Here is a 225,348-nt window from a genome sequence, read left to right on the forward strand (position 1 = left end):
GCACCCGACGTGGTGCTCACCAGCGACGGCGGGGGCCTGCGCTCCGCGGCGCGCCGGCCGATCACCGGCCGCGACAAGGTGCTGCGGTTCCTGCTGGGGGTCGTGCCCGAGGGCGGCGACGTGCGGATGGACGCGGTCGAGGTCAACGGCTCGCCCGCGCTGCGCTTCGTCATCGACGGCGTCCTGGACACGGTGGCCACGCTGCTGGTCGAGGACGGCGCGGTCACCGGCATCTACGTCGTCCGCAACCCCGAGAAGCTCGAGCGGCTCGGACACCCCGACGGGCCGGTGGTGCTGGCGCGCTAGGTTGTGCGGACACGACAGGGGAGCACGCGCAGGCGTGCTGAGAGTGCAGAAGAGCTGCAGACCCTCGAACCTGCTCCGGTTAGCACCGGCGAAGGGAGTCACCATGAGATCCGTGCGCGCGCTCGCGTCCGTCCTGCTGGTCGGCGCCATCGGCACCGCCACCACGTCCTGCTCGCTGGCGGGGGGTGACGACGAGGGCGACCGCGAGCGGGCCGCGGCCGACGAGGTCGTCCTGGTCACCCACGAGTCCTTCACCCTGCCCGACGAGGTGCTCGCCGCCTTCGAGGAGGAGAGCGGCTACCGCCTGGAGGTCCGCAGCGCCGGCGACGCCGGGGCGCTCACCAACCGGCTGGTGCTGACCAAGGACGACCCGGTCGGCGACGTCGCCTTCGGCATCGACAACACCTTCGCCTCCCGCGCGCTCGACGAGGGGGTCGTCGCCGACACCGACGTCGAGCGTCCCGCCGGAGCAGGGGCGTACGACCTCGAGGGCGAGGGCGGCGACGACCTGGTCCCCGTGGACACCGGCAACGTGTGCGTCAACGTCGACGACACCTGGTTCCGGCGCGAGGGCGTCGAGCCGCCGCGCAGCCTGGAGGACCTCACCGAGCCGGCCTACCGCGACCTGCTCGTCGTGCCCGGCGCGACCACCAGCTCGCCCGGCCTGGCCTTCCTGCTGGCGACGGTCGCGGAGTACGGCGACGAGTGGCCCGGCTACTGGGAGCGGCTGGTCGCCAACGGCGCGAAGCTGGTCGACGGCTGGTCCGACGCCTACCAGGTCGACTTCACCCAGGGCGGGGGGAAGGGCGACCGGCCGGTCGTCGTCTCCTACGACTCCTCGCCGGCGTTCACCGTCGACGGCGAGGGCGGCACCACCACGAGCGCGCTGCTCGACACGTGCTTCCGCCAGGTGGAGTACGCCGGGGTCCTGGAGGGCGCGGCCAACCCCGAGGGCGGCGAGGAGCTGCTGGAGTTCCTGCTGACCCCGGAGGTGCAGGCCGCGCTGCCGGACTCGATGTACGTCTTCCCGGTCCGAGACGACGTCGACCTGCCCGCCGACTGGGCCCGGTTCGCGCAGCAGCCGGACGCGCCGTACGCCGTCGACCCGGCGGAGATCGCGGAGAACCGCGACACCTGGCTGCGCGAGTGGACCGACGTCACCACCCGGTGACGGCCCGCGCGAACCGAACCCGATGAGGCGCGTCCTCGCCCTGCTCGGCCTGGCCCTCGGGCCGGTGCTCGTGCTCGGCGTGTTCTTCGTGCTGCCGGTCGCCGGCATGGTCGCCCGCGGCTTCTGGCCCGACGGCGGCTTCGACCCCGGCGGGGTGCTCGAGGTGCTGACCCGGCCGCGGACCGGCCGCGTCGTGTGGTTCACCGTGTGGTCCTCCGCCGTCGCGACCGTCGTCTCGGTGCTGCTCGGCCTGCCGGCGGCGTACGCCCTGCACCGGCTCGACCTGCCGCTGCGGCGGGTGGTGCGGGCCGCGCTGCTCGTGCCGTTCGTGCTGCCGACCGTCGTCGTCGGCGTGGCGTTCCGCCAGCTCTTCGGCGAGGCCGGGCCCCTGGGCGGGCTCGGCCTCGACGGGACGCCGGTCGCGATCGTGGCGGGGCTGGCGTTCTTCAACGTCGCGGTGGTCGTCCGCAGCGTCGGGGCCGCGTGGGAGTCGCTCGACCCGCGGCCCGCCGAGGCCGCCGCCGCGCTGGGCGCCTCGCCCGCGCAGGTGCTGCGCACCGTCACCCTGCCGGCGCTGCGGCCGGCGGTGGTCTCGGCCGCCAGCGTGGTGTTCCTCTTCTGCGCCACCTCCTTCGGCGTGGTGCTCACCCTCGGTGGGCTGCGGTACTCCTCGGTCGAGACCGAGATCTACCTGCTCACCACCAACCTGCTCGACCTCCCGGCGGCCGCGGCGCTCTCGGTCGTCCAGCTCGTCGCGATCACCGCGCTGCTCGCGCTGGCCGCCCGCCTGCGGACGGTGCCCGACCCGACGGTCGCGCGGCGGACCGCCCGGCCCCGCGCCGTACGCCGCTCGGACTGGCCGCAGGTCGCCGCGACGCTCGTCCTCCTGCTGCTGGTCGCCGCGCCGATCGGCACCCTCGTGCTGGGCTCGCTGCGGGTCGACGACGCGTGGAGCCTGGGGAACTACCGGGCCCTGCAGTCCACCGGCGACGGCGCGCTGCTGGTGCCGGTGACCGAGGCGCTGGTCACCTCGCTGCGGACCGCGGTCGACGCGACCTGGATGTCGCTGCTGCTCGGGCTGGTCGTGGCGGTCGTCGTGACCCGCCGCTCCCGCACGCCGGCCGAGCGCCGGGTGCGGTCGGTCCTCGACGGCTTCTTCATGCTGCCGCTGGGGGTCTCCGCGGTGACCCTCGGCTTCGGCTTCCTCATCACCCTGGACCGGCCGCCGCTGGACCTGCGCGACTCGGGGCTGCTGGTGCCGGTCGCCCAGGCCCTGGTGGCCCTGCCGCTCGTCGTGCGGACGATCGTGCCGGTGCTGGCCGGCGTCGACGACCGCCAGCGCCAGGCCGCTGCCTCGCTCGGCGCCGGACCGCTGCGCACGCTGGCGACCGTCGACCTGCCGGTCGTCTGGCGCCCGCTGCTGGCCGCCGCCGGGTTCGCGTTCGCGGCGTCGCTGGGGGAGTTCGGCGCCACGTCGTTCCTCGCCCGGGACGACCGCGCCACCGTGCCGGTCGTCATCTTCCGGCTGATCGGCAGCCCGGGTGCGATGAACTACGGCATGGCCCTGGCCGCCTCTGTCGTCCTCGCCGCCACGACCGCGGTGGTCATGCTCGCGGTCGAGCGGCTCCGCGTCCCGTCCCTCGGAGTCCTCTGACCATGCTCTCGCTCACCGACGTCTCGGTCTCCTACGACGGCGTGCCCGCCGTGCGCGAGGTGACCCTCGACCTCCCCGACGGCGAGGTGCTGGCGGTGCTCGGTCCGTCCGGGTGCGGCAAGTCCACGCTGCTGCGCGCGGTCGCCGGCCTCGAGCCGGCCGACGGCACGACCTCCTGGGACGGCACCGACCTGACCCGGGTCCCGACGCACAAGCGCGGCTTCGCGCTGATGTTCCAGGACGGCCAGCTCTTCGGGCACCTCACCGTCGCGCGCAACGTCGGCTACGCGCTGCGCCTGCGCCGCGCGCCGTCGGCCGCGGCCCGGGTCGAGGAGCTGCTCGAGCTGGTCGGCCTGGTCGGGTACGGCGACCGGCTGCCCGCCACCCTCTCCGGCGGCGAGCGCCAGCGGGTCGCCCTGGCCCGCGCGCTCGCGGTCGAGCCGCGCCTCCTGCTCCTCGACGAGCCGCTCTCCGCCCTCGACGCGGGCCTGCGCGAGCGGCTCGCCGTCGACCTGCGCCGGATCCTCCGCGAGGCCGGCACCACCGCGCTGATGGTCACCCACGACCACGAGGAGGCGTTCACCGTGGCCGACCGGCTCGCGGTGATGCGTGCGGGCCGGGTCGTGCAGCAGGGCGCCATCGACGAGGTGTGGCGGGCGCCGGCCGACCGGGACACCGCGCTCTTCCTCGGCTACGCCCGCGTGCTGGAGGGCGCCGCCGCCGAACTCGTCCTCGGCCGGCCGGCCCCCGCGGTCGCCGTACGCCGCTCCGCCCTGGTCGTCGACGACGCCGGCCGGCTGGAGGGGACCGTCCGCGCCGCGCGCGCCACCCCGACCCAGGTCCGGCTCGTCGTGGACGTGGCCGGCCTCGGCGAGGTGGACGCCGTCGCCCCGCTGGACCGGCGCCCCGCGCTCGGCGCCGGCGTGCGCCTCGCGGTGGACGCCTCGAGACTCGCGGTGGTCGGTGCGGGCGTCGGCTGAGCGTCGGTGTGACGACCTACCTACACTGACCTCCGTGTACCGCCGTGCCTACGCCCTGCTCGTCGCGACGGCGTTGGCGATCGGTGCCTGGGCCGTGATCACCGCGATCGCCATCGACCGGCCGCTGATCGACCCCGAGGGCAGCTTCCTGGGGCCGTCCTGGCTGCGCCTGCCGCTGCTGTGCCTCGGCGCGCTGCTGCTCGACCTGGTGCCCCGGGCGCTGTGGCTCTCCAAGGGACGCGTCAAGGAGATGCCCGACATCGTGCGGGACCGGCTCCGGAGCCACTGGAACCGCGACCGCGTGCTGCTGGTGATGCTCGGCATCGTCTGCTTCTACGTCATCTACGTCTGCTACCGGAACCTCAAGTCGTTCCTGCCGCTGGTCAGCGACCGGATGTACGACCGCGAGCTGCACCTGGTCGACCGGATCCTCTTCTTCGGCCACGAGCCGGCCGCGGTCATCCACGGCATCTTCGGCGACACCGTCGTGGCGCACGTGCTCTCGACCTTCTACCTCCTCTTCATCCCGATGGTTGCGATCCTCGTGACCGTCTGGGTGGTGTGGTCGCGCAACCTCTCCTTCGGCTGGTGGTTCGTCACCTCCCAGGGCCTGGCGTGGACCCTCGGCACCATCTCCTACTACGCGCTGCCGACGCTCGGCCCCGGCCTGGAGTACCCGCACCTCTACGACCTGGCCCACACCGGCACCACCGACCTGATGAACTCCCTGGTCAACGCGCGCCAGAACGTGCTGTGGAGCGACGGCCAGGCGCAGACCGTCGCCGGCTTCGCGAGCCTGCACACCGGCATCTCGCTGCTGTGGGCGCTGATGGTGCAGTACACCGTCCAGAGCCGCGCGCTGCGCATCCTGTTCTGGGTCAACTTCACCCTCACCGTGATCGCGACCCTCTACTTCGGCTGGCACTACGTCGCCGACGACATCGCCGGCGTGTTCATCGCGCTCTTCTCCTTCTACGTGGCCGGTCGTGCCACCGGTCAGAAGTTCGACCGGCACGGGCTCTCCTCGCACCCGACCACCACCACCGCCGCCGTACCCGTCGAGAGGGACTGAGCCCGGACTGAGCCCGGACTGAGCCGGGGCGCTCCGGGGCTGGCCTCCGCGCGGCCGGTCCATCAAGGGATGCAGGGATCCCGCCGCCTCCCGTGCGGAGCACGCACGGGGAGGTGGCTGCTCGTCTGCATCCCTTGATGAAGCGACCGGTGACCGCGGGCGCTTGTAGAACTACATGGATGTAGTTCGCAAGGCGACACGCCGATGATTGTCGGAAAAGTTGGTCCAGATGTGGCAGATGTGACGGAAGTTGTCTAAGTTGCCGCAGGTGCGCTCCCTCGGAACGGCTGCCCTGGCGCTGACCATCGTGGTCGGCGGCCTCTCCGCGACCGCCACCGTCGCCCTCGCGGCGGACGGCGACGACGCCCCGAGCCGGCGACAGGTGGAGCGGGCCGAGCAGGCCGCCGAGGACCGGGTCGGCGACGTCGCGGCGGTCCGGGCGCGGCTGGCCGTGGCCCAGGCCCGGCTCGACCGGGCGGGGCTCGACGCCGCCCGCGCGGCCGAGGCCTGGAACGGCGCCCGCTGGCGCGCGGCCGAGGCGCGACGCGACGTACGCCGGGCCGAGCGGCGCTCGGCCGAGGCCGGCCGCGACCTCGAGGGGCAGCGCGACGCCTACGCCGACGCCGTGACCACCTCCTACCAGCTCTCGCCGGGGCTCAGCTCGCTCACCGCGCTCAGCTCCGAGGGCGGCATCGACGGCGTGCTCAGCCGCTCGGCCACCGTGCGGAATGCGACGGACGCGCTCGAGGGCCGGTACGACGAGTTCCGGGCGGCCGTGACGCTCGCCGAGGTCGCCGGCGACCAGGCCGAGCGCGCGCAGCGGGACGCCGAGGCCGCCGAGGCCGACGCCCGGGCCGCCCGCGACGCCGCGTCGGCCGCGGCCGCGTCGGCCGCGGCCGAGGCACAGTCCGTCGCCGACGAGCGCGACGCGCTCGTGGCGGACCTGGCCCGCCTCCAGGGCATCAGCACCGAGCTGGCCGCGCAGCGGCAGGCCGCGCTCGAGCAGCGTGCCCAGGAGGCGGCCGCGCAGGCCGCCGAGGAGGAGGCCCAGCAGGCCGCCCAGGAGCAGGCCCAGGAGCAGGGCGCGGCGCAGCCGCCGAGCCAGCCCGCCCCCTCGGACCCGACCCAGGACCCGTCTCCCGAGCCCGACCAGGCCCCGGACCAGGCGCCGGCACCGGCCCCCACCCAGGAGCCCACTCCGGAGCCCACCCCGGAGCAGGCGCCGCAGCCCGCCCCGGAGCCCGCGCCGGAGCCCGCCCCGCAGCCCGCTCCCGCCCCCGCGCCTGCCCCCGCTCCGGCGAGCGGCGCCCAGGCGGCGATCGCGTTCGCACGGGCCCAGCTCGGCGAGCCGTACCGCTGGGGCGCTGCCGGACCGTCGGCCTGGGACTGCTCCGGCCTGACGGCGGGGGCCTGGGCTCGGGGCGGCACGACCCTGCCGCACTACTCAGTCGCGCAGTACGCGCAGTCGACGCCGATCACCGCGGGCCAGCTGCGCCCCGGCGACCTGGTGTTCTGGAGCGACGGCGGGCCCTCCTCGATCTACCACGTCGCGCTCTACACCGGGAACGGCCGGATCATCCACGCCCCGCGGACCGGCCGGCCGGTCGTCGAGGAGTCGATGTGGGCCTGGCCGCCGGACCTGTTCGCGCGTCCCTGAGCCGGTGACCGGACCGGTGCGGCCAGGCGTCCAGACCGCTCCGTGAGCCTGCTCGCACCCTGCGTGAGCGATGCTTCCCGCGGGTAACTTGGACGGCATGGCCACCGACACCGTGCCCCCGTCCTCGGCCGAGGACGTCCCCGCCGAGCCCGGCGGGGTCCCGCAGACCGACACCGACGCGCAGGTCGACTCCAAGGCGGGCCACCGGCAGCCGCAGGTCGACGTCGAGGCGCTCACCCGCCTGCTGGACGGGAAGTACGCCGAGGTCCGCAACCTGGTCCGCACCAACCTGGCGGAGTACTCCTCGATCCTCGAGGACGCCGAGACCATGTCGACCGACGACTTCCGCGAGCGGGTCAAGGAGGTCGTGGTCGAGATGGCCTCGACCGGCCAGACCGGCATGGGCTTCCCCGAGGAGTACGGCGGCGGCGGCGACATCGGCGCCTCGATCGCGGCCTTCGAGACGCTGGCGTACGGCGACCTGTCGGTGCTGGTCAAGGTCGGCGTGCAGTTCGGCCTCTTCGGCGGCGCGATCCTGCAGCTGGGCAGCAAGCACCACCACGACGCCTACCTCGAGGACCTGGTTACCGGGCGGCTGATGGGCTGCTTCGCGATGACCGAGTCGGGCCACGGCTCGAACGTCCAGGCGCTCGGCACGGTCGCGACGTACGACGTGGCCACCCAGGAGTTCGTCGTCACCACGACCCACGAGGCGGCGCGCAAGGACTACATCGGCAACGCCGCGAAGCACGCCCGGCTCGCGGTCGTCTTCGCCCAGCTCGAGGTCGCGGGGGAGTCCCACGGCGTGCACGCGTTCGTGGTCCCGGTGCGCGACGAGGACGGCACCGTGGTCGACGGCGTCCGGATCGAGGACGACGGCCGCAAGATGGGCCTCAACGGCGTGGACAACGGGCGGATCTGGTTCGACCAGGTGCGGATCCCCCGGGAGAACCTGCTCAACCGGTTCGCCGACGTGACCCCGGCCGGGGTCTACGAGAGCCCGATCGAGAACCCGAACCGCCGCTTCTTCACCATGCTCGGCACCCTCATCCAGGGCCGGGTCTGCGTGGGCGGCGCCGGGATCAACGCCTCGAAGGTCGCCCTGACGCTGGCGGTGAAGTACGCCCTGCGCCGCCGCCAGTTCGAGGCGACCCAGGAGGGCACCGAGGAGCTGCTCCTCGACTACGGCATGCACCAGCGCCGGCTGCTGCCGCTGCTGGCCCGCACCTACGCGCTGCACTTCGCCCAGGAGGAGCTCGCCTCCCAGCTGCACGACGTGCTGTCGGGGGTGGTCGAGGACGAGCACACCCAGCGCGAGCTCGAGGCGCGCGCGGCCGGCACCAAGGCGCTCGGCACCTGGCACGCGACCCGCACGATCCAGGAGTGCCGCGAGGCCTGCGGCGGCGCGGGCTACCTCGCGGTCAACCGGTTCGCCGCGCTCAAGGCCGACACCGACGTGTTCACGACCTTCGAGGGCGACAACACCGTCCTGCTGCAGCTGGTCGCCAAGGGCCTGCTCACCGACTACGCCAGCGAGTTCGGCGACATGGACCAGCTGGGCATGGTCCGGTTCGTCACCGGCCTTGCCGTGGAGACCGTCATCGAGCGGACCGCGGTCAACAAGCTCCTCGAGCGGATCCGCGACGTGCTCCCCGGCGCCGACGACGGGGACCAGGAGGCCGGCCTGCTCGACCCCGACTACCAGCTGGCGATGTTCCGGTTCCGCGAGGAGCACATCGTCTCCGGCGTCGCCCGGCGCCTCAAGCGCGGCATCGACCGCGGGATGAACCCCGGCGAGGTGTTCTCCCGGGTGCAGGACCACGTGATCGCCGCCGGCCGGGCCCACGTCGAGCGCCTGGTGCTCGAGGCGTTCACCGCCAAGGTCGCCGCGATGCCCGAGGGCGACGACAAGGTCGCGCTGAACCTGCTGTGCGACCTGTACGCGCTCAGCACGCTCGAGGCGGACCGCGCCTGGTTCATGGAGCACGGCCGGCTCTCGGTGGCCCGGTCCAAGGCGATCAGCCGCGAGATCGGCAGCCTGTGCCGCCGGATCCGGCCCATCGCCGACGAGCTCGTCGACGCGTTCGCGGTGCCGCGGGAGATGCTCCGCTCGCCCGACCTGCTGGAGTGGCCTCCGGCCTGACGGCGTACGCCGCGCACGGCCGACCAACGACGACCGCCCGGCCCCTCCAGGGGGCCGGGCGGTCGTCGTACGTGCTGCGGTGAGCGGGGCTCAGTGGCCGCCGTTCTCCTTGAACCGGTCGAAGGAGGCGTGCACCTCGGCCTCGGCCTCCGCGCGGCCGACCCACTCGGCGCCCTCGACGGACTTGCCGGGCTCGAGGTCCTTGTAGACCTCGAAGAAGTGCTGGATCTCGAGGCGGTCGAACTTCGAGACGTGGCTGATGTCGCGCAGGTGCTCCAGGCGCGGGTCGGTCGAGGGGACGCACAGGACCTTGTCGTCGCCGCCGGCCTCGTCGGTCATCCGGAACATGCCGATCGCGCGGCACTTGATCAGGCAGCCGGGGAACGTCGGCTCCTGGAGGATGACGAGCGCGTCGAGCGGGTCGCCGTCCATGCCGAGGGTGTCCTCGATGTAGCCGTAGTCGGCGGGGTACTGCGTCGAGGTGAACAGGGTCCGGTCCAGGCGCAGGCGCCCGGACTCGTGGTCGACCTCGTACTTGTTGCGCTGACCCTTCGGGATCTCGACCAGGACGTCGAACTCGAGCACGTGTTTCCTCCGCTGGCTCCGGGGGCGTTCCAGGACGGCCCGGGACGGGCCAGGAGCACAGTGTCCCGCAGAATGGGCCGCAACGCTCATCCGGAGGGAGGAAACGTGGCGCGACGTGACGCACGCCACGGGTCCAGGCGCGCGCGCCTGCTCCCGCTGGTGGCCCTCCTCGTGCTGGCCGTGGCCGCGGCCGCGGCCTGGCGCTACGACGTCCTCGACCGGTGGCTGGAGCCGGACCGGCCGGCCGACCCGGCAGCGATCGCGCCGCCCGAGGACCTCGCCCTGCCCCCGGCCGTGGAGCCGGCCGCCGTCGCCGAGCCCCTGGCCGCGCCCGGCCCGGTCGCCGCGGCGGCCGTCCGCCGCGCGATCGCCGGCGACCTGCGCGACGAGGACCTCGGGCGCCACGTCCTGGCCGCCGTCGCCCCGCTGGAGGGGGCCGGCGTGCTCGTGCGCACCGGCTCCGGCTCCCCGCTCGCGGTGCCGGCCTCCACCACGAAGGTCGTGACCTCGACCGCCGCCCTGCTCGCGATGGACCCCGACACGGTGTTCACCACCCGTGTCGTCGAGGACGGCGCCCGCGGGATCGTCCTCGTCGGCGGCGGGGACCCGTTCCTGGCCAGCGGGCCCCCCGACGCCCCCGACGCCCCCGACGCCCCTGACTCCTCCGACGGGCCGGTCTGGCCCGAGCGGGCCGACGTCACGACGCTGGCGCGGGCGACCGCCGACGCGCTGGCGGCCGAGGGCCGGACCCGGGTGCGGGTCGGGTACGACACCTCCCTGTTCAGCGGTCCTGAGGCGAGCCCGCGGTGGCGCGCGGACTACCTCCCCGACGGGGTCGTCTCGCCGATCACCGCGCTGTGGGTCGACGAGGGCCGGCCGGCCGAGGGGTTCGGACGGGTCGAGGACCCGGCCCTCACCGCGGCGACGGTCTTCGCCGGCGTGCTCGCCCGGCGCGGGATCGAGGTGGTCGGGGTCCCCCGCGAGCGCGTCGCCGGCGACGGCGCCCTCGAGCTGGCCTCGGTGAGCAGCGCGCCGCTGTCCCAGGTCGTCGAGCAGGTGCTCGAGGTGAGCGACAACGAGGCCGCCGAGGTCCTGCTGCGCCACGTGGGGCTGGCCGCCGAGGGCGAGGGCTCCTTCGCCGCCGGCCGGCGTGGCGTCGTACGGCTGCTGGGGGAGGCGGGCGTCGACCTCGGCCGGAGCGTGCTGTGGGACGGCAGCGGCCTGTCCCGGCAGAACCGGATGGACCCCGCCGCCCTCCTCGACGTCCTGCGCCTGGCCGCCGCCGACGAGCACCCGCGGCTCCGCGCGGTGCTGACCGGCCTGCCGGTCGCCGGGTTCACCGGGTCGCTCAGCGACCGCTTCGACACCGGCGCCCCGGAGGGCCGGGGGCGGGTGCGGGCGAAGACCGGGACGCTGACCGGCATCACCTCGCTCGCGGGCCTCGCGGCCGACCGCGAGGGCCGGCTGATGGTCTTCGCCATGTTCGCCGACAAGGTCCGGGTCGAGGACACGCTGGAGGCGCGCGACGCCATGGACGCCGCCGCCGCGGCGCTCGGCGCTTGCCGCTGCGGATAGTTTCAAGCCATGAGCGATCGCGTGGACGCCATGGTCGACTGGGGCCTGGCGGTCTCCCTGGGCACCCGCATCGCGGGTGAGGGCCCGGTGGTCAGCCGGGACGAGGCCGCCGCCGCCGTCGCGGAGCTGCGCGCCGGCGCCGACCGCTCGACCGGCCTGGTCCGGGACTTCACCGGCCTGGTGGCCGAGGAGCGCACCGCTCCCGTGCTCGTCGTCGACCGCGCCGGCTGGGTGCAGGCCAACGCCGACGCCTTCCAGACCGTGCTCGCCCCCGTCGTCGACAAGCTGACCGAGAAGAAGCCGCCCGGCGCGATCTCCTCCGCGATCGGCTCCAAGGTGACCGGCGCCGAGGTCGGCGGCCTGCTCGGCTTCCTCGCCGGCAAGGTGCTCGGGCAGTTCGACCCGTTCCACGACCCGCACGGCCGGCTGCTCCTCGTCGCGCCGAACATCGTCCACGTCGAGCGCGAGCTCGGCGCCGACCCCACCGACTTCCGGCTCTGGGTCTGCCTGCACGAGGAGACCCACCGCGTGCAGTTCACCGCCGTGCCGTGGATGCGCGACCACCTCTTCGCCCAGGTCGAGGCGCTGGCCGCGACGATGGAGCCGACCGCGCTGCTCGACGACGGCCTCAAGCGCGCCGTGGAGGCGTTCCGCCAGGGCCCGGGCGCGGGGAGCCTGATCGACATCGTCGGGTCGCCGGAGCAGAAGGAGATCCTCGACCGGGTCACGGCGGTCATGTCGCTGCTCGAGGGGCACGCGGACGTCGTCATGGACGGCGTCGGCCCGACCGTCATCCCCAGCGTCGCGAAGATCCGCGCGAGCTTCGACGAGCGCCGCAAGGGCGTCGGCACGCTCGACCGGATCCTGCGCCGCCTGCTCGGCCTCGACGCCAAGATGGCGCAGTACCGCGACGGCGCCCGCTTCGTCCGCGGCGTCGTCGACAAGGTCGGGATGGTGGAGTTCAACGCGGTGTGGGAGCGCCCGGAGAACCTGCCCACCCGCGACGAGGTCGCCGACCCCGACCGGTGGGTGTCGCGGGTCCTGTGACGCGCTGATGTCCCTGCACCCCTCCGTCGCGGCGGTACGCCGCGGCGTGCGCGCCGCGCTCGCCCCGCTGCCGCCCGGCGTGCCCGTCGTCGTCGCGTGCTCCGGGGGAGCCGACTCCCTCGCCCTGCTCGCCGCCACCGTGTTCGAGGGGCACAAGGCCGGGCTGCGCGTCGTCGGCGCGGTCGTCGACCACGGCCTGCAGGAGGGCTCCGCGGAGCACACCGCCCGGGTCGTCGCCCAGATGGGCGACCTCGGCGCCGACGAGACGCTCTCCGCGCGGGTGCAGGTCGACCCGGCCGGGCTCGGGGTCGAGGCTGCGGCGCGGCGGGCCCGGTACGCCGTGCTCGAGCAGGTCGCGGCCCACTTCGCCACCGCCGAGGGGCCGGCCACCGTGCTGCTCGGCCACACCCGCGACGACCAGGCCGAGACGGTCCTGCTCGGGCTGGCCCGCGGGTCCGGCGGGCGCTCGCTCGCCGGCATGCGCCGGTCCTTCGGATCCTTCGTGCGCCCGCTCCTCGACGTGACCCGCGACGACACCGTCACCGCCTGCCAGGTCGAGGGGACCGCCTTCTGGGACGACCCGCACAACGCCGATCCCGGCTACGCCCGGGTCCGCGTGCGCCGTACCGTCCTGCCCGTCCTCGAGGACCAGCTCGGCCCCGGCGTCGCGGCGACCCTCGCGCGCACCGCCGACCAGGTCCGTCACGACGTGGACCACCTCGACGACCTCGCCGAGGCCCGCCACGCCGCGCTCGTCGCCCCGGACGGCTCGCTCGCCGTCGCTGACCTGCTCGCCGACCACCCCGCCGTCCGCCACCGCGTCCTGCGGCTCGCCGCCCTCGCCGCCGGCGCCCCCGCCTCGGAGCTGTTCCACGAGCACGTCCTCGCCGTCGACGCCCTGCTCACCGCTTGGCACGGCCAGAAGTGGGTCGACCTGCCCGGGCACCTGCGCGCGCGGCGGCTCGACGGCCGGCTCGTCCTCGGCCGCGACTCCCTACCCGACTGACGGCCCGACCCCGGCGCGGGGGAGGTCGACGCGCACGCAATACGCTTCCGCACATGGACGCTGCTGACGTGTCGGACGACCTGCTCAACGTGCTCTACACCGAGGCCGAGATCCAGGCGCGGATCAAGGAGATGGCCGCCAACATCGAGCGCGACTACGCCGACAAGGACCTGCTGATCGTCGGCATCCTCCGCGGGGCGGTGATGGTGATGGCGGACATGGCCCGCAGCTTCTCCCGGCACGTCGAGATGGACTGGATGGCGGTCTCGTCGTACGGCTCGGGCACCAAGTCCAGCGGCGTGGTCCGGATCCTCAAGGACCTCGACACCGACATCTCCGGGCGCCACGTCGTGATCGTCGACGAGATCATCGACACCGGCCTGACCCTGTCCTGGCTGACGTCCAACCTCAGCAGCCGCAACCCCGCGAGCGTCGAGATCGCGACCCTCCTGCGCAAGCCCGAGGCGCTGCAGATGCCGGTCGACGTCAAATACGTCGGCTGGGACATCCCGAACGAGTTCGTGGTCGGCTACGGCCTCGACTACAAGGAGCGCTACCGCAACCTGCGCGACATCGGGACGCTCGCGCCGCACGTCTACTCCTGACCTGTTCCTGAACAGTCCCTGAGCAGGGCGGACCGGCCCTGCTCCGCGTTGCCGCGGACCTGTACCGTCAGAGGTTCAAGTCGAGCGTCGGAAGAAGCCTGTGAAGCGGATATTCAAGGGTCCCTGGATCTGGATCGTGGTCGCCGTGGTCGGCGTCCTGCTGGCCCTGCAGTACCTCGCCCCCAACGGCGGGTACGACGAGATCGACACCTCCCAGATGGAGGAGTACATCGCCAACGGCGACGTCGACGAGATCACGTTCATCGACGGGGACCAGAAGATCGAGGCCACCCTCGACGAGGGTGTCCGCGACGACGGCGACAAGGTGATGACCCACTACGTGCTGGGTCAGCAGGTCGACATCATCGACGCCGTCGACGAGCAGCGCGCCGAGGGCACGATCGCGAAGTCGAACTCCGAGAACCCCCAGCCCAGCCTGCTCGGCTCGATCCTCGCCACGCTGCTCCCGTTCGCGCTGATCATCCTGCTGTTCCTCTTCCTCATGAACCAGGTGCAGGGCGGCGGCGGCCGCGGCGTCATGCAGTTCGCCAAGAGCCGCGCCAAGCTGATCTCCAAGGACATGCCGAAGACGACGTTCAACGACGTCGCCGGCGCCCAGGAGGCCATCGAGGAGCTCGGCGAGATCAAGGAGTTCCTCCAGGAGCCCGCGAAGTTCCAGGCGGTCGGCGCCAAGATCCCCAAGGGCGTCCTGCTCTACGGCCCCCCGGGCACCGGCAAGACGCTGCTCGCGCGCGCCGTCGCCGGCGAGGCGGGCGTCCCCTTCTACTCGATCTCCGGCTCCGACTTCGTCGAGATGTTCGTGGGTGTCGGCGCGAGCCGCGTCCGCGACCTCTTCGAGCAGGCCAAGGAGAACGCCCCGGCCATCGTCTTCATCGACGAGATCGACGCCGTCGGTCGCCACCGCGGCGCCGGCATGGGCGGCGGCCACGACGAGCGCGAGCAGACCCTCAACCAGCTGCTGGTGGAGATGGACGGCTTCGACGTCCGCGGCGGGGTCATCCTGATCGCGGCCACCAACCGCCCCGACGTGCTCGACCCGGCGCTGCTGCGCCCGGGCCGCTTCGACCGCCAGATCCAGGTCGACGCCCCCGACCTCGCCGGCCGCCACCAGATCCTCCAGGTCCACAGCCGCGGCAAGCCGATGTCGCCCGACATCGACCTGATCAGCGTCGCGCGCCGTACGCCGGGCTTCACCGGCGCCGACCTGGCCAACGTGCTCAACGAGGCCGCGCTGCTCACCGCGCGCAGCAGCCAGAAGCTGATCACCGACGAAGCGCTGGACGAGGCCATCGACCGCGTGATCGCCGGCCCGCAGCGCCGCACGCGCCTGATGAGCGAGAAGGAGAAGCTCATCACCGCCTACCACGAGGGCGGCCACGCCCTCGTCGCGGCGGCGCTCCCGGGCACCGACCCGGTCCACAAGATCACGATCCTCCCGCGTGGCCGGGCGCTGGGCTACACGATGGTGCTGCCCGACGAGGACAAGTACTCCCAGACCCGCTCGGAGATGCTCGACAAGCTCGCCTACATGCTGGGCGGCCGGGCGGCCGAGGAGATGGTCTTCCACGACCCGACCACCGGTGCCGGCAACGACATCGAGAAGGCGACCTCGCTCGCCCGCGCGATGGTCACCCAGTACGGCATGACCGAGCGGCTCGGCGCGATCAAGCTCGGGGAGACCCAGGGCGAGCCGTTCCTCGGCCGCGACATGGGCCACTCGCGCAACTACTCCGAGGACGTCGCTGCGATCGTCGACGAGGAGACCAAGCAGTTCCTCGCCGTCGCGCACCAGGAGGCCTTCGACATCCTCGAGGAGAACCGCGACGTCCTGGACGCGCTGGTCCTCGAGCTGCTCGACAAGGAGACGCTGGACAAGGCGGAGGTGGCCCGGATCTTCGAGCCGCTGCGCCGGCGTGCGGCACGGCCGGCGTGGACCGGCTCGCCGACCCGGAACCCCTCGGCCATCCCCCCGATCGAGATCCCCCAGGAGATCCGCGACCGGGCGAAGGCCAACGGCACCGTGTCGACCGGCGGCGAGGGCGGGTCGATCGTGACCCCGCCCGGCCCCGGCGGCGACGTGCACGGCGGTCCCGGTGCCGGTCCGGTTGGTCCGATGGACCCGCCGGCGCCCCCGTCCCCCGGCCCCTACCCCGGCGGGACGGCATGACCGACCCGGTCAGCCAGGTCGAGCGTGACCCCTCCGAGGTCCCCGCGTTCGACCAGGCCCGGGCCGAGGCGGCGGTCCGCGAGCTGCTGGTCGCGATCGGGGAGGACCCCGACCGCGAGGGCCTGCTGGAGACCCCGGCCCGGGTCGCCCGGGCCTACGCCGAGGTGACCGCCGGCCTGCGGATGCGCCCGGAGGACGTCTTGTCCACCACCTTCGACATCGGTCACGAGGAGATGGTGCTGGTCCGCGACATCGAGCTGTGGTCGATGTGCGAGCACCACCTCGTTCCCTTCACCGGGGTCGCGCACGTCGGCTACATCCCGGCCGAGTCCGGCAAGATCACCGGGCTCTCCAAGCTGGCGCGGCTCGTCGACGTCTACGCCCGGCGCCCGCAGGTCCAGGAGCGGCTGACCACGCAGGTCGCCGACGCCCTGGTCTCCATCCTCGAGGCGCGAGGCGTCATCGTGGTGATCGAGGCCGAGCACCTGTGCATGACCATGCGCGGCGTGCGCAAGGCCGGCGCCCGCACCATCACCTCCGCGGTCCGCGGCAGCTTCCTCACCGAGCCCGCGACGCGTGCCGAGGCGATGTCGCTGATCCGCGGCGGCACCCGCTGAGGACGGCGGCGGTGGCTCCCCGGGACCGGGCGTCCGCGGCCGGCGCGCTGTTCGTGCCGCTCGGCCGACCGCGCGTGATGGGCGTCGTGAACGTGACTCCCGACTCCTTCTCCGACGGTGGCCGGTACGTCGAGCCCGAGGCGGCCGTCGCGCACGGACGCCGGCTGCTGGCCGACGGCGCCGACCTGCTCGACATCGGCGGCGAGTCCACCCGCCCCGGTGCCACCCGGCCGCTGGTCTCCGAGGAGCTCGACCGGGTCGTCCCGGTGATCCGCGAGCTCGCCCGGGACGCGGTCGTGTCGGTCGACACGATGCGCGCCGAGGTCGCCGAGGCCGCCCTCGAGGCCGGCGCCACGATCGTCAACGACGTCTCCGGCGGCCTCGCCGACCCGCGGATCCTCGAGGTCGCCGCCCACGCCGGCGCGGTGTACGTCGCGATGCACTGGCGCGCGCACAGCACCCGGATGGCCGACTTCGCGACGTACGACGGGCCCGGCGGGGTGGTCGGCACAGTCGTCGAGGAGCTCGCCGAGCGGCTCGAGGCGGTGCTGGCGGCCGGGGTCGACCCGGCCCGGGTGGTGCTCGACCCCGGGCTCGGGTTCGCCAAGCGCGGCGAGCACAACTGGGAGCTGCTGCGCGACCTCGACCCGGTGACCGCGCTCGGGCAGCCCGTGCTCGTCGGCGCGAGCCGCAAGTCCTTCCTCGGCCGGCTGCTGGCCGAGGGCGACGAGCCGCGCCCGGTGGAGCAGCGCGAGCACGCCCACACCGCGGTCGTGGCCCACCTCGCCAGGCAGGGCGTGTGGGGCGTGCGCGTCCACGACGTGCGTGCCGCGCGCGACGCGATCGCGGTCGTCTCCGCGCTGGAGGAGCCGCGGCAGGGAGCAGGGCACCAGCCACCGCAGGAGGACACGCCATGACCGACGAGATCTCCGTCACCGGCATCGAGTGCTGGGGCCACCACGGGGTCTTCGACTTCGAGCGGAGGGACGGCCAGCCGTTCGTCGTCGACCTCGCGCTCGGCGTCGACACCGCCCCCGCGGCGGCCAGTGACGACTTGCACGACACCGTGGACTACGGAAGTCTCGTCGCGGCGGTCAAGACCGCCGTTGAGCACGATCCGGTCGACCTGATCGAGACCTTGGCCCAGCGCATCGCGGACGTCTGCCTCGGCGACGCCCGCGTGGACTGGGCGAGGGTCACGGTCCACAAGCCGGACGCACCCGTCGACGCGACGTTCGCCGATGTCGCACTCACGATCACCCGGAGGGCCGCCCGTGACTGAGACCCCCAACCCGCACATCATCGACGCCGACACCCTCACCGGGGAGATGCGTCCGATCCGTCGTGCGGTCCTGGCCCTGGGGTCCAACCTCGGTGAGCGGATGGCGAGCCTGCAGGGAGCGGTCAACGCGATCGCCGACACCCCCGACGTCTGGGTGACGGCGGTGTCCCCGGTCTACGAGACCGAGCCGGTCGACTCGCCGCCGGACGCCAAGCCCTACCTGAACGCCGTGCTGCTCATCGACACCACGCTGGCCGCGACCCGGCTGATGGACCGCGCGCTGGCCGTCGAGGACGCCTACGAGCGCGAGCGCGGCGAGGTCCCCAACGCGCCGCGCACGCTCGACGTCGACCTGGTCGTCGTCGGCGACCGCCGCAGCGACGAGCCGAGCCTGCAGCTGCCGCACCCGCGGGCGCACCAGCGCGCGTTCGTGCTCAAGCCGTGGTTCGACCTCGAGCCCGACGCCGAGCTCCCGGGTCACGGACCGATCGCCGAGCTGCTCGCGAACCTCGGGACCGACGGCCTGACCCCGCGCGAGGACCTGCGGCTCGAGGTCGAGTGAGCGACCCGCTCGGCTCGCCCGGACCGTCGGGGGAGGAGCCGGGCGGGAACCTCCGGCCCACCTCTCCCGCCGCCCTCACCGGCTGGGCCGTCGTCGGGCTCGTCGGCGGGTGGCTGGTGCACCCGGTCGCCGACCGCTGGGGCACCCCGCCGATCGTCACCTGGGCCCAGCCGCTGGCCCTCGTCCTGGTCGTGGCGATCCTGGCCGCGACCGCCTGGGTCACCTACCGCCAGGTGCACGTGCGCCGGGAGCGGCTCGACCCGCAGCAGGCGGTCAACCGGCTCGTGCTGGCACGGGCCTGCGCGTACGTCGGCGCCCTCGCCGCCGGGGGCTACCTCGGCTACGCCGTGTCCTGGCTGGGCGTGCCGGCCGAGCTCGCCGAGCAGCGCGCCTGGCGCTCCGGCGCCGCCGCGCTGGCCGGAGCCGGGGTGGCGGTGGCCGCGGTGCTCCTCGAGCGCGCGTGTCGCGTCCGGTCCGACGACCCGGCGCCCTAACCTGCTGTCATGGCTTCCCCTGCGGCAACTCCGGTCACTTCCGCCTCACGCCGTCGTCAGCGCTCGACGCGGCTGACCGTCGCCGTGGCGCTCCTGGTCCTCGCCGCCGTGGTCGTCGCCGTCGCGCTCGCGACCGGCTCGTGGGGGCTCACCGCCGCGGCGGCCGTCCTGGCCGTCGTGCTGGGCGCGGCCGCCACCCGGATCACCCACGCCGAGCTCGCGCAGTCGCGCCGGGACGCCGCCCGGGACCGCGCCGAGCAGGCCCAGGCCTACCGCCGGATGGCCGACGAGCGGGCCACCGAGCACGCGTCGTACGTCGAGACCGTCGAGCGCCGCATCGCCGAGCGCGAGGCGACCATCGCCGACCTCGAGCAGGGCCTGACCGACGCCCAGCAGCGCGTCGCGGACGCGACCCTCAAGCTCGGCGCCGAGGCGCGCCGGGCCGACGCCGCCGACCGTGCGCGCACCGACCTCGCCGCCGACCTCGACGCCGCGGAGGAGCGGGCCGCCGAGGCCATCGTGCGGATGGCCGAGCTCGAGCAGGAGGTCGACGTCCTGCGTGCCGAGCTCGAGGTCGTCACCGCCGCGTGGCGCACCGCCGAGGCGACCCGCAAGCGCGCCTGACCCGCCGTCGGTCGCGCGTCACCTGCCGGTCCGGCCGGCGCCCCCGTGGGGCACAATCGACCCTCGTGATCCCTGAGGAGTCCCGGTTCGAGAACGACCCCGAGGAGCTCGTGGCCGAGGCGCCCGGGCTGCCGAGCGGGTGGGAGGTGGGGACCCCGGACCCGGCGGACCGCTTCGACGTCGCGCGGCTCACGCACCTGCTGCGCGCCCACGAGCGGCACGGCCGCGGCTGGGCCGGGGCGGGGGTCGACGACGTGCTCGTCGAGGTCTCCGAGCACGGTCTGCGCACCCGGCAGAACGTCGTCGTCCGCGACCCCGAGGGCGAGATCCGGGCCTGGGGGAGCGCGCACGACCGCGCCGCGGGCCGGATGCTCTTCGTCCACATCGTCGAGCGCGACCTGCCCGGGCCGGTGGCCGCGGCGTGCTCCGACGTGCTCTTCGAGTGGGCCGTCGGCCAGGCGAAGGTCCTCGGCGCCGCACGCGGGCTGCAGTCCCAGCAGATCGACACCGGCGCCTTCGCCGACGACGACCGGCAGCACGCCTGGCTCGCCGACGCAGGCTTCGAGCGGGTGCGCACCTGGTGGCAGATGAGCCGCCCGGTCACCCCCGACGAGGCCGGCCTGGTGCCCTCCGCGGCCCGCTGGGAGGACGAGGCGAAGGGCGTCGTCTTCCGCCGGGTCCGCCGCGCGCCCGAGGGCGGGATGCCCGACGCCGAGGACCTGCGCAAGGTCCACGACGTGCTCGAGGGCGCCTTCGTCGACCACTTCAACCACCACGAGGAGACCTTCGAGGAGTTCGTCCACCGGCTTCGCGAGGACCCCGGCCACCGCTGGGACCACTGGTGGCTCGCCGAGCTCGTCGAGGACGGCGGCCGCACCCCGGTCGGCACCCTCGTCGGCGCCGTCTCGGAGAGCTCCGGCGGCGGGCCGGACGGCTCCTACGTCGAGTACCTCGGCGTCCTCGAGGCCGCCCGCGGCCGCGGCGTCGCCAAGGGCCTGCTCCGCACGATCATCGCCGACGCCGCCGACCGGGGACGCGACCGCGTCGGCCTCGAGGTCGACGCCGACTCCTCCACCGGCGCCGACGGCCTCTACACCTCGATGGGCTGGGTGACGAAGTACGTCACCGAGTCCTGGCACCGCGACGTGGTCGTCGACTGATCCCTCGCGTGCCACCCGGATCGTTCAATTGAACGATCGTGGTGGCGCCGGCCATCGCGGGCGCGGCGTCGGAATCGTTCAATTGCTGGGAACTGGCGGGATGGAATCGCTTCCACCCGCCGCAACCGCGCAATTGAACGATTGCGGTGGCCCGGGGCTAGGAACGCCGCACCACCCGGATGGCGCAATTGAACGATCACGGTGGCCGAGGACGCCCGGCACCACCTAGCCGACGAGCGAGGCGCGCAGGGCGCGGTGGACGCCGGTGGGGGTGAGGACGCCGAGGAAGACCGGCCCGTCCTTCACCGCGACCATCGCGTTGTCGCTGCGCAGCATGGCGGCGAGCGCCTCCTCGAGGGTGGCGCCGACGTCGACCGCGGCGCCGAGGTCGCCGAGGCGCACGCCGTCGAGCGGCTCGAGGTGGTCGCGGTCGACGGTGGTGACCGAGAGGCGGCGCAGCCCGCGCTCGGAGCCGACGAAGTCGGCGACGAAGTCGTCGGCCGGGCGCGCGAGCAGCTCGGCCGGGGTGGCGTGCTGGGCGAGCCGCCCGCCGGCGGCGAAGACCGCGACCCGGTCGCCCATCCGGACCGCCTCGTCGATGTCGTGGGTGACCAGCACGACCGTCTTGCCCAGCTCGCGCTGGAGGCGGAGGAACTCGTCCTGCAGCCGCACCCGCACCACGGGGTCGACCGCCCCGAACGGCTCGTCCATGAGCAGCACCGGCGGGTCGGCCGCCAGGGCCCGCGCCACGCCGACGCGCTGGCGCTGGCCGCCGGAGAGCTGGTGGGGGTAGCGGTCGGCGTACGTCGCCGGGTCGAGCCCGACGAGCTCCATCAGCTCGGTGGCCCGCGCGCGGGCGGTCGCGCGCGACTCGCCGTACAGCAGCGGCACGGTCATCACGTTGGTGACGACCTTCTGGTGCGGGAACAGCCCCACCTGCTGGATGACGTAGCCGATGCCGCGCCGCAGCTTCACCGGGTCCTCGCCGGTCACGTCGCGGCCGTCGATCTCGATGCGGCCGGTGCTGGGCTCGATCAGCCGGTTGATCATCTTCAGCGTCGTCGACTTGCCGCACCCCGACGGCCCGACGAGGCAGAGCAGCTCGCCGGCGGCCACGTCGAGGTCGAGCGCCTGCACGGCGACCGTGCCGTCGGCGTAGGTCTTGCCGACACCCGAGAGCCGGATCATCGCGGTCCCGCCCGCTGGGCCGGTAGCGTCCATGCGCGTGACAGTACTGGCGGCGGCCGCATCCGCGCCTGCACCCGGGCCGAGCTGCTACAGCCGGGTCACCAACGAGTGGTTCTGCCTGGACTATGTCAGCGACCGGCGCGAGGAGATCCTCGACGCCGCCGGCCAGCACCTGCTCATCACCGTGCTCGCCGTCGCGCTCGGCGTCGTGGTCGCCGTGCCGCTGGCGCTGCTCGCCCGCCGCCTGCCGCGGCTGGAGTCGACGGTGCTCGGGTTCAGCACCGGCCTCTACACGGTGCCCTCGATCGCGCTCTTCCCGCTGCTCGTGCCGTTCACGGGGCTGTCCATGACCACCGTCGTGATCGGGCTGGCGCTCTACGCGCTGACCGTGCTGGTCCGGGCGTTCCTCGAGGGCCTGCGCTCGGTGCCCGAGGACGTGCGGGAGTCCGCCCGCGGCCTGGGGTACGGCGGCGGCCGGCTGCTCGTGCGCGTCGAGCTGCCCCTCGCCCTCCCGGTGGTGATGGCCGGCCTGCGCGTCGCGACCGTGTCGACGGTGGCCCTGACGACGGTGGGCTCCCTGGTGTCCTACGGCGGGCTGGGCAACCTGATCCGGGACGGCGTGACGACGAACTTCCGCGCCGAGCTGCTCACCGCCGCCGTGCTATGCGTGGTGATCGCCTTCGCCCTCGACGCCCTGATCGTGCTCGCCCAGCGCGTGCTGACCCCCTGGACGCGCACCGGCGGGACGGCGGGTGCGAGCGCATGAGGGTGCTCCGCGACGCCTGGGACCACCTGCTCACCGGGTCGAGCTGGACCGGTGACGGCGGCATGCTCGAGCTGCTGGGCCAGCAGCTGCTGCTCACGGTGACCGCGCTGCTGCTCGCGCTGGTGGTCGGCCTGCCGGTGGCGCTCGGGCTGGGCCACCTCGGGCGGGGTGGGTTCCTCGCCGTCAACGTCTCCAACGTCGGGCGCGCGGTGCCGACGTTCGCGCTGCTGGCCGTGCTGGTCACCCTCGACTGGCCCGGCACCGACTCCTTCGGGCCCTACGGCCGGGCCGGCGTGGCGACCCTCCTGGCACTGACCCTGTTCGCGCTGCCGCCGATCATCACCAACGGCTACGTGGCGGTGCGCGAGGTCCCGGACGAGGTCAACGAGGCGGCCACGGGCATGGGGATGACCGGCGCCCAGCGGTTCTGGCGGGTCGAGCTGCCGCTGGCCACCCCGCTGGTGGCCTCCGGTGTACGGCTCGCGCTCGTCCAGGTGTGGGCCACCGCCACCATCGCCGCGCTCGTCGCGGGCCCGGGCCTGGGGCGGGTCATCACCGACGGCTTCTACCGCAGCCAGTACGGCCAGGGCATCGCCGGCGCGGTCGTGGTGGCCGCGGTCGCGCTCCTCCTCGAGCTGCTCGCGGCGGGCGTGCAGCGGCTCGCCGCCCCCGGACGTCGGGACCGCGTGGCTACTGTGTCGACGGGGCTCCACCCGGTCGGGTGACCCTGCTCATCCGGACACGCGCGGCGAGCAGAGCCGCGGGACACAGAAGGAACCACCAGCATGCAGGTACGACGCCCTCTCGCCGCCGCCATCGCGGCCGGCTCCCTCCTCCTCGCCGGCTGCGCCGGCGACGACCTCGCCGAGGAGCCCTCGGACGACGACTCCTCCTCGGCCGCCACCGCAGGCGGCCCCGTCAGCATCTCGGGGCAGAACTTTCCCGAGGCCACGCTGGTCGCCTCGATGTACGAGCAGCTGCTCGAGGACGCCGGCTACGACCCGACCGTGCGCCTGGTCGACTCGCGCAGCGTCTACATCGAGACCTTCCCCGGTGACGTCGACATCGTCCCGGAGTACGTCGGCGGCATCGTCAACGAGCTCAACGCCCGCAAGCTGGGCGACAAGGCCGAGCCGTTCACCGCCGGCGACGGCGAGGAGCTCGCCGACCAGGGCGAGGAGCTCCTCGACGAGGCGGGCATCACCCTGCTCGACGTCTCCGAGGCCACCGACACCAACGCGTTCTTCGTGACCCAGGAGTACTCCGAGGAGAACGGCGTCACCAAGCTCTCCGACCTCGAGGGCGAGTCCGTCACCCTCGCCGCGGCGCCGGACTGCGAGGGCCGCCTCGACTGCGAGGGCGGCCTCGTGGACGAGTACGGCATCGACGTCACGAAGGTGCTGCCGCTCGGCTACGCCAGCGACCAGACCTACCAGTCGGTGCTCGACGGCGAGGCCGAGCTCGGCGAGACCAGCACCACCGACGGCACGCTGGAGTCCCAGGGCCTCGTCGTCCTCGAGGACGACAAGCAGATCCAGCCCGCGCAGAACCTCGTGCCGGCCGTGTCGACCGCGTTCCTCGAGGAGCACCCCGACGTCGAGGACCTGCTCGGGGGCCTGATGGACGCGCTGACCACCGAGAACCTCACCGAGCTCAACGGCCGGGTCGCGGTGGACCGGGAGAAGCCCGAGGACGTGGCCCGCGACTTCCTCGAGCAGGAGGGCCTGCTCTAGGCCTCGTGCGGACGCAGCTCCAGGGCCGCGGGTGCGACGGTGCGCAGGTCGATGACCGGCACCTCCAGCCGCGGCCCTGCGGGCGTCCGCACCCGGGGCAGCGGCCCCTCCGCGGCGAGCGCCACGACGGCCGCGGCCTCCTCGCGCCGGCCCTGCTCGACCAGCCACCCCACGAGCCGGTACGCCGGCGTGAGGCCGGAGTGGGTGAGCGAGCGGGCGCCGTACAGCTCGACGACGCCGGCGTGCAGCAGGTCCCACCACTCCTCGGAGCAGCCGGGGATCTCGCTGAAGTAGCGGTGCAGGTCGCCGGCGAGCACCCGGTCGCGGAAGACCCGGGTCACCTCCTCCGAGCCGTGCGCCTCCACGCTCGCGAGCGCCATCCGCTTGGTCGTCCACCGGTCGCGCAGGTCGTCGGTCGACGAGCGCTGCTGGGTGATCGAGGTGCCGTCGTGGCGGATCCGCCAGTGGTAGACGACGTCGGGCAGCACGCCGAACCGGCGGGCGCGCAGGTAGGCGTCGGTGGTGGTCGGCTGGTCCTCGTAGCGCACGCCCTCGGGCCAGGACAGGCCGGCGCCCTCCCAGAAGTCCCGCCGGAACAGCTTGTTCCACGCGAAGACGTCGCCGAGGACCTCCGGGTGGTCCTCGACGGCGAGCGCCGCCCGGTCGCGGTGCAGCCGCCGCATCCACGGCGGCTCGGTGAGCCGGCCGTCCTCCCACCGGGCGACCGAGCCGGTGACGAAGTCGCTGCCGGTGCGCCGCAGGTGGTCCAGCAGCGTGTCGTACGCGCCGGGCGGGACGACGTCGTCGGAGTCCGCGAACGTCACCAGGTCGCCGGTCACGTGCCGCAGGCCCTCGTTGCGGGCCGCGCCCAGTCCGCGGTTGGCGGTGTGCACGACCCGCACGCGGGCGTCTCGCTCGGCGTAGGAGTCCGCGATCGCCCCGCTGGCGTCCGGTGAGCCGTCGTCGACGACGACCACCTCGAGGTCGACGCGGCGCGAGGCCTGCGCCAGCACGCTGTCCAGGCACTCCGCGACGTACCGCTCGACGTCGTAGACCGGGACCACGACGCTCACCCGGGCCCGGGATCGCGCCCACGGTCGCAGCTGCATGGGCCGACAGTAGTGAGCGATAGGCTCACCGGTCGTGAGTGCCCCCGACGCCGCCCCCTCCGCGCAGCCGCCCGTGGACCCGTCCGCCGTCGACCCCGCCGAGTACCCGCGCAAGGTGCTGTTCGTGGCCGGTGCCGGCCGCAGCGGCACCAGCACGATGGCCGGTCTCATGCAGATCCTCGGCCTGCACGTGCCGCAGCCCGAGGTGGTGGCCGACGAGACCAACCCCAAGGGGTTCGGCGAGCCGGCCTGGGCCGTCGAGCACCACGACCGCCTCCTCAAGGAGGCCGGCGTGCAGGTGAGCGACTCCCGCCCCGACGCGTGGTTCGAGACCGGCCGGGTCTCGACGCGGGAGAAGGATCGGATCACCACCGCCGAGTGGCTCGAGTCGCACTTCGCGGTCAGCAGCGAGCTGGTCGTCAAGGACCCGCGCCTGGCCTGGTTCCTCTCCCTGTGGCGCGTCGCCGCCGTCCGCACCGGCGCCACCCCCGTCTTCGCCACCATGCTGCGCCCGCCGGCGGAGGTCGTCGGCAGCAAGCAGACCTACTACAAGAACCGGCTCGGCTCGGCCCACCTGGCGGCGTCCTGGCTGAACATGCTGCTGCACACCGAGCGCGCCACCCGCGGCTCGACCGACGGGGGCACCGACGGCGCGGTCGACGGCAGCGCCCGCGTCTTCGTGCGGTACGGCGACCTCCTCGACGACTGGACCAGGACGTGCATGCACGCCGGCGAGACGCTCGGCCTGCAGCACGTGCTCCACGCGCGCAGCGAGCAGATCCGTGACGGCCACCGCTTCGTCGACCCCTCGCTGCGCCGCGTCACCCAGTCGCTGGAGGACCTCGGCCTGCCCCGCCGGCTGCACGACCTCACCGCCGACACCTGGACCGAGCTGAACAAGCTCGCCGACCCCGGCGGCGACGTCCCCGAGGTGCACCGCAACCTCGACCAGCTGCGCGAGTCCTACGTCGAGCTCTACGAGGAGTCCGAGGCGATCTCGCGCTCGTCGGTGGTCGCCGCCGAGCAGCGGGTGCGCCGCGAGCTGAAGGGCCGCACGCCGGCCGGCCGGCCCGGCGGGGCACCCGCCCCGGCTGCCGCGCCCCCGGGCTCCCTCGCCGACCGGCTGCCGCACGGGCTGCGCGCCGCCGTCCCGCCGTCGGTCCGCCGCGGCCTGCGCAAGGCCGTCGGCAAGACCCGCCCGTGACCGCGCACCTCGGCCGCAACGGCCTGGCCAACCTCGAGGGCCACACCGACTACGACATCACCTGGCCCTGGACCCGCCCCGAGGGGCTGCGGCCCGGCACCACCGCCGTGCTCCGGGTCAAGGACGAGGCGCCGTCGCTGCCGTTCGTGCTGCCGCCGCTCCTGCGCGCGTGCGACCACGTGCTCGTCGTCGACAACGGCTCGACCGACGGCACGCCCGAGGTGGTCCGCGAGACCGCGGAGCGGCACGGGTACGCCGACCGCCTGACGCTCACGTCGTACCCCTTCGCCGTCGCCCGCGCGGGCGCCGAGCACCTGGCGGTCCACGAGCTGTCGGTGCACTCGCTGTCGTACTTCTACAACTGGTGCTTCGCCCAGGTCGGCACCCGCTACTCCTGGAAGTGGGACGGCGACATGGTCCTGACCACCGAGGGTGAGGTCTCCATCGCCGACCTCGGCTGGCAGGTGGGCGACGTGCAGACGATCGTCCGGGTGCCGCGCCACCCGCTCTTCCTCGCCTCCGACTCCCTCGGGTACCTCGACCTCGGCCTGCGCAACGCCGAGGAGTGGGGCTTCCCGATCGGCCCGGACTTCGTCTACACCAAGGCCTTCGAGTGGGAGATCCGCACGACGCCGGAGGACGTCCGGTCGATCGGGCTGCCGTTCGGGCTGTGCGTGGAGCTGAAGTACCTCGACGGTGACGAGTTCGCGCACTGGACCGACCCCGAGTCCTTCGCGACCTCGTGGCGCAACAAGCGCAAGCGCCGCGAGTGGGAGGTCTTCAACGCCCTGCGCGAGGGGACGGTCCCGCAGGGGGTCGTCCGGATCGAGGCGCCCGTCGGCACCCACATCGTCGACCACGTCACCCACGAGTGGCTCCCGCGCGCCCCGCGCCCGCTCGACGTGGGTCCGCAGCGCCGCTGACCCCCCGCCGGTCGACGCAGCCGCGCTCCGGCGGATGTGTCATGCCGAGGGAGCACCCGCTTGCTCCGCCCGCATGACGTCCCGGCACGGCGGCCGCTTCCAGGGGTAGTCCCTCGCTTACCGGGGCAGATCTACCCCGGAAAGCGCGGGAGTCACCGGTGCACCGGGGACTCCTGCAGGCCGGCCCCACCGGTGTCGCCCAGGTCACGTCGGCCCACCGTTCTCCGGGAGGACTGGACCGGCGTACGGTTGTCGGCGCTGGACCCGCCCGATCGGGGGTACGGCACCCTCACCACTCAGGACACGAGCACACCGTCCGGTACCCACACCGGCCCACGGACCCGAGAACCGGGCGAGCGGGTGGTCGGAGGGACTGGAACGAAAGGTTCGACACCATGACGCACCAACCCCTCGGGGTGGGCGTCGTCGGCGCTGGTCGCGTCGGCGCCGTCCTCGCCGCTGCCCTCGGCGCTGCCGGCCACCCCGTGGTCGCCGCCGCCGGCGAGTCGGACGCCTCCCGCGCGCGCATCGCCGCGCTGCTGCCCGGCGTCCCGGTCCAGAAGCCGACCTCCGTGGCGCGCGCGTGCGACGTGCTGCTGCTGACCGTGCCCGACGACATGCTCGGCAACGTCGTGTCCGTGCTGGCGGCCAGCGGGGCGCTGCGCGAGGGCCAGTACGTCGTGCACACCTCCGGCCGGCACGGGCTGGCCGTGCTGGAGCCGGCCCGCGAGGTCGGTGCGCGGGTGGTCGCGATGCACCCGGCGATGACCTTCACCGGCACGGCGCTCGACCTCGAGCGGCTGGCCGGGTGCGTGTTCGGGCTGACCGCCGGCACCTACGAGCGCGCGGTCGCCGAGGCCCTCGTCGCCGACCTGGGTGGCCGCCCGATGTGGGTGCCCGAGCAGATGCGGACGCTGTACCACGCCGGTCTCGCCCACGGCGCGAACCACCTGGTGACGCTGGTGACCGAGGCGATGGAGATGCTGGCCGCGGCCGGAGCCGACGATCCCTCCGCGACGCTGCGCCCGCTGCTGACCGCCGCCCTGGACAACGCCCTCGCCCACGGCGACGCCGCGCTGACCGGCCCGATCGTCCGCGGCGACGTCGGCACCGTCGAGGCCCACCTCCGGGACCTCGTGGCCAACGCGCCGCAGACGCTGCCGTCGTACGTCGCCATGGCCCGCGCCACGCTGGACCGGGCCGTCACCGACGGGCGGCTCCTGCCGATCCGCGCGGTGAAGATCCACGACCTGCTGGAGGACGCGAGCGCGACCGTGGCCGCGGCCCAGCGCGCCGCGTGGACCGCGCGGACGACGGGCACCGCCGGCCGATGACCACCACGCCCGTCCTCGCGCCGACGCGCGAGGAGCTCTCAGCCCTGCTCGCGGACGCCCGGCGGGCCGGCCGCCCGGTCGGCCTGGTGCCGACGATGGGCGCCCTGCACGAGGGGCACGCCAGCCTCGTGCGCGAGGCCCGCGCCCGGGGCGGCGACGGTCCGGTCGTCGTCTCGATCTTCGTCAACCCGCTGCAGTTCGGTGCGGGGGAGGACCTCGACCGCTACCCCCGCACCCTCGACGCCGACCTGGAGGTGTGCGCCCGCGAGGGCGTGGACGTGGTCTTCGCGCCGAGCGTCGAGGAGGTCTACCCCGGCGGTGACCCGATGGTGACCGTCGAGCCGGGACCGCTGGCCGACGTGCTGGAGGGCCGGAGCCGACCCGGCCACTTCCGCGGGGTGCTCACGGTCGTCGCCAAGCTCCTCGGCCTGGTGCGTCCCGACGTCGCGGTCTTCGGCCAGAAGGACTACCAGCAGCTCGCGCTCGTGCGCCGGATGGCGGCGGACCTCTGCCTCGGGGTCGACGTGGTGGGCGCCGAGACGGTCCGCGAGCCCGACGGGCTGGCGCTGTCCAGCCGCAACCGCTACCTCGACGAGGAGCAGCGCACCGAGGCGCTCGCGCTGAGCCGCGCGCTGCGCGCCGCGCAGGAGGCGGCGACGTACGGCCTCGGCCCGGCGCTCGACGCGGCGCGGGCCGAGCTGCGCGCCGCCAGGACCCTCGACCTGGACTACCTCGAGGTCACCACCCCCGGGCTCGAGGCCCTGCCCGACCCCGTCCCGGCCGGCACCGAGGCACGCGTCCTCGTCGCCGCCCGGCTCGGGACCACCCGCCTCATCGACAACATGCCGCTCGTCGTCGGTCACCCCGACGGCGCGCACGACCAGCAGGGAGAGCGCTGATGCTCCGCACGATGATGAAGAGCAAGATCCACCGGGCCACCGTGACCCAGGCCGACCTGCACTACGTGGGGTCGGTGACCGTCGACGAGGACCTGCTCGAGGCCGCCGACCTGCTGCCCGGCGAGCTGGTGCACATCGTCGACATCACCAACGGCGCGCGCCTGGAGACCTACACGATCGCCGGCGAGCGCGGCTCGGGCGTGATCGGCATCAACGGCGCCGCGGCCCGCCTGGTGCACCCCGGCGACCTGGTCATCCTCATCGGCTACGGCCAGATGGAGACCGCCGAGGCCAAGGAGCACCAGCCGCACGTGGTCTTCGTCGACGCCGACAACAAGATCATGGCGACCGGCTTCGACCCCGCCGAGACCTTCGGCGGCGCCGGTCTGGTCCGCGGCGACACCTCCGCGGCTCGGTAGCCTGCGGCCATGCCCGGCCCCCTGACCACTGCGCCGGCCCCCGCGCCGGCCGCACCGGTACGCCGCCTCCCGGGACGCCTCAGCGCACCGGACCCGGGGTGGTCCACCCGCGCGGACGTCGTGGTGATCGGGTCGGGGATCGCCGGGCTGACCGCGGCGCTGCGGCTGCGCGAGCACGTCGAGAAGGTCCTCGTCGTCACCAAGGACGTGCTGGCCGCCGGCTCCACGCAGTGGGCGCAGGGCGGGATCGCCGCGGCGCTGGGGGAGGGCGACACCCCCGAGCAGCACGAGGTCGACACCCTGGTCGCGGGCGCGGGTGCCTGCGACCTCGACGCGGTCCGGGTGCTGGTCGGCGAGGGCCCCGAGGCGGTCCACGAGCTGATCGCGCTCGGGGCACGGTTCGACGTCGACGCCACCGGGCTGCTCGCGCTGACCCGGGAGGGCGGGCACCACCGCGACCGGATCGCGCACGCCGGCGGCGACGCGACGGGCGCGGAGATCCAGCGGGCCCTCATCGCGGCCGTGGCGGCGGCCCCCGACATCGAGGTCGTCCAGCACGCGCTCGCGGTCGACCTGCTGCTCGCCGAGGACGGCGGGGTCGCCGGCGTGACGCTGCACGTGATGGGGGAGGGCGAGCGCGACGGCATCGGCGCCGTGCACTGCCGCGCCGTGGTCCTCGCCAGCGGTGGCCTCGGCCAGGTCTTCTCCCAGACCACCAACCCCGCGGTCTCCACCGGTGACGGCACCGCGCTCGCGCTGCGCGCGGGGGCGACCCTGCGCGACCTGGAGTTCGTCCAGTTCCACCCGACGGTCATGTACCTCGGGCCCGACTCCCGCGGCCAGCAGCCGCTGATCTCCGAGGCGGTCCGCGGGGAGGGCGCCTTCCTGGTCGACCACGCCGGGGACCGGATCATGCAGGGGGTCCACGAGCTCGCCGACCTCGCCCCGCGCGACGTCGTCGCCAAGGCGATCACCCGGCGGATGCACGAGACCGGCCGCCCGCACGTGTGGCTCGACGCCCGGCACCTCGGCGCGGCGTTCTGGGAGCGGCGCTTCCCGACCATCCTCGCGACCGCCCGGCGGCACGGGATCGACCCGGTGACCGAGCCGATCCCGGTGGCGCCGGCGTGCCACTACGCCTCCGGCGGTGTGCGCACCGACCTGTGGGGCCGCACCGACGTGCCGGGGCTCTACGCCACGGGCGAGGTCGCGTGCTCCGGCGTCCACGGCGCCAACCGGCTGGCCTCCAACTCGCTGCTCGAGGGCCTGGTGTTCTCCCGCCGCATCGCCAGCGCGCTCCCGGGCGAGCTGCGTCCGTGGGGGGAGCCCGCACCGGACGAGCGGCCGGCCGGGCTCGTCGCGGGCTCGGTCCGTCCGCGGCTGCAGGAGGTGATGACCGAGCGGGTCGGCGTGCTGCGCAGCGCGGCCGGGCTCGCCGACGCTGCCGAGGTGCTCGGCGGCCTGGCGGGCACAGGTGCCGGGCTCGTCGACCTCGACGCGTGGGAGACCACCAACCTGCTCACGATCGCGGCCGCCCTCACCGACGCGGCGACCCTGCGGGAGGAGACCCGCGGCTCGCACTGGCGCGAGGACCACCCCGAGCGCGACGACGCCCGCTGGGCCGGCCACCTCGACGTGGCCATGACCGACGGGGCCACCACGATCGAGCACCACCCAGCGCCCGCCACCGACGGAGGAGCCGGCCGATGATCACCCCCACGCCGTACGACGCGCTGCCGGCGGGCCTGCTCGCCGAGCTCGAGGCCGGCGGGCTGGACCCGCGCGCGGTCCACGACCACGTGCTGCAGGCGCTGGCCGAGGACGTCCCGACCGAGGACGTCACCAGCGTCGCGACGATCGCCGCGGACGCCCGCGCGGCCGGCGACTTCGGGGCGCGCGAGGCCGGCACGGTCGCCGGCCTCGGCATCGCCGCCCTCGTCTTCCACCTCGTCCTCGGCGACGACGTCGAGGTCAGCGACCGGCTCCCCGACGGCACCCGCGTGCGGCCGGGCGACGTCGTCATGCGGGTCGCCGGGCCGGCCCGCGGCCTGCTGACCGCCGAGCGGACCGCGCTCAACTACGCCAGCCACCTCTCCGGTGTCGCCACCGCCACCGCGGCATGGGTCGACGCGCTGGAGGGCACGCGCGCCGAGGTGCTCGACACCCGCAAGACGCTGCCGACCTACCGCGCGCTGCAGAAGTACGCCGTGCGCTGCGGCGGCGGCCGCAACCACCGCACCAGCCTCTCGGACCGCGCGATGGTCAAGGACAACCACGTGGTGGCGGCCGGTGGGGTGGTGCCCGCCTACCGCGCCGTCCGCGCGGCGTACCCCGACCTGCGCGTCGAGGTCGAGGTGACCGACCTCGACCAGCTGCGCGAGCTCCTCGACGCCGGCTGCGAGGAGATCCTGCTCGACAACATGCCGACCGAGGTCATGGCCGAGGCGGTGCGGATCACGGCCGGCCGGGCCCGGCTGGAGGCCTCGGGCGGGCTGACGTTCGACCGGGCGCGGGAGGTCGCGGAGACCGGCGTCGACCTGATCTCGGTCGGTGCCCTGACCCACTCGGTCGACGTGTTCGACCTGGGCCTGGACCTGCGCGAGGAGGAGGACTAGCCGTGCCGCTGCTCGCCGCCGACATCGGCAACAGCCACACCGTGCTGGGCCTGGTCCAGGACGGCGAGGTCTCCGCGCACTGGCGGGTCGGCACCGACGAGCGCCGCACCTCCGACGAGTGGTCGGTGCTGATCCGGGGGCTGCTCGGCCCCGACGCCGCGACCGTCGACGGCGTGAGCGTGTGCTCGACGGTCCCGGCCGTCCTGCACGAGTGGCGCGACATGCTGGCGCGGCACTTCGCCGACCTGCCGTGCCTCGTCGTCGAGCCCGGCGTGCGCACGGGCGTGCCGGTCCTGATGGACAACCCGCGCGAGGTCGGCTCCGACCGGATCATCAACGCGCTGGCCGCCGCCACCCTCCACGGCGGGCCGGCGATCGTCGTGGACTTCGGCGGCACCGCGACGACCTTCGACGTGGTCAGCGAGCGCGGGCAGTACGTCGGCGGGGCGATCGCGCCCGGCATCGAGATCTCCCTGGAGGCGCTGGGGCGTCGCGGCGCCCAGCTGCGGAAGGTCGAGCTGGCCCGGCCCCGCACCGTCATCGCCAAGAACACCGTCGAGGCGCTCCAGTCCGGGATGGTCTTCGGCGTGGCGGCCCAGGTGGAGGGCATCGTGGCCCGGATGACCGCCGAGCTCGGTGCGGAAGCCGCCGACGTCCGCGTGATAGCGACCGGGCACCTCGCACCCCTCGTCCTCGATGAGTGCTCGGCATTCACGACGCATTCGCCGTGGTTGACGCTGCAGGGACTGGAACTGGTATTCCGCCGCAATAGTTGAACGCGACGGTCGCTCAGGTAAAGAATTGTCGCCGCGCAATTCACTGAATTGGCGCCGTCGCTTTCGTCTGGCAGGATCAATGTCGCCGAATGATGTCGGTGCGGCGCCCGACGCCTCGCCGGCACATCCCCCGATCAATTCGGCGGCGGCTTTATCCCCCGAATTCGGACAGCGACGTCAGGAATAGACATGGCCCAGAAGATCCACATCGTGCTGGAGGACGACCTTGACGGCAGCGAGGCGACCGAGACGGTCTCATTCGGCCTGGACGGGACCTCCTACGAGATCGACCTGAACGACGAGAACGCCTCGGCGCTGCGCGAGACGCTCGCGACGTACGTCGGCCACGCCCGCAAGGTCAGCGGCGCCCGCCGCGGCGGCGCCGGCCGCAAGTCCGGCGGCGCCGCCGCCGCCGGCGGCTCGAACGGCTCCGGCGGCCCGAGCGCCAAGGAGATCCGTGAGTGGGCGCGGGAGAACGGGTACGAGGTCCCCGACCGAGGTCGCGTGTCGGCCGAGGTCCGTGAGGCGTACGACGCCGCGCACTGACCCACCGCGCACCACCCCCAGCACCACACCACGTCCCACCCGGGGCATCCGCCCAGAGCGTGTTCGCTCTCAGCGGATGCCCCGGGTGCGTTGTTGGGGAACGCGTAGGCTGTCCGCGGGGTTGAGCCTCATGTCCCGTCCACCCCGGATGTGGTGGGCGGTCCCCCAGAACTTGAGGAGCGTTGCATGTTCGAGCGGTTCACTGACCGAGCTCGCCGGGTGGTCGTGCTGGCCCAGGAAGAGGCCCGCATGCTCTCCCACAACTACATCGGGACCGAGCACATCCTGCTCGGCCTCATCCACGAGGGCGAGGGCGTCGCCGCGAAGGCGCTCGAGAGCCTCGACATCTCCCTCGAGGCCGTTCGCGCCCAGGTCGAGGAGATCATCGGCCAGGGCCAGCAGGCACCCAGCGGCCACATCCCCTTCACCCCGCGCGCCAAGAAGGTGCTCGAGCTGTCCCTGCGCGAGGCGCTGCAGCTCGGTCACTCCTACATCGGCACCGAGCACATCCTGCTCGGCCTGATCCGCGAGGGCGAGGGCGTCGCGGCCCAGGTGCTGCAGAAGCTCGGCGCCGACCTCAACCGGGTCCGCCAGCAGGTCATCCAGCTGCTCAGCGGCTTCCAGGGCAAGGAGTCCTCGCAGTCCGCCGCGGCCGCGACGGGCGCGGGCGGCGACGCCCCGTCGTCCTCGCTGGTCCTCGACCAGTTCGGCCGCAACCTGACCCAGGACGCCCGCGAGGGCAAGCTCGACCCGGTCATCGGTCGCGAGCAGGAGATCGAGCGGGTCATGCAGATCCTGTCCCGCCGCACGAAGAACAACCCGGTCCTCATCGGCGAGCCGGGCGTCGGCAAGACGACGATCGTCGAGGGCCTGGCCCAGGACATCGTCAAGGGCAACGTGCCGGAGACGCTGAAGGACAAGCAGATCTACACCCTCGACCTCGGCGCGCTGGTGGCGGGCTCCCGCTACCGCGGCGACTTCGAGGAGCGCCTGAAGAAGGTGCTCAAGGAGATCCGCACCCGCGGCGACATCGTGCTGTTCATCGACGAGATCCACACCCTCGTCGGCGCCGGTGCGGCCGAGGGCGCGATCGACGCCGCCAGCATCCTCAAGCCGATGCTGGCGCGCGGTGAGCTGCAGACGATCGGCGCGACCACCCTCGACGAGTACCGCAAGTACCTCGAGAAGGACGCCGCGCTCGAGCGCCGCTTCCAGCCGATCCAGGTCGCCGAGCCCTCGATCGCGCACACGATCGAGATGCTCAAGGGCCTGCGCGACCGGTACGAGGCGCACCACCGGGTCACCATCACCGACGAGGCGCTCGTCTCGGCGGCGACGCTGGCCGACCGCTACATCTCCGACCGGTTCCTGCCCGACAAGGCGATCGACCTCATCGACGAGGCCGGCTCGCGCCTGCGCATCCGCCGCATGACGGCCCCGGCCGACCTGCGGGAGTACGACGACAAGATCGCCGAGGTGCGCCAGCGCAAGGAGGCCGCCATCGACGGCCAGGACTTCGAGGCCGCCGCGCGCCTGCGCGACGAGGAGAAGCAGCTGATCCTCACCAAGTCCGAGCGCGAGAAGCAGTGGCGTGCCGGTGACATGGACGAGGTCGCCGAGGTCGACGAGGAGCTCATCGCCGAGGTGCTCGCCGTGGCGACGGGCATCCCGATCGTCAAGCTCTCCGAGGAGGAGTCCACGCGGCTGCTCAAGATGGAGGACGAGCTCCACAAGCGCGTCATCGGCCAGGACGAGGCGGTCAAGGCGCTCAGCCGGGCCATCCGTCGTACCCGTGCCGGCCTGAAGGACCCCAAGCGGCCCGGCGGCTCGTTCATCTTCGCCGGCCCCTCCGGCGTCGGCAAGACGTGGCTGTCCAAGACGCTCGCGGAGTTCCTCTTCGGCGACGAGGACGCGCTCATCCAGCTCGACATGTCGGAGTTCGGCGAGAAGCACACCGTCTCGCGGCTCTTCGGCTCGCCTCCGGGCTACGTCGGCTACGAGGAGGGCGGCCAGCTCACCGAGAAGGTGCGGCGCAAGCCGTTCTCCGTCGTCCTCTTCGACGAGGTCGAGAAGGCCCACCCCGACATCTTCAACAGCCTGCTGCAGATCCTGGAGGAAGGTCGCTTGACCGATTCCCAGGGCCGGGTCGTGGACTTCAAGAACACCGTCATCATCATGACCACCAACCTCGGTACCCGCGACATCGCCAAGGGCATGAACCTCGGTTTCGCCGGTGCCGCCGGTGGCCCCGGTGACTACGACCGGATGAAGAACAAGGTCTCGGAGGAGCTCAAGCAGCACTTCCGCCCCGAGTTCCTCAACCGCGTCGACGAGATCATCGTGTTCCCGCCGCTGTCGCAGGAGCAGATCGTCGCGATGGTCGACAACATGGTCGCCTCCGTGGAGGTCCGCCTGCGCGACCGCGACATGAAGCTCGAGCTCACGCAGAACGCCAAGAACCTCCTGGCCCAGCGTGGCTTCGACCCGGTCCTCGGTGCCCGACCGCTGCGCCGCACGGTGCAGCGTGAGATCGAGGACGTCCTGGCCGAGAAGATGCTCTTCGGCGAGGTCGGCCCGGGCATGATCGTGCTGGTCGACGTCGAGGGCGAGGGTCCGACCGCGACCTTCACCTTCGAGGGCCAGAAGGTCGGCGAGCTGCCCGACATGCCGCCGTTCGAGACGGCGGGCGTCGAGACCAGCATCGAGACGACGCCGGTCGAGGGCGAGGGCCCGAACGACGAGGCCTCCGGCACGGACGTCCCCCGCTCGGGCGGCGACGACTGAGCCGGACCGGCACACCGCAGCACCCGCCACGGGCGGCACCCACTCCGGGTGCCGCCCGTGCGGCGTTCCTGGCGCCCGGCGCCCGGACAGGACCGCCTAGGGTGGCGACGTGCTCTTCACCGCCAGCACCGTCAAGGACACCCTGCCCAACATCCAGCGGTTCGTGACCGGCAACCTCGCCGGCGGGATCGACCACATGGTCGTCTTCCTCGACGCCGGCGACGCCGAGGTCCGGTCGTGGCTCGACGAGCACCCGCACGTCACCTGCGTGCGCACCGACTCCTCCTGGTGGAACGGCGAGCGGCCGGCCGAGCTCAACGTGCGCCAGCGGATCAACGCGAACGTCGTCAAGGCGGTGCTGAGCCGCCTGGACTGGGCCGAGTGGGTCTTCCACGTCGACGCCGACGAGATCGTGCAGCTCGACCGGGACGTCCTGGCCGCCGTGCCCGCCGAGACGCGGGTCGTGCGGCTGACGCCGCTGGAGGCGGTCAGCCGCAAGCACTGGGACGGCGACCCCACCTGGTTCAAGCGGCTGCTCGGCAAGCCGGACCTGACCCTGCTGCAGACGCTCGGCGTGATCGACCGGCCCTCCAACGGCGCCCACTTCCACGGCCACGTCGACGGCAAGTCCGGCGTGCGCCCCGCGACCGACGTGTGGCTGACCCTCCACCACGGGGTCGACGCCGCCAAGGAGGAGCTGCCGGCGCACACCGACGCCGACCGGCTCCGGCTGCTGCACTACGAGTCCTATTCCGGCGAGGACTTCGTCCGGAAGTGGACCTCGATCCTGGCGGCCGGCCCGATGGCGAACTTCCGCCCCGCCCGTGAGCCCACCGCGGTGGCCCTGCGCGCCCTCATCGCCAAGGGGCTCACCGAGGAGCAGGCCGCGCCGTACCTCATGCGGATCTTCGAGCGCACCACCGAGGACGACTTCGACACCCTGCGCGACCTCGGGCTGCTGGTGGAGGTCGACCCGCGCGAGGGCCGGCACGTGCCGGCGGACCCGCCGGAGGGCGGCCTCGCCGACCTCCGGGCGCTGCTCGACGCCGTGCGCGGCGAGCCCAAGCGGCCCTTCCACCCCGGGGAGCCCGCAGCGGCGGTCGAGGAGATCCTGGCGCGCGCCGCCGGCGGGCGCGGCCCGGTCAGGGGAGCGCGTAGCTTCCTGCGTCGGTCCTGACCGCCAGCCCGTCCTCGACCAGCCCCGCCAGACACCGCAGCCGCTGCGCCTCGTCGGCCCAGGCCGCGTCCAGGGCGCTGCGGTGCACCGCGCCCTCGGTGTCGCGCAGCACGGCCAGCAGCCGGCCCCGGCACTGCCGGTCGGTGCCGGCCCAGGTCTGCACCCTGCGCGGCGGCCCGTCGTACGCCGGGTGGCCGGCCGCGCGCCACGCGCACAGCGAGGCGACGGGGCACTCGGTGCACCGCGGCCGGGCGGCGGTGCAGACCAGCGCGCCGAGCTCCATGACGGCCACCGCCCACGTCGCGGCGGTCGCCTCGTCCTCGGGCACCAGCTCCACGGCGGCCTCGCGCTCGGCCCGGGTCACGTGCTGGGCCGGGAGCTCGACCCCGCCGACGGTGCGCGCGAGGACCCGCCGGACGTTGGTGTCCAGCACGGCGTGGCGCTGGCCGAAGGCGAAGCTGGCGATCGCGGCGGCGGTGTAGTCGCCCACGCCGGGCAGCGCCAGCAGCGCGTCCCGGTCGGCCGGCACCTCGCCGCCGTGCCGCTCGACGATCGCCGTGGCGGCGGCGTGCAGGCGCAGGGCGCGGCGCGGGTAGCCCAGGCGGCCCCACATCCGCACCGCCTCGCCGGTGGGCTCCGTGGCCAGGTCGGCGGGAGTGGGCCACCGGTCGAGCCACTGCTCGTGGACCGGCAGCACACGGGCCACCGGCGTCTGCTGGAGCATGAGCTCCGAGACCATCACCGACCACGCCGACGCCTCGGGCCGCCGCCACGGGAGGTCGCGCGCGTGCGCGTCGTACCAGCGCAGGACGGGCTCGTGGAGGGCGCTCACCGCGACATTCTGACCGGGCGGCGGGCACGTCCGGTGTGGCACCCCGGTTCGACCGCCGCGAATGGCTAACCTCCTCGCCATGACGACGCTGACCCGCGGGCCCCTGCCGGCTGCGGTGTACTGGCGGCGCCGTCTGGTGCTGCTCTCGGTCGCGCTCGTCCTGGTCCTGGGCATCGGCAAGGTGCTGGGCAGCGGGAGCGACGGCTCGGACCCCGACCGCGCCGCGCCGGCCGCCGCCGACACCAGCCCCACGGCCACCGTGACCGTGCTGCCCTCCGGCAGCGCCACCCCGGGTGCCGCCACCGACGTGACCGCCGGTGCGACGGTCACCGAGGGTGCCTCCACGCCGGGCGCGGCCGGCGGGTCCGGGAAGCCTGGCAAGCCCGGGCAGTCGGCCAGCGCCGAGCCGGTGCTGGCGGCGCCGGTCGGGCGCTGCGAGGGCACCGACGTCGCGGTCACCCCCGAGGTCGAGGACGCCGTCGCCGGCAAGGACGTCACCGTCGTGCTGAACCTGCGCACGGTCACCACCCCCGCCTGCACCTGGCGGGTGAACACCGGCAACGTGACGCTGTCGATCACCTCGGGCAGCGACGACATCTGGTCCACCCGTCGGTGCCCGAAGGCGCTGCCGGGCGAGGACGTCGTCGTCCGCAACAACGTCACCACCGCGGTGCCGATCACCTGGAAGAACGCCGCCCGGATGGACGAGGACTGCTCGGGGATCGCCGAGTGGGCGCTGCCGGGCACCTACCACGCGACCGCGGCCGCGCTGGGCGGGGAGCCGAGCGACGCCCGGTTCCTGCTCAAGGCGCCGGTCGCCCCGACGGTCACCAGGACCGCCGAGCCCCAGCGCCGCTAGGCCGCCCGGGACGGCCCGTCGGACGGCTGCCCGGACGGCTGCCGGCAGGGCGGCTGCGGGTCAGACGTAGCGCTCGAGGATGGTCGACTCGGCGAGCCGGGAGAGGCCCTCGCGGACCGACCGGGCGCGCAGCTCGCCGACGCCGTCGACGGCCTGCAGGTCGTCGATGCCCGCGGAGAGCAGCTTCTGGAGGGTCCCGAAGTGCTCGACGAGACGGTCGACGACCGCGGCGGGCAGACGGGGGACCTTGGCGAGCAGGCGGTAGCCGCGCGGCGCGACCGCGCCGTCGAGGTGCTCGGCGGTGCCCAGGCCGAGGACGCGCGCCGTGGAGGCGGGGTCGACCAGCTCGGTGGGGGTGAGCGCCTCGAGCTTGGCGATCACCTCCTCGGGGCTCTTGCTGCGCTTGCCGGCCGGCAGGTAGTCGCGGATGACGAGCTCCCGCTCGGCGTCGACTCCGGTCACCAGCTCCTCGAGCTGGAGGGAGAGCAGGCGCCCGTCGGTGCCCAGCTCGAGGACGTAGTCCTCGATCTCGCGTGCGATCCGGATCACCATCTCGAGCCGCTGGGCGACCACCGCGACGTCACGCACGGTCACCAGGTCCTCGATCTCCAGGGCGGAGAGCGTCGAGGCGACCTCGTCGAGGCGCAGCTTGTAGCGCTCGAGGGTCGCCAGGGCCTGGTTGGCGCGGGAGAGGATCTGGCCGGAGTCCTCGAGCACGTGCCGGGTCTCGCCGACGTACGCCGCGATGATCTGCATCGACTGGGACACCGAGATGACCGGGAACCCGGTCTGGCGGGCGACCCGGTCGGCGGTGCGGTGCCGGGTGCCGGTCTCCTCGGAGGGGATCGTGTGGTCGGGCATCAGGTGGACCGCGGCCCGCAGGATCCGGGTGAGGTCCTTGTCGACGATGATGCCGCCGTCCATCTTGGCCAGCTCACGCAGCCCGGTCGCGGTGAAGGGGACGTCGAGCACGAAGCCGCCGGTGGAGATCGACTCGACCGACTTGTCGTTGCCGAGCACGATCAGCGCGCCGGTGCGCCCGCGAAGGATGCGCTCCAGGCCGTCGCGCATCGCCGTTCCCGGTGCGATGGAGGCCAGCGTGGCGCGCAGCCGGAGGACGTCCTCGGAGCGGTCGTTGGCCACCACGCGCGTCCTCCTTCGGACTGGTGCTGCAGGGCTGGCGGGACAGGCGGGCGCGCACGGGGCGCGGGTAGAGCCTAAGCGACGCGGGCCCTCACTCGCCCATGGACGGCAGGCGGCGGGCCTGGACGGCCGTCAGCCCGAGGTAGTGCAGGGCGGAGAGGACCGAGGGGACCTCGACGACCTGCATGCCCTCGACCGTGCGGGCGGTCTCCTCCCGGGGGTCGACCGGCGCGCCGGCGGGTCGGGGGACCAGCGCGGTGCTGAACCCGAGCCGCGCCGCCTCGGCGAGGCGCAGGTCGATCTCGCGGACGCGGCGCAGCTCGCCGGACAGCCCGATCTCGCCCATCGTCACCACGCCGGCCGGAGGCGGCTTGCCCAGGGTCGCCGACGCGAGGGCGACCGCGACCGCGAGGTCGGCGGCCGGCTCGTGCAGGCGCGCCCCGCCCACGGTCGAGGCGAAGACGTCGTGGGTGACCAGCCGGAGGCCGACGTGCTGCTGCAGGACGGCGAGGATCATCGCCAGCCGCGAGGAGTCCAGGCCGGAGGTGGTGCGGCGGGGGCGCTCCTGGGCCGACAGGGTCGCCAGCGCCTGCACCTCGGCCAGCATCGGGCGACGGCCCTCCATCGTCACCGCGACGCAGGTGCCCGGGACACCGGCGTGGTGGTGCTCGACGAAGAGCCCGGTCGGGTCGGCCACGGCGGTGATCCCGTCGGGGCCGAGGTCGAAGCAGCCGACCTCGTCGACCGGGCCGAAGCGGTTCTTCATGGCCCGGACCATGCGGAAGCGGGACCCCCGGTCGCCCTCGAAGTGCAGCACCACGTCGACGAGGTGCTCGAGCACCCGGGGGCCGGCGATCGAGCCCTCCTTGGTCACGTGGCCGACCAGCACGGTCGTGATCCCGCGGGTCTTGGCCATCCGCACCAGCGCCGCCGAGACCTCCTTGACCTGCGTGACGCCGCCCGGGACGCCCTCGACGCCCGAGGCGCCGATCGTCTGCACCGAGTCGACGACCAGCAGGGTGGGGCGGACCTGCTCGACGTGGGTGAGCACCGCCCCCAGGTCGGTCTCCGCGGCCAGGTAGAGCTGGTCGTGCACGCCGCCGGTCCGGTCGGCGCGCAGCCGCACCTGGGACGCGGACTCCTCGCCGGTGACGTAGAGCGTCCGGTGCTGGTAGCGAGCGGTCTGCGCCGCCACCTCGAGCAGCAGCGTGCTCTTGCCGACGCCGGGCTCGCCGGCCAGCAGGATCGCGGCGCCCGGCACCAGCCCGCCGCCGAGCACGCGGTCGAGCTCCGGCACGCCGCTGGAGCGGTACGTCGCGTCCTGGACGTCGACCTGGCCGATGGGGACCGCGGGGGCGGTGACCGGCGTGGCGGCCTGCCTCGGCGAGGGCGAGGCCGCCGCCTCGGCGACCGAGCCCCAGGCCTGGCACTCGCTGCAGCGGCCCACCCACTTCGGGGTCTCCCAGCCGCACTCGGAGCAGCGGAAGGTCGGGCGCGGCGGCTTGGGCATGGCGCGAACGCTAGGCGAGCCCGCCGACAACGCCGGGGAGGGCCCGCCGCGGGGCTGTGGAGGGCGCGCCGCCCGAGCGTCACTGGACGGACGGGGCCCGCGTGCGGCGTACCGCGGCTATATTGCCTTTGGAACGATCCAGAGCAGCGACGTGACGGCGGAGGTCGAGGGTGGCGCGCATCCCCGGGCGACAGCCCACCGCGCCGCCGACCCTCGCGGACGTCGCGGAGCGGGCGGGCGTCTCGCGCCAGACGGTCTCCAACGCCGTCAACAACCCCGACCTGCTGCGCTCGGACACGCTGGTGCGCGTGCAGGAGGCCATCGAGGAGCTCGGCTACCTGCCCAACCGTGCGGCGCGCAACCTGCGCACGCGGGCCTCGCACCTCGTGGGCCTGCGCATCAACCCGGTCCAGGAGGGCACGGCGAGCGCGATCATGGACCGGTTCGTCCACTCGCTCGTGGAGACCTCCCGGGAGGCCGGCAAACACGTCCTGCTCTTCGCCGGGGACCCGCTCGACCCGCTCGCCGGCTACGACGACCTGCTGCGCTCGACCGCCGTCGACGCCTTCGTCGTCACCGACACCTACCTCGGGAACCCGCAGGCGACGTGGCTGGGCGCGCGGCGGGCGCCGTTCGTGGCGTTCGGCCGGCCCTGGGACAACCCGGGGGCGAACCATCCCTGGGTCGACGTCGACGGGGCCGCCGGGTGCGACCTGGCCACGACCCACCTGCTCGACCAGGGCCACCAGCGGATCGCGTGGATCGGGTGGCGCAAGGACTCCTGGATCGGCGAGGACCGCCGCAGCGGCTGGACCCGCGCCATGCGGGCGCGCGGGCTGGCCACCACGGGCCTGGCCTCCCGCGTCGAGGACACCGTCGCCTCCGGGCGGGGCGCGAGCGCGGTGCTGCTCGACGAGGCCCGGCCCTCGGCGTTCGTCTGCGCCTCCGACACCCTCGCCATGGGCGTGCTCCACACGCTCGCCGAGCGCGGGCTGGTGGCAGGGCGCGACGTGGCGGTCGTCGGGTTCGACGACTCCCAGGTCTCCCAGGTCGTCCCGCCGGGGCTGACCTCGGTGCGCCAGCCGCTCGAGGAGGTCGCCGTGGAGGTGGTCAAGGCGCTCGAGGGACTGCTCGCCCACCCTCCGGCCGTGGGGCCGGGCGTGCTCCTCACCCCGACGCTCACCGTGCGCGGCTCGTCCTCCGCCGTCGGCTTCGGCGCCTAGGCACTCGCCGCGCCGCTCCCGCCGCTCCCGCCGCTCAGAAGGTCCGCCACCACAGGTTGACGGCGTAGTCGACGGTGGTGCCCTCGTGCTCGGCGAGCACCTCCTCGGCCACCGAGGTGGGCAGCTCGATGCGCACGACGGCCTCGAGGTCCGCCCGGGACGAGAAGGACCAGCCCACGTCCAGCGGCACGCGGGTCCATCCCCGCTGGGCCCAGAACCGCTCGACCGTCGCCGGCTCCGGCAGGTGCGGGAAGCCGCGGCGGAACCACCGCCCGAAGGTCGAGCGCGAGGCGTCGTTGTCGATGACGAACGCGGTGCCGCCGCGGCGCACGACGCGGGCGAGCTCGGCGAGGCCGGGCTCGCAGCCGGGGCCGAAGAAGTAGGCCCAGCGGGCGTGCGCGACGTCGACGGAGCGGTCGGGCAGCGGGACGGACTGCGCGGTGCCGGGGGAGACGGTCACGTTCCCCGCCCGGCGGGTACGACGCCGGGCGAGCGCGACGAGGTCGGGGTGCGGCTCCACACCGACCACGTGGGCGGCCGTGGCGGCGAACCGCGGCAGGTGGAAGCCCGAGCCGCAGCCGAGGTCGAGGACGGTGCGTCCGGCCCACGGCGCGACCGCGGCCATCGCGGCCTCGATCCGTCCCTCGAGGTCGACGGCGCGGTTCTCGACCTCGTAGGTCGCGGTGTGGTGCCAGATGTTGGGGCTGGGCACCGCACCCGGCACGACCGTCAGAGGCGGACCAGGCCGTTCGGCGTGTTGATCTGCGCGGCGATGATGCCCGGCGTGCCGTGCGGGGCGACCCACTCGACCTTGACGTCCTCGAGCGGCGCGTCGACGGTCTCGCCGAGCCACTCGCTGACCCGCTGCGGGTCGCCGGCGATCTCCAGGCAGGCCAGGGACCAGTCGACGTCGGCGCCGGCGGACGGGTGGAGCTCGGCGGGGCTCTCCCACTGGACGAAGAAGGGCAGCTGCGGGTCGGCGATCAGCCCGTTGACGCCGATCTGCTTCCAGCGCAGCTCGGTGCCGTCGGGGCGGTGCCGGTTGCCCTGCGCGGCCTGCCGGCCGAGGCGCTCCTCGACGGGGGTGATGTCGGGGACGGCCACGACCCAGCCGAGCCAGCCACCGCCGAGGGCGGAGCGGGCGCGGACGGCCTGGCCGAAGGGGGCCTTGTCCGAGGCGGGGTGGTCGAGCACCTCGACGATCTCGAGGTAGGTGCCGCCACCGAGGGCGAGGGTCATGTTCCGCGTGCCGAAGCGCGGGTGCACGCCTCCGTCGCTGAACTCCCGGCCGAGCAGTCCCCCGATGCGCTGGGCGGTGCTGGCCAGGCCATCGGGTCCTGCGGCGTACGAGAGATGGTCCAAGCGCATGTCGGCATTGTGCGCGAGAGGCGCAGATCACCCCCACACTGGGGTGGAGGTCTCTTGACGTCGAGAGGACTCGTGTGTCCGTGACCACCCCGGGCCGGGCGGGCGGTCAGGCCCGGGGGACCGCGCCCGGGTCGGCCGGGTGCAGCGCGAGGGCCGAGCGGGAGCGCACGTGCGCCTCGCAGTGCCGGACCAGCTCGTCGTACGCCGCCTGGCCGAGGAGCGCGACCAGCTCGGCGGCCGAGGTGAGGTAGAGCGGCTCGACGGCGACGTGCGCCTCGGTGTTGCCGGTGCAGTACCAGTCCAGGTCGTGCCCGCCGGGGCCCCACCCGCGGCGGTCGTACTCCCCGATGGTGACCTCGGTGTAGGTCGTGCCGTCGGGGCGCTCGACGTCGCGGAACGTCCGGCGCAGCGGCAGCTGCCAGCAGACGTCGGGCTTGGTCTCCAGCGGGTTGCGGCCCAGGACGTAGGCCAGCGCGTGCAGCGCGCACCCGGCGCCGCCGCTGCCCGGCCCGCCGGAGGTGGGCGCGAAGTCGGGACGGTTGTGGAAGACACAGGCCTGCTGCCCGTCGACCACCACGGTCAGCGTCTTGCGCTCGCCCTCGTCGTCGACCTCGACCCAGTCGGCGCGGTCCACGGCCCGGCCGGCCGGCTTGAGCTGCCAGAGGTCCTCGTCGAGCTGGTCGACGAAGCCCGCCACGCGCTCCTCGTCGGCCTCGTCGGCGAAGTGGGCGCCCAGCGTGCAGCAGCCGACGTCGGGGGCGTCGGCGTAGATGCCGGCGCAGCCGTTCCCGAAGATGCACGTGTACGCCGACGTCAGCCAGGTCAGGTCGCCCCGGATGACCTCCGAGGGGTCGTCGGGGTTGACGAACTCCACCCAGGCGCGGGGAAAGTCGAGGTCCACTTCCGGCACGGGCGCCACAGTACGGCCCGGGACCACCGCAGTAGGTTGAGGACCATGCGCCTGGGCGTCCTGGACATCGGGTCCAACACCGGTCACCTGCTGGTCGTCGACGCCCACGGGGGAGCGGCGCCGCTGCCGGCGTACTCCTTCAAGCAGCCGCTGCGGCTCGCCGAGCACCTCGACGCCGCGGGTGCGGTCACCCCGGCCGGCGTCGACGCGCTCACGGCGTTCACCGCGGAGGCGCTCGTGGTGGCCGAGGAGAAGGGGTGCGAGGACCTGCTCGCGTTCGCCACCTCCGCCGTCCGTGACGCCACCAACTCCGAGGCGGTGCTGGCCCACGTGCGCGAGCGCACCGGGGCCGCGATCAGCGTGCTCCCCGGGGAGGACGAGGCGCGGCTGACCTTCCTGGCGGTGCGTCGCTGGTTCGGGTGGTCGGCCGGGCGGCTGGCGGTCTTCGACATCGGCGGCGGGTCGCTGGAGATCGCCGCGGGCCCCGACGAGGCGCCGGACATCGCGCGGTCCCTGCCCCTGGGCGCCGGACGCCTGGCGCGCACCTACCTGCACGGCGGGGCCGCCGGCGCGGACGAGGCGACGGTGCGGTCGCTGCGCAAGCAGGTGCGCGCCGCCGTCGCCCGCGACGCGGGCCAGCTGCTGCGTGCCGGACGCCCCGACCGGGCCGCCGCCACGTCGAAGACGTTCCGCTCCCTGGCGCGCATCTGCGGGGCGGCCCCGTCGGCCGAGGGGCCGCTCGTGCGCCGGACGCTGCCGCTGGACGCCCTCGCGGCGTGGGTGCCGAAGCTGGCCGCGATGGACCTCGCCGAGCTGTCGGACCTGCCGGGCGTCTCGGCGAGCCGTGCCCACCAGATCGTGCCCGGCGCGCTCGTGGCCGAGGCCTGCATGGACATCTTCGAGCTGTCCGAGCTCGAGGTGTGCCCGTGGGCCCTGCGCGAGGGCGTCATCCTCGAGCGGCTGGACCGGATGAGCGTCCTGGGCGAGCGGTGAGCACGCCCCGGATCGGCCTCTCCACGTCCTCGGTCTACCCCGAGTCGGCCTCGCACGCCTTCGGCTGGGCCGCCCGGCTGGGGTACGACGCGGTCGAGGTGATGGTGGCGCTGGACCGGGTCAGCCAGCAGCCGGAGATGGTCAGGCGGCTCTCCGAGCACCACGGGGTCCCGGTCTCGGCGATCCACTCGCCCACGCTGCTGTTCACCCAGCGGGTCTGGGGCACCGAGCCGTGGGCGAAGCTCCAGCGCTCCGCCGACATGGCCCACGAGGTCGGCGCGGAGGTGGTGGTCGTGCACCCACCGTTCCGCTGGCAGAAGGAGTACGCCGCCGGGTTCGTCGACGGCATCGCGGCGCTGGAGGAGTCGACCGGCATCGCGTTCGCTGTCGAGAACATGTACCCCTGGCGGGCCAGCCAGCGGCGCGGCGTGGAGATGTACCTCCCCGGCTGGGACCCCTCCACCGAGCCCTACGCCAACACCGTCATCGACCTCTCGCACGCCGCGATCGCCCAGGCCGACCCGGTCGCGATGGCCGAGCGGCTGGGCCCCCGGCTGCGCCACGTGCACCTCACCGACGGCACCGGCTCGGCCAAGGACGAGCACCTCGTGCCCGGTCGTGGCGCCATGGACGCCGCCGGCTTCCTGCGCCACCTCGCCGGCTCCGGCTTCTCCGGCGAGGTCGTCCTCGAGATCAACACCCGCCGGTGCAGCACGCGGGAGGAGCGGGAGGCAGACCTGCGCGAGTCCCTCGACTTCGCCCGCGAGCACCTCGCGGTCAGGGCGTGAGCCCCCGCGGGCGGCGGCCGGGCGCGCCGGACACCCGCGCGGCGATCCTCGCCGCCGCGCGCGAGCGCTTCGCCGAGGGCGGGTTCGCGGGGACGTCGGTCCGCTCGGTCGCCGCGGCGGCAGGCGTGGACGCCGCCCTCGTGCACCACTACTTCGGCACCAAGGACGACCTCTTCCTCGCGGCGCTGGAGCTGCGGGTCGATCCCCGCGCCGTCCTCCGACCGGTCGTGGAGGCGGGGCTGCCCGGGGCCGGCGAGCGGCTCGTCCACGTGCTGCTCGACGTCTGGGACGAGGAGGAGACGCGGCTGCCGCTGCTCGCGGTGCTGCGGGGGATCGGCGAGCCCAGCGGCCAGCGGCTCCTGCGCGACGGCGTGCTGCGGATGGTGCTCGGCCCGGTGGTCGCCGGCCTCGGCGTGGACCAGCCCGAGCGCCGGGCGGCGCTCCTGGCCACCCAGCTGGTCGGCGTGGTGGTGCTGCGCTACCTGCTCGAGGCCGAGCCGCTCGCGTCGGCGGGTCGCGAGGAGCTGGTGGCGACGTACGCCCCGGTCGTGCAGCGGTTCCTCGCCGACCCCCTGCCCTAGCCCGCCCGGTACCGCTCCTCGCACGGGTTCCGCCCTTGCGGGGATCGCGTCGCGGGCGCACAATTCAACACATGATGAATTCGGTGGTGGCGGTACGGGGTCTCCGGGTCGTGCGCGGCGGGCGGGCGGTCCTGGACGGCCTCGACCTCGAGGTGGGGGCCGGCGTCACGGGCCTGCTGGGGCCGTCCGGGTGCGGCAAGTCCACGCTCCTGCGCGCGCTCGTCGGCGTGCAGCGCACCGCCGCCGGGACCGTCGAGGTGCTCGGCCACCCGGCGGGCAGCCGACCGCTGCGGCACCGGGTGGGCTACGTGACCCAGGCGGCGTCGGTCTACGACGACCTCACCGTCGCCGAGAACCTGCGCTTCTTCGCTCGCGTCCTCGACGCCGGGCCCGACGCGGTCGAGCGCGCGGTCGCGGCCGTCGGCCTCGGTGCGCACCGGGACGCGGTCGTCGGGAGGCTCTCGGGCGGCCAGCGCAGCCGGGCCAGCCTCGCCGTCGCGCTCCTGCGCTCCCCGGACCTGCTGGTGCTCGACGAGCCGACCGTCGGGCTGGACCCGGTCCTGCGGCGCGACCTCTGGTCCCTGTTCCACCGCCTGGCCGGCGGCGGCGCGGCGGTGCTGGTCTCCAGCCACGTCATGGACGAGGCCGAGCGGTGCGACCGGCTCCTGCTGATGCGGGAGGGGCGGATCATCGCCGACGACAGCCCGGCCGGGGTCAAGCGGCGCGTCGGCGCGGCCGACGTCGAGGGCGCGTTCCTGGCCCTGGTCGAGGGCGGTGCCGCATGAGCGCGCGGATCACCCTCGCCGTGGCCGGCCGGGTGCTGCTCCAGCTGCGCCGCGACCACCGCACGCTGGCGATGCTGCTGGTGCTGCCGTGCCTGCTGGTCGCGCTGCTGGCCTGGATGTACGCCGACGTCGGCGGCGAGACGTTCGACCGGGTCGGCCCCTCGCTGCTCGCGATCTTCCCCTTCGTCGTGATGTTCCTGGTCACGAGCGTCACCACGCTGCGCGAGCGCTCGAGCGGGACCCTCGAGCGCCTCCTGGCCATGCCGACGGGCCGGCTCGACCTGCTGGTGGGCTACGCGCTCGCCTTCGGCCTGGTGGCCGCGGTGCAGGCGGCGCTCGCGGTCGGGGTCGGCGTCGGCCTGCTCGACCTCGACGTCGTCGGGGCCGTGTGGCTGCTCGGGGTGGTCGCGATCGCCGACGCGGTCCTCGGCACCGCGCTCGGGCTGCTGGTCAGCGCCTTCGCGCGCACCGAGTTCCAGGCGGTGCAGTTCATGCCCGCGCTCGTCGTCCCCCAGATCCTGCTGTGCGGCCTGTTCGTGCCGCGCGACCTGCTGCCCCGGGCGCTCGGCGTGGTCAGCGACCTGCTGCCGCTGTCCTACGCGACCGACGCGATGCTGCACCTGAGCAGGTCGGCGACCACGGGGGAGGTGTGGAGGGACCTGGCGGTGGTGACCGGCTTCGCGCTCGCCGGGCTGGCCCTCGGCGCCGCGACGCTGCGCCGGCGAACCGCCTGAAGAGCCGGGGGCGCTCCTCCCTGCAGGCGGCGGCGGCGCCGCGACGTACCCTCCACACCATGTCCCTGCTCCGCCAGCCGCTCCTCGCGCTGTCCCGCAGCACCACCGTCCGCGAGCTCGTCAGCACCCTGCCGGTCTCCAGCGGGATCGTGCGCAGCTACGTCCCCGGCGAGACCACCGCGGCCGCGGTGGCGACGTCGGCCGGGCTCGTCGACGACGGCCTCAAGGTGACCCTGGACTTCCTCGGCGAGGACACCACCGACCTGGCCCAGGCCGACGCGACGGTGCAAGCCTACGTCGAGCTGCTGGGCCAGCTCTCGGCGCGCGGCCTGGCCCGCCACGCGGAGGTGTCGGTGAAGCTCTCCGCGATCGGGCAGGCGCTGCCCACCTCCGAGCGCGGCACCGGTCACCACGTCGCGCTGGAGAACGCCCGCACCATCTGCCGGGCGGCCCGCAACGCCGGTACGACGGTCACCCTCGACATGGAGGACCACACCACCACCGACTCGACGCTGGCGATCCTGCGCGACCTGCGCAAGGACTTCCCCGAGACCGGTGCGGTGCTGCAGGCCTACCTCCACCGCACCGAGGCCGACTGCCGCGAGCTCGCCCACGAGGGCTCGCGGGTCCGGCTCTGCAAGGGCGCGTACGACGAGCCGGAGGAGGTCGCCTACCAGACCCGCCTCGACGTCGACACCGCCTACGTCCGCTGCCTCAAGATCCTCCTGGCCGGCCAGGGCTACCCGATGATCGCCACCCACGACCCGCGGATGGTCGAGATCGCCTCCTCGTTGGCCAGCCGGTACGGCCGCGAGCAGGGGACCTACGAGTTCCAGATGCTCTACGGCATCCGCCCCGAGGAGCAGCGCCGGCTCGCCCGCGCGGGCGACACCGTCCGCGTCTACCTGCCCTACGGCGGCGAGTGGTACGGCTACCTCATGCGCCGCCTCGCCGAGCGCCCCCAGAACCTGACATTCTTCCTCCGCTCGTTGATCTCGAAGAAGTAGGGGCGAAGCTGTGTCGCAGACCGCGATCCTCGGTGCCGGCGTCATGGGGGAGACCCTCCTGTCCGGCCTGGTCCGCGCCGGGCGGCGGGTCGACGACCTGCTCGTCGGCGAGAAGCGTGCCGAGCGGGCCCGCGAGCTCGAGGAGCGGTACGGCGTCGCGGTGGTCGCCAACGTCGAGGCGGCCCGCCGCGCCGACACCGTCGTGCTGGTCGTGAAGCCGCAGGACATGGGCGACGTGCTCGCCGAGATCGCCCCGGTGCTCCGCCCCGGCCAGCTGGTCGTGTCGCTGGCGGCCGGCACCACCACCGCCTTCATCGAGTCGCGCGTCCCCGAGGGGGTCGCGGTCGTGCGGGTCATGCCGAACACCCCGGCCCTCGTCGACGAGGGGATGGCGGCGATCTCGCCGGGGTCGCACTGCTCCGAGGCCGACCTCACCGAGGTCGAGTCGCTCATGGGCTCGGTCGGCCGGGTGCTGCGGATCCCCGAGCGCCAGCAGGACGCCGTCACCGCGATCAGCGGCTCCGGGCCGGCGTACATCTTCTTCGTCGTCGAGTCGATGATCGAGGCCGGCGTGCACCTGGGACTGCCCCGGGCGACGGCCTCCGACCTCGTCATCCAGACCCTCGTCGGCTCGGCGAAGATGCTCCGGGAGACCGGCACGCACCCCACCGTGCTGCGCGAGCAGGTGACCTCCCCGGCCGGCACGACGGCCTCGGCGCTGCGCGAGCTCGAGGTGCACAAGGTCCGGGCCGCGTTCCTCGCGGCCATGGAGGCCGCCCGCGACCGCTCCCGCGAGCTGGCCGAGGGGTCCTGAGGCGGAACCCTCCCGCCCGCGCACCCGTCCCACCCGCGTGAGGCACCCCACGACCGCCGCCGCGCTCGCGCCGCTCGTCCTGCTCGTGCTGTCGGCCGGCGGCTGCGGCACCGACGGCGTCGTCCTCGACGGCGCGCCCGTCGCGTCGCCGTACGACGGACCGATGAGCGCGCCGGTCTCGCACGCCGACCGGGCCGGCGTCCGGGAGCGGTCCGGCGCTGCCGCGCTCGCGCTGGAGTGCGACGGGCGGCCCTGGGACGGCGGCGGCGCCGACTACGACAGCGGCCTCGCCGAGGTGGCGGACAGCCCGGACGCGGCGCTGAGCACCTGGTTCGACCAGGACCCGGTCGGCCACCTGCCGACCACGGGCTACCGGGCCGAGCGCGCGGACGGTGACCGGGTCCTGCTGTCCTACGACGTGGGGGAGCGGACGCGGGTCGCGGTCGTCGTCCACGACGGCGTGCGGGACTTCCGCGGCGAGACCGGCTGGGGGGTCGAGGCCTGGGCGCAGTGCGACGTCTCCGAGCTCCCGGCCGAGGTCTCCGACGCCCTGGGCCTCGAGGTGTGGACCGACGCCGACGGCCGCCGGGTGCCCACCGACCGGGTCGGGTCGCGGCCGGGGCCCGAGCACTGCGACTGGCAGGACATCACCTTCCTCGAGACCGGCGGGCGGGAGTACCTGCGCGACGTCGACGGCGAGCTCGCCGCCCTCACCGCCGGCCGGTTCGCCGCGGACGCGACGCTCCCCGCCGGCGCCCGGGACACCGGCTGGTCGCGGGACGGGCGGCGGCTCTGGCTCGCCGGGGACGCGGCGTACCTCGTGAGCACCGAGGAGCCGGAGGACGTCGAGCGCTGGCCGGCCAGCACCGAGCCGATCGGCTGCGCCTGAGGGACGAGGGGCGCCTGGCAGGATCGGGTGCATGCCCGCCGCCGACACGCAGGTCCGGTTCTGGTTCGACCCCGTCTGCCCGTTCGCCTGGCTGACCAGCGAGTGGGTGCGCACCGTGCAGCGCGAGCGCGGCCTGGACGTCGAGTGGCGGTTCATCTCGCTGCGGCTGCTGAACAAGGACGTCGACTACGACGCGCAGTTCCCGCCGGACTACGAGGCCGGCCACACCGCCGGGCTCCGGCTGCTCCGGGTCTGCGCCCGGGTCCGCGACGAGCACGGTCCCGAGGCCGTGGCGCGGCTCTACGAGGTGCTCGGCCACCGGATCCACGACGCCGAGCCCACCGGTCGCGAGACGCGCGGCACGGCGGCGTTCCTCGCCCCGGCCCTCGAGGAGGCGGGGCTCCCGGCGGACCTGGTCGAGGCGCTCGAGGAGGAGTCGCGCGACGGCCAGGTGCAGGCCGAGACCGACGAGGCGCTGGCGCTGACCGGCAAGGACGTCGGCACGCCGATCATCGCCGTCGGGGACGGCGTGGGGTTCTTCGGGCCGGTCATCAGCCGGGTGCCCGCGCCCGAGGACGCCGTGCGGCTGTGGGACCACGTCGTCGGGCTGGCGTCGTTCCCGGGGTTCGCCGAGCTCAAGCGCAGCCTGCGCGAGCGGCCCCAGCTGCGCTCCTTCGGCGTGGAGCCGCAGGGGGCCGGCGCCGAGGAGGACTGGCACGGCGGCAGCCGGCGGCAGCACCGCTGAGGCTCACACCTCGCGCAGAGAGCCGATCAGCCCGACCACGTCGTCGACGACCCCGCGCACGACCGGGAGCCGGGAGAGCCGGGCCAGCCGGTCGACCACCGGGACCAGCCGCTCCACGAGGACCCGGCTGCGCTGCTGGTCCGGGCTCGCGTCGTACACCCAGAACAGCACCACGCCCATCTGCAGCAGCCAGAGCAGCCCGGGCAGCTCCCGGCGCAGGCCGGCCGCGACCTTGAGGTCCGACCCGGACACGACCTGCTCGAAGATCGCGGTGCTCGCCTCGCGGGCGGGCGCGGACTCCGGGCTGAACGGCGAGAGCGGGCTGGCCGGGTCCGCGGCGTTGCGGAAGAACTGCCCGGCGAAGGCGTGGTGGGGGCGGGCGACGTCGAGCCAGGCCAGCAGGACGGCGCGGAGCCGGCCGGCGAACGTCCGCTCGCTCTCCAGCGCCTCCTGCGCCGCAGCCGCGTGCTCGACCTGCATCCGGTCGTAGAACGCCTGGACCAGGTGCTCCTTGGAGCCGTAGTAGTAGTAGGCGTTGCCGACCGAGACGCCGGCCTCCCGGGCGATCGCCCGCATCGTCGTGCGGTCGTAGCCCTCGGCCCGGAACAGCCGCATCGCCGCCTCCGCGATCGCCGCCCTGGTCTGCTCAGCCTTGGGCGATCGGGGGGCAGGATCCGGCACAGCGCCCAGGGTAGTCACCACCGTCGGCCCCCTCCCGCAGCTCGGCCCGCCCGAGCAGGTGCCGCACGCCGGCGGCCGAGCACGCCGCGGCGCGGGCGAGCGGCAGCCACTGTGGCCGGGCGAGGCGCTCGGCGCTCGCCCGGTGCCGCGCCGTCGCCCACAGGCACATCACCCAGGCGTGCTCGGCGGTCCACACCGCACCGTCGTCGCCCACCACGGTGACCTCCCGCAGCGTGCGGTCGTGGTCGAGGCCGGGGAACCGGGCCCGCGCCTGCGCCGAGCCCGCCGGCAGCAGGTCCAGCCGCACGAGCACCGGCTGGACGGCCAGCCAGTCGCGGAACCGCGAGCACAGGGGACAGGCCGCGTCGTACAGCACGGTCAGCCCGGTGGGCGTCGGTGCCGTCACCGGTCCCGGCACGCCCGCTCACCGGCCCGGAGCGGGGGCGGCCGGGAACGGCGCCGCGACGTAGGCCTGCGGCTCGACGGGCGCACGCCGCAGCTCCTCCATCCGGTGCCGACGGCGGATGGCGTTGAAGACGTAGACGTTGAGGAAGTGGACGACGCCGAGGACGACCGTCACCACGCCGATCTTCACGCTCAGCTCCTCGACCAGCCCGCGCAGGTCGGGCACCTCGGTCCCGATCCGCAGGTAGAGGCTGACGAAGCCGAGGTTGAGCAGGTAGAAGCCGACGACGAGGAGCCGGTTGACTGCGCCGGCGAGCGCGTCGTTGCCGGCGTAGACGTCCTCGAGGAAGAGCCGGCCGTTGCGGGAGAGCGTGCTCGCCACCCAGACGGTGAGGGGCAGTGCGACGGCGAGGTAGACGGCGTAGGTGCCGAGGGTCAAGTCCATGGGTTCCTCCGTTGTTGAACGTGTTCAAGTGCTGACGTCCTGACCATAAGGCGCCTTTTGAACATGTTCAAGACGCGGCGGGTCTCGACATGTGTGTCCGGCCCGGCGGAGGGACGGCTGGACGTGACGGGTCGGTGGTGGCACGGCCGAGTAGCGTCGCGCCCATGTCCACCTGTCAGGGGCCCTCGACCGTCGTGTTCGACCAGACCCTGGCGCAGTACGACTTCGGTCCCTCGCACCCGATGTCACCGCTCCGCGTCGACCTCACGATGCGGCTCGCCACCGAGCTCGGCGTGGTCGGCGGCGCCGGCGGGTCCGGGCTCCGCGTGGTCCCGGCGCCGGTCGCCGACCGCGACCTCATCGCGACCGTCCACGACCCCGCGCTCATCGAGGCGGTCGAGCGGGCGGGGCGGACCGTGGGGCCCGACGAGATGTTCGGCCTCGGCACCGAGGACAACCCCGTCTTCCGCGACATGCACCAGGCCGCCGCCCACGTCGTCGGCGCCAGCGTCGAGGCCTTCCGCCAGGTCTGGTCCGGGGAGTCGCTTCACGCCGCCAACGTCACCGGCGGGCTGCACCACGCCATGCCCGACCGGGCGAGCGGCTTCTGCATCTACAACGACGTGGCGGTCGGCATCCAGCACCTCCTCGACAGCGGCGCGGAGCGGGTCGCGTACGTCGACGTCGACGTGCACCACGGCGACGGGGTGGAGCGGATCTTCTGGGACGACCCCCGCGTGCTGACCGTCTCCCTGCACGAGACCGGCCAGATGCTCTTCCCCGGCACCGGCTTCCCCGAGGACCTCGGTGGGCCCGGGGCGGAGGGGTCGGCCGTCAACGTCGCCCTGCCGCCGGGCACGTCGGACGCCGGCTGGCTGCGCGCCTTCCACGCCGTCGTCCCGCCGCTGCTGCGCGAGTTCGACCCGGACGTGCTGGTCACCCAGCAGGGCTGCGACTCCCACGCCCAGGACCCGCTCGCCCACCTGATGCTCAGCGTCGACGGCCAGCGCGCGGCGTACCTCGCCCTCCACGACCTGGCCCACGAGGTCGCCGACGGACGGTGGGTGGCGACCGGGGGCGGCGGCTACGCCCTGGTCGAGGTCGTGCCCCGGGCGTGGACGCACCTGCTCGCCATCGTCGGCGGCGCGCCGCTCGACCCGCACCTGGAGACGCCGGGCGGCTGGCGCGAGCACGTGCGCGAGCGGCTGGACCGCACCGCGCCGTACCTCATGACCGACGGCCGTACGCCGGCCTACCGGGACTGGCGCGACGGGTACGACCCGGACACCTGGCTGGACCGGGCGATCCACGCCACCCGGATGGCTGCGTTCCCCTGCCACGGGCTGGACCCGATGCCCTGAGTGGGTGCGACCTCGAGGTCCGGTTGGTCGCGACGCAAGCGGACACGCCGAGCGCCAGGATCTTTTTTCGTCTTCCCCTTCCCCACCAGTCACACCTGCCCCTATTCTCACCGGAGCGCGCCCGTGTGATCACCGCTGGGGAAGTCGGTGGCGGGCGCAGAGAAAGCACGGTGTGCCATGGCTGCCAACCCGCCCGGAGACATCTCCGACGCGAAGTTCCTGACCGTCGCCGAGGTGGCGGCGATGATGCGGGTCTCGAAGATGACCGTCTACCGCCTCGTCCACAACGGCGACCTCGCCGCGGTGCGCGTCGGCCGGTCCTTCCGGGTCCGCGAGGAGGACGCCAACGAGTACATCCGGCGCAGCTTCTACGACGCCGGCTGAGCTCGGCGCGCGCCGGCGGCACGACCGGCGGCACGACCGGCGAGGGGGCCCGCAGGACCAGCCCGCGGTACCGATTCTGCGCAGTTCGGCACGGCGGATACGCTGTCCCGGTCCCTCGGGCGACTCCCGAGGTGACGCAAGGCTGTCGAAAGGTATCCCGTGGGTTCTGTCATCAAGAAGCGGCGCAAGCGCATGGCCAAGAAGAAGCACCGCAAGCTGCTGAAGAAGACGCGCGTCCAGCGTCGCAAGCTCGGCAAGTAGGCCTGCGCACGGCGGTGTGGTGACCAGCGGCCGGGTCGTGCTCGTCACCGGGGTCTCCCGAGACCTCGGTCGGCGCTTCGCGCGCTCGCTCGCCGCTGAGCCCTCCGTCGGACGCGTCATCGGCGTCGACGTCGTCCCCCCACGGGGGGACCTCGGCGACGTCTCCTTCGTGCGGGCGGACATCCGCAACCCGGTGATCGCCAAGATCATCGCCAAGGAGGACGTCGACACCGTCGTCCACATGAGCGTCATCTCCACCCCCGCCAGTGCCGGCGGGCGGGGGACGATGAAGGAGCTCAACGTCATCGGGACGATGCAGCTGCTCGCCGCGTGCCAGAAGGCGCCGAGCGTCCAGCACCTCGTCGTGAAGTCGACGACCACGGTGTACGGCGCCAGCAACCGCGACCCCGCCATGTTCACCGAGGACATGGAGCCCCGGCGCGCCCCGCGCAGCGGGTACGCCAAGGACGTCGCGGAGATCGAGGGCTACGTCCGCGGGTTCGCCCGCCGCCGCTCCGACGTGCGCGTCACCCAGCTGCGCTGCGCGAACGTGATCGGCCCGCACGTCACCAGCCCGATCACCTCCTTCTTCCGGCTGCCGGTCATCCCCACCGTCGTGGGCTACGACCCGCGCCTGCAGTTCCTCCACGAGGACGACCTGCTCGCGGTGCTGCGCCACGCCACCGTCGAGGACGTCCCCGGCACGTTCAACGTCGCCGGTGACGGCATCCTCATGCTCTCCCAGGCGGTACGCCGCCTGCGCCGGCCGAGCGTCGCGCTCCCGGGCTTCGCGGTCGGCAGCCTGGGCTCGGTGCTCCGGCAGGCCCGCCTCGCGGACTTCTCGCCCGAGCAGATCGCCTTCCTCACCTACGGGCGCGGCGTCGACACGACGCGGATGCGGTCGGTGCTCGGCTACGAGCCGGCCTACACCACCGCGGAGGCCTTCGCCGACTTCGGGCGCTCGTTGCCGCCGACCGGTGGGCACACCGAGCGGGTGCTCGGCGCCGTCCAGGACCAGCTCGAGCGCGGCGCGCTCGACCGCGGGCCGTCCCGGCCGCTGCCCGCGCCGCCGCCGTCGGTGCTGCCCCACCCGGCGGCGCCCGCGGCTCCAGGACCGACGACGGGGGCCGACCATGGGTGACGCCGAGATCATCCCGATCGGGACCCGCGGCCGACCCGGCCGCGGCACCGGCAAGCAGCCGTCCTCCGCCGCCCGCGACCTCGCCGGCGGGGCCCGCAAGCCGGCCCCCCGGCGTCCGGCGGCCGCGGAGGGTGACCGGCCCGACGGGCAGACGTCCGAGCAGGCCGCGGAGCAGGCCCCGACGCCGGCGGCCGTCCCGGTCGAGCCGGGCCCGGCCCCGGCCCCGCGCCCGCCGGTGACCACCGAGGAGCGCGACGCGCGCGGCGTACCCCTCTCCGACTGGCTGGCGGCCTTCCAGCACGCCGCCCGCGAGGTCTTCGGCGACCAGTGGGAGCCCCAGCTCGCCCGGCTGCTGGCGTTCCTGCGGCGCCGCGTGACCGGCGACTACGTCGTCGACGAGTACGGCTTCGACGAGGAGGTCACGCAGCGGTTCTTCATGGCCGCGCTGCGACCCGTCGCGGAGAAGTGGTTCCGCATCGAGCTGCGCGGGCTGGAGAACATCCCCGCCGAGGGCGGCGCCCTGGTCGTCTCCAACCACTCCGGCACCATCCCGGTCGACGGGCTGATGACGATGGTGTCCATCCACGACCACACCGGCCGCTTCCTGCGCCCGCTCGGCGCGGACCTGGTCTTCCGCACACCCCTGCTGAGCACGCTCGCGCGCAAGGGCGGCGCGACCCTGGCCTGCAACGAGGACGCCGAGCGGATGCTGCGCGGCGGCGAGCTGGTCGGCGTGTGGCCCGAGGGCTTCAAGGGGATCGGCAAGCCCTACTCCGACCGCTACAAGCTGCAGCGCTTCGGTCGTGGCGGGTTCGTCTCCGCCGCGATCCGCACCGGCGTGCCGATCGTCCCGCTCTCCGTGGTCGGCGCCGAGGAGATCTACCCGCTCGTCGGCAACGTGCCGGCACTGGCGCGGCTGCTCGGCCTGCCCTACGTCCCGATCACGCCGCTGTTCCCCTGGCTCGGGCCGCTCGGTCTCGTCCCGCTGCCCTCGAAGTGGCTGCTGGAGTTCGGCGAGCCGGTCCGCACCGACGAGTACGACGAGGGCGCGGCCGACGACCCGATGCTGGTCTTCAACGTGACCGACCAGATCCGCGAGTCGATCCAGCAGACGCTCTACACCCTGCTGATGCAGCGGCACTCCGTCTTCCGCTGACCCCGTTCGCGCGGGCCGCCGGTCCGACCCGCGGAGGCCCCGCGCGTCAGTCGGTCAGGGCGTCCCGGTCGGCTTCGGGGGCTGCAGGAGGCTGTCGACGAGGTCGCCGACACCGCCGAGCACGTCGTCGATGACCTCCGGCAGCGTGGTCGGGCCGGAGGTGGTCGTCCCGCCGCCCTTGCCGCCCTTCGTGCCGTCGTCCCCGCCGCCGTTGCCGCCGCCGAGCAGGCCGCCGACCACGTCGCCGAGGGTGGAGGGCCCGCTGGTCGGACCGGTCGACTGCCCGCCGCCACCGCCGACGAGCGGGGGCAGGGTCGGGGTGTCGGTCGGCGTGGTCTGGCCGCCGTCGGAGCGGACCTCGGCGCCCTCGCCCCGGTCGTCCGCGCCCGCGGCGCCGGAGCCCTTGCCGTTCCCCGAGCCGGGGGCGGGGGCACCGGCCTCGGTGGCCTTCGGGGGGACGAGCGCGCCGACGAGGCCGCCGAGGGCCTCCTCGACCGCCCGGACGGCGAAGGGCGGGATGACCGAGATGCCGTCGCCGCCGCAGACCGTGCAGAGCGCGGCCGCCTGGGCGTCGATCTGGGTGAGCAGCTGGGCGGCCTGGATGAGCGCGGGTCGGGCCCCCTCGGGGAGGACGGCCTCGAGGCCTGCGAGCGCGTCCATCGACTCGCCGGTGAAGTCGCGCAGCTCGGCGATCGCCTCGGCGTGGCCGTTGTCCTCGTAGTCGCTGATGAGGAGCTCGGAGGCGGCGCTCGCCTGGTCGCTGAACTCCGCCAGCGTCGTCGCGATCGTGTCGGTGGTGAGGGGCCCGGCGGCCTCCTCGGAGCGGGTGAGCTCCTCGACCTCGTGCAGGCGGTCCTCGGCGTTGGCCAGGAGTGCGCTGCCCTTCTGGCTGTCGCTCACGCTGAACCCGGTCTGGGCGTTCTCGATGGCCCGCTTGAGCGGGTAGAGGGTGTCGCCCGGGAGGGCGGACTGCGCCGCCATCGCCATCGACGTGGTGGCGCCGACGATGGCGAAGCCGCCGACGGCCGCGGCGATCCGACGGTCGCGGGCCGTGCGGCGCGGCGAGACGGTGAGCCGGCTCTCGACGTCCTTGCCCCCACGGGCGGGAGCGGCGACGAGCACGGTGGCGGCCTCGGCGACGAGCCGCTCGCGCAGGTCGGCGACGAACGCCGGGCGCGGCTCGACCGGGGCGGTCGCCCGCAGGGCGCCCACCAGCTCGGCCAGCTGGACGGTCCGTGTGTCGTGCAGCTCGCGGGTCGAGGCGCCCTCGACCAGGGCGTCGAACTCCTCGGCGCGCCGTCGCGCCGCGAACACGGGGCTCATCGGATCAGTCCTGTCGTCTGGGTCGTGCCCGCGCCACGATGCGCAGGCACCCGGCACAACGACGGGTCGACGACGGAGGTTACGGGGCCCTCGACGCGGTGCGCGTCACGTGTCGCGAGGGCCGCCCGGGGGGCGCGGAGGTCAGTCACGGAGCCCCTCCGGCATCAGCTTGGCGAGGTTGCGGACGCCGCGCAGCTGCAGCTGCTTGACCGCCCCGTCGCTGCGTCCGAGGACCGCGGCGGTCTCGGCGATGCTCATCCCCTGGAGGAACCGCATCACCAGGCAGTCGCGCTGCTCGTCGGGCAGCTCGGTGAGCGCCTTGAGCAGGATCTCGTTGGTGAGACCGGCCAGCACCGCGGACTCCGGGCCCTCGGTGGCGTCGTCGTGCTGCCCCATGTCCTCGGTGGTCATCTCCAGGCGGGTCCGGCCGGCCTTGAAGTGGTCCGTGGCGAGGTTGCGGGCGATGGTCATCAGCCAGGCGCCGAAGTCCTTGCCCTGCCAGCGGAAGTTCTGCATCGAGCGCAGGGCGCGGAAGAAGGTCTCGGAGGTGAGGTCCTCGGCGAGCGCCACGGAGCGGGTGCGGTAGAAGAGGAAGCGGTAGACCGAGCCCTGGTAGTGGTCGTAGAGCAGCCCGAACGCGTCGGCGTCGCCGCCGCGGGCCAGCTCGACGAGGGCGATCAGCCGCGTCCGGTCGGCCTCGGACTCCTCCGAGGAGGTGGCCAGCGCGCCGTCGTCGTACGCCGGACCGGGCCCGTCGGGGGTGCCGAGGCCGCCGCCGGCGAGCGCCTCGGTGAGCAGGAGGTGGGGACCCACCTGGGGGCCGTCGGCCACCGCGAGGGCGGGGGTGCCGGCGAGCAGGCGCACGACCTCGGCGCGCAGGGCGTCGAGCCCGCGCGCGACGTCAGCACCGTCCCACGGCATCTGTGCAACCCCTCCCGGCCCGCAGCTCCCCCCGGAGCACCTCGATGGTAGGCCCGCACATCGCCGCCTGGGAACGAAATCACCCAAGACAGGTCCAGACCATCGACACGTGACCGACGCACTGCTGTTACCGGATGGTCACTTGTTCCGCCCGCGCAGCGCAACCCCCGCGGCGACGGTCCCGCTCGCGGCCCCGGCCACCGCGCCGAGCAGGAGGCCGGCGCGGGCGGCCTTGCGCCCGGTCCGGTAGTCGCGCACCCGCCAGCCCTGCTGGCGGGCGTGCGCGCGCAGCCGCGAGTCCGGGTTGATGGCGCACGGGTCGCCGACCAGCTCCAGCATCGGCAGGTCGTTGTAGGAGTCGGAGTACGCCGAGCAGCGAGCGAGGTCGAGCCCCTCGCGCGCCGCGAGGGCGCGGACCGCCTCGGCCTTCGCCGGCCCGTGCAGCATGTCGCCGACCAGCCGGCCGGTGTAGACGCCGTCGACGTGCTCGGCCACGGTGCCCATCGCGCCGGTCAGCCCGAGGCGCCGGGCGATGATCTGGGCGATCTCGATCGGGGCGGCGGTCACCAGCCACACCCGCTGGCCCTCGTCGAGGTGGAGCTGGGCCTGGGCCCGCGTGCCGGGCCAGATGCGGTGCGCCATCGCCTCCTCGAAGATCTCCTCGCCCAGCTCCTGCAGCTCGGTCACGGTGTGCCCCGCGATGAAGCTCAGCGCCGAGCTGCGGGCCTCGGCGACGTGGTCGGGGTCCTCCACGCCGACCAGGCGGAAGTAGGCCTGCTTCCACGCGGCGCCGAGGATCTCCCGGCTGGTGAAGAAGTCGCGCCGGTGCAGCCCGCGCGCGAGGTGGAAGATGCTCGCGCCCTGCATGACGGTGTTGTCGACGTCGAAGAAGGCCGCCGCGCTCGGGTCCGCCGGCTGGTGGAGGGCCCGCTCGACCTCGGCGGCCGAGGCGGCCGCCTCGCCCGCGAGGGCGGACCGCTGGCGCAGGTCCAGGGGGATCCGGGGGCGCTCGGGCGGGCTCACGCGGGTCAGCGTAGACCTGCACACGGACGCCCACGGGGCCTCGCGCGGTGTGGAAGTATCCGTCCATGCCTGCCTCGTCCGGTCCGTCCGTGGGAACCGCCCGGCGCGCCCAGGACGTGGCCGACCTGGTGGCGGTCGCCGCGCGGGAGAACCCCGACAAGTTCGCGCTCGTGGAGGCCGGCGGTCGCAGCGTCACCTGGGCGGAGCTGGACGACGAGGTCGGCCGGGTCGCCACCGGGCTGGGCGCCGCCGGTGTGGTGGCCGGGCACCGGGTGATGCTCGTGCTGGGCAACCGGATCGAGTTCGTGACCAGCTACCTCGGGGTGCTGCGCGCCCAGGCGGTCGCCGTCCCGGTCAACCCGGGCTCGACCTCCGGGGAGCTGGCCCGCGTGCTCGCCGACTCCGGGTCCCGGATGGTGCTCGCCGAGCCCGGCACCGTCCGCGCGGTGCGCGACGCCCTGCTCGACCCCGCCGGACCGGCCACCGCGCCCCGGCTGGTCGTCGTCGGCGGCACGCTGCAGCCCGGCGAGCGCTCCTACGACCACCTGCGCGCCGACCGGGCGCGCCCGGTGCCCCCGCTGCAGGACCCCGAGAAGCTGGCGGCCCTCCTCTACACCAGCGGCACGTCGGGCCGCCCGCGCGCCGCGATGCTCACCCACCGGGCGCTGCTCGCGAACATCGAGCAGGTCGCGGGGGTCGAGCCGCCGATGATCCACGGCGACGACGTGGTGCTCGGCGTGCTCCCGCTCTTCCACGTCTACGGCCTCAACGCCGTGCTCGGCGGCGTGCTGCGCCACCGCGCGAAGCTCGTGCTCGTCGACCGGTTCGACCCCGACGGCACGCTCGACCTGGTCGAGGACGAGGCCTGCAGCGTCGTGCCGGTCGCGCCTCCCGTTTTCGCCCACTGGCGCGGGGTCGACGGCCTGGCCGAGCGGCTCGGCCCGGTCCGGCTGGTGCTCTCGGGCTCGGCGCCGCTCGCCCCTGAGGTGGTCGAGGAATTCACCGCGACGACTGGAGTGCCGGTGCACCAGGGCTACGGCCTCACCGAGGCGGCGCCCGTGGTGACCAGCACGCTGTGCTCGAGCGCGCCGGCGCCGGCCTCGGTCGGCACGCCGCTGCCCGGCATCGAGGTCCGGCTCGTCGACGCCGCCGGCCGTCCCGTCGAGGGCGACCCCGGCGAGATCCAGGTGCGCGGCGACAACCTGTTCAGCGGCTACTGGCCCGACGGCGCGGACGGGCCGGCCCCCGACGGCTGGTGGAGCACCGGCGACGTCGGCATCCTCGACGAGGCCGGCGACCTGACCCTGGTCGACCGGGTCAAGGAGGTCGTCATCGTCTCGGGCTTCAACGTCTTCCCGGTCGAGGTCGAGGACGTCCTCAAGGAGGTCCCCGGCGTCGCCGAGGCCGCCGTCATCGGGACGCCGGACGACGTCTCCGGCGAGGCGGTCGTGGCGTACGTCGTGGCCGCCGCGGACGCCGACCCCGCGACGGTCGAGCGGGCCGCGGTCGAGCGCTGCGCGGCCCGGCTGGCGCCGTACAAGCGTCCGAGCCGGGTGGAGGTCGTCGCCGAGCTGCCCCTGACCGTGACCGGCAAGGTGCAGAAGGGGCGGCTGCGCCAGCTCGAGCGCCGCCGCACGCTGGGGCTCCTGGAGTGAGGCCGGCGCGATGAGGTGCGCCCGATGAGGTGCGCCCGATGAGGTGGGGGCGGCGGCAGGCGGGGCCGCGGGTCACGCTCTACTCCAAGCCCGGCTGCCACCTGTGCGACGACGCCCGCGCGGTCGTCGCGCGGGTCTGCGGCGAGGTGGGGGAGACCTACGTCGAGCACTCGGTCCTGGAGGACCCCGACCTCCTCGAGCGGTACGGCGAGGAGATCCCGGTCGTGCTCGTCGACGGCCGGCAGCACACCTTCTGGCGGGTGGACGCCGAGCGGCTCCGCGCCGCGCTCACCCCCGGCTGACCTGCGGCGCGGGCGTCCGTCGACCCCCGTGCGTGTTGGGCTTCTCACATGTGCTAGGCCAGGGGCCCTCGACGGCCCTCGTCCGTTTTGTTCTCCCGTTCACAAACTCCTACAGTGGCTGGGCCGCTGTGCGAATCCGGGCCCGGAACGGCCCCCGCCACGGCATGGCTGGGAAGAGCTGCACGTGACTGCACGGACTTCGACCGAGAGTGCTCGGGACATCCCCGAGGCGACGGTCGCGCGACTCCCCGTCTACCTCCGTGCGCTGACGGCCCTCTCCGAGGCCGGCACCGTCACGTGCTCGAGCGAGGCCCTCGCCGCGGCGGCTGGTGTCAACAGCGCCAAGCTGCGCAAGGACCTCTCCTACCTCGGGTCCTACGGCACCCGCGGGGTCGGCTACGACGTCGACTACCTGCGCTACCAGATCGCCCGCGAGATCGGCGTGACCCAGGACTGGCCCGTGGTCATCGTCGGCATCGGCAACCTGGGCCACGCGCTGGCCAACTACTCCGGCTTCAGCAGCCGCGGCTTCCGCACCGTCGCGCTGCTCGACGCCGACCCGGCACGCCACGGCGAGGTGGTGGCCGGGATCGAGGTGCAGCCGTTCTCCGACCTCGAGTCGATCGTCGCCGAGCACGGCGTCGCCATCGGTGTCATCGCCACCCCGGCGGTCGCGGCCCAGGCCGTCGCCGACCGGATGGTGGCGTGCGGCATCACCAGCATCCTCAACTTCGCGGCCGGCGTCCTCTCGGTGCCGACCGGGGTCGACGTCCGCAAGGTCGACCTCTCCGTCGAGCTGCAGGTCCTCGCCTACCACGAGCAGCGCAAGGCCCAGGGAGAACTCTCGTGAGCGTCCTCGTCGTCGGCATCTCCCACAACACCGCACCGGTGGCGCTGCTCGAGCGGCTCGCCATGTCGCGCGACGAGGTGCCCAAGCTCATCCACGACGCGTCCACGTGCGCGCACGTCAACGAGGCGACGGTCATCGCGACCTGCAACCGCCTCGAGCTGTACGCCGACGTCGACCGCTTCCACGGCTCGGTCGAGGAGCTGTCCACCCTGCTGGTCGACCGCGCGGGCGAGACGACCGCGGGGATGCTGCCGCACCTCTACGTGCACTACGACGACGGCGCGGTCTCCCACCTCTTCCAGGTCGCCGCCGGCCTCGACTCCATGGCCGTCGGCGAGGGCCAGATCCTCGGCCAGACCCGCGAGGCCCTGCGGCTGGGCCAGGAGCTCGGCACCGTCGGGTCCGCCCTCAACGTCCTGTTCCAGCAGGCGCTGCGCGTCGGCAAGCGCTCGCGCGCCGAGACCGGCATCGACCGGGCGGCGCCCTCGCTGGTCACCGCGGCGCTCGAGCGCGTCGGCGACGGCGCGCAGGGCGGCACGGGGGGCGGCCCCGGGGACGGCCCGGAGGGCGACCTGCGCGCGTCGGTCCACGGCAAGCGCGTCGTGGTCGTCGGCGCCGGCGCGATGGCCGGCCTCGCGACCGCGACGGTCGCCCGGCTCGGCGCCGAGGACATCGTGGTCGTCAACCGCTCCGCCGAGCGGGCCGCACGCCTGGCCGAGGAGCACGGCGCCCGCCCGGCGCTGCTCGCCGACCTCGGCGCGGAGCTCGCCGAGGCCGACCTCGTCGTGACCTGCGCCGGCGCGACCGGGGTCCTGGTCACCGCCGACATGGTGGCCTCCCGCCCGGTCCAGCGCCCGATCTCGTTCGTCGACCTGGCCCTGCCGCACGACGTCGACCCGGCGGTCGCCGACCTCCCCGGCGTCACCCTCGTCGACCTCGCCTCGCTCGCCGAGGCGCTGCACGCCTCCGAGGCGGGCCGCGAGGTGCTCGAGGTGCGCCGGATCGTCACCGAGGAGGTCGGTGCGTTCCTGGCCGCCCGCCGCAGCGCCAGCGTCACCCCGACCGTGGTCGCCCTCCGGTCGATGGCGACCTCGGTCGTCGACGCCGAGATGACGCGCCTGGACCACCGCCTGCCCGACCTCGACCCCGCCACCCGCGCCGAGGTGCTGCACACCGTCCGCCGGGTCGCCGACAAGCTGCTCCACGAGCCGACCGTCCGGGTCAAGGAGCTGGCCAACGAGACCGGCGCGGTGTCGTACGCCGCGGCGCTGGCCGAGCTGTTCGCGCTCGACCCCGAGGCGGTCACCGCGGTGACCCGGCCGGAGGGGTTGGCGTGACCGACCCCATCCGCGTCGGGACCCGCGCGTCCCTCCTCGCCACGACCCAGAGCGGCCACGTCGCCGACATGATCCGCGAGCGGCTCGGCCGTGAGGTCGAGCTCGTCGAGGTCCGCACCGACGGCGACCGCAGCCAGGCGGCGGGCACCCCGCTCGCTGCGGCCGGTGGCGTCGGGGTCTTCGTCGCCGCGCTCCGCGACGCGCTCGTCGCCGGCGACGTCGACGTCGCCGTGCACTCGCTCAAGGACATCCCGACCTACCCCACCCCGGGGATCACGCTGGCCGCCGTGCCGGTGCGCGAGGACCCGCGCGACGTCGTCGTGGCGCGCGACGGGTTGACCCTCGGCGAGCTCCCGGTGGGGTCCCGCGTCGGCACCGGCTCCCCGCGCCGCGTCGCCCAGCTGCACGCGCTCGGCCTCGGTTTGGACCTGGTCGGCGTGCGTGGCAACGTCGACACCCGGATCGCCAAGGTCCGCAGTGGCGAGTACGACGCCGTCGTCCTCGCCCGCGCGGGCCTGGCCCGGATCGGACGGCTCGAGGAGGCGACCGAGGTGCTCGACCCGCTGCAGGTGCTGCCCGCCCCCGGGCAGGGCGCCCTCGCGATCGAGTGCCGCAGCGACGACCCGCTGCTCGCCGAGCTCGTCCTCCTCGAGCACCACGCGACGCGCGCCGCCGTCGACGCCGAGCGCGCCGTCCTGGCGACGCTCGAGGGCGGCTGCACCGCCCCGATCGGCGCGCTCGCCGACGTCGTGGAGGGCGAGGACGGCGACGAGCTGTGGGTGCGGGCCGTGGCGCTCTCGCCCGACGGGGCGCTCTCGGTGCGGATGTCCGCCTCCGGGACCCTCGCCGACGCCGTCGGCGTCGGCACCCGGCTCGCCGGCGAGATGCTCGCCGACGGCGCCGCGGACCTCGACCCCCAGCAGTACCAGCAATCCCAGCACGACCAGCACGGCCAGCCACGACTCGAGCCAGAACAGGTGCGCAACGCATGACCCGAGGCAAGACCACCACCGCCACCACCACGCCCGGTTGGGTGTCGTTCGTCGGGAGCGGGCCGGGCGACCCGGACCTGCTGACCGTGCGCGCCGTGGAGCTGATCCGCCAGGCCGACGTCGTCGTGACCGAGGCGCCCGAGCACGTCACGCTCGTCCGCTCGCTGCTCGGCCTGCCCGAGCCGGTCGAGGGGCAGGAGACCGGCGAGCCGGTCGGTCCCGAGATCGTCGACGGCGGCTTCGGCGAGGACGGCCAGCCGCTGACCCACGCCGCCCGGGCCAAGGTCGTGGTCAAGCAGGCCAAGCGCGGGCTCCGCGTGGCGCGCCTGATGACCGGCGACCCGTTCCTCTACGCCTCCGGGCCCGAGGAGGCGCAGGCCTGCGCCAAGGCGTGCATCCCCTTCGAGGTCGTCCCCGGTGTCTCCTCGGTCAGCGCGGTCCCGGCGTACGCCGGCATCCCGCTCACCACCAAGGACCACCGCGAGATGGCGGTCGTGACCTGTGGCGACAAGGTCGACTGGACGCAGTACGCCGACGACCGCACGCTGGTGCTGCTCTCGGCCGTCGGCCAGATCGGTGAGATCGCCAAGGCGCTCGTCGCCGCCGGCCGAAGCCCGCAGACGCCGGTCGCGATGACCCGGGTCGGCACCACCACCGGCCAGTCGACGGTCTGCTCGACCCTCGCCGACATCGCCGCCGACGCCCGCGCCGCGCGGATGGCCCCGCCCGCCATCACCGTCGTCGGTGACGTGGTCGACCTGCGCCAGACGCTGTCGTGGTTCGAGACCAAGCCGCTGTTCGGCTGGCGCGTGCTCGTCCCGCGCACCAAGGACCAGGCCGGCGTGCTCTCGGCCCGCCTGCGCGGCTACGGCGCGGTGCCCGAGGAGGTGCCGACGATCTCCGTCGAGCCGCCGCGGAACCCCCTGCAGATGGACAAGGCCGTCCGCGGCCTCGTCGAGGGCCGCTACGAGTGGATCGCCTTCACCTCGGTGAACGCGGTCAAGGCGGTCCGGGAGAAGTTCGAGGAGTACGGCCTCGACGCGCGTGCCTTCTCCGGGCTGAAGATCGCGGCGGTCGGCGACAAGACCGCCCAGGCGATCGCTGCCTGGGGCCTGCGCGCGGACCTGGTGCCGACCGGCGAGCAGTCCGCGGCCGGCCTGCTCGAGGTGTGGCCGGAGTACGACGAGGTGCTCGACCCGATCAACCGGGTCTTCCTGCCCCGCGCCGACATCGCCACCGAGAACCTCGTCGCCGGCCTGGTGGACCTCGGCTGGGAGTGCGACGACGTGACGGCGTACCGCACTGTCCGCGCCACCCCGCCGCCGGCGCCGGTGCGCGACGCGATCAAGACCGGCAAGTTCGACGCGGTCGTCTTCACCTCCTCCTCGACGGTGCGCAACCTGGTCGGCATCGCCGGCAAGCCGCACCCCTCGACGGTCATCGCGGTCATCGGCCCGCAGACCGCCAAGACCGCCGAGGAGCACGGCCTGCGGGTCGACGTGATGGCGCCCAAGCCGGACGTCGAGGTGCTCGTCGACGCGCTCGCCGACTTCGGCGCGAGCCGCCGGGCGAGCATGCTCGAGGCCGGCCAGCCGGTCACGCGCCCCTCGGAGCGCAAGCCGTCGGCCCGCCGGACCAAGGCGACGTCCTCGCGATGACCGAGGCCGCTCCCGAGACCGGCTCGCTGCGTCCCGTCGTCCGGCCGCGGCGCCTGCGCACCACGCCGGCGCTGCGGCGGATGGTGGCGGAGACCTCCCTCGAGGCGCGCCAGCTCGTGCTGCCGCTCTTCGTGCGCGAGGGGCTCGACGCGCCGGTGCCGATCTCCTCGATGCCCGGCGTCGTCCAGCACTCCCGCTCCTCCCTCCTCGGTGCGGTCGCCGAGGCGGCCGAGCTGGGTCTCGGCGGCGTCATGCTCTTCGGCATCCCCGAGTCCAAGGACGCCACCGGGTCGGGCGCGATCGACCCCGCCGGCATCCTGAACCTCGCGATCACCGACGTGGTGGCCGAGGTCGGTGACGCGCTCACCGTGATGAGCGACCTGTGCCTCGACGAGTTCACCGACCACGGCCACTGCGGGCTGCTGACCCCCGACGGTCGCGTCGACAACGACCGGACGCTGGAGCGGTACGCCGAGATGGCCCTCGCCCAGGCCGACGCGGGGGTCGACATGGTCGGCCCCAGCGGGATGATGGACGGCCAGGTCGCAGTCGTCCGCGCCGCCCTGGACGCCGCCGAGCACACCGACGTCTCGGTGCTGGCCTACTCCGCGAAGTACGCCTCGGCCTTCTTCGGGCCCTTCCGCGAGGCCGTCGACTCCTCCCTGGTCGGGGACCGGCGCACCTACCAGCAGGACCCGGCCAACGCCGTCGAGGGCGTGCGCGAGGCGCTGCTCGACGTCGAGCAGGGCGCGGACCTGGTGATGGTCAAGCCGGCGCTGTCCTACCTCGACGTCGTGCGCCGCGTGCGGGACGCCGTCGACGTGCCGGTCGCGGCGTACAACGTCTCGGGCGAGTACGCCATGCTCGAGGCCGCCGCGGCCCAGGGCTGGATCGACCGGGAGCCGGCGATCATCGAGGCGCTCACCTCGATCCGCCGGGCCGGCGCCGACGTCGTGCTGACCTACTGGGCCGCCGAGGCCGCTCGCCTGCTGCGCTGAGGGCCGGGCCCCGGCCCGGTCCTCCGCGCGGCGAGCGGCCCGGCCGGTCGCTCACGCCCAGGCGACGGCGGCCTCGGCGTCGAGGCGGGGGAGCCGGTCGAACCAGGCGCCCGCCCCGGGGTGGCCGATGTTCACGACGAGCAGCGTCCGCCAGCGGCCGTCGCCGAAGAACGCCGCGTCGATGCCCGCGGCGTCGAACCCGGCCATCGGGCCGGCGGCCAGGCCGGCCGCCCGCACGGCGAGGATGAACGTGCCGATCTGCAGGGTGGCGCTGAAGCGGCCCATGCCCTCGCGCATGCCGGGGTCGGCCTCGAGGGCGTCCTGCATCTCGGGCCGGATCGGGAAGACCGTCGGCACGTGCTCGTGGAAGCGGGTGTCCCACGCGAGGACGGCGACGGCCGGCGCCGACCGCGTCTTGGCGCGGTTGCCCTCGCTCATGTGCCCGGCGAGCTCCTCCTTGGCCTCGGGCGTGCGGACGAACAGCACGCGCAGCGGCTGCAGGTTGGCGGCGCTCGGGCCCATCTTGGCGAGGTCGTAGACCTCGCGGAGCTCCTCGTCGGTGACGGGGACGGGAGCGAAGGTGTTGGCGGTGCGGGCGTCGGTGAAGAGCGCGGCGCGGCCGCGCTCGTCGAGGGGGGCGAGGGTGGCGGGCTCGGTGTGGACGGTCATGGCGGCTTCCGATCGTCGAAGGGCTGCTACGGAATGAGAGGTTACTAGGAAAACCGTAGCAGCATCGGTCGTGCGAGCGGGGTTACGCTGTCTGCATGGGTGAGACGGGGACCGAGCACGAGCCGCGCGCGTGCGACGCGGCGCTGGCCCGCGCCTTCGGCTTCCTCGGCAAGCGGTGGAACGGCGTGCTGCTGGCCACGCTGCTGCGCGGCTCCTCCGGCTTCGCCGACATCCGGCGCAACGTGCCGGGCATCAGCGACTCGATGCTCTCCGACCGGCTCGCCGAGCTCACCGGTGCCGGGCTGGTCAGCCGCAGCGTCAACCCCGGGCCGCCGACGTCGGTCACCTACGAGCTCACCGACGCCGGCCGGGCGCTCGCCCCCGCGCTGTCCGCCCTCACCGACTGGGCGCGGGACAACCTGCCGCCCCAGCGCTGCGCCGGCTCCTGACCGGGCCCCGGGCCGCAGCTCGGGGCTGCCGTGCCGCGGGAGGGGCACCGGTGGAGCGACCCCGAGAACCCAGGAGGACGCATGGCGACGATGCTGGCCGGACGGCTGAACACCAGGACCCACGAGCTCACGATGACCGAGGTGCCGGTGCCCGAGCCGGGCCACGGCGAGGTGCGGATCAAGGTGGAGGCGGCCGGCGTGTGCCTGTCCGACGTGCACCTGGTCGACGGGACCCTGAACCCGCTGTTCCTCCCAGGTGACGAGGTGACCCTCGGGCACGAGGTGGCCGGCACCGTCGAGGCGCTCGGGCCGGGTGTCGTCGGCGTCACCGAGGGCCAGCGCGTCCTGCTGCAGGCCGGGCAGGAGCACCACGACGGCACGATCCTGACCCGCGGCGTCGACTACGACGGCGGCTGGGCCGAGTACGCCCTGGCCCGCCAGGACACGGTGGTGCCGATCCCCGACTCGCTCCCGTTCGACCAGGCGTGCATCGTCCCGGACGCCGTCTCGACGCCGTGGGCGGCGGTCACCGCGACCGCCGCCACCGAGCCCGGCGAGGCCGTCGGCGTGTGGGGCCTCGGCGGCCTCGGCACCCACGGGGTCCAGCTGCTCCGCCTCGTCGGGGCAGCGCCGATCATCGCCGTCGACCCGGTGGCCGCGGCACGCGACCGCGCCCTGGAGTTCGGTGCCGACGTCGCGCTCGACCCGACGGCGCCGGACTTCGCCGACGCGGTCCGGGCGGCGACCGGCGGGCTGGGGCTCTCGGTGGCCTTCGACTTCGCCGGCGCCGCGCCGGTGCGCGAGCAGGCGCTCGCCGCACTGGGCGCCCGCGGCCGGCTGGTGCTCGTCGGCCTGGCCGGCACGCCGGTGACCATCCCGAACGACACGGTCTTCACCTACTTCCAGCAGCGGGTGCTGGGCTCCTACGGCTCCGAGCCGCAGCACGTCGTGCGCCTGGTCCACCTCGCGGCGCACGGCCGGCTCGACCTGAGCCGCTCGATCACCGAGGTGCTGCCGCTCGCCGACGCCCCGCGGGCGGTGGAGCGGCTGCAGCGCAAGGAGGGCAACCCGATCCGGCTGGTGCTCAAGCCTTGAGGGAGGGGCGGGTCCGCCCGCCGACGTGACGAGGGCCCCGCACGGCGTACGTGCGGGGCCCTCGAGCTCGGGGGACTAGGAGGTGTAGTCCTTCACGCACTGGTCGAACGGGTCGTCCTTCTTGAACAGGTTGTCGACGTAGCCGTCCAGCGCGCACTGCACGATGGCCTGGGCGACGCTGAGGACGCCGTCGACGGTGCCGACGCCGGTGGAGGGCAGCGGGGGCAGCGACGGCGTCGGGAGGCCGGGGACGCCGAGCCCGCCCTTCGGGCCGTCGCCCTTGCCGCCGTCGTCCTGGCCGGTGTCCCCGCCGGTGCCGGTGCCCGGCTGGGGTTGCGGCGCCGTGGAGGGCTCGGGGGCGGTCGAGGGGCCGGCGGACGGCGCGATGACCGTCTCGCCGCCACCGCCCTGCGGGCCACTGCCCACCGGGCCGGCGCCCGGCCCGGGGACGACCGGCGCGGGGGAGGGAGCGATGACGCCCGCGGCCGCGGTGCCGTTCGGGATCGACATGAAGTCGCCCTCGAGGTAGGCGTCCATGATCGAGAGGACCAGCGAGACGTAGCTGCCGGAGTGGTTGTAGCGGTAGACCGCGGCGCGGCGGCCGGAGTCGGTGGAGAGGTCGTCGCCACCGGAGCACAGGTAGACGGCGGTCGCGAGGGCGGCGTCGTCGATGTCCTGGGGGTTGCGCTGGGAGTCGCCGTCGGCGTCGACGCCCACGACCGACCACGTCGAGGGGATGAACTGCATCGGGCCGACCGCCCGGTCCCAGACGCCGTCGTTGTCGAACTGGCCGGCGTCGGTGTCGCGGATCGACTGGGTGTCGTTCTTGCCGTTCAGCGCGATGCCGTAGATGCCCGGGGTGGCCACGCCGTCGTCGTCGAGCGCGTTGCCGCCGTACCGGCCGTGGTCGGACTCCACCCGGCCGATGGCCGCGACCAGCTGCCAGGCGAGGTTGCAGGACTTGTCGGCGGAGTTGATGACCGTCTCGGCCCGCTGGTAGGCGGCGAGGGCCGCGGAGGGGATCGCGTTCGTCGAGGCCGTGCGGACGACCTCGGTCTTGTCGCCCTCGACCCCGGGGGCCACCGAGCCGGCCGCACCGGAGGAGACGCTCGCGGGTGCCTCGATGGCCTCGGTCGGGACCGAGGTGCCGTCGGGCAGGGACTCGGACGCCGGGGTCTCCGCGGACACCGTGACGGGGGCTCGCACGCCCGCCAGGCTCGCGGTCCACGCGGTCGAGAGGACGGCGAGGGGCACCAGGGCCGTCGCTCGCTGCCAGCGACCGAAACGCTTCACGGACATAAGGGGTTCTCTCCCGGTAGTAGCCGACCCAACCGCTCTCCCTCGACGGGCGGGTGTGACGTCCACAACGAAGAGTGTCACAGCGGGGTTACGCGTGTGTCCGCTTCGTGGACGCCGGGCCGCCCTCGTGCGCGGCCCGAGCGCAGGTTGCCCAACACGGTGTCACGTGAAACCGGTCACTCGCGCGAGCCGGGCGTGGCGCACCCGACATGGCGCGTTTCGCCTCCTCGGCGACAATGGTCGGGTGCCTCTCGACACCGCTGCCTCCGCCGACCTGTTCGCGCGTGCCCGTGCGGTGACCCCCGGCGGGGTGAACTCGCCGGTGCGCGCCTTCAACGCGGTGGGCGGCACCCCCCGGTTCATCCGCTCGGCCGCCGGTGCCTGGCTGACCGACCACGACGGCAACGAGTACGTCGACCTCATCTGCTCCTGGGGGCCGATGCTGCTGGGCCACGCCCACCGCGAGGTCCTGGCGGCCGTCCAGGCCGCGGTCGCGCGCGGCACGTCGTACGGCACGCCGACCGAGCCGGAGGTCGAGCTGGCCGAGGCGATCGTCGCCCGCACGCCGGTCGACCGGGTCCGGTTCGTCTCCTCCGGCACCGAGGCCACCATGTCCGCGATCCGGCTGGCCCGCGGCTTCACCGGCCGCGACGTGGTGGTGAAGTTCGCCGGCTGCTACCACGGCCACGTCGACCCGCTGCTCGCCTCGGCCGGCTCCGGCCTCGCGACGTTCGCGGTGCCCGGCACCCCCGGTGTGCCGACCTCCTCGACCGAGCTGACGTTGGTCCTGCCCTACAACGACCGGGCCGCGGTCGAGAAGGTCTTCGCCGAGCACGGCGAGCGGATCGCCTGCCTGGTCACGGAGGCGGCGCCGGGCAACATGGGCGTGGTCCCGCCCGAGCCCGGCTTCAACGAGTTCCTCGCCCGGACCTGCGCCCAGCACGGTGCGCTGTTCGTCAGCGACGAGGTGATGACCGGTTTCCGGGCCTCGCGCCAGGGCCAGTGGGGCCTGGACGGCGCGCACGAGGGCTGGCGCCCCGACCTGGTCACCTTCGGCAAGGTGATGGGCGGCGGCTTCCCGGCCGCGGCGTTCGGCGGGCGCGCCGACGTGATGGGCCACCTCGCGCCCGAGGGGCCGGTCTACCAGGCCGGCACGCTCTCGGGGAACCCGATCGCCACCACCGCCGGCCTCACCACCCTGCGCCTCGCGACCGAGGAGGTCTACGACCACGTCGGCCGGGCCGCGGACGTCATCAAGGGCGCCGCCGGCGAGGCGCTGGCCGCGGCGGGTGTGCCGCACACGGTGCAGTCCACCGGCACGATGTTCTCGGTCTTCCTCACCGAGGGGCCCGTGCGCGACTTCGAGGACGCCTCGCGCACGTCGGCCGCCGGGTACGCCGCGTTCTTCCACGCCATGCTCGAGCGCCAGGTCTACCTCCCGCCCTCGGCGTACGAGGCGTGGTTCCTGTCCTCGGCCCACGACGACCGGGCCGTCTCGACGGTCCTCGACGCGCTGCCGCACGCCGCCCGCGCCGCGGCGGCCGCGATGGACACCGCCGGGGGCGCGCGATGAGCGGCACCCCGGACACCGTCGTCCACCTCCTGCGCCACGGCGAGGTCCACAACCCCCAGGGCTTGCTCTACGGGCGCCGCGACGGGTTCCACCTCTCCGACCTGGGCCGGCAGATGGCCGAGAAGGTCGCCGGCGCCCTGCAGGACCGCGACATCGTCCACCTGCGCGTCTCCCCGCTGGAGCGGGTCCGCGAGACCGCGCAGCCGCTCGCGCTGGCCCGCGGGCTGGAGCCGGTCGTCGACGAGCGCGTCATCGAGTCCAGCAACGTCTTCGAGGGCGCCCAGTTCGGCGGCAGGGGCAACGCGCTCCGGGACCCGCGGAACTGGCGCCACCTGTGGAACCCGGCGCGCCCCTCGTGGGGCGAGCCCTACAAGCAGGTCGTCGCCCGGATGATGTCGGCCGTGCACGACGCGCGGCTGGCCGCGGAGGGGCACGAGGCGGTCGTCGTCTCCCACCAGCTGCCGATCTGGATCACCCGCCTGCACGTCGAGCGACGCTCGTTCCTGCACGACCCGCGCAAGCGGCAGTGCACGCTGTGCTCGGTGACCTCGCTCCACTTCGTCGGCGACCGGGTCGCCCAGGTCTCCTACAGCGAGCCCGCCGGCGACCTGATCCCGGTCCAGGACAAGCAGTCGCCGTTCTCGGCGGGCGGCGCGCCCGAGGAGAAACGGCCCCCCGCATGACGTCCCACGCACCCCGCGCCCGGCCCCGGGTCCGCCGTACCGTCGCCCTCTCCGCGCTGGTGGGGGTGGCGACCCTCGGCCCGGCGCTGAGCGGGTGCACCGAGACCGAGGGCACCGGCAACAAGGGGTACGTCACCGGTGACGGCCAAGTGACGGTCCTGGAGCCCGACGAGCGCGACGCGCCGGTCGAGCTGTCCGGGGAGGACCTCGCGGGCGAGGAGGTCGACCTCGCCGACCTGCGCGGCGAGCCGGTCGTGCTGCCGGTGTGGGGCTCCTGGTGCGTGCCCTGCCGCGCCGAGGCGCCCGACGTCGTCGCGGCGGCCGAGGAGCTCGAGGACACCGCCAGCTTCGTCGGCGTCAACATCCGCGACAACGAGGGCTCCGCCCGTGGCTTCGAGCGCGAGTTCGACGTGCCGTACCCCTCGATCGTCGACGACGGCACCGCGCTGGTGTCGTTCCCGGGCACCCTCACGCCCCAGACCGTGCCCGCGTTCGTGGTGCTCGACGAGGAGGGCCGCGTCGCCGCGAGCATCCTCGGCGAGCTGCCGTCCACCCAGACGCTGGTCGACCTCGTCGACGAGGTGCGCGGCGGCGAGCAGGCCGCAGGCGGGGCTGCCCGTGGCTGACTGGTTCCGCGACCAGGCCTTGTCCGGGTCGCTGGTCCTCGCCGTGCCCGTCGCCCTCGTGGCGGGCCTGGTCTCGTTCTTCTCCCCGTGCGTCATCCCGCTGCTGCCCGGCTACCTCTCCTACGCCACCGGGCTGTCCGGCGCGGACCTGGCCAGCGGCGAGGCGGAGACGCGTCGCGGCCGGATGCTGCTCGGCTCGGTGCTGTTCGTGCTCGGCTTCGCCGTGGTGTTCGTCGCCCTCGGCGCGCTCACCGGGCAGGTCGGCTACTGGCTGGTGACCTGGCGCCGCGAGCTCACCGTCGTGCTCGGCCTGCTCACGATCGTCCTGGGGCTGAGCTTCGCCGGGGCGGTCCCGCTGCTCCAGCGCGACTGGCGCATCCACCGCGTCCCCGCGGTGGGGCTCGCCGCCGCGCCGCTCCTCGGCTTCCTGTTCGGCCTCGGCTGGACCCCCTGCATCGGCCCGACGCTGGCCGCCATCTCCACCCTGTCGGTGAACGAGGCGACCGCGGGCCGGGGCGCCCTGCTGTCGGGCTTCTACGCCTTCGGCCTTGGCATCCCGTTCATCCTCGCGGGCCTGGCCTACCGGCGTGCGCTCGGTGCGTTCGCGTGGTTCCGCCGGCACCAGACGCTGGTCGTCAGGATCGGCGGCGGCATGCTCGTCGTCGTCGGCGTCCTCCTGGTCACCGGCTGGTGGGACCAGGCCGTCACCTGGGTGCAGACCGAGGTCGTCTCCTCCACGAGGACGTCGGTGTGAGCGACCCCCGCGAGACCCAGTACGAGACCCTGCCCGCCGGCCGGCGCGCCGGCGAGCTCACCTTCCGCGAGCTGCTCCGCTTCGGCTGGCGCCAGATCACCTCGATGCGCACCGCGCTGGTGCTGCTCCTGCTGCTGGCGCTCGCCGCCGTGCCCGGCTCGATCGTCCCGCAGGAGGGCGTCGACGCCCTGGCCTCCTCGCGCTGGCAGGAGGACCACCCGAGGCTCGCGCCGGTCTACGAGAAGCTCGGGCTCTTCGACGTCTACGGCTCGGTGTGGTTCTCCGCGATCTACCTGCTGCTGATGCTCTCGCTGGTCGGCTGCATCGTGCCCCGCACGATCGTCTACTGGCGCGCGATGCGCGCCCAGCCGCCCCGCGCCCCCCGGAACCTCTCCCGCCTGCCCGACGCCACGTCGTACCGCACCCACGAGAGCGTCGAGGAGGTGCTCGCCCGCGCCCGCACCGTGCTCGGTCGTCGCCACCGGGTGCGCAGGGCCGACGACGGCGCGACCGCCACCGAGGGCGCGGTCAGCGCGGAGCGCGGCTTCCTGCGCGAGGCCGGCAACCTGCTCTTCCACCTCTCGGTCGTGGTGGTGCTCGTCGGCTTCGCCGTCGGCGGCCTGTTCGGCTACAAGGGCGGCGTCATCCTGGTCACCGAGGACGGGTTCGGGAACTCCCTGTCCTCCTACGACGACTTCGTGCCGGGGCGGCTGTTCACCCCCGAGCAGCTGGACCCCTTCACCTTCACCGTCGACGACTTCGAGGTGAAGTGGCTGACCGAGGGCCGGGCCGCCGGCCAGGCGCGCGGCTTCGAGGCCGACGTCCGCTACCGCGAGGAGCCCGGCGCCGAGGAGCAGCGGTACGACCTGCGGGTCAACCACCCGCTCACCATCGGCAGCACCGACATCTTCCTCATCGGCCACGGCTACGCCCCGGTCGTGACGATCCGCGACGGCGACGGGGAGGTCGCCTACAGCGGCCCCACGATCTTCCTGCCCCAGGACCAGAGCCTCTTCTCCTTCGGCGTGGTCAAGGCGGCCTCCGCGGAGCCGCAGGAGATCGGCCTGGAGGGCGTGTTCTACCCGACGTTCGGCATGAGCGACGAGGGCGACCCGGTCAACCTGTTCGGCGACGACGCGAACCCGCTGCTGTCGCTCTCGGTGTACGCCGGCGACCTCGGCATGGACTCCGGCCCGTCCCAGTCGGTCTACGTCCTGGACAAGTCCGCTGCGGACCAGGTCATGCAGGAGGACGGCAAGCCGCTGCGCCTGGACCTGCGGCTGGGCGAGACCGTCGAGCTGCCCGACGGCCTGGGCTCGGTCACCTTCGACAGCGTCCAGGACTGGCAGCGCATCCAGATCAGCCAGACGCCTGGCAAGCTCGTCGCCCTCGGCGGCGTGGTCATGGCGCTGGTCGGCCTGCTGGGCTCGCTGTTCATCCGGCCCCGGCGGGTCTGGGTCCGCGCCCGTCAGGACGGGGACGGCACACTGGTCGAGGTCGCCGCGCTCGACCGCTCGGGCGGCGGCGACGTCGCCCCGGTCCTCGAGGACCTGGTGACCGCGCTGCGCGGTGACGCACCACGGGGCGACCGGCCCCACGAGACGAAGAGGGATGAGTCGTGACCGATGCTGCGTGGGAGACCCTGAGCAACCAGGCGGTGGCCGCCTGCGGTGTCGTGTACTTCCTGGCCCTGATCGCCCACCTCGTGGAGTGGTCCGCGCTGCGCAGGCTGCCGGTCGGCAGCGACGCCGCGGTGGCCGAGGCGCGCGTCCCGGTCGGCGCGGGCGCCTCGCCGGTCGTGCAGGACCTCTCGGCCCGTGAGCCCGACACCGAGCGGCGCACGGCGCTCTTCGGGCGGCTCGGCCTGCTGCTGACCGTGATCGCCACGGTGGTCCACCTCGTCGCCCTCGTGGGCCGCGGCATGGCCGCGGACCCCAACCGGGTGCCGTGGGGCAACATGTACGAGTTCACGCTGTCGGGCACGTTCGTCGTCAGCGCGGGCTACCTGCTGACCCACCGCCGCTTCGGGCTCGCCTGGATGGCGCCGATCATCGTGGCGTTCGTCCTCGTGCTGCTGATGGTCGACGTGATCTGGCTCTACGACCCGGTCGCGCCGCTGTCGGAGGCGCTCGAGTCGCCCTGGCTGGTGATCCACGTCGTGTCCGCGGTCATCGCGACCGGCGCGTTCACCCTCGGCGGCATCTGCTCGGTGCTCTACCTGCTCAAGGAGCGCCGCCCCGACACCACGACCGGCTACCTGGCGCGCGTGCCGCAGCCGGCCGCGCTGGACCGGATCTCCTACCGGATGCACGCCTTCGGCTTCCCCGTCTGGACCTTCGCGGTGCTCATCACCGGCCCGATCTGGGCGCACCAGGCCTGGTCGTCCTACTGGAGCTGGGACCCCAAGGAGGTCTGGGCGTTCATCACCTGGGTCGTGTACGCCGCGTACCTGCACGCCCGGGCGACCGCCGGCTGGAAGGGCCGCAACGCCGCGATGCTGGCGCTGCTGGGCCTGGCCACGCTGTGGTTCAACTTCATCGGGATTAACTTCTTCTCGACCAACAGCCAGCACTCCTACGCGGCGCCGGCGGTGGTCGAGCCCGCGGCCGTCGGAAGCGGGCAGCCCGGCTCAGCCCTCGGCGAGCTCCCGCAGTCGCTGGGCTGAGAGGTCCGTGGCCGACTCGAACTCACCGGGGTGGGAGGCCACGACCTCCCCGTCGACGATCAGGACGGTGGAGGGCAGCCGGCTGGGGCTGACCGCGGGCGCGTAGCTGAGCATCAGCTCCATGTCCGGGTCGCGCCAGCTGGGGTAGTCCGCGCCGGTCTCGTCGAGGAACTCCACGGCGTACTTCTCGTAGCGGTCCAGGGAGACGCCGACGACCTCCACGTCGTCGCGGTCGGCCACGTCCGCGAGCAGCGGCATCTCCGCGCGGCACGGCCCGCAGTAGCTGGCCCAGAAGTTCAGCAGCACCGGCTTGGCGCCGTCCACGGCCTCCCCGCCGGCCGCGCGGATCGGCTCGCCGCCGGGCAGGTCGACCTCGACGGGCTTCTCGAGCCGGGTCCAGCCCAGGCTGACCGGCCCGTCGTCCTCGCCGCCGTCGGGGGGACCGCTGTCGCCGGTGCAGGCGCTGGTGGTGAGCAGGGCCGTGAGGAGCAGCGCGCCGAGCCGGGCGCGCGTCGGGGTGGGGCGGCTCATGTCAGGCGTCCGGGTCCTCGGGGTGCTCGGGGTGCCGGCGCTTCCGTTCGAGGTCGCGCAGGAAGTCCGGGTCGTCGTCGGGGCCGAGCGGAGGGGCCGGGGGACGGGGCGCACGCCCCGGGCCCGTCGGACGGACCGGGCCGCCCCGACCGCCACCGCCGCGGGCCAGGCCGCGACGCTCGATCACCCGGATGGCGACGTACGTCGCGAGCGCGAAGAGCGCGACGACCAGGAGGAGCTTCAGCACACCTCCAATGTAGGTCGCGGGCCCACAGCGCCTACCCTGGAGGTCGTGAAGGAGTTCGTGGTCTACACCGCCCTGCGCATCGCCCTGTTCCTCGGGTCGCTGGCGCTCGTCTTCGGCATCTGGTGGCTCGTCGCCGGCGAGGTGCTGGTGCTGTGGGCCGTCGTGATCGCGTTCGTGCTCAGCGGGCTCGGCTCGCTGTGGCTGCTGAACGGACCGCGCGAGGCGTTCGCCATGCGGGTCCAGGAGCGCGCGGCGCGCGCGTCGAAGGCGTTCGAGGAGATGAAGGCCAAGGAGGACGTCGACTGACGTCCCGGCCGGCTCAGCGGCGCTTGCGGGCGTCCAGCTGACGCCGGACGCGCGCCTCGGACTGGCCGAGGACCTTGGCGAGCAGCTGCACCCGCATCCTCCACGCCACGACGGCGACGACGAGGAGTGCGACGAAGACCAGGAAACCCATGGCGCCAGCCTACGACCGGCGCCCCACGCCGGCCCGGGCGTGCGCCCTACGCGGCGAGGAACAGCGGCACGGCCACCAGCGCCGCCCACACCAGCTCCGCGCCACCGGTGCGCTGCAGCACCGGGATGAGCGCCGGCCCGCCCGCGCCGCCGAGGACGACACGGGTGGCGGTGCCGGCCGGCACGAGGAAGCCCAGGCCGAGCAGCGCCCACCACGACGTGAGGGCCGCGACGGAGACCACCGCGACGGCCGCGACGGCGACCAGCGCGGCGTACAGCAGCCGGGTGGAGCGGTCGCCGAGGCGGACCGCGAGGGTGCGCTTGCCCGCGACCGTGTCGGTGGGGATGTCGCGCAGGTTGTTGGCGACGAGGATCGCGCACGCGAGCGCACCCACGCCGAACGCCGCGGCGAGCGCGGCGGGCTCCCACGTCCGGGTCTGGACGTAGGTCGTACCGACCACCGCGACCAGGCCGAAGAAGACGAAGACCATGACCTCGCCGAGCCCGAGGTAGCCGTAGGGCCGCGAGGTGCCGGTGTAGCCCCAGGCGGCCAGCACGCACACCAGCCCGACCGCCACGAGCCACCAGGCCGTCGTCGCGGCGAGCACCACGCCGGCGACCCCGGCGACGCCGAAGGCGAGGAACGCCGCGCGCTTGACCGCGCCGGGGGCGGCCGCGCCGGAGCCGACCAGGCGCATCGGGCCGACGCGCACGTCGTCGGTCCCGCGGACGCCGTCGGAGTAGTCGTTGGCGTAGTTCACCGCGACCTGGAGCGCCAGGCTCACCACCAGGGCGAGCAGCGCCTTCCACCACACCCACTCGTCGACGTACGCCGCGACGCCGGTGCCCGCGAGGACGGGCGAGACGGCAGCGGGGAGGGTGCGCGGTCGCGCGCCGGCGACCCAGTCGGATGCAGATGCCACGAGGGACGATTGAACCCGACTGGAGACGGGGCGCGGGCGGCGACCCCGGCGCGGAGGACTAGCGTTCGTCGTGTGGTTGCCGCCGTTCCGACCCTCGAGGCGTGGCTCGCCGCGGAGGCGGAGCCCGACCCCTGGGTCGTCGAGACGTCCGGCTCCACCGGCCGTCCCAAGCGCGTGCTCCTGCCGCGTCCGGCGGTGCTGGCGTCGGTGCGCGCCTCGGCCCGCCGCCTCGGTGCGAGCGGCCAGTGGCTCCTCGCGCTCCCGGAGGGCTACGTCGCCGGCCTGCAGGTCGTCGCGCGCTCGGTGGTCGCCGGCCACGAGCCGGTGCGGCTGGAGGAGCACGCCTCGTTCACCGCGGCGGCCGCGGCGATGACCGCCGAGCACCGGTTCACCTCGCTGGTGCCGACCCAGGTGCGCCGGATGCTGGAGGTGCCCGAGGAGGCGGCGGCCCTCGCCTCGTTCCACACCGTCCTGGTCGGCGGCGGACCGGTCGACCCCGCGCTGCGCCGCCGGGCCGCGGAGGGCGGCGTGCACGTGGTCGCTACGTACGGCGCCGCGGAGACCGCGGGCGGCTGCGTCTACGACGGGGTGCCGCTCGACGGCGTCGGCCTCGCGCTGGACCGGGACGGCCGGATCCGGCTCGCGGGGCCCACCCTCTTCGCGGGCTACGACGCCGACCCTGAGCTGACCGCGCAGGTGCTCGTCGACGGCTGGTACCTCACCTCCGACGCCGGGCGCCTCGACGAGGACGGCCGGCTGCAGGTGCTCGGCCGCCTCGACGACGTGGTCGTCACCGGCGGCGTGAACGTTCCCGCGCCCGCCGTCGCGGCCCGGCTCCTCGAGCACCCCGGCGTGCGGGCCGCCGAGGTGCTGGGCGTCCCCGACGAGGAGTGGGGCAACCGGCTGGTCGCCTTCGTCGTCGGCCGTGACCGCCAGGTGCCGCTCGCGGAGCTGCGCGACTGGGTCGGCGCCGCCCACCCGCGGTCGTGGGCACCGCGCCAGCTCGTCGCCCTGGACGAGGTGCCGCTGCTCGGCAACGGCAAGCCCGACCGGCTCGCGCTGCGCCGCCTGGCAGGAGAGGCGTCGTGAGCGCGCTGCGGGTCTTCAGCCTGCCGATGCGCACCCGCTTCCGCGGCATCACGGTGCGCGAGGGCGTCCTCCTCGAGGGCGAGGCGGGCTGGGGCGAGTGGTCGCCGTTCCTGGAGTACGACGCGGCCGTGGCCGAGCCGTGGCTGCGGTGCGCGGAGGAGGCCGCCGCGGGGGACTGGCCGGACCCCGTGCGGGCCAGCGTGCCGGTCAACGTCACGGTGCCCGCAGTCGATGCCCAGCGGGCGCACGACATCGTGCGGGCCGGCGGCTGCTCGACCGCGAAGGTCAAGGTCGCCGAGCCCGGCCAGTCGCCCGCCGACGACCAGGCGCGCGTCGAGGCGGTGCGCGACGCGCTCGGGCCGGGCGGTCGGATCCGGGTCGACGTCAACGGGCTGTGGAGCGTCGAGCAGGCCCTCGAGCGGCTGCCGGTCCTCGACCGGGCGGCGGGCGGCCTGGAGTACGTCGAGCAGCCGTGCGCGAGCGTCGAGGAGCTCGCCGCGGTCCGACGTGCGGTGGACGTCCCGGTCGCCGCGGACGAGTCGATCCGGCGTGCGGCGGACCCCTACCGCGTGCGCGACCTCGAGGCGGCCGACGTGGCGGTGCTCAAGGTGCAGCCGCTGGGTGGGGTGCGCGCGTGCCTGCGGATCGCGGAGGACATCGGCCTGCCGGTCGTCGTCTCCTCGGCGCTGGAGAGCTCGGTCGGGCTCGCCGCGGGCGTCGCGCTGGCGGCCGCGCTGCCCGAGCTGCCGTACGCCTGCGGGCTGGCCACCGCCCAGCTGCTTGCGGCCGACACCACCGCCGACCCGCTGCTGCCCGTCGACGGCGAGCTGCCCGTCCGGGTGCCGCCGCTCGACCCCGGCCACCCCCGCGCGTCCCCCGACCGCGTCGCCCACTGGGAGGCCCGGCTCGCGGAGGTCCGCGCGCTGCGCGACGAACGGGGCGGCACGAGGGGGGACCGCCGATGAGCGCCGGGTCGACCGACCTGGCCCGGTCCGTGGTGACGGCCCTGCTGGAGGCCGGCGTCACCGAGGTCGTCCTCTCGCCGGGCTCGCGCAACGCGCCGCTGTCCTTCGCGGTCCACGAGGCGGCCACCGCCGGGCTGCTCCGGCTGCACACCCGCATCGACGAGCGCACCGGCGGGTTCCTCGCCCTGGGCCTGACCAAGGTCGGTGCCCGGGCCGCGGTGCTGTGCACCTCCGGCACGGCCGTCGCCAACCTGCACCCGGCCGTGCTCGAGGCCGCCCACGCCGGGCTGCCGCTGGTCGTGCTCACCGCGGACCGGCCCGCGCGGCTGCGGGGGACGGGCGCGAACCAGACGACCGACCAGGTCGGGGTCTTCGGCCGGCTCGTGCGGACCCGGGACCTGCCCGTGGCCCCGCTGGTGCTCGAGGCCGACGGCCCCACCCACCTCAACGTCCAGCTTGACGAGCCGTTGGTCCCCACCGACCGGTGGACGCCGCCGACCCCTGCCCCTGCCCCGTCCCCGGCCCCGCCCGCTCCCGCGAGCGCCGCCGGGCCGACGCCCGGCGCGTCCGGCGACCTGCTGCCGCTGGGCCCGCGCACCGTGGTCGTGGCCGGCGACGACGCGGGCCCGCCCGCCCGGGTGCTGGCCGAGCGCGCCGGCTGGCCGCTGCTGGCCGAGCCGACCTCCGGCTCGCGCACCGGCGACAACGCCCTGCGCTGCTACCGCCTGCTCCTCGACACCGACCTCGGCCGCAGCATCGAGCGGGTCGTCGTGGCCGGCCACCCGACCCTGTCCCGCCCGGTGACCCGGCTGCTGTCCCGCGCGGACGTGGAGGTGGTCGCGGTGCCGGCCCGCGGCGCCTGGGCCGAGCGGCCCTTCCCGGTCGACCGCCACGTCGTGCGCCCGGTCGTCGAGGGGCAGGAGCAGCCCGGCTGGCTGGATGCCTGGCGCGAGGCCGACCGGTCGGTCGCCCGGCAGCTGGACCGGCTGCTGGCCGCCGAGCCGGCGCTGACGCCGCACCAGGTCGCCGCCGCGGTGAGCCGCGGCACACCTCCCGGCGGGCTGCTGTACGTCGGTGCGTCCAGCCCGATCCGCGACCTCGACCTCACCGTCGCCCGCTACGAGGTCGGCGACCGGCGCAAGGTGGTCGCCAACCGCGGGCTCGCCGGCATCGACGGCACGATCTCCTCGGCGGTCGGCGCCGCGCTCGGCCGGCCCCACGGCACCCGCAACCTCGCGCTGATGGGCGACGTGACGTTCCTGCACGACAGCACCGGGCTCGTCCTCGGACCCCGCGAGGAGCGGCCGGACCTGACGATCGTGGTGGTCAACGACGACGGCGGCGCGATCTTCTCGATGCTCGAGCAGGGGGCGCCCGAGCACGCCGAGCCCTTCGACACCCTCTTCGGGACCCCGCACGGCGTCGACCTGGCCAGCCTCTGCGCGGCCACCCGCACACCGCACTGGCGCGTGGACACCCTCGCCGAACTGGAGCACGCCCTGGCCAGCCCGAACGGCGGGATCGAGGTCGTCGAGGCGGTCGTGGAGCGCCGGACGCGTCGTGACCTGGACGAGCGGATCAGGTCGCTTCGTCCCTAGCGGACAATGGTGCGGTGGAGATCGCCCTGCTGCTCTGCGGCATCGCCGTGGCCGTCCTCGTCGCGACAGCGGTGGCCGAGCGGATCGACGTACCAGCGCCGTTCCTGCTGATCGCGGTCGGCGTCGCGGCGTCGTACCTCCCGCAGGTCCCGCAGGTCTACCTCGACCACGACGTGGTGCTGCTGGGCCTCCTGCCGCCGCTGCTGTACGCCGCGGCGCAGCAGACGTCGCTGGTCGACTTCAACGCCAACCGCCGGCCGATCCTGCTGCTGTCGGTGGGCCTGGTGGTCTTCACCGCCGCCGGGGTCGCGGTCGTGGCGCGGCTGGTGCTGCCGGACCTGCCGTGGGCGGTGGCGCTCGCGCTCGGCGCCGTCGTCGCGCCGCCGGACGCGGTCGCCGCGACCGCGATCGGGCGGCGGATCGGCCTGCCGCGCCGGGTCGTGACGATCCTCGAGGGGGAGTCGCTGCTCAACGACGCGACCGCGCTGGTGTCCCTGCGCACCGCCCTCGCGGTCGCCGCCGGCACCGGCCTGGACGCGTGGGGGGTCACCCTCGACTTCGCCGTCGCCGCCGGCGGGGGAGTGCTCGTGGGCGTCGTGTTCTTCCTGGTCGTGGCCAAGGTGCGGCGCCTGGTCACCGACCCGCTGATCGACAGCGCGATGTCGCTGGTCGTGCCGTTCGCGGCGTACCTCGCCGCCGAGGAGGTGCACGCCTCCGGCGTCCTCGCCGTGGTGGTCGCCGGCCTGCTGCTGGGCCACAAGGCGCCGGTGCTGCAGAGCGCGCAGTCCCGGATCGCCGAGCGGCTCAACTGGCGCACGATCGCCTTCGTCCTGGAGAACACCGTCTTTCTGCTCATCGGTCTCCAGGCCTGGTGGATCGTCGAGGGGGCCGCGGACAGCGACCTCGGCCTGGGCCGGATCACGGCGTTCTGCCTCGCGGTGCTGGCCGCGGTCGTGGTGCTCCGGATGGTGTGGGTCTTCCCGTCGCGCTACCTGCTGGTCCGGCCGGGGCCCGAGCTCGAGACCGGCAAGCCGCCGCCGTGGACGCACACCTTCATCCTCGGCTGGGCCGGCATGCGCGGCGTGGTCACGCTGGCCGCGGCGTTCGTGGTGCCCGAGGACACGCCGTACCGCGAGGTGCTGCTGCTGGCCGCCTTCACGGTCGTGGCAGGGACGCTGTTCCTGCAGGGCATGACGCTGCCGTGGTTCGCCCGGCGGCTGCAGGTGCCGGCGCCCGACCCGGCCGAGGACGCCCTGGCCCGCGCCACCCTGCTGCAGCAGGCGTCGAAGGCGGCCTTCGAGGAGCTCGACCGGCTGGAGTACGAGGACCAGCACGGCGTCGTCGACCTGATCCGCCAGCGGGTCGACCAGCGCAACTTCGCCGCCTGGGAGCGGCTCGGCACGACCCCCGACCAGGAGAGCCCCAGCGACCTCTACGCCCGCGTGCGGATGGCGATGATCGAGGCCGAGCGCCGCCGCGTGCTCGAGATCCGCGGCTCCGGCTCCACGCCGGCCGACGTGGTCGCCGACGTGCTCTCCATGCTCGACGTGGAGGAGTCGATGCTGACCGTCGCCAGCGAGGAGCGGGCGGAGCTCAAGCTCGTCCAGCGCGAGGCGCGTCGTACCGGTGCCGGCTGCGAGGAGCTCGACGCCCACCCGTCGGTCGAGACGGCCGAGGACCCGGCGTGCGCCGACTGCCTCGCCGAGGGCACCCAGTGGGTCGCCCTGCGCCAGTGCCTCGACTGCGGCCACGTCGGCTGCTGCGACTCCTCGCCGCGCCAGCACGCCACCCGGCACTTCCACGACACCGCCCACCCGGTCATGCAGTCCGCCGAGCCGGGCGAGGACTGGCGCTGGTGCTACGTGCACCACACCACCGCCTGAGCGTCCGGTCGGTGGCCGAGCGGCGGCGGCCAGCGGCCGCCCTCAGTGCCCCGGCGTGAACCGCACGGGGAACGACAGCGCGCCGGTGTTGCCAGAGACCGGCAGCCAGCGGCCGGGGCCGTCGGGGACGGCGTCCGGCATCCGGCGGGCGAGCAGGGGCAGCGCGACGGCCATGTCGGTGCGGGCGACGTAGTGGCCCAGGCAGTGGTGGATGCCGGCGCCGAAGCCGTGGTGCGGCGGCCGCTCGGCGGTGATGTCGAACGCCGGTGAGGGCACGGCGCGCGGGTCGGTGCCGGCGCTGTGGGAGAGCACCTGCACGATGCCGCCGGCCGGGACGTGCAGGCCGTGGAGGTCGACGTCCTCGACGGCCTCGCGGGTCACCCAGGTGACCGTCGGGTTGACCCGCATGACCTCCTCGACGGCGTTGCGCCCGAGCTCGGGCCGCTCGCCGAGCAGCCGCCACTGGTCGGGGTGCTCGAGCAGGGTCTGCACGGCCAGCCCGAGCTGGTTGCGGGTGGTCTCCATGCCGGCGAAGGCGAGGAAGACGAGCGCGACGTCGAGCTCGCGGCGGCTCAGCCGCTCGCCGCCCTCGCCACCCTGGCTCGCCTGCACGAGCGCGGTGACGAGGTCCTCGCGCGGGTGCGCCGCCCGGTCGGCCACGACCTCGTCGAGATAGCCGGTCAGCCCCTCGATCGCCGCCTCGATCCGGGGCACCTGGTTGCCGACGTCGATCGAGAACGACGCGCCGAGGTCGTCGGCCCAGTGCGCCACCTGCTCCCAGTGCGCCTCGTCGAGGCCGAGCAGCCGGCAGATGACCCGGGCGGCGTACGGCTCGGCGAGCTCCGCGACCAGCTCGACGCGTCCGCGCGGCGCGAAGGCGTCGACGAGCTCCTCGGCCAGCGCCTGGAAGCCCGGCACCATCGCCTCGATCGCGCGCTTGCGGAACGCCGGCAGCATCAGCCGCCGGATCCGGGCGTGGTCGTCGCCCTCCAGGCTCAGCAGCGTCTCGCCCCACCAGTCGCTGAACAGGCCGGAGTGGATGCCGTTCTGCTCGGGCCACCGGGCGTTGCCCTGCCGGAACCGGCGGTCGCGGAGGACGGCCGACGCCTCGGCGTACCGCAGGACCGCCCAGCCCCAGGTCGTCTCGACGTACCAGTCCTCCTCGCGGGCGGCGTGGACCTCCGCCGAGGTGACGTCGAAGGCCGGGTCGGACAGGTCGAACCGGCGGCGGCCGGTCACGGCCGGACCATGCGGATGTGGAGGCCCTCCTCGGCCTGCTCGAACGCGCCGTCGGGGTGGTAGCCGTGGTTCTCGTAGAAGCGGATCGCCCGCTTGTTCGGCTCCAGGACCCACAGGTACGACGGAGCGTCGTCGACGGTGGCCACGAAGAGCAGGTGGCCCAGGCCGGTGCCCCACCAGTGCGCACGGACGTAGAGCGCGAGCAGCGGCAGGCCGAGCTCGTCGGGCTCGCCCGCGCCGGCGAAGCCGACCAGTCCCTCGGGCGCCTCGGCGACCAGGGTCCGGTCGTGGAGCGCGACCATCTCGCGCCACACCTCGATCCGCTCGGCGAGGTGCTGCTCCTTGTCCCGACGGACCTTCTCGGGCACCAGGTGGGCGTAGGCCTCCTCCCACGAGGCGACGTGGAGACGCCCGAGCGCGTCGGCGTCGTCGAGGACCGCCGGCCGGATGGTGACGCCGTCGGAGCGGTCGGAGGAGGTCATCCACTCATCGTATGGAGCGTCCGGACGGCGTCGGTCAGGGGATTGCCGCCCGATTACGGTGACGTCATGCGGATCACCAAGCTCGGCCACGCCTGCGTCCGGATCGAGCACGAGGGCACGACGGTCGTGCTGGACCCCGGCGGCTTCACCGACCCGGACGCGGTCGACGGCGTCGACGCGGTGCTGGTCACCCACGAGCACGCCGACCACTACGCCGCCGGCTCCCTGCGCCGCGCGGAGGCGCCGGTGCACACCATCGAGGGCGTCGCGGCGCACGTGCGCGAGGACGCCCCGGACCTCGTCGACCGGCTGCACGTCGTCTCGCCGGGGGAGCGGTTCGAGGTCGGAGCCGTCTCGGTGCGGGCCGTCGGCGAGCTGCACGCGGTCATCCACCCCGAGCTCCCGCGGATCGCGAACTGCGGCTACGTGCTGGAGGCCGGCGGCACGTCGGTCTACCACCCCGGCGACGCCCTCACCGGGCCCGGCCAGGACGTCGACGTGCTGCTCCTGCCGGTCTCCGCGCCCTGGCTGCGGGTCGCCGAGGCGGTCGACTTCGCCCGCGAGGTCGGCGCGCGCCGCAACCTCGCCATCCACGACCGGATCTACTCCGACGTCGGCCTCGGGGTCGTCGGCGGGCACCTGGAGCGGTTCCTCGAGCCGCGCGGCCAGGCCTACACCCGGCTCGCCGACGGCGAGGACCTCTGACCCGCCCGGTCGCCCCCCGGTGACGGGCGGCGGCGTCAGTCGGCGAGCGAGTCCCGGACCGGCACGAACTTCGCCTGCGACTCGGCCAGCTCGGACTCGGGGTCGGAGTCGGCCACCACGCCGCAGCCGGCGAAGAGGCGGACGGTGTCGCCGTCGTGGAACCCCGAACGCAGGGCGATGCCCCACTCGCCGTCGCCGGAGGCGTCCATCCAGCCCACCGGTCCGGCGTACCGCCCGCGGTCCATCCGCTCGATCCGCGAGATGAGCGCGGTCGCCTCGGGGGTGGGGGTGCCGCCGACCGCGGCGGAGGGGTGGAGCGCCTCGGCGAGCTGCAGCGAGGAGACGGTGGCGGCGTCGTGGACGACGCCGTTCACGTCGGTGGCCAGGTGCATGACGTTCGGCAGGTGGAGCACGAACGGCGCCTCGGGGACGTTCATCGACGAGCAGTGCGGCTCGAGGGCGTCGGCGACCGACCGGACGGCGTACTCGTGCTCCTCGAGGTCCTTGGAGGACCGGGCGAGCGTCGCGGCCAGGGCCAGGTCGCGCTCGTCGTCGCCGGTGCGCCGGATGGTGCCGGCGAGCACGCGGGAGGTGACCAGCCCGCGCTCGCGGCGCACGAGCATCTCGGGGGTCGCGCCGAACATCCCGTCGACGTGGAACGTCCAGCACATCGGGTAGCCGGCGGCGAGCCGCCGCAGCGGCCACCGCACGTCCAGCGGCTCGGTCGCGGTCGCGACCAGGTCGCGGGCCAGCACGACCTTCTCCAGCTCGCCGGCCCCGATCCGGGCGACGGCGTCGGCGACGACGCTCATCCAGCGCTCGCCGTCCAGGGCACCGTCAGCGAAGGTCAGCCCCACCGGCGGCGGGGGCACGTCGCGGACCCGGACGTCCGGGGAGACCGGCGGCCCGCCGGCCGCGGAGACGGCGGTGACCCACGCCCGGTCGCCGCGGCGGCCCACGACGACCGAGGGCACGACGAGCACGGAGTCACCCGGCTCGTCGGCGAAGGCGAAGGTGCCGAACGACACGAGCCCGGTGCCGGGCTCCTGCACCTCGTCGAGCACGTCGGTCCGCCCGACGAGCTCGGTCCACCACTTGGCGGCGTCGGCGAAGCGGGTCGGTCCCTGGGTGCGCACCTGGGTCGCGACGCCCCACCCGACCAGGCCCTCGCCGCGGCGCAGCCAGGTGACCGGCGCGTCCGCGGGGAGCAGGTCGACCAGGGAGGAGGCGGTGCCCGGGTCGAGCGCCACGGTCCGCGCGACCAGCGGGCCCGCGGACACCTGCTCGTCCGGAGCCGTACGGGTGGTCACCCCCCGAGCGTACCCAGCGCCCGGCGGGCGGCCGGACCCGCTCAGGTGCGCCTCAGGCCGGCGGGTTAGCGTCCCGGGGGCGTCCGGCGCACGCGGTCGGGCCCGTCCAGACCGAAGCACCCGATCGAGGAGCCACCCCGTGAGCAGCACGCCGTCCCCGTCCACGACCCGTTGGCTCGGCATCCTCGCCGGTGTGGCGGTGCTCGCGCTGCTGGTGGTCTTCGCGGTGCTCCTGCCTCGGACCACCGACGGCGCCGGTGCCGAGGAGCCCCTCGGCCTGCCGGACACGCTGCCGGGCGGCTACGTGGCGGCCGACCTCGACCGGGCGTTCGCCGGGCAGTACGACGAGGACCAGGCAGAGACGCTGTCGGGTCGCCAGGCCTCGGCCCGCGAGCACGCCGACGACGTGCTCGGCGAGGTCTACGACCACGCCGCCGCGAGCCGGACCTACGCCAGCGAGGACCTCTCCCAGGCCGTGTTCGTCCAGGCGTTCCGCGCCGCCGGCGGCGCGTTCGCCCCCGAGATGATCTCCGAGGAGGGCGCCGGCTCGACCGGTGCGGCCACCCAGGAGCTCGTGCGCGAGGGCGACGCGGTCTGCATCGTCCAGCGCCAGGCCGTCGACCCGGCCGCCGGCGCGCCCGCCGACGCCGACACCCCGTCGTACGTCGAGTGCCAGCGCAGCGAGGACGAGCTCACCGTGCAGGCGACCGCCTCCTCGATCGCCCCCGAGGACCTCGTGGCGCTCGTCGACGCCGCCTGGGAGTCGGTGGCCTGAGCCGCGGGTGCGGGCGGGGCGCCAGGCCCCCGTAGGGTTCGGCCGTGGCCCGTGCAGAGCTCGACAAGCAGCCGACCGACGTCCGTCGGATGTTCGACGCGGTCGCGCGTCGCTACGACGTGACCAACGACGTCCTCTCGCTCGGGCAGGACCGCCGTTGGCGGCACGAGGTCATCGAGGCCGTCGACGCCGGGTGGGGCGACCTGGTCCTCGACCTGGCCGCCGGCACCGGCACCTCCAGCCAGCCCTTCGCCGACCGCGGCGCCACGGTCGTGCCGTGCGACTTCTCCCTCGGCATGCTGCAGGTCGGCAAGCAGGCGCGGCCGCACCTGCCCTTCACCGCTGGTGACGGCACGCGCCTGCCCTTTGCCGACGACACCTTCGACGCCGTCACGATCTCCTTCGGGCTGCGCAACATCGTCGACCCGCTCGCCGGCCTGCGCGAGATGCGCCGGGTCACCAAGCCCGGTGGCCGGCTGGTGGTCTGCGAGTTCAGCCACCCGACGAGCGCGGCGTTCCGCACCGTCTACCTCGAGTACCTCATGAAGGCGCTGCCGACCATCGCGCGCGCCGTCTCCTCCTCGCCCGACGCCTACGTCTACCTCGCCGAGTCCATCCGCGCCTGGCCCGACCAGCGCGGTCTCGCCGACCTCGTGGCCGAGGCCGGCTGGGAGCGCCCCGAGTGGCGCGACCTCTCCGCCGGCATCGTCGCCCTCCACCGCGCGACGAAGTAGTCCGCAGCGGCCCCGCCGCGGCCCGCCCCGGCGGAGCACCGCCGGAACGGGTGCGCCCGCGCCGACCGTCCGGCGTGTCCTGCGCCACACACGCGTCCGCAGCGCCGTTCTCGCAGGTCAGAGCGGCTTTGCAATATCGCCATGCCTGCGTGACCTAAATGCCCAGGTCAGACGCGGTTTCGCCGGTTCCCACCCCCTGCGTGCGCCAGCCGTCCAGCAGTGGCACTATGTGTTCCGCGCCACTTAGTGATTCAGTTCACAAGGTCACATGGGGCGCGTGAGCGACACCCGAGCGACGTAGCGGAGGAGAGCCCGTGGAGCTGTACACACCGGTGCTGGCCCTGGTCGCGCTGGCCACCCTGTTCGCGGTCGGGTCGGTGGCGATGAGCGCCCTGGTCGGGCCCAAGCGCTACAACCGGGCCCGGCTCGACAGCTACGAGTGCGGCATCGAGCCCACCCCGCAGCCGGTCGGCGGCGGCCGCTTCCCGGTGAAGTACTACATCACCGCGATGCTCTTCATCGTCTTCGACATCGAGATCATCTTCCTCTACCCGTGGGCCGTGCACTTCGACGCGATGGCCTTCTTCGGGCTCGTCGAGATGGTCGTCTTCATCGCCACCGTCTTCGTCGCCTACGCCTACGTGTGGCGCCGCGGCGGCCTCGAGTGGGACTGAGGGCCGCGATGCACCGCACCTGCCTGCGTTCTCCACGGTCGGCGACCGCTCCGCTGCGCTCCGCACGAAGGTCGCCTTCCCTCGTCGGCCTTGGCATGCACGACGCCTCGCGACCCTCACGGGCCGCGATGCACCGCACCTGCCTGCGTTCTCCACGGTCGGCGACCGCTCCGCTGCGCTCCGCACGTCCGCTGCGCTCGACACGTCCGCTGCGCTCGACACCGAACACACAACCCCTGGCACCATCCGTCCTTCCGGAAGGGATCTCCTGATGGGTATCGAGGAGAAGCTCCCCAGCGGCGTCCTGCTGACCACGGTCGAGGGTGTCGCCGGCTACATGCGCAAGGCGTCGTTCTGGCCGGCGACCTTCGGCCTGGCCTGCTGCGCGATCGAGATGATGACCAGCGGTGGGCCGAAGTACGACCTCGCCCGGTTCGGCATGGAGGTCTTCCGCGCCAGCCCGCGCCAGGCCGACCTGATGATCGTGGCCGGCCGGGTGAGCCAGAAGATGGCGCCGGTCCTGCGCCAGATCTACGACCAGATGCCCGAGCCCAAGTGGGTCCTGGCCATGGGCGTGTGCGCCTCCAGCGGCGGCATGTTCAACAACTACGCGATCGTCCAGGGCGTCGACCACGTCGTCCCCGTCGACATGTACCTCCCCGGCTGCCCGCCGCGGCCGGAGATGCTGATCGACGCGATCCTCAAGCTGCACGACCAGGTCCAGCAGACCAAGCTCGGTGCCAACCGGGCCCGCGAGGTCGAGGAGCGCGAGAACGCCGCGCTCGCGGCCCTGCCCACCTCCGAGATGCGCGGGATGCTGCGATGAGCGATCCCGGCAAGGCACCCGACCAGCGGGCCGTGGAGGAGTCCCCGGAGAACGCCCCGGCCACGCTCGACCCCGAGGTGCGCGCCGTCGGTGCCCGCCACGGGATGTTCGGCACGAAGGGCTCCGGCGACACCAGCGGGTACGGCGGTCTCGTCCAGCCCGTGGTGTACCCCGGGCTCGCGCGCCGCCCGCTCGAGGGCTGGCACGAGGAGGTCGCCGCCGCGCTCGACACCGCGCTCGCCGCGGCCGGGGTGACCGACGGCGTCGAGGGCGTCGTGGTCCACCGCGGCGAGATCACCTTCCACGTGCGGCGCGACGCGCTCCCGGCGGTCGCCCGCGCGCTGCGCGACGACCCGAGCCTCCGCTTCGAGCTGATGACCGGGGTCAGCGGGGTGAACTACCCCGACGACAACGGCCGGGAGCTGCACGCGGTCTACCACCTGCTCTCGATGACCTGGAACCGCCGGGTCCGCCTCGAGGTGGCCGTGCCCGACGCCGACCCGCACCTGCCGTCGATCGTGGCGACGTACCCCACGGCCGACTGGCACGAGCGGGAGACCTACGACATGTTCGGGATCGTCTTCGACGGCCACCCGTCCCTGACCCGGATCCTCATGCCGGACGACTGGCCCGGCCACCCCCAGCGCAAGGACTACCCGCTGGGCGGCATCCCCGTGGAGTACAAGGGCGGCACCATCCCGCCGCCCGACCAGCGACGGAGCTACAGCTGATGTCACCCCACGACGTCCCCCACCTCCCCCGCTTCGCTCCTCCGGCCGACGACGCCGCGGGGACCCCGACGTCCCGGAGAACGCAGCCATGACCGCTCAGCACGACATCTACGCCGGCTCGACCGAGACCAGCGAGGGCCGCGTCTTCACCGTCTCGGGCCAGGACTGGGACCAGATCGCCGAGGGCCTCGCCGAGGACGACTCCGAGCGGGTCGTCGTCAACATGGGCCCCCAGCACCCCTCGACCCACGGGGTGCTCCGGCTGATCCTCGAGCTCGAGGGCGAGACGGTGACCGAGGCCCGCTGCGGCATCGGCTACCTGCACACCGGCATCGAGAAGAACATGGAGTTCCGCTCCTGGGTCCAGGGCGTCACGTTCTGCACCCGGATGGACTACCTCTCGCCGTTCTTCAACGAGGCGACGTACTGCCTGGGCGTCGAGCGGCTGCTCGACATCGAGGACCAGGTCCCGGAGAAGGCCGACGTCATGCGGGTGCTCCTCATGGAGCTCAACCGCATCTCCTCCCACCTGGTGGCGATCGCCACCGGTGGCATGGAGATCGGCGCGCTGACCGTGATGACGATCGGCTTCCGCGAGCGCGAGCTGGTGCTGGACCTCTTCGAGCTGATCACCGGCCTGCGGATGAACCACGCGTTCATCCGCCCCGGCGGCGTCGCCCAGGACCTCCCGCCGGGCGCGCTGGACGAGATCCGCGCGTTCATCGCGCTGATGCGCAAGCGGCTGCCGGAGTACGAGGCGCTGTGCAACGCCAACCCGATCTTCAAGGCGCGGCTGGTCGACGTCGGCCACCTCGACCTCGAGGGGTGCCTCGCCCTCGGCATCACCGGCCCGGTGCTGCGCAGCACCGGCTACCCCTGGGACCTGCGCAAGACCCAGCCCTACTGCGGCTACGAGACCTACGACTTCGACGTGCAGACCTGGGACACCGCCGACTCCTACGGCCGGTTCCGGATCCGGCTGGCCGAGATGTGGGAGTCGCTGAAGATCGTCGAGCAGGCCGCCGACCGGCTGGCCGGCCTTGAGGGCGCCCCGGTGATGATCGAGGACAAGAAGATCGCCTGGCCCAGCCAGCTGGCCATCGGCAGCGACGGCATGGGCAACAGCCTCGACCACATCCGCCACATCATGGGCGAGTCGATGGAGGCGCTCATCCACCACTTCAAGCTGGTGACCGAGGGCTTCCGGGTCCCGGCCGGACAGGCCTACGTCCCCGTCGAGGGCCCCCGCGGCGAGCTCGGCGCGCACGTCGTCTCCGACGGCGGCACCCGTCCCTTCCGCGTGCACTTCCGCGACCCCTCGTTCACCAACCTGCAGGCCACGAGCGTGATGAGCGAGGGCGGCATGGTCGCCGACGTCATCGTCGCCATCGCCTCCATCGACCCCGTGATGGGAGGTGTCGACCGATGAGCACCCGGTCGGAGATCACCGAGGACACCTACGCCGAGCTGCGGGCGATCGCCGCGCGCTACCCGCAGCCGCGGTCGGGGCTGCTGCCGATGCTGCACCTCGTGCAGTCCGTCGACGGCCGGATCACCCCCGAGGGCATCGAGGCCTGCGCCGACGTGCTCGGCATCTCCGCGGCCGAGGTCAGCGGGGTCGCGACCTTCTACACGATGTACAAGCGCAAGCCGGTCGGCGACTACCACGTCGGCGTCTGCACCAACACGCTGTGCGCGGTCATGGGCGGCGACGAGATCTTCGCCCGGCTCAAGGACCACCTCGACGTCGGCAACGACGAGACCACCGCCGACGGCAAGGTGACGCTCGAGCACCTCGAGTGCAACGCGGCCTGCGACTACGCGCCGGTGATGATGGTGAACTGGGAGTTCGTCGACAACCAGACCCCCGAGTCGGCCGTCCGGCTCGTCGACGACCTGCGCTCCGGCGTGGAGGTCCGCTCCACCCGCGGCCCGCGGATCTGCACGTTCAAGGAGGCCGCGCGCGTGCTCGCCGGCTTCCCCGACGGTCGCGTCGACGAGGGCCCGAGCGCGGGACCCGCCTCGCTGGTCGGGCTGGGCCTGGCCGCCGAGCGCGGCTGGTCCGCGCCCTCGCCCGACACCGCCCCGCAGGGCGACCCGGACCAGCGCGACGGCCGGCACGCGGTCGCCGAGGAGCCCCGCCAGGAGGCGGCCGCCACGGCGGACGCCGGGACCAAGGAGGCCGAGGCCGCCGTGGTCGAGAAGGAGAGCCCGACGACCGAGACGGCCGCCGAGAAGGGAGACGCGAAGTGACCGACACCCTCACCCCCGTCCTCACCGCCGGCTGGGCCGACGAGCGGTCCTGGACCCTCGACGCCCACACCCGGCGCGGCGGCTACCGCGCGCTGGACACGGCGTTCGCGATGGGCCCCGACGCCGTCATCGCGGCGGTCAAGGACTCGGGCCTGCGCGGCCGCGGCGGCGCAGGCTTCCCCACCGGGATGAAGTGGTCCTTCATCCCCCAGGACAACCCCAACCCCAAGTACCTCGTCGTCAACGCCGACGAGTCCGAGCCGGGGACCTGCAAGGACATCCCGCTGATGATGGCCAGCCCGCACACGCTGGTCGAGGGCGTCATCCTCAGCAGCTTCGCGATCCGGGCGCACACGGCGTTCATCTACATCCGCGGCGAGGTCCTCCACGTCATCCGCCGGGTCCAGGCCGCGGTCGCCGAGGCGTACGCCGCCGGCCACCTCGGTCGCGACATCCACGGCTCCGGCTACGACCTCGACGTGGTCGTCCACGCCGGCGCCGGTGCCTACATCTGCGGCGAGGAGACCGCGCTGCTCGAGGGCCTCGAGGGCCGCCGCGGGCAGCCGCGCCTGCGCCCGCCGTTCCCCGCGGTCGCCGGCCTCTACGCCAGCCCGACGGTCATCAACAACGTCGAGTCGATCTCCTCGGTGCCGAGCATCATCGCCAACGGTGCCGAGTGGTTCGCGGGCATGGGCACCGAGAAGTCCAAGGGCTTCGGCATCTTCTCCCTCTCCGGGCACGTGCAGCGCCCCGGCCAGTACGAGGCGCCGCTGGGCATCACGCTGCGCCAGCTGATCGACCTCGCCGGCGGGATGCGCGAGGGGCACGAGCTGAAGTTCTGGACCCCCGGCGGCTCCAGCACGCCGCTGCTGACCCCCGAGCACCTCGACGTGCCGCTGGACTTCGAGGGGGTCGGCGCGGCCGGCTCCATGCTCGGCACCCGCGCGCTGCAGCTCTTCGACGAGACCGTCTGCGTGGTGCGGGCGGTGCTGCGCTGGACGGAGTTCTACAAGCACGAGTCCTGCGGCAAGTGCACCCCGTGCCGCGAGGGGACGTGGTGGCTGGTGCAGACCCTCGCCCGGCTGGAGAAGGGCCAGGGCTCCGAGGCCGACCTCGACCTGCTGCTCGACCAGTGCGACAACATCCTGGGCCGCTCCTTCTGCGCGCTGGGCGACGGCGCGACCAGCCCCATCTCCAGCTCGATCAAGCACTTCCGCGAGGAGTACCTCGCGCACCTCACCCACGGCGGCTGCCCGTTCGACCCGGCCGCCTCGACCGCGTGGTCCGACCGGACCGTGGGAGCGACGGCATGACGACGACCCCGGAGAAGGCCCGCGCCGCGGAGGCCGAGCGGACCGACCTGGTCACGCTGACCATCGACGGCGTCGAGGTGAGCGTCCCGAAGGACACCCTGGTGATCCGCGCGGCCGAGCAGGTCGGCGTGCAGATCCCGCGATTCTGCGACCACCCGCTGCTGGCACCCGTCGGCGCCTGCCGCCAGTGCCTGGTCGACGTCCCCGACGCCGGCAACGGACGCGGCTTCCCCAAGCCGCAGGCCTCCTGCACGCTGCCGGTCGCCGAGGGGATGGTGGTCACCACCCAGGCGACCAGCGAGGTGGCCGACAAGGCCCAGCAGGGCGTCATGGAGTTCCTGCTGATCAACCACCCGCTGGACTGCCCGGTCTGCGACAAGGGCGGGGAGTGCCCCCTGCAGAACCAGGCGATGTCCAACGGCCGGGGCGAGTCCCGCTTCGCGGCGTCCGGCGGCGTCAAGCGGACCTATCCCAAGCCGATCAACATCTCCGCCCAGGTGCTGCTCGACCGCGAGCGCTGCGTGCTGTGCGCCCGGTGCACCCGCTTCTCCGAGCAGATCGCCGGCGACCCGTTCATCGCCCTGGTCGAGCGCGGCGCGCTCCAGCAGGTCGGGATCTACGAGAAGGAGCCCTTCGAGAGCTACTTCTCCGGCAACACCATCCAGATCTGCCCGGTCGGGGCGCTGACCAGCGCGGAGTACCGCTTCCGCTCGCGCCCCTTCGACCTCGTCTCCACCCCGGCCGTCGCCGAGCACGACGCCTGCGGGTCCGCGATCCGCGTGGACCACCGCCGCGGCAAGGTGATGCGCCGGCTCTCGGGCAACGACCCCGAGGTCAACGAGGAGTGGATCACCGACAAGGACCGCTTCGCGTTCCACTACGCCCAGCAGCCCGACCGACTGACCTACCCGCAGGTCCGTGACGCCGACGGCGGCCTCCGCCCGGCGTCGTGGACGGAGGCGTTCGCCATCGCGGCCCGCGGCCTCGCGGAGGCCGGTGCGGTCGGCGTGCTCCCCGGCGGCCGGCTCACCGCCGAGGACGCCTACGCCTACAGCGTCTTCGCCCGCGTCTCCCTCGGCACCAACGACGTCGACTTCCGCGCCCGGCCGCTCTCGGCGGAGGAGGCGGACTTCCTCGCCTCCGAGGTCGTGCTGACCGGCCCCTGGGGCGGCGCGGTGACGTACGCCGACCTGGAGTCCGCGCGGACCGTTGTCCTCGCCGGGCTCGAGCCGGAGGACGAGGCGGGCGCGATCTTCCTGCGCCTGCGCAAGGCGTCCGGCCGCGGCACCCGCGTGCTCTCCGTCGCGCCCTACAGCAGCCGCGGCCTGCGCAAGATGAACGGCGTGCTCCTGCCTGCGGCGCCCGGCACGGAGGCGGCCGTGATCGAGTCGCTCGCCGAGCGCGCCGAGCACGGTGTCGACGCCGACACCGTGGTCCTGGTGGGGGAGCGGCTCGCGACCTCGCCCGGCGCCCTCACCGCGGCGGCGGCGCTCGCCCGGCGCACCGGCGCCCGGCTGGCCTGGGTGCCGCGCCGCGCCGGCGACCGGGGTGCGGTCGAGGCGGGCTGCCTGCCGACCCTGCTGCCCGGCGGCCGCCCGGTCGCCGACGCCGCCGCCCGCGTCGACGCCGCCACCACCTGGGGCGTGCCGTCGCTGCCCGAGGCGCCCGGACGCGACGCCGACCGGATCGTCGCCGCCCTCCGGACCGGCGAGCTCGGGGGCGTGGTCGTCGGCGGCGTGGACCCCGACGACACCGCCGACCCGGCCGCGACCAGGGCCGCCCTGCGCGCCGCGCGCTTCGTCGTGGCGCTGGAGGTGCGCGAGACCGACGTGACCCGGGAGGCCGACGTGGTCTTCCCGGTTGCCCCGGTCAGCGACAAGGCGGGCACGTTCATCACCTGGGAGGGCCGGCCCCGGCCCTTCGAGGCGGTCTTCACCAACCCGGCCTCGCTGCCGGACCTGCGCGTCCTCGCCGGCGTCGCCGAGGAGCTGGCGCTGCTCGGCCGCGGCCGACCGCTCGGGTTCCGCACCGTCGCCGACGTCCGGGCCCGGATGGAGGAGCTCGGCGGCTGGGACGGCGAGCGCGACCGGCCGGCCGCGGACCCCGCGGTCCCGGTGTCGTCGGCGCCGACCGGCCATGGCGGGCAGGGCGGGCAGGACGGCTTCGTGCTCTCCACCTGGAAGCAGATGCTCGACCTGGGCACGATGCAGGACGGCGACGCCGCCCTGCGGGCCACCGCCCGGATGCCGGTCGCCCGCGTGACCGCCGCGACGTACGACGCGCTCGGCCCGACCGTGACCCTCACCGGTGACCGCGGCTCGGTGACCCTGCCGGCCGAGATCACCTCCGACCTCGTCGACGGCGTGGTCTGGGTCCCGGCGAACTCGTTCGGCGACGGGGTGCTGGCCGGCCTGGCCTCACCCGGGTCGCGCGTGACCGTGAAGGGAGCGAGCCAGTGATCGCGATGGCGGCCGACGGGCCGGACCTCTCGGCGTTCGGTGGTGACCCGTGGTGGGTCATCCTCGTGAAGACGCTGCTCATCTTCGTCGTCCTGGTGCTCCTCACCCTGTTCAACATCTGGTGGGAGCGCCGGGTCGTCGCGCGGATGCAGCACCGCATCGGCCCCAACGTCAACGGGCCCTTCGGCCTGCTGCAGTCGTTGGCCGACGGCGTGAAGCTGGCGCTGAAGGAGGACATCATCCCCACCGCCGCCGACAAGGCGGTCTTCCTCCTCGCCCCGGTGATCGCGGTGGTGCCGGCGTTCGTGACGTTCGCGGTCATCCCCTTCGGGCCCGAGGTGAGCTTCTTCGGGGAGCGCACGCCGCTGCAGCTGACCGACATGCCGGTCGCCGTGCTGTTCGTGATGGCGATCGCCTCGATCGGCATCTACGGCATCGTGCTCGGCGGCTGGTCCAGCGGCTCGACGTACTCCTTGCTCGGCGGGCTCCGCTCGAGCGCGCAGATGATCTCCTACGAGGTCGCGATGGGGCTCGCCCTCGTGGCGGTCTTCCTCTACGCCGGGTCCATGTCGACCTCGGAGATCGTCGCGGCCCAGGACGACCTGTGGTTCGGGCTGATCCTCGTGCCGTCGTTCGTCATCTACCTGATCGCCATGGTCGGGGAGACCAACCGCGCGCCGTTCGACCTCCCCGAGGCCGAGGGCGAGCTGGTCGGCGGGTTCCACACCGAGTACTCCTCGCTGAAGTTCGCGCTGTTCTTCCTCGCCGAGTACATCAACATGGCGACCGTCTCGGCGCTGGCCACGACCCTGTTCCTCGGCGGCTGGCACGCGCCGTTCTGGATCGACGAGCTGTACGGCGGGTTCAACGAGGGCTACTGGCCGGTGCTGTGGTTCTTCGGCAAGGTGCTCTTCTTCATCTTCGGCTTCATCTGGCTGCGCGGGTCGCTGCCGCGGCTGCGCTACGACCAGTTCATGGCGTTCGGCTGGAAGCGGCTGATCCCGGTCGCGCTGGTGTGGATCATCGCGGTCGCCACGATCCGCGCCACCTCGCTGGAGGGCGGCATCGACCGCCGGTACCTCCTCATCGGGATCGGTGTGCTGGCGGTGATCTTCCTCGCGCTGTTCTTCGTCGGGGACTCCGGTGAGGAGCCCACCGAGGACCGGCGGGCGGCCGACCGGCCCGGAGGCGCGGGCGCCTCCGGCGGCTTCCCGGTCCCGGCGATGCCGGCCGGCGGCCCGGTGCGCGGCGCCGCCGCACCGCTGACCTTCGACCACCCGACGACCGCCCGGTCGACGGCAGGAGAGAGCTGATGGCCACCGTCAAGGAACAGTTCTGGGACCCGATCGCGGGTTTCGGCGTCACCTTCCGCACGATGTTCAAGAAGGTCGTCACCGAGCAGTACCCCTTCGAGAAGCAGCCGACGGCGCCGCGCTTCCACGGCCGGCACCAGCTCAACCGCTGGCCCGACGGGCTGGAGAAGTGCGTGGGCTGCGAGCTGTGCGCCTGGGCCTGCCCCGCGGACGCGATCTACGTCGAGGGCGCCTCGAACACCGAGGCCGAGCGCTTCAGCCCGGGGGAGCGGTACGGGCGCGTCTACCAGATCAACTACCTGCGCTGCATCCTGTGCGGGCTGTGCATCGAGGCCTGCCCGACCCGGGCGCTGACGATGACCAACGAGTACGAGCTGGCCGACGACAACCGCGCGGACCTGATCTACGAGAAGTCCGACCTGCTCGCCCCGCTCCTGCCCGGCATGGAGCAGCCGCCGCACCCGATGCTGCTGGGCAGCGACGAGGGCGACTACTACCGCGGCACCTTCGCGGCACCGCCGTCGCCCTCGACCGGCACCGCCCCCGGCGTGCCCACCGACGACGACGCGACGCTGCGGGAGGCCGGCCGGTGACCGCGTTCTGGATCCTCGCGCCGGTCATGGTGCTCGCAGCGCTGGGCATCCTCGTCGTGCGCAAGGCGGTCCACGCCGCGCTGCTGCTGGCGGTCGTGATGATCAGCCTGGCGGTGCTGTACGCCGTGCTCGAGGCGCCGTTCCTCTTCGCGGTGCAGATCATCGTCTACACCGGCGCGATCCTCATGCTCTTCCTCTTCGTGCTGATGCTCGTCGGCGTCGACGCCTCCGACTCGATCGTGGAGACGATCCGGGGCCAGCGGACGATGGCCGTCGTGCTGGGGATCGGCCTGGGCGTGGTGCTGGTCGCCAGCGTCGGTCAGATCACCCTCGGCACGGTCGTCGGCCTCGACGCCGCGAACGAGGGTGGGAACATCGAGGCGCTGGCCAACATCCTCTTCTCCCGCTACGTCTTCGTCTTCGAGACGACCAGCGCGCTGCTGATCACCGCCGCGGTGGGCGCGATGGTGCTGGCGCACCGCGAGCGGCTCGGGCCCAAGCCGACCCAGCCGGTCCGCGCCGCCCAGCGGGTCCGCGACTTCGCCGAGCGCGGCGAGCACCTCGGCCCGCTCCCGGCGCCCGGCGTCTACGCGCGGCACAACGCGGTCGACACCCCCGCGCTGCTCCCCGACGGCACGCCCTCGGAGTCCTCGGTCTCCCGGACGCTGGCCGCCCGCGGCACCATCCGCTCCGCCCCCGACCTCGCCGACGACATCGAGGACGTCCAGCGCTCGCTGGGCGGGGTCCCCGGAGGCTCCGGCACGCCCGCGGACGGCTCCGCCGGCTCGGGCCACAACACCGAGAACCCGAGCACCGGCACCGGTGGCCCGGGCACGGACGAGGAGGCACACCGGTGACCGACGTGACGCCGTACGTCGTGCTGTCGGCGATCCTGTTCAGCATCGGCTGCGTGGGGGTGCTGACCCGCCGCAACGCGATCGTGGTCTTCATGTGCGTGGAGCTGATGCTCAACGCCTGCAACCTCGCGCTCGTGGCCTTCGCCAAGCAGCACGGCAACCTCGACGGGCAGATCGCGGCGTTCTTCGTCATGGTCGTCGCGGCGGCCGAGGTCGTCGTGGGCCTCGCGATCATCATGACCATCTTCCGCACCCGCCGGTCGGCCTCGGTCGACGACGCCAGCCTGCTGAAGTACTGAGGAAGAGAGCGGATGTACTCACTGTCCGAGGCCGCCCACCAGGTGCCGGTGATCGAGCCCAGCGCCGCCGACGGCGTCTTCTCGCTGATGTGGCTGGTCATCGGCCTGCCCCTGATCGGTGCCGCCGTGCTGCTGCTCGGCGGCCGCGCCACCGACCGGTGGGGCCACTGGCTGGGCACGCTGATGCCGATCGGCTCCTTCGTCATCAGCGTGCTGATGTTCCTCGAGCTGCTCGGCCGCGAGGAGGGCGACCGGTCGGTCGGCCAGCACCTCTACGACTGGGTGTCCGTCGGTGACCTCCAGGTCGGGATGGACCTGCTCTACGACCCGCTGTCGGCGCTGTTCCTGCTGCTGGTCACGGGCGTCGGCTCGCTGATCCACGTGTACTCGATCGGCTACATGGAGCACGACCCGCGGCGGCGCCGGTTCTTCGGCTACCTCAACCTGTTCGTGGCCGCGATGCTCATGCTGGTCCTGGCCGAGAACTACCTCGGGCTGTTCCTCGGCTGGGAGGGCGTCGGCCTCGCGTCGTACCTCCTCATCGGCTTCTGGCAGCACAAGCACTCCGCGGCCACGGCGGCGAAGAAGGCCTTCGTCATCAACCGCGTCGGCGACATCGGCATGGCCCTGGCCATCGCGCTGCTGTTCACGACCTTCGGCACGACCAGCTTCTCCGCGATCAGCGCGGTCTCCGGCGCCGCCGAGGAGGACACGCTCACCGCTGTCGGCCTGCTGCTCCTGCTGGCCGCCTGCGGCAAGTCCGCGCAGGTGCCGCTGCAGGCCTGGCTGCTCGACGCGATGGAGGGTCCGACCCCGGTCTCGGCCCTCATCCACGCCGCGACCATGGTCACCGCCGGCGTCTACCTGGTGGTCCGGTCGAACTTCATCTTCGAGCTCGCGCCGCACGCGCAGACCGTCGTGGTCGTCGTCGCGACCGTCACGCTGCTGTGGGGTGCGGTGATCGGCTGCGCCAAGGACGACATCAAGAAGGCGCTGGCCGGCTCCACGATGAGCCAGATCGGCTACATGATGCTCGGCGCCGGTCTCGGCGTCGCGGGCTACGCCTTCGCGATCTTCCACCTGATCACGCACGGCTTCTTCAAGGCCAACATGTTCCTCGGCGCCGGCTCGGTCATGCACGGCATGAACGACGACGTCGACATGCGGCGGTACGGCGCGCTGCGGCACGCCATGCCGGTCACCTTCCTGACCTTCGCGATGGGCTACCTCGCGATCATCGGCTTCCCCGGCTTCTCGGGCTTCTGGTCCAAGGACAAGATCATCGAGACCGCCCTGGCCGAGAACTGGGTCGTCGGCGTCCTGGCCCTGCTCGGCGCGGGCATCACCGGCTTCTACATGACCCGGCTGATGCTGCTGACCTTCTTCACCACCAAGCGGTGGAAGGAGGACGTGCACCCGCACGAGTCGCCCGCCCTGATGACCGTGCCGCTGGTCGTGCTGGCCGCCCTGTCGGTGCTCGGCGGCGTGCTGCTGCTCGGCGACTGGATCGTCGACTGGCTGGCGCCGGTCGTCGGCGAGGCCCCGCACCACGAGCCGCCGCTGCCGGTCATCGTGATCACGCTGCTCACCGTCGCGGTCGTGGCCGTCGGCGTCGCCGCCGCGTGGTTCCTCGTCGGCAGGCGGGAGGTGCCGCTGACCCCGCCGCAGGACGTCTCCTTCGCCACCCGGGCTGCCCGCGCCGACGTCTACGGTGACGCGATCAACGACGTGCTGGTCGTCCGGCCCGGTGCCGCGACGGTCCGGGGGCTCACCACCGCCGACCGCACGGTCGTCGACGGGGCCTTCTCCGGCGGGTCGGGGGCGGTCAAGGCCGTCGGCGACCTGCTGCGGCGGCTGCAGAACGGCTTCGTCCGCTCCTACGCGCTCTCCGTCCTCGGCGGCGTCCTGCTCGTCGTCCTCGCACTCCTGGCGGTGAACCTCGCATGAACGACCTCCCCTGGCTGACCGTCCTCGTGGCCGTGCCCCTCGTCGGCGCGGCCGTCGTCGCCGCGGTGCCGCGCGCCGAGCTGGCCAAGCTGGTCGCGCTCGCCGTCTCGGTGCTGACCCTCGCGCTCGGTGTCGCGGTGGCGCTGCGCTACGAGCTCGGCGGTGGCATGCAGCTCACCGAGACCCACGACTGGATCGCCGCGTTCGGCGTCCACTACGCGCTCGGGGTCGACGGGCTCTCGCTGCTCATGGTCCTGCTGACCGTCGTCCTCGTGCCGATCGTGCTGGCCTACTCCTGGACCCACGCCGACGAGGGCACCGGCGCGAGCGGGTCGACCCGCTCGTTCTTCGCCTGGGCGCTCGCCCTCGAGGCGCTCTCCCTGGCGGTGTTCCTCGCCACCGACGTCTTCCTCTTCTACGTCGTCTTCGAGGCCACGCTGATCCCGGCGTACTTCCTCATCGGCGGCTTCGGCAAGGCCGGTCGCGGCGCCGCGGCGGTGAAGTTCCTGATGTTCCAGCTCGGCGGCGGCCTGGTCCTGCTCGGCTCGGTGATCGGGCTCTACGTCGTCTCCGCGCAGGCCGGCGAGCCGTCGTACCTCACCTCCGACCTCGCCGGGCTGGAGATGTCGACCTCCGCGGAGCGGTGGATCCTCGCCGGCTTCCTCATCGCGTTCGCGGTCAAGGCGCCGCTGTTCCCGCTGCACACCTGGCTGGCCGACACCACGGAGAAGGCCACGCCCGGCACGAGCGTGCTGCTGGTGTGCGTGCTGGACAAGATCGGCACCTACGGGATGCTGCGCTTCTGCCTGGAGCTCTTCCCCGAGGCCTCGAAGTGGGCCACCCCGCTGGTGGTCACGATCGCGCTGATCTCGATCGTGTACGGCGCGCTGCTGGCCATCGGCCAGGACGACCTGCTGCGGCTGGTGGGCCTGACCTCGCTGAGCCACTTCGGCTTCATCACCCTCGGCATCTTCGCGATGAGCAGCCAGGGCCAGTCCGGCGCGATCCTCTACATGGTCAACCACGGGCTCGGCACGGCGGCGCTCTTCCTCACCGCCGGTCACGTCATCGAGCGGCGCGGCACCTCCTCGATCCGCCGGATGGGCGGCATGGAGCGGCTCGCGCCGGTCCTGGCCGGGCTGTTCCTCGTCGCGGGCCTCGCGACCCTGAGCCTGCCCGGGCTCAGCCCGTTCATCTCCGAGGTGCTCGTCATCATCGCGGCCTTCGACTACCACTGGTGGGTCGGCGCGGTGGCGGTCACCGGCATCGTGCTCGCCGCGATCTACGTGCTGTGGATGTACCAGCGGGTGATGACCGGTCCCGGCCCGCTCGCCGGCGCGGTCGGGGCGGACGGCGCGGGGGAGCACCTCGACGACCCGGCCCACCGCGAGCCGGCCGGGCACGGCTCGGACGCCTCCGAGCGGCCCGCCGGCGGCACGGCGACCGCGACGGCCACCCGGCCCGCCTCCACGACCGGGGCCACGGCCGTGCGGGAGACCGGTGACCTGCGACCGCGCGAGGTCGCGGTCCTGGCGCCGCTCATGGTCGGGCTGGTGCTGTTCGGCTTCTACCCGATGCCGCTGTTCGACGTGGCCAACCCCTACGTCGAGGACCTGATGGCCCGCGTCGACGTCGACGACGACGCCCCCGCCGTACCCCCGGGCACCGTCGTGGAGCCGGCCGGCGAGCACGCTGGAGAGGGACACTGAGATGGACTTCGTCAAGCCCACCATCGAGTACGCCGAGCTCGCCCCGCTCCTGATCGTCCTGGGCGGCGCCTGCCTCGGCGTCGTGGTCGAGGCGTTCCTGCCGCGGGAGCGGCGCCGCCTCGTGCAGGTCGTCCTCAGCGCCCTGGTGCTGCTCGCGGCGCTGGCCACCACCATCTGGCTCGCGACCGACCTCGAGGAGGTCGCCGACGGCGCCGCCCGCGGGCTGCTCGCCGCCGAGGGCACCGTCGTCGTCGACGGCCCGACCCTCTACCTGTGGGGGCTGATCCTCCTGCTCTCCCTCGGCGGCGTCGCGCTCTTCGCCGAGCGCCGCGTCGAGGGCGGGGTCTCGGCGTTCGCCGGCCAGGCCGCGGCGCTGCCCGGCACGGAGGCCGAGCGGGAGATCTCGACCCGCGGCTGGGAGCACACCGAGGTCTACCCGCTGCTGCTCTTCGCGGTCGGCGGCATGCTGCTCTTCCCGGCCTCCAACGACCTGCTCACGATGTTCGTGGCGCTCGAGGTGCTCTCGCTGCCGCTCTACCTCCTGTGCGGCCTGGCCCGGCGACGGCGCCTGCTCAGCCAGGAGGCGGCGCTGAAGTACTTCCTGCTCGGCGCGTTCTCCTCCGGCTTCTTCCTCTACGGCGTCGCGCTGGTCTACGGCTTCGCCGGGTCGATGCAGCTCTCCGCGATCGCCGAGGCGGTCCGCAACGACACCGAGAACCAGGGCCTGCTGCTCGTCGGCATGGGCATGCTCGCCGTCGGCCTGCTGTTCAAGGTCGGCGCGGCGCCGTTCCAGGGCTGGACGCCCGACGTCTACCAGGGCGCGCCGACCCCGGTCACGGCCTTCATGTCGGCCGCGACCAAGGTGGCGGCGTTCGGTGCGCTGCTGCGGCTCTTCTACGTCGCCTTCGGCTCCGACCGGTGGAGCTGGCAGCCGATGATGTGGGTCGTCGCGATCCTCACCATGGTGGTCGGCGCTGTCGTCGCGGTCTCCCAGACCGACGTGAAGCGGATGCTGGCCTACTCCTCGGTCGCGCACACCGGCTTCCTGCTCACCGGGGTGCTCGGCGTGCAGGGCGCGGGCGACCTCGCCGAGGGCCAGGTCACCTCGCTGCAGGCGGTGCTGTTCTACCTCGCGACGTACGGCGTGGCAACGCTCGGCGCGTTCGCGATCGTCACGCTCGTCCGCGACTCCAACGGCGAGGCCACCCACTTCGACCGGTGGGCCGGACTGGGCCGCCGCTCGCCGTGGCTGGCCGCGGCGTTCGGGCTGTACCTGCTCTCCATGGCCGGCATCCCGCTGACGGCCGGCTTCGTCGGCAAGTGGGCGGTCTTCACGGTCGCGATGTCGGCCGGGGCGTGGCCGGTGGTGCTGACCGCGATCGCGTCGAGCATCATCGCGATCTTCTTCTACGTCCGCTACATCCGGATCATGTTCTTCGCCGAGCCCGACGCGGACCTCGGCGAGGTCGCGTCGGTGACGACGCCGTCGCTGCTGACCTCCGCGACCATCGCGGCGGGCGTGGTGGCGACCGTCGTGATCGGCGTCGTGCCGGGCCCGGTTCTCGATCTCGCGGCCCGTGCGGGAGACTTCATTAGGTGAGCACCAGTTCGTCTGCGGGTCTGGCCCTGCCGGTCACCGACCCGGCCCTCGGGGCGCGCCTGCGCGACCGCATGGCCGAGGTCGAGGAAGCGCTCTACGCCCACGTGCGGAGCCGCTACCCCTACGTCACCGAGGCCGCCAGCCACCTGCTCGACGCCGGGGGCAAGAGGTTCCGCCCGCTCCTGGTCCTGCTGGCCGCGGAGGCGGGTCCCGAGCCGCTGGCCCCCGAGGTGCTGACCGCCGCGTGCGTCGTGGAGATCACCCACGTCGGCTCGCTCTACCACGACGACGTCATGGACGAGGCCGCGCTGCGCCGCGGCGCGGACTCCGCCAACGCGCGCTGGGACAACCACGTCGCGATCCTGACCGGCGACTTCCTCTTCGCGAAGTCCTCGGAGCTGACCGCGCAGCTCGGCCCGGACGCGGTCCGGATCCAGGCCGAGACCTTCAGCCGGCTCGTCGAGGGCCAGATCCTCGAGACCGTGCCGCCCGGCGAGGGCGAGGACCCGCTCGCGCACTACCTCGACGTGGTGGCGGGGAAGACCGGCTCGCTGATCGCCACCTCCGCCCGGTACGGCGCGCGCTTCGGTGGCGCGTCCGCGGAGGTCGAGGAGGCGCTGACGGCGTACGGCGAGATCGTCGGCTCGGCCTTCCAGCTCTCCGACGACATCCTCGACATCGCCTCGGAGTCCGCCGAGTCCGGGAAGACCCCGGGCACCGACCTGCGCGAGGGCGTCCCGACGCTGCCCGTGCTGATGGCCCGGGCCTCGACCGACCCCGCCGACGCCCGGCTGCTCGAGCTGCTGGACGCCGACCTGACCGACGACGCCCTGCACGCCGAGGCCCTCGACCTGCTCCGCAAGCACCCGGCCCTCGAGGAGGCCCGGGCCTACGTCGTCGCCCGCGCCACCGAGGCCAAGGACCTGCTCACGGTCCTCCCGCAGGGTCCGGTGCGCGACGCCCTGGAGGCCTTCGCCGACGTCGTGGCGGTCCGCTCCGCCTGAGCCGCCGGCCCCACCCCGGACGCGACAGCGGCCCGGGACACCACTGGATGTCCCGGGCCGCTGCGTTCTCGCGACTCAGCCCTCAGGCACCTCGTCGACCAGCGTCGTGGAGAGCGACGTGCGGTAGTGACCGTGCCCGCCGGCACCGCCCCGGTCGCCCGCAGCTGGGTCTGCACCTCGCCGAGGTACTCGCCGGTCCCGGGGTCGACGACCACGCTGGTGGCGTAGGCGCCGTCGTGGACACCGATGGCGGTGCCGGTCCGGCCGTCCAGGGTGACGGTGTCGTCGACGACCCGCACGCCGGGGACGAGGGCGAGCGCCTCGTAGAGCGCGCGTCGCAGGTCGAGCGGGACCAGGCCGCTGCGCAGCAGGAGGGCGGCGCTCCCGACCGCTGCGGCGCCCGGGTCGGCGCCCACCCCGCCGCCGTCCTCGAGGTAGTCCAGCAGCTCCTCGGCGTCGCGGGTCAGCGTCGGGATGTCGGAGACCGAGACCGGTGTGACCCCGCCGCCGAGCTCGCCGTTGCCGAACTCACCGGCCACGCCCTCCTCGACCCCCGGGTCGTCGGCGTGGGCGGACACGGCGTAGTCGCGGTCCGCCGCGCGGCGCACCGCGGCGCCGCCGTACACCTCCTCCGGCTGCTCGCTCCAGTACCGGCGCACCCAGGTGCCTCGCCGGTCGTGGGGGACGTACGTCGTGGTGACGCCGCTGGTCCGGTAGGCGCCGACGACCTCCCGGCCCCGCTGCACGTAGCCGAGGGACTCCTCCCGGGTCTCGACGGCGAGGTACTGGCCCGGCCCGGGGGCCGGGGCGTCCGCGGCCCGCTCGGCGGCGCGCTGCAGGAGCTCCGCGGCCGTCGCGGGGGACGTGCCGACGGGGTTGGTGGCCACCAGGCCGACGGCCAGGGCCAGCGCCACCCCCGCGGCGCCGGCGAGCAGCAGCGGCGTCCGTCGCCGGGCCGCCGGGCGGCCGGCGGCCCGCGACAGGAGCCGGGCGCGGGCCGGCGCGAGGGTCGCGGGGTCGGGGGTGGCGACGTCGTCGCGGACTCGGCTGAGCAGGTCGATCTCGTCCATCAGGGTCTCCAGGTGGCTGCGGGGTGGGGGACGGGGCTGGTGGGGGTGGCCGCGCGGAGGGTGGCGCGGGCGCGGCTGATCCGCGAGCGCACGGCCCCGGTCGGCACGTCGAGGGCCTCGGCGATCTGCTCGTAGCTCAGGTCCGCCCAGGCCAGGAGCAGGAGCGCGTCCCAATGCGCGGACGTGAGCGACCGCAGGGCCTGGGCGAGCCCGGCGACTGTGCGCTGGGCGTCGACCTGGTCGTCGACGGTCGGCCCGACGTCGCCCTCGAGGGACTCGCCCGGCACCCGGGCCAGGGCGCGCAGCATCCGCACCTCGTCGCGCCGGTGGCGGTGCAGCACGCGCGTCGCGATCCCGTAGAGCCAGGGGACGGCGCTCTCCCGGGCGAGGTCGAAGTGGCGGCGCCGCTCGAACGCCACGAGGAACGTCTGGGAGAGGACGTCGTCGGCGACGGTGGGGTCGGTCCGGCGCGCGGCGAACCGGTGGATCGCTGCGGCGTGGCGGTCGAAGATCGCGGCGAACGCCGGCGGGTCGTCGATCGAGCTCCGCACGATCTCGCTGTCGGTGGTCACACCCCTACTTGTCCGTTCCCCCTCCACCGGTTCCCTCCTGCACGGGTGGGCGCCACCCGTCCTCCTCCCGGATCGCCCGGGCCACCCGCTGGCTGATCCCCCGCAGCTGGCGCGCCTGGGCGCGGGTGAGCGGGTCCAGGACCAGCCGGTGGACGGTGGCGACGTGGCCGGGGGTGGCCGCGTCGAGCGCCTCCCGGCCCTGCTCGGTGAGCGTCGCGAGGGTGTAGCGACCGTCGGCGGGGTCGGGTGCGCGCACCACCCAGCCGCGGGTCTCCAGGCGCGACACCGCCCGGGAGAGGCGGGAGAGCGAGCTGTTCGCGTAGCCCGCCAGCACACTCATCCGCAGCGTCCGGTCCGGTGCGGACGCGAGGGCGTAGAGGACGCCGTACTCGAAGTGGGTGAGGCCGGCGTCGCGCTGCAGCTGTGCGTCGAGCGCGGCCGGGAGCCACTCGAGCACGGTCGCGAGGGCGCTCCAGGTCTCGAGGTCCTCGCCGGTGAGCGGGGGCGGGGTGGGGGAGTCGGGCACGGCACGAGGATAGGCCGTCATGACTTGATCGAGAAAGTCATCCACCGTACGTTTCACTTGACTGAGCAAGTGATCGGTGCTGGTGACGGCGCCGCGACGGAGGGACGGACGCATGGACCTGCAGCTGAGGGGGCGGACCGCCTTCGTGAGCGGCTCCACCCAGGGGATCGGACGGGCGATCGCGGAGGCGCTGCTCGCGGAGGGGGCCGCCGTCGTCGTCAACGGGCGCGACGGGACGCGGGTGCGCGCGGTGGTGGAGGATCTCCGGGCGGCGGTGCCGGACGCGGACGTCTCGGGGATCGCCGCCGACCTGGCCGACCCCGCCCAGGTGCAGCGGCTGCTGGCGGAGCTCGGGGACGTCGACGTGCTGGTCAGCTGTGCCGGCGTCTTCGGGCTCGCCGCCTTCGCGAAGGTCTCCGACGCGGAGTGGCAGCACTACGTCGAGGTCAACCTGATGGGCGGGGTCCGGCTCTCCCGGCACCTGCTGCCCCGGATGCTCGAGCGGGGCTGGGGCCGGGTCGTCTTCGTCGGCACCGAGTCCGCCGTGGACGTCCCCGCCGACATGGTGCCCTACGGGGCGACCAAGGCCGCGGCGCTCGCGCTCGCCAACGGGCTGGCCAAGCTGACCCGGGGCACCGAGGTCACCGTCAACACCGTCCTCGGCGGCCCGACGTGGTCCGACGGTGTCGCTGCGGCCGTGGCCGAGGTGGCCCGGTCCCAGGGTGCGCCGGTGGAGGTGGTCAGGGACGCGGTCGTGGCGGGGAACCCGACCTCGCTCCTGCAGCGGTTCATCGACCCGGCCGAGATCGCCCACCTGGTGGCGTACCTCGCCAGCCCGCTGTCGTCGGCCACGAACGGCGCGGCGCTCCGGGCCGACGGCGGCGTCCTCACCACGGTGCTGTGAACGCGCGAGCCGGCGCCGCACTCCTGGGCGGCGCCGGCTCGGCGAGGTGCGGTGCGGGTCAGGCGTGCTTGTGGACCACCACGACCGAGGGGCGCGGGAAGTCGTCGGTGTGCGGCCAGGTGCTGGCCGGCGTCTCGAACGTCGCGCCGTCGACCTCACCGGGGTGCTGGACGGCCACGAACAGCGAGCGGTCCTGGTCGGTGATCAGCGGCCCGCAGGCCTCGGCACCGCGCGGGACGGTGACGAACTGCTCGACCTTGCCGCGCAGCGCGCCCTTCGTCGGCACCCGGAAGATGCCGTCGTTGGAGCCCAGGACGTTGCCGTCGGTGGAGATCCACAGGTTGCCCTCGGAGTCGAAGGAGACGTTGTCGGGGCAGCTGATCGGGCTGACCTGCGACTTGTCGAACCCGGCGAAGTAGGTCTCCTGCGCGGCCGGGTCCCCGCAGACCAGCATCAGGTCCCAGGTGAAGGTCGTGGAGGCGTGGTCGCCGCGGGCGGGGGTCAGCTCGAGCACGTAGCCGTTGCGGTTGCCCGACTGCTCGCGCAGCGGCTCGCCGAGCGCGGGACGCGTCATCGACTTCCCGACCGGGTTGGCCTCGTCGACCGGCAGCGCCGTGGTGCCGCGGTTGGAGTTGTTGGTCAGCGCGACGTACACCTTGCCGGTCACCGGGTTCGGCTCGACGTCCTCGGGACGGTCCATCTTGGTCGGACCGACCTTGTCGGCGGCCAGGCGGGTGTCGATGAGGACGTCGGCGACGCTCATGCCCTCCACGTAGGACGTGGTGTCGCTCGTGAGCCGGATCCACTCACCGGTGCCGTCGTAGCCGTCCTGGGTGCCGTCGCCGGTCAGCTTCGCGACGTAGAGCGCGCCGCGCGTGAGGAGGGTCAGGTTGTGGCGGCGGGCCGCGGCGCCCCGGCCCTTCTTCATCTTGTCGCGGGAGACGAACTTGTAGAGGTAGTCGCCGCGCTCGTCGTCACCCATGTACGCCACCGCGCGGCCGTCCTTGGCCAGGGCGACGTTCGCGCCCTCGTGCTTGAAGCGGCCCAGCATCGAGTGCTTGCGGGGGGTGGAGGTGCGGTCGGTCGGGTCGAGCTCGACGACCCAGCCGAAGCGGAACGGCTCGTGCGGCTCGGTGGTCAGGTCGAAGCGCGGGTCGACCGACGACCAGCCGCGTCCGGCGCCGGTGACGCCGATGCGCTTGTAGGAGTCGGCGTAGCGCGGGTCGAGGTCCCCGGAGGCGTCGAAGTACTGGTTGAAGTTCTCCTCGCCCGAGAGCACCGTGCCCCACGGCGTCATGCCGCCGGCGCAGTTGTTGAGGGTGCCCATGACCTTGCGGCCCGACGGGTCGGCCGAGGTCCGGAGGCGGGGGTCGCCGGCGGCGGGGCCGGTCACGGCGAACGCCGTGCGGGTGCTGATCCGGCGGTTGTGCCGGGTGCCGGAGGGCGAGACCCGCAGCCAGGAGCCCGCGGTGCGGCCGCGCTTGATCTCCAGCACGGACATGCCGTGGCTGAGGATCTCGATCTCCTTCTGGGTGTCCTCGGGGTAGAGGTCGGTGGGGAACATCAGGTTCGGGTCGGTGTACTCGTGGTTGACCACGAGCAGCGCCCGGTCGCCCTTGAGCGGCAGCACGCCGACGTAGTCGCAGTTGTAGCCGAACTGCTTGGCCGCCGAGTCCGGCGTCTGGCGGCGCACGTCGAAGCGCGGCGCTCCCTTCTCGACCGGGTCGCCCCAGCTGGCCACGACGTCGCTGCGGAAGCCCTCCGGCACGACCACCGCGTCGCGCTTGTTCGGCGCCACCGGGCGGAAGGACGTCCGGCCGAGGTCCTTGCCGACCGCCGCGCGGGCCACGCCCGCGGGGGTGGTGGCCGGTACGGCGGCCGCGGGAGCGGAGCCGAGGCCGGCGAGCACCATCGCGCCGGTGCCGACGGCCGCGCCCTGCAGGACCGACCGGCGGGCGACGGCCTTGCTGATCTCGTCGCGGACATGGCCGTTGGTGCTGGTGTTCGGGACCGGCTGGTCGCAGGCGTTGCCGCAGCGGAACTGGCAGGTCAGGTGGCTGCGCGAGCCGTGCGGCCCGGAGGTGAGGAGGGGGAGCAGCATGCGCGGTTCGCGCGAGGCGGTGGTCATGGCGCGGACGCTAGGCAGGACGGGTCAACCGCCGGGGAGGGAACGGTGACCCGCAGGTGAACGCCGAGGGGACGGCCGTCGGCCGACCCCGCCGCGCAGGACGGGCGGCGTCAGGCGGCGGTGCTGGAGGCGGCCAGCAGCCGGAGCTGGCGGCGGCGGTGGTTGTTGGCCTCGACGGTGAAGACCACCAGCGCGACCCAGACCAGGGCGAAGCCGGCCCACCGGGCGGGCGGCATCTCCTCGTGGAACCACAGCACGCCGAGGGCGAACTGCAGGACCGGGGTGAGGTACTGCAGCAGGCCGAGGGTCACCAGCGGGACGCGCGTCGCGGCCGCGCCGAAGGCGATCAGCGGGATGGCGGTGACGATGCCGCTGCTCATCAGGAGGACGGCGTGGCCCAGGCCGTGCTGGCCGAAGCCGGACTCGCCGGTGGCCACCAGCACCGCGACGTACGCGACGGCGAGGGGTGCGACCACGGCGGTCTCGACCGCCAGGCTCTCGACGGCGCCGACGTTAGCGGTCTTCTTGGTCAGCCCGTAGGTGCCGAAGGAGACGGCCAGCACGAGCGCGACGTACGGGGGGTGGCCGTAGTCGAGGGTGAGCACGGCGACCGCGGCGGTGGCGACGCCGACGGCGACCCACTGCGCGGGCCGCAGGCGCTCGCCGAGGACCAGCACGCCGAGCAGCACGGTCACGAGCGGGTTGATGAAGTAGCCGAGCGAGGACTCCACGACCCGGTCGTTGTTGACGCCCCAGATGTAGGTGCCCCAGTTGACGCTGATCGTGACCGCCGCGACCGTCAGCAGCAGCATCGTCCGGCCCGAGCGCAGCAGCGCCCGGAGGTGGGACCCCCGCCCGAGCACGACGACGAGCAGCCCCATGGTGACCGCCGACCAGAGGATCCGGTGCGCCAGGACCTCGACCGCACCAGCCGGTTCGAGCAGCGGGAAGTAGAGCGGGAAGCCGCCCCAGACCAGGTAGGCGGCCACGCCGAGGAGGAGGCCGCGGCGCGCGTCTGACACCGGACGAGGATAGGGGTTTGTCGGCGAGCGCCCGTGGGCAGGTTGGGGTTCCATGCCCCACGGACTCCTGGAGGAGATCACCCCCATGCGCACGAACCGCGTCGTTGCCACCCTCATCGCACTGGTCGTCATGGCCGCCACGCCGTTGGCGCTCACGGCGCCGGCCACCGCCGCCGACAAGGTCAAGCGCGAGATCAGCGTCCAGGGCATCGAGCCCAAGCCCAACCGCTTCTTCATCAAGGGCGGGGTCGAGACCGGGTCCTACCCGAAGGCCAAGCTCGTCATGATGAAGAAGCCGGGCGGCTCGAAGAAGTGGACGACCTACAAGACCTTCCGGACCGACGCCAAGAGCAAGTTCCGCGTCCGCGTCGTCGGTCCGGGCCGCGGCAGCCAGAAGGTCTGCTACAAGGTCAAGGCGCCCTCGAGCTCCAAGTACAAGACCTCGTTCTCGCGGAGCCTGTGCATCGTCAAGCTCTGAGACGTACGCCGGGCCGGCTCTCGGGCCGCCGGAACAGCAGGAAGGGTCCCCGCTCTCGGGCGGGGACCCTTCGTGCGTCTCGGCGGCGCCAGTGCCGCGCTCCGGCGGTCAGACGGGTCAGACGACCGTCCAGGTGTCGCCGGAGCCGATGAGCGCGGCGAGCTGGTCGGCCGGCGCGCCGGGTGCGTCCTGCCGGGCGGTGGTGACCTGGGCGCGCGCCTGGTCGTCGTACGTCGGCCGCTCCACGGCCCGGAAGATGCCGATCGGCGCCTGGTGCAGGTAGTCGGCCGCGGTGAGCCGGCTGATCGCGAAGGCGGTCGAGGGGTCGGCGGCGTGCGCGTCGTGGACGAGGACCGCGGACTCCTCCACGTCGGCGGCGAGGGCGACCTTGACCCCGCCGGTGACGTGGTCGCGGACGACCACCTTCGACCCGCGGCCGTCCTCGCCGGGGGTGCCGAAGCGGACCTGCTCGCCGTGGACGAGCGGGATGATCGCGTCGGCCTTGGTGTCGTTGCCCTTGATGGCGTCGAAGGCGCCGTCGTTGAAGATCGGGCAGTTCTGGTAGATCTCGACCAGCGAGGTGCCGCGGTGCGCGGCGGCCGCGGAGAGCACCGAGGTGAGGTGCTTGCGGTCGGAGTCGATCGTGCGGGCGACGAAGGACGCCTCGGCGCCCAGGGCCAGCGAGACCGGGTTGAACGGGTGGTCGACCGAGCCCATCGGGGTGGACTTGGTGACCTTGCCCGGCTCCGAGGTCGGGGAGTACTGCCCCTTGGTCAGGCCGTAGATCCGGTTGTTGAACAGCAGGATCGTCATGTTGACGTTGCGGCGCAGCGCGTGGATCAGGTGGTTGCCGCCGATCGAGAGCGCGTCGCCGTCACCGGTGACGACCCAGACCGAGAGGTCCTCGCGCGCGGTGGCGATGCCGGTCGCGATCGACGGCGCGCGGCCGTGGATCGAGTGCATGCCGTAGGTGTCGAGGTAGTACGGGAACCGGCTCGAGCAGCCGATGCCCGAGACGAACACGATGTTCTCGCGGCGCAGGCCGAGGTCGGGCAGGAAGCCCTGGACGGCCTTGAGCACGGCGTAGTCGCCGCAGCCGGGGCACCAGCGCACCTCCTGGTCGGAGGAGTAGTCCTTGCCGGTCTGCGGCTGGTCGTTGGTCGGGACCAGCTCGACGCCCGAGCGCAGGCCCGGGAAGGGGAGCTCGGTGCCCGAGGTCCCGGTGAGGGGCTGGGCGGTCACTTGGTTGCCTCCGTGGCGGTGGTGGTGAGGTCGACCTCGATGCCCTCGGCGTCGGCGACGAGGCCGCCGATCGCCTCGGCGAGCTCGGCGGCCTTGAGGGGCAGGCCGCGGACGTGGTTGTAGCCGATCGCGTCGACGAGGTAGCGGGCGCGCAGCAGCATGGAGAGCTGGCCGAGGTTCATCTCGGGCACGAGCACCTTGTCGTAGCGCCCCAGGATCTCCCCGAGGTCCTTGGGGAAGGGGTTGAGGTGGCGCAGGTGGACCTGCGCCACGTCGTACCCGGCCTTGCGGACGCGGCGCACGCCGGCGCCGATCGGGCCGTAGGTGGAGCCCCAGCCGAGCACGAGCACCTTGGCGCGACCCGACGGGTCGTCGACCTCGAGCGGGGGGAGCGACTCCGCGATCCGGTCCACCTTGGCCTGGCGGGTGCGGACCATGAAGTCGTGGTTGGCGGGGTCGTAGGAGATGTTGCCGTGGCCCTCGCCCTTCTCCAGGCCGCCGATGCGGTGCTCGAGACCGGGGGTGCCGGGCACCGCCCACGGCCGGGCGAGGGTCTCCTCGTCGCGGAGGTAGGGCCAGAAGTCAGTCTCCTCCTCGGTGACCGTGCCGTCCTCGAGCGTCGCCGCGGGCTTCACGACGTGGTTGCGCTCGGTGGCGAAGTTCGGCTCGATGACCGGGAGGTCGGCGATCTCCGGGATCCGCCAGGGCTCGGAGCCGTTGGCGAGGTAGCCGTCGGAGAGCAGCATCACCGGGGTGCGGTAGGTGACCGCGATCCGCGCGGCCTCGATCGCGGCGCCGAAGCAGTCACCCGGCGACTGGGGCGCGACGATCGGGACAGGGGCCTCGCCGTTGCGCCCGAACATCGCCTGCAGCAGGTCGGCCTGCTCGGTCTTGGTCGGCAGGCCGGTCGAGGGGCCGCCGCGCTGGACGTCGACGACGACCAGCGGGAGCTCGGTCATGACGGCCAGGCCGATGGCCTCGGACTTCAGCGCGATGCCCGGACCCGAGGTGGTGGTGACCCCGAGGTGGCCCGCGAACGACGCGCCGATGGCGGCGCCGACGCCGGCGATCTCGTCCTCGGCCTGCAGCGTGGTCACGCCGAACGCCTTGTGCTTGCTCAGCTCGTGGAGGATGTCGGAGGCCGGCGTGATCGGGTAGGACCCCAGGAAGACCGGCAGGCCGGACTGCACGCCGGCGGCGACCAGGCCGTAGGCCAGCGCCAGGTTGCCCGAGATGTTCCGGTAGGTGCCCGCGGAGACCGGGGCCGGCTTGATCTCGTAGGAGACCACGAAGGTCTCGGTGGTCTCGCCGAAGTTCCAGCCGGCCTTGAACGCCGCGATGTTGGCGTCGCGGATCGCGGGCACCTTCGCGAAGCGCTTGTTGAGGAACGCCGTCGTCGACTCGGTCGGGCGGCCGTACATCCACGACAGCAGGCCGAGCGCGAACATGTTCTTCGCGCGGGCGGCGTCCTTGCGGGAGAGCCCGAACTCCTTGACCGCCTCGACCGTCATGCCCGTCAGGTCCACCGGGTGCACGGCGAACTCGCCCAGCGCCGAGCCGGCGTCGCCCAGCGAGTCGAGCGGGTTGGCGTCGTACCCCGCCTTGGTCAGGTTGCGACCGGAGAAGTCGTGGGTGTCGACGATGATCGTCGCGCCCTTCGGCAGGTCCGGCAGGTTCGCCTTGAGCGCGGCGGGGTTCATCGCGACCAGCACGTCGGGCGCGTCGCCCGCGGTCAGGATGTCGTGGTCGGCGAAGTGGACCTGGAAGGACGAGACGCCGGGGAGCGTGCCCTGGGGGGCGCGGATCTCGGCCGGGAAGTTCGGCAGGGTCACCAGGTCGTTGCCGAAGACGGCCGACTCCTGGGTGAACCGGTCACCGGTCAGCTGCATGCCGTCGCCGGAGTCGCCGGCGAACCGGATGATCACCCGGTCGAGCTGCTTGACCTGCTTCTGTACCTGGCTGGACACCTCAGGCCCACTTCCTTGCTGCGTCTATTCGGACGGTTCGTGTCCGTTGCTGGAGTCGATCGTAGGGCTCAACGAGCAGAACTGGAACACGTTCCAGTTCCACGGTCGGCCGGCGCGACCTCTCCACGATAGAGACCGCGCGGGCGCATCCGAAGTCGTCTCCGTTGCTGGACCCGGACCAGACCAGTGAGTCCGGACACACGTGTCGATGGGCGACTTTGTGGGTTAAGTGACCTAGTCTGCTCAAGATAAGCAATGGACCTCGGTTTCGTGCCGGGGCTGGAGAAAGTCGGGACAGACATGAACATCAAGGTTGCCGTGGCCGGTTTCGCCGCGGGGGTGCTGACCTTGACCGCGTGTGGCTCCTCCGCGGAGGGCGGCTCGGGCTCGGACGGCGAGACGGTCAGCATCAATGCGTTCTCGGTGATGGAGGCGGCCAACGAGCCGGTCTTCGAGGACTTCCAGGCCACCTCTGACGGGGAGGGCGCGCAGTTCCAGACGTCGTACGGCGCCTCGGGCGACCAGAGCCGCGCCGTCGAGGCCGGGGCCGACGCGGACGTCGTCCACTACTCCCTCGAGACCGACGTGACCCGCCTGGTCGATGCCGGCCTGGTCGCCGAGGACTGGAAGGACAACGCCACCGACGGGATCGCGACCTCGTCGGTCGTCGTCTTCGTGGTCCGCAAGGGCAACCCGGACGGCATCGAGGGCTGGGACGACCTGGTCGAGCCCGGCGTGGACATCATCACGCCGAACCCCGGCTCCTCCGGCTCGGCCCGGTGGAACATCCTCGCCGCGTGGGCGCACGTCAGCGGCAACGGCGGGACCGAGGAGGAGGCCCGCGCGTTCGTCACCAGCCTGCTGGAGAACACCATCGCCCTCCCCGGCTCCGGCCGTGAGGCGACCACCGCCTTCACCGACGGCAGCGGCGACGTGCTCCTGTCCTACGAGAACGAGGCGATCCTCGCCAAGCAGAGCGGCGCGGACATCGACTACGTCGTGCCCGAGGACACCCTCCTCATCCAGAACCCGGCTGCGGTCACCGAGGACGCCAGCGCCGCCGCCGAGGCGTTCCTGGAGTTCATGACCTCCCCGGAGGCCCAGGCCGACTACGCCCAGTCCGGCTTCCGGCCGGTCGTGGACGGCGTCGAGATCGGTGAGGTCGACGGAGCCAACGACCCCAGTGACCCGTTCCCGACCCCGGCGAAGCTGTTCACCCTCGACGACGACTTCGGCGGCTGGGGCGAGGCGGCCGACAAGTTCTTCGGCGACGGTGAGGACGGCAACCCGCTCGGCATCATCACCGAGATCCAGCAGAGCACCGGCAAGGTCGGCGAGGAGTAGTGTCGACCGCCCTCTCCGGGGCGACCATCGACGCGGCCCGGCCGGCGGACCCCACCCCGGGGTCCCGCCGGCCGCGGCGCGCGCGTCGTACCGCTCCGAGGAACACGCTCAACCGAAGCGCGGGACTGGGCCTCGGCATCGCGATGGTGTGGTTCAGCGTCCTGGTGCTGCTCCCGCTGTCCGCCGTGGTCGCCGCGGCGGCCGAGGGTGGCTGGGGCCGGTACCTGTCGGTGCTGCGCAACGACCAGACCTGGGCCGCGGTCAGCCTGACGGTCGGCCAGTCCCTGCTCGTCACGCTGATCAACGTCGTCATCGGCACGGTCATCGCGTGGGTGCTCGTCCGTGACCGCTTCTGGGGCAAGTCGCTGCTCGACGTCGTCATCGACGTGCCCTTCGCGCTGCCCACCATCGTCGCCGGCCTGGTCCTGCTGGCCCTCTACGGCCCCAACAGCCCGCTCGGGGTCCACTGGGCCTTCACCGAGCACGCCGTCACGCTGGCGCTGGCCTTCGTGACGCTGCCGTTCATCGTCCGCACCGTGCAGCCGGTCCTCGAGGAGCTCGAGACCGACGTTGAGGAGGCGGCTGCCTCGCTGGGCGCCAGCCCGGTCACGGTCTTCCGCCGGATCATCCTCCCGTCCCTCGCCCCGGCGATCGCCGCGGGCGCCGCGCTGTCGTTCGCCCGCGCGATCTCCGAGTACGGCTCGCTGGTCCTGCTCTCGGGCAACAAGCCCTTCGAGACCGAGGTCGTCTCGGTGCGCGTGCTGACCTTCATCGAGAACGGCAACACCGCGTCCGCCGCGGCGCTCGCCTCGGTGATGCTCGCGGTGGCGCTGGTCGTCATCGTCGCGCTCGACATCGTGCAGAGGCGGGTGTCGCGACGATGGTGAGGACCTCGCTCCCCGTGCGCTGGCTGCTGCGCGTGCTCGCGGTCGGCTACGTCTTCCTGCTCGTGGCCTGGCCGGTCGCGCTGCTGGTCAAGAACACCTTCGGCCAGGGCCTCTCCTCGCTGACCGACGCGCTCTCGGACGAGCAGGTGACCGGTGCGCTGCAGCTCACCGCGATCATCGCCCTCTGGGCGGTCGTCATCAACCTGGTCTTCGGCGTGACCATCTCGATCCTGCTGGTGCGCTACCAGTTCCCCGGCAAGCGCGTCCTCTCGGCGCTGATCGACCTCCCGCTGTCGGTCTCGCCGGTCGTGGTCGGGCTCGCGCTCCTGCTCGCCTACAACGGCCGGACCGGCTGGTTCGGCCCCACGCTGGAGGACAACGGCCTCCAGCTGATCTTCAACTCGCCGGGCATGATCATGGCCACCTGCTTCGTGGCCCTGCCGCTCGTGATCCGCGAGGTGGTGCCGGTGCTCACCGAGATCGGCGACGACCAGGAGCAGGCCGCCCGCAGCCTGGGCGCCAACGCCCCGCAGACCTTCTGGCGGATCACGCTGCCCAGCATCAAGTGGGCGGTCGTGTACGGCGTGGTGCTGAGCCTCGCCCGGTCCGTCGGCGAGTTCGGCGCCGTGAAGATCGTCTCCGGGAACATCACCGGCCGCACCCAGACCGCGACCCTCGTGGTCGAGGCGAAGTACCAGAACTTCCAGCAGGACACGGCGTACGCCACGTCCTTCCTGCTGATCCTGGTCAGCATCGCCTGCCTGGTCGTGGTCGCGTTCCTCCGTCCCCAGCACGCCTCGTCCGGAAGGAAGTCCCGATGAGCATCGAGGTCTCCGGTGTCACCAAGAAGTTCGGGGACTTCGTCGCGCTCGACGACGTCTCCGTGTCCATCCCGTCCGGGCAGCTGACCGCGCTGCTCGGCCCCTCCGGTGGCGGCAAGTCGACGCTGCTGCGGATCATCGCCGGCCTCGACTCCGCCGACGCCGGCCGGGTCGAGATCGAGGGCGTCGACGCGACCGGCCTGCCGGCGCAGAAGCGCGGCGTCGGGTTCGTCTTCCAGCACTACGCGGTCTTCAAGCACATGACGGTGGCCAAGAACGTCGCCTTCGGCCTGGAGATCCGCCGGAAGCCGAAGGCCGAGATCGCCGCCCGGGTCGACGAGCTGCTGCGCCTGGTGCACCTCCAGCAGTTCAGCCACCGCCTGCCCGCCCAGCTCTCCGGCGGCCAGCGCCAGCGCATGGCGCTCGCCCGCGCGCTCGCGGTGGAGCCCAAGGTGCTGCTGCTCGACGAGCCGTTCGGTGCCCTGGACGCGAAGGTCCGCAAGGAGCTGCGCGACTGGCTGCGGCGGCTGCACGACGAGGTGCACGTGACGACCGTCTTCGTGACCCACGACCAGGAGGAGGCCCTCGAGGTCGCCGACGAGATCGTGGTCGTCAACCAGGGGCGCGTGGAGCAGGTGGGCACGCCCGACCAGCTCTACGACGAGCCGGCCAACGACTTCGTCATGGGCTTCCTCGGGGAGGTCACGGTGCTCGGGGGCGTGCACCTGCGCCCGCACGACATCGAGGTCACGACGGCGCCGGCGCCCGGCGCCGTCCGGGGCACCGTGTCCCGGCTGCTGCGGATCGGGTTCGAGGTGCGCCTCACGGTGGCCCTCGAGGCCGGCCCGGACGTGACCGTCACCCTGACCCGCACCCACGCCCGCTCGCTCGGGCTCGACCAGGGGTCGGCCGTCTGGCTGGCCCCCGCCGCCGGCGCCACCACCGTGGTCGCCGGCGACCGGTCCGACCGCTCCGCCACGGAGCCGGTCGCCGGCTGAGACCGGGCGTCCGCCCGAGCCGTGCACCCGGCTCGGGCGGGCGTCCACCTCCCGCTCACGGGGTGCCGCTGCGTGGCCTCAGCGGTAGTTGGTGAACTGCACCGCGAAGTCGTAGTCCTGCTGCTTGACCAGCGCGATGATGGCCTGCAGGTCGTCGCGCTTCTTCGACGAGACCCGCAGCTCGTCGCCCTGGATCTGCGCCTTGACGCCCTTGGGGCCCTCGTCGCGGATCAGCTTGGAGATCTTCTTGGCGTCCTCCGAGGAGATGCCCTCCTTGAGGGTCACCGTGATCTTCGACGTCTGGCCCGACGGGCGCGGCTCGGAGGCGTCGAGCACCTTCAGCGAGACGTCGCGCTTGACGAGCTTGCCCTTGAACACGTCGAGGACCGCGCTGGCGCGGTCGTCGGCCGAGGCGCTGATCTCGATGACCTGCTCACCCGACCACTCGATCGTCGCGCCGGTGCCCTTGAAGTCGAACCGGGTCGCGATCTCGCGCGCGGTCTGCCCCAGCGCGTTGTCGACCTCCTGCCGGTCGATCTTGCTGACGATGTCGAACGACGAGTCGGCCATCTGTCCCTCCCGGTGACGTTTTTTCCTAGCGGTTGCGGCTGCGCTATTGTTTCGCCTCGTCGACACCGAGGGCCAATCGCCCCCGGACGCGGCACCCCGGCAGGTTGCCCGAGCGGCCAATGGGAGCGGACTGTAAATCCGTCGGCTTTGCCTTCGAAGGTTCGAATCCTTCACCTGCCACCGACGCCCCTGGCCTGAAGGCCCGGGGCGTCGAGTCATTTCCGGCCCGTGCGCCCGTGCGGGAGTCATTGTCGACTGGACCGCTCGACTACTCTGGCGGCATGACCACCGGCACCCTGTCCCTCCCGTCGTACGACGACGCGCGCGTGGTCGTGCCCGCGCCGGGCGAGGGCGCGGGCAACTGGGCGGGAGCGGCCAGCGCGGTCCTCGTGGACGGCACGTTCTGGCTCACCTGGCGGGTGCGCCGGCCGCTGACCGACGGCCGCGGCGTGGCCGTCGTCGTCGCGCGCTCACAGGACGGTGAGACCTTCGAGCCCGTGGCCGAGGTGCGGCGCGAGGCCTTCGGGGCGGAGTCCTTCGAGCGCCCCGTGCTGGTCGCGCTCCCCGACGGCGGGTGGCGGCTGTACCTCTCCTGCGCGACGCCCGGCTCCAAGCACTGGTGGGTCGACAGCCTGACCGCGCCGTCGGTCGAGGCGATCGCGGCGGGCGAGCGCCGGGTCGTCCTCCCCGGCGACGACCGGGTCGCGGTCAAGGACCCCGTTGTGACGGTCGGCCCGGACGGGTGGGACATGTGGCTGTGCTGCCACCCGCTGAGCGAGGCGGGCCACGAGGACCGGATGACGACCCGGCACCTGACCAGCGCGGACGGTCTCGCCTGGGTCGACCGGGGCGAGGTGCTCGCCGGTCGCCCCGGGCGCTGGGACGAGCGCGGCGCACGGGTCGCGGCGGTGCTGCCGGGGTCCGGGGGCGCGCCCGCGGTCGCGTTCTACGACGGGCGCCCCGACGCCGCGTCGAACTGGTTCGAGACCACCGGCGTGGCGCGCTGGGACGGGTCCCGCTTCGTGCCGGACGACGCTCTCGGGCCCATCCGCTCGCCGTGGTCCGACGGAGCGTTCCGCTACCTCAGTGCGGTCCCGCTCCCCGACGGCCGGACCCGCTACTACGTCGAGGCGGCCCGTGCCGACGGCGCCCACGACCTGCTGACCCTCGTCCGCTGAGCGCCGCCCCTCCGGGGTCGGAGGGGCGGGAGGGCCTCAGCCGGCGGCGCTGCGCTCGCGGAACGAGCCCCGGTCGGCGGTCGAGAGCCAGTCGGAGAAGTCCTGGCCGGTGACCCGGCACAGCAGGTCGACGTCCTCGGCGAACTGGGGGAGCAGCCGTTCGCGGACCGCCGGGTCCAGGCGCGGGCGGTGGACGACCCGGGGGCCGCGCAGGGCGGCGGTGAGCGGCGCGCTGGCCCGCCGCCACAGCCGGGGCGGGCCGAACTGGCCCAGTCGGGCGCCGGTCCGCACCGCCGGCCCGAGCAGCGCGGGCCGCCAGCCGGGGGCGACGAAGGAGCGGCTGTTGTCCTGGGGCACGGAGCCGACCTGGCCCTCCCGGATCCCCAGGAAGCGGCAGGTCCGGTCCACCGCCCCCGTCGGGTCGTCGACGAGGTCGCGGTAGCGCAGGAGGAGCACCCGGTCGCGGTCGACGTGGCGGTACAGGTGGGCGAGCTGCGCGCCGTACCTGCCGAGCTCGACGTAGCGCCAGAACGGCGCCCAGCCGTCGCGGACCCGCTGCTCCTGGAGCCCGATGGTGCGCTCGAAGTCGCCCTCGGGCTCCAGGCCGTCGCACCACAGGTGCATCCAGTTGCTGTAGGCGCGGTCGATCGGGTCGCGGACGACCGCGACCAGGCGGACGCCGGGGAGCTCCTCGGCGATCCGGCGGTGGGCGCTGCGGCTCCACAGGTAGAACGGCGTGCTCTCGCCGCGGACCTGGTGCGGCGCCGCCGCCTCGAAGAGCCGCTCGTAGTCGTCGCGGCGCCAGACCCACTCCTGCTGCGAGTGCTTGTCGCCCGGGCCGCGCCAGGCCGGGGGCGGGGCGTCGTCGCAGAGCCAGTACTTCGGCTCCTTGGGGGTCGTCGTGAACACGTCGGGGTGCTGGGCGAGGGCCGCGTGCAGGGCCGTGGTCCCGGCCTTGGGTGCACCCACGAGCAGGAAGTCGGGCCGGCGCTCCATGCAAAAAGAATAGTAGGACGATCCAGAAACTGCACCCCGTGCGCGGTGACCGGGTCCGCCGACCAATCCGGTCGGGCCGGCGGTGTCGAAGGCCAAGCACCCGGTGGGCCGGCGTGGCCTGCCTCACAGAGAGGTGCCTCCCGTGCGTCGACCCACCCCCTCCTTCTTCATCTCCGTCGCCGCGTTGGTCGTGGCGACCAGCGGCACGTCGTACGCCGCCATGACGATCGGCTCCGCCGACATCAAGGACGACTCGGTCCGCAGCCAGGACGTCAAGGACGGCACGCTCAAGGCCAAGGACTTCCGTGCCGGCCAGCTCCCCGCGGGCGCGCAGGGCCCGGCCGGCCCGGCCGGCAAGGACGGTGCGGGCCGCTGGCTGCTGGTGGACGCGGCCGGCACGATCGTCGCCCAGTCCGGCGGCTTCGAGATCGTCACCGCCTACCCGACCCTCCCGAACACCGCGCCGGCCGGCAGCCCGGACAACGCGCTGCGTGCCAACGGCAACGTCTACATCGACGCCAACGAGGACCTCTCCGACAACGGCATCGTGGCCACCGTCGCCCTGCAGAACACCGTCGACCAGAACGGCGACACCGTCACCAGCGGCCGAGCCCCGGGCGCGGACGCCAACCCGGAGTTCTCCGGCGAGATCAGCGCCAGCCTGTGCAGCTTCACCGGCGCGACCGGCATCCCCACCAACTGCGCACCGGCCGCGGCCCAGAACAACACCTCGTTCGTCGTCAGCCCCCGCAACAGCGACGGCTCGGTGACGACCCCCACCAGCCGCAAGCGCTTCTACGTCGTGCTGACCGGCGACTCCTCGGACTACGCCCCCACGACCCGCTGACCCCGGCCCCGGCCGGCCACGTGGGCCGGCCGGGGCGCTGCCATGATGCGCGCCGTGACCGAGACCGCGCGGCGCCCCTGGACCCCCCGGCGGACGGTGGTGGCCTTCGGCCTGGTCAGCCTGTTCGCGGACATGGTCTACGAGGGCATGCGCTCGGTCGCCGGGCCCTTCCTCGGCACGCTCGGGGCCTCCGCGCTCACCGTCGGACTGGTGACCGGCGCCGGCGAGGCCGTCGCGCTGGTGCTGCGGTTGGTCACCGGGCCGTGGGCCGACCACAGCGGCCGGCACTGGCGCCTGACGGTCGTGGGCTACGCGATGACGGCCGTCTGCGTGCCGCTGCTCGCCGTAGCGCCCGCCCTCGGGGCCGCCGGGGTGGCGGTCGCGGCGGCGCTGATCCTCCTCGAGCGCGCCGGGAAGGCCGTCCGGAGCCCGGCGAAGTCCGCGCTCCTCGCGCGGATGGCCGCCTCCACCGGCCGGGGCCGCGGCTTCGCGGTGCACAAGGCGATGGACCAGGTCGGCGCCTTCGCCGGGCCGCTGCTGCTCGCCGGCGTCGCCGCGGCGACCGGCGTGCTCTGGGCGGGCCTGGCGCTGCTCGCCGTCCCGGGCGCGATCTGCCTCCTCCTGCTCCTCCAGCTCCGGCGCCGCGTCCCGGCGGTGGCCGACCCGGACCCGGACGACGCCGCGGAGCGCCCCGCCCCCGACCTCGCGGGCGAGGGGCGCGACGGGCTGGTGCGCAGGATGGTCGGCGCGGACCTGCCCCGCGAGCTCCACCTCTTCTCGCTCGCGGCCGCGCTCGCGACCGCCGGCCTGATGACGTTCGGCGTCATGTCGTACCGCTTCGTCGAGGACGGTCTCGTCGCGCTCGCCGCCGTGCCCCTCGTCTACGCCGCCGCGATGGCGGTCGAGGCGGTGGCGGCGCTGGCCACCGGCGACCTGTTCGACCGGCACGGCGGGCGGGTGCTGCTGGTGGTGCCGCTCGTCGTGGCGGCCGTGCCGCCGCTGGTCTTCGGTCCCACGCTGCTGGCGGTGCTCGCCGGCGTCGTGCTGTGGGGCCTGGCCACCGGGGTGCTCGACTCGACGGTCAAGGCCTACGTCGCCGAGCTCGTGCCGTCGCGGCGCCGGGCGACGGCGTACGGAGTGTTCGCGGCTGTGCAGGGCCTCGGTGCGCTGGCGGGCGGGGCGCTCGCCGGCGCGTTGGCCACCGACCACCCGCTGCTGCTGACCGGGTGCGTGGCGGTGCTGCAGGTGCTCTCGTTCGGGCTCCTCGCGCGGCTGACGCTCAGCGCCCGCCGCGGACGTCCAGCGGCGTGAGCAGGAAGACCGGGATGGTGCGGTCGGTCCGCTCCTCGTACGTCGCGTAGTTCGGCCAGGTCCGCAGCATCACCGCCCAGGCCCTCGCCCGGTCCTCGCCCTCGAGCTCGCGCCAGGCGACCGGCAGGGTGCGTCCGCCCAGGGCGGCGGTGACGGCCCCGGCCGCGGGATCGGTGGCGCGCAGGTTGCGCACCCACATCGGCATCTTCGGGTCCCCGAAGTAGGACCCCGCGACGAGCCAGCCGCCGTCGTGGGGCACGCACAGCAGCGGCGTGCTGCGCGGCACGCCGGACTTCCGCCCGGGGACGGTGAGGGTGAGGTTCGGCAGGCCGGCGACGTCGAGGATGCTGACCCGCCCACGGGTCGCGGACTGCAGCCGCTTGTCGGTCCACACCACCTGGGGCAGCAGCCTGGGCATCCAGGAGATCGCCCCGATGCGGACCGCGAGCGGCGTGAGCAGACCCATGCCCGGCAACCTAGACCAGCGAGTCGCGCGCCGGCTCGACCCGTCCACGGACCTCGCCGAGGGTGATCGAGCCGCCGTCCACGCCGGGCGCGGAGTAGCGCAGCACGACCTCGGCGCCGTCGTCGAGGAACCGCTCGCCCCACCACAGCTCCAGGAACGAGCCGCGCTGGTCCTCCGCGGGCCCGCTGATCGTGCCGGAGGCGAAGAGGTCGCCGGTGCGCACGGACGCGCCGTTCGAGGTCAGGTGCGCCAGCATCTGGGCGGGCGACCAGTACATCGAGCGGTACGGCGGCCGGCTGACGACCTCCCCGTCGAGCTCGACCTCGACCGACACGTCGAGCCCGCGGACCTGCCCGGCACCGAGGTAGGGCAGCGGTTCCGGGCGCTGCTCGGGCAGGTCGCACCACGCGGCCTCGAGGGCGGCCACCGGCGTCACCCAGTGCGAGACGGAGGTGGCGAACGACTTGCCCAGGAACGGCCCGAGCGGTGCGTACTCCCAGGCCTGCAGGTCGCGCGCGGACCAGTCGTTGAGGCCGACCACCCCGAAGACGTGCTCGCCGAAGGCGGAGTACGGCACCGGGTCGCCGATCGAGGACGGCGCACCCACCACGAAGCCCAGCTCCGCCTCGACGTCGAGCCGCCCGGTCGGGCCCCACGTCGGGCCGTCGGGGCCGCCGCGCTGGCCGCACGGCCGCACGACCGGCGTGCCGCTCGGCACGACCGTGCCCGCCCGGCCGTGGTAGCCGACGGGCAGGTGCCGCCAGTTCGGCAGCAGCGGCTCGGAGTCCGGCCGCAGGATCCGGCCGACGTTGGTCGCGTGGTGCTCGGAGGCGTAGAAGTCGACGTAGTCGGCGACCTCGAACGGCAGGTGCAGCTCCACCTCGTCCAGCGCGATCGTCTCGGCGCCGCCCTCGAGCAGCGCGCGGACCTCCTCGCGGGTCTGCCGCCACACCTCCGGGCCGAGCGCCATGAACGGGTTGAGCGACGACGTCGCGAGCTCGGGGCGGCCGGTCGCGGCTGCGAGGTCGAGCACGCGGTCCTCGTGGCGCACGCCGACGCGGCGCTGGTCGCCGGCGACGGAGAAGACGCCGTAGGGCAGGTGGTCGAGGCCGAATCCGGTGCTCACGCGAGCCCCAGTGCCCGAATGTCGGCCATCGGTTCATCGATGCTGCACGAGCCGAACGACGTGAACCACCGCCGGGCCCCGGCCAGCTCGGCGACGTCCGGCTGCAGGTCGCGGTCCTCGAGCGTGGCCACGACCTCGGCGGTCGAGGCGCCGTCGAAGGCGCGCCGGGTGGCGGTCAGCAGGTTGAGGAACCCGTGCCGGTCCACCCCGTCGTCGCCGGTGTGGCGCAGCGCCCGGTGCAGCCCGGCGGTGCAGCGGAACGGCGTCTCGCGGTCGAGCGCGGCGTCGACCCAGGACGCGAGCAGCGCAGGGGACGGCACCTGGTGCGCGTCGAGCCCGCCAGTGCGCAGCTTGAGCCGCAGCTCCGCGGCGGCGACCTCGTCGGCCGCGGCCAGCCAGGCGTACGACGTCTCGGACTGCGGCAGCTCGACGTGCACCGGCACGTCCTCGGCGAGCACCCCTTCCGCCCGGGCGGCGTCGACGGCCGCGACGACGCGCCGGGCGTTGCCCGCGGGGTCGTCGAGGTCGCGCAGGGCCACGTCGAGCCCGGCGAGGGCGAGGCCCCGCTTGCCGCAGAGGGCGGCCGGGCCGGCGAGCTGGCCCGCCCCGCCGGTGACCACGACGGTCACCGGTCCGGAGAAGCCGGCCGGGAGCGCCGGCAGGTCGGTGTCGCGGAGGACGAACGAGCCGACCAGCGCGGCCGGCTCGCCGGTGCGGTCGACGTACGCGCGGACGGCGGTGGTGAGGTCGGCGTCGCCGGGCGGGAAGACCGCGGCGTCGTCGACGAGGCCGGTCCAGAAGTGTTCCGTCGTCACGGCGGCCACGATAGCGTCGACGCACATATCGGACACACGCGTCCGACTATCGGAGGGCGCGTGCACGCGAAGGAGTCGTGCCATGGCCTACTACCGCTCCGTCGGCGACGTCCCGCGCACGCGGCACACCCAGCACCGCGACGCCGAGGGGCGCCTCCTGCCCGAGGAGCTGATGGGGGAGGAGGGGTTCAGCTCGGACTCCTCGCTGCTGCACCACCGCGGCGTGCCGTCGGCCGTCGTGGCCTCCGAGGTGTGGACGCTGCCGGACCAGGCGCGGGTGCCCAACCACCCGCTCAAGCCGCGCCACCTGCGGCTGCACGAGCTGGTCACCGGCCCCGACGCGGTGACCGACCGCCGGCTCGTGCTGGGCAACGGCGACGTCCGGATCTCCTACGTCGTCACCGGCACCGAGCCCTCGGCCTACCACCGCGACGCCGTGGGCGACGAGTGCGTCTTCGTGGAGTCCGGGAGCGGCGTGGTCGAGACCGTCCTGGGCGTCGTGCCCTACCGCGCCGGCGACTACGTCGTGCTGCCCCGTGCGACGACGCACCGCTGGGTGCCGGCCGAGCCGAGCAGCCTCTACTGCATCGAGGCGAGCGGCCACGTCGCCCCGCCGAAGCGGTACCTCTCCCGCTACGGGCAGCTGCTCGAGCACGCGCCGTACTCCGAGCGCGACCTGCACGGCCCCGACGAGCCCTTCCTCGTCGAGGGCACCGACGTCGAGGTGCTCGTCAGGCACCGCACCTCGGCCGGGATCGTCGGCACCCGCCTGGTGCACGCGACGCACCCCTTCGACGTGGTCGGGTGGGACGGGTGCCTCTACCCCTACACCCTGAACATCGAGGACTTCATGCCGATCACGGGCAAGGTGCACCAGCCGCCGCCGGTGCACCAGGTCTTCGAGGGCCACGGCTTCGTGGTGTGCAACTTCCTGCCGCGCAAGGTCGACTACCACCCGCTGGCGGTGCCCGTGCCCTACTACCACTCCAACGTCGACAGCGACGAGGTGATGCTCTACGTCGCCGGCGACTACGAGGCGCGCAAGGGCTCGGGCATCGGGCTCGGGTCGGTCTCGCTGCACCCGGGTGGGCACGCCCACGGACCCCAGCCCGCCGCGATCGAGGCGTCCCTGGGGGCCGAGCGGTTCGAGGAGACCGCGGTCATGGTCGACACCTTCGCCCCGCTCGAGCTCGGCGAGGGCGGGCTGGCGTGCGAGGACCCCGACTACGCCTGGTCCTGGGCGGGACGACGCCTCTGACCGGTGGGTCGGGGCGGTCGAGGAGCGACCGTCGGCGCGCCGGGCCATGATGGGCGGGTGACCGGACCCGAGGTGCTGACCCCGCGCGACGTGCCCCTGGGCGGGCCACGCGCGATGACCGTGCGGCGGACGCTGCCCCAGCGCGACCGCACGCTGATCGGCGCGTGGTGCTTCCTGGACCACTACGGCCCCGACGACGTCGCCGAGACCGGCGGCATGGTGGTGCCGCCGCACCCGCACACCGGGCTGCAGACGGTCAGCTGGCTCTTCACCGGCGAGATCGAGCACCGCGACAGCGCCGGGAACGTCGCGACGGTCCGGCCAGGCGAGGTCAACCTGATGACCGCCGGCCACGGCATCAGCCACTCCGAGGTGTCGCCGGCGACCACCAGCGTGCTGCACGGCGCGCAGCTGTGGGTGGCGCTGCCGGACGCGCACCGCGACACCGACCCGGGCTTCGTCCACCACGTGCCCGAGCCGGTGGTCGGTGCGGGCTTCGTGGCCCGGGTCTTCCTCGGCTCGTTGCTCGGCAGCACCTCGCCGGTCCCGACGTTCACCCCGCTGCTCGGGGCCGAGCTCCTGCTCGACCCCGGTGCCGAGGCCGTGCTCGAGGTGGACCCCGGGTTCGAGCACGGCGTGCTCGTCGACGCCGGCGCGGTGGTCCTCGGCGACCAGCCGGTCGGCAAGGACGAGCTGTGCTACCTCCCGCCCGGGGCGGAGCGGCTCGTCCTGCGGGCCGGTGACGCGCCGGCCCGGCTGCTGCTGCTCGGCGGGCCGCCGTTCGGCGAGGCGATCGTCATGTGGTGGAACTTCGTCGGACGCTCGCACGAGGAGGTCGTCGCCTTCCGGGAGGCCTGGCAGGGCCAGGTCCTGGCGGGCCCCGGGACGCCCGCCGACGAGCAGCACCCCGACGCGGCGGGCGGGCTGCCCGAGCGGCCGGCCGCCGAGCAGCGGGTCGTCGCGAGCGGCCAGGACGTCCGTCCCGGGCGGTTCGGCGTGGTGCCGGGCCAGGAGCTCCCGCCGATCCCGGCGCCGCCGCTGCCCAACGCCCGTCTCCGGGAGCGCCGGTGACCGGACCGGTCGTCGGGGAGGACGGCGTCCCGCGCTGCCCCTGGGCGGGTGCTCCGGGACTGATGCGCGACTACCACGACGTCGAGTGGGGGAAGCCGGTCGCGGGTGAGTCGGCACACCTGGAGCGGCTCACCCTCGAGGCTTTCCAGTCCGGGCTGTCCTGGGCGACGATCCTGCGCAAGCGCGAGGCGTTCCGGGCGGCGTTCGCGGGCTTCGAGCCCGACGTCGTGGCGGCGTACGACGACGCCGACCGCGCCCGCCTGATGGCCGACGCCGGGATCGTCCGCAACCGGCTCAAGGTCGACGCGGCGATCACCAACGCGCGCGCGACGGTCGCGCTGCGCGAGCGCGAGGGGCTCGAGGGGCTGCTCCGGTCCTACGCCCCGGAGGTCCCGCCGGCCCCCGCGACGACCGAGGAGGTCGCCACGACCTCGTCGGGCTCGGTGGCGATGTCGAAGGAGCTCAAGCGCCGCGGCTTCGTCTTCGTGGGCCCCACGACCATGCACGCGCTGATGGAGGCCCTCGGGATCTTCGACCCGCACCTGGTCGGCTGCCACCGCCGCGGGACCTGACCGGCAGGATGCGGGGGTGCGCGCAGACCTCGTCGTCGGAATCACCTGGCTCGTCGTGTGCCAGCTCCTAGGGGAGGTGCTGGTCCGGCTGACCGACGCACCCGTGCCCGCGCCCGTGGTGGGGATGGTGGTCCTCCTCCTCGCCCTGGAGGTGCGTCGCCGGCGCGGCCACGACACCGAGCAGGACGCCCCGGTCCGGGCCGCGGACGCGCTGCTGCGCCACCTGCAGCTGCTGTTCGTGCCGGCCGGCGTCGGGGTCGTCGGGTACCTCGGCGTGGTCCGCCAGGACGCCGTGCCCATCGTCGTGTCGGTCGCCGGCTCCTGGGTCCTCGGCCTGGTCGCCGTGGGCTGGACGACCCGGCTGCTCGAGCGCCGGCCCCAGGAGGAGCGGACGTGAGGGAGCTGGTCGAGTCGCCGGTCTTCCTCCTGGCGCTCACGCTGGTGACCTACCAGCTCGGGCGTCGGGTCCGCGACCTCACCGGCGCGCACGCGCTGGCGCAGCCGGTGCTGGTCGCGGTCGTGCTGACCGGCGGCACCATCGTCGCCCTCGACGTGGACGCGGCGACGTACGCCGAGGGGGTGCAGGTGATCTCGTTCTGGCTCGGCGCCGCGACGGTCGCCCTGGCGGTGCCGCTGCACCGGCAGGTCTCCCGGCTGCGGGGCTTCGTCGTGCCGATGCTGGTCGCGATCCCCGTCGGGGCCGTCGTCTCGGTCGTCTCGGTGGTGGTGCTCGCCCGTTGGACGGGTGCCGACGAGGTGCTCGCGCGCACGCTCAGCCCCAAGGCGGCGACCACGCCTGTCTCTATCGCGCTCTCCGAGACGGTCGGCGGCGTCCCGTCGCTGACCGCCGCGCTGACCATCGCCGTGGGCATCCTCGGCGCGGTGGCCGGGCCGGCGGTGCTGACGCTGGCCCGGGTGACCGACCGGCGCGCGCGTGGCCTGGCCCTGGGCGCCGTCTCGCACGGCATCGGCGCCTCGCGGGCGCTGGCCGAGGACGAGACCGAGGGTGCGTTCGCCGGGCTCGCCATGGGGCTCTCCGCCCTCGCCACGAGCCTCCTGCTGCCGCTGCTGCTCCCGCTCCTGCTCTAGCCCGGGCTCCGGCGTCCGCGGGCGTCGCTGTGGGAGGTTGTCGCCGTGCCCCCGGGACCCCGCATCCACGCCTTCCGCGACGACGCCCTCGCCGACCACGACGCCGTCGGACTGGTCGAGGCGCTGCACCGCGGGGTCGTGAGCGCCCGCGAGGTGGTCGACGCGGCGATCGCCCGGGTGGAGGCCGTCGACCCGGCGCTCGGCGCCGTCGCCCACCGGGCCCACGACCGGGCGCGGGCCGAGGCGCGCAACCCCCGGGGCGGCTACTTCGCCGGCGTGCCGACCTTCCTTAAGGACAACGTCGACGTCGCCCGGATGCCCACCCAGCACGGGAGCGACGCCTTCGTGGCGCGCCCACCGCGGCGCGACGGCGACCTCGCCCGGATGTACCTCGCCACCGGCCTGCTGCCGCTGGGCAAGACGCGGCTCTCGGAGTTCGGCTTTTCCCCGGCCGCCGAGCACGCCCGGCTGGGGCCGGTGCGCAACCCCTGGTCGACCGACCACACGGCCGGCGCGTCCTCGGCCGGGTCCGCGGCCCTGGTCGCCGCAGGTGCCGTGCCGATCGCCCACGCCAACGACGGCGGCGGCTCGATCCGCATCCCGGCCGCGGCCTGCGGGCTGGTCGGCCTCAAGCCGACCCGGGGCCGCCTCGCCCAGGACGTCATGCACCGCACGATGCCGGTCCGGATCGTCGCCGACGGGGTGGTCACCCGCAGCGTCCGCGACACCGCGGCGTTCCTGCGCGAGGCCGAGCGGGTCTACCGGGCGCTCCACCTGCCGCCGATCGGCGACGTCACGCGGCCCGGGCGACGCCGGCTCCGGGTCGGCGTCGTCACCGCGGCCGCCGGCCGGACGGCGAGCCCGGAGGTCGCGGCCCTCACGCGCCGTACCGCCGACCTGCTGGCGGGCCTCGGCCACCACGTCGAGGAGGCGGCCTCGCCGGCCCCGCCGACCTTCGCCGAGGACTTCCTGCTGCACTGGGGCCTGCTCGCCACCGCGATCGTCCGCACCGGCCGGGCCACCCACGGCCGCTCCTGGGACCTCAGCCGCTGCGACCCGCTGACCCGGGGCCTGGACCGTCTCGCCACCCGCAACCTCCACCGCCTGCCCGCCGCAGTCAGGCGGCTGCGCCGGGCGCCGGCGCTGGGCGCGGCGTTCCACGAGCGGTACGACGTCGTGCTGAGCCCGACCCTGGCGACCACCACGCCCCTGGTCGGCCACCTCGACGCCTCGGTGGGCTACGAGGAGGTGATGGAGCGGGTGCTGCAGTGGGTGGCCTTCACGCCCTGGCAGAACGCCACCGGCGAGCCGGCCGTCTCCCTGCCCCTCGCGACGACCGCCGAGGGGCTCCCGCAGGGGATGATGCTCGGCGCCGGAGCGGGGCGCGAGCAGCTGCTGCTGGAGCTCGCCCTGGAGCTCGAGGAGGCCTCGCCGCCCGCTCGGATCACCGGCTCCGCGGGTCTCGGAAGGACCTCCTGACCGCGGTCGTGGGCCCGATTTTGTGGTCCCGGATGACGTCTGTATGGTTCTCCGTCGTTGCCCCTTTAGCTCAGTCGGCAGAGCGTCTCCATGGTAAGGAGAAGGTCTACGGTTCGATTCCGTAAAGGGGCTCTGGGAAGCGGGATTGCATCGGCCGGTAACCTGGCCGGTGCAGCCCTGTCCCGGTGGCGGGGTAGCTCAGGTGGTTAGAGCACACGGCTCATAATCGTGGTGTCGCGGGTTCGAGTCCCGCCCCCGCTACTTCGAACCACCGCTGATCCCCACTCAGCACCCGGATCACGTTGCAGCACCGCAGCACCCCGACCCAGAAGGACTTCCCGTGGCCTCCAAGAGCTCCGACGTTCGCCCCAAGATCACGCTCGCCTGTGTCGAGTGCAAGGAGCGGAACTACATCACGAAGAAGAACCGCCGCAACGACCCCGACCGGCTCGAGCTGGCGAAGTTCTGCCCCCGCTGCCGTTGCCACCGGGCTCACCGCGAGACCCGCTGACGCAACCCCCGCTCTCCTCGAACGACCCGCCCGGCACGCCGGGCGGGTCGTTCGGCATTTTCCGACGGCTCTGCCGGCCCCTCCGACGACGACTCCGCGCGCGGGAGTAACCGAGCCGGGTGGAAGGCCGTTGTGTGGGCATGGTCACACGCCGCCTCGCCGCCGTCCTCCTCGCCTCGGCGGTCGCCTCGAGCACAGCGATCGCCCTCGCCCTCGCCGTCCCCCTCGCCGGCCCCGCCGGTGCCGGCCAGTCGGCGGGCGCGGGCGACACCCGGGGCCGCTCCTTCGTCCTGCGCACCGTGGAGGGCGACGACGGCCCCCGGCCCGCCGACGCGGCCGCCTGCCGCGAGCGGGCCGGCGCCCGCGGGGCCCTCGTCCCGCTCGAGCTCGGCTCGAGGCTCTTCAGCGTGACCACGTCCGAGGCCGACGGTCGCGTGGTCGACGAGACGCGCCGACGCCTCGGCAGCGGCTACCTCTGCGTGCTCGCGCCCGACCCGCGGGCCGCCGTGGACGAGCAGGGTGCGGGCGGCGCGGCGTACGCCCGGCTCCACCTGCCCACCGTCGGGCGCGTCGAGGCCGAGGGGTGGTGCGCCTTCGTGCCCGCCCCGGCCCAGGTGGGAGCCGTCCACGTGGCCTGCCGGCTGGAGCTGCTGCCCGACCGCCGGACCGGCGTCGTCCGTGGGGCCCTCGCCACCAACACCCTCCTGGCGCCGGTCGGCGACCTGCAGCCCTCCGGGTCGCTGTGGACGGCGTACGTCGAGACGCGTGCCGGCACTGAGCCCCGGCCGGCTCCCGCGGCGCCCCTCGTCCCCGGCACCCTGGCCGGGTCCGGCCTCGGCCCGCGCGCGACGTACGTCGTGGCTCGTGGTCGGCGGATCGCCGACCCGCCGCCGTCGCGCTGCGCGGGCACGCCGCACGAGAGCTCGCTGCACCGCGTGGCGACCCGCGGCCGGACCGGCTCCGTGCCGACCGGCTCCGGACGGCGCGTCGGCCTGCTCGTCAGCTGCACCGGGAACTTCGAGGCCAACGGCCTGCTGACGGCGGTGCTGCGCGTCACCGGCCCGTCCGGTGACCGGGTCGAGCTGCAGGCCGAGGGGCGCTGCGTCGACCGTGGGCGGCCGACCGCGGCGCTGCAGCGCACCTGTGGGCTGCGGGTGCTGCCGGCGCCGCAGGCGGGCGTGCAGGGTGGCCTGGTGACGACCCTGGGCCCCGCGCTCGCCCCCGTCGGCGAGGTCGGCCCGGGCGACCGCCCGCTCGTGGCGGTGTCCCTCGTCCCGCTCGGCTGAGCGCCGAGGGCGCCGGTAGGGTCGAGGGCATGCCGGTCGACCCCTCCCTCGTGGGCAGGACCTTCCCGCCCACGCGGCCCTACACCGTCTCCGAGGAGAAGGTGCGCGAGCTCGCCGCGACCACCGGCGCCGTCTGGGACGGCGGTCCGGTGCCGCCGACGTTCCCGATCGTGCTGGCGTTCGAGGCGATGAACGCCTTCCTCGACTCCGAGGGCATCGAGCTGTCGCGGATCGTCCACGGCGACCAGAAGTTCCGCTACGAGCGGCCGGTCCGCGTCGGCGACGTGCTGACCGCCGCGCTCACCGTCGCCAGCGTCCGCTCCATCGGCGGCAACGAGATCATCGGCACCACCAGCGAGGTCGTCGACGCCGACGGTGCGCTGGTCTGCGCGACCAGCGCGACCCTCGTCCACCGGGGCGTCGCATGACCCTCGAGGCGGGCACCGAGCTCGCGACCCAGCGGTACGTCGTCCGCCGCGCCGACCTGGTGCGCTACGCCGGCGCCTCGGGCGACCTCAACCCGATCCACTGGTCCGACCGGGTCGCGACCGCGGTGGGACTGCCCGGCGTGATCGCGCACGGGATGTACACCCTCGCCCTCGCCGCGCGGGCCGTCGCGACCTGGACCGACGACGCCGAGGTCGTCGAGCTGGGCGCGAAGTTCACCAACCCCGTCGTCGTCCCCGACGACGACACCGGCGTCGAGATCGAGGTCGCCGGCACGGTCTCCTCGGTCGAGGACGGCCGCGTCGCCATCGCCCTGGTCGTCACCTCCGGCGGCCAGAAGGTGCTGGGCATGCCGAAGGCCGTCGTCCGTGCCTGACCTGCTCCGCGACCACACCACGCTCCGGCTCGGTGGTCCCGCGGGCGAGCTCGTCGTCGCGATCACCGAGGAGGAGCTCCTCACCGCGCTGGACACCGACCGGCCCGTGCTGGTCCTCGGCGGCGGCAGCAACCTCGTGGTCGCCGACGAGGGCTTCGACGGCCGCGTCGTCAAGGTCGCCACGACCGGCATCAGCGCCGACGTCGAGGACGACGACCCCACCTGCGGCGGCGTGCTCGTCACCGTGGCGGCGGGGGAGTCCTGGGACCACCTGGTCGAGGTCGCGGTGGAGCGGGGCTGGGTCGGTGTCGAGGCGCTGTCGGGGATCCCGGGCTCGGTCGGGGCCACCCCGGTCCAGAACGTCGGCGCCTACGGCCAGGAGGTGTCCCAGACCATCGCGTCGGTGCGCGTCTGGGACCGCGTCCTGCGGGGCGTGCGCACGTTCGCCAACGCCGACTGCGGGTTCGGCTACCGGCACTCCCGCTTCAAGGCCGACCCGGGCCGCCACGTCGTCCTCTCGGTGACCTTCCAGCTGGGCCAGGGCACCCTCGGCGCGCCCGTGCAGTACGCCGAGCTGGCCCGTGCCCTCGGCGTCGAGCTCGGCCGGCGCGCGCCCCTGCGCGAGGTCCGCGAGGCCGTCCTCGCGCTGCGCGGTGGCAAGGGGATGGTCCTCGACGACGCCGACCCCGACACCTGGAGCGCCGGGTCGTTCTTCACCAACCCCGTCGTCCCCGCGGACCGGGTGCCCGACGGTGCGCCGGCGTGGCCCGCCGGCGACGGCCTGGTGAAGACCTCCGCCGCCTGGCTCATCGACCACGCCGGCTTCGGCAAGGGGTACGGCGCCGGCCGGGTGTCGCTGTCGACCAAGCACGCCCTCGCGCTGACCAACCGCGGCGGCGCCACCACCGCCGAGCTGCTCGACCTGGCCCGCGAGGTGCGCGACGGCGTCGAGGCGGCGTACGGCATCCGGCTGGTCAACGAGCCGGTGCTGGTCGGCTGCGAGCTCTAGCCGCGCTCCGGCGGTCGAATCGGCAGGGAAGCGTCAACATCCCAAGTAAACGTGGGATCTCCACGCTCCGCGGGTGTTGCAAAGGCCGCGAAGCGTCAACATCCCAGGTTCACTTGGGATGTTGCGCCAGCCACTCCTCGACCCCCGCCAGCCCGGCGGCGACGACGTCCGAGGGCGCGCGGGAGGCACGGAACGACATCCGGGCGAGCTCGGCGAGCGTGGTGTCCGGGAGGTCGTGGGCGGCGCGCATGGTGGCGTACTGCCCGGCGAGGCGGGAGCCGAACAGCAGCGGGTCGTCGGCGCCCAGCGCGACGGTCGCGCCGGCGGCGAGCAGCGTGGGCAGCGGCACGGAGGTGAGGTCGGAGTAGACGCCGAGGGCGACGTTGGAGACCGGGCAGACCTCGAGCGCGACACCGGCCTCGACGATCCGCTCCAGGAGCGCCGGGTCCTCGGCCGAGCGCACGCCGTGGCCCAGCCGGTCCGCGTGCAGGGCGTCCAGGCAGACCCGCACGTGCTCGGGCCCGCGCAGCTCGCCGCCGTGGGGGACGAGCGCCAGGCCCGCCTGCTCGGCGATCCCGAACGCGCGCTCGAAGTCGGCGGTGGTGCCGCGCCGCTCGTCGTTGGAGAGGCCGAAGCCGACCACGCCACGGCCGGCGTACTGCGCCGCCAGCCGGGCCAGGGTGCGCGCGTCGAGCGGGTGCCGGGTGCGGTTGGCCGCGACGACCAGGGCGATGCCCAGGCCGGTGCTGCGCGAGGCGTCCGCCACGGCGTCGAGCACGAGGTCGGTGAACGCCGTGATCCCGCCGAACCGCGCGGCGTACCCACTGGGGTCGACCTGGATCTCCAGCCACCGCCCGCCGTCGGCGACGTCGTCCTCGGCCGCCTCCCGCACCAGCCGGCGCACGTCGTCCTCGGTGCGCAGCACCGACCGGGCGACGTCGTAGAGCCGCTGGAACCGGAACCAGCCCTTCTCGTCGGCCGCGCTCAGCTGCGGCGGCCAGTCCGCGACCAGCTGGTCGGGCAGCCGGATCCCGTCGCGCTCGGCGAGCTCGAGCAGCGTCGAGTGCCGCATGGAGCCGGTGAAGTGCAGGTGCAGGTGCGCCTTGGGCAGCCCGCGGAGGTCGCGCGGACCCGCGGGCTGCTCGGCGGAAGGGATCAAGCGAAGAGCTTCTGCAGCCGGGAGACGCCCTCGACCAGGTCGTCGTCGCCCAGGGCGTAGGAGAGCCGCAGGTAGCCCGGGGACCCGAAGGCCTCGCCCGGGACGACCGCCACCTCGGCCTTCTCCAGGATGTACTCGGCCAGGTCCACGGAGGTGTCGATGACCTTCCCGTCGTACTCCTTGCCGAGCAGGCCCTTGACCGAGGGGTAGGCGTAGAACGCGCCGGTCGGCGTCGGGCAGACGACGCCGTCGATCTCGTTGAGCATCGAGACGATCGTCCTCCGTCGGCGGTCGAAGGCCTTCTTCATCTCCTCCACGGCGGTGAGGTCGCCCTCGACGGCGGCGAGCGCCGCGCGCTGGGAGACGTTGGCGACGTTCGAGGTGGCGTGGGACTGCAGGTTGCCGGCGGCCTTGATGAGGTCGGTCGGCGCGATGATCCAGCCGACCCGCCAGCCGGTCATCGCGTAGGTCTTCGCGACGCCGTTCACGATCACGGTGTTGTCGGCGAGGAAGGGGCACAGCACCGGCAGCGAGCCGGTCTCGACGCCGTCGTAGACGAGGTGCTCGTAGATCTCGTCGGTGAGCACCCAGAGGCCGTTGTCCTCGACCCACCGGCCGATCGCGCGGATCTCGTCGGCGGTGTAGACCGCACCGGTCGGGTTCGACGGGGAGACGAACAGCAGCACCTTCGTCTTCTCGGTGCGCGCCGCCTCGAGCTGCTCCACGGTGACCTTGTAGTCCTGGGTCTCGTCGGCCAGGACCTCGACGGGCACGCCGCCGGCCAGCTGGATCGACTCGGGGTAGGTGGTCCAGTACGGCGCCGGCACGATGACCTCGTCGCCCGGGTCGAGCATCGCGGCGAAGGCCTCGTAGATCGCCTGCTTCCCGCCGTTGGTGACCAGCACCTGCGCGGGGTCGACGTCGAGGCCGCTGTCGCGCTTGGTCTTCGCGGCGATCGCCTTCTTCAGCTCCGGCAGGCCGCCGGCGGGGGTGTAGCGGTGGTTCTTGGGGTCCCGGCACGCCTCGACCGCCGCCTCGACGATGTAGTCGGGGGTGGGGAAGTCCGGCTCGCCGGCGCCGAAGCCGATGACCGGCCGGCCCTCGGCCTTGAGCGCCTTGGCCTTCGCGTCGACCTTCAGCGTCGCCGACTCGGCGATCGCGCCGATGCGGCGGGAGACGCGCCGCTCGCGCGGGCTGGTGGTCACGGGCTGTCCGGGCTGGGAGCTCATGGGCCCATCGTAGGGGCGCGGTGCCCACCCGCTCCCGGGGGTTTCGAGGGGCGTTTGGACTCGGCCTCGGTGTTCCCCGTAGACTCCGTGACTGGTGGCTTCCGCTCCATGCCTTGGCATGCCCGGAAGCTCCACCGGAGGGCACTAGCTCAACTGGCAGAGCATCGGTCTCCAAAACCGAAGGTTGGGGGTTCAAGTCCCTCGTGCCCTGCAGATCAGCAGCACCACAAGAGATCGGAAGAGGTGACCGGCGTGTCGGACGGCAACGCGGTCCGTGGGACCCGAGAGGGCAAGGCTGACAAGCCGCGCACGGGACCGGCGACCTTCTACCGCCAGGTCGTCGCCGAGCTGCGCAAGGTCGTCTACCCGACCCAGGAGCAGCTGGTCACGTACTTCTTCGTGGTCCTGGTCTTCGTCCTCGTGCTGATGGCGATCGTCTCGCTCCTGGACCTCGGCTTCGGCCAGCTGGCGTTCGAGGTCTTCGCGGGGAACAGCGACCAGTGACCCCGGCCCGGCGCTGCCGGACCAGATCACGACCCACCTGACGAACCAACTGATGGAGCACCACGTGTCGGAGCAGTACGACGAGACCGAGGCGACCCCGACGGCGGACGAGCCGTCGCTGGAGGACGTCTTCGGCCAGCCCGACGAGGGCTCCGAGATCGAGCTCGACCCGGCGCTGGACACCGAGGTCACCGACGAGGACACCGACGAGGCGATGGGTGTCGACCTCGACCTCCCCTCCGCCGACGAGGTCGACGCGGACCACGCCCTCGAGGCCGCCGACGACGACGCCCCGGTCGACGAGGCCGACGCGTCCGACGAGGAGGCCGCCGACGACGAGGACCCGCTCGAGGCGTTCCGCCGCGAGCTGTGGGCCAAGCCCGGTGACTGGTTCGTCGTGCACACCTACTCCGGCATGGAGAACCGGGTGAAGTCGAACCTGGAGAACCGCATCATCTCCCTCAACATGGAGGACTACATCCACGAGATCGTGGTCCCCACCGAGGAGGTCGCGGAGATCAAGAACGGCCAGCGCAAGATGGTCAAGCGGACCGTCCTGCCCGGTTACGTCCTCGTCCGCATGGACCTGACCGACGAGTCGTGGGCCGCCGTGCGCCACACGCCGTCGGTGACCGGCTTCGTCGGCCACAGCCACCAGCCGGTGCCGCTGAGCATGAGCGAGGTCGAGAACATGCTGGCCCCCGCTGTCGTCGCCCGCGCCGAGGCCGAGGCGGCCGCCGCCGGCACCGCGGCCCCCGCGACCGGCAGCGCCACCACCGCGAAGAAGCCCGTCGAGGTCGCCGACTTCGACGTCGCCGACTCGGTCATGGTGGTCGACGGCCCGTTCGCCACGCTGCACGCGACGATCACCGAGATCAACGCCGAGTCCCAGCGGGTCAAGGCGCTCGTGGAGATCTTCGGCCGCGAGACCCCGGTCGAGCTGTCGTTCTCCCAGATCCAGCGCGTCTGAGGGCCGGCCCGGTCACGGGCCACGGATTTCACACACCACGCCGCGCCGCGCAGAATGGTGCGGTTGCTCGAGCAACAGCAGGTGGCAGAGGGCGACGTACGCCCTCGTCATGACCACGGAAGAGAAAGAGACAGAGCATGCCTCCGAAGAAGAAGATCGCTGCGCTGGTCAAGGTGCAGCTGCAGGCCGGTGCCGCGACGCCGGCCCCGCCGGTCGGTACCGCCCTCGGTCCGCACGGCGTCAACATCATGGAGTTCTGCAAGGCGTACAACGCCCAGACGGAGTCCATGCGCGGCAACGTCGTCCCGGTCGAGATCACGATCTACGAGGACCGGTCCTTCACCTTCATCACGAAGACCCCGCCTGCCGCGGAGCTGATCAAGAAGGCCGCCGGCCTGCAGAAGGGCTCGGGCGTCCCGCACAAGGAGAAGGTCGGCAAGCTGACCAAGGACCAGGTGCGCGAGATCGCCACGACCAAGCTGCCCGACCTGAACGCGAACGACATCGACGCGGCCATGAAGATCGTCGAGGGCACCGCCCGGTCCATGGGCGTCACGACCGACTGATCCAGTCGCTCCCCGCCTGGTGACAGGCACCCCGTACACCCCCGTGGCAGGGCCGCGCTGGCCCACCTGACCACACTGGAAGAGAAGAGACCCAGACATGCAGCGCAGCAAGACCTACCGCGCGGCGGCCGAGCAGTTCGACAAGGACGAGCTCCACGCCCCGCTCCAGGCCATCAAGGTGGCCAAGTCGACCTCGAAGAAGAAGTTCGACGAGACCGTCGACGTCGTGATGCGCCTCGGCGTCGACCCCCGCAAGGCCGACCAGATGGTCCGCGGCACCGTCAACCTGCCCCACGGCACCGGCAAGACCGCCCGCGTCCTGGTGTTCGCGAACGGTGACAAGGCCGAGGCCGCCCGTGAGGCCGGCGCCGACGTCGTCGGCGGCGACGAGCTGATCGAGAAGGTCTCCGGCGGCTGGCTCGACTTCGACGCCGTCGTCGCGACCCCCGACATGATGGGCAAGGTCGGTCGCCTCGGCCGCGTGCTCGGCCCCCGCGGCCTCATGCCGAACCCGAAGACCGGCACCGTGACGCCGGACGTGGCCAAGGCCGTGACCGACATCAAGGGCGGCAAGATCGAGTTCCGCGTCGACCGCCACGCCAACCTGCACTTCATCATCGGCAAGGCGTCGTTCTCCGAGGCCCAGCTCGCGGAGAACTACGCCGCGGCGCTGGAGGAGATCCTCCGCCTCAAGCCGGCCAGCTCCAAGGGCCGCTACCTGCGGAAGGTCACCGTCTCCACGACGATGGGCCCCGGCATCCAGGTCGACCCGAACCGCATCAAGAACGTCGCGCAGGAGGACGAGGCCGCCACGGCCTGAGTCCCACCAGCAGCACTCGCCGCCCCGGTCACCAGCAGGTGACCGGGGCGGCGTACGTTCGCGACCGTGAGCCACCGCTGCGTCGTGCTCGACGACTACCAGGGCGTCGCGCTCCAGCACGTCGCGTGGTCGCGGCTCGAGGGGGTCCACGTGTCCGCCGTGCGCGAGCACCTGGCCGGCGAGGACCTGGTGGCCGCCCTGGCCGGGGCGGACGTCGTGGTGGCGATGCGTGAGCGGACGCCGTTCGACGCGGCACTGCTCGACCGGCTCCCGGACCTGCGGCTGCTGGTGACGACCGGTCGGCGCAACCCCTCCATCGACCTGGACGCCTGCCGGGAGCGGGGGATCACGGTCTGTGCGACCTCCGCGCTGGCCACCCCCACGGTCGAGCTCACCTGGGCGCTGGTGCTCGGGCTGGCCCGGCACCTGCTGCCGGAGTCCCGCGCGCTCGCCGGCGGCGGGTGGCAGACGACGGTCGGGACCGACCTGGCCGGGTCCACGCTCGGGGTGGTGGGCCTGGGGCGGATCGGGTCGAGGGTCGCCGCCCTCGGGCAGGCCTTCGACATGGACGTGGTCGCCTGGAGCCCCCACCTCACCGCCGAGCGTGCGGCCGCGGCGGGGGTCCGGGCGGTGGGCAAGGAGGAGCTGATCGCGTCCGCCGACGTCGTGACCCTCCACCTGGTGCTCGGTCCCGGCACCCACCGCACCCTCGGGGCGGACGAGCTGGCGCGGATGCGCCCGACGGCGTACCTCGTCAACACCGCGCGGGCGGGCCTGGTCGACACCGACGCCCTGCTGGCGGCGCTGGACGCGGGCGGGATCGCCGGCGCGGGCCTGGACGTCCACGACACCGAGCCGCTGCCCGCCGACCACCCGGTGCGGACCCACCCGCGCGTGCTGGCCACGCCGCACCTGGGCTACGTGACGGCCGACAACTACCGCACGTTCTTCACCGAGGCGGCCGAGGACGTCGCGGCCTGGCTGGCGGGGGAGCCGGTCCGGGTGCTCACCTGACCGGCGGCCGCCGATTTGGTCGCGTCCCGGGCCCGCCGTACAGTTCTGCCCTGAAACCAGAGACCGCCGGTTGCCGTGGCGCATCAGCACCACGACCGAAGGTTCGCGGAAGCGGACGACCAGCGCAGGTGAGCAGAGCGAGATCCCTCCGAGGATCGCACCACGCCCTGAGCGCCCGCGCTCGGGGCGTTCGTCGTTCCGGGGCCTGACGCGGTGGTCGACACCCGGAAGGAGACCCATGGCGCGGGCAGACAAGCAGGCAGCCGTCGCGGAGATCGTTGAGTCCTTCAACGGTTCCGCCGGTGCTGTGCTGACCGAGTACCGCGGTCTCACCGTGAAGCAGCTGCAGGAACTGCGGCGCTCCCTCGGCGAGAACGCCAACTACGCCGTGGTCAAGAACACGCTGGCCAAGATCGCCGCCACCGAGGTGGGCATCTCCGGCTTCGACGACCTGCTGACCGGTCCGACCGCCATCGCCTTCATCAACGGCGACGTGGTCGAGGCGGCCAAGGGTCTGCGTGACTTTGCCAAGGCCAACCCCACCCTTGTCATCAAGGGTGGCGTCCTGGACGGCAAGCCCCTCGACGCCTCCGAGATCGCCAAGCTGGCGGACCTCGAGTCGCGCGAGGTGCTCCTGGGCAAGCTGGCCGGCGCGATGCTCGCGTCGCTCAGCCAGGCCGTCTACCTCCTCAACGCCCCTCTCGCCCAGGCCGCCCGTCTCGCGGGCGCGCTGCAGGCGAAGGCCGAGGAGGACCCCTCGATCCTCGCAGGTGGTGCCGGCGCGCCGGCCGCCGCCGAGGAGGCCCCGGCTGCCGAGGAGGAGGCCGCTCCGGCCACCGCCGAGGCGGACGAGACCACCGAAGCCTGACCCGGGCTGAGGACCACCACCTGAAACCCGGCCCGGCCGCTGCGACGCGGCGGGCCAACCGATTGGAAAGGTTGCCATCATGGCGAAGCTCACCACCGACGAGCTCCTCGACGCGTTCAAGGAGATGACCCTCATCGAGCTCTCCGAGTTCGTGAAGCAGTTCGAGGACACCTTCGGCGTCACCGCGGCCGCCCCGGTCGCCGTCGCCGCTGCCCCCGCCGCCGGCGGCGCCGCTGGCGGTGCCGACGAGGCCGCTGCCCAGGACGAGTTCGACGTCGTCCTCGAGTCCGCTGGTGACAAGAAGATCAACGTCATCAAGGAGGTCCGCGCCCTGACCTCGCTCGGCCTGAAGGAGGCCAAGGAGCTCGTCGAGTCGGCTCCCAAGGCCATCCTCGAGAAGGTCGACAAGGCTGCCGCGGACAAGGCCAAGGAGGCCCTCGAGGGCGCCGGCGCCACCGTCACCCTCAAGTGACCCCGTCGACCCCCGCCGGGTGACCGGCGAGGGTCGTCGCTCCGGGGCGGCCACCTCCTGCGGGAGGTGGCCGCTTCTTTGCATTTCCCGGCGCGCCCGGCGACGTTCCCGCAGGTCACCGCCGGATCCCGGTCGGAACCGAGGCGATCGTCTCGATTCAGTCTCAGGAGAGATCGGTCACGTGACGCACGTCGCCTCGTCGCGTAACCTCGCCGCGGTAACTCCGTTGTTACTCGTGAGTGGGGAAGCCGTGCGTCCGCCTCGGCCCGTCTCGTCGGGCGCGGCGGACCACTCGGTTCGGGGAGAGGTGCTGGCATGGGCGTGGAGATCAAGGTCGACGACCTCAGCAAGTCGTTCGGCAAGCAGCTGATCTGGGGCGACGTGACGCTGACCGTGCCCGCGGGTGAGATCTGCGTGATGCTCGGCCCCTCCGGCACGGGCAAGTCGGTCTTCCTCAAGACGCTGATCGGGCTGCTGAAGCCCGACAAGGGCTCCGTCGTCATCGAGGGCACCGACATCGCGAGCTGCTCGGAGAAGGAGCTCTACGAGATCCGCAAGCTGTTCGGCGTGCTGTTCCAGGACGGCGCGATGTTCGGCTCGATGAACCTCTACGACAACGTGGCGTTCCCGCTGCGCGAGCACACCAAGAAGTCCGAGTCCGAGGTCCGCGCCATCGTCATGGAGAAGATGGACCTCGTCGGCCTGATCGGCGCCGAGGACAAGCTGCCCGGCGAGATCTCCGGCGGGATGCGCAAGCGGGCCGGCCTCGCCCGCGCGCTGGTGCTGGACCCCGAGATCGTGCTCTTCGACGAGCCGGACTCCGGCCTGGACCCGGTCCGCACCTCGTTCCTGAACCAGCTCATCGTGGACCTGAACGCGCAGATCGACGCGACCTTCCTGATCGTCACCCACGACATCAACACCGCGCGGACGGTGCCGGACAACATCGGCCTGCTCTACCACAAGCACCTGGCGATGTTCGGTCCGCGCGAGATGCTGCTGAGCTCCGAGGAGCCGGTCGTGCGCCAGTTCCTGAACGCGCAGCGCGTGGGCCCGATCGGCATGTCGGAGGAGAAGGACGCCGACGAGCTCGCCGCCGAGGCGGACCAGGAGCTCCCGCCGCTCCCGCCCATCCCGATGCAGCTGGAGCCCTCCAACGGCATCCCGCGCCGCAGCCAGCGCGAGCCGGGCGCGTGGTGCCGCGACAACGGCGTGACGCCCCCTCCCGGATCGTTCGAGGAGAACATGACCATGACGACGGGCGGCTGAGGCACGTTGGCCCAGCTCACCGCCACCCGCGTCCTCAGGCCGGTCGGCACCGCAGGCAAGCTCTTCGCCTTCGGACTCGACGTCGGCCGCGGACTGTTCCGCAGGCCCTTCCAGCTGCGGGAGTTCCTCCAGCAGGCCTGGTTCATCGCCTCGGTCACCATCATCCCGACGGCCCTGGTCGCCATCCCCTTCGGCGCGGTCATCGCGCTGCAGGTCGGCGGCCTGATCAAGCAGTTCGGCGCGCAGTCCTTCACCGGCTCGGCGTCCGTGCTCGCGGTGATCCAGCAGGCCGGCCCGATCGCCACCGCGCTCCTCATCGCGGGCGCCGGCGGATCGGCCATCGCGGCCGACCTCGGCGCGCGCAAGATCCGCGAGGAGCTCGACGCGATGATGGTGCTGGGCATCGACCCGATCCAGCGCCTCGTGGTGCCGCGCGTGCTGGCCTGCATGCTCGTGGCGGTCTTCCTCAACGGCATGGTCAGCGTCGTCGGCGTCGCCGGCGGCTACGTCTTCAACGTCGTGCTGCAGGACGGCACCCCCGGTGCCTACCTCGCCAGCTTCACCGCGCTCGCGCAGCTGCCCGACCTGTGGATCGGCATGGTCAAGGCGCTGGTCTTCGGCTTCATCGCGGCCATCGTCGCGTCGTACAAGGGGATGAGCGCCGGTGGCGGCCCCAAGGGCGTGGGCGACGCGGTCAACGAGTCGGTCGTCATCACGTTCCTGCTCCTGTTCGTCGTCAACTTCGTCCTGAGCACGCTGTACCTCCAGCTCGTGCCACCGAAGACCGGGTGAGGGCGTGGCCAGCATGAAGTCCGTCCTCCAGCGACCGCTGGGCCAGCTCGACACCCTCGGCGGTCAGCTCGCGTTCTACGTGCGCGTCCTCAAGGCGACGCCGCGGTCGGTCACGCGCTACCCGCGCGAGATCATGCGGATCCTCGCCGAGGTCACCCTCGGCTCCGGGGCGCTCGCCGTCATCGGCGGCACCGTCGGCGTCATCATCGGCATGACCTTCTTCACCGGGGCGCAGGTCGGCCTCTCCGGGTACGCCGCGCTGAACCAGCTCGGCACCGCCGCGTTCTCCGGGTTCGTCTCGGCCTACTTCAACACCCGCGAGATCGCCCCGCTCGTCGCCGGCATCGCGCTGGCCGCCACGGTCGGCTGCGGGTTCACCGCCCAGCTCGGCGCCATGCGGATCTCCGAGGAGGTCGACGCCCTCGAGGTGATGGCGATCCCGTCGATGCCGTTCCTCGTGGCCACCCGCGTCATCGGCGGCCTGATCGCGATCGTCCCGCTGTACGTCGTGGGTCTGCTGTCGTCGTACTTCGCCAGCCGGCTGGTGGTGACCCAGTTCTACGGCCAGTCGACCGGCACCTACGACCACTACTTCAACCAGTTCCTGCCACCGGGCGACGTCCTGTGGTCCTTCGGCAAGGTCCTGGTCTTCGCGGTCGTGGTGATCCTCATCCACTGCTACCACGGGTACAACGCCTCCGGCGGGCCCGCGGGCGTGGGGGTGGCCGTGGGCCGCGCCGTCCGCACCAGCATCGTGGCCATCAACGTCATCGACCTGTTCCTGTCGATGGCGATCTGGGGCACCACCACGACCGTGAGACTGGCGGGGTGAGGTCGTGATCCTTCGTCGCACCAAGCTGCTGGGCGTCGCCTTCCTGGCGTTCATCGTGCTGTCGGTCTGGCTCGTCTACGGCATCTTCACCAAGAAGTTCTCCGAGTACGACGAGGTGACCCTGCGGACCTCGTCGATCGGCCTGCAGCTGCCGCAGCGCGCGGACGTCAAGATCCGCGGCGTCATCGTCGGCGAGGTCCTCGACTTCACGTCCGACTCCGACGGCGCCGAGGTCACCCTCGGCCTCTACCAGGGCAAGCGGGACACCATCCCGGCGAACGTCACCGGCTCGATCGTCCCCAAGACCCTCTTCGGCGAGAAGTACGTGTCGCTGGTGATCCCCGAGGACGCCGCCGACGACGCGATCGAGCCGGGCGCGACGATCGAGCGCACCCAGGTCTCCACCGAGGTGGAGGAGGTCCTCTCCGACCTCTACCCGCTGCTGCGCACCGTCCAGCCCGCCCAGCTCAACCGGACCCTGACCGCCATCGCCACCGCGCTCGAGGGCCGGGGCGAGGCGCTGGGCCAGAACCTCGAGACCCTGGACAGCTACCTCAAGCGGATCAACCCGCAGATCCCCCAGCTGGTCGAGGACCTCCGGCTGACCGCCGAGGTCTCCCAGGTCTACTCCGACGTGCTGCCCGAGGTCGGCTCCATCCTGGAGGACACCGTGCTGACGACCGGGACGCTGGAGGACCGCGAGGACAAGCTCAACGCGCTCTTCGACGACGTCACCACCTTCTCCGGCACCGCCCGCGGCTTCCTGGACGAGAACGAGGAGAACCTCATCGAGCTCGGCGAGGTCAGCGAGCCGTTCCTGCGGGCGCTGTCGCGCTACTCCACCGACTTCCCGTGCCTGCTGCGGGGCATCGTCAACGCCGGCAAGCGCCAGGCCGAGGCGTTCCGCGGCTTCGAGCTGCACATCGTGCTCGAGACGCTGCCCAACCAGCCGCGCCCCTACGGCCCCGAGGACAAGCCGGTCTTCAACGACGACCGCGGCCCGAGCAGCTGCCTGCACCTGCCCAACCCGCCCTGGAACCAGGACAACCCCGTGCGCCACCAGCCCGACTTCAACGACGGCGTCGACGAGGCCACCGGCAAAGGCACCTCGCGGGTCGCCCCCGGCTACCTCGGCGGCCCCGGGTACGCCGGCAGCGAGGCCGAGTCGGTCGTGCTCAAGAGCCTGCTGGCACCCGGCCTCGGCACCACGACCGAGTCGGTCGACGACCTGGGTCCGCTGCTGGTCGCGCCCATGGCCCGCGGGGCGGAGGTGTCGGTCCGATGAGCCTGCTCGACAAGCGCACGGCCGGCGACCTCACCAAGCTGCTGGTCTTCATGGTGATCACCGCGCTGGCCACCGGCCTGCTGATCGTCGTGATCGGCAACCTCTCCTTCGGCGCCACGCGCGAGTACAAGGCGGTCTTCGTCGACGCCACCGGCGTCAACAAGGGCGACGACGTCCGCGTGGCCGGCGTCAAGGTCGGCACCGTCCAGGGCATCGACATCGTCGACCGCACCCGTGCGCAGGTGACGTTCTCCGTCGAGGAGGACACCTCGCTCAGCGAGGCCACCAACGCCTCGATCCGTTACCGCAACCTCGTCGGGCAGCGGTACATCTCGCTGAGCCAGGGGATCGGCGCCACCGACGAGCTCGAGGACGGCGCGACGATCCCCGTCGACCGCACGTCGCCGGCGCTGGACCTGACGGTGCTGTTCAACGGCTTCAAGCCGCTGTTCCAGGCGCTCTCGCCCGACGACATCAACAAGCTGTCCTACGAGATCGTCCAGGTCTTCCAGGGGGAGGGCGGCACGCTCGAGGGGCTGCTGGCCAGCACCGCCTCGGTGACCCAGACCCTCGCCGACCGCGACCAGGTCATCGGCGACCTGATCGACAACCTCGACCAGGTGCTCGACCGGCTCGGCGACCGGGACGACCAGCTCTCGGAGCTGATCGTCAACTTCCGGACCTTCGTGGGCGGTCTCAAGACCGACCGGCAGGCGATCCTGTCCTCGCTGGACCAGATCTCCGACCTCTCGGTCGAGACCGCAGGCCTGGTCGAGGGCATCCGGACCCCGTTCATCGAGGACATCAAGCAGCTGCGCCGGGTCACCGGGAACATCGACGCCAACAAGGCCGAGCTCGACCGGGCCCTGCAGGTGCTGCCGATCAAGCTCAACAAGGTCGGCCGGACGGCGACGTACGGCTCGTTCTTCAACTTCTACCTGTGCCACTTCCAGGGACGGATCCGGCTGCCCGCGAACATCTCGATCCCGCTGACCTACTCCGTCGGCTCCGAGAGGTGTGACCTCGGATGAAGCCCTTCCGCGAGCGCAACCCGGTGATCATCGGCCTGGTCAGCATCCTGGTGCTGGTCGCGCTGCTGATGGCCGCGTTCCGCGCCCAGGACCTGCCGATCATCGGCGGGGGCGAGACCTACCACGCCCGCTTCGCCGAGGCCGGCGGCCTCAAGGCCGACGACGAGGTCCGCATCGCCGGCGTCCGCGTCGGCAAGGTGGAGAGCGTCGAGCTGCGCGACGGCGAGGTCGACGTGACGTTCAAGATCAAGACCGACTCCGACTTCGGCGACCTGACCCAGGCCTCGATCCGGGTCAAGACGCTGCTGGGCTCGATGTTCCTGGCGCTCGAGCCGGCGGGCGAGGGCCAGCTGGAGGCCGGCGCCACCATCCCGCAGGGGCGGACCACCTCGCCGTACGACGTCGTCGAGGCGTTCGAGGGCCTGGCCGAGACCTCCGCGGACATCGACACCGACCAGCTGGCGGCCTCGCTCACCACGCTGGCCGACCTCACCCGGAACACGCCTACGGAGTTCCGCGAGGCCCTCGACGGGGTCTCGGCGCTCTCCGAGACGGTCGCGTCGCGCGACACCCAGATCAACTCGCTGCTGAAGAACCTGCGGCGGGTCTCCTCGGTGCTCGACGAGCGCGACGGCGACCTGGTCAGCCTGATGAAGGACGCCGACGTGCTGTTCCGGGCGCTCGTCCAGCGCCGCCAGTCGGTGCACCGGCTGCTGGTCTCGACCTCGACCCTCTCCGAGGAGCTCACCGCTCTGGTCCGCGGCACCCGCGCGGACCTGGCGCCGGCCCTGTCGAACCTCGAGAGCGTGGTCGGCGTGCTGACCAAGAACGAGGACAACATCGACAACAGCCTGCGGCTGATGGCGCCGTTCTACCGCGTCTTCGCCAACACCCTGGGCGGCGGACCGTGGTTCGACACCTACATCCAGAACCTCCCGCCCGTCCCCGACCTCGCGAACGGAGGTGGCCTCGGATGACGCTGCTCAAGCGGGCGCTCGTGCCCCTGCTGCTGCTCGTGCTGGTGGTCTTCTTCGCGGTCACGGTCCTCGGCGGGTCGGAGACCAAGACGCTGGTCGCCAAGTTCCCCCGAGCGATCTCCATCTACGAGGGCAGCGACGTCCGCGTGCTGGGCGTGCCGGTCGGCGAGGTGGAGTCGGTCGAGCCGACAGGCACCAGCGTCGAGGTCACGATGCGCTACGACGGCGACGTCAAGCTGCCCACCGACGCCGACGCGGTCATCGTGGCGCCGTCGATCGTGGGCGACCGCTACATCCAGCTGACCCCGGCGTACGACGGCGGCGACACGCTCGCCGACGGGACCGTGCTCGACGTGGGGCGCACCGAGGTGCCGATCGAGCTCGACGACATCTACTCCAGCCTCGACGACCTGACCGTGGCGCTCGGCCCGAACGGCGCGAACCGCGAGGGTGCGCTCACCGACCTGCTCGAGGTGACCGCCGAGAACTTCGGCGGCGAGGGCGCCAAGCTGAACCAGACGATCAAGGACTTCGGTCGGTTCTCCACCACGCTGGACGACAACAAGGAGGAGCTCTTCGGCTCCCTCGGGGAGCTCGAGGGCTTCATCGGCACCCTGGCCCGCAACGACAAGACGGTGCGCGACTTCAACCAGTCGCTGGGCTCGGTCTCGACCGTGCTGGCGGGGGAGCGCGAGGAGCTCACCGCGGCGCTGCGCAACCTGTCGGTGGCGCTCGGGCAGGTCGGCGACTTCGTCAAGACCAACCGGGAGTCGCTGGGCCGCAACATCACCGGCCTGAACCGCGTCGCCAAGGTGCTGGTCAAGCAGCGCACCGCGCTCGACGAGACCCTCGCCAACGCCCCGCTGGCGCTGAACAACCTGGCCCTGGCCTACAACCCGCAGGCCGGCACGCTGGACACGAACGCCAACATCGGCAACATCGCCGACGAGCTGATCAACGACCCCTCGATCTTCCTGTGCAGCCTGGTCAACCAGGTCGACGACAGCGAGTCGCTGTGCGGCCTGATCGACTCCATCCTGCCGCGCTCGGCGCCGTTCGGCGCCGGCACCGGGTCGTCCTCGGGCAAGCGGTTCGACCTGACCCTCGGTGGGCTCGTGGAGGTGACCGGATGAGGCTGCGGAGGCTGACCCGCGCGGTCGTGGCCGTCGCGCTCGGCTCGGTGCTGCTGACCGGCTGCGACTTCGACGTCTACGAGCTGCCGCTGCCCGGCGGCACCGACACCGGCTCGGACCCGATGACCCTGACGGTGGAGTTCACCGACGTCCTCGACCTGGTGCCGCAGTCCACGGTCAAGGTCAACGACGTGAGCGTCGGCAAGGTGACCGACGTGGCGCTGGAGGGGGAGACCGCCGTGGTCACCCTCGAGCTGCGCGACGACACCGAGCTGCCCGCGAACGCGCGCGCCGAGATCCGCCAGACCAGCCTGCTCGGCGAGAAGTTCGTCTCCCTCGAGGCGCCCGAGGAGGGCGCCAGCACCCAGACCATCGCCGACGGCGACGAGATCCCGCTCGAGCGCACGGGCCGCAACCCCGAGGTCGAGGAGGTGCTCGGCGCGCTGAGCCTGGTCCTCAACGGCGGTGGCATCGCCCAGCTCAAGACGATCGCCGGCGAGCTGAACCTGGCCCTCGAGGGCCGCGAGGACTCCGCCCGCTCCGTGCTGACCCAGGTCCGCACGCTGGTGGGCACCCTGGACGAGAACAAGGCCGACATCGTGGCGGCCATCGAGTCGGTCAACCAGCTGGCCATCGACGTCGACGAGCAGCAGGACACCATCGACCTCGCCCTCGACGAGCTCCCCAGCGCGCTGGTGTCCCTCGACAAGCAGCGCGGCGACCTGGTCAAGATGCTCCGGGCGCTCGACGACCTCGGCGACGTCGGGGTGCGGGTCATCAAGGCATCCAAGGACGCCACGATCGAGTCGGTCCGCCAGCTGCAGCCGGTCCTGACCCAGCTCGCGAACTCGGGCGACGCCCTGGTCGACGCCTTCCACGTCTTCCTGACCTACCCGTTCGTCGACGAGGTCGTGGGCCGGGACCCGCAGGTCGCCCGCAACCTGCACATGGGCGACTACACCAACCTGTCCGCCGAGCTCGACATCGACCTGCGCGGCGGCACCACGGGTCTCCCGACCTCGCTGCCGACCCTGCTGCCGACCGAGCTCGACCCCACCGCGGTGGTCGGCAACGTGCTCAAGTGCCTGCAGAGCCTCGACCTGGGCAGCAAGGCGTGCCAGAAGGTGCTCTCCAACGTCCAGCTGCTGCTCGAGCTGCGCGAGGAGTGCCAGAAGCCGAAGAACAAGAACACCGTCGTCTGCTCGGCGCTGAACCAGATCCCGGGCCTCCCGCTCCCGCTCGGTGGCGACGCCGACGGCAACGGTGACGGCGGAGGCCTCGGTGCCATCGGTGACCTGCTCGGCCTCCCGCGCGCGCCGTTCGGACCCAGCGCCGGGTCCGGCACCGGGTCCGGGGGGAGCGCCGCGGCCGACCGCGGTCCCACCATGGGCCAGCTGGCCGCGGTCTACGACCCGGCGCTCGTCACCCTGCTCGTCCCGTCGCTGGTGCAGAGGAAGGTCGCGCAGTGATCACCCGCCGTACCAAGATCCAGCTGCTGGTCTTCGTCGTCATCACCCTCGTCGGCGTCAGCTTCGTCGGGGCCCGCTACGCCCGGCTGGACCGGCTGGTCATCGACGACGCCTACACCGTCGTCGCGCACTTCGAGGAGTCCGGCGGCATCTTCCCCGGCGGCGAGGTGACCTACCGGGGCGTGGGCGTCGGCAGCGTCGACAAGCTCGTCCTCACCGGCTCCGGCGTCGACGTCCACCTCGAGATCGACAACGAGTACGACGAGATCCCGGCCGACAGCCTGGCGCTGGTCGGCAACCGCTCCGCGGTCGGCGAGCAGTACGTCGAGCTGCAGCCGAAGGTCGACGAGGGGCCGCTCCTCGAGGACGGCTCGGAGATCGACGTCGACGACACCCGGACCCCGATCCGGACCGAGAAGCTGCTGACCGACATCTCCGACACCGCCTCCTCGGTCGACCAGGAGGCGCTGCGCACGACCGTCGACGAGCTCGGCACCGCCTTCGACGGCACCGGCCGGGACCTCCAGCGGATCATCGACACCGGCAACTCCTTCATCCGGGAGGCGAACGCCAACTTCGACCTGACCACCTCGCTGATCCGCGACAGCAACACGGTGCTCGGCACCCAGCTCGACACCCAGAGCGCGCTGCGCACCTTCGCCTCCCAGCTCTCGCTGTTCAGCGGCTCGCTGGCCGGGGCGGACCAGGACCTGCGCCGGCTGATCGACACCGGCTCGGCCACCGCCACCCAGCTGCGCACCTTCCTGGAGCAGAACGAGGTCGAGCTCGGGGACCTGATCAACAACCTGGTCACCACCGGGCAGGTCACCGTCCGCCACCTCGACGGCATCAAGCAGCTGCTCGTCATCTACCCCTACGTCGTCGAGGGCGGGTTCACCGTGGTCTCGAAGACCCCCGAGACCGGCCTGTACGACGCGCACTTCGGCCTCGTGCTCACGACCAAGAAGGTCTGCCGCGCCGGGTACGAGGGCACCGACCGGCGGGTCCCGCAGGACGGCGAGAACCGGCCGGTCAACGAGCAGGCACGCTGCGCCGAGCCGGCCGCGGTGGCCAACGCGCGTGGCGCCCAGAACCTCGACAAGCCGGCCGGTGCCACCTACCGCGCGCCGGTCGTGGCCTCCTACGACCAGGAGACCGGTGAGCTGACCTGGGGCGACCGGGCCGCGTCGAGGCAGGCGCCGGCCAGTAGCGTGGCGCCCTCGACGCTCGGAGAGGACTCGTGGAAGTGGCTGTACCTCGCACCGCTGATGGCACCGCAGAGGTGAACGACGACCCGACCACCGGCACCGCCAGCGACCCGACGGCTGACGCGAGCCACCAGGCCGACGGTCAGCCGGACGCCACCGGCAGCCGGTTCCGGGTGGTCCTGCTGCTCGTGCTGGCCGCGGTCCTGGTCGTCGGCCTGGTCGCCTCCGCCGTCCTCGGCGGGCTGCGAGCGACGGGCGCGATCGGTGACGACTCCGACGGGGTCCAGCAGGAGCGCGAGGCCGTGATGGCCCAGGCCCGGCAGTTCATGCTGCGCCTGAACACCTACGGCCCCGACCTCCTCGAGGGCGAGCAGATGCCGGAGTACCGCGAGCTGGTCAGCGAGGTCATCACCCCCAAGTTCCGCACCTCCTTCGAGCAGGGCGTCGCGGCGGCGGAGTCGACCGTCGCCGAGGCGGCCGTCGGTCGCGAGGCCGAGGTGTTCTCCGCGGGCGTCTCCGACCTCGACGGCGACAAGGCCACGGCGCTGGTCGCCGGCTCCTTCACCAACAGCTACCCGCGCGACGCGCGCAAGCCCGACGGCCCCCGGGTCGACGACGAGCCGGTCGTCTTCCGGGTCCAGGTCGAGCTGGTCCGCAGCGACGGCACGTGGCTCGTCGACGACTTCGACCCCGTGGTCGCCGAGGAGGACGCCGGCCAGGCGCCCGCCCCGGTCCCGAGCCCCGGCGCGAGCGGAGGGAGCACCCCGTGACCCCCAGCTGGTACGACGTCCTCGGCGTCGAGCCGGCCGCGTCCGAGGCCGAGATCCGCGCGGCCTGGAAGGCCGCGATCGCCGACCTCGACCCGACCGACCGCAGGTTCCGCTCGGCCAACCAGGCCGCCGAGGTGCTCCTCGACCCCGACCGCCGCGCCGTGCACGACGCGCAGCTCGCGGCCGAGGAGCCCGAGCCCGCGCACGAGGCCGACCCGGTGACCGCGAGCCCGGCCCCGACGACCCCCACCACCGCGACCACCACGACGACGACCGACGGGGGAGCGGACACCCGGCCGACCGCCGGCCGGGCCCCACGCGTGGTGCCGGGCTGGCTGCTGGCGGTCGTCGCCGTCCTGGCCGCCGCCTCGGTGGGCCTGGCCGCCTGGCTGGCCGCCGACGTCCGCGGCGACGGCGAGTCGGTCGAGGACGCCACCCAGGCCGCGCAGTCGACCGCGGAGCGGGTCATCGTGCCGGTGCTCTCCTTCGACTACCGCAACCTCGAGGAGGACCAGGCGAGGGCGCGCTCGTACCTCACGCCGGCCTACCGCGAGGAGTACGACAAGCTCTTCGGGGTCATCAGCGACAACGCGCCGAGCACCCGGACGGTCGTGACCGGCGAGGTGCTGGGCTCCGGCCTGGTGCGCACCGACGACGAGGGCACCCGCGTCGACGTCCTGCTCTTCGTGGACCGGAGCACCCAGCGCAAGGACCTCGCGCAGCCCCAGGTGAGCTACGACCAGGTCACCGTGACCATGGTCGAGCGCGACGGCGACTGGCTCGTCGACGGCCTGGACACCACGCCGCTGGACTGAGCGCCGGGCCGGACCGGCGGTGGTGCTTGACCCGATGGGTCCCACGACGCATCATCGTCGGGACGCTCGTCGAGCAGACGCACGCAGCCATTGTGGCGTGCCCGGACTTCGTGTATCGTAGCGCTTTGCGCCTGCCCTCAGATGCATTTCGGCCTGCCCGGTGGCTGATCTAGTGGGGGGCTCGGGCGCCACTCTGGCAGCGATCCTCGAAGGACACCTCTTGGCCGCGCGCACCACCTCTGGCAACCCCCGCCGCATCTCGTTCAACAAGATCCAGGACCCGATCGAGGTCCCGCAGCTCCTCTCCCTGCAGACCGACAGCTTCGACTGGCTGATCGGCAACGACAAGTGGAACGCCGCCGTCGAGCGCCGGCGTGCCGAGGGCGAGGACGTCTCGAGCAAGTCCGGTCTGCAGGAGATCTTCGAGGAGATCTCGCCGATCGAGGACTTCTCCGAGACGATGTCGCTCTCGTTCGAGAACCCTGTGTTCTACGACCCGAAGTACACGGTCGACGAGTGCAAGGAGAAGGACTTCACCTACTCCGCCCCGCTCTACGTCTCCGCCGAGTTCACCAACAACGACACCGGTGAGATCAAGGGCCAGACGGTCTTCATGGGCGACTTCCCGCTCATGACCGACAAGGGCACGTTCATCATCAACGGCACCGAGCGTGTCGTCGTCAGCCAGCTCGTCCGGTCCCCGGGCGTCTACTTCGAGCGCTCGGCCGACAAGACGTCCGACAAGGACATCTACACCGCCAAGATGATCCCCAGCCGCGGCGCCTGGCTGGAGTTCGAGATCGACAAGCGCGACCTGGTCGGCGTCCGCCTCGACCGCAAGCGCAAGCAGAACGTCACGGTGCTGCTCAAGGCGCTCGGCATGACGACCGAGCAGATCCTCGAGGAGTTCCGCCGTCCCGACGGCTCGGTCTACGAGTCGATCGAGCTGACCCTGGAGAAGGACAACACCCAGGCGCAGGACGACGCGCTGCTCGACATCTACCGCAAGCTGCGCCCGGGCGAGCCGCCGACGCGCGAGGCGGCGCAGACGCTGCTGAACAACTACTACTTCAACCCCAAGCGCTACGACCTCGCCAAGGTCGGCCGCTACAAGATCAACAAGAAGCTCGGCCTGACCGAGGCCTTCGACCAGCAGACGCTGACGATCGACGACATCGTCGCCGCGATCAAGTACATCGTCGCGCTGCACGACGGCCAGGAGCAGCTCGAGGCGCCCCAGGGTGCGCTCGACATCAGCGCCGACGACATCGACCACTTCGGCAACCGCCGCATGCGCACGGTGGGCGAGCTGATCCAGAACCAGCTCCGCACCGGTCTGGCGCGCATGGAGCGGGTGGTCCGCGAGCGGATGACGACCCAGGACGTCGAGGCCATCACGCCGCAGTCCCTGATCAACATCCGTCCGGTCGTCGCGGCGCTGAAGGAGTTCTTCGGCACCTCGCAGCTCTCGCAGTTCATGGACCAGACCAACCCGATCGCCGGCCTGACGCACAAGCGTCGCCTCTCGGCGCTCGGCCCCGGTGGTCTGTCCCGTGACCGCGCCGGCATGGAGGTCCGCGACGTCCACCCGTCGCACTACGGCCGCATGTGCCCGATCGAGACCCCGGAAGGCCCGAACATCGGCCTGATCGGCTCGCTCGCGTCCTACGGCCGGATCAACCCCTTCGGGTTCGTCGAGACGCCGTACCGCAAGGTCGAGGACGGTCGGGTCACCGACCAGATCGACTACCTCACCGCGGATGACGAGGACCGCTACGTCATCGCCCAGGCGAACGCCGCCATGGACGAGGACGGCCGGTTCGTCGAGGAGCGCGTGCTGGTCCGTCAGCGCGACGGCGAGGTCTCCGAGATCCTCGCCGCCGAGGTCGACTACATGGACGTCTCGCCGCGCCAGATGGTCTCGGTCGCGACCGCCCTGATCCCGTTCCTCGAGCACGACGACGCCAACCGCGCGCTCATGGGCGCCAACATGCAGCGTCAGGCCGTCCCGCTCATCACGAGCGACAGCCCGCTGGTGGGCACGGGCATCGAGTACCGCGCCGCCGTCGACGCCGGTGACGTGGTCACCGCGACGAAGGCCGGTGTGGTCAAGCAGGTCTCCGCCGACATCGTCGAGACGATGAACGACGACGGCAGCTACTCGACGTACCGCCTGGCGAAGTTCCGCCGCTCCAACCAGGGCACCTGCATCAACCAGCGCCCGCTGGTGAGCGAGGGTGACCGGCTCGAGGTCGGCAGCCCGATCGCCGACGGCCCGTGCACCGACGACGCCGAGATGGCGCTGGGCACCAACCTGCTCGTGGCGTTCATGCCGTGGCAGGGCCACAACTACGAGGACGCGATCATCCTCAGCCAGCGCCTGGTGCAGGAGGACGTCCTCACCTCGATCCACATCGAGGAGCACGAGGTCGACGCCCGCGACACCAAGCTCGGCCCCGAGGAGATCACCCGGGACATCCCGAACGTCTCCGAGGAGATGCTGGCCGACCTCGACGAGCGCGGCATCATCCGCATCGGCGCCGAGGTCACCACCGGTGACATCCTCGTCGGCAAGGTGACGCCGAAGGGCGAGACCGAGCTGACCCCCGAGGAGCGCCTGCTCCGCGCGATCTTCGGCGAGAAGGCGCGCGAGGTGCGCGACACCTCGATGAAGGTCCCGCACGGCGAGTCGGGCACCGTCATCGGCGTCCGGGTCTTCGACCGCGAGGAGGGCGACGAGCTGCCGCCGGGCGTGAACCAGCTGGTCCGCGTCTACGTCGCGCAGAAGCGCAAGATCTCCGTCGGCGACAAGCTCGCCGGTCGCCACGGCAACAAGGGCGTCATCGCGAAGATCCTGCCGATCGAGGACATGCCGTTCATGGAGGACGGCACCCCGGTCGACGTCGTGCTGAACCCCCTCGGTGTCCCGCGACGGATGAACATCGGCCAGATCCTCGAGCTCCACCTCGGCTGGCTCGCCAAGCAGGGTTGGGACCTCAACCTCTCCGGCGACCCGGACAGCTCGGAGTGGAAGCAGCGCCTGATCAAGATCGGCGTCGACAAGGCCGACCCGAACACCAAGGTCGCGACCCCGGTGTTCGACGGTGCTCGCGAGGACGAGATCACGGGCCTGCTCGGCTCGACGATCCCCAACCGCGACGGCGTGCGGATGATCGACGAGTCCGGCAAGGCGAACCTGTTCGACGGCCGCTCCGGCGAGCCGTTCCCGGACCCGGTCTCGGTCGGCTACATGTACATCCTCAAGCTGCACCACCTCGTGGACGACAAGATCCACGCGCGCAGCACCGGCCCCTACTCGATGATCACGCAGCAGCCCCTGGGCGGAAAGGCCCAGTTCGGCGGCCAGCGGTTCGGCGAGATGGAGGTCTGGGCGATGGAGGCGTACGGCGCCGCCTACGCCCTGCAGGAGCTGCTCACGATCAAGTCCGACGACGTGCCTGGTCGCGTCAAGGTCTACGAGGCGATCGTCAAGGGCGAGAACATCCCCGACTCGGGCATCCCGGAGTCGTTCAAGGTGCTCGTCAAGGAGATGCAGTCGCTCTGCCTGAACGTCGAGGTGCTCAGCCAGGACGGTTCGCAGATCGAGCTCCGTGACGCCGAGGAGGACGTCTTCCGCGCCGCCGAGGAGCTCGGCATCGACCTGTCGCGTCGCGAGCCCAGCTCGGTCGAAGAAGTCTGAGGTGCGTGGCCGGCGCGCGGGAGCGCGCCGGCCCCCCTCGGTCCACAGCTTGATTTCCAGAACTAACGAAGGACAACAGCCATCGTGCTCGATGTGAACTTCTTCGACCAGCTCCAGATCGGCCTGGCCACCGCGGACGACATCCGCACGTGGAGCCACGGCGAGGTCAAGAAGCCGGAGACCATCAACTACCGCACGCTCAAGCCCGAGCGTGACGGCCTCTTCTGCGAGAAGATCTTCGGTCCCACCCGGGACTGGGAGTGCTACTGCGGCAAGTACAAGCGCGTGCGCTTCAAGGGCATCATCTGCGAGCGCTGCGGCGTCGAGGTGACCCGCTCCAAGGTGCGCCGCGAGCGCATGGGCCACATCGAGCTCGCCGCTCCGGTGACCCACATCTGGTACTTCAAGGGTGTCCCGAGCCGGCTGGGCTACCTGCTCGACCTGGCGCCGAAGGACCTCGAGAAGGTCATCTACTTCGCGGCGTACATGATCACCTCCGTCGACGAGGACGCGCGTCACCGCGACCTGTCCTCGCTCGAGGGCAAGGTGCAGCTCGAGCGCGAGCGCCTCGAGAAGCGTCGCGACACCTCCATCGAGGACCGCGCCAAGAAGCTCGAGGAGGACCTCGCCGCCCTCGAGGCCGAGGGTGCCAAGGCCGACCAGCGCCGCAAGGTCAAGGACGGCGCCGAGCGGGAGATGAAGCAGCTGCGCGACCGTGCGCAGCGCGAGATCGACCGCCTCGACGAGGTGTGGAGCACCTTCAAGTCGCTCAAGGTCCAGGACCTGATGGGCGACGAGATGCTCTACCGCGAGATGAAGAACTGGTTCGGCAAGTACTTCGAGGGCCACATGGGCGCCACGGCGATCCAGAAGCGCCTCGAGTCCTTCGACATCGCCGCCGAGGTCGAGTCGCTGCGCGACACGATCGCGAACGGCAAGGGCCAGAAGAAGGTCCGGGCGCTCAAGCGGCTCAAGGTCGTCGACGCGTTCCGCAAGACCGGCAACAAGCCGCAGGGCATGGTCCTCGACGCCGTCCCGGTCATCCCGCCGGACCTGCGCCCGATGGTGCAGCTCGACGGTGGCCGCTTCGCGACCTCCGACCTCAACGACCTGTACCGCCGCGTCATCAACCGCAACAACCGCCTCAAGCGGCTGCTCGACCTCGGCGCGCCCGAGATCATCGTCAACAACGAGAAGCGGATGCTCCAGGAGGCCGTCGACTCGCTGTTCGACAACGGCCGTCGTGGTCGTCCGGTCACCGGCCCGGGCAACCGGCCGCTGAAGTCGCTCTCGGACATGCTCAAGGGCAAGCAGGGTCGTTTCCGCCAGAACCTGCTCGGCAAGCGCGTGGACTACTCGGGCCGCTCGGTCATCGTGTCGGGTCCGCAGCTGAAGCTGCACCAGTGCGGTCTGCCCAAGCAGATGGCCCTGGAGCTCTTCAAGCCGTTCGTCATGAAGCGGCTCGTCGACCTCTCGCACGCGCAGAACATCAAGTCCGCCAAGCGGATGGTCGAGCGCGCTCGCCCGGTCGTGTGGGACGTCCTGGAAGAGGTCATCACCGAGCACCCGGTGCTGCTCAACCGTGCGCCCACGCTGCACCGCCTCGGCATCCAGGCCTTCGAGCCGCAGCTGATCGAGGGCAAGGCCATCCAGATCCACCCGCTCGTCTGCTCGGCGTTCAACGCCGACTTCGACGGTGACCAGATGGCGGTGCACCTGCCGCTGTCCGCCGAGGCCCAGGCCGAGGCGCGGATCCTGATGCTGTCGACGAACAACATCCTGAAGCCCTCGGACGGTCGCCCCGTGACCATGCCGACCCAGGACATGATCATCGGCCTGTTCTTCCTCACCACCGACCGTGACGGCGAGCCCGGCGAGGGTCGTGCCTTCTCGTCCCCGGCCGAGGCGATCATGGCCCTGGACCGCGGCGAGATCTCGGTGCAGTCCAGGATCAAGGTGCGCCTCGACGACGCCCTGCCGCCGGCCGGCGCCCTCCCCGAGGGCTTCGAGGACGGCAAGGCGTTCACGCTGGAGACCACGCTGGGCCGGGTGCTCTTCAACGACACCCTCCCCGCCGACTACCCGTTCGTGAACTACGAGGTGGGCAAGAAGCAGCTCGGCGCGATCGTCAACGACCTGGCCGAGCGCTACACCAAGGTCGAGGTCGCCGCGTCGCTGGACGCCCTGAAGGACACCGGCTTCCGCTGGGCCACCTTCTCCGGTGTCACCGTCTCGATCGAGGACGTCGTCACCCCGGCCGACAAGAAGGAGATCCTCTCCTCCTACGAGGCGCAGGCGGCGAAGGTCCAGAAGCAGTTCGAGCGCGGTCTGGTCACCGACGAGGAGCGTCGCCAGGAGCTCATCGAGATCTGGACCGAGGCCTCCAACGAGGTCGGCAAGGCGATGGAGAAGAACTTCGACCGCGCCAACCCGATCTACATGATGGTCGACTCGGGTGCCTCCGGAAACATGAACCAGATCCGGCAGGTCGCGGCGATGCGTGGCCTCGTGGCGAACCCGAAGGGCGAGATCATCCCGCGCCCGATCAAGTCGAACTTCCGCGAGGGCCTGACCGTCCTGGAGTACTTCATCGCGACGCACGGTGCCCGCAAGGGTCTGGCGGACACCGCGCTGCGGACCGCCGACTCGGGCTACCTGACCCGTCGTCTGGTGGACGTCTCCCAGGACGTCATCATCCGCGAGGACGACTGCGGCACCGAGCGCGGCCTGCCCAAGCGGATCGGTGAGCGCCGCGAGGACGGCACCGTGGTCAAGGCGGAGAACTCCGAGACCGCGGCGTACGCCCGCTCGGCGGCCGTCGAGGTCACCCACCCCGAGACCGGCGAGGTGCTGGTCGAGGCGGGCGGCGACCTCGGCGACGTCAAGATCGCCGAGCTCGTGGCCGCCGGCATCGAGGAGGTCAAGGTCCGCTCCGTGCTGACCTGCGACGCCCGCACCGGCACCTGCGCCAAGTGCTACGGCCGCTCGCTGGCCACCGGCAAGCTCGTCGACATCGGTGAGGCGGTCGGCATCATCGCCGCCCAGTCGATCGGTGAGCCCGGCACGCAGCTGACCATGCGTACCTTCCACACCGGTGGTGTGGCCTCCGCGGACGACATCACGCAGGGTCTGCCCCGCGTGGTCGAGCTCTTCGAGGCCCGCTCGCCCAAGGGCCGCACGCCGATCGCCGAGGCGGCCGGTCGGGTCGAGATCGAGGAGACCGACAAGGCCCGCAAGGTCCTGGTCACCCCCGACGACGGCTCCGAGGTCCAGGAGTACGCCGTGTCGAAGCGCTCGCGCCTCAACGTGGCCGACGGCGACCACATCGAGGTCGGCCACCACCTGACCTCCGGTACCCCCGACCCGCAGGACGTCCTGCGGATCCTGGGTGTCCGGAAGGCCCAGGAGCACCTGGTGGACGAGGTGCAGAACGTGTACCGCTCGCAGGGCGTGGCGATCCACGACAAGCACATCGAGATCATCGTCCGGCAGATGCTGCGCCGGGTCACGGTCATCGAGTCCGGCGACACGAACCTGCTGCCGTCCGACCTCGTCGACCGCGTCATCTTCGAGGAGGAGAACCGTCGCGTGGTCTCCGAGGGCGGCAAGCCGGCCTCGGGTCGCCCGGTCCTCATGGGCATCACCAAGGCCTCGCTGGCGACCGAGTCGTGGCTCTCGGCGGCCTCCTTCCAGGAGACCACCCGCGTCCTCACCGACGCAGCGATCCACGGCCGCTCGGACTCCCTGCGCGGTCTGAAGGAGAACGTGATCATCGGCAAGCTGATCCCGGCTGGTACCGGCCTCGAGCGGTACCGCAACATCCGGGTGGAGCCCACCGAGGAGGCCCGCGCCGCGGCGTACTCCGTCACCGGTTACGACTCCTACGACTACGAGTTCGGAGCCAACGGGGGCCAGGCCGTGGCCCTCGACGACTTCGACTTCGGTTCCTACCAGTCCTGACCGACCGGTAGCCCGGGTCACCGGGGAAGCGCCACGACGCCCGCCCACGCACTGCGTGGGCGGGCGTTGCCGCTCTCTCACCGCGTGCCTGCGAGAATCGGGGGGTGAGCACGACACCGACCCGCACCGACGTCCTCGTGGTCGGCGCCGGCCCGGCCGGGTCCGCCGCGGCCGCCTGGGCGGCGAAGGGCGGCGCCGACGTGCTGCTCGTCGACGCGGCGACGTTCCCGCGGGACAAGACGTGCGGCGACGGCCTGACGCCCCGGGCGATCGGCGAGCTCTCGAGGCTCGGCCTGGAGGACTGGCTGCGGGCCCACACGGTCAACCAGGGCCTGCGCGCCCACGGGTTCGGCCGGACGCTGCTCCTGCCGTGGCCCGGAGGAACGCTGCCCGACTGGGGCTCCGCGGTTGCCCGCACCGAGCTCGACGACCACCTGCGCACCACCGCGACCAAGGCCGGCGCGCTGGCGGTCGACGGCGCGCGGGCGGTCGACGTACGACGCGACGGCGAGCGGGTGGCCGCGGTGGTCCTGGAGCGCGCGGGCGAGCGGTTCGAGGTCGCGTGCGACCGGCTGGTCGTCGCCGACGGCGTGCGCTCCCCGCTCGGGAAGCTGCTGGGCCGGGAGTGGCACCGGGAGACGGTGTACGGCGTGGCCGGGCGCTCCTACGTCGCCTCGGACTCCAGCGACGACCCCTGGATCTCCTCCCACCTCGAGCTGCGCGACGCCGAGGGGTCGGTGCTGAGCGGGTACGGCTGGATCTTCCCGCTGGGGACCGGCGAGGTGAACCTGGGCGTCGGGACGCTCGCCACCGCGAAGCGGCCCGCGAACGTCGCGATCAAGCCGCTGATGGACTTCTACGCCGAGCAGCGCCGGGAGGACTTCGGGCTCAGCGGCGAGCTGCGCGCCAAGACCTCCGCCCTGCTGCCGATGGGCGGCGCGGTCTCGGGTGTCGCCGGCCCGAACTGGGCGCTGATCGGCGACGCGGCCGGCTGCGTCAACCCGCTGAACGGGGAGGGGATCGACTACGGCCTGGAGACCGGCCGGCTCGTCGCCGAGGTGATGGCCGAGCACCGCGACCTCGCCACCGTCTGGCCCGCGCTGCTGCGCGAGCACTACGGCGAGGCGTTCTCGATCGCCCGGCGACTGGCGGGGCTGGTCACCGTGCCGCGACTGCTGCCGGCCCTGGGCCCGGCCGGCATGCGCTCGGACTGGCTGATGACCCTCGCCCTGCGCTGGATGGGCAACCTGGTCACCGACGAGGACCGCGACCGCGCCGCACGCGTGTGGCGCTGGGCGGGCCGTCGCTCGATCGCCCTCGACGCCCGCCCGCCGTTCTCCTGACCCGGGGGCCTGAGGGTGCGGGCGGGAGCGGGACGTGGCTGAGCGCAGGGAGCGCCGCCGGCTGCAGCGGCTGGCTGCGTACGCCGTCGTGCTGCGCGACGGCGAGGTGCTGCTCACCCGGCTGGCGCCGCGGGTCAGCCGGCAGGAGGCGTGGACGCTGCCCGGCGGCGGGGTCGACCACGGCGAGGACCCGCGCGCGGCGGTGGTCCGCGAGGTGCGCGAGGAGACCGGCCTGGACGTGACGGTCGGCGAGACCGCGCGCGTGCAGACCGGCCGGCGGCCGAACGCGTGGTGGAACGGGCGGCGGCTCGACGTGCACTCCGTGCGCCTGGTGTACGACGGGCACGTCCCGGTCGACGCGCCGGCCCCGCGGGTGCTCGAGGTGGGCGGCACGACCGCGGACGCGCGCTGGTGGCCGGTGGCCGACGTGGCGGCCGGTCGCGTGCCGGTGACGCCGCTGGTGGCGGAGGCGCTGCGGGTGCACCGGCCCGCGCGGCTGCAGCGCACCGCGGCGTACGCGCTGGTGCTGCGGGGCGCGGTGGCGGACGGCGACGCGGCCGTGCTGCTGAGCAGGGTCTCGGCGAGCGGCTTCCACACCGGCCTGTGGACCCTTCCCGGCGGCGGCGTGGAGCACGGCGAGACGCCGGTCGCCGCGGCCGCCCGCGAGGTCGCCGAGGAGACCGGCCTGGCGGTGGAGGTCGGCCGGGTGCTGCACGTCGCCGACGAGTCGATCCGCGGGACGGCGCCCAACGGCCGCGACGAGGACTTCCACGGCATCCAGCTGGTCTTCGCCGCCACGGTCGCCGACGAGGCGGCCGGCCTGGAGCCCGTCGCCGAGGTCGCCGGCACCTCCGACGCCGTCGCCTGGGTCCCGGTCGCCGCGGTCGAGGACGGCTCGGTGCCGGTGCACCCGCTGGTGGGGGCGGCGCTGGAGGCGGTGCGACGTCCCCGGTGACCCTGGGACGTCGCACCGCCCGCTCACAGCTGGGCGGCCGCGACCTCGCACACGTTGAGCTCGGGACGGACCTCGTCGTTGACCACGACGTAGCTGGAGACGACGTAGCCGCGCTGGACGCCGTCGACGGTGAAGAACAGCCGGAGCATGCCGTTGCGGGGGAGCGGCAGCGGCCCGAGCATCCCCGTCTCGGGGTCGAGGGGCAGGTCCAGCTCCTCGACGTGGTCCTCGACCAGCCCCTCGCCCTGCACCTGCTCGACGTGGACGTGGGCGTCGGGCGAGCGCGGCACCAGGGCGATCGACCGCTCGCCGTCCGGCTCGCCGGGGCCCCCGCTGCCGGCGTCGCAGCGCAGGTGCAGGTCGCCGAGGCCGGGGACGGAGGTCACCTGGGAGGAGCCGCGCGCGGCGTCGGCGGCGCCGTGCCAGCTGACCCCGATCCGCTGGTCGAGGCGGGTGCGGAGGACGGCGTCGATCCGGCACGAGCGCCAGCTCATCGGGTGCTCGAAACCGGTCCACCACCAGTTCACCTCGAACGACGTCACCGGCTTCGGGGAGACGCCGGCGGCCGGGCGGTGCCGGCCCGGGCGCTGGCTGATGACACCGTCCAGGTGCCCCGAGGAGTAGTTCTCGATGGACGCGCGCTGGTTGAGGCCCTCCCCGGCGTACGCCCCGGTGCCCCCGCGACCGTCGTCGGCGGCCGTGGCGTACCGGTAGACGCGTGCGGTCTTCACCGCGACCACGGCGCGGTCGTTCTTCGTCTCGTGCTTGGCCATCCACATCTGCGTCTCGGCGCTCCGGTCGTTGGCCCGCAGCCGGACGAGCGTGGCGTCGGGCCGGCACACCAGCGTGAGCGTGCCGATGCCGGGGACGACGGCGGTCCGGGTGAAGACCTTGTTCCTCGCGGCGCCGTTCCACGCGACGGTGACCCGCTGGACGCGCAGGTCCTCGGCACCGGTGCCCCTGCCGGGGCCGGCGGCGTACGACGCGGGCGCGGTGGTTCCGCAGACGCCGACCGCCGCCGCCACGACCAGGACGGCGAGGACGCCGGCGAGCGCGCGCAGCCGGGTCACCGTGCCGGGTTCTCCGCCGGGGCCGGCCCGGCGGTCGGCTCGAGGGCCGCCTCCTCGCCGGGGCTCACCAGCACCGGCTGCGCGTCGCCGGTGAGCCAGGACAGCTGGGTGCGGACCGCGGCCTCGGGCAGCGGGACCAGCTGGGTGTCCTCGGCGAGCCGGTCGGCGTCACCGAGGTAGCTCTCGAGGAAGGCCCGGACCTCGCGGCGCTGGAGGGAGCGGGTGGTGGTCGTGATCAGCAGCTGGCGCGCGAGCGGGTACTCCCCACTGGTGATCGTGCGCTGGCTGGGGAAGATGCAGTTGCGCTCGCCCTCGGGCGTGGTGATCTCGAACGGACGCAGCTGGTCCTCGAACAGCTCGTAGTAGCTGAACCGGAAGTACGCCACGTGCCCGCGCACCTGCTCGTCGCGGCGCCGTGCGTCGCGGGCCTGCACGAACCGGTCGCGGACGCGCGCCCACGTGGCACGCGCCTCGTCCCGGTCGGCGCGCGCGTCGTCGCGGGCGGCGACGGCGTCGCGGACGCGCTGCCGGTCCCGCTCCTGGTCGGCCGGGCTGCGCCGGTCGGCGATCCCCTTCGCCCGCTCCCGCCAGGCGGCCTCGACCTCGTCCTGGGCGTCGTCGAGCACCTGCTGCCGGGTGATCAGCGAGCTGCGTGCCGCGTCGCGGACCCGGGCGCGGTCGGCGTACTCGCGCGCCAGCCGCTCGTCCTCGTCGTCGCCGACGACGAAGAACCGCGACCCCTGGTCCGACTCCGAGGCCTGGTAGTCCGAGCGCAGGTTGGTCATCCCGGGCTGCGGTGCGTCCAGGACGTTGCGGCCGAAGAAGCTGAACGCGTTGTTGTCGGCGTCGGGCCCCCCGACGACCAGCGGGACGTCGTCGAGGCCGACCTGCTCCCAGCTGGTGATCGGCGAGCCGGCGCGGTAGATGTCGCGGACCTGCTCGGTGGTCAGGCAGTCGCCGCCGACGTCGGACTCGGACTTGATCGCCACGACCACCGCGTCCGCCGCGATCTGGAGCTGGACGACGTCGAGGCCGACGCTGCGGCAGGCGTCCCACTCGGCGCGGCTGATCGGCCGGGCGGAGTCGACCAGGTCGATCTCGCCGGCGCACAGCTCCTGGAAGGCCACCTCCTCGCCGTTGTCCCCCGCCTCGACCGTGACCGACGTGCCCGTGTCGCGGAACGCGTCGCTGGCGGCCGGCGTGAGGGAGCCCCCGGGCGTGCCGTCGAGCTGGACGACTCCGGCGGGCCGACCGGGGAGGGCGGCGTTGCGCCGTTCGATGGCCTCCTGCTCGCTGGTCTCGGCCTCGACCTGCGCGGCCTGCTGCCGCGCGACGACCGCGGTCGCCTGCTCCCCGCCGTCGTCGGAGCAGCCGGCGAGGAGCACCGCGGCGGCCAGCAGGACCGCCGGGAGCACGGCCCGGGTGTGGGGTGCGCGCATCTCAGAGCCCTCCGGTGTCGGTCGGTGCGGGGGAGGGGAGCAGGCCGCTGGGGTCGGAGTCGCGCTCCGGCGGGTACTGGTAGCGGCGGTCGGGCAGCTCCACGACCTCGAAGTCGTCGAGGAAGAGCCCCTGCAGCTCGTTGCCCGAGATCAGGTCGGCGGTGACGTCGCGCTGGGCGTAGAGCGTGGGCACCTGCGCGCGGTCGACCACGATCGCGCCGTAGGTGCGCAGCGCGACGATGATCGCGTCGGCCAGCCGCTGCTGCTGGGCGCTGAGCCGGATCGGCTCGCCGCTGTCGGGGTCGACCGGCGTCGCGGGCACGACGTCGGCCTTGAGCCGGATCCGCGCGCCCTCCGGCAGCGACTCGGCGGAGCCGTTGCCGTCGGTGGAGGAGGCCGGCTGCACGAACGAGCCCTCGGCCGGGCCGGGCACGCTGATCGCCAGCGCGTGGTCGATCTCCCCGGCCTGCAGCTCCCCGGGCCGGATCAGGCCCGCGAACAGCGGCAGCCCGGAGCCGCGGGCCCCCACGACCTGCGGCTCGCTGTAGCCGGGGCCGTCGAGGTCCCACTCGCGCATGAAGTGGTAGGAGATCGAGCCGTCGTCCTCGCGGCGGGCGCGCCACAGGTCGTAGGCCACGGACTCGGCCGTGTCGAAGATCGTGAACCACCCGTCGTACCGGGGGTCGGGGTCGATGTCGGCGGGGATGTCCAGCACGAGGGTGTCGTCGCCGTCCCCGCACCGGGCCTGGCGGCACACGACGTCGGTCGGCTCGCCGCCCGCGACGACGGGCGTGGTCCACGCCTCGGTGTTGATGTAGACCGGGTCCTCGATCCGGCGCGGCTGGGTGACGACGCGGTCGCCGGTCTCCCGGACGCCGACGCGCAGGGTGGCGAGGTCCATCATCCGCTCCGACCGGGGGTCGACCGGGGCGCCGTCGACACGGGTGTTCCAGGGCGAGTCGGGCGCGAAGTACACCTGCTCGCCGGGCTCGAGCCCACCGTCGGAGGCGTGGGGGTCGATGGTGACGTCGGCGGCGTCCGGGGTGCGGCCGGAACCGGCGTCGTCCTCGCCGCCGCAGCCGGCGAGCAGGAGCGCGGCCGCGGCGACCAGGACGAGCGCCGCGCGGGTACGTCGGGGCGTGGGGCGGGTGCGCATCTGGCGGCTCATCGCATCGGGGGCAGGTCGGCGGGGTGCCCGGACGGCGGGCCGGTCCTGGCGTAGGGGTCGGCCAGCCGGGCGAACCGGTCCAGGGCGTCGCCGACCTGCGCCAACCGGCGGCCGTCGTCGGCCGCGGGGTCGGCCACCCCGGCCCGGGCGCGGGCGGCGGCGAGGATCGCGTGCGCCTCGCGGCGGGCGTGCAGCCGGACCAGCTCGGCGTCGAGCTCGGCCTGCGCCATCAGCTGCTCGCACCGGCGGGCGGCCTCGGCCTCCATCGCGGCCACGTGCAGCCGGCCCGCCTCCTCGGTCGCGCGGATCCGGGCGAGGGCCTGGGCCGCGACCTCCGCGACGGAGGCGCTGAGGTGGCGGCTGTCCTCGAGCGGGTCCGCGGCGGGCGGGTCGATCGGCGGGTGGACGAGGGTGACCGCCTCGCTCGGCGGCTCCTCCACCGGCTCGGGCTCTGGGTCCGGCTCTGGGTCCGGCTCGGGCTCGGGCTCGGGCTCGGGCTCCGGCTCCGGCTCGGGGGCGGGGTCGGGCTCCGGCTCCGGCTCGGGGGCGGGCTCCGGCTCGGCCTCCGGGGCGGGCTCGGGGGCGAGGAGGTGGCTGAAGTCGACGGCACCGATCCGCTCCCCGCCGCGGCCGCGCGGGCCGCCGGCGGACAGGATGTCGTCGAGCGAGGGCGGGGGAGCGATGGGCAGGTCGCCGGCGGTCACGGGGTCACCTCCGGCACGTCGACGGGCTCCCCGGTGGTGGAGCCGGCGGTGGACTCGGTGGTGGACCCGGCGGCGGGGTCGTCGGTGAGGGACTCCTCGCCGCGCTCGAAGCCGGACGGCACGGCGACCAGCGTGTAGCGCGGGGTCGTGTAGGCGACGGTCAGCAGCGCGTCGGAGCCGTCGGCGGCCTCGGGGTAGAGCTGGCTGAGCAGGTCCTCGCCCGCGCCGGTGCTGAGCAGCATGAAGTCGACGTGGCGGGCGGGGTCCTTGGCGGCGGCGAGCCAGGGCCCGTCGGAGGCGTCGACGCGGTCGAAGAAGAGGTCCGGTCGGCCGGTCAGCAGCATGACGCCGTAGGTCTGGGCGTTGTCGGTGAGGATCGAGCTGCGCCGCGAGACGTTGTCGCGGATCCAGTCGGCCATCGCCTCCTCGGACATGATCCCGACCGTCGAGCCGTCGAGGGTCCGCGCACCCTCCTGGGACTCGCCGGTGGAGACGGCCGCGGCGAACGTCGACTCGAGGTTCTGGTACTCGTAGGTCTTCATGGCCTGGAACGTCCACGGGATGCTCGCCAGCAGGCCGACCACGAGCACCGCGCTGACCAGCGTGCTGCCCTCGCCGGCCGAGCGGGCCAGCCAGATCGCCCCGATCACCGACAGCAGCAGGATCGGCAGCGCGTTGCGCATCAGCAGCGGGGAGTCGGTCAGCCGCAGCGCGACGGCCAGGGCGGGGGTGAGCACGGCCGCGGCGAGCATGATGCCCAGCCACAGCGCGAAGGTGTTGCGGCGGGCGACGCCGGCGAAGACCAGGACGGGGAGCACGACGATCGCCAGCGGCGCGCCGTGCAGCACCAGCCGGCCGGTCGCGGCCGCGAGCTCGACCAGGCTGAACGACGGCAGGCCGCCGGAGGAGGAGACGTCGCTGCTGTCGGTGATCCAGCTGAAGGGGTCCAGTAGCAGCAGCGCGTTGAACGCCGTCCACAGCGCGATGACGTAGACGGTGGGCGCGGCGAAGCCGACCGCGGTGCCCTCGACCTCGGTGCCGTCCGCGCCGAGGCGGGCCAGCACGGCGGCGACCATCAGCAGCGAGAGCACGAACCACAGCAGGCTGGAGTAGCCGGCGAGGGCGGCGACCGAGTAGGCCAGCCCGGCGATCATGACGAACCGGATGTCGGCGGTGACGTACCACGCGAAGAGCGCGCCGAGCGCGACCACGACGAACGAGATCCAGATGAAGTGGCGGGCCCCGCCCGCGGCGTACAGCACGACCAGCGGGTTCGCGCCGAGCGCGAGCAGCACCGCGACGCGCAGCGGCGCGAGCACCTGCGCGCGGCGCATCATGGTGTTGAGCGTCATCAGGGTCAGGCCGGCGAAGACCGCCGAGGCGAGCGGGACGACGACCAGCGAGCGGGCCGGCCCGCTGAGCACGGTGAGCGGCGTGAGCAGCAGGGTGGCCAGCGGCGGGTAGTCGAAGCCGAGCGCGGAGAGCTTGGTCGGGTCGTTGTGCCACACCATGAGGGCCCGGTTGAGCCGGTCGAGGGTCTCGAAGCCGACGACGTGCTTCTCCACGACCAGCCAGTAGCCGAACCAGCCGTAGGCGAGGGTGGACAGCCCCAGGACGAGCAGGCTCTCCCAGCGCCGGCGCGGTACGTCGGCGGGCCGGCGGCCGACGGCCTGGACGACACCGGCCAGCCGCTCGCGGTTGCTGAGCACCCTCGGCGGCGTGCCCGGGACCGGCGGCGGGCCCGGAACCGGGGCCTGGGTCGTCGCGCTCATCCGTGCGCCTCGTCGAGGCCGTGCTCGGTCTTCTCCCAGTAGAAGGGGTTCGTGAACAGCTGGATGAAGCCCTTCCAGGCGGCCCAGCTCATCAGCCCCCAGTAGAGCGGCGACAGCAGCGCGGTCCGGGTGATGCCGAACTCCCCGCGCTGGAGCGAGCCGGCGACGTTGAGGTAGACGAAGATGAAGTTGCCGACGAAGAGCATCGCGCTCGCGGCGTAGAAGACGATCCCGGGGAACAGCTGCTGGATGAAGCCCCACTGGGTCAGGACGTAGAGCGTGGTGAGGGCCCAGAAGACCGGGTTCATCAGCAGCACGAACGCGCTGCCCATCGTCAGGTTGAAGCTCGCGAAGCCCCGGACGCCGGTCTGCGCCAGCAGCGCCGCGGGGTTGCGCATGTGCACCAGCCAGGTCTGGAAGTAGCCCTTGTTCCAGCGGCTGCGCTGGCGGATCCAGTTCGGGACGACCGAGTTGGCCTCCTCCAGCGTGGTGGAGTCGATCATCGCGGTGCGGTAGCCCTCGCGGTGCAGCCGGATGCCGAGGTCGGCGTCCTCGGTGACGTTGAAGGGGTCCCAGGCGCCGAGCTCGCGCAGCACCGAGGTGCGGAAGTGGTTGGAGGTCCCGCCGAGCGGGATCGGCGACTCCGAGGCGCCCATCGCTGGCAGCACGAGCTCGAAGTGCATGGAGTACTCGTTGGCGAACCAGGCGGTCAGCAGGTTCTGGTCCTGGTTGAAGTGGTTGAGCTTGGCCTGGATGCACACGACGTTCGGGTCGACCCGGTCGAAGGCGATGATCGCCTTCTTCAGCTGGTCGGGGTCGGGCCGGTCCTCGGCGTCGAAGATGACGCAGTACGTCCCGGTCGCGAGCTGGAGGCCGTAGTTGCACGCCTTCGGCTTGGTCTTGGGCTGGCTGTCGGGGACGACGACCATGCTGAAGTGCGGCGGGAGCGCCATCGAGCGGATCTTCTCGACGGTCTCGGTGTCGTCCTCCTCGCACAGCAGCTTCACGTCGAGCCGGGTGCGCGGGTAGTCCAGGGCGTTGATGTCGCGGACCAGCCGCGGCACGATGCCGGCCTCCTTGTAGAGCGGGACCAGGATCGTGTAGACCGGCAGCCGCCGCTCGTCGAGGGCCGCGACCTCCTCCTCGCTCACGTCGGTCTCCAGGTGGGTCCCGAGCGCGCGGAGGGTCAGCCGGAACTTGTAGACCGAGACGACCAGGTAGATCGCGCTGCAGAGCCCGACCAGACCGATCAGCGTCGCCGTCGGCCAGATCGCCAGGCAGATGACCGTGGCGGCGAGCGCCATGACCAGCACGGCCTTCTGGGTCCCGGAGATGACGACGTGCGCGGAGGACTCCGGGCGGGCCTCCATCAGGCCGGTGGTCGCCACGTCGGCGTAGTGGGCGGCGTGCACCCGCTGGAGGAGCTGGTCGAGGTCGGTGCGGTTGGCGAGCAGCGGGCGGACCGGCAGGCCGAGCGCGCGCTCGACCTCGGCGGTCGCCTCGGCGTCGAGCGGCCGGGCGACGGCGAGGAGCACCGTGCCGTCGGCCTCGGCGACGGGGAGGACCCGCAGCCGCTGCGCGACCGGCTCGGGGACGCGGCGGGCCAGCTCGAGGTCGGGCTCGACGTCGACCAGCCCCACGCGCTGCATCTGGTGGATCTCCGAGAGCGCCGCGACGAGGACGTCCTCGGGGACCGCCTCGTGGGCGACCAGGATGTCGCCGAGGGGGTCGCCGGTGCGGGCGTGCTCGAGCATGGCCACACGCAGCTGGTCGGTGGTGACCAGCCCGCTGCGGGTGAGCATCTGGGCCAGCTGGAGGCGTGCGCGGCGGCCCTCGGGGGTCTCCACGTCGGCGGGGAGCGACGGGTGGGCCGCGTCGATGGCGGCGGTGACCTCGTTGACGGTGTGCTTGACCAGCCGCACGGGCCGGTCGGTGCGGCCGGCGACCTGCTCGGCGACGACCTCGGCGACGATCGGGTCGCCCGGGTCGGCCGCGGCGACGAGCACGGTGCCCTCGGAGACGGCGTACGGCAGCACCCGGAAGGTCCGGCAGACGCCCTCTGGGACCAGCGCCCGAACGGCCGGGTCGGTGCCCTGTGCCAGGCGGGGCAGGACGGTGCCTGCCGGGGTCGCGGCGCGGGGCGCTCCCTCCGCGGTGGTCGTCATCGGGCGCCGGCCCCGAAGCCGTGCGCCGCCGGCGGCTGCGCCCCGGCGTCGGCACCGGCGGTGAGGGCCGGGGCGGCCGGGGTGCGCCCGGAGCGGGGCCGCATCACGGTGTAGACGAGGAAGGCCAGGAGCAGGGCGACGAGCGGCGCGACGAGGAAGGTCACGAAGACGACGACGAAGACGAGCAGCGTCACGACGAGGCCCACCCCGGCCGCTCCGACCGACGTGCCCCCCGGCTTGGGCGCAGACCTCTGCACCGACATGTGGATCCCCCCTGTGCTGCTGCGGCGACGGCCCCGAGGGGACCGCTCCCGAGCTGTCAGCACGCGACCCTAGGAGGTCGCGGCGGGGCCGGCGGGACGGAAAGCCCTGGTCAGGGGCTTCTTTGAGGACCTCTTGCGTTTCGCGGCCGAGCGGACTGGACCGATGCGGGCCCTTCCTCCGTTTTTCCTCAAGACGGCACGCGCGGGCCGGTCGGTTGCTACCCGGCCGGCGACGCCGGGGAGACCGGGGACGCCGGCGCGGAGGGCACGGCGGCGCTGCCGCCCATCAGCCGTGCCGCGAGCCGACCCCAGTCGGTCGGCTCCGCCGGGGCCTCGGCGAGCAGCGACATCGGGTCGCCGGCGTGGTCAGCCCACACCCAGAACAACGAGCCGATGCCGTGGTCGGCCGCCCAGGCCAGGTAGTCCTCGACGAACCCGTCGAGGGGGTCCTCCGCGCCGAGCTCGCCGGTGATGACCGGGACGCTGTCGGCCAGCGGGGCCAGCACCCGGTCCCAGCAGGCGCGGTCGGCGCAGGCCTTGAAGTCGTAGGCGTGGAAGGACGCGACGAGCTGGTCGTCGTCGGGCGCGAACTCCAGCCAGTGCTCGAGGTCGTTGGCGTAGTCCAGCCCGCCCAGCAGCACCGGCTGCTCCGCGCCGGCGTCGCGGATGGTGGAGACCACCCGGGCCATGCCCTGCACGGGGAACGTCACCCGCCCGTCGGTCGCCGTCCGGTCGTCCTCGACCGGTGCGCCGCAGCCGCCGTCGCGCCAGCACGGCCAGGTCAGCTCGAAGACCAGCCGGTCGGCGCCGTCGTAGCGGCTGTACGGCTCGTTGAACGCGTCGAACATCACCGAGGGGTCGTCGCGGTACGCCGTGGCCACCGAGGTCCAGAAGGCGAGGGACTCGGGGTCGGGCATCGCGAGGTTGCCGAACTCCGGGGCGGTCAGCCGCTTGCGGCTGTGCAGGTCGAGCACCACCACCAGCCCGGCGCGGTGCAGGGCGTCGACGAAGCGGCGCACCTCGGCGCGGTAGCCCTGCGGGCTGCGCTCGTCGTGCTGGTCGCTCACCGGGGCGCCGCGGGTGCCCAGCCAGCAGTCCTGGTTGAGGGGCAGGCGCACGGTGTTCGCGCCCCAGCGCGCGATCGCCTCGGCCTCACCGGTGTAGGGGTCGCCGCCGAGGAGCGAGTCGAGCGCGGAGTAGCCCCAGCCCTGGGCGCAGGCGTACTCGAAGCTGCTCCAGCTGACCCCGCGGGGCGTGAACGCCGCACCCGTGCGGGAGTCGACCAGCCGGTCGCCGTCGACGCGCACGTGGGCCGCGCCGCCGGCCGGGTCGTCGGCGGGGTCGCCTCGCAGGGCCACCGCCACGGCGGCGGCGCCGACGAGCAGCAGCACGACCGCCGGCACCAGCCAACGCAGCACCCGACGCGCAGGACGGACCACGGAGCCCCCCTCTCCCGGGCGTCATCGTAGGTCCGCATCCGTGGGACCGCGGAGTTTCGAGGATGCCCGAGGGTTAGATTGAGGGCGTGTCCGAGACCGTCTTCACCTACGCAGCACCGGCGCTGAAGTTCGGTACCGGCGCCTCCGACGAGATCGGCCACGACCTGCGCTCGTACGGCGCGCAGCGGGTCCTGCTGGTCACCGACCCGGGCGTCGCCGCAACCGGCCACCCGGCGCGCATCGCCGAGCAGCTCGCGGCCCGCGGCCTCGAGGTCACGACGTACGACCGCGCCCGCGTCGAGCCGACCGACACCTCCCTGGTCGAGGCGATCGAGTTCGCTCGCGACGCCGGTCCCTTCGACGCCGTGGTCGCGGTCGGCGGCGGCTCGGCGATCGACACGGCCAAGGCGGTCAACCTGCTCACCACCAACCCCGGTGAGCTCATGGACTACGTCAACGCCCCCGTCGGGAAGGCGCTGGCCCCCACCGAGCCGCTGCTCCCGCTCGTCGCCGTGCCGACCACCACCGGCACCGGCTCGGAGAGCACCACCATCTGCGTGCTCGACGTGCTCGCGCTGCACGTGAAGACGGGGATCAGCCACCCCGCGCTCCGGCCCCGGCTGGCCGTGGTCGACCCCGCGCTGACGATGACCCAGCCCGCGATGGTGACCGCCGCGTCCGGCATGGACATCCTGTGCCACGCACTGGAGAGCTACACGGCGCGCTGGTACGCCGACTTCGACGCCAAGCAGCCCGAGCAGCGGGTGCCGTACTGCGGTGCGAACCCGGTCGCGGACATGTGGTCGGAGAAGGCGCTGTCGCTGCTGGCCGGCGCCTTCCGCACGGCGGTCCGCGACGGCTCCGACACCGTCTCGCGCGAGCAGATGGCGCTCGCCGCGACCTTCGCCGGCCTGGGCTTCGGCAACGCCGGCGTGCACATCCCGCACGCCAACGCCTACCCGATCGCCGGCCGCGTCCGTGACTTCCGCCCCGAGGGCTACCCGGCCGACGAGCCGATCGTGCCGCACGGCATGGCGGTGTCCCTGACCGCGCCGGAGGCGTTCCGCTTCACCTTCGCGGCCGACCCCGGGCGCCACCTGCGTGCCGCGAGCCTGCTCGAGCCCGACGCCGACCTCGGCGCGGGCCCCGACGTCCTGCCCGGGGTGCTGACCCGGCTGATGCGCGACATCGGCATCCCCAACGGCCTGGCCGAGGTCGGGTACGGCGACGGCGACGTCGAGCCGCTCGTCGACGGCGCCCTCAAGCAGCAGCGCCTGCTGGCGACCGCTCCGCGGGAGGTGACCGGCGAGGACCTCGCGTCGGTCTTCCGCGGGTCGATGGAGCACTGGTGACCGCTCGCCTCACCTTCGCCGGCTCCGTCGTCTGCTTCCTCCTCGCCCTGGTGTCCGCGGGTCTCCTGCTGCCCGCCGAGGTGCCGCTCCACTTCGGCGGCTCGGGCGAGCCGGACCGGTGGGGGAGCCGCACCGAGGCGCTGGTGACGATGGGCCTCGGCGGCGGGCTGCTCGCCCTCCTGCTGGGGGGCGGCGCCGCCCTCGTCGACATGGTCCCGGTGGTCCACCTCAACGTCCCGCACAAGGCCTGGTGGATCGCCACGCCCGCACGGGAGCGCCGGGTGCGGTCGATGATGCGCACGGACCTCTACGCCATCGCCGCCGCGACCATGCTGCTGCTCGTGGTGGTCGTGGTCGCCACGACCGGCGCGGCCCGGTCGGAGGACCCGGCCCTCGGGCCCCTCTTCCTCGCCGGCCTCGCCTGCTACCTGACCTTCGTGACCGGCTGGACGGCCTGGTCGCTGCGCACCCGCTACCGCCCGAGGACCGACACGTGACCGTGACCGACCCCGCTCCCGCCGGCCCCGAGACCGGCCCCGAGACCGGCACCGTGACCAGCGCCGACCTGCTCGTCGAGCTGCGTCGGCGCGGCGTGACCGACGCGGACGACTCGACGCTGACCCGGGCGCTGTACTCCTCTGACGCCTCGTTGTACCGGGTGGTGCCGCAGGCGGTGGTCCGCCCGCGCGACGCCGACGAGCTGACGGCGGTGGTCGACGTGGCACGGGCGCTGCGGGTGCCGCTGACGATGCGCGGCGCGGGCACCTCGATCGCCGGCAACGCGGTGGGCCGCGGGCTGGTCGTGGACACCGTGAAGCACCTGGACCGGGTGCTCGAGGTCGACCCCGAGGCGCGCACGGCCCGGGTGCAGCCGGGCGTGGTGCACCAGGTGCTGCAGAAGGCGGCCGCGCCGCACGGGCTGCGGTTCGGGCCGGACCCCTCGACGCACACCCGCTGCACGATCGGCGGGATGATCGGCAACAACGCCTGCGGCTCCCGCGCGCTGGGCTACGGCCGGACCTCCGACAACGTGGTGGCGATCGACCCGGTCTGGGGCACGGCCGCCGACGACGTACCGGCCCGGCTGGCTGCCTTGGCCGAGGAGCACCTGGGGCACGTCCGCACGACGTTCGGCCGGTTCTCCCGCCAGGTCAGCGGCTACTCCCTGGAGCACCTGCTGCCCGAGCGCCGCTCGGTCGACCGGTTCCTGGCGGGCTCCGAGGGCACCCTGGCGGTGGTCCGCGAGGCCACGGTCCGGCTGGTCGAGGAGACCCCGCGACAGCTGGTGGTGCTCGGCTACCCCTCGATGGTCGACGCCGCGGACGCGGTGCCGGCGATCCTGGCCGCCTCGGGCCGGCCCGTGGACGCCTCGGTGGGCGTCGAGCGCGGCGGCCTCGTGGCGTGCGAGGGCCTGGACGCCCGCATCGTCGACCTGGTGCGCGCCCGCGGCGGAGCGGTGCCCGACCTGCCGCGTGGCGCCGGGTGGCTCTTCGTGGAGGTCAGCGACCCGGGCCTGCTGGCGCCGGTCGTGGCGGTCGCCGGTGCCCTGGAGTCGCGGGTCGTGGAGTCCGCGGCCGAGGCCGCGGCGCTGTGGCGGATCCGCGAGGACGGCGCCGGGCTGGCGGCGCGCTCGCTGGCGCGGCCGGCGCACGCGGGCTGGGAGGACGCCGCCGTGCCGCCGGAGCACCTGGGTGCCTGGCTGCGCGACTTCGACGAGCTGCTGCGCGAGCACGACCTGGACGGGGTGCCCTACGGCCACTTCGGCGACGGCTGCGTGCACGTCCGCATCGACTTCCCCTTCACTCCCGGCGGTGGCGGGGCCGGGGGCGGGGACTCGCGGTTCCGGGAGTTCCTGGTCGCGAGCGCGACGCGGCTGGCGCACTACGGCGGCTCGCTGTCGGGCGAGCACGGCGACGGCCGGGCGCGCTCGGAGCTGCTTCCGCTGATGTACGACGAGGCGTCGCTGCGGCTCTTCGGCGCGGTCAAGGCGATCTGCGACCCCGACGGGATCCTCAACCCCGGCGTGCTGGTCGACCCCGACCCCCTGGACGCCGACCTGCGCCCCGAGCAGCCGCGGGCGCGGGTGCGCACCGCGCTGCGGTTCCTCCACGACGAGGGCTCGATGGGTGACGCGGTGCACCGCTGCACCGGCGTCGGGAAGTGCGTGGTGCCCTCCCTGCCCGGCGCGGGTGTGATGTGCCCCTCCTACCTGGCCACGCGCAACGAGAAGGACTCCACCCGCGGCCGCGCCCGGGTGCTGCAGGAGGCCCTCGACGGCTCGCTGGTGGGCGGCCTGAAGGACCCCGCGGTCCACGAGGCGCTCGACCTGTGCCTGTCGTGCAAGGGGTGCGCCTCGGACTGCCCGACCGGCATCGACATGGCGACCTACAAGTCCGAGACGCTGCACCAGACCTACTCCGGCCGCCGGCGGCCGCTGACCCACTACACCCTGGGCCGGCTGCCGAGGTGGGCCGCGCTGGCCGCGCCGATGGCGCCGGCGGTCAACAAGATGATGCGGTCCGGGACGCTGGCCCGGGTGGCGAAGGCGACCGCCGGGATCGACCAGCGGCGCTCGGTCCCGCTCTTCGCCGAGCGCACCCTGCGCAAGCAGGCGGCCCAGCAGCAGGCCCAGCAGCAGGGCCGGCAGCAGGGCCGGCCGAGCGGGCAGGTCGCGGGCGCGGAGGCGCCGGACGTGTGGCTGTGGGCGGACTCCTTCACCGACCACTTCCAGCCCGGCAGCGGGCTGGCGGCCATCCGCTTCCTGGAGTCGACCGGGCTGCGGGTGCGCGTGATCCCGGAGTCTGCGTGCTGCGGGCTGACCTGGATCACCACCGGCCAGCTGGACAAGGCCCGGCGCATCGCCGCCCGCACGGCGGCCACGCTCGCGCCGTACGTCGAGAGCGGCGTGCCGGTCCTCGGCGTCGAGCCCTCCTGCCTGGCCTCGTTGCGCAGCGACCTGGCCGAGCTGACCGAGGACCCCCGGGCGGCCGTGGTGGCCGGGGGAGTCCTGACCTTCGCCGAGCTGCTCGAGCGGCTCGAGGTCGCGCTGCCCGACCTCACCGGCGTCGAGGTCGTCGCGCAGCCGCACTGCCACCAGTCGGCGGTGCTCGGCTGGGCCGCGGACCAGCGGCTGCTGGAGCGGGCCGGCGCCACCGTCACCCGGGTGCCGGGCTGCTGCGGGCTGGCCGGCAACTTCGGCGTCGAGAAGGGCCACTACGAGACCTCGGTGGCGGTGGCGGAGACCCACCTGCTCCCCGCCGTGCGGGCCAACCCGCAGGCGGTCGTGCTGGCCGACGGGATGTCGTGCAAGATCCAGCTCGACGACCTCGCGGACGTCCCGGCGCTGCACCTGGCCGAACTGCTCGCCAGTAGGCTCGAGGGGTGAACCCGCGCCACCGCAGACTCGTCATCCCGGTCGCGCTGGCGGTCCTCCTGGTCATCGTCGTCGTCTCGGCCGTGGTGAACCGGTGAGCGAGCCGCTCCTGCGCGTCCTGGCCCGGATGCGGGGCCACCTGCTCGACCCCGAGGTGCTCGTCAAGGCCGTGGCCTCGGGCAAGCAGAAGGGCCAGCAGCCGCGCTGGCGCCGCGTCGAGCTGCGCTACGTCGACATCAAGGCCGGGCGCCACCTCCAGGTCACGGCGTACGACGCCACGCAGGCCCACACCGCCAACCACGCCGTCGGCGACGCCGCCCGCGACGCGGTCGACGAGCTGCTCGACGAGCCGTTCGCCAGCTGGCACGTCGAGACCACGACCGAGTCGCACCAGGTCCGGGTCACCAAGAAGCTCGAGGCGGTCGTGCACACCACCGCCCGCGAGGAGGCCGTCGAGCCCGACCGCGGCCACGACCGCGACAAGGAGCGGCTGCTGCCCGAGGACGACCCGGTCTTCCGCGCGCTCGGACTGGCCGACGCGCAGGGTCGGCTCAAGCCCAGCCGGCACGCCAAGCTGCGCCAGGTCGAGGAGTTCCTCCGGCTGCTCGACTCCTCGGTGACCGACGCGATGGACAAGGGCCACCTGCGCCGGCCGACCGCCGAGGAGCCGCTGCGCGTCGTCGACCTCGGCTGCGGCAACGCCTACCTGACCTTCACCGCGCAGCGCTACCTCTCCGAGGTGCGCGGGCTGCCGGTCGTGGTCACCGGCGTCGACGTCAAGGAGCAGTCGCGCGAGCACAACAGCGCGGTCGCCGCGCAGCTCGACGTGCACGCGGAGTTCGTCGTCGGCTCGATCGCCGGTGCCGAGCTCGACCCGGCCCCGGAGGTGGTGCTGGCGCTGCACGCGTGCGACACCGCCACCGACGAGGCGCTCGCCCGTGCGGTGGAGTGGGACGCCCAGCTCGTGCTCGCCGCGCCCTGCTGCCACCACGACATCGCCGCGCAGCTGCGGCGGTCGCCGACCCCGGCGCCGTACGCGCTGCTCACCCGGCACGGCATCCTCCGCGAACGGCTCGCCGACACCCTCACCGACGGCCTGCGCGCCGCCCTGATGCGGATGCAGGGCTACCGCGTCGACGTCGTGCAGTTCGTGGAGTCCCAGCACACCCCGCGCAACACCATGCTCCGCGCCGTGCGCACGGGTTCACCGGTCAAGGGCGGCGGGGTGCGCAAGGAGTACGACGAGCTCGTCACCACCTGGTCGATCCGGCCGAAGCTGGCCGAGCTGCTCGGACTGCCCGGACTGCCCGGGACGGGCTGATGCCGCTGGAGCGGGCGCTGACCGCGCTGGCCGTCGTGCCGTTCCTGCTCGGCGCCGCGTCCGCGCCCGCGGGTGCCGACGGGGAGGTCGCCTTCCGCTTCACCGACCCCGAGATCGTCGAGTCCAGCGGGCTGGCCGTCGTCGACGGGCTGTTCGTCACCGTCAACGACTCCGGCGACACCGGCCGGGTCTTCACGGTCGACCCCGCCACCGGCGACACGGTCGGGGTGACCACGTGGGCCGACGACCCGGTCGACGTCGAGGCGGTGGCGCCCGCCGGCGGCGGGTCGGTGTGGGTCGGCGACATCGGCGACAACCCGGGCACCCGGTCCTCGGTCACGGTGGCCCGGGTCCCGGTGGGCCGCGGGGAGCGGTCCGTCACCGGGACGACCGACGTGGCGACGTACACGCTGGTGCACCCGGAGGGCCCGCAGGACGCCGAGTCGCTGCTGGTCGAGCCGGGGACCGGCCGGCTGGTGGTGGTCAGCAAGACGATCTTCGGCGCGGAGGTGCTCGAGGCGCCCGAGCGGCTGCGCGAGGGCGTCGACAACGAGCTGGTGCCGGTGGGTGCCGGGCTGCCGATCGCGACGGACGGCGCGTTCTTCCCCGACGGCCGCCACCTGGTGCTGCGCGACTACGCCCGTGCGGTGGTCTACACCTGGCCCGACCTGGAGCAGGTCGGCGAGGTGCAGCTGCCCGACCAGCAGCAGGGCGAGGGGATCGCCGTCGACGGCCGCGGCCGGGTCTACGTCAGCAGCGAGGGTGTCGGCGCGCCGGTGCTGCAGGTGCCGCTCCCGGCGGACCTGCGCGCGACCGTGAACGCCACGGACACCCGTCCGGACGGGAGCGGCGGCCTGGGCGTGGACCTGACCGAGGTCCAGGAGGCCGAGCGCCCGGAGTGGCCGTGGTTCATCGGCGGGTTCCTCGGGGTGGCGGTGCTCGTCGCGCTGCTCCGGTCCATGCGGCCCCGCTGAGCCGGTTTGCCCCTCGGTCCGGCGGGACACCGTCGCGGCATGCCCCGTCTGCGTCGTACGTCGCCGGACCAGCCCGGCTGGACGCGTCGGCGTGCCGGCAAGGGCTGGGTCTACCTCGACCAGCACGGCGAGCGTCTGCCCGAGGAGGCGGTCGGCCGGATCCGTGACCTGGTGATCCCCCCGGCGTGGAAGGACGTGTGGGTCACGCCGTACGACAACGGCCACCTGCAGGCGGTCGGGACCGACGACGCGGGCCGGCGGCAGTACCTCTACCACCAGGCCTGGCGCGAGCGGCGGGACGCGGAGAAGTTCGCGCGGATGGAGGAGTTCGGCGCCGCGCTCACCCGCGCCCGCGAGCTGGTGGTCGCCGACCTGGGTCGCGAGGGGATGCCGCTGGAGCGGGCGTGCGCGGCCGCGGTGCGGCTGCTCGACCTCGGCTACTTCCGGATCGGCAACGACGTCTACGCCGACACCAACGGCAGCTTCGGGCTCACCACCCTCGAGCGCCGGCACGTGCGGCGCCAGCAGGACCGGCTGGTCTTCGCGTTCGTCGGGAAGTCCGGTGTGCAGCACCGCATCGAGATCGACGACGCGATCGTGATCGAGACGATCGAGTCGATGCGCCGCAGGCGTGGCGGGCCGGGGCGGCTGCTGTCGTACAAGGAGGGCCGCTCCTGGCGCGACGTCCTCCCCGCGCTCGTCAACGAGTACGTCCGGGCCTCGACCGGGCTCGAGGCCACCGCCAAGGACTTCCGCACCTGGCACGCGACGGTGCTGGCCGCCGCCGCCCTCGCCGCCACCCCCGAGCACGGGGAGAGCGCGGCCTCGCGGAAGCGGGCGGTCTCCGGTGCGATGAAGGAGGTGTCGTCGTTCCTCGGCAACACCCCCACGCTCGCCCGGTCCTCCTACGTCGACCCGCGGGTGATCGAGGCCTACGAGGGCGGGCGGACCATCCACGAGGCCACCGACAAGGAGTACGACTCGCCCGACGAGCGCCAGGCCGGCCTCGAGCGGGCCACCCTCGACCTGCTCCGGGGAGAGTGAGCAGATGCGGATCACCGTCGTCGAGGGCGACATCACCGAGCAGCACGTCGACGCGGTCGTCAACGCCGCCAACCGGCGGATGCGGGGCGGGGGCGGGGTCGACGGCGCCGTCCACGCCGCGGGCGGCCCGGAGGTGCTGGCCGACTGCGAGCGCCGCTTCCCCCGGGGCCTGCCCACCGGCGACGCCGGCTGGACCACGGCCGGCCGGATGCCGGCCCGCTGGGTCATCCACGTCGTCGGCCCGAACCGCACCGCCGGGGAGACCGACCGGTCGCTCCTGACCTCCTGCTACCGCCGGGCCCTCGAGGTTGCCGACGAGCTCGGCGCCCGGTCGGTCGCCTTCCCGCTGGTCTCCGCCGGTGTCTACGGGTGGCCGCTCGACGACGCCGTCGACGCCGCCCTGGAGACCCTCCGCACCACCCGCACCTCCGTCGAGGAGGCGCGGATGGTCGCCTTCGGGCGGCGGGCGTACGACGCCATCAGCTCGCGGCTCGACCCGCCACCCGTCGCGGTCAGGTGAGGCGCTCGAGGACCCAGTCGATGCAGGCGGTGAGGGCCTCGACGTCGGCGGGGTCGACGGCGGGGTACATCGCGATCCGCAGCTGGTTGCGGCCGAGCTTGCGGTAGGGCTCGGTGTCGACGATGCCGTTGGCGCGGAGCACCGCCGCGAGGCGGGCGGCGTCGACCTGCGGCTCGAAGTCGATCGTGCCGATGACCAGCGAGCGGTGCGCCGGCTCGGCGACGTACGGGAAGGCGAGCGGGGAGGCCTCGGCCCAGCCGTAGAGCGCGGAGGAGGAGGCCGTGGTCCGCTCGACCATGCCGGTGAGACCGCCGTTGGCGAGCATCCAGTCCAGCTGCTCGGCCATGAGGAAGAGCGTCGCGACCGACGGGGTGTTGTAGGTCTGGTCCTTGGCCGACTGCTCGATGGCGGTGGGCAGGTCGAAGAACGCCGGGACGTACCGGTCGGAGGCGGCGACGCGCGCCGCCCGCTCCAGCGCGGCGGGCGACATGACCGCCAGCCAGAGCCCGCCGTCGGAGGCGAAGCACTTCTGCGGTGCGAAGTAGTAGGCGTCGACCTGGGTGAGGTCGACCGGCAGCCCGCCGGCGCCGGACGTGGCGTCGACCAGCACCAGCGCCTCGTCGGCGGTGGTGCCGGCGGGCCGGACGACGGGGGCCATGACGGCGGTGGAGGTCTCGTTCTGCGCCCAGGCGTAGACGTCGACGCCCCCCTCGGCCACGGCCGAGGGCAGCGAGCCCGGCGGCGCGGTGACGACGCTCGGCTCCTCCAGCCACGGTGCGGCGGTGGCGGCGGTCGCGAACTTCTGCGAGAACTCCCCGAAGACCAGGTGCTGGCTGCGCCGCTCCACGAGCCCGTACGTCGCGGCGTCCCAGAACGCCGTCGCGCCGCCGTTGCCGAGCACGACCTGGTGCCCCTCCGGCATCGAGAAGAGCTCGGCCAGTCCCTCGCGCACGCGCCGGACGACCGCCCGCACCGGCTCCTGGCGGTGGGAGGTGCCCATCAGCGAGGTGCCGGTCGCGGCGAGGGCGTCGAGGTGCTCGGCCTGCACCTTCGAGGGCCCCGCGCCGAAGCGGCCGTCGGCGGGCAGCAGGTCGGCGGGGATGCGGAGCCGGTCCGGCGACTCCAGGTGGGCCACGTCGGTCATGAACTGCCTTCCGGGTGGGTAGGAGGTGCTCCCTGACGACGCTGTCAGCGCTCCTCGAGTCTCTCAGCAGGCCCGGGGCTCCACGGAATCGGAGGACCTCATGACCGGTGACCACCCCGGGCTGCGCCACCAGTCCGGCGCCCGCACGTCCTTCCGCGTCGCCGGCTGCGTCCTGGCGCCGGTCGGCCTCGCGGTCTCCGGCTACGGCTTCGCCTCCTTCCTCGGCCACGACGGCTGGGACGCGCCGACCACCGGGATCGCCTGCTTCGTCGGCGGCTTCCTGGTCCTCATGGTCGGGGTGCTGTGCCTGCAGGCCGGCTTCGGCGGGGTGGCCGCCCGGTACGGCGCCGGCGAGACCGTGCCCGTCCTCAAGGACTCCGCGTCGTACCTCTCCGACGGGCAGGGGATCATGGGTGCCGGCCGCACCGTCGACGACGGCCCGCAGACCCGCGGGGCGCCGGCGGCCGGCCCGTACTGCCGCTCCTGCGGCGTGCGCAACGACCCGGATGCGAGGTTCTGTGACAGCTGTGGAGGTTCGCTCGCCTGAGGCGGGCGGGGACCGACTACGCGTCGTCCGCGTCGACTACGGCCACCCGGACGCGGTCGCGCTGATCGAGCAGGTCCAGGAGGAGTACGTCACGCGGTACGGCGGCCGCGACGAGTCGCCGGTGGAGCCGGACATGTTCGTGCCGCCGACGGGCAGCTTCTTCGTGGGGTACGTCGGCGGCACCCCGGTCGCCACCGGCGCCTGGCGCCGCTCGGGCGTCGAGGCGCTGGGGACGACCGGGACGGCCGAGGTCAAGCGGATGTACGTCGTGCCCGCGGCCCAGCGCCGCGGCCACGCCCGCCGGATGCTCGAGCACCTCGAGCGGACGGCCGCCGAGGCGGGGTACGAGGCGCTCGTCCTCGAGACCGGCCTGCGCCAGCCCGAGGCCATGGCGCTCTACGAGTCGTGCGGCTACGCCTCGGTCCCGGGCTTCGGCTACTACAAGGACGCCCCGCTGTCCCGCTGCTACGCCAAGGTGCTGACCCCGGCCTGAGGGGTCAGCCCAGGGCGCGGCGCACGGCCTCGGCGAGCGGGGTCACCGGGCGGCCGAGCAGGGACTCGAGGTCGGCGGGGTCGACCTCCAGCTCACCGACCGAGATGGCGCGGTCCACGTCGGCCAGCACGGCGTCCATGGGTGCGGGCACGCCGGCGCCGGCCAGCACCTGGCGGAGCTGCTCGACGGGCACGTCGGTGTAGGCCACCTCCTGGCCGATCGCGCCGGAGACGGCCGCGGCGATCTCGGGGAGCGTGACGGCGGGGCCGCCGAGCTCGTAGGTCCGGCCCTCGTGGCCCTCGCCCGCCAGCACCGCGGCGGCGGCCTCGGCGTACTCCGAGCGGAGCGCCACCGACACCCGGCCCTCCCCGGCGGCGCCGAGCATGCCGTGCTCGCGGTAGGTGTCGACCTGGCCGGTGTAGTTCTCGACGTACCAGGCGTTGCGCAGCACCGTGGTGGCCAGCCCGCTCGCGGCGAGCAGCTCCTCGGTCTCGCGGTGCGCACCGGCGAGCAGCATCGACGTCGTGGTGGCGCGGGGCGCGGACGTGTAGACGAGGTGCGCGACGCCCGCCGCGACGGCGGCGTCGACCACGGTGCCGTGCTGCGCGACCCGGTCGGGCTCGGTGCCGGAGACGAGCAGCACCTTCTCGGCGCCGGCGAGGGCGGCGTCGACGGCGGCGCGGTCGCCGAGGTCGACCCGCAGCACGCGGACGCCGCGTTCGGCGAGGTCGGCGATCCGCTCGGTGGCGCGGCCCGTGGCGGTGATGTCGGCGGCGGGCACGCCGCGCTCGAGCAGGGCCTCGACGGTGAGCCGGCCGAGGTGGCCGGTCGCTCCGGTGACGACGATGGACATGGGTCCTCCTGGGGAGTGTGCGGGGTGGTCGCCCTCCCCAACCGGGCAGGTCAGATGTTGCTTCCCATCGGATAGCAGGCACTTTGAAGTGCACTGGGTACCTGGTGGATAGTGTCCAGGTGAGCACCGCACCCGCCGCCGACCCGTTCTCCGCCGAGTGCCCGACCCGGTCCGTCCTCGACCGGATCGGCGACCGCTGGACCGTGCTGGTGCTCCTCCTGCTGGCCCGCCGCAGCCACCGGTTCACCGAGCTCGCGCGCGGGATCGAGGGGATCAGCCCCAAGGTCCTGACCCAGACGCTGCGGGCCATGGAGCGGGACGGCCTGGCGACCCGCGAGGTCTTCGCCGAGGTGCCGCCGCGGGTGGAGTACACCCTCACCGACCTCGGTCGCAGCCTCGTCGAGGCGGTCGCCGCCCTCGAGGCGTGGACCCGCGGGCACTTCGACGAGGTGCTGGCCGCCCGCGCGGCGTACGACGCGCGGTGACCGGCACCTGACCCGCTCGGGCGGTCCGCGGCGGCCGACCGGGGGAGTCCGCGCCGATCGGCCACGCCCGGGCCGGTCGCGTCCGTACCCTCCTGCGGTGCTCCGACGACTGCTCCGACGCCTGCTGGGACGCCTGGTCCTGCCCCTCCTACTCCTGGTCGCCGTGCTCGCCCCGAGCGTGCCCGCCGCCGGTCTCGAGGACTACGCGCCGTACCAACCGCAGACCAGGTGCTCGCCGCACGCCAAGCCCGGCACCGAGGCGCTCGGCCGGTGGCTCGTGCGCCGCTACGGCGGGTCCTGGGGCGGGGTCTCGCGCAGCTGCGGCAGCGGCACCTCCGAGCATGCCGAGGGCCGCGCCTTCGACTGGACCCTGGACGCGAGCACGAAGCAGGGGCGGCGCACCGCACGCGCGTTCCTCCGCGACGCCTTCGCCGCCGACGCGAAGGGACGCGAGCACGCGAAGGCTCGCCGGATGGGCATCATGTACGTCATCTGGGACGACCGGATGTACGCCGCGTGGGACGCCTTCGAGCCCGAGCCCTACCTGAGCTCCTCGTGCCGCAAGCGCGCGAAGTGCTCGGCCACCCTGCGCCACCGCGACCACGTGCACATCTCGCTGACCCGCAAGGCCGGTCGCGGGAGGACGTCCTGGTACGCCGGGCGGGTCGACGCCGGCTGAGCGGCCGCCCCCGACGGCACCGGAGGACGACACCGGCCGCCGACACGGAGGGGTCGACGGCCGGCGGTGGTCGGTCAGGCGGTGCGGTCAGGCGGTGCGGCTCACTCCGCCCACTCGGCCTTCCAGCCCTCGATGGTCTCGGGCCCGCGCGCGGCGGGGCCGGTGTAGACCGCGGAGGGCCGGATGAGCCGGCCGGTGCGCTTCTGCTCCAGGATGTGCGCCGACCAGCCGCCGGTGCGGGCGCAGGTGAACATCGAGGTGAACATGTTCGCCGGGACCTCGGCGAAGTCCAGGACGATGGCGGCCCAGAATTCCACGTTCGTCTCGAGCACCCGGTCGGGCCGGCGCTCGCGCAGCTCGGCGAGCGCGGCCTTCTCGAGCGCCTCGGCGACCTCGTAGCGAGGCGCGTCGAGCTCCCGAGCGGTGCGGCGCAGCACGCGGGCGCGGGGGTCCTCCGCGCGGTAGACGCGGTGGCCGAAGCCCATCAGCCGCTCGCCGCGGTCGAGCAGGCCCTTGACGTACGCCGTCGCGTCGCCGGACTCCTCGACGTCGCTGATCATGCCGAGCACCCGCGAGGGCGCGCCGCCGTGCAGCGGTCCCGACATCGCGCCGATGGCGCCGGAGAACGCGGCGGCCACGTCGGCGCCGGTGGAGGTGATGACGCGGGCGGTGAAGGTCGAGGCGTTCATGCCGTGCTCGGCGGCCGAGGACCAGTAGGCGTCGATCGCCTTGACGTGCTTGGGGTCGGCCTCGCCCTTCCAGCGGACGAGGAACTTCTCGGCGAGCGTCGAGCCCTCGTCGACGACCGACTGCGGCACGACGGGCTGGTGCAGGCCGCGGGCGGACTGCGCGGCATAGGACAGCACCATGACGGCAACGCGGGAGAGGTCGGCGCGGGCCTGCTCGTCGGAGATGTCGTAGGTCTGGCGGAAGCCGAAGGCCGGCGCGAGCATCGCGATCGCGGCCTGGACGTCGACGCGCACGTCGCCGGTGTGGACCGGGATGTTGTAGGCCTCGGCCGGCGGCAGGCCGGGGTCGAAGGAGCCGTCGATGAGCAGGCCCCAGACGTTCTCGAACGGCACCCGCCCGACGATGTCCTCGATGTCGACGCCGCGGTAGCGCAGCGCCGAGCCCTCCTTGTCGGGCTCCGCGATCTCCGTCTCGAAGGCGACGACGCCCTCGAGCCCGTGGTGCACGTCCACCATCGTCCTGACTCCTTGTCGCAGTGCGTGACGCACCCGGACGGGTGGGCCCCGGGCATTCTGTACCCATCCCTACGCTGGCGGCATGGCCGACCCCGCACGAGACCCCGCACGAGGCGAGCTGGACCTGCGCAGCCTCCGGCACGAGTACGCCGCGGCCGGGCTGGCCGAGGACGACCTGGCGCCGGACCCGGTGACGATGTTCCGGCGCTGGTTCGCGGAGGTCGAGGACGCCGTCCACGAGCCCAACGCGATGGTGGTCGCCACCGTCTCCGCCGACGGGCAGCCGTCCTCGCGGATGGTCCTGCTCAAGGGGCTCGACGAGCGCGGCTTCGTCTTCTTCACCAACACCGGCTCGCGCAAGGGCGCCGAGCTCGCGGCCAACCCCCGGTGCGCGCTGCTCTTCCCCTGGCACCCCCTCGAGCGGCAGGTGCGCGTGGACGGTGTCGCCGAGCCGCTGTCGCGCGAGGCGGTCGCCGACTACTTCGCGGTCCGTCCGCGCGGCTCCCAGCTCGGTGCCTGGGCCTCCCACCAGTCCCGCCCGGTCGCCGGGCGCGAGGAGCTCGCCGCGGCGTACGACGAGGTCGAGGCGCGCTTCGCCGACGTGCCGGACGGCGGGCTCCCGGTGCCCGAGGAGTGGGGCGGGTACGTCGTGCGGCCGGAGGCCGTGGAGTTCTGGCAGGGCCGGCCGGGCCGGATGCACGACCGGCTGGTCTACACCCGATCGGGTGACGCGTGGCGGACGCAGCGGTTGGCCCCGTAATCCCCTTGAGCGTCCCCGGTGCGCGACCTACCGTTGCCGTACACGGGAAAGGAGGTGGTCCGGAGAATGAGTTCTTCTTGGACGCGTGAGGTGGCTGCCCGCTAGCAGCCCCAGCAGGACGACGGGCTCGTGCCACGAGCCCCGACGCTGCTGGCGAATCCCAAGCAGCTGCCCGACCCGCAGGTGAACCGGCCCCGTCCGCCGGCTCGGCCCCCGACAGGGGGCCACACCTGCGGGTCGCTGCATTTCCGGCCGGGTCCGGTGCGCGGGGAGTTGGTCGTGGGGCGAGGACGGAATAAAGTTGCTTCCGTCAACCTTTGACTGAGCATGACTGCAGCACCCGTACCGACGAAGCGAGAACCCGTGACCCAGGCACCACCCGCGCCGACTGCTGCGCAGTCCGGCGAGATGACCCACCGCGAGATCCTCGAGGCCCTCTCCGGCCTCCTGTTGGCGATGTTCGTCGCCATGCTCTCCAGCACCGTGGTCAGCAACGCCCTGCCACGCATCGTCACCGACCTCGAGGGCAGCCAGAGCGGCTACACCTGGGTCGTCGTGGCGACGCTGCTGACGATGACCGCGACGACGCCCATCTGGGGCAAGCTCGCCGACCTGTTCAGCAAGAAGATGCTGGTGCAGGTCGCCCTCGTCATCTTCGCCATCGGCTCGCTCATCGCCGGTCTCGCCCCGAACATGGAGGTGCTGATCGGCGCCCGGGCCTTCCAGGGCCTCGGCGTCGGTGGTCTCACCGCGCTGGTCCAGGTCGTCATCGCCTCGATGGTGAGCCCGCGTGAGCGCGGCCGCTACTCCGGCTACATCGGTGCCGTCTTCGCCACCGCGACCGTGAGCGGCCCGCTGCTCGGCGGCCTGATCGTGGACTCCCCGCTCGGCTGGCGCGGGTGCTTCTACGTCGGCATCCCGGTCGCCCTGCTCGCCTTCGTCGTGCTGCAGCTCAAGCTGCACCTGCCGGTGGTCAGGCGGGACGTCAAGATCGACTACACCGGCGCGACGCTGATCGTCGCGGGTGTCTCCATCCTGCTGATCTGGGTCTCCCTGGCCGGCGACCAGTTCGCCTGGGCCTCCGCCACCACCGCGGTCATGCTCGTCGCCGCGGCCGTGGTCATCGCCGCCGCGCTGTACGTCGAGGCGAAGGTCGCCAGCGAGCCGGTCGTCCCGCTGCGCCTCTTCCGCGACCGCACCACGTCGCTGGCCACGCTGGCCTCGGTGATGATCGGTGTCGCGATGTTCGGCTCGACGGTCTACCTGAGCCAGTACTTCCAGATGTCACGGGGCATGTCCCCGACCCACGCGGGCCTGATGTCGATCTGCATGGTCGGCGGCCTGCTCGTCTCGAGCATCGTCTCCGGCAAGGTCATCACCGCCACGGGCCTGTGGAAGCGTTGGCTCGTCGGTGGCTCGGTCCTCGTCGTCGCCGGCTTCGCGCTGCTCGCGACGATCGACGCCGACACCTCCCTCGCCGTCGTCGGCCTGTTCATGGCAGTCCTCGGCGTCGGCATGGGTGCGACCATGCAGAACCTCGTCCTGGCCGTGCAGAACAACGCCAAGGCCGCCGACCTCGGCGCCGCCAGCTCCGTCGTCGCGTTCTTCCGCTCCATCGGCGGCACGGTCGGCGTGTCCGCCCTGGGTGCGCTCCTGGCCCACCAGGTCTCCGACCACATGGCCTCCGGCCTGCGCCGGCTCGGTGTCGACCCGGGTGCGGCCGGCGGCTCGGGCAGCATCCCGGACCTCGACCAGCTGCCCGCCCCGATCCGCTCGCTCTACGAGCAGAGCTTCGGCGACGCGACCGGCCACCTCTTCATGGTCTCGGTGCCCTTCGCGGTGGTCGCCCTCCTGTGCGTGCTCTTCATCAAGGAGGTGCCGCTGCGCACCAGCACCGCGGACGTGCCGGACACCAAGGCGCCCGAGGCGACCGACGAGCTGAGCGCACGATGACCACGGTCGCCTCGTCACCCGCCGGTGGGCAGTCGGCCGTGACGGACCGCGGGGAGTCGGTGCGCCGGCTCGAGCAGGAGGTCGGCGTCGTCATCCGCCGGGTGCGCCGCGTGATCGGCGAGCGCGCGCGGGCCGTCCACCCGGACCTGCAGCCCTCGTCGTACCTCATGCTCAGCTACCTGGTCGACCGCGGCCAGCTGCGGGCCTCGGAGATGGCCGAGGTCTTCGGCATCGACAAGGGCGCGATCAGCCGGCAGGTGCAGCACCTGATGGACCTGCAGCTGATCGACCGGTCGCCGGACCCGAAGGACGGCCGGGCCACGCTGCTGTCGGCCAGCGAGGACGCGGTGCGCCGGCTCGACGAGGTCGCCGCGATGCGGCGCCAGTACCTCGACGAGCGGCTCGGTGACTGGTCCGACGAGGAGCTCGCCGACTTCGCGGACACCCTCGCCCGCTACAACCGGACGCTGGGCCTGGAGTAGGCCCGTCCGACCCGCCTCGTGATGCCCAGCGCGCGCCCCGGCGCGCGCTGGGCATCACGTGCGTCGGGGGTCAGCCCGCGAGCCAGGCGGCGGTGTCGGGCGCGAGGCCGTCCACGACCGGACCGCTCGCGAGCAGCAGCTCACCCTCGGGGAGCGGCACCGTCTCCTCGCCGCAGTTGACCACGACCGTGACCGGTCCGCGGCGGAAGGCCAGCACGTCGTCGTGGCCGCTGGCCAGGACCTCGACGTCGTCGCCCGCGGTGGTGGCGAAGGTACGCCGCGCGGCCAGCGCCGAGCGGTAGAACGCCAGCGTGGAGTCGGGGTCGCCCGCCTGGGCCTCCACGCTCAGCGGGGCCCAGTCCGACGGCTGGGGGAGCCAGGGCTGCTCGGTGCCCGGGCCGAACCCGAACGGCGGCGCGTCGCCGCTCCACGGCACCGGGACGCGGCAGCCGTCGCGGCCGACCTCGCCGGTGCGGAACCACGAGGGGTCCTGCCGGAACTCCGGCTCCACGTCGACCTGCTCGAGGCCGAGCTCCTCGCCCTCGTAGAGGTAGGAGGAGCCGGGGAGGGCGAGCATCGCCAGCGTCGCGGCGCGGGCCCGCGCCAGGCCGGTGGCGCCGCCGCCGTACCGCGTGACGTGCCGGACGACGTCGTGGTTGCTGAGCACCCAGGTGGGGGAGGCGCCCACCGGGGCGACCGCCTCGAGGGTGCCGGTGATGACGTCGGCGAACGCCTTGGCCGACCACGGCGCGAGCAGCCAGGCGAAGTTGAACGACTGCTGCATCTCGTCGGGCCGCACGAACCGCGCCATCGACTCCGGAGTCTGCGTCCACGCCTCGGCCACCATCATCCGGTCGCCGTCGTACTCCTCGAGGACGGCGTGCCAGCGGCGGTAGACGTCGTGCACCTCGGGCTGGTCCCACATCGGCTCGTCGCGCAGGGTGCGCTCGACCATCGAGTGCTCCTCGTTGATCGGGGCGCCGCTGCCGAGCTCCTCGCCCTCGCCGACCTCCTGGTCGCGCAGGCCCTCCTCCTTGACCAGCCCGTGGGCCACGTCGACGCGGAACCCGTCCACGCCGCGGTCGAGCCAGAAGCGCAGCACGTCGGCGAACATGTCGCCGACCTCGGGGTTGCGCCAGTCGAAGTCGGGCTGGCTGGAGTCGAAGAGGTGGAGGTACCACTGCCCGTCGGGCAGCTGGGTCCACGCCGGGCCGCCGAAGACCGAGAGCCAGTTGTTCGGCGGCTCGCCGGGGCGGTCGGCGGGGGAGTCGCGGAAGATGTAGCGGGCACGCTCGGGGCTGCCCGGCTCCGCGGCGAGCGCCGCCTGGAACCACACGTGCTCGTTCGAGCTGTGGTTGGGGACCAGGTCGACGATCACCTTCAGGCCCAGGTCGTGCGCGGTCGCGACGAGGGTGTCGGCGTCGGCGAGGGTGCCGAAGCGCGGGTCGACGTCGCAGTAGTCCGCCACGTCGTACCCGTGGTCGTGCTGCGGGGAGGTGTAGAACGGCGTGATCCACAGGGCGTCCACCCCGAGGTCGCGCAGGTACGGCAGCCGCGAGGTGATGCCGGGCAGGTCACCGATGCCGTCACCGTCGCTGTCGGCGAAGCTGCGGACGTAGACCTGGTAGGTGACCGCGTGCCGCCACCACTCGGAGCCGGCTCCGGCGTCGGACGCATGGGTTGGATCGTTCAAAGCCATGCCCTCCATGAAACCAGACGGCGCTCGCCCGCCGGAGCGTCAGCCGAAGGTGGCCGGGTCGATCTCGAACCACACCTGCTCGGCGGCCGCGAGCAGCTCGCCGTCGCCGGTGCGCAGGGCGGTCGCCGTGTGGTGGCGACGGCCGTCGCGGCGGCGCACCGCGCCGGTGACGACGTGCTCGGCGCCGGCCTCGGGCAGCGCCACCACCCGCGCGGTCATCGAGCCGAGCACCATCGCGCGCTCGCCGATCCCGGCCGCCCACGCGCCGGCGCAGTCGATCGCGGACCAGGTCGCCTCGACCGAGGTGTGGTCGGAGTGCGGGGTCCAGGGCGCCGCGACCAGGCCGTCGGCGACCGGCCCGGGGAAGATCCGCAGGCCGTCGCCGGCGGCCCGCTCGGTGCCGCACGAGAAGCAGTGGCCGAACGGGTGGCTGCCGAAGCCGGCGTACGCCGCCGCGGCGGCACGGGCGTGCTCGGGCGCGACCGGCTCGAGCGGGTCGGGCAGCGGCTCGGCGGCCGGCCGGGCCTGCAGGACGACCTCGCCGCCCCGCAGCGCCACCGTCCAGCCGTCGCGCTCGGCGACCTCCATCGGCTCCTCCAGCGGCGGCGGCTTGCGCAGCCGCACCTCGACGGCTCCGGTCCCGCCGACCCGCGCCGCGACCGCCCCGGCGCACCAACCTCCGTTGCCCGAGCCCGGCGGGCCGTTGAAACGGGCGGGGACGAGCAGGGGAGCGGCGCCGGGCGAGGTGGAGGTGGTCACCCGGGGCAGTCTGCCGACCTCACCGGATCCGCTCCCACCGGGCCAGCGCCTCACGGCGCTCCTCGGCGTGGTCGACGACCGGCTCGGGGTAGCCCACCGCCGCCCGCACCTCGCTCGACGGCTCGTGCGGGTCGGGCACCTGCTCGGGGTCGGCGAGCTCGGCGACCCAGCGCCGGACGTAGGAGCCGTCGGGGTCGAACTTGCGGCCCTGGCCGGTGGGGTTGAAGACGCGGAAGAACGGCGAGGGGTCGGTGCCGGAGCCGGCCACCCACTGCCAGCCGTGGTTGTTGGAGGCCAGGTCGCCGTCGGCCAGCCAGTGCAGGAAGTGCCGGGCGCCGTGCTGCCACTCCACGTGCAGGTCCTTGACCAGGAAGCTCGCGGTGATCATCCGGACCCGGTTGTGCATCCAGCCGACCGAGCGCAGCTGCCGCATCCCGGCGTCCACGACCGGGAAGCCGGTGCGCCCCTCCTGCCAGGCCGCGAACAGCTCGCCGGGCTCGTCGTAGGCGAGGTTCGCGTACTGCGTCTTGTAGTACTCCCGCGCGGTGCGCGGCTGGTGCCAGAGCACGTCGGCGTAGAACTCGCGCCACCCCAGCTCCTTGGCGTACGTCGCCGCGCCGGTGCTCCGCCTCCGGGCGAGGTCGGCCAGCAGCTGCCGGGGGTGCACCTCGCCGTACTTCAGGTGCACCGACATCCGCGAGGTGCCGTCCGTGCCCGGGAGGTTCCGCTCCTCGTCGTAGTCGTCGACCCGGTGCTCGAGGAAGTCGGCCCACCGGTCCCGGGTGGCGTCCTCGCCGGCCTCGGGCAGCTCGAGCCCCGGGGGGAGCGGGGGGTCGGGGATCTCGGTGGTGTCCGCCTCGAGCGCCACCCACGCCCCGTGGCGCGGTGCCGGCACCGGGTCGGGCCGCTCCTGCTGCTGCCAGGCCCGGTAGAACGGCGTGAACACGCGGTAGTGGTCGCCCGAGCCGTTGACGACCTCGCCGGGCGGCACGGCGTACGGCGACCCGGTGCGGACCAGCTCGACGCCGGCCTCGCCCAGCGCCCGCTCGACCGCCTCGTCGCGCCGGCGGCCGTAGGGACCGAAGTCCGCCGCCACGTGCACCCGGGCGGCGCCGGCGGCCCGGGCGGCGAGGGGCACGCGGCGTGCCGGGTCGCCGCGGACCACCTGCAGGCCGGGTGCCCCCAGCGCGCGCAGGCCCGCGTCGAGGGCCCGCAACGAGGCGGCCAGGTAGGCGCGCCGGCTCGGCCCGGCCGGCCCCCACAGGTGCGGGTCGAGGACGAACAGCGGGAGCACCGCCCCCTCCGCGCACGCCTCGAGCAGCGCCGGGTTGTCGCGCAGCCGCAGGTCGCGCCGGAACCACATGATCGTGCGCCGCCCGTCGGGGTCCGTGCTGGCCGGAGAGTCTGAGGTCACGTCTGGCACGCCCCTCCGGTGCCCAGCGAGGTGCCGCGGCATGGCCGATGGGACACAATGAGCGGCGTGAGCGACCTGATCGACACCACCGAGATGTACCTCCGGACCATCTACGAGCTGGTCGAGGAAGGGATCGTCCCGCTGCGTGCCCGGATCGCCGAGCGTCTCCACCAGAGCGGCCCGACGGTCTCCCAGACCGTCGCCCGGATGGAGCGGGACGGGCTGGTGACCGTCGAGGGCGACCGCCACCTGGAGCTCACCGACGAGGGCCGGCGCCTCGCCGTGCGGGTCATGCGCAAGCACCGGCTGGCCGAGCGGCTGCTGACCGACGTCATCGGCCTGGACTGGGAGCTGGTCCACGAGGAGGCGTGCCGTTGGGAGCACGTCATGTCCGAGACCGTCGAGCGCCGCCTGCTCGAGCTGCTCGACCACCCCACGGAGTCGCCGTACGGCAACCCCATCCCGGGCCTGGCCGAGCTGGGCCAGGAGTCGCTCCCCGAGAGCTTCATGGACGGCGTCGAGCCGCTCTCCCGCGCCGCGGGCTCCGCCGAGGGCCGCGTGCTGGTGCGCCGCATCTCCGAGGAGATGCAGAAGGACGAGGTCCTGATGAGCGCGCTGCGCCGCGTCGGCGCGCTGCCGGACAAGACCGTCACCGTGATCGCGACCGGCGAGGGCGTGCTGATCGGTTCCGGCGGCGAGACCGCCGAGATCGTCCCCGAGGCCGCCAACCACATCTTCGTCCGCCAGCTCTGAGGCGCAGCGGGCACGAAGCCCCGGAGGGTCGAGACCTCCCCCTCTCGTCGGCACCGGCCGGCCCGACCTGAGCGTTCTGGTCCCGACCAGTGCCGAAGGTCCCTTCCGGTCTGGACACCATCGCCCTAAAGTGGGTACCGGCGTCACCGTTCCCCCCGCGGTGCGTTGTAGGCACGGTCGCCGGGGGCGGCGACCGTTCTCTGAGGGGAGAGACCGTGCACCGTCTGATGACGCCTGACCGCGCGACCGGGGCCGGCCGCGTGCGCGTGGCGCACTCGTCGACATCGCTGAGCCACGGCCTAGAGCCGCACGAGGCGGTCGTCCTGGCCGGCTCCGACGGCGAGCAGCACCTCGCGGTGGTGGCCGACATCGAGTTCGAGCTCGAGGACACCGTCTACGTGCTCGAGGTCGGCGCCCGCGTGCCGCCGGAGACCGCGGACCGGTTGGTCGCCGGCGCGGGCGAGCCCGCCGGCGAGGAGGGCGTCACCGCCGTGATGGAGCTCCTCGGCCAGCTGCGGCGCCGCGTCGTGCGGCAAGCTCGCTGAGCAGCTCGCTGCAGCCCACGTCGAGCCGGTACGTCGCCAGCTCGTCGCCCCGCGTCGCGCCCCGGTTGACGATCACCACCGGCGTCCCGGCCTTGGCCGCCCGCCGCACGAACCGGAACCCGCTCATCACCGTCAGGCTGGACCCGGCCACCAGCAGCGTCCCCCCGGTCGCCGCCAGGTCGTCGACGGCGGCGTAGCAGCGCTCGACCCGGTCGGGCGGCACGTTCTCGCCGAAGAACACCACGTGCGGCTTGAGCACCCCGCCGCACTCCTCGCACGCGGGGACGACGAAGCCCGCGACCACCTCGGGGTCGTCGAGCTCCACGTCGCCGTCGGGGTTGACCGCGACCGCCGCGTGCTGCTCGGCGAACCCGGGATTGGCCGCGGTCATCCGGTCGTGCAGGTCGGCGCGGGCCGAGACCGTCCGGCAGTCCAGGCACACGACCTCGGCGATCCGGCCGTGCAGGGTGACGAGCCGCCGCTGGCCGACCCGCTCGTGCAGGCCGTCGACGTTCTGGGTGATGAGCAGGTCGGGGTCGATCTCGGCGAGCGCCTGGTGCCCGGGGTTGGGGTCGGCGTGCCGCATCCGGCCCCAGCCGAGGTGGCTGCGGGCCCAGTAGCGCCGGCGCGCGGCCGGCCCCGAGACGAACTCCGCGAACATCATCGGGGAGCGGGGCGGCCGGCCCGGGCCCCGGTAGTCGGGGATGCCGGAGTCGGTCGAGAGCCCGGCGCCGGTCAGCACGACGAGCGGTCCGGCCCCGAGGAGGGCCAGCGCCGCGTCGTACCCGGTGTCGTGCCCGGTGTCGTGCTCGGCCGTCGGGGTCATCGGCCGTAGCGCAGCGCGGCCCGGGCGCGCGCCTTGTCCGCCTCCACCTCGCGGTTCTTCGGCGGTGCGGTGGTGACCAGGTCCTCGAGCAGGTGCTGGGTGATGTGCGCGATCTCGGCGACGGCCCGGTCGAACGTCGCCTGGTTGGCCTGCGAGGGCTTGGTGGTGCCGCTGACCTTGCGGACGTACTGCAGGGCCGCCGCGGTGACCTCGTCGCCGGTCGCCGGCGGCTCGAAGTTGTTGAGGGGGCGGATGTTCCGGCACATGCCTCCAGCGTACGTTTCAGCCATGGCCAGCGACCGCGCTCCCGACCGCGCCCACGACGTCGTCCTCCTCGGCGCCACCGGCTTCACCGGTGGGCTGACCGCCGAGTACCTCGCCCGGCACGCCCCCGAGGGGCTGCGGTGGGCGATCGCCGGGCGCAACGCCGAGAAGCTGGCGCGGGTGCGCGACCGGCTGGCCCGGATCGAGCCGCGGCTGGCGGACCTGCCGCTGCTGACGGCCGACAGTGCCGACCCCGCCTCGCTCGCCGACCTCGCGGCCTCCACCCGGGTCGTCGTGACCACCGTGGGGCCGTACCTCACCCACGGCGAGCCCCTGGTCGCCGCGTGCGCCGAGGCCGGCACCGACTACCTCGACCTCACCGGCGAGCCCGAGTTCGTCGACCGGATGTTCACCGCGCACCACGAGGCCGCCCAGCGCAGCGGTGCCCGGATCGTGCACGCCTGCGGCTTCGACTCCGTCCCGCACGACCTCGGCGCCTTCTTCACCGTCCAGCAGCTCGCGCCGGTCGACGGCCCGCTCACCCTGCGTGGCGTGGTGCGCGGCAGTGGCACGGTCTCCGGCGGCACCTTCCACTCCGCGATGACGCAGTTCTCCCGCGCCCGGCAGATGCGCGCGGCGTCGAGCGAGCGGCGGGCGCTGGAGAAGCGGCTCGGCCAGCGGCCCGAGGGCCGTTCGTCGCGGGCCGTCGCCGGCAAGCCGCACAAGGACCCGGTCACCGGCTACTGGCTGCTCCCGCTGCCCACGATCGACCCGTTCATCGTCGCGCGCAGCGGCGACGCCCTCGCGGCGTACGGTCCGGAGTTCCGCTACTCCCACTACGCCGGCACCAAGACCCTGCGGTACGCCGCGGGCGGAGCCGTCGGCGTGACCGCGCTGGCCGCCGCCGCGCAGGTCGGCCCCGTGCGCAACCTCCTGCTGGGCCGGATCAAGCAGGGCGAGGGCCCCGACGAGGCGCGGCGGGAGAGGTCGTGGTTCACCGTCGACTTCGTCGGCGAGTCCGGTGGCCGGACCGTGCGCACCCGCGTCTCGGGCGGTGACCCCGGGTACGGCGAGACCGCCGCGATGCTCGCCGAGTCCGCGATGTGCCTGGCGCTCGACGACAACCCGCCCACCTCGGGGTCGGTCACCACGGCCGCGGCGATGGGCGAGCACCTGCTGGCCCGCCTGCAGGCCGCAGGGCTCCGCTTCGAGGTCCTCGACTGAGGGGAACCGGGTGCCCCAGGCAGGAGTCGAACCTGCGACCTTTCGCTTAGGAGGCGGCTGCTCTATCCGCTGAGCTACTGGGGCCGGCGACCATCCTGGCAGGCGGGGGGTCGGTCCGCGATGTGAGGGTCGGCCGGTCGATTCCTTAACCTCGTGGGCGAGGGGAAAGCAGCGGACCGAGGGGCACCGAGGTCCCGGTCGTGGTCGAGGGGAAGGGGGCGTCTTGGCTCGTCGTGTCGTGGTCCTCCTGGTGATCGTCCTCGGCGTCAGCGTGCTGGTGACGGCGGCGCTGGCCTCGCCTGCGCGCCAGGACCGGCCCGCCGAGCGGCTCCCCGGCGCGCCGACCGCCGGCCAGCGCTCGGGCATGACGCCGCAGGGCTACGAGTACGAGCAGCCGCGGCACCGCCCCGACGCGCGCCGCGCCGGCGACGACCGGCCCAACGTCGTGCTGATCACCACCGACGACCAGGCGCTCAGCGACATGCGCTGGATGCCGCGGACGAGGCGGTGGCTCGCGCGCGGTGGCGTGACGTTCCGCAACATGCTCTCCCCGCACCCGCTGTGCTGCCCGGCCCGGGCGGAGATCCTCACCGGCCAGTTCGCCCAGAACAACGGCGTGCACACCAACGCCGGGCCGTACGGCGGCGCCGGGGCGCTGCGGGAGCCCGACAACACGATCGCGGCCTGGCTGCAGGACTCCGGCTACCTGGTCGGGATGAGCGGCAAGTACCTCAACCAGTACGACGCCACCCAGGGCGTCCCGGACGGGTGGGACTTCTGGAACGTCGCCACGACCAACGAGTTCGGCTACGAGCGCTACCCGATGTACGGCAATGGCGAGCCGGTCTTCCACACCCGTGAGTACTCCAGCGACGTCATCCGCGACGACACCGTCGACCTCGTCGAGCAGTGGTCGGAGGCCGACCAGCCGTTCTTCATCTGGTCCTCCTACTACGCCCCCCACGGGCTCTGCCAGGACACCGGCGGGTGCGCGAAGCCCCCGGTCCCGGCCCCGCGGCACCGCGACCTGTACCGCCGCTCCGCGGTGCCCTCGCTGGGCAAGCCGTCCTTCGACGAGGACGACGTGCGCGACAAGAGCCGCGAGATCCGCAAGCGCGAGAAGGTCGGCCGCCGCTCCGCGACGTACCTCCACCGCCAGCGGATCCGGGCGCTCGCAGCGGTCGACCAGGGGGTGGACCAGACCTTCGAGGCGCTGCGCCGCACCGGCGAGCTCGACGACACCGTCGTGCTGTTCACCTCCGACAACGGCTACCTGCTGGGGGAGCACCGCTACCGCGGCAAGATCCTCCCCTACGAGGAGTCGATCCGGGTGCCGCTCCTCGCCCGCGGCCCGGGCATCCCGGCCGGCGGCGTGCGCGACCAGGTCGTGACCACCGTCGACCTGGCGCCGACCATCCTCGACGTGACCGGGGTCGAGCCCGGACGGGTGGTCGACGGTCGCTCGGTGCTGCCGTTCGCCCGGGACCGCGACCGCCCGCGCCCCGACTCCGACATCCTCATCCAGGCCGGCGGCCGGCCCGACGACTCGCCGACCCCCTGGTGGTACCGCGGCGTGCGCAACGAGCGGTGGACGTTCGTGCGGTGGGACGACACCGGCTTCCTCGAGCTCTACGACAACCGGCGCGACCCCTACCAGCTGCAGAACCTCGCCCGCGACCGGCGCCACCGCGGTGTCCTGCGGGAGATGCGGCAGCGGCTGGCGGCGCTCGAGGACTGCTCCGGCGAGGAGTGCCGGGTCGACCTCGGGCCGCCGCCGCGCCCGCCCGGCGACCGGCGCGGTGACCGCCGCGGGGATCCCCGCGGCTGAGAACCGGCTGAGGGTTTTTGGGGTTACCCGCCGGTGCTGGTCACAATGGGACGTTCCCGCACACGCGAAGGTGACCCATGCCCGACGAGCAGTCCGAGCAGCCTGCCCCGCCGGGTTCCGGCACGCCGCGCGGCGAGGCCCGACGCAAGCCCGACAGCCGCGGCCGGGCGGGCCGCCGCCGCGCCCGGCGGCGCCGCCGGCACACCGTGGCCCGGGTGCTGGGCATCACCACGGTGGTCCTGGCGATGGTCACCGGGCTCTCCGTCGTCTTCCTCTACCGGTCGCTGAACGGCGACCTCACCGTCGAGGACCTCGACCCGCAGCTCGGCGAGGACCGGCCCGCCGCGCGGACCATCGACGATCCCGGCGAGCCGCTCAACATCCTGGTCATGGGTGACGACACCCGCGAGGGCGCCGGCAACGCGATCGACCAGGAGGCCGGCGGCGGCTCGGACACCACCATCCTCTTCCACCTGTCCGCGGACCGCGAGAACGCCTACGGCGTCAGCATCCCGCGCGACTCGCTGGTCGACCGCCCCGAGTGCTACACCGAGGACGGCGACACCATCCCCGCCGAGGAGGGTGTCATGTGGAACGCGGCGTACTCCGTCGGCGGTCCCGCGTGCACGATGCGGCAGTTCGAGCAGCTCACCGGGGTCCGCCTCGACAACTACGTCGTCGTCGACTTCCAGGGCTTCCAGGACATGGTCGACGCCATCGACGGCGTCGAGGTCTGCATCCCCGAGGACATCTCCGACCCCGCGCACGGCATCAACATCCCCGCCGGGACCCGGGAGATCGAGGGCAAGGAGGCGCTGAACTACGTCCGCGCCCGCTACACCCTCGGCGACGGCTCCGACATCGGCCGGATCAAGCGCCAGCAGGCCTTCATCGCGGCGATGGCCAAGAAGGTCGTCTCCGGCAACGTGCTCGCCCGGCCCGACCGCGTCGTCGGGTTCCTGCAGGCGGCGATCGGCTCGCTCACGACCGACTTCGAGAACCTGTACCAGATGGGCAAGGTCGGCTACAGCTTCCAGCACATCGGGCTGGACAACATCAAGTTCATCACCGTGCCGTTCCAGTACAGCGAGGTCGACCCCGGCCGCGTCGAGTGGCTCCCGGAGGCGCAGCGCGTCTGGGACCGGGTCGCCAACGACGAGCCGCTGAGCCGCCGGCTGCAGGACGGCGTGATCACCGCCGGCAACGTCCCCGGCACCGGCTCCGGCGACGGCCCGTCCGCCGGCCCCTCGGGCGGCCCGTCGGGCAGCCCCTCGGCCGGCCCGGAGGACGAGGAGCGGACCGAGCAGCTCGAGGCGGCGGGGCTGTGCACGTGACCGGTCGCCCCGGTGGTGGACACGACGGGCCCGACGCGGGCCGGCCGCCCACCGCGTGGGAGCGGGCGCGGCGCCGCGCCGAGGTCTTCGGGGAGGCCCTTCCGGAGACGACCCGTGACGAGCGGGACGACGACCGCCGGGGGGAGCGCCGGGACGGCGACACCTGGCTGCAGGAGCAGGTGCCGCCGCACCACGGCGGCTGAGGGCGGGCGCCGCGGGCTCAGGCCTGCGGTCGCTGGCCGCCGCCCTGCGCGGCGAGCAGGTCGCGGATCTCCTGCAGCAGCTGGATGTCCTCCGGCGTGCCCGCCGGGGCGCTCGGGAAGTAGCGCTCCTTGGCCTTGACGTAGGGCGTCACCACGAAGAAGTAGACGACCGCGGCCAGGATGAGGAACGCGACGGCAGCGGTGATGAACGGGCCGACGAGGACGTCGCCGGGCGCGAAGTCGTCGAAGTTCGGCTGCTTGCCGCCGGTGATCTTGGCGATCGCCGACATCAGCATGCCGGTGAAGGCGGTCACGACGGCGGTGAACGCCGTGCCGATGATGACCGCGACCGCGAGGTCGACGAGGTTGCCGCGGAGCAGGAAGTTCTTGAAGCCGCCGAGCATGGTGCCTCCAGGGGGCGGGAGCGAGGGACCTCGGAACGCTAGCGGCTCCAGGCGTAGGTCAGGAAGGACCGGGTGGCGGCGTCGGCGACGGCCGTGACCTCGGCGGTCGCGGCGCCGACGACGACCAGGCGGCCGGTCAGCCCGTTCCCGCCGACCGCGGGCTCCACGTCCACGGGCAGCGCCAGGACGGGCACGCCGGTCGCGACCACCGCGGCCCCTCCCGACCGGGGGTCGGCGGCCAGGAGGTCGATCTCGTCACCCACCTCGAGCAGGTCGGCCATGCCGGCGTCCGGCAGCCGGACGGGCACGGCGGTCAGGTCCGGTCGGCCGTCGGTCAGGCCCGGGCCGACCAGCCGCACGTCGGTCACCGGCTCGCCGCGGCGCACCGGTGCCGCCAGCACCCGCCCGACGGGGTCGGGCAGGCCGGTCGGCGCGCTGCCGGGCGCCCAGGCGGCGCGGACCACGTCCTGGCTCGTCACCACCGTGCCGACCGGGAGGTCGCGGGCGGCCACGGTGACCGCCACCGTGGCGGGCGGCGGCTCGGCCGTCGCCTGCAGGCCCGCGGCGACCGCGACGGCGGTGAGGACCGCGGCGAGCAACCGGCGCCGCGCGAGCACGCCCCGGCGTACGGCGCGGGCGGGTCGGGTCAGGCGGTCGGGCAGGCGCATCCCCCGACCGTAGGAGAGTGCGCGCCGGCGTGCGGCGCGCTCTCCACAGGCTCAGCGGGTGGGCGTCAGGACGCGGCGGCGGTGCTGCTGGACGAGGAGCCCGAGGTGCTCGAGGAGCTCGAGCCGGCCGTGGAGCTGGTCGAGGAGGAGCTGTCGGAGCCGCCCGAGCCGGACGAGGAGGACGAGCCGGCCGACGCCGGGGTGTCGCTGGAGGAGCTGCTCGAGCGGCTGTCGGTGCGGTAGAAGCCCGAGCCCTTGAAGACGACGCCGACGGCGTTGAACAGCTTGCGCAGGCGGCCCGAGCACTCCGGGCACTCGGTCAGCGCGTCGTCGGAGAAGCTCTGGAACTGCTCGAAGGCGTGGCCGCACTCGGTGCAGGCGTACTGGTAGGTCGGCAACGTCAACTCCGGGGGTCTGAGCACGGTTCTTTGGCACTCTCGTGGTGCGACTGCCAATTCTAGGACACGGCAGAATGACACACCATGTCCGACCAGCAGGCCGACCGTCCGACCTCCCCGCCGGAGGCCGGGGCGAGCACGCGGCGCCGCCGCCGACCGCTCGCCGCGCTGCGCGCCTGGCCGCGGTGGGCCCGCCTGTCGACGTACGTCGCCGGCGGGCTGGTCCTGGTGCTGCTCGCCGCCACCGTGACGGTCGGGGTGCTGGTGCGCCGGCCGCTCCCGCAGACGTCGGGCTCGGCCGAGCTGACCGGCCTCGAGGGCGACGTGGAGGTGGTGCGCGACGAGCACGGCGTGCCGCAGCTCTACGGCGACAGCCTCGAGGACCTCGTGCGTGCGCAGGGCTACGTCCACGCCCAGGAGCGGTTCTTCGAGATGGACGTGCGCCGTCACGCGACGGCCGGGCGGCTGGCCGAGATGTTCGGCGAGGACGCGCTCGAGAGCGACGAGGCGGTGCGCACCATGGGCTGGCGGCGTGTGGCCGAGCGCGAGCTGGCGGTCATCGCCCCACGGACCCGCCAGCTGCTCGAGGCGTACGCCGCCGGCGTGAACGGCTACCTCCACGAGCGCTCGGCGTCGGAGCTGGCCGTGGAGTACACCGTCCTGAACGCCTCCGGCCTCGGCTACCGGCCCGAGGACTGGACCCCCGTCGACTCGCTGGCCTGGCTCAAGGCGATGGCGTGGGACCTGCGCGGCAACATGGGCGACGAGGTCGACCGGGCGCTGACGGCGGCCGCGGTGGGCGAGGAGCGCGCCGAGGAGCTGTGGCCGGCGTACCCCTTCGACCGGCACGAGCCGATCGTCGGCCGCGGCGCCGTCGTCGACGGCGTCTTCCAGGCCGACGCCACGACCGGCGGCACCCGGCTGCCCCAGCGGCCGGCCTGGCGGGCCGACGCGCGCGCGGGCCAGCGGGCGGCGCTGCGCCGGGTGCGCGACGCGCTGGACGCGGTGCCGTCCTGGCTGGGCCGGGGCGACGGCATCGGCTCCAACAGCTGGGTGGTCGACGGCGAGCACTCCGCGACCGGTGAGCCGCTGCTGGCCAACGACCCGCACCTCGGGGCGTCGGTGCCGGGGGTCTGGATGCAGATGGGCCTGCACTGCCGCACGGTCTCGGAGGCCTGCCCGCTGGAGGTCGCCGGCTTCACCTTCTCCGGCGTCCCGGGGGTGGTGATCGGCCACAACGCCGACATCGCCTGGGGCTTCACCAACCTCGGCCCGGACGTCACCGACCTTTACCTCGAGCGGGTCGTCGGCGACGGCTACCGCTACGACGGGGAGGTGCGGCCGCTGCGCACGCGGACCGAGACCATCGAGGTCCGCGACGCCGACCCGGTCACCCTCACCGTCCGCTCCACCCGGCACGGCCCGCTGCTCTCCGACGTCGACGACGACCTCGCCGCGATCGGGGAGGACGCCGCGACCGGGGCGGCGGCCGGGCAGGAGTACGGCGTCGCGCTGGCCTGGACGGCGCTCGAGCCCACGACGACGGCCGACGCGATCATCGCGATGAACACCGCGACGGACTGGGAGTCCTTCCGCGAGGCCGCCTCCTCCTTCGCCGTCCCGGCCCAGAACCTGGTGTACGCCGACCGTGCGGGGCACATCGGCTACCAGGCGCCGGGCGTGGTGCCGGTGCGCAAGTCCGGCAACGACGGCCGGTGGCCGGCCGAGGGCTGGCGGCCCGAGGACGACTGGACGGAGGAGAGCGTGCCGTTCGACGGCCTGCCGAACGTGCTCGACCCCGAGGAGGGCTTCGTCGTCACGGCCAACCAGGCGGTCATCGGCCCGGACTACCCCTACGCGCTGACCGAGGACTGGGACCGCGGCTACCGCGCCCAGCGCATCCGTGACCTGCTCGAGGAGGAGGGGGAGCTGACCGTCGAGGAGATGCTCGACCTGCAGCTCGACGACCTCAACCCGATGGCGGGGACGCTCGTGCCCTACCTGCTCGACATCGACCTGCGCCCCGGCTACGCCTCCGACGGCCAGGAGCTGCTGGCCGATTGGGACGGCTCCCAGCCCGCCGACAGTGCGCCCGCGGCGTACTACAACGTGGTCTGGCGCAACCTGCTCGAGCGCACCTTCCACGACGAGCTGCCCGAGGAGCTGTGGCCCGACGGCGGCCAGCGCTGGTTCGCGGTCGTCGCGCGCCTGCTGGCCGCGCCGGCCGACCCCTGGTGGGACGACGTGACGACCGAGGACGTCGTCGAGCGGCGCGACGACGTCCTGCGGCAGGCGCTGCTCGACGCCCGCGACGAGATCACCCGGCTGCAGTCGCTGCACCCCGAGGACTGGTCGTGGGGCGGGCTGCACACCCTGGAGCTGCGCTCGGCGACGCTGGGGGAGTCGGGGATCGCGCCGGTCGAGGCGCTGGTCAACCGCGGCGACTGGGAGGTCGGGGGCGGCTCCTCGGTCGTGGACGCGACCTCCTGGGACGCCGCGGAGGGGTACGGCGTCACCGCGGTGCCCTCGATGCGGATGGTCGTGTCGCTCGCCGACCTCGACGACTCTCGCTGGATCAACCTGACCGGGGTCTCCGGCCACCCCGCGAGCGGGCACTACACCGACCAGACCGACTTGTGGGCGACGGGGGAGACGATCGCCTGGCCGTTCTCGACCGAGGCCGTCGACGAGGCCGGCGAGGACGTGCTCAGGCTGGTGCCGGGCCGAACCGAGTGATCCCGCCGGCCGTGGCCGCGGCGAGCACCGGCCGGTCGTGCGGCTCGACGGGGACGTCGAGCCCGACCTCCCCGTCGTGCAGCAGCACGCAGGTCCAGGTGCCGACCGGCACGCGGGCCAGCGCCCGGTCGTAGGAGCCGCCCCCGCGGCCCAGGCGCATCCCGGTCGACGAGACCGCCAGGCCCGGCACGAGCACCACGTCGGCGGTCGCGACCGCCTCGACGCCGAGCGAGTCGACCGGCTCCAGCAGGCCCATCCTGGCCGGGGCGAGGGCGGTGTCGCCGCGCCAGGTGCCCCAGTCCAGGTCCCCGTCGGGGAGCAGGCGAGGAAGCAGGACCCGCTTGCCGGCCGCCGTCAGGCCGTCCAGCAGCGCGGCCGTGCCGGGCTCCACGCCGATCGAGACGTACGCCGCCACGGTGGCCGCGCGGCGTACCTCCGGGGCGGCGAGCAGGTGGCCGGCGGTGGCCCGGGCGGCCTCGCCGAGCTCGAGCAGCGGACGCCGGCGCCGGTCGGCCAGGACCTGGTCGCGCAGGGCCGTCTTGGCGGGCAGTTGCCGGTTGTCCACGCGACGAGCCTACGATCGACGACATGGGTAGTCCTGGCCTGCAGAAGGCCCGCGAGAAGATGCTCGCCGCCGGCGTGGACGAGGTCGCGATCGAGACCTTCGCGCACTACTACCGGCTCCTCGAGCACGGAGAGACCGGGATGATCCCGGAGTCGACGATCGAGCCGGTGGAGATGGAGTCGTTGGCCGACGTCGACCTGCCCGCGGAGGTGGGCGCGGAGGCGCTGCGCACGACCGCGGTCATCAAGCTCAACGGCGGTCTCGGCACGTCGATGGGCATGGACCGTGCCAAGTCGCTGCTGTGCGTGCGCCGCGGGCTGTCGTTCCTCGACATCATCGCCCGCCAGGTGCTGCACCTGCGCACGGTGCACGGCGCGACGCTGCCGCTGATCTTCATGAACAGCTTCCGCACCTCGGGCGACACCATGGCCGCCCTGGCGCGCTACGGGGACCTGCCCGTCGAGGGCCTGCCGCTGGAGTTCCTGCAGAACAAGGAGCCCAAGCTGCTGGTCGACGACCTCACCCCGGCCTCCTGGCCGCGCGACCCAGCGCTCGAGTGGTGCCCGCCGGGCCACGGCGACCTCTACACCGCCCTGCGCGGCACCGGGCTGCTCGACCGGCTCCTCGAGGCCGGCTACGAGCGGGTCTTCGTCTCCAACTCCGACAACCTCGGCGCGGTTCCCGACCCGACCGTCGCGGGCTGGTTCGCCCAGTCCGGCGCGCCGTTCGCGATCGAGGCCGTGCGGCGCACCGCCTCGGACCGCAAGGGCGGCCACTTCGCCCGCCGCCGCTCCGACGGCCGGATCGTGCTGCGGGAGACCGCGCAGACGCTGGAGGAGGACAAGGCCGCGCTCGCCGACCTCGAGCGGCACCGGTTCACCTCCACCAACAACCTGTGGTTCGACCTGCGCGCGATGAAGGAGGCGCTCGACGTCCGCGAGGGCATCCTCGGGCTGCCGATGATCCGCAACGTCAAGAACGTCGACCCGGGCGACAAGACCTCGCCCGAGGTGGTGCAGATCGAGACCGCGATGGGTGCGGCGATCGAGGTCTTCGAGGGCTCGACCCTCATCGAGGTCGGCCGCGACCGGTTCGTCCCGGTGAAGACGACCAACGACCTGCTGGTGCTCCGCTCGGACGTCTACGACATCGGCCAGGACTTCGTGCTCGACCAGGTCTCCGAGGGGATCCCGTTCGTGGACCTCGACCCCGAGCACTACAAGCTCGTCGGCGAGTTCGACAAGCGCTTCCCCGAGGGTGCGCCGTCGATGCGCGAGGCGTCCTCGCTGCGGGTCAGCGGCGACTGGACGTTCCTCAAGGGCGTCCAGGTCGTCGGCGACGTCGCGCTCGACGGCGGCTCCAACCGCCGCGTCGACGCCGGCACCGTGCTGGGGGCCGAGGGCGCCGGGACCTCCGGGGGCGCGGCCACGCATGGCTGACCCCGCACCGCGCTCGGTCGACGAGCACCTCGAGCGGGTGCTCGCCGACATCGAGCCGCTGGCCGCCCACCCCCAGCCGCTCATGGACGCGCTCGGGCTGGCCGCCGCCGAGGACGTCGTCTCGACGCTGCGGCTGCCGGGCTTCGACAACTCCGGCATGGACGGGTACGCCGTGCGGCACGCCGACGTGGTCACCGCCGGCGCCGAGCACCCGGTGCACCTGCCGGTGGTCGGCGAGATCGGCGCCGGGCAGTCGACCGGCCTGCTCGTCCTGCCCCCGGGCACGGCGGCCAAGATCATGACCGGCGCGCCGGTGCCCTCCGGGGCCGACTGCGTGGTGCCGTACGAGTGGACCGACCGTGGCGTCGCGCAGGTGCGCGTCGACCGCGCTCCCGCGCTGGGGCAGCACGTGCGCCGGGCGGGGGAGGACGTCGCCGAGGGCGACCTGCTCGTCGAGGCCGGCACCGTGCTGGGCCCGCGCCACCTCGGGCTGCTCGCCGCCGTCGGCCGCCCGACCGTCGTGTCCCGGCCGCGGCCGCGCGTGGTCGTGCTCTCGACCGGCTCGGAGCTGCGCGAGCCCGGCCAGCCGCTGGGCACCGACTCGATCTACGACGGCAACTCCTTCCTGCTCGCCGCCTCCGCCCGCCGGGCCGGCGCGATCGCCTACCGGGTCGGGATCGTCCCCGACGAGCCGCGTGCCTTCCTCGACGCGCTGGAGGACCAGCTGGTCCGCGCGGACGTCGTGGTCACCTCCGGCGGGGTCTCCCAGGGCGACTTCGACATCGTCAAGGAGGCGCTGCGGCCCCGCGGCGTGTGGTTCGGACCCGTCGCGATGCAGCCCGGGAAGCCGCAGGGCTTCGGCCACGTCGGCGAGGACCGGGTCCCGATCTTCACGCTGCCGGGCAACCCGGTCTCGTCCTACATCTCCTTCGAGACCTTCGTGCTGCCCGCCCTGCGCAAGATGATGGGCCTGGCTCCGTGCTCGCGGCCGCAGGTGACCGCACGCCTCACCCACGCCGTCACCTCGCCGGCGGGGAAGCGGCAGTTCCTGCGCGGCGCGCTCGACCACTCCGGCGCCGGCCTGCAGGTCGCTCCGGTCGGCGGCCCGGGCTCGCACCTGATCGGCGACCTGGCCGCCTCGGACTGCCTGGTCGTCGTGCCCGAGGACGTCACCTCGCTGGCGCCGGGCGACACCGTCTCCGTCGTCCGCCTCGACCAGGAGTTCTGATGGCCGCCCCCGAGCAGCAGCACCGGCTCACCCACGTCGACGACGCCGGCGCCGCCCGGATGGTCGACGTGTCCGCCAAGGACGTCACCGCCCGCACCGCCGCCGCCACCGGACGGGTGCTGGTCTCCGCCGACGTCGTCGGGCTGCTCCGCGGGGCGGGCGTGCCCAAGGGCGACACCCTCGCGGTGGCCCGGCTCGCGGGCATCATGGGCGCCAAGCAGACCTCCGCGCTGATCCCGCTCTGCCACCCGCTGGCGCTGTCGGCGGTCACGGTCGACCTGACCGTCACCGACGACTCCGTCGACATCGCCGCGACGGTGCGCACCACCGACCGCACCGGCGTGGAGATGGAGGCGCTCACCGCGGTGTCGGTCGCCGCGCTGACGGTCGTGGACATGGTCAAGGCCGTGGACAAGGCGGCCGTCATCACCGACGTCCGCGTCGAGACCAAGACCGGCGGCAAGTCGGGCGACTGGGCCCGGCCGTGAGCCCCGACGCGGGGCCCGCGCAGGCCGCCGGCCTGCCGGCCGCCGTGGTGGTGGCCTCGAACCGCGCGGCCGCCGGGGTGTACGACGACACCACCGGGCCCCTGATCGTCGCGGCGCTCCGTGACCTCGGCTTCGAGGTCGGCGAGCCGGTCGTCGTGCCCGACGGCGGACCCGTCGGCGAGGCGGTCCGCGCAGCCGTGGCCGCCGGGGCCCGGGTCGTGCTCACCACCGGTGGCACCGGCCTGACGCCCACCGACCGGACCCCCGACGTCACCCGCCCGCTGCTGGACCGCGAGGTCCCCGGCATCGCCGAGGCGATCCGCGCCCGGGGCGTCGCCAACGGCGTCCCGACCGCCTCGCTCTCCCGGGGGCTGGCCGGGGTGGTGGGTACCTGCCTGGTCGTGAACCTCCCCGGTTCGCGCGGCGGCGTCAAGGACGGCCTGGCCGTGCTCGAGCCGCTGCTCGTGCACGCGGTCGAGCAGGTCGTCGGCAGCGACCACGAGCGGAGCGCGGGGAGCCAGGGGTGACCCGGGCCTGGCCGGCGCGGCTCACCTCGCAGGGCGTCACGCTGCGACCGCTGTCCTACGCCGACGCCGGGCCCTGGCGCGCGGCCCGCCTGCGCAGCGCCGCCTGGCTGCAGCCGTGGGACGCGACCGTCCCCCCGGGCAGCGACCCCCGCCCCACGTCGTACCGCGCGCTCGTCCGGCGCCTGCACCGCCAGGCCCGGGAGGGCACGACGTACCCCTTCGCCGTCGAGGTCGACGACACCTTCGCCGGGCAGGTGACGGTCAACAACGTGGTCCGCGGCTCGGCGCTGTTCGCCTCGATCGGCTACTGGATCGACCGCGACTTCGCCGGCCGGGGGATCATGCCGCGGGCCGTCGCGCTCGCGATCGACCACTGCTTCGGGCCGGTCGGCCTGCACCGGATCGAAGTCGCGATCCGGCCCGAGAACTCCAACTCGCTGCGCGTCGTGGAGAAGCTCGGCATCCGCGAGATCGGCTACGCCCCTCGCTACCTCCACATCGACGGCGCCTGGCGCGACCACCGCCTCTACGCGATCACCAGCGAGGAGTGCCCCGGCGGGCTGCTCGCCCGGCTGGACGCCGCGCCGCAGCTGTAACGCGACGTCCGCTGCTGTGTCGGCACGCTGCAGCGTTCCGACACCGGGGCGAACAGCGCGTTGCATGCGGCGTCGAAACCCAGCGGTCACTCCAGTCACAGGAGCAATTTGCGACACACCTCTTGACATCCGCCCCAGTCGTCGCCCGCGTCCCTAGTCTCGGACCCGTGGACCTGAGCGCACTCATCTTCGTCGCCCTGGCGGTGGCCTGGGCCGTCTACCTGATCCCGAAGGCGCTCAAGCACCACGACGACGTGCAGCGCAGCCGGTCGGTCGACCGCTTCTCCGACACCATGCGGGTGCTCGCGCGCCGGGACCCGGTCGACAGTCGCGGCGCCCGCCTCGTCGTCACCCCGGGCCGCCCGGCGAGCAACGCCGTGGTGGTCACCAAGCCGTCGGTCACCGTCCCCGCCGGCGCGCCGAGCGTACGCCGCGCGGCGGCCGCCCAGGCCGCCCGTCGGCGCCGCCGCGTGCTCGGCGGCGTGCTGGTGCTCAACGCCGTGGTGGTCGCCCTCGCCGCGACCTCGGTGGTCTCGCCCTGGTGGGTCCTCGCGCCCGTCGCCGTGCTCGTCGCGTGGCTCGTCGCCTGCCGGCTGATGGTCCGCCAGGAGCGCGGCCTCGGCCAGCTGCGACGTCCCGGAGCGCGTCCCGCGACGGCCGAGGAGGAGCAGGTCGACGAGGAGCCCGCCGAGGAGGCGCCCGCCGGGGACCCCGTCGCCGAGCCCGTTGTGCAGGCCCCCGCGGCCGACGACACCCAGGGCTTCGACGCGGTCCGCGTCGAGGACCAGCCGCGGGTCGAGCGGGCCGAGGTCGACCCCACCCTGTGGGAGCCGGTCCCCGTGACGCTGCCGACGTACGTCACCAAGCCGGCCGCCCCGCGCCGTACCGTCCGCACCATCGACCTCGACGCCACCGGCGTCTGGACCTCCGGTCGCACCGACGCCGACGCGGCGATCGCCCGCGAGGCCGACCAGGCGGCGCGCGCCGCGAAGGCCGCCGGAGCGGCCTCCGCCGAGGACGACCACCGCGCTGTCGGGTCCTGATTCGGCGCCCGCCGGAGCGGGTGCTAACGTCTTCCCTCGCGTCCCGGGTCCAGCCCAGGGATCGCACTGGGGCTGTGGCGCAGTTGGTAGCGCGTCTCGTTCGCAATGAGAAGGTCAGGGGTTCGAATCCCCTCAGCTCCACCAGACAGAGAACCGCCCCCCACCTGCGAAGCAGGCGGGGGGCGGTTCTGCATCTCGGCCGCGGGACCTGTCTGGCACCCGAGGTGGCACCGGGTCGACGGCGTTCCGCGGCCCGCTCGCCCCGGAGATCCTGCTGGAGTGGCGCCAGGTCGAGAGGCACCGCGAGCCGGGGGGGGCCTGACGACGTTCGCGGTCGGGAGCGGCGAGCTGCCCTGGCCGATGGTGACGAGGTGCGTGCGGAAGCAGTGCCTGCTCCCGCTGGGGCCGCGCTTCCCGCCCGGGGCGTCCGCGCGGTAGTCCTACCCAGATGCGGGATGCGCCCCGGCGCGCCTCGTTCCTAGTCTGCAGGCAGGTGGTGTTCGAGGGCGTGCCTCGTGCGACGGCTCGGGGTTGGCTCGAGGCTCCGCCGATCACGGAGGCGCGTGCAGCTCGGCTCCCCGGAAGTAGCCCTTGCTCACCGGGGCGTCGAGCTCGCAGCGCGAGCAGCGCGGGGCCAATGGCGTCGCGCGTCCGGTGTGGCGCCCGGCCGGGGCCGCTAGCGTGCGGCCGTGACCTCGACCCCGCCGCCGCCCGGCTGGTACCCGGACGCCAGCGAGCCGGCGCTGCTGCGCTGGTGGGACGGCCGGGCCTGGACGCCGCACACGGCCCCCGTCCGGCCGCAGCCGGCGCACCCGGCCCAGCCGGCCGCCCACCACCCCGCCTACCCGTCGTACCCGCCCCACCTCCCGCCCCACCTCCCGACCCACGCGGTCCCGGGGACCAGTCGGACCGCCAAGGTCCTCATCGGCCTCGGCGCCGCGGTCTTCGCCCTGGCCTCGGTGGGGGTCGCGATCGCCCTCGTGGTCTGGGGCGACGACCTGGCCGCCTCCGGCGACCCCGCCTTCGCCGACCTGGGTATCGAGGAGGCGTGCGGGACCACGGTCGAGGAGGCGGTGCGGATCAGCGAGGAGCAGGCCCCGCCGGTGCGCCTGCTCGACGTGCGCGACGTCGAGGTCGTCGTGGACGCGCGCGGGAGCGTCGAGGTGCCGACCGGCCCGGAGGAGGCGACGGTGCTCACCTGCCGGGGGACCGGCACCTGGTCCGACGGCGACCGCAGCACCCCGGTGATCGTGGGCGTGACGGTGGACTCCGAGGGCGACTACTTCGTCCACTACGAGGCCACCACCGGGGCCACCGGCTGACCCGCTGGGCCCCACCCGGCCCGCCCTGTCGGCCGATCTGCACAGGATCTGCACACGTCGTCCCCTGCTCCCGGCGCCCCGCGCTCCTACGCTCGCGGTCATGAGCAGCGCACGCCGTCGCGTCCTCGTCGTCGAGGACGACCCGGTGATCAACCAGGCCCTCGCCGACCGCCTGACCGCGGAGGGGTACGACGTGGTCCGGGCCGTCGACGGGCCCGGCGGCGTGGCGGCGTACGCCGAGCACGCGCCCGACCTGGTCGTGCTCGACCTGATGCTGCCCGGGTTCGACGGCCACGAGGTGTGCCGGCGGATCCAGGCCGACCGGCCGGTGCCGGTGCTGATGCTCACCGCGCGTGCGGAGGAGGCCGACGTCCTCGTGGGGCTGGCGGTCGGGGCCGACGACTACCTGACCAAGCCGTTCCGGATGCGCGAGCTGGTCGCCCGGGTGGCCGCCCTGCTGCGCCGCGTCGAGCGGGCCGGTGAGCTGGCGGGCCGTCGGGCCCTCGAGGTGGGGGACCTACGGGTCGACGCACCGGCCCGGCGGGTGTGGCGCGGGCAGGAGGAGGTGCGGCTGACGCCGACCGAGTTCGACCTGCTCCTGTGCCTGGCGGCGACGCCCGGCGCGGTCGTCACCCGCGAGCGCCTCCTGGCGGAGGTGTGGGGCTGGGGCGGTGCGTCCGGGACGCGGACGGTCGACAGCCACGTCAAGGGGCTGCGGGCGAAGATCGGGGCGGACCGGGTCCGGACCGTGCACGGCGTCGGGTACGCCCTCGAGACCGCCCCGGATGGTGCGTCGTGACGCCGCAGCCGCTCGCGCCGGTCGGCTCGATCAAGGTCAAGCTCGGCCTGCTGGTCGCGGCCAGCGTGCTGGTCGCGGCGACGGTCGCCACGCTGGGCCGGGCCGCGGGCGTGCCGGCCTGGCTGGGCATCCCGGTCACCGTCGCCCTCGCGCTCGCGGTGACCCAGCTGCTCGCGGTCGGCATGACCTCACCGCTGCGGCAGATGACGGCGGCCGCGCGGCGGATGGCGACCGGCGACCACGCCGTGCGGGTGGCGGAGACCTCGCGCGACGAGGTGGGCGAGTTGGCGCGGGCGTTCAACACGATGGCCCGCGAGCTCGCCAGCGTCGACCGGCAGCGCCGGGAGCTCGTGGCGAACGTCAGCCACGAGCTGCGGACGCCGCTGACCGGCCTGCGGGCGGTGCTGGAGAACCTCGTCGACGGCGTCGGTCCCGCCGATCCCGCGGCGCTCCAGGCGGCGCTGGACCAGGCCGAGCGCACCAGCGGCCTGGTCGAGGACCTCCTCGACCTCGCCCGGGTGGACGCCGGCCGCGCCCCGCTCACCCCCCAGCCGGTCCGGCTCGCAGGGCTGTTGGCCGACGCCGTCGCGGAGGCGAAGGTGCTCGGCCGCCCGGTGTCGTACGACGTGCGCGTCGAGCCGGCGGACCTGGTCGTCGCCGCCGACCCGGCGCGGTTGCGCCAGCTCGTGGCGAACCTGCTCGACAACGCCTCGCGGCACAGCCCCGCGGGGGCGAAGGTGCGGGTGAGCGGCGTTCAGGCGGGGGAGCGCTACCTGCTGGAGGTCGCCGACGAGGGACCGGGCGTGCCGACGACGGACCGCGAGCGGGTCTTCGAGCGGTTCGGCGCCCTCGGTGGTGCCGGCGACGGCACCGGCGGCACGGGCCTCGGGCTCGCGATCGCCCGGTGGGTGAGCGACCTGCACGGCGGGACGATCGGGTTCGTCGACCCCGAGGCGGACAGGAGCGGCGCCCGGGTGCGGGTCGACCTGCCGCTGGCGCCGCGGGAGCGGGTGACCGTCACGGCTCCCTCCTCCCCGGTGCCGGGTGGGGAGGCCCCCGAGGAGCCGGCCGAGGGGCCGGACCCGGCTGACCGACCGGTGGCCCCGCCCGGCCTGCTCGACGAGCTCTTCGCGGGGTTCTGGCCGGCCCGCGCCGTGCCGCCGCGGGTCGGGCTGCTCGCCGGCGCGGTCGCCACCGGTGTGCTGGCGGCGGCGCTGCTGCCCGACCGCGGCTTGGGCCTCGGGACGTTCCTCGTGCTGCTCGCCGCCGGCGGGGTGCTGGTGGCCGCGAGCCCGCACCGCCGCGAGCCCTGGACGGCGGCCTGCGCCGCGCTGTCCCTCCTGCTGGCCGCGACCGCGCTGCTGCGCGACGCGGAGTGGCTCGTCGTGCTCTGCCTGCTCGCCGGGGTGGCCACGGCGCTGTGCGGGGCCACGCGGGCCCGCACCGCGGCCGGGATCGTGCTCTCGGGCCTGGCCTGGCCGCTGGCCGGCCTGCGCGGGCTGCCCTGGCTGGGCCGCACGGTCGGGACCCTCACCGGGCTCGGCCGGGGCGCCGCCGTGCTGCGCACCGTCGTGTGGTCGGTGCTCGGCCTGGTGGTGTTCGGCGCGCTGCTCGTCTCCGCCGACGCCCTGCTCGCGCGGTGGGCCGACGCGGTGGTGCCCGACCTGACCTCCGACCTGCTGGTGGCGCGGGTCTTCCTCACGGTGGCGGTCGGCGGCGTCGTGCTGGCCGCGGCGTACCTCGCCCTCGACCCCCCGCGTGTCGACCGCACCGAGCGCGGCCCGCGCCCGGTCGCGCGCCGGTTCGAGTGGCTGGCTCCGGTCCTGGTCGTCATCGGCGTCTTCGCGGTGTTCCTCGCCGCGCAGGCGACCGTCGTCCTCGCCGGGCACGACCACCTGCGGCGGACGACGGGGCTGACCTACGCGGAGTACGTCCACCAGGGGTTCGGCCAGCTGACCGTCGCCACCGCGCTCACCCTCCTGGTGGTGTGGGCCGCCGCCCGGAAGGCGCCCCGGGCGACCCCCGCCGACCGGGCGTGGCTGCGCGGGGCCCTCGGCCTGCTCTGCCTGGAGACCCTGGTCGTGGTCGCCTCCGCGCTGTACCGGATGCACCTCTACCAGGAGGCCTACGGCTTCACCCGCCTGCGCCTGCTCGTCGACGTCGTCGAGGGCTGGCTGGGGCTGCTCGTGCTCGCGGTGCTCCTCGCCTGCCTGGTCGGCCGGCGGACGACCTGGTTCCCGCGGTTCGCGCTCGTCAGCGGCGTCGTCGCGCTGCTCGGCCTGGCCGCGGTCAACCCCGACGCCTGGGTGGCCGAGCACAACCTCGAGCGGTACGCCGACACCGGCCGCCTCGACCCGGCCTACCTGCAGGGGCTCTCCGACGACGCGGTGCCCGCGCTGGTCGACCGCTCCGCGGACCTGCCCGACGACCTGCGCGCGTGCGTGCTGGCCGGCCGCGAGCGGACCGGGCAGGACGGCGACGTGTGGGAATGGAACCTCGGGCGGTCGCGCGCGGACGACGCGCTGGCCGGCGCGACCCTCACCGAGCCGGCCGCGGGGTGCGCGTCCCGGACGACGGTGGACTAGCGGGCCGGCCCAGGACCGGCTCAGGACCGGCTCAGGACCGGCTCAGGACCGGCTCAGGACCGGCTCTTGCGGGTCTCCTTGCGGTTCGCCTTCTTGATCGCCTCGACCAGCTCGTCCTTCTTCATCGTCGAGCGGCCGGAGATGTCGAGCTTCTTCGCGAGGTCCATCAGGTGCTTCTTGCTGGCGTTGGCGTCGACGCCCTCGGCGGTCCTCCCGCCCTCGCGCGCGGAGCCGCCGGACTTGCTCGCCTGCTTGTCGGACGGGCCCTTCCCGTCCTTGGCCTCCCAGTGGTCGCCGACCTTCTCGAAGGAGTGCTTGAGCGCGGCGAACGCGGTGCGGTGCGCGCGCTCGCCCTCGCCGTACTCGTCGACAGCGCTGTCGTGAGCCTTGGACCAAGTGCGCTGGGCCTTCTTCGGCGAGCGCTGGATGGTCGAGGGCAGCTCTTCCTTGGCGGGCATCGTGGCCTCCTGGACGCATCGGACGGTGGTGTGCGGGCCTGGTACCCACCGGTAGGCACGCCGATCCCGCACGCGGGGTGACCGCGCGCTACAGTGGACGGGCCGGTCCGCGACGTACCTCCGCCGTCGTCGCAGGACCGGAGCCGCGGCCACCGACCGGTGGTCGCCAGATCCACACCGCGTGCGGACGTCTGCCTCGCCAGTCGTCGCCTCGCCCCCGCAGCAGCGGCCGGCAGCGCGTGCGGTGTCGGTGTCCCGCCGTGCTCGTGCACGGCACCGGGAGGAGAAGGCTTTGGCTCGAGGAGGCCAGCGCCGGACCGGCGCGCCCCGCAACGCCCCGCGCCGCCGCGCACGGGAGCTCGACAACGAGGGACTGATCCCGGTCCTCGCCCGCGCCGTGCGCGAGGTCGAGGCCAGTGCCCAGCGCGGCACGGTCAGCCCGTCGGCGCGCACGAAGTTCCAGGTCGTCGCCCTGCTCGCCCGCGAGGAGCGCTCGCGCGTCAAGGCCGACACCGAGCAGACCGAGGCCAAGAAGGCCGAGCAGCTCAAGCGGCTCGACGGCATCGGCACGATCCTGGCCAAGACCACCGCCCGCGACACCTCGCTGCTCTCGCTGCTGGCCGAGGACGCGCAGGTCTCCGACTCCGCCCACGAGCTGAAGCTGCGGATGCTCCGCGCCGCCGGGATGGAGCCGGACCCCGAGTCCGAGCCCGAGGCCGAGGAGGCGCTGGTCGGCACACCGGTCACCGAGCGCCGCGTCGTGCCGCAGTCGGTCATCGCCCGCCAGCTCGCCAACCCGTTCCTGGCCCCCGACTTCAGCGTCGCCGAGGCCCGTGCCAGCCACCCCCGCCGGCTGGCGACCTGGGAGCTGCTCGGCCCGCTCTTCCGCTCCTTCGAGTACGGCGGCGCCGGGGCCGTGTCCTGCATGCCGCTCCCGGACCCCGAGGAGGTCAAGGTCCCGGGTGACCGCGAGCTGATGCCGCACCAGGCGCAGCTGGTGGCCGCGGCCGCGAAGGGACACCGCACCTTCCTGCTCGCTGACGAGCCCGGCCTGGGCAAGACCGCGCAGGCCCTGCTGGCCGCGCAGGCCGCCGAGGCGTTCCCGCTGCTGGTCGTCGTGCCGAACGTCGTGAAGACCAACTGGGCCCGCGAGGCCGGTCTGTGGGTGCCCAACCGCCCCGTGACCGTCATCCACGGCGACGGCGCGAACGTCGACGGCTTCGCCGACATCGTGGTCGTCAACTACGAGGTGCTCGACCGCCACGTAGGCTGGCTCGGGGACTTCGGCTTCCGCGGGATGGTCGTCGACGAGGCGCACTTCATCAAGAACAAGACCTCGCAGCGCTCCCAGCACGTGCTGCAGCTCTCCGACCGGATCCGCCAGCGCATCGGCCGGCCGCTGATGATGGCGCTGACCGGCACGCCGCTGATCAACGACATCGAGGACTTCCGCGCGATCTGGCAGTTCCTCGGCTGGATCGACGACAAGCGCCCGCTGGGCCGGCTCATGGACGCCCTCGAGGACACCGGGCTGACCCCGGCCGACCCGCCGTTCTACCCCGCGGCGCGCCGCTGCGTCATCGACATGGGCATCGTGCGCCGCCGCAAGGTCGACGTCGCCGCCGACATCCCCGCCCGCCGGGTCGCCGACCTCCCGGTCGAGCTCGACGACGAGGCCGGCCGCTCCATCCGCGCCGCCGAGCGCGAGCTCGCGCGCCGCCTCGTGGAGCGGTACGACACCGCGCTGGCCACCCGCACGTCGGGCCAGACCGTCGAGGGCATCGACCACGAGCTGGTGCGCCGCGTCGCGACGTGGGAGCGCGAGGACACCACCGACAACACCTCGGGCGAGAACGTCTTCGGGATGATGCGCCGCATCGGCCAGGCCAAGGCCGGGCTCGCCGCCGACTACGCCGCCCAGCTCGCGC

General features: G+C 73.5%; 219 protein-coding genes, 6 tRNA genes and 1 riboswitch (2 of these 226 running past the window's edge). Of the genes, 165 read left to right on the plus strand and 60 right to left on the minus strand.

Features of this window, described 5'->3' with window-relative positions:
* The 7 genes from AB0N29_RS10245 to AB0N29_RS10275 form a co-directional block, all read left to right on the plus strand.
* Positions 1–306, plus strand: partial view of an RNA polymerase sigma-70 factor gene (locus AB0N29_RS10245; protein WP_302269443.1) — the final stretch only. Its footprint begins 588 nt before the window's first position; the window shows 306 of its 894 coding nt (coding positions 589–894); the start codon falls outside the window, past its left edge; the stop codon is at positions 304–306.
* A 6-nt stretch (positions 307–312) separates the two neighbouring features.
* A riboswitch (TPP riboswitch) is annotated at positions 313–420 on the plus strand.
* Positions 410–1,477, plus strand: coding sequence for a thiamine ABC transporter substrate-binding protein (locus tag AB0N29_RS10250; protein WP_302269444.1), 1,068 nt, complete (start codon positions 410–412; stop codon positions 1,475–1,477). (Overlaps the previous riboswitch by 11 nt.)
* Before the next feature lie 22 nt (positions 1,478–1,499).
* Positions 1,500–3,131 (plus strand): ABC transporter permease subunit, encoded by a 1,632-nt coding sequence (locus AB0N29_RS10255; RefSeq protein WP_364866385.1) that lies wholly within the window; start codon positions 1,500–1,502, stop codon positions 3,129–3,131.
* A gap of 2 nt (positions 3,132–3,133) precedes the next feature.
* A complete protein-coding gene (locus AB0N29_RS10260) occupies positions 3,134–4,111 on the plus strand; it encodes an ABC transporter ATP-binding protein (RefSeq protein WP_302269446.1) in 978 nt (325 codons plus the stop codon).
* Between the two features lie 34 nt (positions 4,112–4,145).
* A complete protein-coding gene (locus tag AB0N29_RS10265) occupies positions 4,146–5,183 on the plus strand; it encodes a phosphatase PAP2 family protein (protein WP_302269447.1) in 1,038 nt (345 codons plus the stop codon).
* A 268-nt stretch (positions 5,184–5,451) separates the two neighbouring features.
* Complete coding sequence (locus AB0N29_RS10270; protein WP_364866388.1) at positions 5,452–6,840, plus strand: C40 family peptidase; 1,389 nt, start codon at positions 5,452–5,454, stop codon at positions 6,838–6,840.
* A 97-nt stretch (positions 6,841–6,937) separates the two neighbouring features.
* A complete protein-coding gene (locus AB0N29_RS10275; RefSeq protein WP_364866390.1) occupies positions 6,938–8,983 on the plus strand; it encodes an acyl-CoA dehydrogenase in 2,046 nt (681 codons plus the stop codon).
* Positions 8,984–9,073: 90 nt separating this feature from the next.
* On the opposite strand, the gene AB0N29_RS10280 is transcribed toward AB0N29_RS10275, so the two are convergent.
* Positions 9,074–9,568: an inorganic diphosphatase gene (locus AB0N29_RS10280; RefSeq protein ID WP_302269451.1), complete on the minus strand. Its 495-nt coding sequence runs from the start codon at positions 9,566–9,568 to the stop codon at positions 9,074–9,076.
* A gap of 105 nt (positions 9,569–9,673) precedes the next feature.
* Here AB0N29_RS10280 and dacB point away from each other — a divergent pair, with 105 nt between their 5' ends.
* From dacB to AB0N29_RS10340, 12 genes are all read left to right on the plus strand, one after another.
* Positions 9,674–11,143, plus strand: a complete 1,470-nt coding sequence (gene dacB, locus AB0N29_RS10285; protein WP_364866393.1) for a D-alanyl-D-alanine carboxypeptidase/D-alanyl-D-alanine-endopeptidase — start codon at positions 9,674–9,676, stop codon at positions 11,141–11,143.
* 9 nt (positions 11,144–11,152) lie between these two features.
* Positions 11,153–12,190 carry a zinc-dependent metalloprotease gene (locus AB0N29_RS10290; RefSeq protein ID WP_364866395.1) on the plus strand — a complete coding sequence of 346 codons (1,038 nt, stop codon included), beginning with the start codon at positions 11,153–11,155 and terminating at the stop codon, positions 12,188–12,190.
* A gap of 7 nt (positions 12,191–12,197) precedes the next feature.
* On the plus strand, positions 12,198–13,196 hold the full coding sequence (gene tilS / locus AB0N29_RS10295; RefSeq protein ID WP_364866397.1) for a tRNA lysidine(34) synthetase TilS: 999 nt from the start codon (positions 12,198–12,200) through the stop codon (positions 13,194–13,196).
* Positions 13,197–13,249: 53 nt separating this feature from the next.
* Positions 13,250–13,801 carry a hypoxanthine phosphoribosyltransferase gene (gene hpt / locus AB0N29_RS10300; RefSeq protein ID WP_364866400.1) on the plus strand — a complete coding sequence of 184 codons (552 nt, stop codon included), beginning with the start codon at positions 13,250–13,252 and terminating at the stop codon, positions 13,799–13,801.
* Between the two features lie 100 nt (positions 13,802–13,901).
* On the plus strand, positions 13,902–15,989 hold the full coding sequence (gene ftsH / locus AB0N29_RS10305) for an ATP-dependent zinc metalloprotease FtsH (RefSeq protein WP_302269456.1): 2,088 nt from the start codon (positions 13,902–13,904) through the stop codon (positions 15,987–15,989).
* Entirely contained in the window at positions 15,986–16,606 is a 621-nt protein-coding gene (gene folE, locus AB0N29_RS10310) for a GTP cyclohydrolase I FolE (RefSeq protein WP_302269457.1), read from the plus strand. The genes ftsH and folE overlap by 4 nt, the downstream gene beginning before the upstream one ends.
* Positions 16,607–16,683: 77 nt before the next feature.
* The gene (gene folP, locus AB0N29_RS10315; RefSeq protein WP_364866852.1) at positions 16,684–17,523 is read left to right on the plus strand and encodes a dihydropteroate synthase; all 840 of its coding nucleotides are present in this window, start codon (positions 16,684–16,686) and stop codon (positions 17,521–17,523) included.
* Positions 17,520–17,888: a dihydroneopterin aldolase gene (gene folB / locus AB0N29_RS10320; RefSeq protein WP_302269458.1), complete on the plus strand. Its 369-nt coding sequence runs from the start codon at positions 17,520–17,522 to the stop codon at positions 17,886–17,888. Before folP ends, folB begins: the two co-directional genes overlap by 4 nt.
* Positions 17,881–18,450 carry a 2-amino-4-hydroxy-6-hydroxymethyldihydropteridine diphosphokinase gene (folK, locus tag AB0N29_RS10325; RefSeq protein WP_302269459.1) on the plus strand — a complete coding sequence of 190 codons (570 nt, stop codon included), beginning with the start codon at positions 17,881–17,883 and terminating at the stop codon, positions 18,448–18,450. The genes folB and folK overlap by 8 nt, the downstream gene beginning before the upstream one ends.
* On the plus strand, positions 18,447–18,944 hold the full coding sequence (locus tag AB0N29_RS10330; RefSeq protein WP_364866404.1) for a DUF3180 domain-containing protein: 498 nt from the start codon (positions 18,447–18,449) through the stop codon (positions 18,942–18,944). Before folK ends, AB0N29_RS10330 begins: the two co-directional genes overlap by 4 nt.
* A gap of 84 nt (positions 18,945–19,028) precedes the next feature.
* Entirely contained in the window at positions 19,029–19,568 is a 540-nt protein-coding gene (locus tag AB0N29_RS10335) for a hypothetical protein (protein WP_302269462.1), read from the plus strand.
* A gap of 65 nt (positions 19,569–19,633) precedes the next feature.
* On the plus strand, positions 19,634–20,728 hold the full coding sequence (locus tag AB0N29_RS10340) for a GNAT family N-acetyltransferase (protein ID WP_302269463.1): 1,095 nt from the start codon (positions 19,634–19,636) through the stop codon (positions 20,726–20,728).
* Positions 20,729–20,953: 225 nt separating this feature from the next.
* Here AB0N29_RS10340 and AB0N29_RS10345 read toward each other — a convergent pair whose 3' ends face one another.
* A complete protein-coding gene (locus tag AB0N29_RS10345; protein ID WP_364866855.1) occupies positions 20,954–21,916 on the minus strand; it encodes an ATP-binding cassette domain-containing protein in 963 nt (320 codons plus the stop codon).
* Between the two features lie 37 nt (positions 21,917–21,953).
* Here AB0N29_RS10345 and AB0N29_RS10350 point away from each other — a divergent pair, with 37 nt between their 5' ends.
* Genes AB0N29_RS10350 through AB0N29_RS10360 form a run of 3 tightly spaced genes read left to right on the plus strand, consistent with a single transcriptional unit; the run spans position 21,954 to position 24,415 of the window.
* On the plus strand, positions 21,954–22,682 hold the full coding sequence (locus tag AB0N29_RS10350; RefSeq protein ID WP_364866406.1) for an ABC transporter permease: 729 nt from the start codon (positions 21,954–21,956) through the stop codon (positions 22,680–22,682).
* Positions 22,679–23,407 carry an ABC transporter permease subunit gene (locus tag AB0N29_RS10355; RefSeq protein ID WP_302269465.1) on the plus strand — a complete coding sequence of 243 codons (729 nt, stop codon included), beginning with the start codon at positions 22,679–22,681 and terminating at the stop codon, positions 23,405–23,407. Before AB0N29_RS10350 ends, AB0N29_RS10355 begins: the two co-directional genes overlap by 4 nt.
* 60 nt (positions 23,408–23,467) lie before the next feature.
* A complete protein-coding gene (locus tag AB0N29_RS10360; RefSeq protein WP_302269466.1) occupies positions 23,468–24,415 on the plus strand; it encodes an ABC transporter substrate-binding protein in 948 nt (315 codons plus the stop codon).
* Here AB0N29_RS10360 and AB0N29_RS10365 read toward each other — a convergent pair.
* Positions 24,412–25,524, minus strand: a complete 1,113-nt coding sequence (locus tag AB0N29_RS10365) for a glycosyltransferase family 2 protein (protein ID WP_302269467.1) — start codon at positions 25,522–25,524, stop codon at positions 24,412–24,414. The two genes, AB0N29_RS10360 and AB0N29_RS10365, sit on opposite strands and share 4 nt — an antisense overlap.
* Positions 25,525–25,558: 34 nt before the next feature.
* Here AB0N29_RS10365 and AB0N29_RS10370 point away from each other — a divergent pair, with 34 nt between their 5' ends.
* The 11 genes from AB0N29_RS10370 (at position 25,559) to AB0N29_RS10420 (ending at position 38,201) form a co-directional block, all read left to right on the plus strand.
* A complete protein-coding gene (locus tag AB0N29_RS10370; RefSeq protein WP_364866410.1) occupies positions 25,559–26,728 on the plus strand; it encodes a sulfotransferase family protein in 1,170 nt (389 codons plus the stop codon).
* Entirely contained in the window at positions 26,725–27,651 is a 927-nt protein-coding gene (locus tag AB0N29_RS10375) for a hypothetical protein (RefSeq protein WP_364866412.1), read from the plus strand. Before AB0N29_RS10370 ends, AB0N29_RS10375 begins: the two co-directional genes overlap by 4 nt.
* Positions 27,652–28,046: 395 nt before the next feature.
* Positions 28,047–28,985 (plus strand): Rossmann-like and DUF2520 domain-containing protein, encoded by a 939-nt coding sequence (locus AB0N29_RS10380; RefSeq protein WP_364866414.1) that lies wholly within the window; start codon positions 28,047–28,049, stop codon positions 28,983–28,985.
* Entirely contained in the window at positions 28,982–29,884 is a 903-nt protein-coding gene (gene panC / locus AB0N29_RS10385) for a pantoate--beta-alanine ligase (RefSeq protein ID WP_364866416.1), read from the plus strand. Before AB0N29_RS10380 ends, panC begins: the two co-directional genes overlap by 4 nt.
* The gene (panD, locus tag AB0N29_RS10390; protein ID WP_302269473.1) at positions 29,884–30,303 is read left to right on the plus strand and encodes an aspartate 1-decarboxylase; all 420 of its coding nucleotides are present in this window, start codon (positions 29,884–29,886) and stop codon (positions 30,301–30,303) included. The genes panC and panD overlap by 1 nt, the downstream gene beginning before the upstream one ends.
* Before the next feature lie 9 nt (positions 30,304–30,312).
* Positions 30,313–32,013, plus strand: a complete 1,701-nt coding sequence (locus tag AB0N29_RS10395) for an L-aspartate oxidase (RefSeq protein ID WP_364866419.1) — start codon at positions 30,313–30,315, stop codon at positions 32,011–32,013.
* Complete coding sequence (gene nadC, locus AB0N29_RS10400) at positions 32,010–32,918, plus strand: carboxylating nicotinate-nucleotide diphosphorylase (protein ID WP_302269476.1); 909 nt, start codon at positions 32,010–32,012, stop codon at positions 32,916–32,918. Before AB0N29_RS10395 ends, nadC begins: the two co-directional genes overlap by 4 nt.
* A 2-nt stretch (positions 32,919–32,920) precedes the next feature.
* Positions 32,921–33,694 carry a type III pantothenate kinase gene (locus tag AB0N29_RS10405; protein ID WP_302269477.1) on the plus strand — a complete coding sequence of 258 codons (774 nt, stop codon included), beginning with the start codon at positions 32,921–32,923 and terminating at the stop codon, positions 33,692–33,694.
* Positions 33,695–33,883: 189 nt separating this feature from the next.
* Entirely contained in the window at positions 33,884–34,240 is a 357-nt protein-coding gene (locus AB0N29_RS10410) for an Lsr2 family protein (protein ID WP_364866422.1), read from the plus strand.
* Positions 34,241–34,426: 186 nt separating this feature from the next.
* Complete coding sequence (locus AB0N29_RS10415; protein WP_364866424.1) at positions 34,427–37,024, plus strand: ATP-dependent Clp protease ATP-binding subunit; 2,598 nt, start codon at positions 34,427–34,429, stop codon at positions 37,022–37,024.
* A 109-nt stretch (positions 37,025–37,133) separates the two neighbouring features.
* Positions 37,134–38,201 carry a glycosyltransferase family 2 protein gene (locus AB0N29_RS10420; RefSeq protein WP_364866426.1) on the plus strand — a complete coding sequence of 356 codons (1,068 nt, stop codon included), beginning with the start codon at positions 37,134–37,136 and terminating at the stop codon, positions 38,199–38,201.
* On the opposite strand, the gene AB0N29_RS10425 is transcribed toward AB0N29_RS10420, so the two are convergent.
* Entirely contained in the window at positions 38,167–39,033 is an 867-nt protein-coding gene (locus AB0N29_RS10425) for an A/G-specific adenine glycosylase (protein ID WP_364866428.1), read from the minus strand. The genes AB0N29_RS10420 and AB0N29_RS10425 overlap by 35 nt on opposite strands.
* 79 nt (positions 39,034–39,112) lie before the next feature.
* Here AB0N29_RS10425 and AB0N29_RS10430 point away from each other — a divergent pair, with 79 nt between their 5' ends.
* Entirely contained in the window at positions 39,113–39,892 is a 780-nt protein-coding gene (locus AB0N29_RS10430) for a hypothetical protein (RefSeq protein ID WP_364866430.1), read from the plus strand.
* Positions 39,893–39,952: 60 nt separating this feature from the next.
* On the opposite strand, the gene disA is transcribed toward AB0N29_RS10430, so the two are convergent.
* Positions 39,953–41,035: a DNA integrity scanning diadenylate cyclase DisA gene (gene disA, locus AB0N29_RS10435; protein WP_302271554.1), complete on the minus strand. Its 1,083-nt coding sequence runs from the start codon at positions 41,033–41,035 to the stop codon at positions 39,953–39,955.
* A 91-nt stretch (positions 41,036–41,126) separates the two neighbouring features.
* Positions 41,127–42,545 carry a DNA repair protein RadA gene (gene radA / locus AB0N29_RS10440; protein WP_302269484.1) on the minus strand — a complete coding sequence of 473 codons (1,419 nt, stop codon included), beginning with the start codon at positions 42,543–42,545 and terminating at the stop codon, positions 41,127–41,129.
* 170 nt (positions 42,546–42,715) lie between these two features.
* Between radA and AB0N29_RS10445 the strand changes: the two genes are divergently transcribed.
* Positions 42,716–43,768, plus strand: a complete 1,053-nt coding sequence (locus AB0N29_RS10445; protein WP_302269485.1) for a LacI family DNA-binding transcriptional regulator — start codon at positions 42,716–42,718, stop codon at positions 43,766–43,768.
* A gap of 34 nt (positions 43,769–43,802) precedes the next feature.
* On the opposite strand, the gene AB0N29_RS10450 is transcribed toward AB0N29_RS10445, so the two are convergent.
* The 3 genes from AB0N29_RS10450 to AB0N29_RS10460 form a co-directional block, all read right to left on the minus strand.
* Entirely contained in the window at positions 43,803–44,480 is a 678-nt protein-coding gene (locus tag AB0N29_RS10450; RefSeq protein ID WP_364866434.1) for a class I SAM-dependent methyltransferase, read from the minus strand.
* A 17-nt stretch (positions 44,481–44,497) separates the two neighbouring features.
* Positions 44,498–45,136: a VOC family protein gene (locus AB0N29_RS10455; protein WP_302269488.1), complete on the minus strand. Its 639-nt coding sequence runs from the start codon at positions 45,134–45,136 to the stop codon at positions 44,498–44,500.
* 106 nt (positions 45,137–45,242) lie between these two features.
* A complete protein-coding gene (locus AB0N29_RS10460) occupies positions 45,243–46,046 on the minus strand; it encodes a hypothetical protein (RefSeq protein WP_302269489.1) in 804 nt (267 codons plus the stop codon).
* Between the two features lie 45 nt (positions 46,047–46,091).
* Between AB0N29_RS10460 and AB0N29_RS10465 the strand changes: the two genes are divergently transcribed.
* The 9 genes from AB0N29_RS10465 (at position 46,092) to AB0N29_RS10505 (ending at position 53,382) form a co-directional block, all read left to right on the plus strand.
* Positions 46,092–47,039, plus strand: coding sequence for a Ppx/GppA phosphatase family protein (locus AB0N29_RS10465; RefSeq protein WP_302269490.1), 948 nt, complete (start codon positions 46,092–46,094; stop codon positions 47,037–47,039).
* A complete protein-coding gene (locus AB0N29_RS10470) occupies positions 47,036–47,827 on the plus strand; it encodes a sugar phosphate isomerase/epimerase (RefSeq protein WP_364866438.1) in 792 nt (263 codons plus the stop codon). Before AB0N29_RS10465 ends, AB0N29_RS10470 begins: the two co-directional genes overlap by 4 nt.
* Positions 47,824–48,408, plus strand: a complete 585-nt coding sequence (locus AB0N29_RS10475; protein WP_302269493.1) for a TetR family transcriptional regulator — start codon at positions 47,824–47,826, stop codon at positions 48,406–48,408. The genes AB0N29_RS10470 and AB0N29_RS10475 overlap by 4 nt, the downstream gene beginning before the upstream one ends.
* A gap of 71 nt (positions 48,409–48,479) precedes the next feature.
* Entirely contained in the window at positions 48,480–49,193 is a 714-nt protein-coding gene (locus AB0N29_RS10480; RefSeq protein WP_364866442.1) for an ABC transporter ATP-binding protein, read from the plus strand.
* Positions 49,190–49,927: an ABC transporter permease gene (locus AB0N29_RS10485; RefSeq protein ID WP_364866444.1), complete on the plus strand. Its 738-nt coding sequence runs from the start codon at positions 49,190–49,192 to the stop codon at positions 49,925–49,927. The genes AB0N29_RS10480 and AB0N29_RS10485 overlap by 4 nt, the downstream gene beginning before the upstream one ends.
* 65 nt (positions 49,928–49,992) lie before the next feature.
* Positions 49,993–50,934: a proline dehydrogenase family protein gene (locus AB0N29_RS10490; RefSeq protein WP_364866858.1), complete on the plus strand. Its 942-nt coding sequence runs from the start codon at positions 49,993–49,995 to the stop codon at positions 50,932–50,934.
* 10 nt (positions 50,935–50,944) lie between these two features.
* A complete protein-coding gene (gene proC / locus AB0N29_RS10495; protein WP_364866446.1) occupies positions 50,945–51,748 on the plus strand; it encodes a pyrroline-5-carboxylate reductase in 804 nt (267 codons plus the stop codon).
* 37 nt (positions 51,749–51,785) lie between these two features.
* On the plus strand, positions 51,786–52,637 hold the full coding sequence (locus AB0N29_RS10500; RefSeq protein ID WP_364866448.1) for a hypothetical protein: 852 nt from the start codon (positions 51,786–51,788) through the stop codon (positions 52,635–52,637).
* 31 nt (positions 52,638–52,668) lie between these two features.
* Entirely contained in the window at positions 52,669–53,382 is a 714-nt protein-coding gene (locus AB0N29_RS10505; RefSeq protein WP_364866450.1) for a DsbA family protein, read from the plus strand.
* A gap of 3 nt (positions 53,383–53,385) precedes the next feature.
* Here the strand turns inward: AB0N29_RS10505 and AB0N29_RS10510 are convergent, their stop codons facing one another.
* Genes AB0N29_RS10510 through AB0N29_RS10520 form a run of 3 tightly spaced genes read right to left on the minus strand, consistent with a single transcriptional unit; the run spans position 53,386 to position 54,913 of the window.
* Positions 53,386–54,063 (minus strand): TetR family transcriptional regulator, encoded by a 678-nt coding sequence (locus AB0N29_RS10510; protein WP_364866452.1) that lies wholly within the window; start codon positions 54,061–54,063, stop codon positions 53,386–53,388.
* Positions 54,029–54,469 (minus strand): DCC1-like thiol-disulfide oxidoreductase family protein, encoded by a 441-nt coding sequence (locus AB0N29_RS10515; protein ID WP_364866454.1) that lies wholly within the window; start codon positions 54,467–54,469, stop codon positions 54,029–54,031. The genes AB0N29_RS10510 and AB0N29_RS10515 overlap by 35 nt, the downstream gene beginning before the upstream one ends.
* Before the next feature lie 18 nt (positions 54,470–54,487).
* Complete coding sequence (locus AB0N29_RS10520; protein ID WP_364866456.1) at positions 54,488–54,913, minus strand: hypothetical protein; 426 nt, start codon at positions 54,911–54,913, stop codon at positions 54,488–54,490.
* Between the two features lie 164 nt (positions 54,914–55,077).
* Between AB0N29_RS10520 and AB0N29_RS10525 the strand changes: the two genes are divergently transcribed.
* From AB0N29_RS10525 to AB0N29_RS10545, 5 genes are all read left to right on the plus strand, one after another.
* Positions 55,078–56,274 (plus strand): acetoin utilization protein AcuC, encoded by a 1,197-nt coding sequence (locus tag AB0N29_RS10525; protein ID WP_364866458.1) that lies wholly within the window; start codon positions 55,078–55,080, stop codon positions 56,272–56,274.
* Between the two features lie 177 nt (positions 56,275–56,451).
* A complete protein-coding gene (locus AB0N29_RS10530) occupies positions 56,452–56,658 on the plus strand; it encodes a helix-turn-helix domain-containing protein (protein WP_154612902.1) in 207 nt (68 codons plus the stop codon).
* Positions 56,659–56,817: 159 nt separating this feature from the next.
* The gene (locus tag AB0N29_RS10535; protein WP_008356322.1) at positions 56,818–56,919 is read left to right on the plus strand and encodes an AURKAIP1/COX24 domain-containing protein; all 102 of its coding nucleotides are present in this window, start codon (positions 56,818–56,820) and stop codon (positions 56,917–56,919) included.
* A 16-nt stretch (positions 56,920–56,935) separates the two neighbouring features.
* Positions 56,936–58,060, plus strand: coding sequence for an NAD-dependent epimerase/dehydratase family protein (locus AB0N29_RS10540; protein ID WP_302269506.1), 1,125 nt, complete (start codon positions 56,936–56,938; stop codon positions 58,058–58,060).
* Positions 58,053–59,216 carry a 1-acyl-sn-glycerol-3-phosphate acyltransferase gene (locus AB0N29_RS10545; protein ID WP_364866461.1) on the plus strand — a complete coding sequence of 388 codons (1,164 nt, stop codon included), beginning with the start codon at positions 58,053–58,055 and terminating at the stop codon, positions 59,214–59,216. The genes AB0N29_RS10540 and AB0N29_RS10545 overlap by 8 nt, the downstream gene beginning before the upstream one ends.
* A gap of 54 nt (positions 59,217–59,270) precedes the next feature.
* On the opposite strand, the gene AB0N29_RS10550 is transcribed toward AB0N29_RS10545, so the two are convergent.
* The 3 genes from AB0N29_RS10550 to AB0N29_RS10560 all read right to left on the minus strand — a co-directional run bounded on the left by AB0N29_RS10550 (position 59,271) and on the right by AB0N29_RS10560 (position 62,483).
* Positions 59,271–60,539 (minus strand): DUF5667 domain-containing protein, encoded by a 1,269-nt coding sequence (locus AB0N29_RS10550; RefSeq protein ID WP_364866463.1) that lies wholly within the window; start codon positions 60,537–60,539, stop codon positions 59,271–59,273.
* 141 nt (positions 60,540–60,680) lie between these two features.
* Positions 60,681–61,460, minus strand: coding sequence for a sigma-70 family RNA polymerase sigma factor (locus tag AB0N29_RS10555; protein WP_364866465.1), 780 nt, complete (start codon positions 61,458–61,460; stop codon positions 60,681–60,683).
* Between the two features lie 138 nt (positions 61,461–61,598).
* Complete coding sequence (locus AB0N29_RS10560; protein WP_302269510.1) at positions 61,599–62,483, minus strand: HAD-IB family hydrolase; 885 nt, start codon at positions 62,481–62,483, stop codon at positions 61,599–61,601.
* A gap of 89 nt (positions 62,484–62,572) precedes the next feature.
* Between AB0N29_RS10560 and AB0N29_RS10565 the strand changes: the two genes are divergently transcribed.
* From AB0N29_RS10565 to hemB, 7 genes are all read left to right on the plus strand, one after another.
* Positions 62,573–64,138 carry an AMP-binding protein gene (locus AB0N29_RS10565; protein ID WP_364866469.1) on the plus strand — a complete coding sequence of 522 codons (1,566 nt, stop codon included), beginning with the start codon at positions 62,573–62,575 and terminating at the stop codon, positions 64,136–64,138.
* Between the two features lie 38 nt (positions 64,139–64,176).
* Positions 64,177–64,440 (plus strand): glutaredoxin family protein, encoded by a 264-nt coding sequence (locus tag AB0N29_RS10570; protein ID WP_364866471.1) that lies wholly within the window; start codon positions 64,177–64,179, stop codon positions 64,438–64,440.
* 184 nt (positions 64,441–64,624) lie between these two features.
* On the plus strand, positions 64,625–65,290 hold the full coding sequence (locus AB0N29_RS10575) for a redox-sensing transcriptional repressor Rex (protein ID WP_302269513.1): 666 nt from the start codon (positions 64,625–64,627) through the stop codon (positions 65,288–65,290).
* Positions 65,287–66,627 (plus strand): glutamyl-tRNA reductase, encoded by a 1,341-nt coding sequence (locus AB0N29_RS10580; protein WP_302269514.1) that lies wholly within the window; start codon positions 65,287–65,289, stop codon positions 66,625–66,627. Before AB0N29_RS10575 ends, AB0N29_RS10580 begins: the two co-directional genes overlap by 4 nt.
* A complete protein-coding gene (hemC, locus tag AB0N29_RS10585; RefSeq protein ID WP_302269516.1) occupies positions 66,624–67,619 on the plus strand; it encodes a hydroxymethylbilane synthase in 996 nt (331 codons plus the stop codon). Before AB0N29_RS10580 ends, hemC begins: the two co-directional genes overlap by 4 nt.
* Complete coding sequence (locus AB0N29_RS10590) at positions 67,616–69,277, plus strand: uroporphyrinogen-III synthase (RefSeq protein ID WP_302269517.1); 1,662 nt, start codon at positions 67,616–67,618, stop codon at positions 69,275–69,277. Before hemC ends, AB0N29_RS10590 begins: the two co-directional genes overlap by 4 nt.
* Complete coding sequence (gene hemB, locus AB0N29_RS10595; RefSeq protein ID WP_364866475.1) at positions 69,274–70,275, plus strand: porphobilinogen synthase; 1,002 nt, start codon at positions 69,274–69,276, stop codon at positions 70,273–70,275. Before AB0N29_RS10590 ends, hemB begins: the two co-directional genes overlap by 4 nt.
* Before the next feature lie 51 nt (positions 70,276–70,326).
* On the opposite strand, the gene AB0N29_RS10600 is transcribed toward hemB, so the two are convergent.
* The gene (locus AB0N29_RS10600) at positions 70,327–70,944 is read right to left on the minus strand and encodes a malonic semialdehyde reductase (protein WP_364866478.1); all 618 of its coding nucleotides are present in this window, start codon (positions 70,942–70,944) and stop codon (positions 70,327–70,329) included.
* A gap of 95 nt (positions 70,945–71,039) precedes the next feature.
* On the opposite strand from AB0N29_RS10600, the gene AB0N29_RS10605 reads away from it, so the two are divergent.
* Positions 71,040–71,393, plus strand: a complete 354-nt coding sequence (locus tag AB0N29_RS10605; protein ID WP_302269522.1) for a helix-turn-helix domain-containing protein — start codon at positions 71,040–71,042, stop codon at positions 71,391–71,393.
* An 81-nt stretch (positions 71,394–71,474) separates the two neighbouring features.
* A complete protein-coding gene (locus AB0N29_RS10610) occupies positions 71,475–72,488 on the plus strand; it encodes a zinc-binding dehydrogenase (RefSeq protein WP_364866481.1) in 1,014 nt (337 codons plus the stop codon).
* A gap of 75 nt (positions 72,489–72,563) precedes the next feature.
* Here the strand turns inward: AB0N29_RS10610 and AB0N29_RS10615 are convergent, their stop codons facing one another.
* The gene (locus AB0N29_RS10615) at positions 72,564–73,694 is read right to left on the minus strand and encodes a lytic murein transglycosylase (protein ID WP_364866483.1); all 1,131 of its coding nucleotides are present in this window, start codon (positions 73,692–73,694) and stop codon (positions 72,564–72,566) included.
* A gap of 337 nt (positions 73,695–74,031) precedes the next feature.
* Between AB0N29_RS10615 and hemL the strand changes: the two genes are divergently transcribed.
* From hemL to ccsB, 6 genes are read left to right on the plus strand one after another with little or no spacing between them, the layout of a single operon-like run.
* Positions 74,032–75,360: a glutamate-1-semialdehyde 2,1-aminomutase gene (gene hemL / locus AB0N29_RS10620; RefSeq protein ID WP_364866485.1), complete on the plus strand. Its 1,329-nt coding sequence runs from the start codon at positions 74,032–74,034 to the stop codon at positions 75,358–75,360.
* Positions 75,357–76,043 (plus strand): histidine phosphatase family protein, encoded by a 687-nt coding sequence (locus AB0N29_RS10625; protein ID WP_302269526.1) that lies wholly within the window; start codon positions 75,357–75,359, stop codon positions 76,041–76,043. The genes hemL and AB0N29_RS10625 overlap by 4 nt, the downstream gene beginning before the upstream one ends.
* On the plus strand, positions 76,040–76,669 hold the full coding sequence (locus AB0N29_RS10630; RefSeq protein ID WP_364866487.1) for a TlpA disulfide reductase family protein: 630 nt from the start codon (positions 76,040–76,042) through the stop codon (positions 76,667–76,669). The genes AB0N29_RS10625 and AB0N29_RS10630 overlap by 4 nt, the downstream gene beginning before the upstream one ends.
* A complete protein-coding gene (locus AB0N29_RS10635) occupies positions 76,662–77,423 on the plus strand; it encodes a cytochrome c biogenesis protein CcdA (RefSeq protein ID WP_302269528.1) in 762 nt (253 codons plus the stop codon). The genes AB0N29_RS10630 and AB0N29_RS10635 overlap by 8 nt, the downstream gene beginning before the upstream one ends.
* Positions 77,420–79,045 carry a cytochrome c biogenesis protein ResB gene (locus tag AB0N29_RS10640; protein WP_364866489.1) on the plus strand — a complete coding sequence of 542 codons (1,626 nt, stop codon included), beginning with the start codon at positions 77,420–77,422 and terminating at the stop codon, positions 79,043–79,045. Before AB0N29_RS10635 ends, AB0N29_RS10640 begins: the two co-directional genes overlap by 4 nt.
* Complete coding sequence (ccsB, locus tag AB0N29_RS10645) at positions 79,042–80,088, plus strand: c-type cytochrome biogenesis protein CcsB (RefSeq protein WP_364866491.1); 1,047 nt, start codon at positions 79,042–79,044, stop codon at positions 80,086–80,088. The genes AB0N29_RS10640 and ccsB overlap by 4 nt, the downstream gene beginning before the upstream one ends.
* Here the strand turns inward: ccsB and AB0N29_RS10650 are convergent.
* Positions 80,053–80,619: a TlpA disulfide reductase family protein gene (locus tag AB0N29_RS10650; protein ID WP_302269531.1), complete on the minus strand. Its 567-nt coding sequence runs from the start codon at positions 80,617–80,619 to the stop codon at positions 80,053–80,055. The genes ccsB and AB0N29_RS10650 overlap by 36 nt on opposite strands.
* Before the next feature lies 1 nt (position 80,620).
* Positions 80,621–80,866, minus strand: a complete 246-nt coding sequence (locus tag AB0N29_RS10655; RefSeq protein ID WP_364866494.1) for a hypothetical protein — start codon at positions 80,864–80,866, stop codon at positions 80,621–80,623.
* Between the two features lie 45 nt (positions 80,867–80,911).
* Here AB0N29_RS10655 and AB0N29_RS10660 point away from each other — a divergent pair, with 45 nt between their 5' ends.
* Entirely contained in the window at positions 80,912–81,172 is a 261-nt protein-coding gene (locus tag AB0N29_RS10660; protein WP_302269534.1) for a DUF4229 domain-containing protein, read from the plus strand.
* A 13-nt stretch (positions 81,173–81,185) separates the two neighbouring features.
* On the opposite strand, the gene AB0N29_RS10665 is transcribed toward AB0N29_RS10660, so the two are convergent.
* Complete coding sequence (locus tag AB0N29_RS10665; protein ID WP_364866497.1) at positions 81,186–81,323, minus strand: hypothetical protein; 138 nt, start codon at positions 81,321–81,323, stop codon at positions 81,186–81,188.
* A gap of 46 nt (positions 81,324–81,369) precedes the next feature.
* Positions 81,370–82,245, minus strand: coding sequence for a 1,4-dihydroxy-2-naphthoate polyprenyltransferase (locus tag AB0N29_RS10670; protein WP_302269536.1), 876 nt, complete (start codon positions 82,243–82,245; stop codon positions 81,370–81,372).
* A 72-nt stretch (positions 82,246–82,317) separates the two neighbouring features.
* Here AB0N29_RS10670 and AB0N29_RS10675 point away from each other — a divergent pair, with 72 nt between their 5' ends.
* The 4 genes from AB0N29_RS10675 to AB0N29_RS10690 are packed head-to-tail and all read left to right on the plus strand — an operon-like array spanning position 82,318 to position 87,780.
* On the plus strand, positions 82,318–83,334 hold the full coding sequence (locus AB0N29_RS10675; RefSeq protein WP_364866499.1) for an AMP-binding protein: 1,017 nt from the start codon (positions 82,318–82,320) through the stop codon (positions 83,332–83,334).
* A 5-nt stretch (positions 83,335–83,339) separates the two neighbouring features.
* The gene (locus AB0N29_RS10680) at positions 83,340–84,299 is read left to right on the plus strand and encodes an o-succinylbenzoate synthase (RefSeq protein ID WP_364866860.1); all 960 of its coding nucleotides are present in this window, start codon (positions 83,340–83,342) and stop codon (positions 84,297–84,299) included.
* On the plus strand, positions 84,296–85,897 hold the full coding sequence (gene menD, locus AB0N29_RS10685; protein ID WP_364866501.1) for a 2-succinyl-5-enolpyruvyl-6-hydroxy-3-cyclohexene-1-carboxylic-acid synthase: 1,602 nt from the start codon (positions 84,296–84,298) through the stop codon (positions 85,895–85,897). Before AB0N29_RS10680 ends, menD begins: the two co-directional genes overlap by 4 nt.
* A 14-nt stretch (positions 85,898–85,911) precedes the next feature.
* Positions 85,912–87,780: a Na+/H+ antiporter gene (locus tag AB0N29_RS10690; protein ID WP_302269539.1), complete on the plus strand. Its 1,869-nt coding sequence runs from the start codon at positions 85,912–85,914 to the stop codon at positions 87,778–87,780.
* Between the two features lie 42 nt (positions 87,781–87,822).
* Here AB0N29_RS10690 and AB0N29_RS10695 read toward each other — a convergent pair whose 3' ends face one another.
* Both AB0N29_RS10695 and AB0N29_RS10700 read right to left on the minus strand, forming a co-directional pair.
* Positions 87,823–89,019, minus strand: a complete 1,197-nt coding sequence (locus AB0N29_RS10695; protein ID WP_364866504.1) for a cytochrome P450 — start codon at positions 89,017–89,019, stop codon at positions 87,823–87,825.
* Complete coding sequence (locus AB0N29_RS10700; RefSeq protein ID WP_302269541.1) at positions 89,016–89,501, minus strand: GNAT family N-acetyltransferase; 486 nt, start codon at positions 89,499–89,501, stop codon at positions 89,016–89,018. Before AB0N29_RS10700 ends, AB0N29_RS10695 begins: the two co-directional genes overlap by 4 nt.
* A gap of 66 nt (positions 89,502–89,567) precedes the next feature.
* On the opposite strand from AB0N29_RS10700, the gene AB0N29_RS10705 reads away from it, so the two are divergent.
* Positions 89,568–90,206 carry an MBL fold metallo-hydrolase gene (locus AB0N29_RS10705; protein ID WP_364866507.1) on the plus strand — a complete coding sequence of 213 codons (639 nt, stop codon included), beginning with the start codon at positions 89,568–89,570 and terminating at the stop codon, positions 90,204–90,206.
* Positions 90,207–90,241: 35 nt separating this feature from the next.
* Here the strand turns inward: AB0N29_RS10705 and AB0N29_RS10710 are convergent, their stop codons facing one another.
* Entirely contained in the window at positions 90,242–91,516 is a 1,275-nt protein-coding gene (locus AB0N29_RS10710; RefSeq protein WP_364866509.1) for an isochorismate synthase, read from the minus strand.
* 139 nt (positions 91,517–91,655) lie between these two features.
* Here AB0N29_RS10710 and AB0N29_RS10715 point away from each other — a divergent pair, with 139 nt between their 5' ends.
* The 17 genes from AB0N29_RS10715 (at position 91,656) to AB0N29_RS10795 (ending at position 110,603) form a co-directional block, all read left to right on the plus strand.
* Positions 91,656–92,291, plus strand: a complete 636-nt coding sequence (locus tag AB0N29_RS10715; protein WP_302269544.1) for a hypothetical protein — start codon at positions 91,656–91,658, stop codon at positions 92,289–92,291.
* Between the two features lie 44 nt (positions 92,292–92,335).
* Positions 92,336–93,025, plus strand: a complete 690-nt coding sequence (locus AB0N29_RS10720) for a demethylmenaquinone methyltransferase (RefSeq protein ID WP_364866512.1) — start codon at positions 92,336–92,338, stop codon at positions 93,023–93,025.
* Between the two features lie 314 nt (positions 93,026–93,339).
* Entirely contained in the window at positions 93,340–93,699 is a 360-nt protein-coding gene (locus tag AB0N29_RS10725; protein WP_302269546.1) for an NADH-quinone oxidoreductase subunit A, read from the plus strand.
* A gap of 271 nt (positions 93,700–93,970) precedes the next feature.
* Entirely contained in the window at positions 93,971–94,525 is a 555-nt protein-coding gene (locus AB0N29_RS10730) for an NADH-quinone oxidoreductase subunit B (protein WP_302269547.1), read from the plus strand.
* Entirely contained in the window at positions 94,522–95,256 is a 735-nt protein-coding gene (locus AB0N29_RS10735) for an NADH-quinone oxidoreductase subunit C (RefSeq protein WP_364866515.1), read from the plus strand. Before AB0N29_RS10730 ends, AB0N29_RS10735 begins: the two co-directional genes overlap by 4 nt.
* A gap of 88 nt (positions 95,257–95,344) precedes the next feature.
* Positions 95,345–96,685, plus strand: a complete 1,341-nt coding sequence (locus AB0N29_RS10740) for an NADH-quinone oxidoreductase subunit D (protein ID WP_364866517.1) — start codon at positions 95,345–95,347, stop codon at positions 96,683–96,685.
* Positions 96,682–97,509 (plus strand): NADH-quinone oxidoreductase subunit NuoE, encoded by an 828-nt coding sequence (gene nuoE / locus AB0N29_RS10745; protein WP_364866519.1) that lies wholly within the window; start codon positions 96,682–96,684, stop codon positions 97,507–97,509. The genes AB0N29_RS10740 and nuoE overlap by 4 nt, the downstream gene beginning before the upstream one ends.
* Positions 97,506–98,822, plus strand: coding sequence for an NADH-quinone oxidoreductase subunit NuoF (gene nuoF / locus AB0N29_RS10750; protein ID WP_302269551.1), 1,317 nt, complete (start codon positions 97,506–97,508; stop codon positions 98,820–98,822). The genes nuoE and nuoF overlap by 4 nt, the downstream gene beginning before the upstream one ends.
* Positions 98,819–101,281: an NADH-quinone oxidoreductase subunit G gene (locus AB0N29_RS10755; protein WP_364866522.1), complete on the plus strand. Its 2,463-nt coding sequence runs from the start codon at positions 98,819–98,821 to the stop codon at positions 101,279–101,281. Before nuoF ends, AB0N29_RS10755 begins: the two co-directional genes overlap by 4 nt.
* Positions 101,282–101,286: 5 nt before the next feature.
* Positions 101,287–102,594, plus strand: coding sequence for an NADH-quinone oxidoreductase subunit NuoH (gene nuoH / locus AB0N29_RS10760; RefSeq protein ID WP_364866862.1), 1,308 nt, complete (start codon positions 101,287–101,289; stop codon positions 102,592–102,594).
* On the plus strand, positions 102,594–103,187 hold the full coding sequence (nuoI, locus tag AB0N29_RS10765) for an NADH-quinone oxidoreductase subunit NuoI (protein WP_302269553.1): 594 nt from the start codon (positions 102,594–102,596) through the stop codon (positions 103,185–103,187). Before nuoH ends, nuoI begins: the two co-directional genes overlap by 1 nt.
* A complete protein-coding gene (locus tag AB0N29_RS10770; protein WP_302269554.1) occupies positions 103,184–104,044 on the plus strand; it encodes an NADH-quinone oxidoreductase subunit J in 861 nt (286 codons plus the stop codon). The genes nuoI and AB0N29_RS10770 overlap by 4 nt, the downstream gene beginning before the upstream one ends.
* A gap of 5 nt (positions 104,045–104,049) precedes the next feature.
* Positions 104,050–104,343, plus strand: coding sequence for an NADH-quinone oxidoreductase subunit NuoK (gene nuoK, locus AB0N29_RS10775; RefSeq protein WP_300959579.1), 294 nt, complete (start codon positions 104,050–104,052; stop codon positions 104,341–104,343).
* A 12-nt stretch (positions 104,344–104,355) separates the two neighbouring features.
* Positions 104,356–106,290: an NADH-quinone oxidoreductase subunit L gene (nuoL, locus tag AB0N29_RS10780; RefSeq protein ID WP_364866525.1), complete on the plus strand. Its 1,935-nt coding sequence runs from the start codon at positions 104,356–104,358 to the stop codon at positions 106,288–106,290.
* Positions 106,287–107,999: an NADH-quinone oxidoreductase subunit M gene (locus AB0N29_RS10785; protein WP_364866527.1), complete on the plus strand. Its 1,713-nt coding sequence runs from the start codon at positions 106,287–106,289 to the stop codon at positions 107,997–107,999. Before nuoL ends, AB0N29_RS10785 begins: the two co-directional genes overlap by 4 nt.
* Position 108,000: 1 nt before the next feature.
* Entirely contained in the window at positions 108,001–109,599 is a 1,599-nt protein-coding gene (gene nuoN, locus AB0N29_RS10790) for an NADH-quinone oxidoreductase subunit NuoN (RefSeq protein ID WP_302269557.1), read from the plus strand.
* Positions 109,596–110,603, plus strand: a complete 1,008-nt coding sequence (locus AB0N29_RS10795; protein ID WP_302269558.1) for a polyprenyl synthetase family protein — start codon at positions 109,596–109,598, stop codon at positions 110,601–110,603. Before nuoN ends, AB0N29_RS10795 begins: the two co-directional genes overlap by 4 nt.
* Here AB0N29_RS10795 and AB0N29_RS10800 read toward each other — a convergent pair.
* Genes AB0N29_RS10800 through AB0N29_RS10810 form a run of 3 tightly spaced genes read right to left on the minus strand, consistent with a single transcriptional unit; the run spans position 110,489 to position 112,771 of the window.
* Positions 110,489–111,673, minus strand: a complete 1,185-nt coding sequence (locus tag AB0N29_RS10800; RefSeq protein ID WP_364866530.1) for a CU044_5270 family protein — start codon at positions 111,671–111,673, stop codon at positions 110,489–110,491. The genes AB0N29_RS10795 and AB0N29_RS10800 overlap by 115 nt on opposite strands.
* On the minus strand, positions 111,673–112,245 hold the full coding sequence (locus AB0N29_RS10805; protein ID WP_364866532.1) for an RNA polymerase sigma factor: 573 nt from the start codon (positions 112,243–112,245) through the stop codon (positions 111,673–111,675). Before AB0N29_RS10805 ends, AB0N29_RS10800 begins: the two co-directional genes overlap by 1 nt.
* Before the next feature lie 4 nt (positions 112,246–112,249).
* Entirely contained in the window at positions 112,250–112,771 is a 522-nt protein-coding gene (locus AB0N29_RS10810) for a MarR family transcriptional regulator (protein WP_364866535.1), read from the minus strand.
* Between the two features lie 112 nt (positions 112,772–112,883).
* On the opposite strand from AB0N29_RS10810, the gene AB0N29_RS10815 reads away from it, so the two are divergent.
* A complete protein-coding gene (locus AB0N29_RS10815) occupies positions 112,884–113,675 on the plus strand; it encodes an SDR family NAD(P)-dependent oxidoreductase (RefSeq protein ID WP_364866537.1) in 792 nt (263 codons plus the stop codon).
* 58 nt (positions 113,676–113,733) lie between these two features.
* Here the strand turns inward: AB0N29_RS10815 and AB0N29_RS10820 are convergent, their stop codons facing one another.
* Both AB0N29_RS10820 and rarD read right to left on the minus strand, forming a co-directional pair.
* Entirely contained in the window at positions 113,734–115,803 is a 2,070-nt protein-coding gene (locus tag AB0N29_RS10820) for a PhoX family phosphatase (RefSeq protein WP_364866539.1), read from the minus strand.
* Positions 115,804–115,913: 110 nt separating this feature from the next.
* The gene (gene rarD, locus AB0N29_RS10825; protein ID WP_302269562.1) at positions 115,914–116,825 is read right to left on the minus strand and encodes an EamA family transporter RarD; all 912 of its coding nucleotides are present in this window, start codon (positions 116,823–116,825) and stop codon (positions 115,914–115,916) included.
* A gap of 52 nt (positions 116,826–116,877) precedes the next feature.
* Here rarD and AB0N29_RS10830 point away from each other — a divergent pair, with 52 nt between their 5' ends.
* Positions 116,878–117,303: a hypothetical protein gene (locus AB0N29_RS10830; protein WP_302269563.1), complete on the plus strand. Its 426-nt coding sequence runs from the start codon at positions 116,878–116,880 to the stop codon at positions 117,301–117,303.
* Between the two features lie 117 nt (positions 117,304–117,420).
* Here AB0N29_RS10830 and AB0N29_RS10835 read toward each other — a convergent pair whose 3' ends face one another.
* Positions 117,421–118,491, minus strand: coding sequence for a 2-oxoacid:ferredoxin oxidoreductase subunit beta (locus AB0N29_RS10835; protein WP_364866865.1), 1,071 nt, complete (start codon positions 118,489–118,491; stop codon positions 117,421–117,423).
* Between the two features lie 50 nt (positions 118,492–118,541).
* Complete coding sequence (locus AB0N29_RS10840) at positions 118,542–120,512, minus strand: 2-oxoacid:acceptor oxidoreductase subunit alpha (protein ID WP_364866542.1); 1,971 nt, start codon at positions 120,510–120,512, stop codon at positions 118,542–118,544.
* 300 nt (positions 120,513–120,812) lie between these two features.
* Between AB0N29_RS10840 and AB0N29_RS10845 the strand changes: the two genes are divergently transcribed.
* The 4 genes from AB0N29_RS10845 to AB0N29_RS10860 are packed head-to-tail and all read left to right on the plus strand — an operon-like array spanning position 120,813 to position 124,562.
* Positions 120,813–121,856, plus strand: coding sequence for a sulfate ABC transporter substrate-binding protein (locus AB0N29_RS10845; protein ID WP_302269566.1), 1,044 nt, complete (start codon positions 120,813–120,815; stop codon positions 121,854–121,856).
* Complete coding sequence (cysT, locus tag AB0N29_RS10850) at positions 121,856–122,743, plus strand: sulfate ABC transporter permease subunit CysT (RefSeq protein ID WP_302269568.1); 888 nt, start codon at positions 121,856–121,858, stop codon at positions 122,741–122,743. The genes AB0N29_RS10845 and cysT overlap by 1 nt, the downstream gene beginning before the upstream one ends.
* Positions 122,737–123,564 carry a sulfate ABC transporter permease subunit gene (locus AB0N29_RS10855; RefSeq protein ID WP_364866545.1) on the plus strand — a complete coding sequence of 276 codons (828 nt, stop codon included), beginning with the start codon at positions 122,737–122,739 and terminating at the stop codon, positions 123,562–123,564. The genes cysT and AB0N29_RS10855 overlap by 7 nt, the downstream gene beginning before the upstream one ends.
* Complete coding sequence (locus AB0N29_RS10860; protein WP_302269571.1) at positions 123,561–124,562, plus strand: TOBE-like domain-containing protein; 1,002 nt, start codon at positions 123,561–123,563, stop codon at positions 124,560–124,562. Before AB0N29_RS10855 ends, AB0N29_RS10860 begins: the two co-directional genes overlap by 4 nt.
* A gap of 78 nt (positions 124,563–124,640) precedes the next feature.
* On the opposite strand, the gene AB0N29_RS10865 is transcribed toward AB0N29_RS10860, so the two are convergent.
* On the minus strand, positions 124,641–125,132 hold the full coding sequence (locus tag AB0N29_RS10865) for a YajQ family cyclic di-GMP-binding protein (RefSeq protein WP_302269573.1): 492 nt from the start codon (positions 125,130–125,132) through the stop codon (positions 124,641–124,643).
* Between the two features lie 98 nt (positions 125,133–125,230).
* Between AB0N29_RS10865 and AB0N29_RS10870 the strand changes: the two genes are divergently transcribed.
* A tRNA-Tyr gene (locus AB0N29_RS10870) sits at positions 125,231–125,312 on the plus strand.
* Positions 125,313–125,413: 101 nt separating this feature from the next.
* On the plus strand, positions 125,414–126,310 hold the full coding sequence (locus AB0N29_RS10875; protein ID WP_364866548.1) for a hypothetical protein: 897 nt from the start codon (positions 125,414–125,416) through the stop codon (positions 126,308–126,310).
* A gap of 36 nt (positions 126,311–126,346) precedes the next feature.
* Here the strand turns inward: AB0N29_RS10875 and AB0N29_RS10880 are convergent, their stop codons facing one another.
* Entirely contained in the window at positions 126,347–127,306 is a 960-nt protein-coding gene (locus tag AB0N29_RS10880; protein ID WP_364866550.1) for a sulfotransferase, read from the minus strand.
* Between the two features lie 142 nt (positions 127,307–127,448).
* Here AB0N29_RS10880 and AB0N29_RS10885 point away from each other — a divergent pair, with 142 nt between their 5' ends.
* Both AB0N29_RS10885 and AB0N29_RS10890 read left to right on the plus strand, forming a co-directional pair.
* Positions 127,449–128,153: a hypothetical protein gene (locus tag AB0N29_RS10885; RefSeq protein ID WP_364866552.1), complete on the plus strand. Its 705-nt coding sequence runs from the start codon at positions 127,449–127,451 to the stop codon at positions 128,151–128,153.
* Between the two features lie 54 nt (positions 128,154–128,207).
* Positions 128,208–129,464 (plus strand): MFS transporter, encoded by a 1,257-nt coding sequence (locus AB0N29_RS10890; protein WP_364866554.1) that lies wholly within the window; start codon positions 128,208–128,210, stop codon positions 129,462–129,464.
* Here the strand turns inward: AB0N29_RS10890 and AB0N29_RS10895 are convergent.
* Genes AB0N29_RS10895 through AB0N29_RS10905 form a run of 3 tightly spaced genes read right to left on the minus strand, consistent with a single transcriptional unit; the run spans position 129,433 to position 131,871 of the window.
* The gene (locus AB0N29_RS10895; RefSeq protein ID WP_364866556.1) at positions 129,433–129,930 is read right to left on the minus strand and encodes a nitroreductase family deazaflavin-dependent oxidoreductase; all 498 of its coding nucleotides are present in this window, start codon (positions 129,928–129,930) and stop codon (positions 129,433–129,435) included. The genes AB0N29_RS10890 and AB0N29_RS10895 overlap by 32 nt on opposite strands.
* 10 nt (positions 129,931–129,940) lie before the next feature.
* Positions 129,941–131,056 carry a fumarylacetoacetate hydrolase family protein gene (locus AB0N29_RS10900; protein WP_364866558.1) on the minus strand — a complete coding sequence of 372 codons (1,116 nt, stop codon included), beginning with the start codon at positions 131,054–131,056 and terminating at the stop codon, positions 129,941–129,943.
* Positions 131,053–131,871, minus strand: coding sequence for a hypothetical protein (locus AB0N29_RS10905; RefSeq protein ID WP_364866560.1), 819 nt, complete (start codon positions 131,869–131,871; stop codon positions 131,053–131,055). Before AB0N29_RS10905 ends, AB0N29_RS10900 begins: the two co-directional genes overlap by 4 nt.
* Before the next feature lie 82 nt (positions 131,872–131,953).
* Here AB0N29_RS10905 and AB0N29_RS10910 point away from each other — a divergent pair, with 82 nt between their 5' ends.
* The 13 genes from AB0N29_RS10910 to AB0N29_RS10970 all read left to right on the plus strand — a co-directional run bounded on the left by AB0N29_RS10910 (position 131,954) and on the right by AB0N29_RS10970 (position 140,969).
* Entirely contained in the window at positions 131,954–133,129 is a 1,176-nt protein-coding gene (locus tag AB0N29_RS10910; protein ID WP_364866562.1) for a homogentisate 1,2-dioxygenase domain-containing protein, read from the plus strand.
* Between the two features lie 57 nt (positions 133,130–133,186).
* Positions 133,187–134,200, plus strand: coding sequence for a pirin family protein (locus AB0N29_RS10915; RefSeq protein WP_364866564.1), 1,014 nt, complete (start codon positions 133,187–133,189; stop codon positions 134,198–134,200).
* Positions 134,197–134,772 (plus strand): DNA-3-methyladenine glycosylase I, encoded by a 576-nt coding sequence (locus tag AB0N29_RS10920; protein WP_364866566.1) that lies wholly within the window; start codon positions 134,197–134,199, stop codon positions 134,770–134,772. Before AB0N29_RS10915 ends, AB0N29_RS10920 begins: the two co-directional genes overlap by 4 nt.
* 16 nt (positions 134,773–134,788) lie before the next feature.
* Positions 134,789–135,169 carry a CidA/LrgA family protein gene (locus AB0N29_RS10925; RefSeq protein ID WP_364866568.1) on the plus strand — a complete coding sequence of 127 codons (381 nt, stop codon included), beginning with the start codon at positions 134,789–134,791 and terminating at the stop codon, positions 135,167–135,169.
* Entirely contained in the window at positions 135,166–135,861 is a 696-nt protein-coding gene (locus tag AB0N29_RS10930) for an LrgB family protein (protein WP_364866570.1), read from the plus strand. The genes AB0N29_RS10925 and AB0N29_RS10930 overlap by 4 nt, the downstream gene beginning before the upstream one ends.
* A gap of 45 nt (positions 135,862–135,906) precedes the next feature.
* On the plus strand, positions 135,907–137,340 hold the full coding sequence (locus AB0N29_RS10935; RefSeq protein ID WP_364866572.1) for an amidase: 1,434 nt from the start codon (positions 135,907–135,909) through the stop codon (positions 137,338–137,340).
* Positions 137,341–137,399: 59 nt separating this feature from the next.
* Positions 137,400–137,472 (plus strand) — tRNA-Thr (locus AB0N29_RS10940).
* A 55-nt stretch (positions 137,473–137,527) separates the two neighbouring features.
* Positions 137,528–137,601, plus strand: a tRNA-Met gene (locus AB0N29_RS10945).
* Positions 137,602–137,680: 79 nt separating this feature from the next.
* Complete coding sequence (gene rpmG, locus AB0N29_RS10950; protein WP_280610067.1) at positions 137,681–137,851, plus strand: 50S ribosomal protein L33; 171 nt, start codon at positions 137,681–137,683, stop codon at positions 137,849–137,851.
* A 140-nt stretch (positions 137,852–137,991) separates the two neighbouring features.
* A complete protein-coding gene (locus tag AB0N29_RS10955; protein WP_364866575.1) occupies positions 137,992–139,137 on the plus strand; it encodes a hypothetical protein in 1,146 nt (381 codons plus the stop codon).
* 29 nt (positions 139,138–139,166) lie between these two features.
* Entirely contained in the window at positions 139,167–139,565 is a 399-nt protein-coding gene (locus AB0N29_RS10960) for a MaoC family dehydratase N-terminal domain-containing protein (protein WP_302269593.1), read from the plus strand.
* The gene (locus tag AB0N29_RS10965; RefSeq protein ID WP_302269595.1) at positions 139,562–139,960 is read left to right on the plus strand and encodes a MaoC/PaaZ C-terminal domain-containing protein; all 399 of its coding nucleotides are present in this window, start codon (positions 139,562–139,564) and stop codon (positions 139,958–139,960) included. Before AB0N29_RS10960 ends, AB0N29_RS10965 begins: the two co-directional genes overlap by 4 nt.
* Positions 139,953–140,969 (plus strand): UDP-N-acetylmuramate dehydrogenase, encoded by a 1,017-nt coding sequence (locus AB0N29_RS10970; RefSeq protein ID WP_364866577.1) that lies wholly within the window; start codon positions 139,953–139,955, stop codon positions 140,967–140,969. The genes AB0N29_RS10965 and AB0N29_RS10970 overlap by 8 nt, the downstream gene beginning before the upstream one ends.
* A 109-nt stretch (positions 140,970–141,078) precedes the next feature.
* On the opposite strand, the gene AB0N29_RS10975 is transcribed toward AB0N29_RS10970, so the two are convergent.
* Together AB0N29_RS10975 and AB0N29_RS10980 are read right to left on the minus strand one after the other, a co-directional pair.
* Positions 141,079–142,128, minus strand: a complete 1,050-nt coding sequence (locus AB0N29_RS10975) for an adenosine deaminase (RefSeq protein WP_364866579.1) — start codon at positions 142,126–142,128, stop codon at positions 141,079–141,081.
* Positions 142,125–143,357, minus strand: coding sequence for a pyridoxal phosphate-dependent aminotransferase (locus AB0N29_RS10980; protein ID WP_364866581.1), 1,233 nt, complete (start codon positions 143,355–143,357; stop codon positions 142,125–142,127). Before AB0N29_RS10980 ends, AB0N29_RS10975 begins: the two co-directional genes overlap by 4 nt.
* A 138-nt stretch (positions 143,358–143,495) precedes the next feature.
* Between AB0N29_RS10980 and AB0N29_RS10985 the strand changes: the two genes are divergently transcribed.
* From AB0N29_RS10985 to AB0N29_RS11095, 23 genes are all read left to right on the plus strand, one after another.
* Positions 143,496–143,568 (plus strand) — tRNA-Trp (locus AB0N29_RS10985).
* A gap of 41 nt (positions 143,569–143,609) precedes the next feature.
* Complete coding sequence (gene secE / locus AB0N29_RS10990; RefSeq protein ID WP_302269599.1) at positions 143,610–143,861, plus strand: preprotein translocase subunit SecE; 252 nt, start codon at positions 143,610–143,612, stop codon at positions 143,859–143,861.
* A gap of 52 nt (positions 143,862–143,913) precedes the next feature.
* Positions 143,914–144,831 carry a transcription termination/antitermination protein NusG gene (nusG, locus tag AB0N29_RS10995; protein ID WP_364866584.1) on the plus strand — a complete coding sequence of 306 codons (918 nt, stop codon included), beginning with the start codon at positions 143,914–143,916 and terminating at the stop codon, positions 144,829–144,831.
* A gap of 137 nt (positions 144,832–144,968) precedes the next feature.
* Entirely contained in the window at positions 144,969–145,397 is a 429-nt protein-coding gene (rplK, locus tag AB0N29_RS11000) for a 50S ribosomal protein L11 (RefSeq protein ID WP_302269601.1), read from the plus strand.
* Positions 145,398–145,494: 97 nt separating this feature from the next.
* A complete protein-coding gene (gene rplA / locus AB0N29_RS11005; protein WP_302269602.1) occupies positions 145,495–146,217 on the plus strand; it encodes a 50S ribosomal protein L1 in 723 nt (240 codons plus the stop codon).
* Positions 146,218–146,283: 66 nt separating this feature from the next.
* Positions 146,284–147,231, plus strand: coding sequence for a D-2-hydroxyacid dehydrogenase family protein (locus tag AB0N29_RS11010; RefSeq protein WP_364866587.1), 948 nt, complete (start codon positions 146,284–146,286; stop codon positions 147,229–147,231).
* Between the two features lie 238 nt (positions 147,232–147,469).
* On the plus strand, positions 147,470–148,099 hold the full coding sequence (gene rplJ, locus AB0N29_RS11015; RefSeq protein WP_302269605.1) for a 50S ribosomal protein L10: 630 nt from the start codon (positions 147,470–147,472) through the stop codon (positions 148,097–148,099).
* A 79-nt stretch (positions 148,100–148,178) separates the two neighbouring features.
* Positions 148,179–148,571 carry a 50S ribosomal protein L7/L12 gene (gene rplL / locus AB0N29_RS11020; RefSeq protein WP_302269606.1) on the plus strand — a complete coding sequence of 131 codons (393 nt, stop codon included), beginning with the start codon at positions 148,179–148,181 and terminating at the stop codon, positions 148,569–148,571.
* Between the two features lie 315 nt (positions 148,572–148,886).
* The gene (locus AB0N29_RS11025; protein ID WP_364866590.1) at positions 148,887–149,840 is read left to right on the plus strand and encodes an ABC transporter ATP-binding protein; all 954 of its coding nucleotides are present in this window, start codon (positions 148,887–148,889) and stop codon (positions 149,838–149,840) included.
* Positions 149,841–149,846: 6 nt separating this feature from the next.
* Complete coding sequence (locus AB0N29_RS11030) at positions 149,847–150,632, plus strand: ABC transporter permease (RefSeq protein ID WP_302269610.1); 786 nt, start codon at positions 149,847–149,849, stop codon at positions 150,630–150,632.
* Between the two features lie 13 nt (positions 150,633–150,645).
* On the plus strand, positions 150,646–151,464 hold the full coding sequence (locus AB0N29_RS11035) for an ABC transporter permease (RefSeq protein ID WP_364866595.1): 819 nt from the start codon (positions 150,646–150,648) through the stop codon (positions 151,462–151,464).
* A gap of 4 nt (positions 151,465–151,468) precedes the next feature.
* A complete protein-coding gene (locus AB0N29_RS11040; protein WP_364866597.1) occupies positions 151,469–152,749 on the plus strand; it encodes an MCE family protein in 1,281 nt (426 codons plus the stop codon).
* The gene (locus tag AB0N29_RS11045; protein WP_364866599.1) at positions 152,746–153,780 is read left to right on the plus strand and encodes an MlaD family protein; all 1,035 of its coding nucleotides are present in this window, start codon (positions 152,746–152,748) and stop codon (positions 153,778–153,780) included. Before AB0N29_RS11040 ends, AB0N29_RS11045 begins: the two co-directional genes overlap by 4 nt.
* A complete protein-coding gene (locus AB0N29_RS11050) occupies positions 153,777–154,757 on the plus strand; it encodes an MCE family protein (protein WP_364866601.1) in 981 nt (326 codons plus the stop codon). Before AB0N29_RS11045 ends, AB0N29_RS11050 begins: the two co-directional genes overlap by 4 nt.
* Complete coding sequence (locus tag AB0N29_RS11055; protein ID WP_364866603.1) at positions 154,754–155,890, plus strand: MCE family protein; 1,137 nt, start codon at positions 154,754–154,756, stop codon at positions 155,888–155,890. Before AB0N29_RS11050 ends, AB0N29_RS11055 begins: the two co-directional genes overlap by 4 nt.
* A complete protein-coding gene (locus AB0N29_RS11060; RefSeq protein WP_302269617.1) occupies positions 155,887–157,359 on the plus strand; it encodes an MCE family protein in 1,473 nt (490 codons plus the stop codon). The genes AB0N29_RS11055 and AB0N29_RS11060 overlap by 4 nt, the downstream gene beginning before the upstream one ends.
* Positions 157,356–158,645: an MlaD family protein gene (locus AB0N29_RS11065; protein WP_364866606.1), complete on the plus strand. Its 1,290-nt coding sequence runs from the start codon at positions 157,356–157,358 to the stop codon at positions 158,643–158,645. Before AB0N29_RS11060 ends, AB0N29_RS11065 begins: the two co-directional genes overlap by 4 nt.
* Entirely contained in the window at positions 158,642–159,337 is a 696-nt protein-coding gene (locus AB0N29_RS11070; RefSeq protein WP_302269619.1) for a hypothetical protein, read from the plus strand. Before AB0N29_RS11065 ends, AB0N29_RS11070 begins: the two co-directional genes overlap by 4 nt.
* Positions 159,334–160,152: a DnaJ domain-containing protein gene (locus tag AB0N29_RS11075; RefSeq protein ID WP_364866608.1), complete on the plus strand. Its 819-nt coding sequence runs from the start codon at positions 159,334–159,336 to the stop codon at positions 160,150–160,152. Before AB0N29_RS11070 ends, AB0N29_RS11075 begins: the two co-directional genes overlap by 4 nt.
* A 220-nt stretch (positions 160,153–160,372) precedes the next feature.
* Positions 160,373–163,852 (plus strand): DNA-directed RNA polymerase subunit beta, encoded by a 3,480-nt coding sequence (gene rpoB, locus AB0N29_RS11080; RefSeq protein WP_302269621.1) that lies wholly within the window; start codon positions 160,373–160,375, stop codon positions 163,850–163,852.
* Between the two features lie 84 nt (positions 163,853–163,936).
* Positions 163,937–167,812 (plus strand): DNA-directed RNA polymerase subunit beta', encoded by a 3,876-nt coding sequence (locus AB0N29_RS11085; protein WP_302269622.1) that lies wholly within the window; start codon positions 163,937–163,939, stop codon positions 167,810–167,812.
* Positions 167,813–167,916: 104 nt separating this feature from the next.
* Complete coding sequence (locus AB0N29_RS11090) at positions 167,917–169,155, plus strand: geranylgeranyl reductase family protein (RefSeq protein WP_364866611.1); 1,239 nt, start codon at positions 167,917–167,919, stop codon at positions 169,153–169,155.
* Positions 169,156–169,189: 34 nt separating this feature from the next.
* On the plus strand, positions 169,190–170,110 hold the full coding sequence (locus tag AB0N29_RS11095) for an NUDIX domain-containing protein (protein WP_364866613.1): 921 nt from the start codon (positions 169,190–169,192) through the stop codon (positions 170,108–170,110).
* Between the two features lie 23 nt (positions 170,111–170,133).
* Here the strand turns inward: AB0N29_RS11095 and AB0N29_RS11100 are convergent, their stop codons facing one another.
* The 8 genes from AB0N29_RS11100 to AB0N29_RS11135 all read right to left on the minus strand — a co-directional run bounded on the left by AB0N29_RS11100 (position 170,134) and on the right by AB0N29_RS11135 (position 180,130).
* Positions 170,134–171,180 (minus strand): hypothetical protein, encoded by a 1,047-nt coding sequence (locus tag AB0N29_RS11100; RefSeq protein ID WP_364866616.1) that lies wholly within the window; start codon positions 171,178–171,180, stop codon positions 170,134–170,136.
* Positions 171,177–172,619: a substrate-binding domain-containing protein gene (locus AB0N29_RS11105; RefSeq protein ID WP_364866618.1), complete on the minus strand. Its 1,443-nt coding sequence runs from the start codon at positions 172,617–172,619 to the stop codon at positions 171,177–171,179. Before AB0N29_RS11105 ends, AB0N29_RS11100 begins: the two co-directional genes overlap by 4 nt.
* Position 172,620: 1 nt before the next feature.
* Complete coding sequence (locus tag AB0N29_RS11110) at positions 172,621–173,775, minus strand: hypothetical protein (protein WP_302269628.1); 1,155 nt, start codon at positions 173,773–173,775, stop codon at positions 172,621–172,623.
* 8 nt (positions 173,776–173,783) lie between these two features.
* Positions 173,784–174,491, minus strand: coding sequence for a hypothetical protein (locus tag AB0N29_RS11115; RefSeq protein ID WP_364866620.1), 708 nt, complete (start codon positions 174,489–174,491; stop codon positions 173,784–173,786).
* Entirely contained in the window at positions 174,488–176,263 is a 1,776-nt protein-coding gene (locus AB0N29_RS11120; RefSeq protein WP_364866622.1) for a hypothetical protein, read from the minus strand. The genes AB0N29_RS11115 and AB0N29_RS11120 overlap by 4 nt, the downstream gene beginning before the upstream one ends.
* The gene (locus AB0N29_RS11125) at positions 176,260–178,428 is read right to left on the minus strand and encodes a glycosyltransferase (RefSeq protein ID WP_364866624.1); all 2,169 of its coding nucleotides are present in this window, start codon (positions 178,426–178,428) and stop codon (positions 176,260–176,262) included. Before AB0N29_RS11125 ends, AB0N29_RS11120 begins: the two co-directional genes overlap by 4 nt.
* Positions 178,425–178,691 (minus strand): hypothetical protein, encoded by a 267-nt coding sequence (locus AB0N29_RS11130; RefSeq protein WP_302269632.1) that lies wholly within the window; start codon positions 178,689–178,691, stop codon positions 178,425–178,427. The genes AB0N29_RS11125 and AB0N29_RS11130 overlap by 4 nt, the downstream gene beginning before the upstream one ends.
* A 218-nt stretch (positions 178,692–178,909) precedes the next feature.
* Complete coding sequence (locus AB0N29_RS11135; RefSeq protein WP_364866627.1) at positions 178,910–180,130, minus strand: cellulase family glycosylhydrolase; 1,221 nt, start codon at positions 180,128–180,130, stop codon at positions 178,910–178,912.
* An 86-nt stretch (positions 180,131–180,216) separates the two neighbouring features.
* Here AB0N29_RS11135 and AB0N29_RS11140 point away from each other — a divergent pair, with 86 nt between their 5' ends.
* The 7 genes from AB0N29_RS11140 to AB0N29_RS11170 all read left to right on the plus strand — a co-directional run bounded on the left by AB0N29_RS11140 (position 180,217) and on the right by AB0N29_RS11170 (position 188,714).
* Complete coding sequence (locus tag AB0N29_RS11140) at positions 180,217–181,482, plus strand: hydroxyacid-oxoacid transhydrogenase (RefSeq protein WP_364866630.1); 1,266 nt, start codon at positions 180,217–180,219, stop codon at positions 181,480–181,482.
* Positions 181,479–181,979, plus strand: a complete 501-nt coding sequence (locus tag AB0N29_RS11145) for a DUF1648 domain-containing protein (protein WP_364866632.1) — start codon at positions 181,479–181,481, stop codon at positions 181,977–181,979. The genes AB0N29_RS11140 and AB0N29_RS11145 overlap by 4 nt, the downstream gene beginning before the upstream one ends.
* Positions 181,976–184,867 carry an FAD-binding and (Fe-S)-binding domain-containing protein gene (locus AB0N29_RS11150; RefSeq protein ID WP_364866634.1) on the plus strand — a complete coding sequence of 964 codons (2,892 nt, stop codon included), beginning with the start codon at positions 181,976–181,978 and terminating at the stop codon, positions 184,865–184,867. The genes AB0N29_RS11145 and AB0N29_RS11150 overlap by 4 nt, the downstream gene beginning before the upstream one ends.
* Before the next feature lie 82 nt (positions 184,868–184,949).
* Positions 184,950–186,176: an SAM-dependent methyltransferase gene (locus tag AB0N29_RS11155; protein WP_364866636.1), complete on the plus strand. Its 1,227-nt coding sequence runs from the start codon at positions 184,950–184,952 to the stop codon at positions 186,174–186,176.
* Complete coding sequence (locus AB0N29_RS11160) at positions 186,176–187,150, plus strand: hypothetical protein (RefSeq protein WP_364866638.1); 975 nt, start codon at positions 186,176–186,178, stop codon at positions 187,148–187,150. Before AB0N29_RS11155 ends, AB0N29_RS11160 begins: the two co-directional genes overlap by 1 nt.
* A gap of 39 nt (positions 187,151–187,189) precedes the next feature.
* The gene (locus AB0N29_RS11165) at positions 187,190–188,194 is read left to right on the plus strand and encodes a DNA topoisomerase IB (protein WP_364866641.1); all 1,005 of its coding nucleotides are present in this window, start codon (positions 187,190–187,192) and stop codon (positions 188,192–188,194) included.
* Positions 188,195–188,198: 4 nt separating this feature from the next.
* Positions 188,199–188,714 (plus strand): O-acetyl-ADP-ribose deacetylase, encoded by a 516-nt coding sequence (locus AB0N29_RS11170; protein WP_364866643.1) that lies wholly within the window; start codon positions 188,199–188,201, stop codon positions 188,712–188,714.
* Here AB0N29_RS11170 and serC read toward each other — a convergent pair.
* Positions 188,707–189,858, minus strand: a complete 1,152-nt coding sequence (gene serC, locus AB0N29_RS11175; protein ID WP_364866645.1) for a phosphoserine transaminase — start codon at positions 189,856–189,858, stop codon at positions 188,707–188,709. The genes AB0N29_RS11170 and serC overlap by 8 nt on opposite strands.
* A 100-nt stretch (positions 189,859–189,958) precedes the next feature.
* On the opposite strand from serC, the gene AB0N29_RS11180 reads away from it, so the two are divergent.
* Together AB0N29_RS11180 and AB0N29_RS11185 are read left to right on the plus strand one after the other, a co-directional pair.
* Positions 189,959–190,405 (plus strand): zinc ribbon domain-containing protein, encoded by a 447-nt coding sequence (locus AB0N29_RS11180; protein ID WP_364866648.1) that lies wholly within the window; start codon positions 189,959–189,961, stop codon positions 190,403–190,405.
* Positions 190,386–190,898 carry a GNAT family N-acetyltransferase gene (locus tag AB0N29_RS11185; protein WP_364866650.1) on the plus strand — a complete coding sequence of 171 codons (513 nt, stop codon included), beginning with the start codon at positions 190,386–190,388 and terminating at the stop codon, positions 190,896–190,898. Before AB0N29_RS11180 ends, AB0N29_RS11185 begins: the two co-directional genes overlap by 20 nt.
* A 4-nt stretch (positions 190,899–190,902) precedes the next feature.
* Here AB0N29_RS11185 and AB0N29_RS11190 read toward each other — a convergent pair whose 3' ends face one another.
* Positions 190,903–191,751: an NmrA family NAD(P)-binding protein gene (locus AB0N29_RS11190; protein WP_302269644.1), complete on the minus strand. Its 849-nt coding sequence runs from the start codon at positions 191,749–191,751 to the stop codon at positions 190,903–190,905.
* Positions 191,752–191,870: 119 nt separating this feature from the next.
* Between AB0N29_RS11190 and AB0N29_RS11195 the strand changes: the two genes are divergently transcribed.
* Both AB0N29_RS11195 and AB0N29_RS11200 read left to right on the plus strand, forming a co-directional pair.
* Positions 191,871–192,236, plus strand: coding sequence for a helix-turn-helix domain-containing protein (locus AB0N29_RS11195; protein ID WP_364866652.1), 366 nt, complete (start codon positions 191,871–191,873; stop codon positions 192,234–192,236).
* Between the two features lie 97 nt (positions 192,237–192,333).
* Entirely contained in the window at positions 192,334–192,915 is a 582-nt protein-coding gene (locus AB0N29_RS11200; RefSeq protein ID WP_364866655.1) for a hypothetical protein, read from the plus strand.
* Positions 192,916–193,016: 101 nt separating this feature from the next.
* Here AB0N29_RS11200 and AB0N29_RS11205 read toward each other — a convergent pair whose 3' ends face one another.
* Positions 193,017–194,120 (minus strand): citrate synthase 2, encoded by a 1,104-nt coding sequence (locus AB0N29_RS11205; protein WP_302269648.1) that lies wholly within the window; start codon positions 194,118–194,120, stop codon positions 193,017–193,019.
* 82 nt (positions 194,121–194,202) lie between these two features.
* On the opposite strand from AB0N29_RS11205, the gene pdxH reads away from it, so the two are divergent.
* From pdxH to AB0N29_RS11220, 3 genes are all read left to right on the plus strand, one after another.
* Positions 194,203–194,880: a pyridoxamine 5'-phosphate oxidase gene (gene pdxH, locus AB0N29_RS11210; RefSeq protein WP_364866658.1), complete on the plus strand. Its 678-nt coding sequence runs from the start codon at positions 194,203–194,205 to the stop codon at positions 194,878–194,880.
* A gap of 363 nt (positions 194,881–195,243) precedes the next feature.
* Positions 195,244–196,833, plus strand: a complete 1,590-nt coding sequence (locus AB0N29_RS11215; protein ID WP_364866660.1) for an MDR family MFS transporter — start codon at positions 195,244–195,246, stop codon at positions 196,831–196,833.
* Entirely contained in the window at positions 196,830–197,315 is a 486-nt protein-coding gene (locus tag AB0N29_RS11220) for a MarR family transcriptional regulator (RefSeq protein ID WP_364866662.1), read from the plus strand. The genes AB0N29_RS11215 and AB0N29_RS11220 overlap by 4 nt, the downstream gene beginning before the upstream one ends.
* Positions 197,316–197,385: 70 nt before the next feature.
* Here the strand turns inward: AB0N29_RS11220 and AB0N29_RS11225 are convergent, their stop codons facing one another.
* From AB0N29_RS11225 to AB0N29_RS11235, 3 genes are read right to left on the minus strand one after another with little or no spacing between them, the layout of a single operon-like run.
* Positions 197,386–199,014 carry a glycoside hydrolase family 13 protein gene (locus tag AB0N29_RS11225; RefSeq protein ID WP_364866664.1) on the minus strand — a complete coding sequence of 543 codons (1,629 nt, stop codon included), beginning with the start codon at positions 199,012–199,014 and terminating at the stop codon, positions 197,386–197,388.
* Positions 199,015–199,053: 39 nt separating this feature from the next.
* Positions 199,054–199,773: a hypothetical protein gene (locus tag AB0N29_RS11230; RefSeq protein WP_364866666.1), complete on the minus strand. Its 720-nt coding sequence runs from the start codon at positions 199,771–199,773 to the stop codon at positions 199,054–199,056.
* Between the two features lie 19 nt (positions 199,774–199,792).
* Entirely contained in the window at positions 199,793–201,187 is a 1,395-nt protein-coding gene (locus tag AB0N29_RS11235; protein ID WP_364866668.1) for a deoxyribodipyrimidine photo-lyase, read from the minus strand.
* Between the two features lie 66 nt (positions 201,188–201,253).
* Between AB0N29_RS11235 and AB0N29_RS11240 the strand changes: the two genes are divergently transcribed.
* Complete coding sequence (locus AB0N29_RS11240; protein WP_302269655.1) at positions 201,254–201,940, plus strand: metal-dependent transcriptional regulator; 687 nt, start codon at positions 201,254–201,256, stop codon at positions 201,938–201,940.
* A 227-nt stretch (positions 201,941–202,167) separates the two neighbouring features.
* Entirely contained in the window at positions 202,168–202,485 is a 318-nt protein-coding gene (locus tag AB0N29_RS11245) for a hypothetical protein (RefSeq protein ID WP_302269657.1), read from the plus strand.
* Here the strand turns inward: AB0N29_RS11245 and AB0N29_RS11250 are convergent.
* A complete protein-coding gene (locus AB0N29_RS11250) occupies positions 202,424–203,311 on the minus strand; it encodes a Sir2 family NAD-dependent protein deacetylase (protein ID WP_364866671.1) in 888 nt (295 codons plus the stop codon). The two genes, AB0N29_RS11245 and AB0N29_RS11250, sit on opposite strands and share 62 nt — an antisense overlap.
* Complete coding sequence (locus tag AB0N29_RS11255) at positions 203,308–203,577, minus strand: DUF2277 domain-containing protein (protein WP_302269659.1); 270 nt, start codon at positions 203,575–203,577, stop codon at positions 203,308–203,310. The genes AB0N29_RS11250 and AB0N29_RS11255 overlap by 4 nt, the downstream gene beginning before the upstream one ends.
* Before the next feature lie 22 nt (positions 203,578–203,599).
* On the opposite strand from AB0N29_RS11255, the gene AB0N29_RS11260 reads away from it, so the two are divergent.
* Positions 203,600–204,799, plus strand: a complete 1,200-nt coding sequence (locus tag AB0N29_RS11260; RefSeq protein WP_364866673.1) for a saccharopine dehydrogenase NADP-binding domain-containing protein — start codon at positions 203,600–203,602, stop codon at positions 204,797–204,799.
* 11 nt (positions 204,800–204,810) lie between these two features.
* On the opposite strand, the gene AB0N29_RS11265 is transcribed toward AB0N29_RS11260, so the two are convergent.
* A tRNA-Arg gene (locus tag AB0N29_RS11265) sits at positions 204,811–204,883 on the minus strand.
* Between the two features lie 139 nt (positions 204,884–205,022).
* Here AB0N29_RS11265 and AB0N29_RS11270 point away from each other — a divergent pair.
* The 3 genes from AB0N29_RS11270 to AB0N29_RS11280 all read left to right on the plus strand — a co-directional run bounded on the left by AB0N29_RS11270 (position 205,023) and on the right by AB0N29_RS11280 (position 208,164).
* On the plus strand, positions 205,023–206,627 hold the full coding sequence (locus AB0N29_RS11270; protein ID WP_364866676.1) for a sulfatase: 1,605 nt from the start codon (positions 205,023–205,025) through the stop codon (positions 206,625–206,627).
* Positions 206,628–206,704: 77 nt separating this feature from the next.
* Positions 206,705–207,961: an LCP family protein gene (locus AB0N29_RS11275; protein ID WP_364866678.1), complete on the plus strand. Its 1,257-nt coding sequence runs from the start codon at positions 206,705–206,707 to the stop codon at positions 207,959–207,961.
* Complete coding sequence (locus AB0N29_RS11280; protein WP_364866680.1) at positions 207,958–208,164, plus strand: hypothetical protein; 207 nt, start codon at positions 207,958–207,960, stop codon at positions 208,162–208,164. Before AB0N29_RS11275 ends, AB0N29_RS11280 begins: the two co-directional genes overlap by 4 nt.
* 17 nt (positions 208,165–208,181) lie before the next feature.
* Here the strand turns inward: AB0N29_RS11280 and AB0N29_RS11285 are convergent, their stop codons facing one another.
* The 3 genes from AB0N29_RS11285 to AB0N29_RS11295 all read right to left on the minus strand — a co-directional run bounded on the left by AB0N29_RS11285 (position 208,182) and on the right by AB0N29_RS11295 (position 209,634).
* Positions 208,182–208,568, minus strand: a complete 387-nt coding sequence (locus AB0N29_RS11285; RefSeq protein WP_364866682.1) for an MscL family protein — start codon at positions 208,566–208,568, stop codon at positions 208,182–208,184.
* Between the two features lie 38 nt (positions 208,569–208,606).
* Entirely contained in the window at positions 208,607–209,236 is a 630-nt protein-coding gene (locus AB0N29_RS11290; RefSeq protein ID WP_364866684.1) for an SAF domain-containing protein, read from the minus strand.
* Between the two features lie 65 nt (positions 209,237–209,301).
* Positions 209,302–209,634 carry an FmdB family zinc ribbon protein gene (locus tag AB0N29_RS11295; protein WP_364866867.1) on the minus strand — a complete coding sequence of 111 codons (333 nt, stop codon included), beginning with the start codon at positions 209,632–209,634 and terminating at the stop codon, positions 209,302–209,304.
* A gap of 84 nt (positions 209,635–209,718) precedes the next feature.
* Here AB0N29_RS11295 and AB0N29_RS11300 point away from each other — a divergent pair, with 84 nt between their 5' ends.
* On the plus strand, positions 209,719–212,370 hold the full coding sequence (locus tag AB0N29_RS11300; RefSeq protein WP_364866688.1) for a penicillin acylase family protein: 2,652 nt from the start codon (positions 209,719–209,721) through the stop codon (positions 212,368–212,370).
* Here the strand turns inward: AB0N29_RS11300 and AB0N29_RS11305 are convergent.
* A complete protein-coding gene (locus tag AB0N29_RS11305) occupies positions 212,342–212,935 on the minus strand; it encodes a 5-formyltetrahydrofolate cyclo-ligase (RefSeq protein WP_364866690.1) in 594 nt (197 codons plus the stop codon). The two genes, AB0N29_RS11300 and AB0N29_RS11305, sit on opposite strands and share 29 nt — an antisense overlap.
* Positions 212,936–212,958: 23 nt before the next feature.
* Between AB0N29_RS11305 and AB0N29_RS11310 the strand changes: the two genes are divergently transcribed.
* From AB0N29_RS11310 to AB0N29_RS11355, 10 genes are all read left to right on the plus strand, one after another.
* On the plus strand, positions 212,959–214,374 hold the full coding sequence (locus tag AB0N29_RS11310; RefSeq protein WP_364866692.1) for a UTP--glucose-1-phosphate uridylyltransferase: 1,416 nt from the start codon (positions 212,959–212,961) through the stop codon (positions 214,372–214,374).
* Positions 214,367–215,602 carry a gephyrin-like molybdotransferase Glp gene (glp, locus tag AB0N29_RS11315; protein WP_364866694.1) on the plus strand — a complete coding sequence of 412 codons (1,236 nt, stop codon included), beginning with the start codon at positions 214,367–214,369 and terminating at the stop codon, positions 215,600–215,602. The genes AB0N29_RS11310 and glp overlap by 8 nt, the downstream gene beginning before the upstream one ends.
* Positions 215,602–216,090, plus strand: a complete 489-nt coding sequence (moaC, locus tag AB0N29_RS11320) for a cyclic pyranopterin monophosphate synthase MoaC (RefSeq protein WP_364866696.1) — start codon at positions 215,602–215,604, stop codon at positions 216,088–216,090. Before glp ends, moaC begins: the two co-directional genes overlap by 1 nt.
* A 32-nt stretch (positions 216,091–216,122) precedes the next feature.
* Positions 216,123–216,617, plus strand: a complete 495-nt coding sequence (locus tag AB0N29_RS11325) for a molybdenum cofactor synthesis domain-containing protein (protein ID WP_302271570.1) — start codon at positions 216,123–216,125, stop codon at positions 216,615–216,617.
* On the plus strand, positions 216,614–217,213 hold the full coding sequence (locus tag AB0N29_RS11330; RefSeq protein ID WP_364866699.1) for a GNAT family protein: 600 nt from the start codon (positions 216,614–216,616) through the stop codon (positions 217,211–217,213). Before AB0N29_RS11325 ends, AB0N29_RS11330 begins: the two co-directional genes overlap by 4 nt.
* A 167-nt stretch (positions 217,214–217,380) precedes the next feature.
* Positions 217,381–218,256, plus strand: a complete 876-nt coding sequence (locus AB0N29_RS11335) for a hypothetical protein (protein ID WP_364866701.1) — start codon at positions 217,381–217,383, stop codon at positions 218,254–218,256.
* A gap of 68 nt (positions 218,257–218,324) precedes the next feature.
* A tRNA-Ala gene (locus tag AB0N29_RS11340) sits at positions 218,325–218,400 on the plus strand.
* Positions 218,401–218,945: 545 nt separating this feature from the next.
* Positions 218,946–219,578, plus strand: coding sequence for a DUF2510 domain-containing protein (locus AB0N29_RS11345; RefSeq protein ID WP_364866703.1), 633 nt, complete (start codon positions 218,946–218,948; stop codon positions 219,576–219,578).
* 100 nt (positions 219,579–219,678) lie between these two features.
* Positions 219,679–220,377: a response regulator transcription factor gene (locus tag AB0N29_RS11350; protein WP_302269675.1), complete on the plus strand. Its 699-nt coding sequence runs from the start codon at positions 219,679–219,681 to the stop codon at positions 220,375–220,377.
* Positions 220,374–222,962 carry a DUF4153 domain-containing protein gene (locus AB0N29_RS11355; protein ID WP_364866705.1) on the plus strand — a complete coding sequence of 863 codons (2,589 nt, stop codon included), beginning with the start codon at positions 220,374–220,376 and terminating at the stop codon, positions 222,960–222,962. Before AB0N29_RS11350 ends, AB0N29_RS11355 begins: the two co-directional genes overlap by 4 nt.
* 53 nt (positions 222,963–223,015) lie before the next feature.
* Here the strand turns inward: AB0N29_RS11355 and AB0N29_RS11360 are convergent, their stop codons facing one another.
* Complete coding sequence (locus AB0N29_RS11360) at positions 223,016–223,420, minus strand: ChaB family protein (protein WP_364866707.1); 405 nt, start codon at positions 223,418–223,420, stop codon at positions 223,016–223,018.
* Positions 223,421–223,712: 292 nt separating this feature from the next.
* On the opposite strand from AB0N29_RS11360, the gene AB0N29_RS11365 reads away from it, so the two are divergent.
* Positions 223,713–225,348: the 5' portion of a DEAD/DEAH box helicase gene (locus AB0N29_RS11365; protein ID WP_364866709.1), read on the plus strand. Its footprint extends 506 nt past the window's final position; the window shows 1,636 of its 2,142 coding nt (coding positions 1–1,636); it begins with the start codon at positions 223,713–223,715; its stop codon lies off the right edge, out of view.

The sequence above is a fragment of the Nocardioides sp. NPDC092400 genome, assembly GCF_040684155.1.
Taxonomy (GTDB): Bacteria; Actinomycetota; Actinomycetes; order Propionibacteriales; family Nocardioidaceae; genus Nocardioides.

What these genes read in the sequence shown, in the direction of transcription:
- AB0N29_RS10250 (WP_302269444.1), top strand. Translation starts at nt 410, where the DNA reads ATGAGATCCGTGCGCGCGCTCGCGTCCGTCCTGCTGGTCGGCGCCATC.
- AB0N29_RS10255 (WP_364866385.1), top strand. Translation starts at nt 1,500, where the DNA reads ATGAGGCGCGTCCTCGCCCTGCTCGGCCTGGCCCTCGGGCCGGTGCTC.
- AB0N29_RS10260 (WP_302269446.1), top strand. Translation starts at nt 3,134, where the DNA reads ATGCTCTCGCTCACCGACGTCTCGGTCTCCTACGACGGCGTGCCCGCC.
- AB0N29_RS10275 (WP_364866390.1), top strand. Translation starts at nt 6,938, where the DNA reads ATGGCCACCGACACCGTGCCCCCGTCCTCGGCCGAGGACGTCCCCGCC.
- AB0N29_RS10290 (WP_364866395.1), top strand. Translation starts at nt 11,153, where the DNA reads ATGAGCGATCGCGTGGACGCCATGGTCGACTGGGGCCTGGCGGTCTCC.
- tilS (WP_364866397.1), top strand. Translation starts at nt 12,198, where the DNA reads ATGTCCCTGCACCCCTCCGTCGCGGCGGTACGCCGCGGCGTGCGCGCC.
- hpt (WP_364866400.1), top strand. Translation starts at nt 13,250, where the DNA reads ATGGACGCTGCTGACGTGTCGGACGACCTGCTCAACGTGCTCTACACC.
- folE (WP_302269457.1), top strand. Translation starts at nt 15,986, where the DNA reads ATGACCGACCCGGTCAGCCAGGTCGAGCGTGACCCCTCCGAGGTCCCC.
- folP (WP_364866852.1), top strand. Translation starts at nt 16,684, where the DNA reads ATGGGCGTCGTGAACGTGACTCCCGACTCCTTCTCCGACGGTGGCCGG.
- folB (WP_302269458.1), top strand. Translation starts at nt 17,520, where the DNA reads ATGACCGACGAGATCTCCGTCACCGGCATCGAGTGCTGGGGCCACCAC.
- AB0N29_RS10345 (WP_364866855.1), bottom strand. Translation starts at nt 21,916, where the DNA reads ATGATCCGGCTCTCGGGTGTCGGCAAGACCTACGCCGACGGCACGGTC.
- AB0N29_RS10355 (WP_302269465.1), top strand. Translation starts at nt 22,679, where the DNA reads ATGAGGGTGCTCCGCGACGCCTGGGACCACCTGCTCACCGGGTCGAGC.
- AB0N29_RS10360 (WP_302269466.1), top strand. Translation starts at nt 23,468, where the DNA reads ATGCAGGTACGACGCCCTCTCGCCGCCGCCATCGCGGCCGGCTCCCTC.
- AB0N29_RS10365 (WP_302269467.1), bottom strand. Translation starts at nt 25,524, where the DNA reads ATGCAGCTGCGACCGTGGGCGCGATCCCGGGCCCGGGTGAGCGTCGTG.
- AB0N29_RS10380 (WP_364866414.1), top strand. Translation starts at nt 28,047, where the DNA reads ATGACGCACCAACCCCTCGGGGTGGGCGTCGTCGGCGCTGGTCGCGTC.
- panC (WP_364866416.1), top strand. Translation starts at nt 28,982, where the DNA reads ATGACCACCACGCCCGTCCTCGCGCCGACGCGCGAGGAGCTCTCAGCC.
- panD (WP_302269473.1), top strand. Translation starts at nt 29,884, where the DNA reads ATGCTCCGCACGATGATGAAGAGCAAGATCCACCGGGCCACCGTGACC.
- AB0N29_RS10395 (WP_364866419.1), top strand. Translation starts at nt 30,313, where the DNA reads ATGCCCGGCCCCCTGACCACTGCGCCGGCCCCCGCGCCGGCCGCACCG.
- nadC (WP_302269476.1), top strand. Translation starts at nt 32,010, where the DNA reads ATGATCACCCCCACGCCGTACGACGCGCTGCCGGCGGGCCTGCTCGCC.
- AB0N29_RS10410 (WP_364866422.1), top strand. Translation starts at nt 33,884, where the DNA reads ATGGCCCAGAAGATCCACATCGTGCTGGAGGACGACCTTGACGGCAGC.
- AB0N29_RS10415 (WP_364866424.1), top strand. Translation starts at nt 34,427, where the DNA reads ATGTTCGAGCGGTTCACTGACCGAGCTCGCCGGGTGGTCGTGCTGGCC.
- AB0N29_RS10430 (WP_364866430.1), top strand. Translation starts at nt 39,113, where the DNA reads ATGACGACGCTGACCCGCGGGCCCCTGCCGGCTGCGGTGTACTGGCGG.
- radA (WP_302269484.1), bottom strand. Translation starts at nt 42,545, where the DNA reads ATGCCCAAGCCGCCGCGCCCGACCTTCCGCTGCTCCGAGTGCGGCTGG.
- AB0N29_RS10455 (WP_302269488.1), bottom strand. Translation starts at nt 45,136, where the DNA reads ATGCGCTTGGACCATCTCTCGTACGCCGCAGGACCCGATGGCCTGGCC.
- AB0N29_RS10465 (WP_302269490.1), top strand. Translation starts at nt 46,092, where the DNA reads ATGCGCCTGGGCGTCCTGGACATCGGGTCCAACACCGGTCACCTGCTG.
- AB0N29_RS10480 (WP_364866442.1), top strand. Translation starts at nt 48,480, where the DNA reads ATGATGAATTCGGTGGTGGCGGTACGGGGTCTCCGGGTCGTGCGCGGC.
- AB0N29_RS10485 (WP_364866444.1), top strand. Translation starts at nt 49,190, where the DNA reads ATGAGCGCGCGGATCACCCTCGCCGTGGCCGGCCGGGTGCTGCTCCAG.
- AB0N29_RS10505 (WP_364866450.1), top strand. Translation starts at nt 52,669, where the DNA reads ATGCCCGCCGCCGACACGCAGGTCCGGTTCTGGTTCGACCCCGTCTGC.
- AB0N29_RS10520 (WP_364866456.1), bottom strand. Translation starts at nt 54,913, where the DNA reads ATGGACTTGACCCTCGGCACCTACGCCGTCTACCTCGCCGTCGCACTG.
- AB0N29_RS10525 (WP_364866458.1), top strand. Translation starts at nt 55,078, where the DNA reads ATGTCCACCTGTCAGGGGCCCTCGACCGTCGTGTTCGACCAGACCCTG.
- AB0N29_RS10530 (WP_154612902.1), top strand. Translation starts at nt 56,452, where the DNA reads ATGGCTGCCAACCCGCCCGGAGACATCTCCGACGCGAAGTTCCTGACC.
- AB0N29_RS10545 (WP_364866461.1), top strand. Translation starts at nt 58,053, where the DNA reads ATGGGTGACGCCGAGATCATCCCGATCGGGACCCGCGGCCGACCCGGC.
- AB0N29_RS10550 (WP_364866463.1), bottom strand. Translation starts at nt 60,539, where the DNA reads ATGAGCCCCGTGTTCGCGGCGCGACGGCGCGCCGAGGAGTTCGACGCC.
- AB0N29_RS10555 (WP_364866465.1), bottom strand. Translation starts at nt 61,460, where the DNA reads ATGCCGTGGGACGGTGCTGACGTCGCGCGCGGGCTCGACGCCCTGCGC.
- AB0N29_RS10570 (WP_364866471.1), top strand. Translation starts at nt 64,177, where the DNA reads ATGAGGTGGGGGCGGCGGCAGGCGGGGCCGCGGGTCACGCTCTACTCC.
- AB0N29_RS10590 (WP_302269517.1), top strand. Translation starts at nt 67,616, where the DNA reads ATGACCCGAGGCAAGACCACCACCGCCACCACCACGCCCGGTTGGGTG.
- hemB (WP_364866475.1), top strand. Translation starts at nt 69,274, where the DNA reads ATGACCGAGGCCGCTCCCGAGACCGGCTCGCTGCGTCCCGTCGTCCGG.
- AB0N29_RS10600 (WP_364866478.1), bottom strand. Translation starts at nt 70,944, where the DNA reads ATGACCGTCCACACCGAGCCCGCCACCCTCGCCCCCCTCGACGAGCGC.
- AB0N29_RS10605 (WP_302269522.1), top strand. Translation starts at nt 71,040, where the DNA reads ATGGGTGAGACGGGGACCGAGCACGAGCCGCGCGCGTGCGACGCGGCG.
- AB0N29_RS10610 (WP_364866481.1), top strand. Translation starts at nt 71,475, where the DNA reads ATGGCGACGATGCTGGCCGGACGGCTGAACACCAGGACCCACGAGCTC.
- AB0N29_RS10625 (WP_302269526.1), top strand. Translation starts at nt 75,357, where the DNA reads ATGAGCGGCACCCCGGACACCGTCGTCCACCTCCTGCGCCACGGCGAG.
- AB0N29_RS10630 (WP_364866487.1), top strand. Translation starts at nt 76,040, where the DNA reads ATGACGTCCCACGCACCCCGCGCCCGGCCCCGGGTCCGCCGTACCGTC.
- AB0N29_RS10650 (WP_302269531.1), bottom strand. Translation starts at nt 80,619, where the DNA reads ATGAGCCGCCCCACCCCGACGCGCGCCCGGCTCGGCGCGCTGCTCCTC.
- AB0N29_RS10665 (WP_364866497.1), bottom strand. Translation starts at nt 81,323, where the DNA reads ATGGGTTTCCTGGTCTTCGTCGCACTCCTCGTCGTCGCCGTCGTGGCG.
- menD (WP_364866501.1), top strand. Translation starts at nt 84,296, where the DNA reads ATGAGCGCCGGGTCGACCGACCTGGCCCGGTCCGTGGTGACGGCCCTG.
- AB0N29_RS10700 (WP_302269541.1), bottom strand. Translation starts at nt 89,501, where the DNA reads ATGACCTCCTCCGACCGCTCCGACGGCGTCACCATCCGGCCGGCGGTC.
- AB0N29_RS10705 (WP_364866507.1), top strand. Translation starts at nt 89,568, where the DNA reads ATGCGGATCACCAAGCTCGGCCACGCCTGCGTCCGGATCGAGCACGAG.
- AB0N29_RS10730 (WP_302269547.1), top strand. Translation starts at nt 93,971, where the DNA reads ATGGGTATCGAGGAGAAGCTCCCCAGCGGCGTCCTGCTGACCACGGTC.
- AB0N29_RS10735 (WP_364866515.1), top strand. Translation starts at nt 94,522, where the DNA reads ATGAGCGATCCCGGCAAGGCACCCGACCAGCGGGCCGTGGAGGAGTCC.
- AB0N29_RS10740 (WP_364866517.1), top strand. Translation starts at nt 95,345, where the DNA reads ATGACCGCTCAGCACGACATCTACGCCGGCTCGACCGAGACCAGCGAG.
- nuoE (WP_364866519.1), top strand. Translation starts at nt 96,682, where the DNA reads ATGAGCACCCGGTCGGAGATCACCGAGGACACCTACGCCGAGCTGCGG.
- AB0N29_RS10755 (WP_364866522.1), top strand. Translation starts at nt 98,819, where the DNA reads ATGACGACGACCCCGGAGAAGGCCCGCGCCGCGGAGGCCGAGCGGACC.
- nuoH (WP_364866862.1), top strand. Translation starts at nt 101,287, where the DNA reads ATGGCGGCCGACGGGCCGGACCTCTCGGCGTTCGGTGGTGACCCGTGG.
- nuoI (WP_302269553.1), top strand. Translation starts at nt 102,594, where the DNA reads ATGGCCACCGTCAAGGAACAGTTCTGGGACCCGATCGCGGGTTTCGGC.
- nuoL (WP_364866525.1), top strand. Translation starts at nt 104,356, where the DNA reads ATGTACTCACTGTCCGAGGCCGCCCACCAGGTGCCGGTGATCGAGCCC.
- AB0N29_RS10785 (WP_364866527.1), top strand. Translation starts at nt 106,287, where the DNA reads ATGAACGACCTCCCCTGGCTGACCGTCCTCGTGGCCGTGCCCCTCGTC.
- nuoN (WP_302269557.1), top strand. Translation starts at nt 108,001, where the DNA reads ATGGACTTCGTCAAGCCCACCATCGAGTACGCCGAGCTCGCCCCGCTC.
- AB0N29_RS10800 (WP_364866530.1), bottom strand. Translation starts at nt 111,673, where the DNA reads ATGGACGAGATCGACCTGCTCAGCCGAGTCCGCGACGACGTCGCCACC.
- AB0N29_RS10815 (WP_364866537.1), top strand. Translation starts at nt 112,884, where the DNA reads ATGGACCTGCAGCTGAGGGGGCGGACCGCCTTCGTGAGCGGCTCCACC.
- AB0N29_RS10820 (WP_364866539.1), bottom strand. Translation starts at nt 115,803, where the DNA reads ATGACCACCGCCTCGCGCGAACCGCGCATGCTGCTCCCCCTCCTCACC.
- AB0N29_RS10830 (WP_302269563.1), top strand. Translation starts at nt 116,878, where the DNA reads ATGCCCCACGGACTCCTGGAGGAGATCACCCCCATGCGCACGAACCGC.
- AB0N29_RS10845 (WP_302269566.1), top strand. Translation starts at nt 120,813, where the DNA reads ATGAACATCAAGGTTGCCGTGGCCGGTTTCGCCGCGGGGGTGCTGACC.
- AB0N29_RS10855 (WP_364866545.1), top strand. Translation starts at nt 122,737, where the DNA reads ATGGTGAGGACCTCGCTCCCCGTGCGCTGGCTGCTGCGCGTGCTCGCG.
- AB0N29_RS10860 (WP_302269571.1), top strand. Translation starts at nt 123,561, where the DNA reads ATGAGCATCGAGGTCTCCGGTGTCACCAAGAAGTTCGGGGACTTCGTC.
- AB0N29_RS10865 (WP_302269573.1), bottom strand. Translation starts at nt 125,132, where the DNA reads ATGGCCGACTCGTCGTTCGACATCGTCAGCAAGATCGACCGGCAGGAG.
- AB0N29_RS10875 (WP_364866548.1), top strand. Translation starts at nt 125,414, where the DNA reads ATGACCACCGGCACCCTGTCCCTCCCGTCGTACGACGACGCGCGCGTG.
- AB0N29_RS10880 (WP_364866550.1), bottom strand. Translation starts at nt 127,306, where the DNA reads ATGGAGCGCCGGCCCGACTTCCTGCTCGTGGGTGCACCCAAGGCCGGG.
- AB0N29_RS10895 (WP_364866556.1), bottom strand. Translation starts at nt 129,930, where the DNA reads ATGGGTCTGCTCACGCCGCTCGCGGTCCGCATCGGGGCGATCTCCTGG.
- AB0N29_RS10910 (WP_364866562.1), top strand. Translation starts at nt 131,954, where the DNA reads ATGGCCTACTACCGCTCCGTCGGCGACGTCCCGCGCACGCGGCACACC.
- AB0N29_RS10955 (WP_364866575.1), top strand. Translation starts at nt 137,992, where the DNA reads ATGGTCACACGCCGCCTCGCCGCCGTCCTCCTCGCCTCGGCGGTCGCC.
- AB0N29_RS10960 (WP_302269593.1), top strand. Translation starts at nt 139,167, where the DNA reads ATGCCGGTCGACCCCTCCCTCGTGGGCAGGACCTTCCCGCCCACGCGG.
- AB0N29_RS10965 (WP_302269595.1), top strand. Translation starts at nt 139,562, where the DNA reads ATGACCCTCGAGGCGGGCACCGAGCTCGCGACCCAGCGGTACGTCGTC.
- AB0N29_RS10980 (WP_364866581.1), bottom strand. Translation starts at nt 143,357, where the DNA reads ATGAGCTCCCAGCCCGGACAGCCCGTGACCACCAGCCCGCGCGAGCGG.
- nusG (WP_364866584.1), top strand. Translation starts at nt 143,914, where the DNA reads ATGGAGCACCACGTGTCGGAGCAGTACGACGAGACCGAGGCGACCCCG.
- rplK (WP_302269601.1), top strand. Translation starts at nt 144,969, where the DNA reads ATGCCTCCGAAGAAGAAGATCGCTGCGCTGGTCAAGGTGCAGCTGCAG.
- rplA (WP_302269602.1), top strand. Translation starts at nt 145,495, where the DNA reads ATGCAGCGCAGCAAGACCTACCGCGCGGCGGCCGAGCAGTTCGACAAG.
- rplJ (WP_302269605.1), top strand. Translation starts at nt 147,470, where the DNA reads ATGGCGCGGGCAGACAAGCAGGCAGCCGTCGCGGAGATCGTTGAGTCC.
- rplL (WP_302269606.1), top strand. Translation starts at nt 148,179, where the DNA reads ATGGCGAAGCTCACCACCGACGAGCTCCTCGACGCGTTCAAGGAGATG.
- AB0N29_RS11025 (WP_364866590.1), top strand. Translation starts at nt 148,887, where the DNA reads ATGGGCGTGGAGATCAAGGTCGACGACCTCAGCAAGTCGTTCGGCAAG.
- AB0N29_RS11035 (WP_364866595.1), top strand. Translation starts at nt 150,646, where the DNA reads ATGAAGTCCGTCCTCCAGCGACCGCTGGGCCAGCTCGACACCCTCGGC.
- AB0N29_RS11045 (WP_364866599.1), top strand. Translation starts at nt 152,746, where the DNA reads ATGAGCCTGCTCGACAAGCGCACGGCCGGCGACCTCACCAAGCTGCTG.
- AB0N29_RS11050 (WP_364866601.1), top strand. Translation starts at nt 153,777, where the DNA reads ATGAAGCCCTTCCGCGAGCGCAACCCGGTGATCATCGGCCTGGTCAGC.
- AB0N29_RS11055 (WP_364866603.1), top strand. Translation starts at nt 154,754, where the DNA reads ATGACGCTGCTCAAGCGGGCGCTCGTGCCCCTGCTGCTGCTCGTGCTG.
- AB0N29_RS11060 (WP_302269617.1), top strand. Translation starts at nt 155,887, where the DNA reads ATGAGGCTGCGGAGGCTGACCCGCGCGGTCGTGGCCGTCGCGCTCGGC.
- AB0N29_RS11105 (WP_364866618.1), bottom strand. Translation starts at nt 172,619, where the DNA reads ATGCGCGCACCCCACACCCGGGCCGTGCTCCCGGCGGTCCTGCTGGCC.
- AB0N29_RS11110 (WP_302269628.1), bottom strand. Translation starts at nt 173,775, where the DNA reads ATGCGCACCCGCCCCACGCCCCGACGTACCCGCGCGGCGCTCGTCCTG.
- AB0N29_RS11120 (WP_364866622.1), bottom strand. Translation starts at nt 176,263, where the DNA reads ATGAGCGCGACGACCCAGGCCCCGGTTCCGGGCCCGCCGCCGGTCCCG.
- AB0N29_RS11125 (WP_364866624.1), bottom strand. Translation starts at nt 178,428, where the DNA reads ATGACGACCACCGCGGAGGGAGCGCCCCGCGCCGCGACCCCGGCAGGC.
- AB0N29_RS11130 (WP_302269632.1), bottom strand. Translation starts at nt 178,691, where the DNA reads ATGTCGGTGCAGAGGTCTGCGCCCAAGCCGGGGGGCACGTCGGTCGGA.
- AB0N29_RS11160 (WP_364866638.1), top strand. Translation starts at nt 186,176, where the DNA reads ATGCCGCTGGAGCGGGCGCTGACCGCGCTGGCCGTCGTGCCGTTCCTG.
- AB0N29_RS11165 (WP_364866641.1), top strand. Translation starts at nt 187,190, where the DNA reads ATGCCCCGTCTGCGTCGTACGTCGCCGGACCAGCCCGGCTGGACGCGT.
- AB0N29_RS11170 (WP_364866643.1), top strand. Translation starts at nt 188,199, where the DNA reads ATGCGGATCACCGTCGTCGAGGGCGACATCACCGAGCAGCACGTCGAC.
- serC (WP_364866645.1), bottom strand. Translation starts at nt 189,858, where the DNA reads ATGACCGACGTGGCCCACCTGGAGTCGCCGGACCGGCTCCGCATCCCC.
- AB0N29_RS11180 (WP_364866648.1), top strand. Translation starts at nt 189,959, where the DNA reads ATGACCGGTGACCACCCCGGGCTGCGCCACCAGTCCGGCGCCCGCACG.
- AB0N29_RS11190 (WP_302269644.1), bottom strand. Translation starts at nt 191,751, where the DNA reads ATGTCCATCGTCGTCACCGGAGCGACCGGCCACCTCGGCCGGCTCACC.
- AB0N29_RS11205 (WP_302269648.1), bottom strand. Translation starts at nt 194,120, where the DNA reads ATGGTGGACGTGCACCACGGGCTCGAGGGCGTCGTCGCCTTCGAGACG.
- pdxH (WP_364866658.1), top strand. Translation starts at nt 194,203, where the DNA reads ATGGCCGACCCCGCACGAGACCCCGCACGAGGCGAGCTGGACCTGCGC.
- AB0N29_RS11220 (WP_364866662.1), top strand. Translation starts at nt 196,830, where the DNA reads ATGACCACGGTCGCCTCGTCACCCGCCGGTGGGCAGTCGGCCGTGACG.
- AB0N29_RS11225 (WP_364866664.1), bottom strand. Translation starts at nt 199,014, where the DNA reads ATGGCTTTGAACGATCCAACCCATGCGTCCGACGCCGGAGCCGGCTCC.
- AB0N29_RS11245 (WP_302269657.1), top strand. Translation starts at nt 202,168, where the DNA reads ATGACGCCTGACCGCGCGACCGGGGCCGGCCGCGTGCGCGTGGCGCAC.
- AB0N29_RS11250 (WP_364866671.1), bottom strand. Translation starts at nt 203,311, where the DNA reads ATGACCCCGACGGCCGAGCACGACACCGGGCACGACACCGGGTACGAC.
- AB0N29_RS11255 (WP_302269659.1), bottom strand. Translation starts at nt 203,577, where the DNA reads ATGTGCCGGAACATCCGCCCCCTCAACAACTTCGAGCCGCCGGCGACC.
- AB0N29_RS11260 (WP_364866673.1), top strand. Translation starts at nt 203,600, where the DNA reads ATGGCCAGCGACCGCGCTCCCGACCGCGCCCACGACGTCGTCCTCCTC.
- AB0N29_RS11275 (WP_364866678.1), top strand. Translation starts at nt 206,705, where the DNA reads ATGCCCGACGAGCAGTCCGAGCAGCCTGCCCCGCCGGGTTCCGGCACG.
- AB0N29_RS11285 (WP_364866682.1), bottom strand. Translation starts at nt 208,568, where the DNA reads ATGCTCGGCGGCTTCAAGAACTTCCTGCTCCGCGGCAACCTCGTCGAC.
- AB0N29_RS11290 (WP_364866684.1), bottom strand. Translation starts at nt 209,236, where the DNA reads ATGCGCCTGCCCGACCGCCTGACCCGACCCGCCCGCGCCGTACGCCGG.
- AB0N29_RS11300 (WP_364866688.1), top strand. Translation starts at nt 209,719, where the DNA reads ATGTCCGACCAGCAGGCCGACCGTCCGACCTCCCCGCCGGAGGCCGGG.
- AB0N29_RS11310 (WP_364866692.1), top strand. Translation starts at nt 212,959, where the DNA reads ATGGGTAGTCCTGGCCTGCAGAAGGCCCGCGAGAAGATGCTCGCCGCC.
- glp (WP_364866694.1), top strand. Translation starts at nt 214,367, where the DNA reads ATGGCTGACCCCGCACCGCGCTCGGTCGACGAGCACCTCGAGCGGGTG.
- moaC (WP_364866696.1), top strand. Translation starts at nt 215,602, where the DNA reads ATGGCCGCCCCCGAGCAGCAGCACCGGCTCACCCACGTCGACGACGCC.
- AB0N29_RS11350 (WP_302269675.1), top strand. Translation starts at nt 219,679, where the DNA reads ATGAGCAGCGCACGCCGTCGCGTCCTCGTCGTCGAGGACGACCCGGTG.
- AB0N29_RS11360 (WP_364866707.1), bottom strand. Translation starts at nt 223,420, where the DNA reads ATGCCCGCCAAGGAAGAGCTGCCCTCGACCATCCAGCGCTCGCCGAAG.